At 49.5% G+C, this 230,686-nt stretch carries 184 protein-coding genes, 1 tRNA gene and 1 other RNA gene; 81 read left to right on the forward strand and 105 right to left on the reverse strand.

What is annotated here, in order from left to right:
- Positions 1-70: 70 nt before the first annotated feature.
- Positions 71-142 (reverse strand) — tRNA-Glu (locus I2I11_RS13900).
- 193 nt (positions 143-335) lie between these two features.
- Here I2I11_RS13900 and I2I11_RS13905 point away from each other — a divergent pair.
- The 3 genes from I2I11_RS13905 to I2I11_RS13915 all read left to right on the forward strand — a co-directional run bounded on the left by I2I11_RS13905 (position 336) and on the right by I2I11_RS13915 (position 2,023).
- The gene (locus I2I11_RS13905; protein ID WP_196268338.1) at positions 336-611 is read left to right on the forward strand and encodes a hypothetical protein; all 276 of its coding nucleotides are present in this window, start codon (positions 336-338) and stop codon (positions 609-611) included.
- Positions 612-682: 71 nt separating this feature from the next.
- A complete protein-coding gene (locus I2I11_RS13910; RefSeq protein ID WP_196268339.1) occupies positions 683-1,018 on the forward strand; it encodes a hypothetical protein in 336 nt (111 codons plus the stop codon).
- A 294-nt stretch (positions 1,019-1,312) separates the two neighbouring features.
- Positions 1,313-2,023 carry an SIMPL domain-containing protein gene (locus tag I2I11_RS13915; protein WP_196268340.1) on the forward strand — a complete coding sequence of 237 codons (711 nt, stop codon included), beginning with the start codon at positions 1,313-1,315 and terminating at the stop codon, positions 2,021-2,023.
- 83 nt (positions 2,024-2,106) lie between these two features.
- Here the strand turns inward: I2I11_RS13915 and I2I11_RS13920 are convergent, their stop codons facing one another.
- From I2I11_RS13920 to I2I11_RS13935, 4 genes are all read right to left on the reverse strand, one after another.
- Positions 2,107-3,117, reverse strand: a complete 1,011-nt coding sequence (locus I2I11_RS13920) for a hypothetical protein (RefSeq protein ID WP_196268341.1) — start codon at positions 3,115-3,117, stop codon at positions 2,107-2,109.
- 161 nt (positions 3,118-3,278) lie between these two features.
- Positions 3,279-3,667, reverse strand: an RNA gene (rnpB, locus tag I2I11_RS13925) — RNase P RNA component class A.
- A 132-nt stretch (positions 3,668-3,799) separates the two neighbouring features.
- Positions 3,800-4,750, reverse strand: coding sequence for a Smr/MutS family protein (locus tag I2I11_RS13930; RefSeq protein WP_196268342.1), 951 nt, complete (start codon positions 4,748-4,750; stop codon positions 3,800-3,802).
- A gap of 127 nt (positions 4,751-4,877) precedes the next feature.
- Positions 4,878-5,717, reverse strand: a complete 840-nt coding sequence (locus tag I2I11_RS13935) for a DUF2279 domain-containing protein (RefSeq protein WP_230680297.1) — start codon at positions 5,715-5,717, stop codon at positions 4,878-4,880.
- 983 nt (positions 5,718-6,700) lie between these two features.
- On the opposite strand from I2I11_RS13935, the gene I2I11_RS13940 reads away from it, so the two are divergent.
- The 3 genes from I2I11_RS13940 (at position 6,701) to I2I11_RS13950 (ending at position 12,950) form a co-directional block, all read left to right on the forward strand.
- Positions 6,701-7,855: a serine hydrolase gene (locus I2I11_RS13940; RefSeq protein WP_230680298.1), complete on the forward strand. Its 1,155-nt coding sequence runs from the start codon at positions 6,701-6,703 to the stop codon at positions 7,853-7,855.
- 179 nt (positions 7,856-8,034) lie between these two features.
- On the forward strand, positions 8,035-11,478 hold the full coding sequence (locus tag I2I11_RS13945; protein WP_196268345.1) for a pyruvate carboxylase: 3,444 nt from the start codon (positions 8,035-8,037) through the stop codon (positions 11,476-11,478).
- 395 nt (positions 11,479-11,873) lie between these two features.
- A complete protein-coding gene (locus I2I11_RS13950; RefSeq protein ID WP_196268346.1) occupies positions 11,874-12,950 on the forward strand; it encodes a cobalamin-dependent protein in 1,077 nt (358 codons plus the stop codon).
- A 250-nt stretch (positions 12,951-13,200) separates the two neighbouring features.
- Here I2I11_RS13950 and I2I11_RS13955 read toward each other — a convergent pair whose 3' ends face one another.
- Entirely contained in the window at positions 13,201-13,533 is a 333-nt protein-coding gene (locus tag I2I11_RS13955; protein ID WP_196268347.1) for a tetratricopeptide repeat protein, read from the reverse strand.
- A 65-nt stretch (positions 13,534-13,598) separates the two neighbouring features.
- On the opposite strand from I2I11_RS13955, the gene I2I11_RS13960 reads away from it, so the two are divergent.
- From I2I11_RS13960 to I2I11_RS13975, 4 genes are all read left to right on the forward strand, one after another.
- The gene (locus I2I11_RS13960) at positions 13,599-14,339 is read left to right on the forward strand and encodes an electron transfer flavoprotein subunit beta/FixA family protein (RefSeq protein ID WP_196268348.1); all 741 of its coding nucleotides are present in this window, start codon (positions 13,599-13,601) and stop codon (positions 14,337-14,339) included.
- 4 nt (positions 14,340-14,343) lie between these two features.
- Positions 14,344-15,324: an electron transfer flavoprotein subunit alpha/FixB family protein gene (locus tag I2I11_RS13965; RefSeq protein WP_196268349.1), complete on the forward strand. Its 981-nt coding sequence runs from the start codon at positions 14,344-14,346 to the stop codon at positions 15,322-15,324.
- Positions 15,325-15,338: 14 nt separating this feature from the next.
- Positions 15,339-15,950: a bifunctional nuclease family protein gene (locus I2I11_RS13970; protein WP_196268350.1), complete on the forward strand. Its 612-nt coding sequence runs from the start codon at positions 15,339-15,341 to the stop codon at positions 15,948-15,950.
- Between the two features lie 102 nt (positions 15,951-16,052).
- A complete protein-coding gene (locus tag I2I11_RS13975) occupies positions 16,053-17,354 on the forward strand; it encodes a NupC/NupG family nucleoside CNT transporter (protein ID WP_196268538.1) in 1,302 nt (433 codons plus the stop codon).
- Between the two features lie 280 nt (positions 17,355-17,634).
- Here I2I11_RS13975 and I2I11_RS13980 read toward each other — a convergent pair whose 3' ends face one another.
- On the reverse strand, positions 17,635-18,438 hold the full coding sequence (locus tag I2I11_RS13980; RefSeq protein ID WP_196268351.1) for an ABC transporter ATP-binding protein: 804 nt from the start codon (positions 18,436-18,438) through the stop codon (positions 17,635-17,637).
- A 12-nt stretch (positions 18,439-18,450) separates the two neighbouring features.
- Positions 18,451-19,182 carry an MlaE family ABC transporter permease gene (locus I2I11_RS13985; protein WP_196268352.1) on the reverse strand — a complete coding sequence of 244 codons (732 nt, stop codon included), beginning with the start codon at positions 19,180-19,182 and terminating at the stop codon, positions 18,451-18,453.
- A gap of 100 nt (positions 19,183-19,282) precedes the next feature.
- Here I2I11_RS13985 and I2I11_RS13990 point away from each other — a divergent pair, with 100 nt between their 5' ends.
- The 11 genes from I2I11_RS13990 to I2I11_RS14040 all read left to right on the forward strand — a co-directional run bounded on the left by I2I11_RS13990 (position 19,283) and on the right by I2I11_RS14040 (position 28,400).
- Positions 19,283-19,990, forward strand: coding sequence for an SDR family oxidoreductase (locus I2I11_RS13990; protein ID WP_196268353.1), 708 nt, complete (start codon positions 19,283-19,285; stop codon positions 19,988-19,990).
- A gap of 31 nt (positions 19,991-20,021) precedes the next feature.
- On the forward strand, positions 20,022-20,720 hold the full coding sequence (locus I2I11_RS13995; protein WP_196268354.1) for a porin family protein: 699 nt from the start codon (positions 20,022-20,024) through the stop codon (positions 20,718-20,720).
- 8 nt (positions 20,721-20,728) lie between these two features.
- Positions 20,729-21,382, forward strand: coding sequence for a phosphoribosylanthranilate isomerase (locus I2I11_RS14000; protein ID WP_196268355.1), 654 nt, complete (start codon positions 20,729-20,731; stop codon positions 21,380-21,382).
- A 286-nt stretch (positions 21,383-21,668) separates the two neighbouring features.
- Entirely contained in the window at positions 21,669-22,580 is a 912-nt protein-coding gene (gene gldA / locus I2I11_RS14005) for a gliding motility-associated ABC transporter ATP-binding subunit GldA (protein ID WP_196268356.1), read from the forward strand.
- A gap of 218 nt (positions 22,581-22,798) precedes the next feature.
- Entirely contained in the window at positions 22,799-22,984 is a 186-nt protein-coding gene (locus tag I2I11_RS14010; RefSeq protein ID WP_196268357.1) for a hypothetical protein, read from the forward strand.
- Between the two features lie 159 nt (positions 22,985-23,143).
- Positions 23,144-23,872: a gliding motility-associated ABC transporter permease subunit GldF gene (gene gldF / locus I2I11_RS14015; RefSeq protein ID WP_196268358.1), complete on the forward strand. Its 729-nt coding sequence runs from the start codon at positions 23,144-23,146 to the stop codon at positions 23,870-23,872.
- Positions 23,866-25,566: a gliding motility-associated ABC transporter substrate-binding protein GldG gene (gldG, locus tag I2I11_RS14020; protein WP_196268359.1), complete on the forward strand. Its 1,701-nt coding sequence runs from the start codon at positions 23,866-23,868 to the stop codon at positions 25,564-25,566. The genes gldF and gldG overlap by 7 nt, the downstream gene beginning before the upstream one ends.
- A gap of 107 nt (positions 25,567-25,673) precedes the next feature.
- Positions 25,674-26,798, forward strand: coding sequence for a DNA polymerase III subunit beta (gene dnaN, locus I2I11_RS14025; RefSeq protein ID WP_196268360.1), 1,125 nt, complete (start codon positions 25,674-25,676; stop codon positions 26,796-26,798).
- A 275-nt stretch (positions 26,799-27,073) separates the two neighbouring features.
- The gene (locus I2I11_RS14030) at positions 27,074-27,712 is read left to right on the forward strand and encodes a hypothetical protein (RefSeq protein WP_196268361.1); all 639 of its coding nucleotides are present in this window, start codon (positions 27,074-27,076) and stop codon (positions 27,710-27,712) included.
- A gap of 123 nt (positions 27,713-27,835) precedes the next feature.
- Positions 27,836-28,066, forward strand: coding sequence for a hypothetical protein (locus tag I2I11_RS14035; protein WP_196268362.1), 231 nt, complete (start codon positions 27,836-27,838; stop codon positions 28,064-28,066).
- Positions 28,056-28,400, forward strand: coding sequence for a type II toxin-antitoxin system PemK/MazF family toxin (locus I2I11_RS14040; RefSeq protein ID WP_196268363.1), 345 nt, complete (start codon positions 28,056-28,058; stop codon positions 28,398-28,400). The genes I2I11_RS14035 and I2I11_RS14040 overlap by 11 nt, the downstream gene beginning before the upstream one ends.
- A gap of 658 nt (positions 28,401-29,058) precedes the next feature.
- On the opposite strand, the gene I2I11_RS14045 is transcribed toward I2I11_RS14040, so the two are convergent.
- The 8 genes from I2I11_RS14045 to treZ form a co-directional block, all read right to left on the reverse strand.
- Complete coding sequence (locus I2I11_RS14045) at positions 29,059-29,907, reverse strand: sugar phosphate isomerase/epimerase family protein (protein ID WP_196268364.1); 849 nt, start codon at positions 29,905-29,907, stop codon at positions 29,059-29,061.
- A gap of 232 nt (positions 29,908-30,139) precedes the next feature.
- Entirely contained in the window at positions 30,140-32,242 is a 2,103-nt protein-coding gene (gene ppk1, locus I2I11_RS14050; RefSeq protein WP_196268365.1) for a polyphosphate kinase 1, read from the reverse strand.
- A 302-nt stretch (positions 32,243-32,544) separates the two neighbouring features.
- Positions 32,545-33,114, reverse strand: a complete 570-nt coding sequence (locus tag I2I11_RS14055; protein WP_196268366.1) for a pentapeptide repeat-containing protein — start codon at positions 33,112-33,114, stop codon at positions 32,545-32,547.
- A gap of 127 nt (positions 33,115-33,241) precedes the next feature.
- On the reverse strand, positions 33,242-33,949 hold the full coding sequence (locus I2I11_RS14060) for a hypothetical protein (protein ID WP_196268367.1): 708 nt from the start codon (positions 33,947-33,949) through the stop codon (positions 33,242-33,244).
- Between the two features lie 178 nt (positions 33,950-34,127).
- Positions 34,128-35,642 carry a 4-alpha-glucanotransferase gene (gene malQ, locus I2I11_RS14065; RefSeq protein ID WP_196268368.1) on the reverse strand — a complete coding sequence of 505 codons (1,515 nt, stop codon included), beginning with the start codon at positions 35,640-35,642 and terminating at the stop codon, positions 34,128-34,130.
- Positions 35,639-38,362, reverse strand: coding sequence for a malto-oligosyltrehalose synthase (gene treY / locus I2I11_RS14070; RefSeq protein ID WP_196268369.1), 2,724 nt, complete (start codon positions 38,360-38,362; stop codon positions 35,639-35,641). Before treY ends, malQ begins: the two co-directional genes overlap by 4 nt.
- A gap of 133 nt (positions 38,363-38,495) precedes the next feature.
- Complete coding sequence (locus tag I2I11_RS14075) at positions 38,496-40,922, reverse strand: DUF3536 domain-containing protein (RefSeq protein WP_196268370.1); 2,427 nt, start codon at positions 40,920-40,922, stop codon at positions 38,496-38,498.
- Positions 40,923-40,930: 8 nt separating this feature from the next.
- On the reverse strand, positions 40,931-42,772 hold the full coding sequence (treZ, locus tag I2I11_RS14080; RefSeq protein WP_196268371.1) for a malto-oligosyltrehalose trehalohydrolase: 1,842 nt from the start codon (positions 42,770-42,772) through the stop codon (positions 40,931-40,933).
- Between the two features lie 206 nt (positions 42,773-42,978).
- Here treZ and I2I11_RS14085 point away from each other — a divergent pair, with 206 nt between their 5' ends.
- The 4 genes from I2I11_RS14085 (at position 42,979) to I2I11_RS14100 (ending at position 53,433) form a co-directional block, all read left to right on the forward strand.
- Complete coding sequence (locus tag I2I11_RS14085) at positions 42,979-45,003, forward strand: alpha-1,4-glucan--maltose-1-phosphate maltosyltransferase (RefSeq protein WP_196268372.1); 2,025 nt, start codon at positions 42,979-42,981, stop codon at positions 45,001-45,003.
- Between the two features lie 19 nt (positions 45,004-45,022).
- Positions 45,023-48,352: a maltose alpha-D-glucosyltransferase gene (gene treS, locus I2I11_RS14090; protein WP_196268373.1), complete on the forward strand. Its 3,330-nt coding sequence runs from the start codon at positions 45,023-45,025 to the stop codon at positions 48,350-48,352.
- Positions 48,352-50,682 carry a 1,4-alpha-glucan branching protein GlgB gene (gene glgB, locus I2I11_RS14095; protein WP_196268374.1) on the forward strand — a complete coding sequence of 777 codons (2,331 nt, stop codon included), beginning with the start codon at positions 48,352-48,354 and terminating at the stop codon, positions 50,680-50,682. Before treS ends, glgB begins: the two co-directional genes overlap by 1 nt.
- A gap of 531 nt (positions 50,683-51,213) precedes the next feature.
- Complete coding sequence (locus I2I11_RS14100; RefSeq protein ID WP_196268375.1) at positions 51,214-53,433, forward strand: bifunctional alpha,alpha-trehalose-phosphate synthase (UDP-forming)/trehalose-phosphatase; 2,220 nt, start codon at positions 51,214-51,216, stop codon at positions 53,431-53,433.
- 82 nt (positions 53,434-53,515) lie between these two features.
- Here I2I11_RS14100 and xseB read toward each other — a convergent pair whose 3' ends face one another.
- The 4 genes from xseB to I2I11_RS14120 all read right to left on the reverse strand — a co-directional run bounded on the left by xseB (position 53,516) and on the right by I2I11_RS14120 (position 56,492).
- A complete protein-coding gene (gene xseB, locus I2I11_RS14105) occupies positions 53,516-53,785 on the reverse strand; it encodes an exodeoxyribonuclease VII small subunit (RefSeq protein ID WP_196268376.1) in 270 nt (89 codons plus the stop codon).
- Positions 53,775-55,337 (reverse strand): exodeoxyribonuclease VII large subunit, encoded by a 1,563-nt coding sequence (gene xseA / locus I2I11_RS14110; protein ID WP_196268377.1) that lies wholly within the window; start codon positions 55,335-55,337, stop codon positions 53,775-53,777. Before xseA ends, xseB begins: the two co-directional genes overlap by 11 nt.
- A 158-nt stretch (positions 55,338-55,495) precedes the next feature.
- Positions 55,496-56,044 (reverse strand): GNAT family N-acetyltransferase, encoded by a 549-nt coding sequence (locus I2I11_RS14115; RefSeq protein ID WP_196268378.1) that lies wholly within the window; start codon positions 56,042-56,044, stop codon positions 55,496-55,498.
- A gap of 91 nt (positions 56,045-56,135) precedes the next feature.
- Entirely contained in the window at positions 56,136-56,492 is a 357-nt protein-coding gene (locus tag I2I11_RS14120) for a hypothetical protein (protein WP_196268379.1), read from the reverse strand.
- 232 nt (positions 56,493-56,724) lie between these two features.
- On the opposite strand from I2I11_RS14120, the gene I2I11_RS14125 reads away from it, so the two are divergent.
- Positions 56,725-57,570, forward strand: coding sequence for a hydroxymethylglutaryl-CoA lyase (locus I2I11_RS14125; RefSeq protein WP_196268539.1), 846 nt, complete (start codon positions 56,725-56,727; stop codon positions 57,568-57,570).
- Between the two features lie 2 nt (positions 57,571-57,572).
- Complete coding sequence (locus I2I11_RS14130; RefSeq protein WP_196268380.1) at positions 57,573-58,313, forward strand: (Fe-S)-binding protein; 741 nt, start codon at positions 57,573-57,575, stop codon at positions 58,311-58,313.
- Between the two features lie 153 nt (positions 58,314-58,466).
- On the opposite strand, the gene I2I11_RS14135 is transcribed toward I2I11_RS14130, so the two are convergent.
- Together I2I11_RS14135 and I2I11_RS14140 are read right to left on the reverse strand one after the other, a co-directional pair.
- A complete protein-coding gene (locus tag I2I11_RS14135) occupies positions 58,467-59,120 on the reverse strand; it encodes an outer membrane beta-barrel protein (protein ID WP_196268381.1) in 654 nt (217 codons plus the stop codon).
- A 23-nt stretch (positions 59,121-59,143) separates the two neighbouring features.
- On the reverse strand, positions 59,144-59,797 hold the full coding sequence (locus tag I2I11_RS14140; protein WP_196268382.1) for an outer membrane beta-barrel protein: 654 nt from the start codon (positions 59,795-59,797) through the stop codon (positions 59,144-59,146).
- Positions 59,798-60,097: 300 nt separating this feature from the next.
- Here I2I11_RS14140 and I2I11_RS14145 point away from each other — a divergent pair, with 300 nt between their 5' ends.
- Together I2I11_RS14145 and I2I11_RS14150 are read left to right on the forward strand one after the other, a co-directional pair.
- A complete protein-coding gene (locus I2I11_RS14145) occupies positions 60,098-60,958 on the forward strand; it encodes a TIGR02587 family membrane protein (RefSeq protein ID WP_196268383.1) in 861 nt (286 codons plus the stop codon).
- Between the two features lie 97 nt (positions 60,959-61,055).
- Positions 61,056-61,481, forward strand: coding sequence for a hypothetical protein (locus I2I11_RS14150; RefSeq protein ID WP_196268384.1), 426 nt, complete (start codon positions 61,056-61,058; stop codon positions 61,479-61,481).
- 101 nt (positions 61,482-61,582) lie between these two features.
- On the opposite strand, the gene I2I11_RS14155 is transcribed toward I2I11_RS14150, so the two are convergent.
- The 3 genes from I2I11_RS14155 to I2I11_RS14165 form a co-directional block, all read right to left on the reverse strand.
- A complete protein-coding gene (locus tag I2I11_RS14155) occupies positions 61,583-61,906 on the reverse strand; it encodes a 2Fe-2S iron-sulfur cluster-binding protein (RefSeq protein ID WP_196268385.1) in 324 nt (107 codons plus the stop codon).
- A 1-nt stretch (position 61,907) separates the two neighbouring features.
- The gene (locus I2I11_RS14160) at positions 61,908-62,918 is read right to left on the reverse strand and encodes an NAD(P)/FAD-dependent oxidoreductase (RefSeq protein ID WP_196268386.1); all 1,011 of its coding nucleotides are present in this window, start codon (positions 62,916-62,918) and stop codon (positions 61,908-61,910) included.
- A 114-nt stretch (positions 62,919-63,032) separates the two neighbouring features.
- Positions 63,033-63,776 carry a DUF72 domain-containing protein gene (locus I2I11_RS14165; protein WP_196268387.1) on the reverse strand — a complete coding sequence of 248 codons (744 nt, stop codon included), beginning with the start codon at positions 63,774-63,776 and terminating at the stop codon, positions 63,033-63,035.
- A 288-nt stretch (positions 63,777-64,064) separates the two neighbouring features.
- On the opposite strand from I2I11_RS14165, the gene I2I11_RS14170 reads away from it, so the two are divergent.
- Positions 64,065-64,787, forward strand: coding sequence for a hypothetical protein (locus I2I11_RS14170; protein ID WP_196268388.1), 723 nt, complete (start codon positions 64,065-64,067; stop codon positions 64,785-64,787).
- A 269-nt stretch (positions 64,788-65,056) separates the two neighbouring features.
- Positions 65,057-65,677: a hypothetical protein gene (locus tag I2I11_RS14175; RefSeq protein WP_196268389.1), complete on the forward strand. Its 621-nt coding sequence runs from the start codon at positions 65,057-65,059 to the stop codon at positions 65,675-65,677.
- Between the two features lie 390 nt (positions 65,678-66,067).
- On the opposite strand, the gene I2I11_RS14180 is transcribed toward I2I11_RS14175, so the two are convergent.
- On the reverse strand, positions 66,068-66,424 hold the full coding sequence (locus tag I2I11_RS14180; protein WP_196268390.1) for an STAS domain-containing protein: 357 nt from the start codon (positions 66,422-66,424) through the stop codon (positions 66,068-66,070).
- Between the two features lie 519 nt (positions 66,425-66,943).
- On the opposite strand from I2I11_RS14180, the gene I2I11_RS14185 reads away from it, so the two are divergent.
- On the forward strand, positions 66,944-67,600 hold the full coding sequence (locus I2I11_RS14185) for a response regulator (protein WP_196268391.1): 657 nt from the start codon (positions 66,944-66,946) through the stop codon (positions 67,598-67,600).
- A 529-nt stretch (positions 67,601-68,129) separates the two neighbouring features.
- Here I2I11_RS14185 and I2I11_RS14190 read toward each other — a convergent pair.
- Positions 68,130-68,534 (reverse strand): hypothetical protein, encoded by a 405-nt coding sequence (locus tag I2I11_RS14190; protein ID WP_196268392.1) that lies wholly within the window; start codon positions 68,532-68,534, stop codon positions 68,130-68,132.
- 355 nt (positions 68,535-68,889) lie between these two features.
- Between I2I11_RS14190 and I2I11_RS14195 the strand changes: the two genes are divergently transcribed.
- Positions 68,890-69,465, forward strand: a complete 576-nt coding sequence (locus I2I11_RS14195; protein WP_196268393.1) for an AraC family transcriptional regulator — start codon at positions 68,890-68,892, stop codon at positions 69,463-69,465.
- 8 nt (positions 69,466-69,473) lie between these two features.
- On the opposite strand, the gene I2I11_RS14200 is transcribed toward I2I11_RS14195, so the two are convergent.
- Complete coding sequence (locus tag I2I11_RS14200) at positions 69,474-71,123, reverse strand: M1 family metallopeptidase (RefSeq protein WP_196268394.1); 1,650 nt, start codon at positions 71,121-71,123, stop codon at positions 69,474-69,476.
- Positions 71,124-71,522: 399 nt separating this feature from the next.
- Positions 71,523-71,807 carry a GNAT family N-acetyltransferase gene (locus tag I2I11_RS14205; protein ID WP_196268395.1) on the reverse strand — a complete coding sequence of 95 codons (285 nt, stop codon included), beginning with the start codon at positions 71,805-71,807 and terminating at the stop codon, positions 71,523-71,525.
- A gap of 297 nt (positions 71,808-72,104) precedes the next feature.
- Here I2I11_RS14205 and I2I11_RS14210 point away from each other — a divergent pair, with 297 nt between their 5' ends.
- Positions 72,105-72,995 carry a cyanophycinase gene (locus I2I11_RS14210; RefSeq protein ID WP_196268396.1) on the forward strand — a complete coding sequence of 297 codons (891 nt, stop codon included), beginning with the start codon at positions 72,105-72,107 and terminating at the stop codon, positions 72,993-72,995.
- Between the two features lie 33 nt (positions 72,996-73,028).
- Here the strand turns inward: I2I11_RS14210 and I2I11_RS14215 are convergent, their stop codons facing one another.
- Positions 73,029-73,571 carry an NUDIX domain-containing protein gene (locus I2I11_RS14215; protein WP_196268397.1) on the reverse strand — a complete coding sequence of 181 codons (543 nt, stop codon included), beginning with the start codon at positions 73,569-73,571 and terminating at the stop codon, positions 73,029-73,031.
- 120 nt (positions 73,572-73,691) lie between these two features.
- Between I2I11_RS14215 and I2I11_RS14220 the strand changes: the two genes are divergently transcribed.
- A complete protein-coding gene (locus I2I11_RS14220; RefSeq protein WP_196268398.1) occupies positions 73,692-74,072 on the forward strand; it encodes a hypothetical protein in 381 nt (126 codons plus the stop codon).
- Between the two features lie 68 nt (positions 74,073-74,140).
- On the opposite strand, the gene I2I11_RS14225 is transcribed toward I2I11_RS14220, so the two are convergent.
- Both I2I11_RS14225 and I2I11_RS14230 read right to left on the reverse strand, forming a co-directional pair.
- Positions 74,141-74,500, reverse strand: a complete 360-nt coding sequence (locus I2I11_RS14225) for a hypothetical protein (protein WP_196268399.1) — start codon at positions 74,498-74,500, stop codon at positions 74,141-74,143.
- A gap of 401 nt (positions 74,501-74,901) precedes the next feature.
- Entirely contained in the window at positions 74,902-75,165 is a 264-nt protein-coding gene (locus I2I11_RS14230; protein WP_196268400.1) for a hypothetical protein, read from the reverse strand.
- A 499-nt stretch (positions 75,166-75,664) separates the two neighbouring features.
- Here I2I11_RS14230 and I2I11_RS14235 point away from each other — a divergent pair, with 499 nt between their 5' ends.
- Both I2I11_RS14235 and mug read left to right on the forward strand, forming a co-directional pair.
- Positions 75,665-76,024: a hypothetical protein gene (locus tag I2I11_RS14235; protein ID WP_196268401.1), complete on the forward strand. Its 360-nt coding sequence runs from the start codon at positions 75,665-75,667 to the stop codon at positions 76,022-76,024.
- Positions 76,025-76,139: 115 nt separating this feature from the next.
- Positions 76,140-76,709 (forward strand): G/U mismatch-specific DNA glycosylase, encoded by a 570-nt coding sequence (mug, locus tag I2I11_RS14240; protein WP_196268402.1) that lies wholly within the window; start codon positions 76,140-76,142, stop codon positions 76,707-76,709.
- Positions 76,710-76,772: 63 nt separating this feature from the next.
- Here the strand turns inward: mug and I2I11_RS14245 are convergent, their stop codons facing one another.
- Positions 76,773-77,114: an STAS domain-containing protein gene (locus tag I2I11_RS14245; RefSeq protein ID WP_196268403.1), complete on the reverse strand. Its 342-nt coding sequence runs from the start codon at positions 77,112-77,114 to the stop codon at positions 76,773-76,775.
- A 741-nt stretch (positions 77,115-77,855) separates the two neighbouring features.
- On the opposite strand from I2I11_RS14245, the gene I2I11_RS14250 reads away from it, so the two are divergent.
- Entirely contained in the window at positions 77,856-78,338 is a 483-nt protein-coding gene (locus I2I11_RS14250; RefSeq protein WP_196268404.1) for a hypothetical protein, read from the forward strand.
- A 205-nt stretch (positions 78,339-78,543) separates the two neighbouring features.
- Positions 78,544-79,533, forward strand: a complete 990-nt coding sequence (mgrA, locus tag I2I11_RS14255) for an L-glyceraldehyde 3-phosphate reductase (protein WP_196268405.1) — start codon at positions 78,544-78,546, stop codon at positions 79,531-79,533.
- Between the two features lie 214 nt (positions 79,534-79,747).
- On the opposite strand, the gene I2I11_RS14260 is transcribed toward mgrA, so the two are convergent.
- The gene (locus I2I11_RS14260) at positions 79,748-81,181 is read right to left on the reverse strand and encodes a sugar MFS transporter (protein WP_196268406.1); all 1,434 of its coding nucleotides are present in this window, start codon (positions 81,179-81,181) and stop codon (positions 79,748-79,750) included.
- Between the two features lie 477 nt (positions 81,182-81,658).
- Here I2I11_RS14260 and I2I11_RS14265 point away from each other — a divergent pair, with 477 nt between their 5' ends.
- Together I2I11_RS14265 and I2I11_RS14270 are read left to right on the forward strand one after the other, a co-directional pair.
- The gene (locus I2I11_RS14265) at positions 81,659-83,815 is read left to right on the forward strand and encodes an FUSC family protein (RefSeq protein WP_196268407.1); all 2,157 of its coding nucleotides are present in this window, start codon (positions 81,659-81,661) and stop codon (positions 83,813-83,815) included.
- 65 nt (positions 83,816-83,880) lie between these two features.
- Positions 83,881-84,492, forward strand: coding sequence for a hypothetical protein (locus I2I11_RS14270; RefSeq protein ID WP_196268408.1), 612 nt, complete (start codon positions 83,881-83,883; stop codon positions 84,490-84,492).
- Positions 84,493-84,531: 39 nt separating this feature from the next.
- Here I2I11_RS14270 and namA read toward each other — a convergent pair whose 3' ends face one another.
- The gene (gene namA / locus I2I11_RS14275; protein WP_196268409.1) at positions 84,532-85,599 is read right to left on the reverse strand and encodes an NADPH dehydrogenase NamA; all 1,068 of its coding nucleotides are present in this window, start codon (positions 85,597-85,599) and stop codon (positions 84,532-84,534) included.
- Between the two features lie 50 nt (positions 85,600-85,649).
- A complete protein-coding gene (locus I2I11_RS14280) occupies positions 85,650-86,393 on the reverse strand; it encodes a DUF8091 domain-containing protein (RefSeq protein WP_196268410.1) in 744 nt (247 codons plus the stop codon).
- A gap of 188 nt (positions 86,394-86,581) precedes the next feature.
- Here I2I11_RS14280 and I2I11_RS14285 point away from each other — a divergent pair, with 188 nt between their 5' ends.
- The 4 genes from I2I11_RS14285 to I2I11_RS14300 all read left to right on the forward strand — a co-directional run bounded on the left by I2I11_RS14285 (position 86,582) and on the right by I2I11_RS14300 (position 90,814).
- The gene (locus I2I11_RS14285) at positions 86,582-87,826 is read left to right on the forward strand and encodes a glycosyltransferase family 1 protein (protein ID WP_196268411.1); all 1,245 of its coding nucleotides are present in this window, start codon (positions 86,582-86,584) and stop codon (positions 87,824-87,826) included.
- 13 nt (positions 87,827-87,839) lie between these two features.
- On the forward strand, positions 87,840-89,078 hold the full coding sequence (gene glf / locus I2I11_RS14290) for a UDP-galactopyranose mutase (protein ID WP_230680300.1): 1,239 nt from the start codon (positions 87,840-87,842) through the stop codon (positions 89,076-89,078).
- Positions 89,044-90,570 carry a glycoside hydrolase 5 family protein gene (locus I2I11_RS14295; RefSeq protein ID WP_230680301.1) on the forward strand — a complete coding sequence of 509 codons (1,527 nt, stop codon included), beginning with the start codon at positions 89,044-89,046 and terminating at the stop codon, positions 90,568-90,570. The genes glf and I2I11_RS14295 overlap by 35 nt, the downstream gene beginning before the upstream one ends.
- A 97-nt stretch (positions 90,571-90,667) precedes the next feature.
- Complete coding sequence (locus I2I11_RS14300; RefSeq protein ID WP_196268412.1) at positions 90,668-90,814, forward strand: hypothetical protein; 147 nt, start codon at positions 90,668-90,670, stop codon at positions 90,812-90,814.
- Between the two features lie 120 nt (positions 90,815-90,934).
- Here the strand turns inward: I2I11_RS14300 and I2I11_RS14305 are convergent, their stop codons facing one another.
- From I2I11_RS14305 to I2I11_RS14320, 4 genes are all read right to left on the reverse strand, one after another.
- Entirely contained in the window at positions 90,935-91,486 is a 552-nt protein-coding gene (locus I2I11_RS14305; RefSeq protein ID WP_196268413.1) for a hypothetical protein, read from the reverse strand.
- Positions 91,479-92,981, reverse strand: a complete 1,503-nt coding sequence (locus tag I2I11_RS14310) for a PQQ-dependent sugar dehydrogenase (protein ID WP_196268414.1) — start codon at positions 92,979-92,981, stop codon at positions 91,479-91,481. Before I2I11_RS14310 ends, I2I11_RS14305 begins: the two co-directional genes overlap by 8 nt.
- A 275-nt stretch (positions 92,982-93,256) precedes the next feature.
- Positions 93,257-93,778, reverse strand: coding sequence for a DUF2911 domain-containing protein (locus tag I2I11_RS14315; protein WP_196268415.1), 522 nt, complete (start codon positions 93,776-93,778; stop codon positions 93,257-93,259).
- A 213-nt stretch (positions 93,779-93,991) separates the two neighbouring features.
- A complete protein-coding gene (locus I2I11_RS14320; RefSeq protein ID WP_196268416.1) occupies positions 93,992-94,819 on the reverse strand; it encodes an MBL fold metallo-hydrolase in 828 nt (275 codons plus the stop codon).
- A gap of 385 nt (positions 94,820-95,204) precedes the next feature.
- Between I2I11_RS14320 and I2I11_RS14325 the strand changes: the two genes are divergently transcribed.
- The gene (locus I2I11_RS14325; RefSeq protein ID WP_196268417.1) at positions 95,205-96,272 is read left to right on the forward strand and encodes a fatty acid desaturase family protein; all 1,068 of its coding nucleotides are present in this window, start codon (positions 95,205-95,207) and stop codon (positions 96,270-96,272) included.
- Between the two features lie 348 nt (positions 96,273-96,620).
- On the opposite strand, the gene I2I11_RS14330 is transcribed toward I2I11_RS14325, so the two are convergent.
- The 6 genes from I2I11_RS14330 to I2I11_RS14355 all read right to left on the reverse strand — a co-directional run bounded on the left by I2I11_RS14330 (position 96,621) and on the right by I2I11_RS14355 (position 107,229).
- Complete coding sequence (locus I2I11_RS14330) at positions 96,621-97,883, reverse strand: purple acid phosphatase family protein (protein WP_196268418.1); 1,263 nt, start codon at positions 97,881-97,883, stop codon at positions 96,621-96,623.
- 21 nt (positions 97,884-97,904) lie between these two features.
- Entirely contained in the window at positions 97,905-99,542 is a 1,638-nt protein-coding gene (gene pafA / locus I2I11_RS14335) for an alkaline phosphatase PafA (protein WP_196268419.1), read from the reverse strand.
- Positions 99,543-100,014: 472 nt separating this feature from the next.
- Positions 100,015-101,835 carry a RagB/SusD family nutrient uptake outer membrane protein gene (locus I2I11_RS14340; protein ID WP_230680302.1) on the reverse strand — a complete coding sequence of 607 codons (1,821 nt, stop codon included), beginning with the start codon at positions 101,833-101,835 and terminating at the stop codon, positions 100,015-100,017.
- A 10-nt stretch (positions 101,836-101,845) separates the two neighbouring features.
- Positions 101,846-105,418, reverse strand: a complete 3,573-nt coding sequence (locus I2I11_RS14345; RefSeq protein ID WP_196268420.1) for a SusC/RagA family TonB-linked outer membrane protein — start codon at positions 105,416-105,418, stop codon at positions 101,846-101,848.
- A 10-nt stretch (positions 105,419-105,428) separates the two neighbouring features.
- Entirely contained in the window at positions 105,429-106,463 is a 1,035-nt protein-coding gene (locus I2I11_RS14350; RefSeq protein ID WP_196268421.1) for a FecR family protein, read from the reverse strand.
- A 196-nt stretch (positions 106,464-106,659) separates the two neighbouring features.
- Positions 106,660-107,229: an RNA polymerase sigma factor gene (locus I2I11_RS14355; RefSeq protein ID WP_196268422.1), complete on the reverse strand. Its 570-nt coding sequence runs from the start codon at positions 107,227-107,229 to the stop codon at positions 106,660-106,662.
- Between the two features lie 561 nt (positions 107,230-107,790).
- Here I2I11_RS14355 and I2I11_RS14360 point away from each other — a divergent pair.
- On the forward strand, positions 107,791-108,204 hold the full coding sequence (locus tag I2I11_RS14360; protein ID WP_196268423.1) for a transmembrane 220 family protein: 414 nt from the start codon (positions 107,791-107,793) through the stop codon (positions 108,202-108,204).
- Between the two features lie 27 nt (positions 108,205-108,231).
- Here I2I11_RS14360 and I2I11_RS14365 read toward each other — a convergent pair whose 3' ends face one another.
- The 3 genes from I2I11_RS14365 to I2I11_RS14375 form a co-directional block, all read right to left on the reverse strand.
- On the reverse strand, positions 108,232-109,629 hold the full coding sequence (locus I2I11_RS14365; RefSeq protein WP_196268424.1) for an alkaline phosphatase family protein: 1,398 nt from the start codon (positions 109,627-109,629) through the stop codon (positions 108,232-108,234).
- Positions 109,607-110,851 (reverse strand): metabolite traffic protein EboE, encoded by a 1,245-nt coding sequence (eboE, locus tag I2I11_RS14370; protein WP_196268425.1) that lies wholly within the window; start codon positions 110,849-110,851, stop codon positions 109,607-109,609. Before eboE ends, I2I11_RS14365 begins: the two co-directional genes overlap by 23 nt.
- A 121-nt stretch (positions 110,852-110,972) precedes the next feature.
- The gene (locus I2I11_RS14375; protein WP_196268426.1) at positions 110,973-112,151 is read right to left on the reverse strand and encodes a 3-dehydroquinate synthase; all 1,179 of its coding nucleotides are present in this window, start codon (positions 112,149-112,151) and stop codon (positions 110,973-110,975) included.
- A gap of 44 nt (positions 112,152-112,195) precedes the next feature.
- Between I2I11_RS14375 and I2I11_RS14380 the strand changes: the two genes are divergently transcribed.
- The gene (locus I2I11_RS14380; RefSeq protein WP_196268427.1) at positions 112,196-112,339 is read left to right on the forward strand and encodes a hypothetical protein; all 144 of its coding nucleotides are present in this window, start codon (positions 112,196-112,198) and stop codon (positions 112,337-112,339) included.
- Positions 112,340-112,440: 101 nt separating this feature from the next.
- On the opposite strand, the gene eboC is transcribed toward I2I11_RS14380, so the two are convergent.
- The 5 genes from eboC to I2I11_RS14405 all read right to left on the reverse strand — a co-directional run bounded on the left by eboC (position 112,441) and on the right by I2I11_RS14405 (position 118,477).
- On the reverse strand, positions 112,441-113,349 hold the full coding sequence (gene eboC, locus I2I11_RS14385; protein WP_196268428.1) for a UbiA-like protein EboC: 909 nt from the start codon (positions 113,347-113,349) through the stop codon (positions 112,441-112,443).
- Positions 113,346-114,287: a TatD family hydrolase gene (locus I2I11_RS14390; protein ID WP_230680303.1), complete on the reverse strand. Its 942-nt coding sequence runs from the start codon at positions 114,285-114,287 to the stop codon at positions 113,346-113,348. Before I2I11_RS14390 ends, eboC begins: the two co-directional genes overlap by 4 nt.
- Positions 114,288-114,505: 218 nt before the next feature.
- Complete coding sequence (locus I2I11_RS14395; protein WP_196268429.1) at positions 114,506-115,405, reverse strand: EboA domain-containing protein; 900 nt, start codon at positions 115,403-115,405, stop codon at positions 114,506-114,508.
- Positions 115,406-115,826: 421 nt separating this feature from the next.
- Positions 115,827-116,759 (reverse strand): cation diffusion facilitator family transporter, encoded by a 933-nt coding sequence (locus I2I11_RS14400; protein WP_196268430.1) that lies wholly within the window; start codon positions 116,757-116,759, stop codon positions 115,827-115,829.
- Positions 116,760-117,082: 323 nt separating this feature from the next.
- On the reverse strand, positions 117,083-118,477 hold the full coding sequence (locus I2I11_RS14405; protein WP_196268431.1) for an MBL fold metallo-hydrolase: 1,395 nt from the start codon (positions 118,475-118,477) through the stop codon (positions 117,083-117,085).
- Positions 118,478-119,100: 623 nt separating this feature from the next.
- Between I2I11_RS14405 and I2I11_RS14410 the strand changes: the two genes are divergently transcribed.
- Positions 119,101-122,763: an IPT/TIG domain-containing protein gene (locus tag I2I11_RS14410; protein ID WP_196268432.1), complete on the forward strand. Its 3,663-nt coding sequence runs from the start codon at positions 119,101-119,103 to the stop codon at positions 122,761-122,763.
- Between the two features lie 177 nt (positions 122,764-122,940).
- Here the strand turns inward: I2I11_RS14410 and I2I11_RS14415 are convergent, their stop codons facing one another.
- From I2I11_RS14415 to I2I11_RS14440, 6 genes are all read right to left on the reverse strand, one after another.
- Positions 122,941-123,834 (reverse strand): DUF5777 family beta-barrel protein, encoded by an 894-nt coding sequence (locus I2I11_RS14415; RefSeq protein WP_230680304.1) that lies wholly within the window; start codon positions 123,832-123,834, stop codon positions 122,941-122,943.
- A complete protein-coding gene (locus I2I11_RS14420; RefSeq protein ID WP_196268433.1) occupies positions 123,831-124,400 on the reverse strand; it encodes a YceI family protein in 570 nt (189 codons plus the stop codon). Before I2I11_RS14420 ends, I2I11_RS14415 begins: the two co-directional genes overlap by 4 nt.
- Before the next feature lie 122 nt (positions 124,401-124,522).
- A complete protein-coding gene (locus I2I11_RS14425; protein WP_196268434.1) occupies positions 124,523-124,912 on the reverse strand; it encodes a hypothetical protein in 390 nt (129 codons plus the stop codon).
- A 325-nt stretch (positions 124,913-125,237) separates the two neighbouring features.
- Positions 125,238-126,563 (reverse strand): hypothetical protein, encoded by a 1,326-nt coding sequence (locus I2I11_RS14430; protein ID WP_196268435.1) that lies wholly within the window; start codon positions 126,561-126,563, stop codon positions 125,238-125,240.
- Complete coding sequence (locus tag I2I11_RS14435; RefSeq protein ID WP_196268436.1) at positions 126,541-127,107, reverse strand: RNA polymerase sigma factor; 567 nt, start codon at positions 127,105-127,107, stop codon at positions 126,541-126,543. Before I2I11_RS14435 ends, I2I11_RS14430 begins: the two co-directional genes overlap by 23 nt.
- A gap of 102 nt (positions 127,108-127,209) precedes the next feature.
- Complete coding sequence (locus tag I2I11_RS14440; protein ID WP_196268437.1) at positions 127,210-127,416, reverse strand: hypothetical protein; 207 nt, start codon at positions 127,414-127,416, stop codon at positions 127,210-127,212.
- 287 nt (positions 127,417-127,703) lie between these two features.
- On the opposite strand from I2I11_RS14440, the gene glgX reads away from it, so the two are divergent.
- Positions 127,704-129,830: a glycogen debranching protein GlgX gene (gene glgX / locus I2I11_RS14445; RefSeq protein WP_196268438.1), complete on the forward strand. Its 2,127-nt coding sequence runs from the start codon at positions 127,704-127,706 to the stop codon at positions 129,828-129,830.
- A gap of 356 nt (positions 129,831-130,186) precedes the next feature.
- Entirely contained in the window at positions 130,187-131,197 is a 1,011-nt protein-coding gene (locus I2I11_RS14450; protein WP_196268439.1) for an alpha/beta fold hydrolase, read from the forward strand.
- Positions 131,198-131,252: 55 nt separating this feature from the next.
- Here I2I11_RS14450 and I2I11_RS14455 read toward each other — a convergent pair whose 3' ends face one another.
- Positions 131,253-131,474, reverse strand: a complete 222-nt coding sequence (locus I2I11_RS14455) for a hypothetical protein (protein ID WP_196268440.1) — start codon at positions 131,472-131,474, stop codon at positions 131,253-131,255.
- Between the two features lie 146 nt (positions 131,475-131,620).
- On the opposite strand from I2I11_RS14455, the gene I2I11_RS14460 reads away from it, so the two are divergent.
- Positions 131,621-132,388, forward strand: a complete 768-nt coding sequence (locus tag I2I11_RS14460) for a DUF547 domain-containing protein (protein WP_196268441.1) — start codon at positions 131,621-131,623, stop codon at positions 132,386-132,388.
- Positions 132,389-132,494: 106 nt separating this feature from the next.
- Positions 132,495-132,872 carry a hypothetical protein gene (locus I2I11_RS14465; RefSeq protein ID WP_196268442.1) on the forward strand — a complete coding sequence of 126 codons (378 nt, stop codon included), beginning with the start codon at positions 132,495-132,497 and terminating at the stop codon, positions 132,870-132,872.
- 94 nt (positions 132,873-132,966) lie between these two features.
- Here the strand turns inward: I2I11_RS14465 and I2I11_RS14470 are convergent, their stop codons facing one another.
- Both I2I11_RS14470 and I2I11_RS14475 read right to left on the reverse strand, forming a co-directional pair.
- On the reverse strand, positions 132,967-133,371 hold the full coding sequence (locus I2I11_RS14470) for a response regulator (RefSeq protein WP_196268443.1): 405 nt from the start codon (positions 133,369-133,371) through the stop codon (positions 132,967-132,969).
- Between the two features lie 14 nt (positions 133,372-133,385).
- On the reverse strand, positions 133,386-136,721 hold the full coding sequence (locus I2I11_RS14475; RefSeq protein ID WP_196268444.1) for a PAS domain S-box protein: 3,336 nt from the start codon (positions 136,719-136,721) through the stop codon (positions 133,386-133,388).
- Between the two features lie 372 nt (positions 136,722-137,093).
- Between I2I11_RS14475 and I2I11_RS14480 the strand changes: the two genes are divergently transcribed.
- Both I2I11_RS14480 and I2I11_RS14485 read left to right on the forward strand, forming a co-directional pair.
- Positions 137,094-139,328, forward strand: a complete 2,235-nt coding sequence (locus I2I11_RS14480; RefSeq protein ID WP_196268445.1) for a heavy metal translocating P-type ATPase — start codon at positions 137,094-137,096, stop codon at positions 139,326-139,328.
- 124 nt (positions 139,329-139,452) lie between these two features.
- Positions 139,453-139,665, forward strand: coding sequence for a heavy-metal-associated domain-containing protein (locus tag I2I11_RS14485; RefSeq protein WP_196268446.1), 213 nt, complete (start codon positions 139,453-139,455; stop codon positions 139,663-139,665).
- A gap of 391 nt (positions 139,666-140,056) precedes the next feature.
- Here the strand turns inward: I2I11_RS14485 and I2I11_RS14490 are convergent, their stop codons facing one another.
- Both I2I11_RS14490 and I2I11_RS14495 read right to left on the reverse strand, forming a co-directional pair.
- Entirely contained in the window at positions 140,057-141,070 is a 1,014-nt protein-coding gene (locus I2I11_RS14490) for a PorP/SprF family type IX secretion system membrane protein (protein ID WP_196268447.1), read from the reverse strand.
- Positions 141,071-141,078: 8 nt separating this feature from the next.
- Entirely contained in the window at positions 141,079-146,808 is a 5,730-nt protein-coding gene (locus tag I2I11_RS14495; RefSeq protein WP_196268448.1) for an Ig-like domain-containing protein, read from the reverse strand.
- A gap of 927 nt (positions 146,809-147,735) precedes the next feature.
- Here I2I11_RS14495 and I2I11_RS14500 point away from each other — a divergent pair.
- Positions 147,736-148,584 carry a nucleoside-diphosphate sugar epimerase/dehydratase gene (locus tag I2I11_RS14500; protein ID WP_196268449.1) on the forward strand — a complete coding sequence of 283 codons (849 nt, stop codon included), beginning with the start codon at positions 147,736-147,738 and terminating at the stop codon, positions 148,582-148,584.
- Here the strand turns inward: I2I11_RS14500 and I2I11_RS14505 are convergent.
- The 13 genes from I2I11_RS14505 to I2I11_RS14565 all read right to left on the reverse strand — a co-directional run bounded on the left by I2I11_RS14505 (position 148,568) and on the right by I2I11_RS14565 (position 165,586).
- The gene (locus tag I2I11_RS14505; protein ID WP_196268450.1) at positions 148,568-148,774 is read right to left on the reverse strand and encodes a hypothetical protein; all 207 of its coding nucleotides are present in this window, start codon (positions 148,772-148,774) and stop codon (positions 148,568-148,570) included. The two genes, I2I11_RS14500 and I2I11_RS14505, sit on opposite strands and share 17 nt — an antisense overlap.
- Before the next feature lie 300 nt (positions 148,775-149,074).
- Positions 149,075-150,376, reverse strand: coding sequence for a sensor histidine kinase (locus I2I11_RS14510; protein WP_196268451.1), 1,302 nt, complete (start codon positions 150,374-150,376; stop codon positions 149,075-149,077).
- Entirely contained in the window at positions 150,360-151,739 is a 1,380-nt protein-coding gene (locus I2I11_RS14515; RefSeq protein ID WP_196268452.1) for a sigma-54-dependent transcriptional regulator, read from the reverse strand. The genes I2I11_RS14510 and I2I11_RS14515 overlap by 17 nt, the downstream gene beginning before the upstream one ends.
- Before the next feature lie 109 nt (positions 151,740-151,848).
- Complete coding sequence (locus I2I11_RS14520; RefSeq protein WP_196268453.1) at positions 151,849-153,030, reverse strand: ABC transporter permease; 1,182 nt, start codon at positions 153,028-153,030, stop codon at positions 151,849-151,851.
- Entirely contained in the window at positions 153,027-154,268 is a 1,242-nt protein-coding gene (locus tag I2I11_RS14525) for an ABC transporter permease (RefSeq protein WP_196268454.1), read from the reverse strand. The genes I2I11_RS14520 and I2I11_RS14525 overlap by 4 nt, the downstream gene beginning before the upstream one ends.
- 2 nt (positions 154,269-154,270) lie before the next feature.
- Positions 154,271-154,969 (reverse strand): ABC transporter ATP-binding protein, encoded by a 699-nt coding sequence (locus I2I11_RS14530; RefSeq protein ID WP_196268455.1) that lies wholly within the window; start codon positions 154,967-154,969, stop codon positions 154,271-154,273.
- Positions 154,970-155,487: 518 nt separating this feature from the next.
- Positions 155,488-156,966, reverse strand: coding sequence for a TolC family protein (locus I2I11_RS14535; protein WP_230680305.1), 1,479 nt, complete (start codon positions 156,964-156,966; stop codon positions 155,488-155,490).
- Between the two features lie 61 nt (positions 156,967-157,027).
- A complete protein-coding gene (locus I2I11_RS14540) occupies positions 157,028-158,272 on the reverse strand; it encodes an efflux RND transporter periplasmic adaptor subunit (RefSeq protein ID WP_196268456.1) in 1,245 nt (414 codons plus the stop codon).
- Positions 158,273-158,701: 429 nt separating this feature from the next.
- Complete coding sequence (locus I2I11_RS14545) at positions 158,702-160,147, reverse strand: glycosyltransferase family 2 protein (protein WP_230680306.1); 1,446 nt, start codon at positions 160,145-160,147, stop codon at positions 158,702-158,704.
- Positions 160,144-161,250 (reverse strand): HEAT repeat domain-containing protein, encoded by a 1,107-nt coding sequence (locus I2I11_RS14550; protein ID WP_196268457.1) that lies wholly within the window; start codon positions 161,248-161,250, stop codon positions 160,144-160,146. Before I2I11_RS14550 ends, I2I11_RS14545 begins: the two co-directional genes overlap by 4 nt.
- Positions 161,251-161,253: 3 nt before the next feature.
- Positions 161,254-162,498, reverse strand: a complete 1,245-nt coding sequence (locus I2I11_RS14555) for a YaiO family outer membrane beta-barrel protein (protein WP_196268458.1) — start codon at positions 162,496-162,498, stop codon at positions 161,254-161,256.
- Positions 162,495-162,866 carry a response regulator transcription factor gene (locus I2I11_RS14560; RefSeq protein WP_196268459.1) on the reverse strand — a complete coding sequence of 124 codons (372 nt, stop codon included), beginning with the start codon at positions 162,864-162,866 and terminating at the stop codon, positions 162,495-162,497. Before I2I11_RS14560 ends, I2I11_RS14555 begins: the two co-directional genes overlap by 4 nt.
- A gap of 128 nt (positions 162,867-162,994) precedes the next feature.
- Complete coding sequence (locus I2I11_RS14565; protein WP_196268460.1) at positions 162,995-165,586, reverse strand: ATP-binding protein; 2,592 nt, start codon at positions 165,584-165,586, stop codon at positions 162,995-162,997.
- 248 nt (positions 165,587-165,834) lie between these two features.
- Here I2I11_RS14565 and I2I11_RS14570 point away from each other — a divergent pair, with 248 nt between their 5' ends.
- From I2I11_RS14570 to I2I11_RS14595, 6 genes are all read left to right on the forward strand, one after another.
- The gene (locus I2I11_RS14570) at positions 165,835-167,613 is read left to right on the forward strand and encodes an aminopeptidase P family protein (protein WP_196268461.1); all 1,779 of its coding nucleotides are present in this window, start codon (positions 165,835-165,837) and stop codon (positions 167,611-167,613) included.
- Between the two features lie 279 nt (positions 167,614-167,892).
- Positions 167,893-169,620: a hypothetical protein gene (locus I2I11_RS14575; RefSeq protein ID WP_196268462.1), complete on the forward strand. Its 1,728-nt coding sequence runs from the start codon at positions 167,893-167,895 to the stop codon at positions 169,618-169,620.
- Positions 169,610-170,821, forward strand: coding sequence for a radical SAM/SPASM domain-containing protein (locus I2I11_RS14580; protein ID WP_196268463.1), 1,212 nt, complete (start codon positions 169,610-169,612; stop codon positions 170,819-170,821). Before I2I11_RS14575 ends, I2I11_RS14580 begins: the two co-directional genes overlap by 11 nt.
- Before the next feature lie 214 nt (positions 170,822-171,035).
- On the forward strand, positions 171,036-171,740 hold the full coding sequence (locus I2I11_RS14585) for a 3'-5' exonuclease (protein WP_196268464.1): 705 nt from the start codon (positions 171,036-171,038) through the stop codon (positions 171,738-171,740).
- Positions 171,737-173,644 (forward strand): DUF294 nucleotidyltransferase-like domain-containing protein, encoded by a 1,908-nt coding sequence (locus tag I2I11_RS14590; RefSeq protein WP_196268465.1) that lies wholly within the window; start codon positions 171,737-171,739, stop codon positions 173,642-173,644. The genes I2I11_RS14585 and I2I11_RS14590 overlap by 4 nt, the downstream gene beginning before the upstream one ends.
- 160 nt (positions 173,645-173,804) lie before the next feature.
- Positions 173,805-174,716, forward strand: coding sequence for an AEC family transporter (locus tag I2I11_RS14595; protein ID WP_196268466.1), 912 nt, complete (start codon positions 173,805-173,807; stop codon positions 174,714-174,716).
- Positions 174,717-174,949: 233 nt separating this feature from the next.
- Here the strand turns inward: I2I11_RS14595 and I2I11_RS14600 are convergent, their stop codons facing one another.
- Positions 174,950-175,579: a hypothetical protein gene (locus I2I11_RS14600; protein ID WP_196268467.1), complete on the reverse strand. Its 630-nt coding sequence runs from the start codon at positions 175,577-175,579 to the stop codon at positions 174,950-174,952.
- 205 nt (positions 175,580-175,784) lie between these two features.
- Positions 175,785-176,315, reverse strand: a complete 531-nt coding sequence (locus I2I11_RS14605) for a CopD family protein (protein WP_196268468.1) — start codon at positions 176,313-176,315, stop codon at positions 175,785-175,787.
- A gap of 241 nt (positions 176,316-176,556) precedes the next feature.
- Between I2I11_RS14605 and I2I11_RS14610 the strand changes: the two genes are divergently transcribed.
- Positions 176,557-177,675 (forward strand): alanine racemase, encoded by a 1,119-nt coding sequence (locus I2I11_RS14610; RefSeq protein ID WP_196268469.1) that lies wholly within the window; start codon positions 176,557-176,559, stop codon positions 177,673-177,675.
- Positions 177,675-178,556, forward strand: a complete 882-nt coding sequence (locus I2I11_RS14615; protein ID WP_230680307.1) for a glycoside hydrolase family 25 protein — start codon at positions 177,675-177,677, stop codon at positions 178,554-178,556. Before I2I11_RS14610 ends, I2I11_RS14615 begins: the two co-directional genes overlap by 1 nt.
- 200 nt (positions 178,557-178,756) lie before the next feature.
- On the opposite strand, the gene I2I11_RS14620 is transcribed toward I2I11_RS14615, so the two are convergent.
- Positions 178,757-179,572: a serine-rich family protein gene (locus tag I2I11_RS14620; RefSeq protein WP_196268470.1), complete on the reverse strand. Its 816-nt coding sequence runs from the start codon at positions 179,570-179,572 to the stop codon at positions 178,757-178,759.
- A gap of 496 nt (positions 179,573-180,068) precedes the next feature.
- Between I2I11_RS14620 and I2I11_RS14625 the strand changes: the two genes are divergently transcribed.
- From I2I11_RS14625 to I2I11_RS14640, 4 genes are all read left to right on the forward strand, one after another.
- The gene (locus tag I2I11_RS14625) at positions 180,069-180,836 is read left to right on the forward strand and encodes a nucleotidyltransferase (protein ID WP_196268471.1); all 768 of its coding nucleotides are present in this window, start codon (positions 180,069-180,071) and stop codon (positions 180,834-180,836) included.
- A 1-nt stretch (position 180,837) separates the two neighbouring features.
- A complete protein-coding gene (locus tag I2I11_RS14630; protein WP_230680308.1) occupies positions 180,838-181,587 on the forward strand; it encodes a metallophosphoesterase family protein in 750 nt (249 codons plus the stop codon).
- Between the two features lie 192 nt (positions 181,588-181,779).
- Positions 181,780-182,121: an arsenate reductase (glutaredoxin) gene (gene arsC / locus I2I11_RS14635; RefSeq protein ID WP_196268472.1), complete on the forward strand. Its 342-nt coding sequence runs from the start codon at positions 181,780-181,782 to the stop codon at positions 182,119-182,121.
- A 168-nt stretch (positions 182,122-182,289) separates the two neighbouring features.
- A complete protein-coding gene (locus tag I2I11_RS14640) occupies positions 182,290-183,381 on the forward strand; it encodes a DUF4421 family protein (protein WP_196268473.1) in 1,092 nt (363 codons plus the stop codon).
- A 233-nt stretch (positions 183,382-183,614) separates the two neighbouring features.
- On the opposite strand, the gene I2I11_RS14645 is transcribed toward I2I11_RS14640, so the two are convergent.
- Both I2I11_RS14645 and I2I11_RS14650 read right to left on the reverse strand, forming a co-directional pair.
- Positions 183,615-185,675, reverse strand: coding sequence for a M13 family metallopeptidase (locus I2I11_RS14645; protein WP_196268474.1), 2,061 nt, complete (start codon positions 185,673-185,675; stop codon positions 183,615-183,617).
- A 154-nt stretch (positions 185,676-185,829) separates the two neighbouring features.
- Positions 185,830-186,300, reverse strand: a complete 471-nt coding sequence (locus tag I2I11_RS14650) for a DUF4126 family protein (protein WP_196268475.1) — start codon at positions 186,298-186,300, stop codon at positions 185,830-185,832.
- 166 nt (positions 186,301-186,466) lie between these two features.
- Between I2I11_RS14650 and I2I11_RS14655 the strand changes: the two genes are divergently transcribed.
- Complete coding sequence (locus I2I11_RS14655; RefSeq protein ID WP_196268476.1) at positions 186,467-187,207, forward strand: EcsC family protein; 741 nt, start codon at positions 186,467-186,469, stop codon at positions 187,205-187,207.
- Between the two features lie 318 nt (positions 187,208-187,525).
- Here the strand turns inward: I2I11_RS14655 and I2I11_RS14660 are convergent, their stop codons facing one another.
- From I2I11_RS14660 to I2I11_RS14680, 5 genes are all read right to left on the reverse strand, one after another.
- On the reverse strand, positions 187,526-187,780 hold the full coding sequence (locus I2I11_RS14660; RefSeq protein ID WP_230680309.1) for an acyl carrier protein: 255 nt from the start codon (positions 187,778-187,780) through the stop codon (positions 187,526-187,528).
- A gap of 106 nt (positions 187,781-187,886) precedes the next feature.
- Positions 187,887-191,066 (reverse strand): efflux RND transporter permease subunit, encoded by a 3,180-nt coding sequence (locus I2I11_RS14665; RefSeq protein ID WP_196268477.1) that lies wholly within the window; start codon positions 191,064-191,066, stop codon positions 187,887-187,889.
- Positions 191,067-191,304: 238 nt separating this feature from the next.
- Positions 191,305-192,357, reverse strand: a complete 1,053-nt coding sequence (locus I2I11_RS14670; RefSeq protein WP_196268478.1) for an efflux RND transporter periplasmic adaptor subunit — start codon at positions 192,355-192,357, stop codon at positions 191,305-191,307.
- A gap of 27 nt (positions 192,358-192,384) precedes the next feature.
- Positions 192,385-193,680, reverse strand: coding sequence for a TolC family protein (locus I2I11_RS14675; RefSeq protein ID WP_230680310.1), 1,296 nt, complete (start codon positions 193,678-193,680; stop codon positions 192,385-192,387).
- 122 nt (positions 193,681-193,802) lie between these two features.
- A complete protein-coding gene (locus tag I2I11_RS14680; protein ID WP_196268479.1) occupies positions 193,803-194,270 on the reverse strand; it encodes a GbsR/MarR family transcriptional regulator in 468 nt (155 codons plus the stop codon).
- A gap of 396 nt (positions 194,271-194,666) precedes the next feature.
- Between I2I11_RS14680 and I2I11_RS14685 the strand changes: the two genes are divergently transcribed.
- The 5 genes from I2I11_RS14685 to I2I11_RS14705 all read left to right on the forward strand — a co-directional run bounded on the left by I2I11_RS14685 (position 194,667) and on the right by I2I11_RS14705 (position 197,765).
- Complete coding sequence (locus I2I11_RS14685) at positions 194,667-194,942, forward strand: hypothetical protein (RefSeq protein ID WP_196268480.1); 276 nt, start codon at positions 194,667-194,669, stop codon at positions 194,940-194,942.
- Positions 194,943-195,183: 241 nt separating this feature from the next.
- A complete protein-coding gene (locus I2I11_RS14690; protein WP_230680311.1) occupies positions 195,184-195,621 on the forward strand; it encodes an acyl-CoA thioesterase in 438 nt (145 codons plus the stop codon).
- A 460-nt stretch (positions 195,622-196,081) separates the two neighbouring features.
- On the forward strand, positions 196,082-196,876 hold the full coding sequence (locus I2I11_RS14695) for a DUF7149 domain-containing protein (protein ID WP_196268481.1): 795 nt from the start codon (positions 196,082-196,084) through the stop codon (positions 196,874-196,876).
- A gap of 86 nt (positions 196,877-196,962) precedes the next feature.
- Positions 196,963-197,130, forward strand: coding sequence for a hypothetical protein (locus I2I11_RS14700; RefSeq protein ID WP_196268482.1), 168 nt, complete (start codon positions 196,963-196,965; stop codon positions 197,128-197,130).
- 191 nt (positions 197,131-197,321) lie between these two features.
- Positions 197,322-197,765: a hypothetical protein gene (locus tag I2I11_RS14705; protein ID WP_196268483.1), complete on the forward strand. Its 444-nt coding sequence runs from the start codon at positions 197,322-197,324 to the stop codon at positions 197,763-197,765.
- A gap of 139 nt (positions 197,766-197,904) precedes the next feature.
- Here the strand turns inward: I2I11_RS14705 and I2I11_RS14710 are convergent, their stop codons facing one another.
- The 4 genes from I2I11_RS14710 to I2I11_RS14725 form a co-directional block, all read right to left on the reverse strand.
- The gene (locus I2I11_RS14710) at positions 197,905-199,083 is read right to left on the reverse strand and encodes an alpha/beta hydrolase (protein ID WP_230680312.1); all 1,179 of its coding nucleotides are present in this window, start codon (positions 199,081-199,083) and stop codon (positions 197,905-197,907) included.
- A 611-nt stretch (positions 199,084-199,694) separates the two neighbouring features.
- Positions 199,695-199,886 carry a cold-shock protein gene (locus tag I2I11_RS14715; RefSeq protein ID WP_196268484.1) on the reverse strand — a complete coding sequence of 64 codons (192 nt, stop codon included), beginning with the start codon at positions 199,884-199,886 and terminating at the stop codon, positions 199,695-199,697.
- A gap of 289 nt (positions 199,887-200,175) precedes the next feature.
- Positions 200,176-200,997 (reverse strand): ferritin-like domain-containing protein, encoded by an 822-nt coding sequence (locus tag I2I11_RS14720; RefSeq protein ID WP_196268485.1) that lies wholly within the window; start codon positions 200,995-200,997, stop codon positions 200,176-200,178.
- 17 nt (positions 200,998-201,014) lie between these two features.
- On the reverse strand, positions 201,015-201,728 hold the full coding sequence (locus tag I2I11_RS14725; RefSeq protein WP_196268486.1) for a ferritin-like domain-containing protein: 714 nt from the start codon (positions 201,726-201,728) through the stop codon (positions 201,015-201,017).
- Between the two features lie 580 nt (positions 201,729-202,308).
- Between I2I11_RS14725 and I2I11_RS14730 the strand changes: the two genes are divergently transcribed.
- Positions 202,309-203,214 carry a cation diffusion facilitator family transporter gene (locus I2I11_RS14730; RefSeq protein ID WP_196268487.1) on the forward strand — a complete coding sequence of 302 codons (906 nt, stop codon included), beginning with the start codon at positions 202,309-202,311 and terminating at the stop codon, positions 203,212-203,214.
- 133 nt (positions 203,215-203,347) lie between these two features.
- On the opposite strand, the gene I2I11_RS14735 is transcribed toward I2I11_RS14730, so the two are convergent.
- Positions 203,348-203,683, reverse strand: coding sequence for a thioredoxin family protein (locus I2I11_RS14735; protein ID WP_196268488.1), 336 nt, complete (start codon positions 203,681-203,683; stop codon positions 203,348-203,350).
- Between the two features lie 169 nt (positions 203,684-203,852).
- Here I2I11_RS14735 and I2I11_RS14740 point away from each other — a divergent pair, with 169 nt between their 5' ends.
- Entirely contained in the window at positions 203,853-204,302 is a 450-nt protein-coding gene (locus I2I11_RS14740; RefSeq protein ID WP_196268489.1) for a nucleoside deaminase, read from the forward strand.
- Between the two features lie 229 nt (positions 204,303-204,531).
- The gene (locus I2I11_RS14745; RefSeq protein WP_196268490.1) at positions 204,532-204,807 is read left to right on the forward strand and encodes a hypothetical protein; all 276 of its coding nucleotides are present in this window, start codon (positions 204,532-204,534) and stop codon (positions 204,805-204,807) included.
- Between the two features lie 136 nt (positions 204,808-204,943).
- Here I2I11_RS14745 and I2I11_RS14750 read toward each other — a convergent pair whose 3' ends face one another.
- On the reverse strand, positions 204,944-205,360 hold the full coding sequence (locus tag I2I11_RS14750) for a hypothetical protein (RefSeq protein ID WP_196268491.1): 417 nt from the start codon (positions 205,358-205,360) through the stop codon (positions 204,944-204,946).
- Positions 205,361-206,060: 700 nt separating this feature from the next.
- Here I2I11_RS14750 and I2I11_RS14755 point away from each other — a divergent pair.
- The 3 genes from I2I11_RS14755 (at position 206,061) to I2I11_RS14765 (ending at position 209,637) form a co-directional block, all read left to right on the forward strand.
- A complete protein-coding gene (locus I2I11_RS14755; RefSeq protein ID WP_196268492.1) occupies positions 206,061-208,379 on the forward strand; it encodes a GH92 family glycosyl hydrolase in 2,319 nt (772 codons plus the stop codon).
- 227 nt (positions 208,380-208,606) lie between these two features.
- On the forward strand, positions 208,607-209,110 hold the full coding sequence (locus I2I11_RS14760) for a cupin domain-containing protein (protein ID WP_196268493.1): 504 nt from the start codon (positions 208,607-208,609) through the stop codon (positions 209,108-209,110).
- Positions 209,111-209,223: 113 nt separating this feature from the next.
- Entirely contained in the window at positions 209,224-209,637 is a 414-nt protein-coding gene (locus tag I2I11_RS14765) for an STAS/SEC14 domain-containing protein (RefSeq protein ID WP_196268494.1), read from the forward strand.
- A 91-nt stretch (positions 209,638-209,728) separates the two neighbouring features.
- On the opposite strand, the gene I2I11_RS14770 is transcribed toward I2I11_RS14765, so the two are convergent.
- From I2I11_RS14770 to I2I11_RS14795, 6 genes are all read right to left on the reverse strand, one after another.
- Positions 209,729-210,793, reverse strand: coding sequence for a ferredoxin--NADP reductase (locus I2I11_RS14770; protein WP_196268495.1), 1,065 nt, complete (start codon positions 210,791-210,793; stop codon positions 209,729-209,731).
- Positions 210,794-211,041: 248 nt separating this feature from the next.
- Positions 211,042-212,895 carry a glycoside hydrolase family 13 protein gene (locus I2I11_RS14775; RefSeq protein WP_196268496.1) on the reverse strand — a complete coding sequence of 618 codons (1,854 nt, stop codon included), beginning with the start codon at positions 212,893-212,895 and terminating at the stop codon, positions 211,042-211,044.
- 236 nt (positions 212,896-213,131) lie between these two features.
- Positions 213,132-215,597 carry a glycoside hydrolase family 31 protein gene (locus I2I11_RS14780; protein WP_196268497.1) on the reverse strand — a complete coding sequence of 822 codons (2,466 nt, stop codon included), beginning with the start codon at positions 215,595-215,597 and terminating at the stop codon, positions 213,132-213,134.
- Positions 215,598-215,741: 144 nt separating this feature from the next.
- Complete coding sequence (locus I2I11_RS14785) at positions 215,742-216,806, reverse strand: SusE domain-containing protein (protein ID WP_196268498.1); 1,065 nt, start codon at positions 216,804-216,806, stop codon at positions 215,742-215,744.
- 68 nt (positions 216,807-216,874) lie between these two features.
- A complete protein-coding gene (locus tag I2I11_RS14790; RefSeq protein ID WP_196268499.1) occupies positions 216,875-218,467 on the reverse strand; it encodes a RagB/SusD family nutrient uptake outer membrane protein in 1,593 nt (530 codons plus the stop codon).
- A gap of 17 nt (positions 218,468-218,484) precedes the next feature.
- On the reverse strand, positions 218,485-221,487 hold the full coding sequence (locus I2I11_RS14795; RefSeq protein ID WP_230680313.1) for a SusC/RagA family TonB-linked outer membrane protein: 3,003 nt from the start codon (positions 221,485-221,487) through the stop codon (positions 218,485-218,487).
- 403 nt (positions 221,488-221,890) lie between these two features.
- Here I2I11_RS14795 and I2I11_RS14800 point away from each other — a divergent pair, with 403 nt between their 5' ends.
- On the forward strand, positions 221,891-222,049 hold the full coding sequence (locus I2I11_RS14800; protein WP_196268501.1) for a hypothetical protein: 159 nt from the start codon (positions 221,891-221,893) through the stop codon (positions 222,047-222,049).
- Between the two features lie 15 nt (positions 222,050-222,064).
- On the opposite strand, the gene I2I11_RS14805 is transcribed toward I2I11_RS14800, so the two are convergent.
- The 5 genes from I2I11_RS14805 to I2I11_RS14825 all read right to left on the reverse strand — a co-directional run bounded on the left by I2I11_RS14805 (position 222,065) and on the right by I2I11_RS14825 (position 230,559).
- Positions 222,065-223,669 (reverse strand): DUF6377 domain-containing protein, encoded by a 1,605-nt coding sequence (locus I2I11_RS14805; RefSeq protein ID WP_196268502.1) that lies wholly within the window; start codon positions 223,667-223,669, stop codon positions 222,065-222,067.
- Between the two features lie 174 nt (positions 223,670-223,843).
- A complete protein-coding gene (locus tag I2I11_RS14810; RefSeq protein WP_196268503.1) occupies positions 223,844-225,475 on the reverse strand; it encodes a sodium/sugar symporter in 1,632 nt (543 codons plus the stop codon).
- A gap of 54 nt (positions 225,476-225,529) precedes the next feature.
- Positions 225,530-226,555, reverse strand: coding sequence for a UDP-glucose--hexose-1-phosphate uridylyltransferase (locus tag I2I11_RS14815; protein ID WP_196268504.1), 1,026 nt, complete (start codon positions 226,553-226,555; stop codon positions 225,530-225,532).
- Between the two features lie 110 nt (positions 226,556-226,665).
- Entirely contained in the window at positions 226,666-227,814 is a 1,149-nt protein-coding gene (locus tag I2I11_RS14820) for a galactokinase (RefSeq protein WP_196268505.1), read from the reverse strand.
- 360 nt (positions 227,815-228,174) lie between these two features.
- A complete protein-coding gene (locus I2I11_RS14825; protein WP_196268506.1) occupies positions 228,175-230,559 on the reverse strand; it encodes a glycoside hydrolase family 2 protein in 2,385 nt (794 codons plus the stop codon).
- Positions 230,560-230,686 lie beyond the last annotated feature (127 nt).

The following is a 230,686-nucleotide window of genomic DNA, read 5'->3' on the forward strand; positions in this document are numbered from 1 at the left end:
GTTTATAAATGTAAAAAGCCTGCAAACAATCGTTTTGCAGGCTTTTTACTGAATTTAGTATGATAATTAGTAGTCCGTAGGGGAATCGAACCCCTGTTGCCAGAATGAAAATCTGAAGTCCTAACCCCTAGACGAACGGACCTTATTGCCTGATTGCGGGTGCAAAGATAGCGGGTGATTCCGTATTAACAAGAGCCTGTATAGATTTTTTTCACCTATAGAAAACAGCAGAGTACTTCTGCTGAAATTTTCGACCTGGAGCCGTTTTCGTTTTAACCATTAAAGCCTGCTTGCGTTTAAGTAAGCACATGTTTAATTAACTAATAACTGCCAGCATGGCCAGACAGGTACGATACGAAGGCATTAAGCCGGAGGCTTTTGACTCATTAAAAGATAAACTTAAACAGATGGGGCTGCACCTGCAGGGGAACAACGGCAGCTTTAGCGAGAAAGGTGTATCGGGTAAGTATACTTACATCCCCGAAAACGAAACCCTCGCTATTGAGGAACTGAAAGTGGGATTCCCGGCAAGTATGATGCTTTCGGCCGACAGCCTGCAGCAACGCATGACGGAAATGATTGTGCAGCAGGGCGGCCGTGCTTCAGCCTGACAAGGCAGCCTTTGTTTAACCGATGCCGTATACTGAAATTGAACAAAACCTTTGAACAGAATTTAAGAACTATGGAAAACAACGCATCACAAAACCAGCAGAAAAATCAGGATAATACCAAATCAAGTCAAAGCGAGCAGAAGCATGGATCAGATCAGGGAGGTGTGCTGTCGCTGTTGCAGCCGCATGATATGTCTAAAACAGTAGAATCTGCGCTGCATGTGTTTCAGGGCAATCATGAAAAACTGCCGGACCTCATGCAGGATGTTGGCATAATTATATCAAAAGCGACCAAGCGCTTTACAACAACGCAACTTATACTTACAGCCGGAGCGCTCACCATCGGCGCCATACTGCTGGCCCGCTACAGCACCAACGATGACTACGAGTATGCAGAAGCATCTTAAGTGATCTACGTATCAGGGGCATAAGGACAGCTGCAGGTTTATACACCGGAGGTTTATCCGGCCGCAACGCTTTGATTAAAAGCATTTATACTTGGCAGGTTTTGTGCTAATATTGCTGATACATACATCTTTGTCACTAAAAAGAAAGCCCCCGGCCTGTCAAGCCGGGGGCTTTCTTTTTAGCAGAGCCTTAATGCTTCCGGAAATTGGTACGCCTTTTGATTAAGCCTGATCTATATAAAAGAAGGCTATATTTACGTTAAGCCGGCCTGATATCATCTTAAAAATAAAACCATGAAAAAAACAAAATGGATTACGCTTCTTGTGTTACTTTTTGGTGTAATGCAGGTGCAGGCACAGCAGCAGATAATGCCTCCGCTTGTCCACGTGAACGGAGTGGGAGAAATTAAAGCGCAACCGGATCAGGTGCTGTTGAACTTCGGCGTGGAAACGCGTGAAAGGAGCCTGGAAGAAGCCCGGAAACAAACGGATGCCAAAGCGGCTGCCGTTATCAATTATCTGAAGAAGCAGGGCGTGGATGCTAAAAATATACAGACATCCTATGTAAATGTGCAGCCTGTTTATAACAACGGAGAGTATGGCAAACCTGCTCCGGACTTTTATGTAGCGCAGAAGAGTATGACGGTGCTGATAAAGAAGCTGGATAAATTCGATGCATTGCTGTCGGGGCTGTACGCACAGGGAGTTAACCGGGTGGACGGAATTTCTTTTCAGCTGTCGGATGTGGAGAAGTATAAAGCCGAGGCCCGCAAGCGGGCTGTGCAGGATGCCAGGCAGAAGGCTGTTGCACTTACCTCGGAGCTTGGCGCCAAATTAGGGCGCGTGTATGCGATAAACGAAAATAGTTATAATGATGGCGGTCCAAGGCCGGTATATGCCAAAGCCATGATGGAATCGGCTGCCTACGATCAGAGTGGGCCGTCGATAGCCGGCGGTGAGGTAGTGGTAACCTCAACGGTAGCCGTCAGCTTTATAATTGAATAGGCAAGTATAAGCACGTATAACTTAGAGTATAAAAGAGGGCGCCGGCAAAACTGCCGGCGCCCTCTTTTATACTTACCGGACTATTACATATACAGGCTTCGCTCAAATTGTGCGATGGGCCTGAACTGATTTTGCTCGTCAAGCAGGAAGCTGACAGGCTGCTGTGCGCCGAATTTGAGAATGTCCTGCTCCCGTATGTCCCAGGGCTTCAGCATTTCCTCCAGCATGTGGGCATAGGTTGCCATTTCCCAGGGGTTAAAGATTTCACTCGTTACGTCATCAATCAGGGTGTCAAGCGTCAGGTGATCATCACTGGGTTTGGGAGAACGGATGAAGTATTCGGGGATAACATTAAAAATGTAAGCGGCATAAAATATGCGTGCCTTAAACTCCGCTGCCTGCACCGGGTGTAGCTGCTTTCCTTCGACCAGCTGCTGCAGTTTACCCAGCGCTCTGCGGATAATGCCGTTGTCGAGTAAAGTACAAACAATGGTAACCGCGCCGATCTTGATGCTGAAAGCCATCGTGCGGAGTTCGTCTTGGTAGGCAAACGGTATATCATCTTCTGTCGGGCTTACTTCCAACAGGAAAAGCGAGCAGGGCAGAAAATCAGAGAAAACCATAGGTACACGCAATGACTGCAGCACTTTAAACAGCTCCCTGAATTTGCCCAGCATTTTCGGATCTTCGCTGATAGGGTACTGCGGTTGTATAAGCGGATCCATTTCTTTGATAAGTTCTGTTGCCAGGGTGCCATAGTACATTTTGCCAATCCACTGAAACAGGCGCTGTGGCTCTAGGGATTTTATACCGTCAAGCCCCTGATCGGCGGCTTTGGCAACTTCCTCCTCCAAAGGTAAAATATGCTGCGTATGGCAATGCCCGCAGCAGGGTATGGTAAGTTGCCGGTAGGTCGTTACACTTTTGTCGAGCAGCAGCAGCTCTTTGTCATGTAAATTATACTTTTGCTGTAGCCATTCGCCAAAAACGGGTGTGCGCTGTTCGGTGGTGATGGTCGTGCCGCATAAGAAACAATGCGCATCGCTGAACTGCATGTTCTCGAAAGGGTCGTAGAGGGTTAAGTGCTGCATCATCTGGTTATCTGAGCTGCAAAGATACGACAGCAGGCCACGAGTTCCGAATGGTTTATACCTGATGCAGCAACAGGTGCATTTAACTTAAAACTTGAGGCACAATTTATACTTGGTTTTTATACTTGCTGGGGTAAAGAATAAGCAGGAGACAGGAAAGAAAAATTAACAGCAAGCCTGTAAGCCGGGTTCTGTCGCAGCGCCCCGAAAGGCGCTGCGTTCTTATCATTTATCTAGGCCTGCGCTCGCGCGCAGGCTCCATCGACCTACCCACTGGCATCGGACGAGCAGCCCTTAGCTCCGCCGAAGCGAAGCGCTGCCAGCCTATTTGGTCTTTCAACTCCTAAGGTTTACCCAGCCGGACTGGTCACCCAGCCGCTGGTGCGCTCTTACCGCACCTTTTCACCCTTACCAGCACAAGGCTGGCGGTAATTTTCTGTGGCACTGGCTGTATTCCGGTTGCCCGGAACCCTTCCCGTTAGGAAGTAGGATGCTCTGCGTTGCCCGGACTTTCCTCCCCGAAAATATTCGCGGCGATAAGACGGCTTGCTGCTAATTTTATACCTGCAAAGATAGTAACAATTCTGAAGCGCAGCTTCAGAATTGAGTTATGAGTTAAGTAGAGTATATAGATGTGCCAATTTCAAACTCGGAATTCGGAACTCTTAACTCGGAACTGATAAAGCTATCTGAGCCTTACCAGTGTGGCGCCGTAGCCGAATTTTTCTTTGCGGGCGTCTTCAAAAAAGCGGATGCCGGGGGTGCGGCTCAGCTGCTTCTGGATTTCCTTGCGCAGAATGCCATTTCCGGTGCCATGTATAAAGATGATTTCGTGCATGTTGGCCGCCATGGCGCGTTCCAGCGCATCCTGGAAACGCTCCAGTTGCAGCTTCAGCATGGCGCTGTTGCTCATGCCACTATAATCCTCCACCAGTTTATCAATGTGCAGATCAACCTCATGCTCCGGCGCCTGCAGTTTGAAGTTCTCGTTTTTGGCAGCAGCATCAACCAACTGTTCCTGAATTTTATCAGTGTCCAGCGGTACTGCTTTCTGGTCGAGCTGAAAGACGTAGGCTTCCTTGTTGAGCACCGGCGCTGTTTTTTTGCTCTTGTAGAACGAACTGGCTTTGAAAGCCACACGTTTGGTAACCGGTTCAAAAAGAGCGGGAGCGCCGTTGCGGTGCCGCATAAACTGCACCACCAGGTTGGGCCACTTCTCGAAATCTTTCAGATGCAGGTGCGTAATTACGCGGGTACCTTTTGGGTTGATCTTGTCGTTTTGCAGGCCGCGGTAGCGGTTGTCGCGCTCCTCGCCGCTTGTGAATAGTATATCGTAATCGGTGTTGTTGATAATCGTAGCCGCCAGTAGTTCCTCCGACTGGTGCACCAAAGCCAGGTAAATACCCTGCGAGGCTAGAACCGGCGCGGCAGGCTCTTTCCGGGTGCTTGGTTGCGGTGCATCGTCTTTGTTCAGGAACTTTGCCTCCTCCGAAGAAATGACCACTACCTCGCGGCGGGACACAGGTATGGTAAAGTCGTTGTCGATGGCAACTTCTACAATGCCGTTCTCTAAAATGCGGGTGATGATGCCTTCCTCACGGCCCGACATCAGGCGCACGCGATCTCCTATATTCATGGTTTTGTTTTTCGTTTGTCGTTGATCGATGCATCCGGCAAAGTATAGTCGCGGGCATATGCGCCCTTATACATGGTCAGGCTGCATCTACACAAAAGTACGAGGTTTTATAGAAAGAGGCGCAGGTTTAAAAGTATAGCGCATGCACCCTGAAGCCGCTCTTGCTGTTATACGCCAGCGCCGGAGCAGGCACTTTAACCATGCTGAGCACGTAAAGGGCTGTATTGAGGAGCTTGCTTTTGCCCCGGAACTGCATCAGATTTAAATCGGGACTAAGGTAAAACTGGCGGTGCGCCTGCAGGCCCAGTGCCTGGTTGCCGGTTGCACTGTTAAAAACCATTTCTTCAGCGCCATAGCCCACGGCTATACTTAACCACCTCGGGAATTTGCTTTCCTCCTTCAGAAAGTCGGCCACGTTTACCGAAAGCCAGTAGGTCTGGCCATTGTAATCTTTGAGTGCCTGCTCTGCCAGGCTGCTACCCAGTACATCCGGCCGTAAGCGGGCGTAGCGGGTAGTATGAAAAGAATACTTGGGCATAATGCGTATGTCGTGCCAGGCCAGTTCCTGCGCCACCACGGCGGCGGCGCCCAGCGTGTTGGCTGCCAGATCAGTCACCGAAGCGCCATACGCTGACTGATATCCGTCAAACACTTCGATGGGCGTTTGCAGCGCCACGCCCAGCAACCCGCCGTAAAGTATGGCTTTCTTTTCGGGCACGCCCGCGTAGCGCAGCAGGTCTATTCCGGCACGGCTCTCCTGAAAAGCTCCCCAGAAATGGCCGGCTTTGTCTACCTGCTTCCACCCGGCGGCATCGTTAAAAAAATGAAAGTTTGTACGATCCTGTTCGCTATACCACGCGGTATTCAGCGATACCAGCATCGCGGTATAACCTGCACCAAACGTTGTGCCCAGTACCAGCAGGCGCTTCCCGTTTACTGCGGCTGTATCTGCCACTGCCTGTGCCATACTTAGCCGGGGCAGGCAAAGCAGCAGCAAACATAAAGCAAATATCAGTCGCCGGCGCATAAGTCCAAAGATACAGGCTTTCCTGCAGCAATCAGTAAGTATCTGCAAAACTGATAATGCTACCACCTGCATCAGATGAGAGCATGTTTAAATTCATAACTTTCTGATTTTCAAAGAAATGCCACATTTTAATGGGTAATTCCGCAATGGAAAACACTTAGAAAGACTTATTTCACCATAAATCCACACCTAATTTGATGAATGGTGAGGGTTGATACCACAGTTTAGCAGAATTAAGAAGGGTCTTCTGACACTTATCTGATGGATTTCCTTTGTCAATTAAAAATTTAAACATGCTCTGAAGACAAGTTGCCTTAGTTCTGCAAAGAATCTCCTTTTCTCAGGAAAAGGAGGTAAGATTTGCCAAAGCCCTGGTTATAGATGCGGCAGGATCTCATAGATGGTCTACAGGGCCGGATGTTGTGCTTGCCGCTGTAAATGCGTATCATAACGGCGGCAAAGCCTCTGATCATCATTTGGGTTTATACCTGAGGCAGGATGCAGCAACAAGCGACATGCCGCGATTGGTATGAATGGAGCAGAAAGCCATGGATAAGCCCGGACTTATTACCTGTTTAAAACTTATCTGAACCTCAGCCCCATTTTTTAGCGTATTTTCCATCTCAATACCAGAATTGCTTATTTTTTATAAGAATGGTAAAATTTAACCGCATTTAATTTGTACTTTAGATTTTTGAAGTTTGTCCTGTTGGTTTTTGGCCTATTACACGGCAAGCTGATACGAAAGTATGATGTATAATGAGCTATGAATAATTTAAGTATAAATGAGTAAGCTGAACTGCCGAAACAGGACTTCCCGTAGCAACGGGCTCTGCTTTTGTCTTTGTGTTACTGTACTGATAAGCATCGCTTTGCCTGTTGCCGCGCAAAAAGTAAAGCGGAACAAATTAGTGCAGAAGATAATGGAAGCGCATCCGGCTCAGTTCAAAAAAATACTGGACCACCCCGACAAATACCGGGTGCAGATCCTGTACACACAGATAAACCGGGATGCGCAGAACAAGCCTGCCTTTACTTCCTATGCTTACCGTTTGCGGCCTGAAGAATATTTTTACCCGGCCAGCACCGTAAAGCTGCCAACGGCACTGGTGGCTTTGGAGAAACTGAACGAACTGCATATTGCCGGGCTCGATAAGTATACGCCCCTGCAGATCGACAGCGCTTATTCCCGCCAAAGCCCTGTTCGGGAAGACAGCACTGCAGAAAACGGGCTGCCTTCTGTGGCGCATTATGTCAAAAAAATATTTCTGGTGAGTGATAATGATGCTTTTAACCGGCTGTATGAGTTTGTAGGACAGCAAAAGCTGAATGAAACCTTACATGAGAAAGGCTTCACCGATGCACGTATCATTCACCGCCTGAATATTTTCAGAACGCCCGACGAAAACCGGCACACCAACCCTGTAACTTTTTATAAAGACAGCAAGATTGTGTATCAGCAGCCGCTGGTGTATAACCCGACACCTTTTCCGAACAAGCTGAAAGAAACCATGCTGGGCACCAGCCATGTCGAAAACGATCAGTTGGTGAATGGGCCCATGGACTTTTCGGGCAAGAACTTTATTTCGGTTCCATCGCTGCAGGGAATACTCAGAAGCGTTCTGTTTCCTGAATCGGTGCCGCCGCAGCAACGCTTCAACCTCACGCCCGATGATTATGCATTTGTTTACAAATACATGTCGATGCTGCCCCGCGAGAGCGACTATCCGGCCTATGATCCAAAAGACTACCCAGACAGCTACGCGAAGTTTCTGATGTACGGAAACGAAAAGGAGCGCATTCCGGGCAACATCAGAATATTTAACAAAATAGGGGATGCTTACGGCTTTGCCATCGACAATGCGTATGTGGTAGATTTTGAAAATAAAGTGGAATTTATGCTGACGGCCGTGATTCTGGTAAACGAAGACGGGAATATAAACGACGGGAAGTATGAATATGAAGAAATCGGATTTCCTTTTATGAGAGATTTGGGCCAGGCTGTTTATCAGTATGAATTAAAACGTAAAAAGAAGCACCTGCCCAACCTGGATAAATTCCGGCTGGTGTATAATTAAGGACCATAATGCCTGCTTTTTGCCGCTATTGGTGTAAAGGCAGGTGCAAGGATACATTCAAAAAGCCCGCACTTTGGCTCAGGTAATAAAAGGCGGGCAGCATTAATATAACAAATTTATATCAGGCCGGGCGTACTTACAGGTTCCCGGTTAGGTTTATACTTCATCTTGTTAGCTCTATGAAAATTAAGAAAGTGCTTATTGCCAACCGCGGCGAAATTGCTATCCGCGTGCTGCGGGCCTGTACCGAACTGGGTATCAAAACAGTGGCAATTTATACTTACGAAGATCGCTACTCGCTGCACCGCTACAAAGCCGACGAGGCTTACCAGATTGGCAAAAACAACCAGCCATTGCAGCCATACCTCGACATTGAAGGGATTATACAGGTGGCTAAAGAAAACGGGGTAGACGCTATCCACCCGGGCTACGGTTTCCTGTCAGAGAACCAGCATTTTTCGCAGCGGTGTGCCGACAATGGCATCATCTTCGTCGGGCCGAAACCGCAGGTGATGGCTTCATTGGGAGATAAGATTGCGGCCAAGAAAGTAGCCATCAGTTGCGGGGTGCCTGTTATCCAGAGCAACGAACCGGATCTGGATAACTATGAAACGGCACTGGGCGAAGCGCACCGCATTGGCTACCCGCTTATGCTGAAGGCTGCTGCCGGGGGTGGCGGACGTGGAATGCGCATTATCCGGGATGATGATCAGCTCGAGAGAGGTTTCTTTGAAGCCAAGAACGAAGCCCTGAAAGCCTTTGGCGATGATACCTTGTTCCTGGAGAAGTATGTGGAGAACCCCAAGCACATAGAAGTGCAGATTGTGGCCGACAACTATGGCAACATTACCCACCTTTTTGAGCGCGACTGTTCGGTGCAGCGCCGCTTCCAGAAAGTGGTAGAGGTGGCTCCGGCTACCAGCCTTACCGAGGAACTGCGACATCAGCTTTATGAATATGCCATTAACATCTGCAAGGCGGTAAATTATAATAACGTGGGCACGGTGGAGTTCCTGGTGGAGCCCCACAACAACAATGTATACTTCATTGAGGTTAACCCGCGCATCCAGGTAGAGCACACGGTAACAGAAATGATTACGGGCATCGACCTGATAAAAACGCAGCTATACGTTGCAGACGGTTATACCCTGGATCATGAGGAAATACAGCTCGGGCCCGACCACACGGTGCGGGCGCACGGGGTGGCCATCCAGTGCCGTATTACTACCGAAGATCCGGAAAATGACTTTAAGCCTGATTATGGCACCGTTATCGCGTATCGCAGCGCAGGCGGTTTCGGTATCCGCCTGGATCAGGGCAGTGTGTACCAGGGAGCCAAGATTAGCCCGTTCTTCGATTCACTGCTGGTGAAAGTATCGGCTCATGCGCCTACGCTGCGTCTGGCCGCGCTGAAGATGTCGCGCACGCTCGACGAGTTCCGTATCCGCGGGGTGAAGCAGAACATCCAGTTCCTGCAGAATATCATCAACCATCCTACCTTTATTTCGGGCGATGCCACGGTTGATTTTGTGAAGACGCATCCGGAACTGTTCGTGTTTAAGCAGCGCAAAGACCGCGCAACAAAGATGCTGAACTTCCTGGCAGACGTAATCGTGAATGGCAACCCCGATGTAAAGAAGTTTGATCCGGACAAGAAACTCAGCAAACCAAACCTGCAGGGCTTCAATACCAACAAGCCTTATCAGCCGGGCACCAAGAACCTGCTGACCGAACTGGGGCCGGAGGGCTTCTCGGAATGGCTGCGCAATGATCCGCAGATTCATTATACCGATACCACCTTCCGCGATGCACACCAGTCGCTGCTGGCCACGCGCATGCGTACCTTCGATATGATGAAGATTGCCGAAGCTTACGCCAAAGATCATCCGCAGATTTTTAGTATGGAAGTATGGGGCGGCGCCACTTTCGACGTATGCCTGCGCTTTCTGCACGAAGATCCCTGGGACCGGCTGGCGCAGCTCCGCAAGGCGGTACCCAATATCATGCTGCAAATGCTGATCCGCGGCTCCAACGGCGTGGGCTACAAGGCATATCCGGATAACCTGGTAGAGGCGTTCGTAGAGCAGTCGTGGGAAACAGGTGTGGATGTATTCCGCATTTTCGACTCGCTGAACTGGATGAAGAGCATTGAGCCCTGCATCAACTTTGTGCGCAAACGCACCAAAGGACTGGCCGAAGCCGCCATCTGCTATACCGGCGACATCCTCAACCCTAGGAAAACAAAGTATACGTTAGAGTACTACCTGCAACTGGCCCGGCAGGTTGAAGATGCCGGGGCGCACATTCTGGCCATCAAGGATATGGCCGGCCTGTTGAAGCCATACGCGGCCACTGAGCTGGTTACGGCCCTGCGCGACACGGTAAAAATTCCCGTTCACCTGCATACGCACGATACTTCTTCCATCCAGTCCGCCACTTATCTTAAAGCCATTGAGGCCGGGGTAGATGTGGTGGATGTGGCCTTGGGAGCGATGTCGGGGCTTACGTCGCAGCCAAACTTTAATTCCATTGTGGAGATGATGCGCTTTCAGGAGCGCCACCGCGAGTTTGACCAGGATAGTCTGAACCGCCATTCTAATTACTGGGAAACGGTGCGGGAATATTACTATCCGTTTGAGTCGGGCCTGAAAGCGGGCACGGCAGAAGTATACCGGCACGAGATTCCGGGCGGGCAATATTCTAACCTGCGGCCACAGGCAAATGCGTTGGGGCTGAGCAAAAAGTGGGACCTTATCAAAGAAACTTATGCTGAAGTAAACGAGCTGTTTGGCGACGTGGTGAAAGTAACGCCTAGTTCCAAAGTAGTGGGCGATATGGCGCTATACCTCGTGTCTAACGGCCTGACGACGGAAGATGTGCTGGAGCGGGGAGATCAGATTTCCTTTCCGGCATCGGTCAAGTCATTTTTCAGGGGCGATCTGGGCCAGCCGGAGGGCGGCTTTCCGAAGCGGCTGCAAGCCATTGTGCTAAAAGACGAGCATCCGTTTACGGACAGGCCCAACAAGCACCTGGCACCCGTAGATCTGGAGGGGGAATTTGTTGCTTTTCAGGAGAAGTTCGGCAAAGAGCGCAGTTTCAGGGATTTTCTCTCGTACCAGCTTTACCCGAAAGTATACGAGGACTACTACAAGCACTATGAGCAATTTAGTGATGTATCTAAAATCCCGACAAGGCTGTTCTTTTATAGTTTACCGCAAGGCGAAGAAGCCATTATCGATATTGCCCGCGGCAAGTCTATTGTGGTAAAGTATCAGTCGCTGAGTCCGGTAAACGATGACGGGCTGCGCACAGTATTCTTCAAGCTGAACGGCCAGACACGTAACATTGAGGTGCGCGACAAGTCGGTAACAGTGGAGCGCGTACAGCACCAGAAAGTAGATAAGGCCAACGTCAGGCAGGTAGGCGCGCCGTTGCAGGGGCTGCTTTCCAAAATTCTGGTTGAGAAGGGACAAACTGTTAAAAAGAACACGCCGCTGTTTGTGATTGAGGCCATGAAAATGGAAACCACCATCACTGCGCCCGAAGACATCCAGATTGCCGCCATACACCTAACAGAAGGAACTTTGGTGAATACCGATGACCTGGTGCTGACGCTCGCTTAGGGCTGTTGTATTTATACTTGTTTTTTTCCAGCCTTCGCCCCTTAACTACGGGAGCGGAGGCTTTTCTTTTTGTGCCTGTGCAAACCGGCTTCTTCTGGTTAGTTATCTTGTAATTTATTGATGATTAGCTATAAGCGGTTGTTTTAAACTGCTTCCTAAAAGAATTACTGCTATAAAGATGCGGTTCTGAATGCCTGTTGGGGTAATTTTTTTTCAGAACACCTCCGGGGAAAAATACGTAGGCCATGTTGGTAGCTTTCGGAAGAACCCGTACGGAGAAAGCTGCTAAAAATAAAATCAGGCGCACGAAGCACGCACCGGGATAGAGCCTGTGTCGCCGGCCACCATAATTACATGTCAATATCAATAATACAAGTAACCTGGAGCAGCAGCAGATGGGATCAGTGAAGAAGCAGACCGCCGAGAAGATATACGAACAGGAATTGGAGATTGCCACAGCTGCCATAGACCTGCATTATAGTTTACATCCGGAGTTGGAAGAAAGTTATGGCAAAGAGGGCCGGGAAAAATGCCGCAGGGAAGTGCAGGTTCACCTGTTAAACCTGGCGGAATCTATACTTGCCTCCAGCCAGACTTTATTTAGAAATCATGTTGCGTGGGCACTGGAGACGCTTGTCTCGCATAATATACCGGCGCGTAACCTGGCCGTCAGCCTGAACTGCATCAAGCAGATTCTGGCGCAGCGCCTGCCGATAGAGAATTATGTAGTTGCCGCAAAATACATGAACAGGGCTTTGCAGCAGCTTGAGGAAAAAACAGTAAGCCAGGCCTCCTACCTCCGGGACGACGCTCCCCTCAGCAAACTGGCTGCCAGCTACATGGGCCTGCTGCTTGAAGGAAATCAGGCCGGGGCGAGCCGGCTTATTCTGGATAAAGCAGCTGGCGGCACAAGTGTTAGAGATATTTACCTGCATATTTTTCAGCCGGTGCTCTACGAGATAGGCCGCTTGTGGCAACATGGTAAGCTGACAATAGCGCAGGAGCATTATTGCACTGCTACTACACAGCTGATAATGTCGCAGTTGCATACGCATTTTTTTAGCACCAGGAAGAACGGTTTTAAACTGCTGGCCACCTGCATTTCCGATGAACTGCATGAAATTGGCGTACGCATGGTTGCTGATTTTTTTGAGGTAGAAGGCTGGGAAACCTATTATCTGGGCGCCAACACCCCTGTAGATAGTATTCTGGATACGCTGCATGCCCAAAAGCCGCACCTGCTGCTCGTGTCTGCCACCATGGCCTGCCATGTGCATCATATTATAGCGCTGATTACCGCCATACGCGCCGATCAGGCGCTGAATGATGTGAAGATAATGGTAGGAGGAAACCCGTTTAATGCCGCCCCGGAACTATGGGAAGAAACAGGAGCCGATGCCTATGCCAAAGATGCCATGAGCGCCCTTGAAACAGCCATAGCCATGCAAACGCCCTACGCTAAATCTGCCTGAAGTATAAAGTATGCTGGAGCAGGAAGTAATCCACGTTTGTAAAAACTTTTCCCACTTGTTGCTGCCGGTAAACCAGTCTGTAAACACTGGAATAGCTTTTGCTATACTTACCGGTGATTGCCGGGCGCTTCAGGCATCAAAACAAATGAAGGCTCACCGAAACAAAATTTCCTTTGCGGAGTTTTATAGATAAATGGCTTGTTAATATGCTGCATGCATACTACTTCCAGGAAAAGATTTCGCAGGAAGTCTAATCATCTTCATAGTCCAGGCCCATCATTTTGTTGTAAGCCTGTTGTAGTTCTGAGAAAGCATGTAAATTGCCCTGCTTGCGGCTAACGTGCATCCCTTTTTTGTATGTGCGCTCTGCAGCCTCATGTTGCCCAAGCTCCTCGTATAGTTTGGCGGCGTGGTAATAAGTACCTACATAGTCTTCGTGCTCAGCCAGGAGTTGCTCATAGTAAGCGAGGGCCTTGGCGTTATCAGAAGTACGGTATTCGGTGGCAATAGCGTATAGTATAAACGGGTCGTGGGGGTCCTCTTCCAGGAACTTCAGGAGTTGTGCTAATCTGTCTGTATTCATTTCGGATTGGCTATATTTTAATTAACTTCGCACAAATTTAAATTTAAAAGCTAACATTTCTACCCATGAAAATATTAGTTTGTATTAGTAACGTACCGGACACCACCGCAAAAATAAACTTCACCGCCGATAACAAGTCTTTTGATAAAAACGGCGTGCAGTATGTGATAAACCCCTGGGATGAGTATGCGCTGACAAGAGCCATTGAGCTGAAAGAAGCCAAAGGCGGCACCGTAACTGTGTTAAATGTAGGGGAGGCCGACACAGAGCCTAACATCCGCAAAGCGCTGGCCATTGGCGCCGACGATGCCATACGTGTAAACGCATACCCGAAAGATTCTTTTTTTGTGGCGCAGCAAATTGCCGCCATCGCCAAAGAAAACAGCTATGATATCATTCTGATGGGCAAAGAGTCTATCGATTATAATGGTTTTCAGGTGCACAACATGGTTGGCGAACTGCTGGGCATTCCTTCGGTAACGCCGGCTTTTAAACTCGACCTGCTGGATGATACCACCGCACGCCTGGAGCGCGAAATAGAAGGCGGCAAAGAGATAGTGGAGGTAAAACTACCGTTTGTGGCCAGTGCGCAGCAGCCTATGTCGGAGCCCCGCATCCCCAACATGCGCGGCATCATGACGGCCCGCACTAAACCGCTGAAGGTAGTAGAGCCGGTAGGCGCTGAAGCGAAAACGAGTATAGCAGCCTACAGCAAGCCTGAGAAAAAAGGCGGCGTGAAGATGATTGATCCGGAAAATGCCGGAGAACTGATTACTTTATTAAGAAACGAAGCTAAAGTGCTATAAAGATATGTCTGTACTAGTATTTGTAGAAGGTCTGAACGGAGAGATTAAGAACTCCTCGCTGGAGGCTGCATCTTACGGAAGCCAGGTGGCAACTGCCCTCGGCGCCACAGCTACTGCCGTTGCCATTGGCGATGTAAACGAGGCAGCCCTGGCCAGGCTGGGAGAGCAGGGCATCAGCAAAGTTTTGTTTGATGCGGATGCACGCCTGAAGCAGTTTGTAGCCGATGCTTACGTAGCCGTAATTGCTGCTGCCGCACAGAAAGAAAATGCAAAGGTGCTCGTGTTTTCCAATACCGGCATTGGCGCTACTGTTGGCTCTAAACTGGCCGTGCGCCTGAACGGTTCGCTGGCGACCAATGTGACGACACTGCCTAAAACCGAAGGCGGCACCTTTACGGTAACGCGCAGTGTTTTTTCGGGCAAGGCCTTTGCCGACGTGGAACTCACAGCCGATGTAAAAATAATTGCTGTTAAAAAGAACGCCATCGACATCAGCAGAAACAGCGGCAATACCGCCACAGTAGAAAATTTTTCTGCTAGCCTGGCGGATGCTGACTTCGCCGTTGCACCAAAAGAAACCGTAATGCAGGACTCAGAAGGCGGTATACTTTTGCCGGAGGCTGAGCGTGTGGTATCGGGTGGCCGTGGCCTGAAAGGCCCTGAAAACTGGCACCTGGTAGAGGATTTGGCCAAAGCCATCGGTGCGGCCACTGCCTGCTCCAAACCGGTATCGGACCAGGACTGGCGGCCGCATCACGAGCACGTGGGCCAGACAGGGATTACCATCAGCCCTAATCTATACATCGCCATTGGTATATCAGGCGCCATTCAGCACCTGGCCGGGGTTAACTCTTCTAAAGTGATTGTCGTTATTAACAAGGATCCGGAAGCGCCGTTCTTCAAAGCCGCTGATTATGGTATTGTGGGTGATGCTTTTGAGGTTGTTCCTAAACTAATTGAAGCTGCTAAAGCTTTAGACAAATAAGACGTAGAAGAAAAGTGAAGAAAATTCAGCTAGAGATACTCGGGCTTTCCTCCAGCCAGTCCCAGACAGGATCGTTTGCACTGGTATTGGGAGAGAAGGATGGAAACAGAAGACTGCCCATCATTATTGGGATGTTTGAGGCGCAATCCATCGCCATCCAGATAGAAAAGATTAACCCCAACCGGCCGCTTACGCACGACCTGTTCAAGACTTTTGCCGAGCAGGTAAATGTAAGTATAACCGAAATTCTTATTTCGGATCTGAAAGAAGGGGTGTTCTACTCCAAGATTATGTGCACCGACGGCAACAGGGATTTTGAACTGGATGCCCGGCCGTCTGATGCCATCGCCATCGGCCTGCGCTTTGGGGTGGCTATCTATACTGTAGAGAGCGTGCTATCGGAGGCGGGCATTATTCTAAGTGATCTGGAGGACGAGGAGGAGAACGAAGAAATATCAGTGAAAGGCAGCAGTACCGGCAGCACCAAGTCCGGCAGCTCAGGCACCAAAGAATCTTTGAGCCAGACACCCATCGACGAGCTGAATAAAATGCTCAATGAAGCCCTGGAAAAAGAAGACTATGAGCGGGCGGCCAAAATCCGGGACGAGATAAACAAGCGTAACTAAAGCTGCCGCAAAGTATGTTTAAAAGTCCTGTGCCCTTACGCACAGGACTTTTTGTTTTATGGGAGAATAGGCTTACTTTTGGCCAAATTTTTCTCCTACATGATCGATATTCTCAGAGGCTTGATTGGCTTAATCGCCCTTCTGGCCATTGCCTTCCTATTTTCCAGAAACAGAAAAGCTATAAGCTGGCGGCTTGTAGGAGTTGGCGTTTTCCTTCAGATTTTCTTCGGTGTAATGGTAACACAGGTTCCGCTCATTGCAGATGGCTTTGCTGCTGTCAGCCGGGGCTTTGTTACCTTTCTGGATTTTTCGCAGGCAGGCGCCCAGTTCCTGTTCGGCAACCTGGCCAATCCGTCACAAAATGGCGGTCTGGGCTATATATTTGCCTTTTCTGTGTTGCCAACCATTATTTTCTTCTCTACGGTTTCGTCGGGTTTATATTACCTTGGTGTTTTACAGAAGATCGTATTTGGCATCGCCTGGGTTATGTCGAAAGGCATGCGCTTGTCGGGCGCGGAGAGCTTATCTGCTGCCGGCAACATCTTCCTGGGGCAAACGGAGGCGCCGCTGCTGGTTCGTCCGTTTATCAGCCGCATGACCAACTCTGAGCTGATGTGCCTGATGACGGGTGGTATGGCAACACTGGCTGGAGGTGTGCTGGCTGCTTACGTGTCTTTTCTGGGAGGCGATGATCCGGCATTGAAAGCAGTTTTTGCAGCACACCTGCTCACAGCCTCTATCATGAACGCGCCCGCCGGCATTGTGCTGTCCAAAATGCTGGTGCCGGAAACGGAGCCCGAAAAAATTAATACCGAGCTTCAGGTAAACGAGGAGCAACTGGGCGTAAACCTGGTAGATGCCCTCTCGCGCGGCGCCGGGGATGGTTTGCGGCTGGCAGCTAACGTAGGCGGTATGCTGCTGGCTTTTATTGCGGTAATTGCGCTGATTAATTATTTCTTAACGGATATGGTTGGTGTCTGGACAGGATTGAACGGATGGGTCGTTTCCAGCACAGGTGGCCAGTTTGATGGCTTCTCGCTGCAATACATACTCGGGCAAATCTTCCGGGTGTTTGCCTTTATCATGGGCGTGCCCTGGGCTGATACCCTGCAGGTCGGCAGCTTGCTTGGGCAGAAAACAGCTATTAACGAGTTTGTGGCCTACCTGGACTTAGCTGAAATGAAGGATTCCGGCACGTTGTCTCCCAAGTCTGTGGTGATGGCTACTTACGCGCTGTGCGGGTTCTCTAACTTCAGTTCCATTGCCATCCAGATTGGCGGTATCGGCGGCATGGCGCCAAACCAGCAGGGCAACATCTCCAAGCTGGGTTTCATTGCTTTGCTGGGCGCCTCGCTTGCCTGTATGATGACTGCAACGGTAGCAGGTATGCTGTTCGGCATCTGACAGGTAAGTAAAAGGACACAAGTATCAGGACATTAGTCTCAAGACTTTATTTTAATTTATACTTGATAATTCAGGCTCTTCTACTTCATGATAAGATGCCTGAAGTATATCATTTATCTTGTCCAGTTACTTGTCAAGTATAAAACAGAACAGCCTGCCGTTGCAACGACAGGCTGTTCTGTTTTAATTACGTTCGGATTTTGAAGTATGATTGGGCTGTTTGGTATCCAGGTCAGCGCTTCATTTCTGCGGCAAGTATAATTTCTGCGGCAAGTATAAATTAAAGCTGCTTCTGCTTTTCCTGTTCCTGCTGCTGTTCTTCGCGCTCTTCGTCCTCTACCTGCTTGGCATTGCGCATCAGGCGGTTGGCAAAAATAAACTCATTCAGCTCGCGCACGTCAGAATCCATAATTTCGTTATTGGTTCCTTCCCAGAGTTTTTTGCCCTGGTACAGGAACATAATCTTGTCGCCGATTTCTATCACCGAGTTCATGTCGTGCGTTACAATAATGGTGGTGATGTTATACTCTTCTGTAATCTCCTTTATCAGCTCATCTATTTTGATAGACGTTTGTGGATCGAGGCCTGAGTTTGGTTCGTCGCAGAAAAGGTACGTACAGTGCGGCGCAATAGCACGGGCAATACCAACACGTTTCTTCATACCGCCACTTAGCTCTGACGGCATTTTACGGTTGGCGTTCTCCAGGCCTACGCGCTGCAGACAGAAGTTTACGCGATCCAGGCGCTCGCTGCGGCTCATATCTGTGAGCATTTTCAGCGGGAAATCAATGTTCTCCTCCACGTTCATTGAGTCGAAGAGGGCTGAACCCTGGAAGAGCATACCTATTTTGCGCCTGATTTCCTGCCGGATGTCGAGCTTGTTGTTGGTGAAGTAAGTGCCATCGAAGGTAACGCTGCCCAAATCAGGTTTTACCAGGCCCACAATGCACTTGAGTAGCACGCTTTTACCTGTGCCGCTGGCACCTAACAGCAGGTTGGTTTTGCCCGTCTCAAAGATACCGCTAACACCATCCAGCACCTTTTTGCCCGCAAAAGATTTATGTATATTGTGAATTTCTATCATAATAATTGAGCTTTACAGCAACACCTGTGCTAAAACGAAGTCCGCTATCAATATGGCAATGATGCTGTTGGTAACTGCCGTTGTACTGGCCGCGCCCACCTCTAAAGCACCACCCGAAGTAAAATAGCCCCTGTACGAGGAGATAGAGGAAATCAGAAAAGCAAATACAAAGGACTTGATAAGCGCAAAAACAACGTTGTAGGAGATAAACTCATCCCGTATACCTGTAATATATTCCTGTGCCGTAAGTTCCCCGGACAGGGTGCCGGCCACATAACCGCCTGCAATGGAGAGAAACATAGACAGTATAACCAGCATCGGGAACACCAGCAGCGCGGCCACAATTTTAGGCAGCACCAGGTAAGAAGCCGAGTTAATGCCCATTACTTCCAGCGCATCCACTTGTTCCGTTATCTGCATGGTGCCCAGGCCGCCGGCAATGCTGGAGCCTACCTTACCGGCCAGCACAATAGAGGTAATGGTAGGAGCCAGCTCCAGAATCGTCATCTCGCGTACCATAAAACCGATGGTAGAGCGAGGTATGAAGGCATTGTTAAGGTTATAAGCAATCTGCACGCAGGTTACCGCCCCGATAAAAGTGGCCACAATTGCCACGATAAAAATAGAATTGATGCCGATTAGGATGGCTTCGTCTATTGTTCTGTTAAACAGAATCCGGGGCGATTCTCCACGGGAAAAAAGACTGGTTATAAAAAGTACAAACTTTCCGAAGTGTTGCAGCATACAGGGGAGTCGTGGGGGTTAAATCAAGCGGTTAAAACAAAAATACGCTTTAATACCTATATTACGTGTAAAATTGTAAAACATATAAACGCACATATTTATGCAGGGATACATACTGGTAACCGGAGGTACCAAAGGCATCGGCAGGGCGGTAATCGATCAGTTTGCCAGAGAAGGCTTTCATATTATTACCTGTTCCAGAAACGAGAAGGACTTGCAAAAGTTGAAGCTGGAAATAGAACAGAAGTATACTTTTTCTAAATTATATTACCAGGAAGCCGATTTAAGCGACAGAGCCTCGCTGCAGGCGTTTGAGAAGTATGTAAAAGGGCTGGGCGTGCAACTGGATGTGCTGGTAAACAACAGCGGCCTGTTTATACCCGGCAAAATTACGGAGGAAGACGACGAGACGCTGCCGTATATGATCAATACCAACCTCTACAGCGCTTACTATCTGACCAAGGCCTTTGTGCCCGGCATGATACAGCGGCGCGCAGGCCACATTTTCAACCTGTGTTCCACGGCCAGCATCACGCCATACGTCAACGGCGGCTCTTATGGCATATCCAAGTACGCGCTGTATGGCATGACCAAAGTGCTGCGCGAGGAGCTTAAGGAGCATAACGTACGTGTAACGGCCATACTGCCGGGCGCTACGCTCACGGCCAGCTGGGAGGGCGTGGATCTGCCGCCGGAACGTTTTATGAAAGCCGAAGACGTGGCGATGGCTATCTGGGGTGCGTATACCATGTCGGTAAACAGCGTGGTGGAAGAAATATTGATAAGGCCGCAGCTGGGCGATATCTGACACAGCCTTTTCAGCTTAAAATAAAACTGTGATGAAGAAGTTATACTTACTGGTAGTTATCTGTGGCTGGGCCACGCTGGCGCAGGGACAAAAGCTGGAGATTACGGCGCAACTGCATACAGGCGTATCTAAGTTCGGAGGCGCTTCGGCCGCCAGTTCATCCTTTATACTTGTAAGCGATGTGGCCGGCAGCAACAGTTATACCATCAATCCCTATGGCCGCGGGTTTGGTTTAAACTATGGTGCCGGGGCACAACTGCAACTTGTAACAGATCGGCGCCTGCTGCTGGGAGCACAAGTAGCCGTGGAGCAGCTCCGCAGCCGTATAAATATCGGCGGCATTTACAGCTTCAGGTCTGATAGCAGGGCAGAAGGACACGCTACACTGCAGAGCAACTTCCTTAACCTGCAGCCTTACCTGGGCAGGCGCTTATACCTGCGTACCATAGAAATGGATCTGACGCTGGGTACGGACATCGGTTTTTGCCTGAAAAGCACCGAACACGGCCAGGCCACAGATGCCTATGGAAATGATGTTACCACATCGCTGGAGCGGCATAAACCGGCTATAGATTTCCGGCCCCGCCTGGGTATTGCTGCTTACCGCAAGCACCTGGGCCTTGCGTTCAGCTACGCTCATGGCCTTACCAACTATACCAGCGGTTACGAGGGAGCCAACTCCGAAGTATACGCCCGGGTGCTGCGGCTGGGGCTCTTATACCGGTTATAAACAGATTGATGATACCAAAAGTAAAGATCTGCTGCATCAGCAGCACAGAGGAAGCCCAAACAGCCATAAAATCAGGTGCGTCGGCGCTGGGCCTGGTGGGCGATATGCCGAGCGGGCCGGGCATTATCAGCGACAAGCTTATACAGGAAATCACGCAAATCATACCGCCGGCCATTGCATCGTTTCTGCTCACCCGCCATACTGATGCTTATAGCATTGCCAGGCATCACGCGCTGGTGCACACCACCACAATTCAGCTGGTGGATGCGCTGGAACCGGAAGTATACGGGCAACTGCGCGAGGCGCTGCCGGGTATAAAGCTGGTGCAGGTAGTACATGTGCTGGGTGAGGAAAGTATAGAAGAAGCGCAGCATGCAGCCGGACAAGCAGATGCCATACTGCTGGACTCTGGCAACCCGCATCTGAAGGTGAAAGAACTGGGCGGCACCGGCCGCATACACGACTGGGTGATCAGCCGGAAGATCAGGGAAAGTATAAGCAAACCGCTTTTCCTGGCCGGTGGATTAAATGCAGCCAATGTGCGGGAAGCGATAGAAGTGGTGCAGCCGTTTGGGGTAGATGTTTGCAGTGGTGTGCGCACCAGCGGGCTCCTGGACCCGTACAAGCTGGAGAAGTTTTTTGAGGCAGTGGAGAAGGTATAAATTGATTTGAAAATCCGGAGGTGTGCAAGGGAGGTGTTTTATGGCGATTTGAAGATATCGCCTCTGCCATACTTGATGCACCGCAGTCGCACCCGGATTATTACTACGTAGCTATCTACATAGCTATAAAGCGCGCCCGCTGGTGCCGGAAGGGAAGCGGCAGAAATAAGTATAAGTATGGCGCAGCTTTTGTAGCTTGCAGTATCAAACCCGGTAGGTTGTAATACTACGGGGTTTGATAAATTCTGATAAATAAAGCCTGCCAAACCTATAACATAGAAATAAATTGTCTGTCGAGGTAAAGAATCTTACAAAAATGTTCGGGACCCAGCGTGCGGTGGATGATATTTCGTTTGCAGTGGAGCAGGGGCAGATACTGGGTTTCCTGGGTCCCAACGGTGCCGGGAAGTCCACGACCATGAAGATTGCCACCTGCTACCTGCCGCCCAGCGCAGGCACCATACTGGTAAACGGCCACGATGTGGTACAGGAGCCCCTGGCGGTGCGGCGCGCCGTAGGTTATCTGCCCGAGCACAACCCGCTTTACTTAGATATGTACGTGCATGAGTATTTGCAATTTACGGCATCGGTGTATGGCTTAAAAGGAAAAGCCGCCAGAGAACGGGTGCAGGAAATGGTGGACCTGTGTGGCCTGACGCTGGAACAGGGCAAAAAGATTGGAGCCCTCTCCAAAGGGTACCGCCAGCGGGTGGGGCTGGCGCAGGCGCTGGTGCACGACCCACCCGTGCTGATACTCGATGAACCGACCACAGGCCTTGACCCGAACCAGATTGTGGAAATCCGTGCGCTTATCAAGCGTATCGGACAGGATAAAACCGTGATTTTCTCAACGCACATCATGCAGGAAGTAGCCGCTATCTGTGACCGTGTCGTGATTATTAACCGCGGCAAACTGGTCGCCAACAGCGATGTGGCCAGCCTGCAGGCCGGTGACCGGGACGAGAAAACAACGTTGGTGGAATTTGAGCAACCGGTGGAGGCGGAGGCCCTGCAAAGTATACCGGGCGTGCTGCAGGTAAGTATCGCGCAGGGTTATACGTATCGTGTTACGTCCCGCCGCGACGCCGACATCCGCGCCAGCGTGTTCCGCATTGCGGCCGAGCGCAACTGGCCGCTGGTAGGGCTGCGGCAGGAGGAAAATTCGCTCGAAAAGGTTTTCCAGGAGCTGACGAAGTAATGATGGATACTGCCTGATGCCCCGGGGCAGGCCGGGCAACCTTGCTGTCGGAGCAGAGAAAGGGCAGCTGCAGGATTTATACTTCAGCAAACGTATACTTGCTTCTGCTAAACCGAAACCGCTCAAAGCCCTCGCGGTGCGCGCAGCTCCCGCGGGTGTCTGAACCGGTAACCAAACACCCGCGGTAGCTGCGAACACCGCGAGGTTTAAGCTATACGATGATGAAAAACAAAGACGCATACCTAAAAGCAGTAGTGACCGTTGGGGCAGTGGCGCTCGTGGGTATTTTTGTGCAGAACCAGCTGTTGCTCAGCAAACTCAAAAAGAAGCGGAAATATTACCGGAACAAATATTTTGCGCCGGATTTGCATGATTCTGCTCCTGTTACTTCGTTTGATAAATAATACCAGAACACATAAGCGCAGCAGTTTTAAATTTGCATAAAGCCGAATGCTTTAAAATTAAACCAACCAGAGTATAAGTATGAATTTGGAGAAGGCGTATCTGCATTACCCTTTATTCGTAATTCATAACTCGTAATTCGTAATTCGTAATTAAAAAACGTGTTATCCATCCTAAAAAAAGAATTTAACGGTTTCCTGAACTCGCTGATTGCCTACATTGTGCTGACGGTGTTTCTGGTGGCTACCGGCATGTTTATGTGGGTGTTTCCGGAGAGCAGCGTGCTGGAGTACGGTTTTGCCGACATGCAGACGCTCTTCAACATTGCCCCCTGGATGTTCCTGTTCCTGATTCCGGCTATTACCATGCGCACCTTTGCTGAGGAAAAACGCGAGGGAACCATCGAGCTGCTGCTCACCAAACCCATCACTGATCTGCAACTGATACTGGGCAAATATTTTGCGGCGCTGCTGCTGGTGCTGTTTGCGCTGCTGCCCACGCTGCTCTATTATTACTCGATTTATACGTTGGGCAATCCGCCCGGCAACGTAGATTCAGCGGCGGTGGCAGGTTCTTACATCGGACTGATGTTCCTGGCTGCTGTATTTACCGCCATTGGCGTGTTTGCTTCCTCTGTCTCCGACAACCAGATTATTTCCTTCGTGCTGGCGCTGTTTTTATGTTTCATTATTTATACCGGCTTCGAGTCCATTGCTTCCATACCGGTATGGGGAACATACGGCTACTTCATCAGCCAGCTGGGGATTGCGTATCATTACAGCGCCATCAGCAAAGGCCTGGTGGATTCGAGGGACGTGTTATACTTCCTGAGCGTTATCGCCATACTTATTTTAGCTACTAAACTTGTGTTGAGGAGCCGAAAATGGTAACAGAGCCAGATATCAATAAAAAGCGCAAACGGAGCCGCGACATCGGGCGGTTTATAGGTTGGGTGGCTGCCATTGTGCTGCTGAACGTGCTGGCGTCCAGCTTCTTCTTCCGCCTCGATTTAACCGAGGACAACCGCTATACCATCGCCCCGGTTACCAAACAAATGCTGGGCAATTTACAAGATGAAGTGGTGGTGGACGTATACCTGGAAGGCGATTTTCCGGCAGGATTTAAGCGGCTGCAACAGTCGGTACAGGAAACACTGGACGAATTCCAGGTTTATGCTGACGGCAACCTGCGCTATAACTTTATAGATCCAACTGCTATTTCAGACGAAAAGCAGCGCACGGAATTTTACAAGACTTTGGCAAAGAAAGGCGTCATCCCAACCAACCTGCACGCCACCGAAGAAGGCAAGCAGGTAGAACGCCTCGTGTTTCCGGGTGCTATTGTGAAGTATAAAGGCAAGGAAACGGCCGTAAACCTGCTGAAAGGAAATCTGGCCGCCTCGCCGGACGAGCGCCTGAACCAGTCGGTGGAAGGGATAGAGTATGAACTGGCTTCGGCTATCCGCAAGGTGGCCTTCCGGAGCGATAAAACCATTGGCTACCTGATGGGGCAGGGCGAACTGGAGATGCCGCAGGTAACAGCGCTTGTTAACTCGCTGCAGCAGTATTACCGGGTGGCACGCGGCGAGCTGTCCCAGATTCCGTCGCTTAAAGGGCTGGATTTGATCATCATTGCCAAGCCCACCAAGCCATTTACCGAAGCTGACAAGTATAAGATAGATCAGTTTATCATGAACGGGGGCAAGGCCGTATTTTTTGTGGATGCCCTGCATGCCGACATGGACAGCGTGGGAGCCGGCGGCATGTTTGCGCTGCCCTACAACCTGAACCTGGATGATTTGCTGTTCCGCTACGGCGTGCGCCTCAACCCCACGATCATCATGGATTTGAACTCAGGCTTTATACCCATCGTAACCGGCTACATGGGCGACAAGCCGCAGACGGAGATGGTAAACTGGCACTTTTTCCCGCTGCTCAATAACTTCAGCAAGCACCCCATTACGCGAAACCTGGACGCGGTTTATGCCCGCTTCATTGGTTCTGTAGATACCGTGAAAGCCGATGGCATCCGGAAAACGCCGCTGGTTTATACTTCCAGGTACTCGCGTGTACTGCAGGCGCCGGTGCCCATAACGCTGGAGGAAGCACGGATGGAGGTGAAGCCCGAGCTGTTTCAGGCGGGGCCGCTGCCGGTAGGCTACCTGCTGGAAGGTAAATTTACGTCATTGTTCAAAAACCGCAGGGCGCCGCAGGGCGTGCAGGATACAAAGGTGCGGGAGCAGGGCGCCGAAACGAAAATTGCCGTTTTCCCGGATGGCGATTTGGTGCGCAACGAGGTAAACCCGCGCACCGGGCAGGCATACGAACTGGGCTTCGACCGCTTCAACAACATCACCTTTGCCAACAAGGAACTGGCCATGAACACCATCCATTACCTGCTGGACGCCGAAGGCCTGGTAAACGTAAGAAGTAAGGAAATCGCGTTGCGGCCACTGGACAAGGTGCGCGTGCAGGAGCAGAAAACGTACTGGCAGCTCCTTAACCTGGTGGCTCCTATTGTGTTGCTGCTGCTGTTCGGCGTGCTGCGTTTTTACCTGCGCAAGCGCAGGTATGAGCGGTTCTGAGGTTAGTGCTCATTAAAGTGGGCAAAATTCGAAAAAGGACTTGCCAAAGGAGTAGCATAAATGCGAAATAGTTATAACTTTGTCCATGTAACGTTATAGGTAGAACTATGAAATTTATCGTCTCTTCTTCTGCTCTTCTGAAGCAGCTATCCAGCATAAACGGGGTGGTTACCAACAATCCGGTGGTGCCCATTCTGGAGAACTTTTTGTTCGAAATAAGCAACAGCACGCTCACCATCACAGCCAGCGACCTGGAGACATCCATGATCACGGAGCTGCCGGTGGAGGCGCACGAGGACGGCCGCATTGCCGCTCCTGCCCGTATCCTGCTCGAAACGCTGAAAAACCTGCCTGATCAGCCGGTTACCTTTACGATAGACGAAGAGACGTATACCATCGAGATCAGCTCTGCCAATGGCCGCTACAAGCTGTCGGGCGAGAATGCGACGGATTTCCCGCGCGTGCCGGTGGTAAAAGGCGGCAAAGCCATTGAAGTACCGTCAAATATACTGGCGCGTGCCATCAACAAAACTATTTTTGCAGTGAGCTCTGACGAACTTCGTCCGGCGATGACAGGTATTTTTGTGCAGCTGCGCCCGGATAATGTTACGTTTGTGGCTACCGACGGGCACCGCCTGCTGCGCTACCGCCGCACCGACATTTCTACCGACCAGGAAGTATCGCTGATTATACCACGCAAGGCATTCACGTTGCTTAAGTCTACGCTGCCGTCCGAGGCCACTGCTGTCCGGATGGAGTTCAACCAGTCTAACGCGTTCTTCAGTTTCGATAACATCCGCATGGTTTGCCGCCTGATAGACGAGCGCTACCCGGATTATGAAAACGTGATTCCGGTGCAGAACCCGAACAAACTGGTGATCGATCGCCTGGATTTGCTGAGCTCTGTACGCCGTATTTCTATCTACTCCAACAAAACAACCCACCAGATTCGCCTGAAGCTGAATGGCTCGGAGCTGCAGGTGTCGGCCGAAGATTTAGACTTCTCCAATGAAGCCAGCGAGCGCTTGACCTGCCAGTACGAAGGTGAGGATATGGAAATCGGTTTCAACGCCAGGTTCCTGACAGAGATGCTGAACAACCTCGACTCAGACGAAATTACTTTTGAGCTTTCAACGCCGAACCGCGCCGGCCTGCTGACGCCTATGGCTAACGAAGACAGCGAAAGCGTGCTGATGCTGGTAATGCCGGTGATGCTGAACAACTACGTATAAATTATACTTGTGTAAATTATAGCTGATTTAAAACAAGAAAGGCGGGCTGAGAGGTTCGCCTTTCTTGTTTAGGAAAGACTTTCTGTGAAGGCTATGGTTTGGGAAGTATGGCTATTTGGAAATGCGGAGCATGGTAAGGCGCAAAGTAGATATTCGGAAAATCCTGCACGATCTATATGCGCTGAATTGTTTGCTGAAAAGGCCAAACACCTACATTCATAGTGCAGATAAACGTATGTTCGCGTTAAGCAGGTAGTTGGCGGTAATAGGAAATAATGAAAACATACTACATAAAACATGTTTTACCACTTAAGGCTTTGCTCTTATTCTTTGTATGCTTATTACCATCAGCATCATTGACATTATATATGAGTAAAGTGCTTCAAATGGAGAAGGATGTAGCAGATGTACCTATTATCATTGGAGCTTGTTTAGGTTTTTACTTTATGCTGTTCTATACTGAAGGAACCAGAGTTGTAGAATTGACAACAGAAGAAATAAGAACGGAAAAAAGAAGCATAAAAATATCGGACATCAAGAACTTCAAGTTAAAAGATGATAGCCCCGAATTTGTTTACTTAAAGATTGCCACTCATTCCAACGAAAAGCTATCTATTGGCACACGAACAAGTTCACAAGAAGAGTTACTGAAACTATATAGTGACTTAAAGAAAGCTGTTGAGGAGCATAACATAGTAAACCTGAATCAAATTTTGGAGAAGAAGCTGATTTACGATACCCCTTTCGGCAAAATAATAGGTCTTGTAGTTATTGGAGTTACTTTACTAATGGTTTATAGTCTCTTCTTCTCTTCAGGTGGCACAAAGAACTATGGCGCTTATGTCACCTTTTTCGGATGCAGTTCCTTCCTGTTGTTTAGAATTTTTGGAAGAAGAAAGAACCAAAGCCACTAACCCAACCTTAACAGTAGGCTACGCCACTGCAAAGCCAAACCCGTTGGGCGGTATGCAGAGAAACAAACAGAGAAACTTGTAGTATATACTAAAAGAGTATACTTATGTATAAAGCTGATAAGCATGAAGAATTTATCATTAAAACTAGAAGACAATATTTTTCAGGAGACAGAGAGTATTCTGTCTAAAGTACATAAGAACAGAAACAGATATATAAATGAAGCTTTAGAATTCTATAACAAGCTTCAAAGGAGAAGACTCCTTGCCAGGCAACTTGATAAGGAGTCAAAACTCGTTGCGGGGGAATCTCTGTCTGTATTAGCAGAATTTGAAGCCTTGGAGGATGAAGGTTAAGCAATTTGAACTATGGATTGCGGACTTACATCCTAGAATTGGAACGGAAAAAGGAAAAGTTAGACCTGTGGTTATTATCCAAACTGACCTTTTAAATAAATCTCATCCTTCTACTGTAGTTTGCCCCATAACCACGAACGTACAGCCCGAATCAAATATATTACGGGTTCATCTGACAAAAGGAACGGCTAACGTTAAAGAAGATTGCGACATAATAATTGACCAAATCAGAGCAATTGACAACTCCCGGCTTATGCACAGAATAGGGCAGTTGGATGAAGAAATTAAAAGTAAAATCAAGGAGAATATCAGAATTGTGTTGGACTTAGAATAAAAAGCACATCCGCCAAGATAAACTAAAACACACCAAGACGTGCTTTAGCCAAACCGTTGGGCCAATAAGAAATTATAAATGTTGCAAAACTTCGTCATTGCCCTCAACTGGATTTTTATAATTTTTAGGCAGCTGTTTTAGGCTTTTTGAGCTTTGGGTTCTTTTTAGGTTCACGAGAAGACGAACAGAAGTTAATTGAAGAGCTATTTCTTTCCTTTTTAGGAAGGTTTGCAGTTGCTGGGCTGATAGGAGTTGGGGTATTTGCGCTTCTTAACTTCTTCTTAAATAGAGCAGTACTTGACGAGAATCATAAGACGAAACTATAGATGCAGACAAATTTCAATATACCACAAAGCTTCATATTTGTGTGGAACAGCATATTGTATCAAACTTCCGTTAACTACATTGGCGGCCAATCTAATAAAGTAAAAATAAAAACATGCGCTAACGAACCCCATTAGCAATACTCCGCTGGCGCTTCGTACTGCTAAACGTCAGCACCTGGATAAAAACCGGGAAATAGTCATGGTAGCCGCCGGAGTAGGGGGAATTGATAAGCAAAATTTATTGTACTTGCTTCGCTACCCGGGAAGTATGTTGTAGGCAAGTGGCAAAGGCACATAGCCTCCCAGCATACTTCCGGGATGGCAAAGAATAATCAGAGGCTTAGTTTCTGGAGATAGTTATAGTTGTGCTTCACACTGGCCATAGGTTCACCGGCGTATTCTTCCTGCTCTACAAAGAAGTACTTCATTTTAGATTTGTCGGCATTCTGCAGCAATTGTTTAATATCAATGGCCCCTTTGCCGAACTCTGTACTTTGCATTTTGCTTTTATCCATGTCCTTCAGGTGCCACAGCGGGAACCTGCCGGGGTATTTGTTAAAGTATACCATCGGATCATGGCCTGATAATACCAGCCATCCCAAATCCATTTCCATTTTTACCTGGTCAGGATCAGTTTCGGCGAGCAGCACATCGTATAATACCTGCCCGTTGTCTTGCTCAAACTCCTCTTCGTGGTTGTGATAGCCAAATATAATGTTGGCCTTTTTGCAGTCTTCAGCAGCTTTAGAAAATATATCAGCGTTGCGTTTGTAGTTGCCCACCGTCTGGCCCCTGGAAGGCAGCGAAGAGCAAATCAGGTAATCCTGCCCCGTTTCAGCGGCAGCGGCTACTGTGCGCTCCCAATCTTTGTCTACGGCAACGTGTCCGCTTCGCAGCGTCATGCCCAGGTCTTCGGTTACCTTTTTAATTTCTTTTGGCTGCAAGCCATAGTATAAGCCTTTTTCGCTTCGGGCCGACTCCAGCTCTTTGTAGCCGATGGCAGCAAGCTGCTTTAGGGTGCCCACAGCATCCTTCAGCATTTCGTTGCGCACGGTATAGAGCTGTATACCTACGTCCTTTACTTTGGCAGTATTTTTAGCAGCTTCAGAAGATAGCGGCAGAAGGAGCGCGCTGAGCGCCAGGCAGCCGGAGCTTCTCAGAAAATCACGTCTAGTTGTCATAAAGTATTTTGTTTGGATATACCTGTAATATTGCGTTGCTGCTCCCTGTTCTGAAACCTGGATACATCAGGATAAAAGTACCTGTAGCGGCCATGTCAGATCAGCGCCGGTACATACGTATGCTGCCCTAATGTATGCAATAGTATTTTGATTAGCAACATGTTATACTTCAAAACCGATTAGGTTTCATATTCCTGTGCTCACCGGCAGTTCAGCTATAGGCCAAACTAAATCATACCAGCTCCATGTTTGGCACTTCGCTGTAGGCTTTGTTGTAAAACAGCTTGTGGATGTCAATAACCTCTTCGTTGGCGCCCGGACGCTTTTTTACGTAAGCGCCGTCTTCACGCATAATGTAAGAGTTCTGGTTATCCAGCAGGTTGTAGTATAAAATGTTAATGGCCTCCCGCTTCAGTTCTTCGTTAACTATCAGGAACAGCGCTTCAATGCGCCTGTCGAAGCTGCGCACCATGCAGTCGGCGCTGCCGCCAAATACTTTAGGGTCGCCGTTGTTGTGGAAGTAATACAGGCGCGCGTGCTCCAGGTATTCGCCCACTATGGATTTCACGGTGATGTTCTCGCTGAGATCTTCGCGGCCAGGCCGCAGGCAGCAGATGCCGCGAACAATCAGCTTGATGGTTACGCCCGCTTTGGAAGCTTTGTAAAACTCGTCTATAATCTCTTTGTCCTCCAGCGAGTTTATTTTGATAACAATGCCGCTTTTCAGTCCCTTTTTGGCATTGCGCGCCTCGTGCCGTATCAGCTCAATCAAATCGTGGCGCATGCCTTTGGGCGAGGTCATCAGGTACTTGTACTGGCTGGGCCTGGAGTGCCCGGTGATAACGTTAAAAAACTCAGATACATCGTGGGCATAAACCTCGTTCGTCGTCAGCAGGCTTACGTCAGTATAAAGGCGGGCGGTTTGCTCGTTATAGTTGCCGCTGCCGATGTGCACATAACGTGTTACTTTTTCGCCCTCCTTGCGGATGATCATCAGCATTTTAGTATGTGTTTTATACTTGCTGATGCCGTAAATGACGAAGCAGTCTGCTTTCTCCAGGCGTTCGCCTTCCTTAATGTTCCGCTCCTCGTCGAAGCGGGCTTTCACCTCAAACAGCACCGATACGTGTTTCCCGTTTTCGGCTGCTTTCAGCAGGGCCGCCGTTACCCGCGACTGGTCTGCCAGGCGGTAAATAGTTTGTTTGATACCCAGCACAGAAGGATCTTCGGCAGCACGTTCCAGCAGGCTCACCACAGGCTCCATGCTGTTGTAAGGATGGTGCAGCAGCACATCGTGCTCTTTCAGGTACTCAAACATGTCTACGCCATCGCTTGGCAGGCTAAGGGGCGGCACCGAAGCCGGCTGTTTAAAACCTTTGTCTCTGAAGTGCGGGTGGTTGATGATCTGCCACAGGCTGCGCAAATCTACCAGGCTGTTGATGGTGAACACATTACCACTGTCAATAATCCAGCGGTCTTTAAGTACTTTTAGCAAAAACGGCGATGGGTCGCGCTCCATTTCCAGCCGCACCACGCGCCCTTTTTTACGGTTTTTAAGTTTGGCTTTGATTTCCTGCACAAAGTCCGCTTCCAGATCGTCAGATTCTTCCAAAGTAAAGTCGCCGTTGCGCGTAATGCGGAACAGGTTAACTGATACTATATCCACGTTGCGGAACAGCTTCTTTATTTTAAAGCGGATAATCTCCTCAATGGGTACAAAAATGATTTTTTCCTTGCGGTGTATCTCGTAGAAGCGGGCCAGGTTCTGCGGTATCTGCACAAACGTAATCCTGTCCTGCGCCTTCTGATCTTCGGTGGTGCGGGTTACCACGCCAAAAGTCAGCAGCTGGTTCATGAGCAGCGGAAAACCGTGGTAATTGTCGTATACCATGGGCGTGAGCAGCGGGAAAAGCGTATTCTTAAAAAAAGAATCCACTTTCTTCTGCTCTATTTCTGTCAGCTCGTCTACTTTAAGTATATCAAAACCGCTCTGCCCGAAAAGTGGCTTCAGTTCGTTGTTATAGGTCAGGTACTGGTCGTTTACGAAGCGGTGGGCGTAATCGAGCAGCTTTTTGCGGAATGGCAGCTCACGCAGTCCCGAGTAATCCAGGCGCTCTTTGCCATAGTCGATGTAATTGTACAGGCTGCCTACCCGGATCATAAAAAATTCGTCCAGGTTAGAAGAAGTAATAGCCAGAAACTTGAGCCGGTCGAACAGGTTTTTGTCTGTTTCGCGGGCCTGGTCGAGCACCCGGTAATTAAATCGCAGCCAGCTCAGGTCGCGGCTGATGTATTTACTTCTCTTAATCTGGTCCGAAACCTTATTGATCAGCATGTTTTCTTTGTGTTGATAAAAGCTAAAACGGCGTGTGCAGCCACAGCAGGTGTAGCTTGCAAAATATAAGTATAAACAAATGTTTAATGGTATGAAATGCTAATTTAATTTTTTAATCGCTTATTTTATGTATTTGGCCGGAAAACTATCACAAAGCACCGGTCAGGCAGGAGCAGGGCCTTAACTTGCCGGAAAAACTTTGGCAGAAATAGCAAGTCAAATTCCCCTGCTTTTTTCGAGGAGGGGTTAGAGGTGTTTTTATAATTTATTTTCCGGAAAGTTCGGCAGCCGGGAAAGAAATCTTACATAATGATGATGTTATACTTGTGCAAAAGCCCCGCGCAGCCGGTTAATGAAAATTTTGCTTTCCCGATTCTGTTCAATTCAGGGTCGATGCTATAGTGGTAAGCGGTGAGGAAGTCGGCTTCTTTGAGCTGTGTTTCAAAGAAAATAGTGCCGCTTAAGTCCGTGTCATCAAACGTAGACTTGTTTAAAACAGCTTTTGTAAAATCTACCTCTTTCAGAGAGGTATGGAGAAAAACCGTTTTCTCCATCTTCTTATTTGCAAAGGAGGCGTAATCCAAAATGCAATTTTCAAACCTGACGCTGAACAGGAAATCATTGCAGCCGCTGAAATCAACACCCAGCATTTTGCAGCCTTTGAAGTCTGCATTTTTCAGGCTTGCACCGTTTAATTTCATCATGCTCAGGTTGCAGTTAATAAAATAGCAGTCAGCAAACCGGGTAGAGGAAAAGTCGCTGTTTGTAAAATCACATGTATTGAAAGTGCAGTTTTCGAATTCCCGGTTTTTCACGGACTTATCTGCATACGTCACATTTTCAAAGGTTTTGTCTTCGTGCGGGATGTTCATTTATTCAGTCTGATAAAGTTTATTGGTTAGTGCTATTCCGCTAATCAGCGGAATAGCACAAGCCGGTAGCTTAATTATTCTCTATGATTTTCGCTTTTTGTGATGAGCTTATCTAAGTTTGAGTTATTTAACTGATAAACGTGTGCTTCATGTAGATGACTTGCCACTTGCCATTTACCTTTTCCAGCAGGTAAAGAGTTCCTCCACCACAGAGCTTACCACAGTAACCATTCACCGAAATAAGAGCCTTTGTTTTGTTCTTATTAAGCACGGGAGTTGATAGAATGATATAATTCTTAGCACCTGTTTCTTCTTCTAATTTTTTGTAACCATTAGTTAACCTTTTGTAATTACTGGCTATGCTCTTATCTGTAAAAAATGAGTTTAATCTTTCAAATCCAATTCCTCTTCTTGCAAGTTTTGCAGAGTCAAGTGTAACTGTCAAATTTGGAGTTATCTGCTCAAACATGTAAACAGCTTCAGCAGAATCCAGATACCCCTGCTTAGCCAAGCTCTCGAAAAGGCACATGTTGTACCGAAACTCCCATGGAGGAGAAAATGTAGTATCATCTATGATAGTATCCCCAGAGGCTGTAATTCTTCTATTTTGTAACTTTCTTACATCATCTGTCCGCAAGACTACAAGATCGGGGTCAACATCAATAGAATCACTGAGTAGGAGTCCATTTACTAATAGATGTAACTCGTCACCATTTAGTGAAAAGCTTGGTTCAATATTTTCTTTAGTGTTCTGCGCAACGCTATGTTGTTCATTACTCCTATTACATGAGACTAATAGTACAGCATACAGGAGCATGGCTTTATAACTGTTCATCTGTTAGCTTCTATTTACTACAACCAACCTAAACATACGGTATTTTGTTGATTTATATATAGAATGGGATGTTTAAAATACTATACAGGGCTGTTCTGCATCACAAGTAACAAAAAGAGGAAGTATAGCAGCTGCTATACTTCCTCTTCCTGATTAATACGCGACTCAATTTGCTTGTTTATGCGCGGCCATAGAGCTTAGTGAGTTCGTGGAGGTGCTTTGCCTCTTTCCTGCCAAACTGACCGGAGCGCAGACGCCATTCCCAGTTGCCGTTGCCCGTGGAAGGCTTGTTCATGGTGGCTTCTGCGCCCAAACCCAGCACGTCCTGCACAGGAATAACCGCCAGCTGCGCTACCGAAGCAAGCGCCAGCCGCATCATTATTTCGTGTACGTTTTCTTTTGTTAGATCGTGGAAAGTATAATCGCTGAGCAGGCGTTTATCGGCTGCGGCAGCACTATCGAACCAGGCTCGAACGGTGCTGTTGTCGTGGGTGCCGGTATACACAATGCTGTTGCGGGTATGGTTGTGGGGCTGGAAGGAACTTTCAAAAGCCTTCTCGTTACTTTCGAAGGCAAACAGCAGCACCAGCATGCCGGGCAAATTAAATTCCTGCATCAGGTCGCGCACGGGCTGATCTATCTCACCCAGGTCTTCGGCAATGATGGCCATTTCCGGATGATCCTGCTGTACCAGGCGCAGGATGTCGCTGCCGGGCGATTGCTTCCATTTGCCGTTCATGGCGGTTTCCTCGCCGGCCGGTACTTCCCAGTAAGCCGAGAAGGCGCGGAAGTGATCGAGGCGCAGCAGCCCGAACAGGCGCAGGTTGTGATCGATGCGGCGAACCCACCAATTGTAATTGTGTTTGGCCAGTTCTTTCCAGTCGAACACAGGCGTGCCCCACAGTTGGCCGGTTTCACTGAAAAAGTCCGGCGGCACACCCGACAAGCCTGTCGGCTGGCCGTCTTTGTCCAGCTTAAAGTAGGCAGGGTTAGACCATACATCGGCGCTGTCGTGGCTCACGTAAAAAGGCATGTCACCGAAGAAGGCGATATTTCTTTCCTGGCAGTAAGCCTTCAGCTGCTCCCACTGGCGGTAAAAGAGGAACTGCAGAAACTCTTCCTTTTCCACATCCGCGGCCAGTTCTTTCGCCAGATCCTGCATGGCCTGTTCCTCCCGCTGTTTTATTTCTTCCGGCCATTCAACCCAGCTTTTGCTCTCAAAATGCTTTTTAAAAGCAACGAAGAGAACAAAATCTTTCAGCCACATCCGGTGTTCTTTCTGAAAAGCGCTGTAGGCCTTCTCCAGCTCCTTTTCGTCGGATGCTTTATAGTTTTCAAAAGCCTTCTGAAGAATTTCTTTCTTAAAGCTGATTACCTGCGCAAAGTCAACCTTATCATCGTTAAATGCCGGGGCGTTGTCCAAATCCTGTTTCTGCAGCAGCTTGTCTTCTACCAGCAACTCCGGGCTGATGAGCATTGGGTTACCGGCAAAAGCCGAGTGGCTGCTGTACGGCGAATTACCCGAATGGACTTCGGTTGGGTTGAGTGGCAGAATCTGCCAGAAGCGCTGCCCTGCCTGTTGCAGCAAATCTGCAAATTCATAGGCAGCCGGCCCTAAATCGCCGATACCGAAGCGCGACGGGAGCGAGGTGATGTGCAGCAAAAGTCCTGCACTGCGTTTGGGTATTATCATGCTGTTGTTGCTGTTAAAAGTGCCATCGGAAAAGATTGAAGTATGGCCCCCATAGACAAAGTGCCGTCAGCCTGCAGGGAGGTGTTGCCGATTGCATGCTGCCATTGCTGCGGCGCATCAGGCGGTAAGATAAGGGCTGTGTCCTGCCAGACTTGTTCGCCGATCGGCAGCTCCTTTTCAGAGATAAGCTGCACCAGCAGGCGCGGCACTACGACCAGGCACCACTGGTTTTTATTTCTGCGGGCGAAAGCGAAAACATGCCTGCTATGTGTGCCCGTTATTGTTACCGGAATGTATTCACCTGCATCGAAGAGACTTTGCTGCTCGCGGCGCACATGCAGCGCTTTGTAGAGCAGGTAAAGTTTCACCTTGCCGTTGCCGGGCTGCTGCAACAGTTGCCGGTGCAGCTGGGCGATGTCCCCGGTGTCCTGCTGCTTTATTTCCTGCAGGTATTGCTGCCGTTGCTCATAGTCTACAGGGCGGCGGTTATCCGGATCTACTAAACTGAAATCCCATAGTTCGCAACCCTGGTATACATCCGGCACACCGGGGCAGGTAACTTTCAGCAGTACCTGGCAAAGGGAGTAGAGCCAGCCATAATGGGCAATTTTCTGGTAGAAAGGGTAAAATGAGTGCCAGAACTGATCATCCTCCTGTAGCAGTTTCTGCACCAAATCATTTACCGCCTCTTCGTAGGGTTCGTTTGGCTCGGCCCAGTCTGTTTTTACTTTCGCTTCACGCAGCGCCTTGGTCAGGTACTCCTGCAGGCGGTTTACCAGTGTGTCGTCGGCCTGGTATTCTTCCATCGGCAGGGCACCCAGCATGGTCTGGAACATGAAGTATAAATCGTTGGCTGTTGGCTTCTGGGTATACCTGCGCGACAGGGTAAACCAGTGCTGTACCTGCGTTTCCCACTCCTCAGCCAGCTCCGTCAGCACATTCAGGCGCACACGGGCGCCCTCTCCGCGCTTGGTATCGTGGGTGGCGGTGGCGTTGATGGAATGTGGATAGGCGCGTTGCCTGTACTGCATGTAGGCGTGAAATTCAGATGGCTCCAGGTGAAAAATGTCCGGGCTGTTGCCAACCTCGTTCAGCGATATCAGGCGGTTGTAGTTGTAGAAAGTAGTGTCCTCTACGCCTTTTGCTGCCAGAGGGCCCGTAAACTGCTGGCTCCGCATCACGAAGTATAGCTTATTATTCCGGCGCGTTTCGGTATCGTCAGGCTCCAAGGTAAAGAGGCGGTGCAGGTGCTGTAATTGTTCTGCTACATCGGGTGCCTGTTTATGTGCTTCTGTAAAAGCTGCGTCTACTACCTGCATTTCGTTGTCGGCCAGGGGCAGGCGGTTGCCATAAATACAGTATACCGGAAAGGCAGCCAGCAGCGCGGCCAGTGCCCTGCGCCATTCCTGCTGCGGCTCCTGCGGAATCAGCTCACGCTCCTGCAAGAGGCGCAGCAGGTTCTGCAGCTCTCCCTGCATGTAGTTTTTCAGGATAAAGATTTTTTTATCGTATACCAGCTGCTCATAGTTGAGCGGCGCGTTGGGCACCAGGTGGCGGTAAATGTCAGTCAGCTTTCTGCGGCCGGCTGCGGAAGTATAAAAGTTGCTGACCTGCGCCAGAAAGTCATAACCGCTATTGCCCTGTATCGGCCACCGCTCGGGCATGTGCTCTTCTCCTTCCAGAATTTTCTCCACCACAATGTATGCCTGCGGGCCTGCCAGTTGCCTCAGCCGCTTCAGGTAGGTGGTCGGGTCGAAGAGGCCGTCTACGTGGTCCACGCGCAGGCCCTGCACCAGCCCTTCGTCGCAGAGCTGTTTAATAAACTGGTGGTACTGCGTGAACACTTGTGCGTGCTCCATGCTCAGGCATATCAGGTCGTTTACCGTAAAGAAGCGGCGGTAGTTGATGGTACGCTCTGTTTCCTGCCAAAAGCAAAGTATGTAGTGCTGCTTTGCCAACAGCTCCTGCAACGCTTCTATCTCTTCATTCTGATGCTTTACCACCATTTGCAAAGCCTGGTCCAGCAGCCCCTGATCTGCAGCTACGCGGTACAGCTTGGTTTTATAGTTGCGCCAGGCTGCCGGATTTATACTTTCTTCCTGCTCAAACAAGTATAGTTCCTTCAGCAGGACAGGCATTAGCTCTGCCACACCCGGCGTACCGGACAGCTGCTGTGCCTGCTCCAGCAAATACCGGTAACCGGTTACACTCACCGGGTAGGCGTTATCGAAATAATTGAGGGTAAATCCCTGTTCATCGAATTTCAGCTGCAGGTCTTTTTTTCCCAGCACCTGTTCCAGCGGTTCACCCAGAAAAGGCACCATCACCTGCCCTTTAAAATCAGGGTGGTGGAAGTCGATGTCGAAGAAAGTATAGAAATGCGACTGCGGCCCCTTTTCCAGCACATCCATCAGCCATACATTATCGGGGTGGAAGGCCATGTGATTGGGTACGATGTCCTGCAGCCAGCCCATGCCGCGCTGCTTCAGCTCTGCGGCAATTTTCCGCAGTTCTTCTTTGGTACCGATTTCGGGGTTTATCTGATAAGGAGCTGTTACATCGTAGCCGTGTTCGCTGCCGGGGCGCGAACTAAAGAAGGGCGCCGAATAAACCGTACTGATGCCCAGTTCTTGCAGGTAAGGTATAATGGCTTTCACCTGCTCAAAAGTAAAGCTATGCGATACCTGCAGGCGGTAAGTAGAGGATGGTATATAAGTCATAAGTGAAAGACACAAGTATCAAAATATTAGACATAAGACTTCTTACGCAATTATCCATCTGAACAGCAGCATTTCCTACTTCAGGGCAGCATCTCAAAGCACATGGTTTGTTTTAACTGCATACCTGGCATGATTATACTTTCAGGTTGAGGATATTGTAAAGATCGTCAAACTTGCTGCACCACTCGGCGGCGGCGGCATCACCAAGTTCTTTTTGCTGTTTGATGAGCTCATACTCGTTTTGCTTCATCTGAAAGGCAATATTTTGCGCCAGCCAGTAATCCGGTTCCAGTTGTGCATCTTCCAGTTGCGTAATCAGGTCGACGAGCAGCTGCATCAGTTTGAGGTTGTTGGTACGGCTGCGCAGGCGCTTCATCAGGTGGTCCAGTTGCTGGGTTGCGGCAAAGTTCAGCTTTTCGGTGTTGAGCTTTAGTTTCATGCGCTCGGCCTCTGCACGCAGCCGGCTTAGTTCGGCCAGATCAGGCACGGCGGCGCTGAAAACACGCTGCAGCTTGGTGTCTACGATAAACTCTACCGTTTGCTGCAGGGGCTGGGGCAACTGCATGTTCAGGGTTTTCATGGCCATCATCAGCGGGTAGTTGTTGTCGTATACCTGCTGAAAACCGTTTTCGATGTTCTGCATGGTTTGCGCCAGCACCTCGTCGAGGATCTTCTGCTGATCATCTTTAAAGAGGTGCCAGAACGAATAGCTGTGCGACTCAAAATGCTTGTCGAGCAGCATGATGGCCTCGCTGGAATTTCCTCTTTCAAAGGCTTTTGTCAGATCGGCCTGCAACTGCTGAAAGGCATCTTCGCTCATATACTCCCGCACGCCGCCAAACAACTGGTGATCGCCGAGGTGCAGCACGCCGAAAGTGATAAAGATTTCCTGTCCCGTAATCTTAGATCTGATGATGGCCTGGCCCACAGCAAGCTTCTGGCGGCCGATTGCCAGCATGTTGTAGTGCCTGGTAGTGGCCCGGTAGCTGTACAGGTCGAAGCTTTTGGGATGGGCAGAAAACATGGAGGAGATGGCGTAATGCGCTCCCACGCGCAGCAGGTCGATGATGGCCGGCTGCACGGTAGCTATGTAAGCAGCGCCTGCATCTTCAGGTGTTTTCGCGTTGCTTTTGGCCAGTGTGAGCAGCTCCACAAATTTCGTTTCCAGATCCTGCCGGCTGAATGCCTGCGCCAGCTGCAGTGCGCGGGCAGCATAAAAGACGTCCTGCATTGTTTCGATGCCGGTTACCTCATCAAAGAACCAGCCGCAGCTGGTATACATCAGCAGGGTGTGGTACTGCATCTCCAGCAACTCCAGGAAACGTACTTTTTCATCTTCCGTCAATTCCCCGGAAGTATGATTCCGGATAAACTTCTCCACATTTTTTTCGGAACGATCCATGATCACCTGGATATATTCGTTGCGGATGGCCCAGGGATCATGATTGGTAAGTTTCTGCATTTCCTGCACATACAACGGCGACAGTTCATCCCGGAGCCAGTCTAACGCATTGCGCAACGGGCCACGCCATTCCTGGTTCCAGCTGGTATTTCCGCCGGTGTTACAGCCACAGTTGCTGCGCCAGCGCTCTACGCCATGCACACAGCTCCAGGAGGTGGCTTCTATAATCTGCGCTTCATACTGGGGCGGAAATAATGCCAGGTACTCCGCATAAATGGTAATTCTGGCCAGTTGTTCCGCTTCGATGTGGTGCAGGGCATAAGAAAGTGCCATTTCGCCGAAGCGGTGGTGATGGCCGTATGTTTCGCCGTCGGTAGCGATGTGCATCAGTTGTGGTTCTTCGCTTTTCTCGTCAAAAGTGGATGTCAGGCGATTGGCCAGCCTTTCGCCGCTGTTCAGCAATCCCTCGAACGCAATGCCCTGCGAAACGGGTGCATCATAAAAGAACAATGCGATTTCCCTGCCGGATGGCAATTTACACAAGTATGGCCGGCGCGGATCGATGTTGGCTCCTTCGGCATTCTGCCAGGCTGTTTCGCCTTTTTTGCGGAAGCGCCTGGCCTGGTATGGCGAGAGAATCGTGAACTTAATACCATGTTCAGCCAGTACTTCCAGCGTAGGCGTATCGGCAGCCGTTTCGGCCAGCCACATACCCTCGGGCAGACGGCCAAAACGTTTCCAGAAATCATAAATGCCCCAGATAACCTGCGTCTGCTTGTCGCGCTCGTTGGCCAGCGGCATAATGATGTGGTTGTATACCTGGGCCAGCGCCGAGCCATGCCCCGAAAAACGCGTCATACTTTCTTTATCCGCATCCAGTATGGCCTGGTAAGTATCGGGCACTTTCTTCTGCATCCACTCCAGCAGGGTAGGGCCGAAGTTGAAGCTCATCCAGGCATAGTTGTTCATGATGTCGACAATGTTATCATTGCCGTTGAGGATGCGGGAGGCGGAGTTACGGGCATAGCACTCCTCGGTAATACGCGCGTTCCAGTCGTGATAGGGCAGAGCAGATTCCTGCAGTTCCACCTCATTCAGCCAGGGATTTTCGCGGGGTGGCTGGTAAAAGTGCCCGTGTACACAAATGTATTTATTCATAAGTAGGGTTATACTTTGCTTTGAAGCAGCACCAGCGATGCAGGAGGAAGTGAGATAGGTTGCCCGGCCTGTAATGCTGCAGGAATGTCAGCGCCGGGGCCGCCCCATACTTTGTCTGCAGATGTCAGCAGCAGTTCCCATTCTTTTCCTTCCTGTGGCGCCAGTGTTGCCTGCTGTTCTGCGTCGCTTAGGTTAAACAGACAGTAAAGGTACGGTTTGCTGCTGAAATGGATGAGGTGCAGCACCAGATTATCAGCATCCAGCTGCACGTGCATTTTCTGTTTGTCAGGCTTGGCCAGGGCAGGAGCAGTTTTGCGTAAGTGGATAAGCGCCTTATAAAACTCCCGCAGCCGGTTCTGCTGCTCGTTTTGCCTGTAGCTGCGTTGCAGTTTTGATTTCTTAAAGGTTTCCTCGCTTTGCGGATCAGGTACTTCCCCTTCCCAGGAAAAAGCTTTAAATTCTTCTTTGCGCCCTTTGCGCACCGCCTCCACCAGATCTTTGTCTGTATGGCTTACAAAGTATAAAAACGGATGCTCCTCGCCGTACTCCTCACCCATAAACAGCATGGGCACATACGGCGACAACAGAATAAGACCCGCCACAGCCTTCAGCATCTCGAAAGACACCAGTTGCGCCAGGCGCTCACCCAGCATGCGGTTACCTACCTGGTCGTGGTTCTGAGAGCAGACCACAAACTGCTGCGCCGGGTTAAAAGTAGCGTCGGTGCCAACTGTTTTCTGTCGATGTTCCGAATAAAGGCCGTTATACACAAACGTATGCTCCAGCGCCTTCTGCAATTGTTCGGGCTTGCCAAAGTCTTCGTAGTAACCTTCCTTTTCGCCCGTTATCAAAGTATGAATGGCATGGTGGTAATCATCAAACCATTGCGCATCCAGTCCGTAACCGCCTTTTTCAACAGGGTTTAGCAGGCGCACATCACTCATGTCACTTTCGGCAATAAGCAGGTAAGAACGGCTCGTCTGCTGCTCCAGTTCCTGTACATGTTCTGCCAGTTCCTGCAGAAAATGCTTAGCGCCGGTATCATAAATGGCATGTACGGCATCCAGGCGCAGGGCGTCTATGTGGTAGTCGCGCAGCCACATCAGGGCATTCTGCAGAAAGTAATTGCGTACGTGGTCCGACTGTGCATCGTCGTAGTTGAGGGCCTTCCCCCAGGGCGTGTTATACTTGCCGGTAAAGTATGGCCCGAAGTCGTTGAGGTAATTACCTTCCGGCCCCAGGTGGTTGTACACCACGTCCAGCACCACCGAAATATCATGTGCATGGCAGGCATCCACCAGCTTCTTCAGCCCCTCCGGCCCGCCGTAGGAATTCTGGGCGGCAAAAGGATATACACCATCGTAGCCCCAGTTGCGGCTGCCGGCAAACTGCGCCACCGGCATTATCTCGATGGCTGTGATGCCTAAATCTTTAAGTTCCGGTAACTGGCTGATTGCGGCTTCGAAAGTGCCTGCCTCCGTAAAAGTGCCCACATGCAGCTCATAAATGATAAGTTGTTCCAGCGGCAGCCCTGTCCAGTTCCGGTCTGTCCAGTTAAAGTTATGCTGGTCTGTTACTTCGGATGCCTGGTGCACACCTTCCGGTTGAAAGCGCGAGGCAGGATCGGGCCTTTCCAGATCATCATTTAATATAAAAGTATAGCGGGTACCCGGTTTTGCTTCTTCGGCCAGGGCTGTCCAATAGCCGAAAGCTTCGCGTTGCAGCGGTATTTTCTGGTTGGCGGAGCCGTGCAAAGCTACCTGTACCTGCTCTGCTTGCGGGGCCCATACAGTAAATACTGTTCCTTTTTCAGGTGTATACGTTGCGCCAATCTCTCTTAAAATTCCCATATTACACTCGTTTTTAACACAGCTTGTTATAACTGGCTAAAAAGAATTTAGTTGTGGGCTTTTCGCTAAAAAAGCAGGTAAATTTAAAAGTATAAACTGAGATATTACGGCAGGCTGATGGCATACATCGGGGCCAGGTACAAACTGTACGTAACCTAATTGCCGCAGCACAGTACCTAAGACATAAGCATAAACAAACTTATTACATGGAAGAACTGGAAGGAACCAAGCGAATTGTTATCGAGCATGTACAACCAGAAATAAACTGTGGCAGATATCCGGCGAAGCGCGTAGTGGGAGAGGAACTGGTGGTAACGGCCGACGTTTTCGGCGATGGCCATGACGAAGTGAAGGCGCAAGTGCTTTACCGCCATTCAAAGAAGAAAAACTGGAACGAGGCGCCCATGCGCTTTTTGGGCAACGACCGCTGGCAGGCGGCTTTTACCCCGGACACGATGGGCAGGTATGAATATACGGTGCAGGGCTGGGTGGATCATTTTTATACCTGGCAAAAAGGGCTGAAGAAGAAATTTGAAGCAAACCAGGATATCACGGTGGAGCTGCAAATCGGGGCACAGTTGCTGGAGGAGGCCGCTGCCACAGCGAAGCCCGGCCAGCAAAAGCGCTTGCGGAAATGGGCGGAACAACTGCGCAGCAACAACTCGCCCGCCGACGCTGTAACCTGGGCCACAGGCCAGGAAGTAAGCGACCTGATGCACGCCTGTTGCGAGCGCCGCAATGTGACCACCTACAACAAAATACTGCCACTGGATGTAGAGCGGCACAAAGCCCTGTTCAGCACCTGGTATGAGTTTTTCCCGAGGTCGGCGGCACAGGAGGCCGGGCGCCACGGCACTTTTAAAGACTGCGAACGCCTGCTGCCGCGCATTGCCGAAATGGGCTTCGATACAATTTACCTGCCACCCATACATCCGATTGGCCGCGCCTTCCGGAAAGGGAAAAATAACTCGGCCACCTCAGAGCCCGGCGAACCAGGATCTCCCTGGGCTATCGGGGCCGAAGAGGGCGGTCATAAAGCCATCCTGCCGGAGCTGGGTACACTGGATGATTTCCGGAATTTTGTACAGCAGGCGCGGGAGCATGGTATTGAGATAGCGCTGGATTTTGCCATACAGTGCTCTCCTGACCATCCGTATGTAAAAGAGCATCCGCAGTGGTTTAAATGGCGGCCCGACGGCACGGTGCAGTACGCTGAAAACCCACCGAAAAAATACCAGGACGTGCTGCCGGTAAACTTTGAAACCGAAGACTGGCAAAATCTGTGGCAGGAATTAAAGAGTATCCTGCTGCATTGGATCAACCAGGGCGTATTTATTTTCCGGGTTGATAATCCGCACACCAAAGCTTTTGGTTTTTGGGAGTGGGTGATTGCGGAGATACATAGAAATTACCCGCAGGTTATTTTCCTGGCAGAAGCCTTTACGCGGCCGCGTGTGATGGAACAACTGGCCAAAATTGGCTTTACACAATCCTATACTTATTATACCTGGCGCAATACCGCTGCGGAACTGAAGGAGTACATGCAGGAACTGACGCAGACACAACTGCGCGAATATTTCCGGCCTAATTTCTGGCCAAATACCCCTGACATTCTGCCTTACGCGCTGCAGGAAGGTGGTGAAGCTGCCCATATTACGCGCGTGGTGATGGCCGCGACCTTATCGTCTAACTACGGCTTGTACGGTCCCGTGTACGAGTTCGGCATCAATACCCCGGTGCCCGGCAAAGAGGAGTATTATGACTCGGAGAAGTATGAAGTGGTGCACTGGGACTGGGGCAAACTGACCAAGATACGGGAAGTTATCACGCTCATCAACAAAATACGTAAAGTAAACCCGGCGCTGCAAACTACCTGGAACATTGCCTTCGGCGAAACCGATAATCCCCAGTTGTTGTGCTATGTAAAGTGGAGCAGCGATTTTAAAAACAAGATCCTGGTTGTCGTTAACCTGGACCCATACAACACACAGGCTGGTTGGGTGAAAGTGCCGCTCTGGCAACTGAGAATGCCGCAGGATCAGCAATACCAGGTACACGACCTGCTCTCGGAGCACAAGTATACCTGGACTTCGGAATGGAACTTTGTGGAGCTGCGCCCGCACGAAATGCCGGTACACGTGTTCCGCATCGAAACGACCAACCCCGGCATGGGGCACGATAATTTAGACGATACCTGGCTGCCAGACAACCATCATACCTCAACTATTTAAGAACCTTTTGACCACCACTATGGCTGACGAAAAAGAACAGTTAGACGATAACATACATTGGTATAAAGACGCCATTATTTACGAGCTCCACATCAAGGCTTTTAAAGATGCCAACGGCGACGGCATCGGCGATTTTAAGGGGCTGATGCAAAAACTGGATTACCTCGAAGACTTGGGGGTAACGGCTATCTGGCTGCTGCCCTTTTATCCTTCACCGCTGCGCGACGACGGCTACGACATTGCCGATTACTACAACATCAACCCGTCTTACGGCGACATGCATGACTTTAAGCTCTTTGTAAAGGAGGCGCACCGCCGGGGGCTTAAAGTGATTACCGAGCTGGTTATCAACCACACCTCCGACCAGCACCCCTGGTTTCAGCGGGCACGCCGCGCCAGCAAAGGCTCCAGGCACAGGGACTTTTATGTATGGACGGACGATCCGAGCAAGTATAAAGATGTCCGCATTATTTTTACGGACACCGAGAAGAGCAACTGGGCCTGGGACCCGGTGGCGAAACAGTACTACTGGCACCGCTTTTTCTCGCACCAGCCGGACCTGAACTATGATAACCCGGAAGTGCAGAAGGAAGTGTTCAGGATGCTGGACTACTGGCTGGATTTAGGCGTGGACGGCTTCCGCCTGGATGCGGTACCATACTTGTTTGAGCGCGAAGGTACCAACGGCGAAAACCTGCCCGAAACGCATGATTTCCTTAAAAAGCTGCGCGCCCACGTAGACAAGAAATATACCGGTAAGCTGCTGCTGGCCGAAGCGAACATGTGGCCGGAGGACTCTGCCTCGTACTTTGGCAATGGCGACGAGTGCAACATGAACTACCACTTCCCCATTATGCCGCGCCTGTTTATGTCGGTAAAGATGGAGGATCGGTACCCCATCATCGATATATTCGACCAGACGCCGGCCATACCAGAAACCTGCCAGTGGGCCATGTTCCTGCGTAACCACGACGAGCTGACGCTGGAGATGGTTACTGACGAGGAGCGCGATTACATGTATAAAGTATACACCAAAGATCCGCTGGCACGCATTAACCTGGGTATACGGCACCGCCTGGCGCCGCTGCTGGGCAACGATCGCAGCAAAATAGAGCTGCTTAATGTGCTGCTCTTTTCCATGCGCGGCACGCCGGTCGTATACTATGGCGATGAAATAGGAATGGGCGATAACTACTACCTGGGCGACCGCGACGGTGTGCGCACCCCCATGCAGTGGAACGACAACCGCAATGCCGGTTTCTCAGATGCCAATCCGCAGAAATTATACCTGCCCGTTATCATCGACCCGGAGTACAAGTATGAGTCGATTAATGTAGACACTCAGAACCACAATGCCACTTCGCTGCTCTGGTGGATGCGCCGCACCATTAACATGCGCAAGCGCTACAAAGCTTTTGGGCGCGGAACTATAAAATTCCTGAATCCCGTAAACTCCAAAGTGCTTGCCTTTATACGCCAGTATGAGGACGAAACCATACTGGTAATTGCCAACCTTTCGCGCTTCCCGGAGGCGGTGGAGCTGGACTTACAGGACTTTAAAGGATATGTGCCGGTAGAAGTTTTCAGCAAAAACAAGTTTCCGATCATAAAAGACGATAGCTACCTGTTTACCATAGGCACGCATGGCTATTACTGGCTGGAGTTGAAGTCTGTGGAAGCAATCGGTGAAACACATGAAGAGCAGCAGCGCCCTGCCCTGCAGTTGGGCAGTCTGCGCAATGGCCTGGGAGCCAAAACGCTCAAAGCACTGGAAGCACGCGTACTGCCTGACTATATTGTAAAGCGCCGCTGGTTTGGCGGCAAAGCGCGTACCATCCAGCGCATGCAGGTGGTAAACAGTATGAGTTTGCCTGTTGACGGGCAGAATACGTTGCTGTTGTTTGTGGAGGTAAGCTACAACGAGGGATTGCCCGAATTGTACCAGCTGCCGGTTGCATTTGCCACAGGCGATAAGGAGCAGGAACTACGCACACAGTTCCCGAACAGCGTAATAGCCCGCGTGGCCGTAGATGGCAAGGAGGGTATTCTGTACGATGCGCTTTATAGCGAGGACTTCCGCCAGATGCTGCTGCAACTGATGGCCAAGCGTAAAAAAGTAAAAGGCGATTTGGGCGAGCTTGAAGGCTTCAGCCACCGCAGCGTCGCAAACGAAATAAAGAATGCCGCGCAGCCTTTTACCTCAAAAATTCTGAGCGCAGAGCAAAGCAATACTTCTATTATTTACGACAACAGCCTGTTTCTGAAAGTATACCGCAAGCTGGATAGAACCATGAACCCGGATGTGGAGGTTGTGCAGATGCTGACCGATGTGCTGCATTTTCCGAATGTGCCGCGTTACCTGGGTTCTATCGAGCAACAGGAGACAGGCAAGCCGCCGATGGTATTGGTGATGCTGCAGGAACTGGTGCCCAACCAGGGCGATGCCTGGAGCTATATGGAGGATGCGCTGCGGCGCTTTTACGAACGGGTGCTCACCCAAAGCGAGCGCCAGGCACTGGCGCCTACGGTGGGTACCCTGTCGCAGCCGCTGGCCTTCTCAGAAGTGCCGGAGGAAGTGCAGATGCAGATTGGCGGCGCCCATGTGGAACGGGTAGAACTGCTGGGCCAGCGTACAGCAGAAATGCACCTGGCGCTGGTATCGGCCACAGATAATCCTGATTTTACCCCCGAGGCTTTCTCGCTGCATTACCAGCGGTCGCTCTTCTCCTCGCTTACCTCACTGGTACGCAGTAACTTCGACAGTCTAAAGAAGCACCTGCCTAACCTGCCGGAACATGTACGGGCCGAGGCTGAGGAAGTGCTGCAGATGCGCGAAGAAGTGCTCAGCAGGCTCAAACGCATTTTCTCCCACAAAATTGATACGGAGAAAATACGTAACCACGGCGACTACCATTTAGGACAGGTACTGTTTACCGGTAAGGATTTTTATATCATTGATTTTGAAGGCGAGCCGGCCCGCTCTTTCAGCGAGCGCCGCCTCAAACGATCGGCCCTGCGTGATGTGGCAGGTATGATGCGATCTTTCCACTATGCTGCCTACAATGCCCTGTTCCAGCAGGACAGCCTGCGCAAAGAGGATACCGGCTACCTGGAAGGGTGGGCCGAGCAGTGGTACCATTATGCCAGTGGCTTCTTTATGCATAGCTATCTGGCCAAAACAAAAGGTACCGGCCTGGTGCCTGCTGCAGATGAGGACTTCGAGATACTGATGCAGACTTACCTGCTCGAAAAAGCAATTTATGAGCTGGGATATGAATTGAATAACCGTCCGGATTGGGTGCTCATCCCGATTAGAGGCATTAAGTATATCATGAAAAAATATAAGTAATGGCGAAGAAAAAAGAAAGCACCGCAACCGAAAATACCGGTATTGATAAAGTAACTCCCGACGCAAAAGCAACAGAGCAGAGCGCTACGGAAGCAACCGGAAAGACTCCCGCCAAACGTGGAAGAACTAAAAAAGGAACGGAAGAGCCGGCGGCAACAGGTTTGCCTGCAGCAGAAGCTACGCCTGGTTCACCTGCCACAGCTGGGAAAACACCGGCCAAACGGGGCGGGCGGAAAAAAACAGACATGCCGGTAGAGGAATCGGGTGTATCGGTGCCGGCAGCAAGCGCAGCCACAGTGCCGGAACAGGCGAAACCGAAAGGGCGCGGTGGCAAAACCGCAAAGCCGTCTGCTCCTACCCAACAGGACAGCGGCGGGCAAACCGCAGTGGCTGAGCAGCCGCAGGCGGAAGAAAAGGCCATTTACCACGACATCAGCCGTTTTACCGAGTTTGATGTACACCTGTTCCGCGAAGGAAAGCATTATACTTTGTATGAGAAACTCGGCTCGCACCCCATGGAGCACGCTGGAAAGCAGGGCGTATACTTTGCTGTATGGGCGCCCAATGCCGAGCAGGTTTCAGTGATGGGAGACTTTAATGGCTGGAACCGCGAAAGCCACCCTTTGCAGCCCCGCGCGGATGGCTCCGGTATCTGGGAAGGCTTTATTCCGGATGTGCGTGTGGGTATGCTGTACAAATATCATATCAAATCGCGTTACAACCTGTACCACGTCGAGAAGAGCGACCCGTTTGCCTTCTGCCGCGAGGTGCCGCCGCAAACTGCCTCTGTGGTAACGGACCTGAGTAATAACTGGCAGGACAACGACTGGCTGCAACGCAGAAAAGACCAGCAGGGGCAGCCGCAGCCTTACAGCGTGTATGAACTGCACGTGGGCTCATGGCGCCGCAAGCCTGAAGATAACAACCGGCCGCTTACGTACCGCGAACTAGCCGAAGAGTTGCCGCAGTATGTAAAAGACATGGGCTTTACGCACGTAGAGTTCATGCCGCTGATGTACCACCCCTTTAACGGCTCCTGGGGATACCAGATTACAGGCTACTTTGCCGCTGCCAGCAGCTATGGATCTCCGCTTGACCTGATGTACCTGATCGATGCGCTGCATCAGGCCGGTATTGGTGTAATCCTGGACTGGGTGCCCTCGCATTTTCCTTCTGACGAGCATGGCCTGGCTTACTTTGATGGTACGCACCTGTACGAGCATGCCGATCCGCGCAAAGGTTATCACCCCGACTGGAACAGCTATATCTTTAACTATGGACGCAACGAAGTGCGCTCCTTTCTGATAAGCAACGCTTTGTTCTGGCTGGATAAATACCATGTGGATGGCTTGCGTGTGGATGCCGTAGCCTCAATGCTGTACCTGGACTATAGCCGCAAGCATGGCGAGTGGATTCCGAACGAGTATGGCGGCCGCGAAAATCTCGAAGCCATCTCCTTTATCAAAGACTTTAACCAGGCAGTGCATCAGCGCTTCCCCGATGTGCAGACAGTGGCAGAAGAATCTACAGCCTGGCCTGCAGTAACGGGAGCGGTAGAAAACGGCGGCCTCGGTTTTGATATGAAGTGGATGATGGGCTGGATGCACGATACCCTGGATTACTTCTCCAAGGATTCTATTTACCGCCGCTATCATCAGGGCGACATTACTTTTAGCCTGGTGTATGCCTTTACCGAACGTTTCATGCTGCCGCTTTCGCATGATGAGGTGGTGCATGGCAAAGGAGCACTGATACAAAAAATGCCCGGCGACGAGTGGCAGCGGTTTGCCAACATGCGGGCCATGTATGCTTACATGTACGCCCACCCGGGTGCCAAGCTTTTGTTTATGGGCGCCGAGATTGCCCAAAGCACCGAGTGGAACCACGACAGCAGCCTGGACTGGCACCTGTTGGAGTATGGCTTTCACGCAGGAGTACAGCAGGAGGTGCAGGTGCTTAACCAGATTTACAAACAGGAACCGGCGTTCTACGCGCACAGCTTTGACCCACAAGGGTTTGAGTGGATTGATTTTAACGATGCGCACAACAGCATCATCAGTTTCCTGCGGAAAGGCAACAGCCCGGATGAAATAATTCTGGTAGTCTGCAACCTGACGCCAGCCGTTTATGATCATTACAGGCTGGGTGTTCCGGTAGAAGGGCAGTGGGATGAAATCTTTAACAGTGATGAACAGCGCTTTGGCGGAAGTAACTACCGGGGCAACGTGGAACTGCTCTTTTCTGCGCCGGAACCATACCACGGACGTGCTTTTTCGCTGGACTTAAAGCTATCGCCACTCTCTGTAGTATATTTTAAGCTGCGGAAGTAGTTTTTAAGTATAAATAGAGTTTAACAGAAAAGGTGACGGGCAGTTTGGTTTGTTGCCTTTTCTGTTTAAAGTCTGCGGCAGGGCCAAATGAAGGCAGAAGTACGGCGTATACTTGTTGGATATGCCCGGAACCTGCACCTGTCCAGAAGAAATTCAGGCGTTATTGCAGCGCTGGTATTGTAACTATAACGTTAACAGGGCTGCAGGCAGAGTGAAGTAGCTAAAAGAGTAAATATTAAGTAGCAGAAATAAGATTAAATTGCTATATTAAAGCCACGAAGGCCCACACCATGGGTAACCGGCAGATTGGGTATAACTGATGGAAGTATAAGCGGAGTTATACAGCCTGCAGCCTGATAAGTCTGGTTAAAATAGCACCTGAACGGCTACAGATGCTGAACGATGCGGGGTTGCTTTCCGTAAAACTGATTAGTAAATTGAGCAATTAAGTAATAAAATGGATCTGAATCCGGTAGCTGTGCCCTAAAATTATGCAGGTTACCGCAAAGTGCCTGAGTTAAAAAAATATACATGGCAAAACTTATAATTGTTTCGAACCGGCTCCCGGTAAAGCTGCAGGAGAAAGATGGCGCACTTACTTACAAAACAAGTGAGGGGGGACTTGCTACGGGCTTGGGATCCATTTACAAAAAGGACGACAACATCTGGATTGGATGGCCCGGCCTGGTGGTGGAAGAAGAAGAAAAGCAGAAGCAAATTGCCGACGATTTGCGGCAGGAAAGTATGCGGCCTGTTTTCCTGACCGAAACCGAAATAAAGGAGTTTTACGAAGGATTCAGCAATGAAACCCTATGGCCGACCTTTCACTACTTCAGCCAGTACGCAGTATACGACCAGCAACTATGGGAAACGTATGTGCGCGTAAACCAGAAATATTGCGACGAAGTAGTAAAGCAGGCAGGCCCCGATGATACCATCTGGGTGCACGACTACCAGTTGCTGTTGCTGCCATGCATGCTCAGAAGCAGGTTGCCAAACAGCACCATCGGCTTTTTCCAGCATATTCCGTTCCCGTCTTACGAGGTATTCCGGTTGCTCCCATGGCGCAAAGAGATACTGGAAGGCATGCTGGGATCTGATCTCATCGGCTTTCATACCTACGACGATATGCGCCACTTCCTCAGTGCCGTAAACCGTATTGTGGGGCATGGCAGCATGCACGGATGGGTAAACATCAACAACCGCTCGCTGCTCGTTGACTCTTTCCCAATGGGCATTGATTATGACAAGTATGCTGAAACTGCCGACCTGGATGAGGTGAAGAAGCGCGATAAAGTGTACCGCTCTAATCTGATAGCTGAAAAAATTATACTTTCGATAGATCGCCTTGACTACTCCAAAGGAATTCCGCAGCGGTTGCAGGCTTTTGAGCAGTTCCTAGAGAAATACCCGGAATTCCACGAGAAGGTAACTCTGGTGATGCTGGTAGTGCCCAGCCGCGATGCCGTAGATCAATATAAGGAATTAAAAGAAGAAATAGACGAACTGGTGGGCCGTATTAACGGCAGGTATAGCCACATCAACTGGAACCCGATTCAGTATTTCTATCGCTCTTTCCCGCTCGAGACGCTTTCCGCCTTTTACCGTATGGCCGACATAGCGCTGGTAACACCAATGCGCGACGGCATGAACCTGGTATGCAAGGAGTATGTGGCCAGCAGGCTTGATCAGACTGGCGTATTGATACTGAGCGAGATGGCTGGCGCCTCCAAAGAGTTATCTGAGGCGCTGCTTATCAATCCGAACGACATCAACCAAATGATAGACGCACTGCACACTGCCCTGACGATGCCGGAAGAGGAGCAGCAGGCGCACATGAGCAGCATGCAGGAAACCCTGAAGCGGTACAACATCCACCACTGGGTAAACATGTTTATGGATCGCCTGTCTTATGTCAAGATCAAGCAGATGTCGCTGGCAACCAGTTACCTTGATGAAGCTACGTTTATGGAGATGAGCGATGCCTACGATTCTGCAAGCTCCCGCCTGTTCTTCCTGGAGTATGATGGCGCTTTGATCGACTACAAGAACAAGCCCCTGATGGCAAGGCCGGACGATGAACTGATGCGTCTGCTGGAACGGTTGAGCAGCGACCGTAAAAACCGCGTGGTGGTGATGAGCAGCCGCGAAAGAGAAAACATGCAGGACTGGCTGGGCCACCTCAACATTGATATTATTGCGGAGCATGGTGTCTGGATAAAGCAGCGCGGCACAGGCTGGCAAACCTTGGTAAGCCTGATGGATGACTGGAAGAAGGATATCCGCCTGATTCTGGACCTGTACGTAGACCGCACACCGGGCTCCTTTATCGAAGAGAAACAGTATTCGTTGGTGTGGCATTACCGCAAGGTAGAAACCGGCCTCGGCGAGCTACGTGCACGAGAACTGGTGAGCCATCTTAATTTCCTGGCTGCCAACAGCAACCTGCAGGTAGTAGACGGGCAGATGGCGGTTGAAATAAAAGCACAGGAAGTGAGCAAAGGAAAAGCCAGCAGCTTCTGGTTAAACAAGTATCCGCATAAGTTTGTACTTGCTATCGGGGACGACTGGGGAGACGAAGATATATTTAAAGCAATGCCCCGCGAGGCTTATACTATAAAAATAGGCAATACCTATTCGGTGGCCAAATACCACCTGGATACCAGCGAAGAGGCCCGTAACATACTTTCCAAACTATTGCAGGTACGGCGGCACGAGTCTTCTACAGGAGGCGCCCTGATGACAGGGTAATGAGTAAAATTGCTGTTTATCTTATAAAAAAGAGTCGCCTTGCTAGCTATCAGGGCGACTCTTTTTTATGGATTAAAACAGGTTAAAAGAGGGTATTGCCTGCTGTGCCGGCTTTACTCTCAGGCCTGGCTTTGGCTGGTTCTTCGCAGCTTTCTTCATTAAAAACCTGATCGATTGCTTTTTCTGCATTGCGCAGCTTGGCTTTGCAAAGTTTAATGAGCTGTGCCGATCGCTGTACTTTCTGCGTCAGCTCGTCCACATCCACTGCGTCATTTTCGATGGCGCGCAGTATCTCTTCCAACTCCTGCGTTGCTTCGCGGTAAGTCAAATCTTTTAGCTCCTTATTCATCATCTTCATCAATATTTACAACCATACTATGGAGGGTGCCATCCTGCATTCTTGTCTGTATCACATCTCCGTTTTTTGTTTCTTTTATACTTTTGATAATCCTGCCGTTCACCAACGTCAGCGTATAGCCGCGTAGCAGCAGCTTTTCGGGGTTGTTGGCCTCAATGCTCATCTCCTGCAGCTTCAGGCGGTGGTTTTCGTGCTGTAGCTTGTGCTGCGTTTCGTATTGTAATTTGTCGCCATACTTTACAAAGTGCAGTTGCTTCTGCTTCAGCTTATCTTTTGCTTCTGTTTCGAGGCAATGCACCAGGTGGTTTAAATCATGCTCTTTTAAGTGCAGGTAACGCTGGCTTTTGCCTTCCACACATACCGAAAGCTCCTGCAGGTAAATTTCACGCGCATGCAGCAGGTCTTTGGTCTGGGCGCCTATATCTTTTTCCAGATCGCTGGTATGGCATTTCTGCGCTTCCAGGTAAACTTTAGGTTTGAGCAGCAGCCCCCGCGAGAGCTGTTCCAGGCGATCTTTGCCGGCCTGCAGCAGGGCTTTTGTCTGGTTCGTAAAGCGCAGGCCCAGGCGCTCCAGCCGATCATCTGTGAGTTTGAGTTGCTGCGCCGAAAACATGCGGATACTATCGTAAAGGCCGTCAGCCGTTTCTTCCGCCGCCTGAAAGGTATCCAGTAGAAAGCTGGCGACAGCCGTGGGCGTTTTCAGGCGGGTATGCGCCACCAGGTCTGCTAAACTTTCGTCGCGCTCGTGGCCGATACCGGTTAGTACCGGCAGCGGAGAGTGGCCGATAGCGGCAGCAATGTGATAATCATCAAAGCAACTTAAATCTGTTTGCGAACCGCCCCCCCGAATCAGTACAATGGCATCAAAACTGTCTTTATACTTTGCTATTAAAGCCATGGCGCGGCTCACCGAAGCCGGCGCTTCATTGCCCTGTACGGTAGCCGGGAACAGCGTCGTTTCGAACGTATAGCCAAAGGTATTCTGATGCAGCTGGTGTATAAAATCCTGGTAGCCTGCGGCAGTGGCTGAGGAAATTATGGCCAGCCGTTGTGGTACCAGCGGCAGCTCCAGTGCCTTGTTAGCCTCCAGGAGCCCTTCTGCTTCCAGGCGTTTCAGTGTTTCCTGGCGCTGCCGGGCTAAATCCCCGATGGTATAGTTGGGATCAATGTTGGTAATGTCAAGGCTAAGGCCATACAGTTCATGGAAACGCACCGTGGCCTGCAGCAGGATTTTAAGGCCGGCTTTAAGCTGCTGCCCGGTTTTTTCCTCAAAGTAACGGCTCAGCATCTGGTAACGCGCGTTCCAGATTGTAGCCCGTGCCTGCGCCAGTATTTGCCGGGCATCATCGCCTTTATCAACCAGCGTCAGGTAACAATGACCTTTGCGGCGATCGGCGGTTACCTGGGCAACCTCGGCTACCACCCAATAGCTCTCCGGAAACGCCATTTCCAGCTCCTCCCTGATCTGCTGGTGCAGCTGGTAGAGCGAAAGCGGCGTATGCAGCTCCTCATAAACAGTTGTCTGCCTGAAGTATAACTGAGCCATGTGTGTATTGTGTCGCTGAAGGTTTAAACCGGGATGGCCTGCATTGCTGCTTCCAAAGCACAAGATAAGGTTTTGTAAACGCATCGCAAAAAGAAGCGCTGCCGGTTTTTAACTACTTTTATATAGCTTTCTGATATGTAAATTGATTTTCAGCAGCTTTATGTATAAAAGCGCTCATATACCCGCTGGCGGATAGTAGCGGCTATGTTATGCAGGCCCGAAGCCGCGACAGGTATTTTGCCCGTCATCAGGTGCATGGGCACCGGTGAGCCGCCTTTTCGATAGGGTGGTTGCCGATAGGCGAAAGAGGTGTGAAGCACCAGCCCTTGTCTTTCGTAAAAAGCAATGCGCCTGCGGCTGGCCTCATCTGTAGAGCACTCTGTTTCCAGCACCAGTGGCCCCTTTGCCTGTTCCAGCAACCACTGCACCACCTGGTGGCCCAGCTTTTGCCCACGCAGGGCAGGTACAATGGCCAGGTGCTCCAGAAAAAGAAAATCTTCAAAAGGCCAATGTATGCTTAACCCTGCCACGGCGCCATCCAGCATCCAGGCATGAATGTGCATGTCTTGTTCCGGCAGCAATTGCCGGAGCTGATCTAGTATGCGCCGTTCCTGCTTCGGAAATGAGGCCAGGTATAGCTGCCCCAGCGCATCCATATGCTGGTGCCCGCTGTGCTGTATCCGGATGGGTTCAGGGTGTAGCCTCATGCGCTCGTTTTATACCTGGGTTACCAGCAGAGGTGCAGCCATCCTTTCTGAAGCTGTTGATAAGTATAACCTGTGGCACGGCATACAAGCGTTAATGCACCACGCGCAGCACGGGTTTGTCCAGCGGCTGGTATGTTTCGTGGTCTACGGTGAAGTAGCCTACCGAGCTGGGGCCATAGCCGAGGTCTATTTCTACCAACTGGTTTATGCCGGGCAGCAGGGCTATAATTTCCTGCTGCAGTTCTTCATAGCGCTGCATGAGTACGCTCAGTTGCAGCTCTGCCTCGGCCTGCTGGTTTTGCGGGAAATCTTCATCCACATGGTGTTGCTGCATCGAGAGCATGTCTATTTCCAGCAGGCGTATATTGCGTTCTACCGCCAAGTACTGTTTTACTTTTTCTTCCAGGGGCACGCGGTCTTCCTCCAGGTATTCCGTCAGGTCTTCCATAGTATACAGGTCTGTTTCTTAAGCGGAATATACGCAGGCCAAGGGAATATATGTGCATTCGGGGCTGATTTTCTCGTTTCCTGTTCTTGCGCAAGGATGGCACACCCAACCACATCGGCATCTGAAAGTATGGCGGGCATACGTTTTCCTGCAAACTTCATAAATTAGTATATTTGGGGAAATGCCTTCCGAAGTAAAAGAAAGAACAGGTAAGTATAAAGGAGACAGTGCCATGAAAATAATTGAGTGCCCGCGCGATGCCATGCAGGGCATCGGGGAGTTTATACCTACCGAAACCAAAATTGCCTACATCAACCAACTGCTCAAAGTAGGTTTCGATACCATTGATTTTGGCAGTTTTGTGTCGCCCAAAGCTATTCCGCAGATGCGGGACACAGCCGAAGTGCTGGCAAACCTGGATCTGGAAGGAACCACCTCCGGGCTGCTGGCTATTGTGGCCAATGTGCGGGGAGCCGGGGAGGCGGCGCAGCACCGGCAGATTGATTATCTCGGATTTCCGCTGTCGGTGTCGGAAACATTTCAGCAGCGCAACACTAATAAAAGTATAGCTGAGGCCATGCAGCAACTGGCACAAATACAGGATATCTGCCACAAACACAGCAAAACGCTTGTTACTTACATCTCGATGGGCTTCGGCAACCCCTACAACGATCCCTGGGATGCCGAAACCGTAATCGGGTTTGTGGAAGATCTGGACAGGCTCGGGGTAAAGATTATTTCACTCTCCGACACTATTGGCGTGTCTGACCCGGAGAACATCACTTATCTGTTCAGCAGCCTGATACCGGCATTTAAAAGTATAGAATTCGGGGCGCACCTGCACACCAATCCCGCTGCCTGGCAAGAGAAAGTGGCCGCTGCCTACCATGCCGGCTGCCGCCGCTTTGATGGGGCCGTACGTGGCTACGGCGGCTGCCCCATGGCCAAAGACGAACTGGTGGGCAACATGGCTACAGAAAATTTGATCAGCTACTTCGAAAATATTGGCGTAAATTTACACCTCAACAAGGCAGCCTTCGCAGAAGCTTTAAGGCTGTCGGGTGCTGTGTTTTCTTGATTATGGCAAGCAGAAAAGTAGTAGATATATTTATTCCGTGTTTTGTAGACCAGCTCTTTCCGGAAACGGGTATGAGCCTGGTGAAGGTGCTGGAAAGCGTAGGCTGTGAGGTAAACTATAACCCCAACCAGACCTGCTGCGGGCAACCGGCCTTTAATGCCGGTTTTTTTGATGAGGCCCGCGAAGTAGCCACCAAGTTCCTGGATGATTTCTCAAACGAAACCTCCCATTATATTGTGGCCCCTTCGGCATCGTGTGTGGGTATGGTGCGCAACGCTTACCAGGATATTTTTGTCAAGTCGTCGAGCCTGGTGAAGTATAGAACCATGCAGAAAAAGGTGTTTGAGCTCACCGAGTTCCTGACGGATGTGCTGGGGATTACGCATATACCTGGCGCTGCCCTGCGCGGCAAAGCCACTTACCACGATTCCTGCAGCGCTTTGCGCGAGTGCCAGATAAAAGCTGGCCCGCGTGCACTGCTGGAAAATGTGCGGGGGCTGGAACTGGTAGAAATGGCGGATACAGAAACCTGCTGCGGCTTCGGTGGCACCTTTGCCGTTAAGTTCGAGGCTATCTCCACGGCTATGGCTGAGCAGAAAGTAGACAACGCCATTGCTACCGGCGCCGATTTTATAGTGTCCACCGACAGCAGCTGCCTCATGCATTTGGAGGCCTATATTCAGAAGCAAAAGAAGCCGATTAAAACCATGCACATTGCCGACGTGCTCGCCAGTGGCTGGTAAGTAAGCAGACAAAATAAAGTGAAAGCAAGAACACTCAACTGGTTCTGTGCTGATACATATTACCGCAGGAACAAGTATAAAATGCAAGTATAAAAGAGAACGCCTGAACAAGCTATACTTGTTCAGGTGTTCTCTTTTATACTTGTGATCGTATCAACGATTGAGGTAGTAGTTGAAACTGAAAACAAGGGAGCTGGTGCTCAGGTCTAAGCCTATATTGCTGGAATTTGATTTGGAGCTGTCGGATTCGCTTCTATTGCTTTCTGTTCTGTAACCATATCCTACATTGCCGAATGAAGCTCCCAAACCAATTTTCTCAGTTGGAAAGAACGTGATGCCCGGGCTGAAGTTTAGTCCGAAATAATCTAAGTCTGAAAAAGTTTCAGAGGTTTGAGAACCTATATCCTGGAATGTTGTCGAAGATGCTTTTTGCCTGGTGGTGACGTAGTTTAAATTTGCAGTTGCATGTACAGCTACTTTATCTCCAAGCATAAAATACTTTTTCAGGTAGGTGCCGATAGCCTGGGAATGCTCTTTCGTCACCGATTTATAACCAGGTAAGTTGGTGTTAAATTTAGCAGCACGATAAGTAGAACTTATCCCAAGTTCCAGATTATCGGCAATAAAGTATCCAACTTTCGGGGTGATGCTGAAACTAATCTCCCTGTTCTTGTTATTTTCGTCTGTACCAGATGAGCTCGAACTAATGCTTAATCCTCCCGATAAAGTTACTGTCCCCTGACTGGTTTGCGCCAAAGCACCCGTGCCAAGTAGAGCTAATAGAGCGGTTATTAAAATGTGTTTCATACGTAGTTCTATAGCTTAGATGTTTATTGATGGATGTAATAGCTCATACCCAAAGAAAAAGTAGAGGGAAGAAGACTGAAGGAGAAATTACTGGAGCGGTATTCTCTAACGATGTTACCATTTTCCGGATTTGGGGCATATCGTTGGTAAGAAATTATGCCAAGGGAACCATGCAGGCTGATATGCTCCGTAGCGAAAAGAGTTAAACCTGGTGACAGGCTAAGGCCCAGTGTGTGCCCTGTGCTCATTACCTGTGATTCAAAATCTGGAGATGCAACTTTTAAGAAGTTGTAGGAGGCAGAAGCAGAAGCCTTGCCTGTGAGATAAAGCTGGTTAGCCACAGGCCAGTATTTCCGAATATAAGGAGCAAGTCCTATGTCATAGGTATGGTATTTATCCGGGAACGTTGATGCATCACTGCTATAGGTTGAATGGCTGGTGTAGCCCAGAAACAGTTCTGTTCCAGCCTCCAGGTTGTCTTTTACAAAATATCCCGCAGCAGGGTAAATGCCCACTGGCACTTTCGTGGATTTTGTCTGTTCCGGACCTATATCGTGGCCATACCCCTGCCTTGCTATACTTAAACTTCCCGACAACACCACCGTGCCTTGTTGTGTCTGAGCAAAAGCACCTGTACCCAACAAGGTTAAGAGTGCAGCAATCAAATGTTTTTTCATGTTTGCTTCTAGGTTATATTATGGACTTGATTATATATAACTGCACCCCAGCTATTCAGTTAGGCCATAAGGTAAAGAGGCAGAAACTGTAGGGCCAAAGCAAGATATAAATATATAATGATATTTTGTTTGTTGGATGTAAGTATAAGATCTAACTTTTTTACCTCAGCCGGATAGCCGGTCAGCAACCGTTATACATACCAATATTCATAACCGCCGTATACATCCAAAATGCTATATAAACCCCTGCGGAAACAAGGATAAGAGCAGGAGAACAGGTTTAAATCATGAAATTAGAATATGAAAAGACCAGTATATGAATCGCTGAAAGATTATGCGCGGGGCATTGCCGGCGGATTATTGTTCAGTTTTCCGCTGCTGTACACAATGGAAATGTGGTGGGCAGGCTTAAGTGCCACATCGCTGCAGTTGATAATACTCATACTGATAACCTATTTGCTGTTACTTGGCTATAACCGCTTTGCCGGCATGCGGCCCGATGCCACCTGGGGCGAAGTAGCCATAGATTCGGTAGAAGAAATGGGCATTGGCTTAGTTATTTCTTTCGGAGTGTTGCTGATGATCAGGCGCATTGATCCGGCAGCAATGGGACTGACAGAACTATTGGGCAAAACCATAATTGAAGCGATGGCGGTATCTATTGGTGTATCCATCGGCAAGTCGCAACTGGACAGCGAAGAAAGCGGCGGTGGGAAACAGCCGGATGGAGGGCCGGGCAGCAGTTCTGACAACGGAAAGCCAGATAAAACAGACAAGTTAGGGATGGCTGTACTGGCTATATGCGGCGCTGTGGTGGTGGGCGGCAACGTGGCGCCCACCGAGGAAATTCTTGTTATCAGCCTGGAGGCCAAGCCTATACATGTATTGATGATGGCCGTTGTATCACTGCTGCTGAGCATTGTTATAGTGTATTTCAGTGATTTTAGAGGCGCAACTGAAAAATTCCCGAAAGATGTTCTCTACCACATTACCTTTGACACCTGCGTGTGCTACCTGATGGCGCTGGGTACTTCGGCATTTATACTTTGGTTTTTTGGCCGCTTCGAAGATGTGAGCTTTTGGGTTGCCTTTGCACAGTGTATTGTGCTGGGTGTTATTGCCACATTGGGTGCCTCCGCAGGGCGCCTGTTAATCAAATAAAATCATACTTTGCGCTTTCTCCGAGCCGCAGGGTTTAATCATATCACAAGCGTATAACCGCAAAACACACGGATTTACCTGACAGAAATTAAAAAGCATGAGCAAAGAACCAGACAATCAGAGTGAGCAGGACAATCAGCAGGGAGACCAAAAAAACTGGCTGGAGTGGGCCGTATTTGGCTTGAGCCTGTTGCTGGTACTGACCATACTTGTTTACCTGGGCTACAAAACCTACACACAGAAGCCTGCCACACCAGATTTATACGTGGAATACCAGCCTGATCCTTCGCCACATTCCCCTTTCCGCTACCACGTATCGGTGCACAACACGGGCGGCAAGACGGCCGAAGTAGTACAGGTAGAAATGGTGCTGTGGCAGGGTGGTGAAGAAATGGAAAAGGCAGAAATGCAAATCGACTTTGCGCCGCAGAAATCAAAGCGCGAAGGCTGGGTTTTATTCTCTAAAGATCCCGCCCTGGCTGATTCGGTTGTAGCCAGAGTGGTAAGCTACAAACAGCCCTAAGCAGGCAGGCGGAAGCATGAGTACAGTGCAGTATTACAAGGCCAGTCTGAAATCAGAAAGGCCCTGCACAAGCGGGGCCTTTCTGATTGCTTAGATAGTTGCTAAGCTTCCGGCATAATGCGCAGCACCAGGCCATCAAGCTCCGGTGATACACGCAGTTGGCAGGAGAGGCGGCTACTTTCAGTAGCATGTGGCAGCGACTCCAGCATATAGGCTTCGTCGTCGCTGGGTGCAGGCAGTGGCGGGCTTTGCAGCACCTCTACGTGGCAGGTCGCACAAATAGCCATGCCGCCGCACAGGGCCTGCAGTTCAAACTCATTTGCCTTGAGCACTTCCATCACTGACAGGTTCATATCCGTAGGGACCTCCAGGGTAGTGCGCTCGCCGCTGTCCTGTTGCACGTAAATGTTGATGGTGTCTTTCATGCTATATTTCCTGTATGCCGTTTACGGTGGTATACTTTAGTACAAATTTCTTGTCCGGGTACACAATGTTATAAGCGCTTTGTGCCATCAGCGCCGCTTCATGGAAGCCGCAAAGTATAAGCTTCAGTTTGCCCGGATAGGTGTTCATATCGCCAATGGCATACACACCCGGGATATTGGTCGAGTAATCCACTGTGTTTACGACGATGGCATTTTTTTCGAGCTCCAGCCCCCAGTTTTCCAGAGGACCTAATTTAGGCACCAGGCCGAAGAGCGGGATAAAATAATCTGTTTCTATCTGTTGCGGCGTCGCATTGTCAATCATCACCGTTACGTTTTCCAGTTTCCCGTTGCCGTGTACTTCCGATACATTTGATTTCAGGATCAGGTTAAGCTGTCCCTCTTCGGCCAGACTTGCTACTTTATCTGCAGATTCAGGTGCGCCTCTGAAAGTAGTACCGCGGTGTACGAGCGTCAGTTCGCGGCACATGCCCGCCAGATAAATGGACCAATCCAAGGCAGAATCGCCGCCGCCGGCCAGCACCACACGCTTGTCGCGGAACGTTTCGGGGTCCCGCACCATGTAGGTAACGCCATTCCCCTCATACTGCTCCAGGTTTTCGATGGCAGGTTTGCGCGGCTCAAACGAACCCAAGCCACCGGCTATTACCACTGCCTTGCAGGCAATCTGTGTTCCGGCCAAAGTTGTCAGTATAAAAGAGCCGTCTTCCTGTTTGTCCAGGTGCTCTACGCGATCACCCAGGGTGAAAGTAGGGTGAAAAGGCTCGATTTGCTTCTGCAGGTTTTTGACTAAATCGCCAGCCAGTATCTCCGGAAAGCCCGGTATGTCATAAATTGGTTTTTTAGGATAAATTTCGGTGAGCTGGCCTCCTGCAGCAGGAAGCGCATCTACTACATGGCAATGCATTTTGAGCAGCCCTGCTTCAAATACAGCAAAAAGACCCACGGGGCCGGCGCCAACAATGCATATATCCGTTGTTATATTGTTCATGAGTGTTGTTTAATAATAAAATGCTGCTGCAAAGATACAGCCGCTGCCGCAGCATCCATAATCTTTTGTTTTTTCTTGTCCGTACCGGGCAAGGTGCGGCATTATAAATAACGATCACGATTGCGTGATTTGTTCCTGCACCAGTTGCTGCAAACGCAAGGCATTAAAGGCCGCATAACCCAGTTGATCGTTATCAAAATAAACGTATACAGCCAGGCCGGCCTGCTGCCAGGCCCTGCACTGGTTTGCCCATCCCTGCAGGACATTTTCGCTGTAGCTGCCGGCATACTTGCCTTCGGGCCCATGCAGGCGCACATACGCAAAATCGGCCGTTATCTCCAGCGGCGACAGGTGATATTCCAGTTCATAAATACAGAAAGCGGCATTGTGCTGCCGCAGCAAATCCATTACTTCAGGTGCATACCAGCTGTGGTGCCTGAACTCAAAAGTGTAGCGATAGTAAGGCGGGAGCAGCCGCAGGAAATCCCTTAACCGTTCCAGGTTCAGTTTCCACATGGGCGGCAGCTGAAAAAGTATGGGACCTAATTTCTCTTCGAGTGCATTTATATTGTTGAATAAACGCGATAAACCCTCCTGCGGCTCCTTTAGCTTTTTCATGTGCGTGATGTAGCGGCTGGCTTTCACAGCAAAAATAAAATCGTCAGGCACAGCGGCACGCCAGTTCGCGAAAGTCTCAAAGGAGGGCAGCTTGTAAAAAGAATTGTTGATTTCCACGGTCCTGAAAAAGCGGATGTAGTAATCGGTAAAACCCTTTAATTTTACTTCCGGCGGATAGAAGTTGCCCATCCAGTGCTTGTAGTGCCAGCCCGAAGTGCCGATGTGTATCTTTTGCTCCATATATTGCAGTTATTTGTCTGAAAGAATTTATACTTGGTGCAGGCATAATGAGTTAACATTTTAATCTGATAAGCGGGGTTCTGCTTCTGGGAAGTGGTGCCTTCACGGCAAAGGTATTCTGCTTTTTTCCACGCAGTTGTCGTTGCCAAAAAACAGGAACCGGCAGTCCATACTTTATCAAATCCGGGAGCAGCCGTAAGGAGTGCTTTTAACAGCTTTGGCAGAACAAGCCTGCAGCGGCTGCGTTAAAAAGAATGTTATGATCTTAACCCACTAAACGACAAAGCTATGTCAGGAAACTATGAGGATGATTACAGGGATTATGGTGCGCGGGAAAACTACGGCAGGCAATATTATGGCAGCCAACGCGGAGGAGGCAGCCAAAATCGCCGCGATGACAGGCAGCACCAGAACAGGCCGGAATGGAATGACCGCGGCCGCGACTTCGGCCACAGCCGGTACGATAACAGCAGAGACAGCGACTATAACAACGACTACAACAGCTATCACCTCTACAGGAGAGATCAGCAGCAGCGCGGTTCATCTTACGGCAGCGGACAACCCGCTAACTTTGGGGCCAGAGCGCAGGGCGATTACAGCGGCGGAACCCGTTACGGTGAGGGCGGCGGCACCTATGGCGGCGGCTCCAGCTACGGGCATTCTTATTACGGACAATCCGGCAACCAGGGTACCCGGCGCAACGACTCCGGCAGAGACAGCTACTACTCCGAAAATGTGCAGAACGGTTATGGCGACTACATAGATTACAACAGCCGGAACTACGGCAGCTATGGTGATAGTAACAGCGGCAGCGCGTATCGCAGTGGCGCCAATACGGGCTATAACAGGGGCAACGCCGACTATAACCCTACCGGCTACGGCACAACGCGCTACAACAACCGCGACCTGGACAGGGAACGAAGCGCCTCCCGTAATTACAACTCCGGCAACCCTAACAACGACGACTACATCAGAAGCAGGTACCGCGAAGACTATAACAGGGAAGTATAAGCGAAAGCAGAAGTATAAGCTAAAGTATAAGAGCCGGCAATACAGCTGGCTCTTATACTTTAAAAGGCGCAGGCATGATCCAACCTCAACAGGGCGGACAGCGTTTAGTATAAAGAGCATCAGGCATGAGGAACCGGATAAATGAGCTTTATACTTCGGGTATTCCTAAGCCAGACCAGAGGTTTTATAAGCAGGCGTTTATACCTTTAAAATCCATTATCCTGTGTCCTGATACTTATGTTCTTTTATTTAACCTTAAACAATAAACTATGGAAAGAGATAACCGGGATTTATACTTTCATGGCGGCCTTGGCGAAGAGAACCGCCGCAACTATGGCCCTGCAGACCGCGACCGTGAAGATTATGGCAGAGCCTACGACCACCGTGATAGAGACCATACTTTCGACAGCGATCGTTTCAGAAATTACCAGCGCCGCGACTATGATATGGAGAACAGGTACTACGAAAACATGCGCGGGAACCAGGATAACTTAAGCGATATCCGCCAGAGATACGGCGTTTCCAGCTATAAGGGCAGCGGCTACGGTTATGATTCTGACCGCAACGGCAACTGGCAACAGCAGCGGCGCCACAGCCAGCAGGGCTATGGCTCGGGCAGGATGGGCGGCTACAGTGGGTCGGCTTTCGGTGGCGCTAACTACAGTGCCCACGGCGACTTTGGCGGTTCTCCGGAATATGGCAACATGAGTGGTGGTGGCGGCAACCTCAACGATGATGCCTCCTCGTCTGGCTACGGCAGCGGCTACCAGGAAGATGATAACGCCGGCAACTATAATACTTACAGGGGCCAGTCGATCCACCCCAATTATTCCGGCAGCTACGACAGGGGCGGCTACCGTAACTACGATCCGAATAACAGGTGGCGATAAGTTACAATGGTTAAAAGAGCAAAAGCCTGCTGACAGCAGGCTTTTGCTCTTTTAACCATAACATCAGAATCCACTTTATACTGCAGGTATGAGATACATGGAAATTGCAATTCCATACTTGAAACTAAGTAGCTGTACAAAATTAAGTTAAAGTATAAACAGAGCTGTCATTCCGGAAGAAGCTTATGGGCGTGTGTCACGGGCGCTTATTGAGCAGATATTAAGTTCTCTGGTAAGATCCCCTCAACAAATACAGAATTTATACTTACAGGAGGACGAATTAGCTTAAGTTAGTTCATCATTAAGGGCAAGTATAACTATAACAAGTACTGAACGCGTATGCCTGTTGAGCAGGGAAAGTCTATTAACAGCAGCCATAGGATAGAAATATTATAGAGCCTTCCCATTTACAGCATACAATGCTTCTTTCTCTGTCGTAGCTATCGGAATTACCTTCTCCAGCCCCAGAATATTGAGAACGCTTTTAATTTTTGGCTGAAGTCCGTACAGGAATAACTGCACCGACCGGTGATTGCAATCGTGGTAAGTAGACAGTACTGCGCCCAGGCCGGCCGATGAAATATAAGTTAAGGCGCTGCAATCGATTAGAACGGCTTTGGATGTGCTCTTCAGGGCTTCGCTCATGGCCGTATCTGCTACCGGAGAAGTGCTAGCATCCAGCTCTCCTTTTAAACGAACAATAGCTATCTCCCCAAGCTGTTCTGTTGTAACATCAAACTGTTTCATAGCTTGCTCTGTTATAATTCCCTCCGTTCAGCGGGTTGTACTGTTTTCTGCAACTATAAAATGCACTCAGATACATGACACAAAACAGTACAACCCAGCCAATGCAGAAATAACTATCATCTTTGTTCTATACGATTACTTCTGAAGTGAGGCAATCGTATGGCATTGTCCGGAAGCGACACCTGTTTACTTGAATCAAAGATATATCGTCCTGCAACCGAAAGTAAGGAATTAATACGGGAATCATGTTTCGGTAAATACTGAGATTCTTATACCAGGAGTAAATTATTCTAATAAAATTGGCTATATTGCTGTAGAAAGTATAATTATGCAATTCATTTTAGCTAAGCACACACTGAATTGTACTATTTTTTAGAAGTAAGGTGTAATTAAACGTTCAGCCTTTATATCTTTAATTGAAAATTACTGATTATGCCGGAGCTGTGTAGCCACACGTTATAAGCGCCGGTACGGGAATTTAAATTAAGCCTGAAATTGTACGGTTTTGTAGATAAAGATATGATAAGAGTTATACTTACAGATGATCATAAACTAATTAGGGACGGATTGAAAGCGCTCCTGAATGGCTCTGATACGATAAGCGTGATAGGAGAGGCTGCGGACGGAAATGAGTTGCTGGAACTGCTGCAGAAGGTACAGGCCGATGTTGTATTGCTGGACATCAACATGCCGGGTAAGAATGGGATAGAAACTACCAGAGAGCTACACTTGCATTATCCTGAGCTAAAAGTACTTGTACTGTCGATGCTCGATCATGAGCGATACGTGCATCAGATGATAGAAGCAGGCGCATCGGGTTACGTGCTCAAGAATGCCGGTAAAGAAGAGCTCACGTCGGCCATACAGTTGGTAGCTGCCGGCGTTACGTACATCAGCCCCGAAGTAGCCATCGACATGCTTAAAAAGTTACAGGTGCCTGATGCGCAGGGTTATCATACCACCGAAGCAGATAAAATACCCCGTGACCTGACGAGGCGTGAACTGGAAGTGCTGGCCCTGATATCGGAGGGGTTTACAAACGCCGAAATTGCAGAAAAACTATTTACGAGCAAGCGCACCGTAGAAACCCACCGCCAGAACCTGCTCGAAAAAACACAAACAAACAACACGGCCACTCTGATCAGATTTGCGCTCAGGAACGGGATTATTTCCTGAGTATAAAAGAAAAACACCTCTCAAAGAAAAGGTGCTTTTCTGGAACACTCTGTTGTTTTTAAATAAAACGGGTATGGAAGCGGCCATTCTCTTCCGGTGTTTACATACGCCGGCTCCGCCATAATTTTATCTTTGACGGCAATATCCATGGTTGGCTACATTGCCTTACTATCCGGTATTACAGTAATTTACAACGTATGCCGCATTACCAGATTTCTCAGGTTATGCCTAAACTACGTGGCGCATCTGCCAGCCGGATTTATGCATAAGAAAATAATTAACTCATGTTGTGTGATCTATAAGAGAGCCCCATCCACCTCTGTAAGATGAGCCGCGCAGGTTGGGTAAAAGGCCTTTGATTTATGATGGCGTGAGTAAATCACCTTATGTTATGTATAAGGCTGCCTATAGAGGGCTTTTGTATGTATACTTCAGTAGTTGGCCTACACAACAATATGATGCAAAGAATGGAGAAGCTGCTAATGCTTATCAACAAGTATGGCAGGGCAGATTCGCTCTACAGTGTGCGTCAGTCAATTAAATTTATCCAGTTCAGTGCGGCTTCGTAGGTGGTAAACTGGGCAAAAGCTGTTTTAACTGTAAACTGCTCGTGTGTTTTTTCTACAATATTTTCATATGCCATATAGGTAAACACATCACTGTTGCCGATACGGGCCAGCTTCCGGAGGTTGGAAGCGATAAGAACCGGCGAAACCTCCTTCAGAATCCACCGCTGATCCGTAACAGAAGGGCTGCGCAGCAGGCGGGCATCAACTATCCAGTACCAGATATCCTCCTGCTGAATAATCTGCAAAAACTGAAGCACGCCTGCCCGCAATTGCTCGCTGCTGACGTCACGGAGCCAGATGGAATGCATCAGGTGCTTTTCCCTGTTTACATGAATCCGGATATAATCAGGCGCGTTTTCGGACATAACAAAAGGCTGGATGCTTGTGCTGCTGTAACTGGTATGATGCAATAAACTTAAAATCCCGCATAAAACAAAAGCGCCGTACAAAACCGGTTTCCCGCACAGAAACAGTAACGCCTGCTTTCTGAATTTTGTGGCAGGCAGCCGGAAATGCTGGCCCGTTTACCTGAGCAATAACAGAGAAATGCTGGTATATGCGTATGCGCTTTTAGCTGTTATTTTGCTATAGGTTGCGGCAGCTTAGGTTTATTATCATTCAGGAGCGGTTGTCCGGTTGCATAAATTATATAAACATGTGCCGTAAAAGTATAACAAATGTTTATGGCTAAGTTTATAGATTTGGAGCATTAATAAAAACATGAGCACGACAAAACTATACATTAAAAATATGGTGTGCGACCGCTGCAAAAAGGTGGTGGCAGAAGAACTCACGAAACTGGGCTACCAGGTGCGGGAAATAGATCTGGGCGAGGCTGAGATCGAAGCTGCCGGTGCGCCGGATCTGCAGGCAATACGGCAGATGCTGGAAGAGAATGGTTTTGAGCTGCTGGATGATCGCAAAACAAAGCTGATAGAGCAGGTAAAGCTTGCCGTTATTGCCCTGATTCACGACCGGCAGCACCAGGAACTGCACATCAACACATCAGACTATATCGCCCAAAAGGTGGGACTGGACTATAATTACCTGAGTTCGCTCTTCTCTTCCTCAGAGGGCCTCACGATTGAGCGGTACGTAATTTTGCAGCGGGTAGAAAAAGCCAAAGAACTGCTGGTGTACAATGAGTTGAGCCTGAAAGAGATAGCGTACGAGCTGGGCTATAGCAGCGTAGCGCATTTATCGGGACAGTTTAAGAAAATAACCGGCCTTACGCCTAGTCATTTTAAACAGGTAAAAGCACAAAAACGCAAGACGATAGATAAAGTGCAGGAATAACGGCTACTTTACTTTGTGCCTGCGGCAGCTGCGCTGGTTGCTGTTACATAAAAATTCGGATCAACTTTTATACTTGCTTTTGGCGTTACACCACGCAGTTCCTGCCAGGTAGTGGTGGGCTTCAGCCACTTTTCTTTGCCGTTTATCAGCACTTTTATGGGCATATTAAAACCTGCCACCGTGTTATTCCATCTATACTTCAAAGTGCTGCCCGTCTGTTGATATTCCAGCTCCGGAATCCGGACATCGCGCAGGTACTGGTCAAAGAAAGGAGACAGATCGCTGCCAACCTGAGCGCTGAGATAATCTTCTATTTGCTGTGTTGTTACTGTCTGGTGGTAAAATTCCTTGTTGAGCCCGCGCAGGATGCTGCGCCATTTGGCATCGTCGTTTACTATCTGGCGGAGCGTGTGCAGCATGTTGGCGCCTTTGTAGTACATGTCGCCGGAGCCGCTGTTGTTTACGTTGTAGTAGCCAATTATGGGGCGGTCGTTTTTGATGTTTTTGCGCAGGCCAATCACGTATTCATTGGCCGCCTTCGTGCCGTAGAAATAATCCAAGAAGAGGGATTCGGAGTAATCCGTAAAACTCTCGTGAATCCACATGTCGGCAATGTCTTTGTAAGTAATGTTGTTGGCAAACCACTCATGGCCCGACTCATGCACAATGATGTAGTCGAACTTCTGCCCCCAGCCGGTGCCGCTCAGGTCGCGGCCTAAGTATCCGTTCTTAAACCCGTTGCCATACGTAACCGAACTCTGGTGTTCCATGCCTAAGTATGGCACCTGCACCAGTTTGTAGCTGTCTTCATAAAAAGGGTAAGGGCCGAACCAGTGCTCAAAAGCAGTGAGCATGCGTTTTACCTCTTTAAACTGCTTTTTGGCTTTGCTCAGATCATTGCGCAGCACGTAGTAATCGCAGTCTAGGGGCCCTTTCTCGCCCTGAAACGTTTCAGAAAAATGAACATAATCACCCACGTTCACATTCACGCCATAGTTGTTGATGGGGTTGGATACAAACCAATGGAAGGTTTTTGTGCCGTCGTTGTTCTGGTCTACTTTGCGGAGGCGCCCGTTGGATACATCCATCAGCTTCTCGGGCACGGTTACGCTAATCAGCATGCTGTCCACCTCGTCGTACATATGGTCTTTGCAGGGCCACCACAGGCTGGCGCCGTCGCCCTGGCAGGAGGTAGCCACAAAGGGGTTGCCGTTAGCGTCCTGTTTCCAGGTAAGGCCGCCGCTCCAGGGTGGGTTTTCACTCACCTGCGGCTGGCCGCCATAGTATACTTCCACCTCATTCACATCGCCGGGGCGCTGCTGCGCTGCCAACTGAATAAAATAAGCGCTGCCGTCGCGGGTATAGGTTAGTTCCTGCCCGTTTTGTACTATTTTTTCGATGCGCATAGGCTCCTGCAGGTCAAGCTGCATACGCTGGTTTGGCGAGAGCACTTTGTACTGCACCGTATTTACGCCCCGGATGGTGCTGTCGGCCGGGTTTACGCGGATGTTGAGGTGGTAATACGTTAAATCCCACCAGGCGCGTTCGGGCGTAATGGCACCCCGTAGCGTATCCTGGTGCGTGAAGGCAGGCACCTGCGCCACGGCAGCAACCGAAACAAAAGAAAGCAGGGCAAGGAAGAGGGAACGAAGGAACATGGCGTAATCCGGATATTTTTGATAGTGTTTATCGTGCTAATTTATACTTCAGGCTGAGGGCTGCAAGTAGCCTGCCAAAATGATTATACTTTACACAGGTTTAAAAATAAGTACCCGGGAAAATTAACTTTCACTATACACAAAGGCTTCCGGGCCCCAAGGCTTTGGACACCACACAAATAGTGCATGAAAAGTCTTGTGTCTTGATACCTGATACTTGTGCCCCTTTATTTATACTTAAAACCAGGTATACAGCAGCTGCAGCAAGATACATATTTGCTAAGGTACTGCCAAACACCCGTTATCAAAGCAGTAACTGTATTGCTACAGCTCACATAAAAGCGCTGCCGCTCAGCTGAATGGAGCGGCAGCGCTTTTATGAATTTGCGTGGCGGTAGTTTATACTTCCTTTACCAGATCCTGGTATTCCGGGTGCCGTTGCACGTAAGCTTCTACAACGGGGCAGGAAGCTACAATTTTAAAATCCTGCGATTTGGCAAATTCCAGCCCGGCTTTTACCAACTGGTCTGCTATGCCTTTGCCGCGCTGCGACGGTGGCACAAAAGTATGGTCCATATCCAGCACATCGTCCTCGGTGTAAGTATAAGTCAATTCCGCTTCTTCTCCGTCCAGTTCGGCGTAAAAGCGCAGGTCTTCTGCATCATGTTTAATATTTGCTTCCATAGTATGTTTTTGTTTGTTCCCTATACGCAGTTACCAGACCGGTGTTTGAGCCGGCGCATTACGCAGGCGCAGCATATTGTCTCTGCCCGAAGCTGAACACATCAGTAAATAATTCCTGTTTACAGAAACTCAGAATAACAAAGCGGAGTAATATCTACGTGTTTATACATAAAATTATCGGTATATCTTTATTTGTTCAAAGTAGTATGTTTAAGTGTGATTCACGGCACGAAGCTGGTTTGGCAGATTATATTAGAGAGACGAAAAAGAACACAATCTTTACGATAATCAAAAGATATGTCTAAAAAGAGAGTATCGCATAAGCATGAATCTCAACAGAGCCCTGTGCCAAAAGGACGGCTGCTGGCTATAGGCGGACATGAAGATAAGGGTGTAAAAGATCTGAAAGAAATACAGCGGCGGAACGAAGACTTTGAGAGTCAGGAAATCCTGAAGTTTCTGGTAGGAGAACTGCGGGGCGAAGCTCCCACGCTTGTTGTTATACCAACGGCATCTACAGTACCGGACGAGGCGGCGCAGGATTATACCAAGGTGTTTGGGGAGCTCGGTGTAAAAAAAGTGGAGGTGATGGATATCCGCAACCGGCAGGATGCCTGCAAACCCGAATTTATGGAAATGGTAGAGCGCGCCGCTGGCATCATGTTTACGGGCGGAGACCAGCTGCGCCTGACGGCCATACTAGGCGGGACACCGGTGCTGCAACTCATGAAGGAAAGGTATACTTACGAGAACATCATCGTGGCGGGCACCAGCGCCGGGGCAGCAGCCTTGTCTACCCCTATGATTTATGAGGGTGAAACAAAGGGAGGTTACATCAAAGGCGATGTGCGCATCACAACCGGGCTGGAGTTTCTGAAGAATGTGGCCATCGATACGCATTTTATTGAGCGCGGGCGTATGGTTCGTGTGGCGCAGGCCATTGCCACCAATCCTGGTTGTATCGGCATCGGGTTGGAGGAAGATACCGCTCTTTTTGTGACAGAAGGCAAGGAAGCTGTGGTAGTGGGCAGCGGCCTGGTAACGGTAGTAGATGGTACAGGCGTATCCCGCACCAACATCTACGAAATCAGCACCGGCGAACCCTTTACGGTCTGCGATCTAAAGGTGCACCTGTTATCCAATGGCGAGCGCTACACCTTCCCTACTTACGACCAGTTGCACCTCTAGTGCCTATAATAGCTGGCGCGGCCGCGCCAGCTATTATAATGTTGTTTCCGGGTGTCGGAGCTGTGTCTGCTTTCTGGCAGCCAGCCACTGCAGCGCAATAATTGTTTTGGCATCCATCAGCCGGAGTCGCAGCATTTCTGCTTCCGTTAATGCCACCACCTGTATATGCTCATGCTCTTCATCCAGACCGCCGCCCTGTCTTTCCTTCCCGCTGACTTCGGCATAGTAGAGATGCACTTTTTCGGTGCAGGCGCCGGGCGAGGTAAAGAAGTCCCAGATATGCTCCAGCCTGTCTACTTTATACCCTGTTTCTTCAGCAATTTCTTTGCGGATAGTCTTTTCGGGATCGCCGTTTTCCACTACGCCCGCCACTGTTTCCAGCAGGTTCATTTCTGCGCTGTAGCGGTACTGTTTTACAAAAATATACTTGTCCTGCTGCGTATCGTACACAAGCGCAGCGGCTGCGTTGCCGCTTACGAACTGCTCCCGTTCAAAGGTATCACCGTCTTCCTCCACAATAAGCTTCCGGAAAGTATAAAATCCTTCGTAGATGGTTTCTTGTCCTTTAATCTGCATGGTTTATCAATTTAAGGTATAAAACGTACGCAGGAGTGGTTTGTGTGTTGCGCCACATCCCTGCCAAGTATAAGCTGTTAACAACAGGAACCGCCGGCTGCGGCGCGAGAAAGAATAGATATGAGCAGAGCAAGACTGATAGCACTGATACAGGGTGTTTACTGGCTGCCGTTCGGGGTATGGCCTCTCGTCCACATGCCCAGTTTCTTGTGGGTAACAGGTCCCAAAGTTGAGTTGTGGCTGGTCCGGACAGTAAGCCTGCTGCTTATTGTAATTGGTGCTGTATTAATTGCAGCTGCAGCGAGCAAACGGGTTACGCCCGAAATAAAATGGCTGGGCGCGGGTGGGGCAGCGGCCATGGCTTTTGTAGACTTCTATTATAGTATGCAGGATGTTATATGGGATACGTACATGCTGGACGGCATAGCCGAAATCATACTTATTCTGCTTTGGCTATGGGTCGGCAGGCACGGTGTGGCACAAACCACAGAGAAGCAATAAGGCCGGTACCGCTGGTATAATCAGCAGTGCCGGCCTTTTTGTGCTTACATGCCTGCAGGCATGTGCCATTATGCAGCCACTAGGTTCCGGTGCAGCAACATGTAAGCTTCATCCAGTGTTCTGGCCTGCTGGAAAAGCGAATCAAGCTTCAACAGCTTCAGCAGGCGGCAGGTCGTGTTATCCAGTCCAAACAAGAGTATCTGGACCTGTTGTGCACGAAGCGCCAGCAGCTCGTTAATAAAACAACTGAAACTGGTGTTGGAGTGAATGATCTGTTGCAGACCCGAACAGTCTAGCCATAAAAGTTTCCTGCTGTGCTCCGGTACTCCATCCAGCGCATCTTTTATGCTGCTAAATGCTTTCTTGTTAGTTATACCTTCTGCTATGGTTAAGCTTACGTCATTGTATAGCTGTGTATATATTTTCATGATATGATCTTTAGTTGTTGGAAGTTTACAACATGTTGTAAGTGGCATCTGCATGCCAGCTATTGTTGCTAGTACCCTTTTTACAGGCGCGGGGTTAAAGGTAGAAGCCTCATATCCTGTAAAATACGTATTAACACACTTTATAAATTCATTAGCCCCTTAAGCGTGTTAAATACGGAGGTTAAAACAAGTATAAGGTTAGAATTATAGCAGGTTGCGGCATCCTGGTGCTCACTGCCACAGGGCAGGGCCGGGAGTGGGGAGTGTCTATAGCGGTGAAACGCTCTTTGTAATTATCAAAAGCAAGTGCTATAGCCCATTTACAGATGCAACACTCCCAACAAATAGAGGCCTGACTTACAACCTTAAGTGTTAGATGCTGTGGAGCGCTTTATCTTTAGCTATTCATGGGTGTTCTGAGCGCTTAAGAAGCTCTTAAGACTCACATAATCAAAAGAACTATATTCAATGGTATCTACCCCGGCAAAAAACACTTTTAGCGGTATTAGGATTTCCTCCAGTAATGGCACCTCCTGCACCGCTTCTTTGTCGGCCGCTTTTATCTTTAGTCCGGTTTGGTACAAACTAACCGTAAACGATACAATTTCTCCGCTCGAAACCTGAGATTCGAAACTATTAAGTTTTTGATTTACCTGGCGTGTCATATTAAGTCGGTTCTGGTAGCGGGAGCGTTTACATTAATACAAATAAACCTCATAGAAATGACACATACATCGGTATAAATACTTGGTTTGTATAGGGGGTTATACTAAAAAATGTAAGCGTATCTAAATTGAGGGTGAACGTGGTGGTTATTATGGTAAGGATGTGAATTGAAGTTGCAGTCTCTGCATTGCGGGTGAATTGGGTGAAAGATATAAGCCATAATCAGGAGGATTGGGAGGAAATTCAAGTACTATTTTAAATGTGTAAATGCAGATCTGCTTATACAATTGGTATCATCATTTTCATACTATACGTATATTAGATTATACTTACAGAGGACATTTCAGCGGATTTGAAGGCAATACTTAAAATCTATGAAAAAGGCTCTCTGAATAAAATGAACAGGTTGCCTGTTGTTTGAGGAGGTGTCTGTTCAGCAAAAAAATACCGGCAGCCAATATTGTAAGTATAACTGCCGGGTCATTTTTTCCTGAAAACATGTTAAAAGCAAAACACTTAAATCAGAACACAATTTGGGTGAAAACCCTGCAGGGAACTTTTATGTACGCCCTTTACCAGAAGGATACGTTGGTGCATGTAGGCCAGTGCCATGAAGTACAAGGGCGCATTGACCAGCATTTCAAAGACAAAGACATTCTTTTCGATCGTTTTACTTACACCTTTATACCAGGTATGCGCCCGTTTTCCAGTGAGGCAAATTTGATGGAAGCGGTAGCTATAGCGCGCATGAAACCTAAAACTGACACAACACCAGCATCCGGCTCAAGTGCCTCTATTGCGCCAAAGCCGGTTCGCTACCAGCACCTGGATGCAGAAGATACACAGACTGTCGCCTGAAGTAGCGAAATAACAGCCACAGGCCGTCTTTACTATGCAAACAGCAGCGTAGTGAAGACGGCCTGTCGTTTTTCCGGCTGTGCAACCCCATCTTCGGCTGTCAGTAAACAGGGGTATGCTCCCTTATAAAAAGCCCACAAAAGCAGAAATGGCTGCCGCTGCTAACCAGACGGTACCCGATATTATCGCTCCAAACCTGAAGGTGCTGTTTTGCGGCATTAACCCCAGTTTGTATACCGCTGTGGTAGGGCATAGGTTTGCCCGGCCCGGCAACCGGTTCTGGCCTGTGCTGCACCGGGCAGGCTTCACGCCCTACCTCTTTGCGCCTCACCAGGATGTAGAATTGCTGCAACTTGGTTATGGAATCACGGATGTGGTGGCAAGGGCAACGGTAAGTGCCGACCAACTGGCCAGAGAAGAATTTGTGGAAGGAGGCAAGCGGCTGGTAGAAAAAGTGAAAAACTACAAACCGCAGGTGCTGGCTGTTCTGGGTATTACGGCTTACCGCAAAGCTTTTGATTGCGCCGGAGCCGGCATCGGGCTTCAGGAGCAGACGCTTGGCAGTACCCGTATCTGGGTGCTGCCCAACCCAAGCGGGCTCAACGCACATTTCCCACCCGAAGCGCTGGCAGAAGTATACAGGGAGTTGCGCCTGTTTTCTGATGCCCAAAGTACAAAAAGCTGAATCTCTGCGGGCAGGGTTAAGCGGACTTTCAGATTTTACCGGATAGTATGATGCGGGCCGGCGCTACTGTTGCCTGCTATACTGATAAGCTTCTTTTATGGTAGGCACAATGCGCAACACACTATCCAGGCCCGAGTTTTTAAAGGCAGTTTGCAGCTGGGGCGAAACCTGGTAAAATACCAGGTTGATATGAGCTGCATCAGCTTTGCTGCTGTGCTGCAGCATCATTCTTAGAACCTGCGTAGATACAGCGGTAGCCTGCTCGCAGTCGACCCATACATTGCGGAGTTTTGCTGCAATGGCTTTATCCAGAATTTGGATCATTTGCCGGTAAGTATCGGCATCCAATTCACCTTTGGCCTCCACAAAACAACAATCCTGCAAGTATAATGTATTTAGCGACATGTTTATATTTATGGTTATACCTGATGTTATCAAGTCGGCACAGGCATGTAATCACAAAGGTGTTTTACAAAGCTATAAAATTAGTTAAATTTACAGCATCGGCAAATACTGAATTTTGATGCATTAAGTACTGGTTTTGCATGATATATCGGGGCAACTAATCAGGAGTAAGATACACTTTATACTTTAAAAATTGTGCTAAATTGTTTTAAAAGCAATTTGTACTGTTTAGGAGCCTGTAGTAGTCGCCATAAAAACAAAATATGTGCACGAAAGCACTATTTTATCTGTTATCTGCTACAAATAAGGTTATGCTACGTATTAGGATATAAGGAAGCATATGGTAAAAAATTATACCATAAACAGGAAGCAGCACTGATGCAACAAAAACATGGTTGATACGATGCAGCGAGGTGATAAATAAGGAGGTCCAATACCTGGAAAGGCTGTATCCGATACCTCGCTCAGGTTGGTACTGTATTTAAATGCAACTGACACAATGCAGGCTGTTAACTAAAGCGGCAGCCGCGCTGGAAGGTGTATGAACGCCGTTAGTTCTGCTTAAACAGTTGCCAAGGCTCTTGAAGGCTTTGTTCTGCGTTTTGCTATTTTCTTATGATGAGATAAATATACCTATAGTATAGTACCCTCTGGTTAAAGCTTGATTTCGTGCCTGAAGATTGGCTTTAATCCCATATATGATTGAAACATAGGAAAATTATAAATGCTAACTATTAAACCATGAAAACGCGAAATCAGCTTGAGCACGGGTATCCAAAACTGCTTCGGATAGAGCCGGAAAATGAAAACAACCAACCTCACCACTTCTTTCAGGAAAGGTTGCACAGTGGCTCAGGCCTGCACAGGAATCCTGTAGTCATACACCCGTCCGGGGCGCAGCAGCCTCATACAGTTCACAGCACTGGCAGTGTTACGCCAATGCCGTCTAACCCTAAACAGTACAGCACCCATAGCGGCTATGTGACCTATAATAGTGGATACGAACGAAGGTCAACTTATACTTCTTATCCCGTTTATCCCGGTCGGAAGAGCACCAATGCAAAAAGCAGTACATCCAGTACTTCAAATATTTACCTGGGTGGCCGCACGAGTTCCTATGGTCCGTCAGGTTGCGCTGCCGTACAGAAGCAGTATAGTTATGGCAGATACAATGCCAGCGACAAAACAAGCGACGATACCCCAGGTGTTAATGAAGCCAAATAGGAAGGTGTATGCCGGAAAATAAGCCCCGGTTTGCCTGTTTCAAGTATAAAAAGAAAGCCTGTAATTGCTACAGGCTTTCTTTTTATACTTGAACTAACACCTGCAGCTATATTTTTTGCCGCCGCTAAAGCAGCAGGACAGGAGGTTGCATTTGTCTCTTCATGCTTTAGGTTGTTACTTTAGTGTTTCCAACTATACTACCCCGATGACTTATACACCCAACCCCAACCGCTACAGCAACATGGAGTATCGCCGTTGCGGTAACAGCGGCCTTAAACTTCCTGCCCTTTCGCTGGGCCTGTGGCATAATTTCGGCCATGTGGACGTGCTGGAAAACAGCCGCAAAATTCTGCATACTGCTTTCGACGCCGGCATTACGCACTTTGACCTGGCCAACAACTATGGGCCGCCACCCGGCTCGGCAGAAGAAAATTTCGGCAGGATACTGCAGCAGGATTTCCGGGCTTACCGTGATGAACTCATCATTTCCAGCAAGGCAGGTTATGATATGTGGGAAGGACCTTACGGTAACTGGGGCTCTAAAAAATACCTGGTCGCCAGCCTGGATCAAAGCCTGCAGCGTATGGGGCTTTCGTACGTCGATATCTTCTATCATCACCGCCCAGACCCTGAAACACCGCTGGAGGAAACCATGGCTGCCCTGGACCTGATCGTGCGGCAGGGCAAGGCCTTATACATAGGCATCTCGAATTACCGCCCTGCCGAGGCTGCCAGAGCTATCGAGATATTGCGGCAAATGGGTACGCCCTGTCTTATCCACCAGCCTAAATATTCTATGTTTGAGCGCTGGGTGGAAGAGGGCTTGCTTGATTTGCTGGAGCAGGAGGGTGTGGGCTGTATTCCGTTTTCTCCGCTGGCGCAGGGCCTGCTTACCAACAAATACCTGCACGGCATACCTGCCGGTTCACGTGCTGCCAAATCGCATGGGCACCTGCAGGAAAACGATATCACAGCGGAAAAGATAGCAAAGGTGCAACAGCTGAACGAACTGGCGCGGCAGCGGGAGCAATCGCTGGCCCAGATGGCGCTGGCGTGGCTACTGAAAGATCCGCGAGTTACGTCTGTGCTGATTGGAGCCAGTTCGCCGGAGCAGCTCACCGATTCGCTGCGGTGCCTGCAAAATACGCATTTCAGTACCGGTGAGCTGGAGAAGATAGAGGCCATTCTGAAGTAAAATCAGGCGGCGTAAACAGGCAAGCAAAAGTATCACAAGGACTTAAATGTTCAAGTGCTGCATGATTCAATGAAGGTTAGCGGAAATGTTCAGTTTCTACTTTGATTCATTTGCATGTATACTTTGCTGGTTTTTGATGTACCAGGTATAAAATACGCCCCGCAGCTACACAGCTGCGGGGCGTATTTTATACTTATCTATGGTGTGAAATACCTTACACGCGCTCTTCTGAAACGGATGCATCTACCTGTTTTACTTTGGAGCCGAAGAAGCCATAGTATACGATGTAGGCATAGCACGCCATGGGCACCAGGAAAGAGAGCTGCAGGTTATCTGTAACATCGGCAATATAACCTTGTAGCGGTGGAATAATAGCGCCCCCTACAATGGCCATCACCAGCAGCGAGGAGCCCTGACTGGTGTGCACGCCCAAGCCTTTGATGGCCAGCGTAAAAATGGTAGGGAACATGATAGAGTTGAACAGGCCAATGGCTATGACTGACCACATGGCTAAGCTGCCGGTGGCAAAGCACGTAATAAGTAGCAGCGCAATGACGGCGGCGGCAAAATAACCCAGCGTTCTGCTAGCCGAAAAACCACCGATGAGCAGCACCACAAAGTTAATGGCAATAAGTGCAAGTATAATCAGAGCCTGATCCAGTCCATAGATGCTGAACACAGCGATAAAAGCAATTGCCGCAACAATAGCAATGAGGAGGTATTTAGAGCCTTTGCTGCCGGAGCCTGTTAAGGCTGCTGCGCCGAAAAAGCGACCTACCATGGCGCCGCCCCAGTAAAAGGCCAGGAAGTGCTTGGCCGCGGATTCGTCCAGCCCTGCAATTTGGGGCAGTTTAAAGAAGCTGATGAGCGTGCTGCCAATGGTCACCTCGCCGCCGACATACATAAAGATACAAATGATACCCAGCACCAGGTGTCTGTATTTGAGCGCGCCGGCATCAGGTATAATTCTGCCTTCGCCGGCTACGTGCGGCAGCCTGGCAATCTTAATCAGCACTGCAATCAGGATAAGCGCACCGGCCAGCGCCAGATATGGCATCTGTACAGAATCAGCGGAACCGGCCGTTTGCACGCCTTCAAAAATAAGGTAGCCGCCTATCACGGGCGCCACGGTGGTGCCCAGCGAGTTCAGGGCCTGTGTCAGGTTCAGGCGGCTGGCGGCGCTGTCCGGCGGGCCAAGTATGGTAACGTAGGGGTTGGCGGCAATCTGCAGAATAGTAATGCCCGAAGCCAGCACAAACAGCGCCAGCAGAAAGAAGCCGTAACTCTCGTAATCAGCTGCAGGATAAAAGAGCACGCAACCGATGGCGGCAATTACCAGCCCGACAATAATGCCGTTTTTATACCCGATGCGCATTATCGGGTCGCCTTTGGTCATCGAAAAAATAAAATAAAGCAGCGAAACGATAAAATAAGCGCCGAAGAAGGCTGTCTGGATAAGCATGGCCTGCCAGTGCTGGAGCGTAAACACTTCCTGCAGCTTTGGTATCAGGATGTCGTTCATGCAGGTGATAAAGCCCCACATAAAAAACAGCAGCGTAACAACAATGAGCGGGCCCCTGTAATTCTGCGTGTTATCATAGCCGACGTTAGCCGTTTCGGTTCTGGTAGAAGGTGAAATTCCTGCCATTTCAGTTTTTGGTTTAAGTTAATAATTCGTTTACTGCCACGCGGGCCGCCTGCTCTTGCTGCGTAAAAAGCCATCGCTTCTAAACAGCCCACAATGTAGTTAAATTTATGATAGAAGGAACAGGATTTGGAGCTCCAATTTAAACCAGGCCGTCTGTAAACGTATATGTAGGCAATTTTATAACGGATTTAAGCTTCAGCCAATGTGCCGGCAGGAGAAGACTGTGCCCGCAGGCATCCGGCAAAAAAAGCGGCCGGTATGTTCCGGCTTTACCTGAAAGTTTACGCTGTACGAAAACCTGTATTCCCGGGAATTACATAATTTTTATGGCGCCGGCTTACGCATCCGGCAAATACTTTTTATACTTGCCCGCCCTGCCGGAAAAAACCTGAACGGCTTAGCCGGCCCGAAGCACGTAGTACAGAGCTATACTTCCGGTGCAGGCAGAGCGACAAAGTTTTATGATGAACAACAGTAATGAATAACAAGGCACGCAGCATACAGTATTTCTTCTTCAGCCAGTACTTCTCCGACGGCTTACGCATCACGTTCGGCGTGTTGCTGCCTTCGCTGCTGTTTTACTGGCTGGGGCAGTTCGAGACCGGGCTCACCCTTTCGCTGGGTGCGCTCTGCGTCAGCATCGCCGACTCGCCGGGGCCTGTGGTGCATAAGCGCAATGGCATGCTGTACTGCAATCTGTTTATTTTTGCCGTAGCCCTGCTTACCGGCTATGCCCGCCTCAGCATCTGGACAATGGGCCTGGAGGTGCTGCTGCTCAGCTTTTTCTTCTCGATGTTTGTGGTGTACGGAAACCGTGCCGCTGCGCTCGGTACTGCCGCTCTGCTGGTAATGATCCTGATGATGGACAATCGCCTGGAGCCGGAACAGGTGCCGGGCTATAGCGCGCTTATACTTGGCGGCGGCCTGTGGTATATGCTGTTCAGCCTGCTAACGTTTCAGATACGGCCTTTCCGGCAGGCGCAGCAGGCGCTCGGCGAGTGCATTCATGAGATAGCAAAATTCCTGCGCCTGAAAGCGGAATTTTATACTTTGAAAACTGATTTGCAACGGGACTACGACAAAGTGGTGTCGCAGCAGGTGGTGGTCAGCCAGAAGCAGGATGCTGTGCGCGAGCTGTTGTTTAAGAGCCGCCAGCTGATGAAAGAGTCTATCCCGGCCAGCCGCACGCTGCTGCTGACCTTTGTGGACGTGGTGGATTTATATGAACAGATAACAGCCAGCCACTACGATTATGCTACCATCCGGGAGCGGTTCGGGACAACGGGTGTGCTGGAACTGATAGCAGACCTGATCAGGCAAATTTCCGAAGAGCTGGATGAAGTGGGAGTAGCCATCCAGTCGAACACCCACTATAACAGGCGAAGCTTGGATCTGAACAATGCGTTGGAGCAGCTAAAAACTACAATAGATGCGGTAGGCGAGCGCGGGCAGGGCGGCAGCAACCTGGCCCTGAAAAAGATACTCGTAAACCTGCGCCACCTGATGCAGCGGCTCAACAGCATAAGCGCCTATTTCGATACGCAACCCCCTGCCGCCGTTCCCGCCGGGAGAAGCAACCTGGAATACAGGAGGTTTGTGTCGCATGAGGGCTTTGATGCAGGCAAGTTCTTCGATAATCTCACGTTCAGTTCCTCCGTATTCAAACACGCCTTCCGGGTAGCGATAGTTTGCCTTTTTGGCTTTGTTGTAACCAAGTTTATTATTTACGGGCATCATAGCTACTGGGTACTGCTCACCATTATCGTTATCCTGAAACCGGGCTTCAGCCTGACCAAGCAGCGCAATTACCAGCGCATTACCGGTACCGTAACAGGCGGCCTTATCGGCATTGTTATACTACACCTTATCCCGGATAAAACCGTGCAGTTTGTGTTGCTGCTTTTCCTGATGGTAGGCACGTATAGCTTTATTCGCATTAATTATGTGATCAGCGTTATTTTTATGACGCCCTATATCCTCATTCTTTTCAGCTTTTTAGGAATAGGGCACCTGGATTTGGTGGAGGAGCGGATTTTAGATACCCTGATTGGCTCCGCCATTGCTTTTACGGCCAGTTACATTATTTTCCCGAGCTGGGAATCTCATACCATTAAAGGATTGATGCGCGACATGCTGAAAGCCAACAGCAATTATCTGCTGCGCCTGGCAGAAAGCCTGGCCGGGAGAGATGTGGAAACGCTGGACTACAGGCTGGCTCGCAAGGAAGTATACGTAAGTGCAGCCAACCTCTCCGGCGCCTTCCAGCGGATGTTGTCGGAGCCAAAACGGACACAGCGCAACAGCAAGGAAGTACATAAATTCGTGGTGCTCAATCATATCCTGTTTTCCAGCATCGCCACGCTTTCTTCTGCCATACTTGATCAGGACTACAAGATGGTGCTGTCAGCCGAAAGCCTTCGCCCGGTGAGGCGGGCGTTGGCCATGCTGAACGAAGGAGTCCGCAGGTTAGATCCTGCTGCTTCCGATAATAGCCCCGAAAGTATAGCCGCCGTTCCGGACCCGGAGCATAAGGGTATGGTGGAAACCGCAGATCCCGGACTTCGGGAGCAACTGGAATTTATGCAAAGGCTGAGCAGCGACATCCTCAAAATAACAGATAGTGTTGCCGGCTGAGATTCCTGATTTGAACAGCGGCCCGCACACCTGCGTAGATTAATTTAAACCATAAAAGGATAGGTATGGCTATGGACGTAAACAAGTATAAGGAAGGCAATTTACATTGCTACAAAATAGTGGGCGGCAAGCCGGAAGGAAATGCGGCTACAGCGCCTATGGAAAATTCGCAGGAGCGGCTGCACACTTACCTGGATTGGGCCAAAGCGCTGCTGGAAGGTTATACCGTTTATGGCCTGTTGCGCTACACCCCCGACCTTGTCGCCAAACCTTTCACCGACAGCGTGACCAACTCCAATTGGATCTATAATGTAGTTTCGAACGATTTAACCGGTCTGGGTGTGGATAAGGGTTTTGAGGGATCAAGCGCTAACAAAGATGCATCCATCACCAGCCTGCTATTTAAGCTTTCGTCGCCGGAGGAGCTAAAAGGCCTGCCCGAAGATATATTTGGTGATTTCGCCTCGCATGTGAGCTTCTTCGGCTTGCAAAGTGGCCGGGATGAGAGCGCAAAACAGTTTCTCTCCGCTAACGACAGCCCCAGTCTGGGCAACTGGCTGCAGCCGGACGAGGTTTTTATACACATTACCGTTGGCAAGGAGCAGGGATATTATGATGCCTTTCTGGTAAAGTCCGGCAGCGACATCGGCCATAAAATGGATCGGCTGCAGGTATAAAAGCAGCTCTCTACAGCCTGCTTTTATACCTGCAGGAAGCTACCGTGGCCTGGCCCGCTCATACTGGGGCGGCCACGGCATATCGGCGCCCAACTCCCGGGCAGCATGCAACGGAAAGTATGGGTCGCGCAGCATTTGCCTGGCCAGCAACACCAGATCTGCTTTGCCGTCTGCTATAATGCTTTCTGCCTGCTGCGCGGTAGTTATCATGCCCACAGCGCCGGTTTTCATGCCTGTATTCTTTCTGATGCGCTCGGCAAAACGCACCTGGTAGCCGGGTTCTACCGGTATTTTGGCGTGCGCCACATTTCCGCCGGTAGAGCAGTCTATCAAATCAACTTCCTTGTGCTCAAGTATAGCGGCGAGCGCTACAGAATCTTCATCCGTCCAGCCGCCTTCGGCCCAATCCGTTGCCGAGATGCGTACCAGCAGCGGATATTCCTGCGGCCATACCTGCCGGACACTTTCAGTTACTTCCAGCAACAGCCGGATGCGGTTTTCGAAAGATCCGCCATAATTGTCTGTTCTTTTATTGCTGAGCGGCGACATAAACTCATGTATAAGGTAGCCATGCGCCGCATGAATTTCGATTACCTGAAAGCCGGCCTCAAGGGCTCTTTTAGCCGCTTCCTGAAAATCTGAAATCACTTTGGAAATGCCTTCGCGGGTAAGTGCAGCAGGCTGCGGTTCGGCGTCCGTAAACGGCATGGCGCTGGGCGCTACCGTCTGCCAGCCGCCTTCAGTGGCAGGTATGGCGGTGCTGCCTTTCCAGGGGCTGCGGTGGCTCGCTTTCCGTCCGGCATGAGCCAGTTGCATGCCGGGCACAGCGCCATGTTCCAGTATAAAACCGGTAATGCGCTTTAACATCGGGATGTGCTCGTCTTTCCAGATGCCCAGATCATCGGGCGTAATCCTGCCTTCCGGTGCCACCGCTGTTGCCTCCGTCATTACAAGTCCGGCGCCACCCACGGCCCTGCTCCCCAGATGCACCAGGTGCCAGTTGGTGGCAAAGCCGTCTGTGCTGCTATACATGCACATAGGCGAAACGACTATTCTGTTTTTGAGCGTTATACTTCTGAGCTTTAAGGGGCTGAAGAGTTGTGACATGTTATAGTTTGTTTAGATAAGTAGAAGGATATAAGTATAAGTTTGCTGTGTTAATTGCCGGCGTAGCGAAACAGCAACTCGTTACGGTTTTTACCGGCCAGGCAAATCGCTTCCATTTTACGGAGGGTATACGTTATCTGGCGGCAGCGGTGCAGGGGCAGTTGCAGGGCGCTTGCCAGATCCTTGTTCGAGAAAGGCTGCGGCAACGTGGATGGCAGGAAAATCATAAAATCGCCGGGGCAGTTAAAACGGTGCGTTTCCACCACTTCTACCAGGCGCCTGTCTTTTATACTTTCACGCTTGCGGTGTTTGCTGCCTTTGCCGTCACGGCAGCGCACCTCCTCTTCCTTTATCAGTAAAATTTCGAGCGAAAAGTTTTCCTGTAGCAGCAGGCCCGGAATGCGGACCAGCTCCTCAAACACATCCGTTAGCCGGCCTTTAAAAGGCGATTTGCGCCTGGACAGGATTTTATCGCCGCCGGCATCAACCTGTACTATCCATTTTTCGGAGGTAACCGGGTGCAGCAGGTGTACTTTATGCTGCCGGAGCAGTGCACCCAGTTTATGGCGGATAGCAGTGAAGTTGCGTGTCTGGATTTCGATGAGCTGCTCTCCGCGCACCAGGTCGATAATGTAAGTGCCGACGGGCACCTCAAACCTGTCGCCGGGGCGGGCGCACCACTGCTTGAGACTGGCATGGAGCGAGCGCTCGTTTCTTTGGCCGATACCCTGTTTTTCTGTTGCTTCTATACTGCTTAAATAGATTATTTCTGCAAAGATAAGCAGCGCCTGCACACCGCGCCAGCCTCATTCCGTAATAGGAGACGTGCCCACATTTCTACGTGTTTATACTTAAATTATAAATAGGTGTTTATCCTATATCTTCTAATGCTAAAAATGCGTATTAGAGGGACTATTGAACCGCAGTGGCTATAATACTCCCAGGCAATGTTGCGGTTTTATCGCCTTCAAATAAATACATAATGCTGAAAACGAACGCTAATACCTATGAGCCGGAAGCAGCCGGAGAACCAAAACGAACAGACACACAGCAGACAAACTTAAAAACGGATAAAGCAAGCAGCAAAACAGACTTCGGTGAAGATTTTTTAGAGCACATGCCGGATGTGGTATGCCTCTCTCACCTGCGTTGGAATTTTGTATACCAGCGCCCCCAGCACCTGCTTTCCCGCTTTGCAAAATCAGGCCGGGTGTTTTTTGTAGAGGAGCCTGTTTATACAGATACACCGAATCCCTACCTGCATGTAGCCACCAATGCCGACAATGTACAGGTAGTGCTGCCGCACCTGCCGCATGGCCTGGACGCCAAGCAAACAGAAGAAGCGCAACAAAATCTGCTGAATGTTTTTTTTAAAGAGCAGGACCTGGAACGTTACCTTTTCTGGTACTATACTCCCATGGCGCTGGCCTTCACAGCACATTTCAAGCCGGTACTCACCGTTTATGACTGTATGGACGAGTTGGCGGCTTTTAAATTTGCCTCGCCCCGGCTAAAAGAGCTGGAACAGGAGCTGTTTAAAAAAGCTGATTTGGTATTTACGGGTGGGCAAAGCTTGTACGAAGCCAAGAAAGAGCAGCATGCGCAGGTATACGCTTTCCCCAGCAGCATCGATAAAGCGCACTTCGGGCAGGCACGACAGGAACTGCTACAACCACAGGATCAGGCATCCATACCGCACCCGCGCATTGGGTTTTTTGGCGTTATTGACGAGCGCCTGGATATTGACTTGCTGGGCGCTGTGGCAGCGGCCAGGCCGGCATGGCAACTGATCATTATCGGGCCCGTAGTTAAAATTGATCCGGCCATACTCCCGCAATATCAGAACATCCATTACCTAGGCGGTAAAGCGTACCAGGAACTACCGGCCTATCTGAGCGGCTGGGATGTAGCCATACTTCCTTTTGCCATAAACGAGTCTACCCGGTTCATTAGCCCAACCAAAACGCCTGAATACCTGGCGGCGGGCAAGCCGGTTGTATCTACGCCCATACGCGATGTGGTAAGGCCGTATGGCGATGCCCATCTGGTGCACATTGCCCATACAGCTGATGAGTTTGTGGAAGCGACAGAACAGGCCCTGGCACAGGCTGACGATGAGAAGTGGAAGAAAGAAGTTGACATATTTTTAGCGGATATGTCATGGGACCAGACCTGGCGGCAGATGGTGGAACTGATGGGTAAGGCGTTGTATCAACATAAAAATTAGCAGAGAAAAATTCATGCAGATAGAGAAAAAAATAGTCGTATTCGACTATCTGATAGTAGGAGCAGGATTTGCGGGCAGTGTTATAGCAGAAAGACTGGCATCGCAGTTAAATAAAAAAGTACTCATCATCGACAAGCGGCCGCACATTGCCGGCAACGCCTACGATCATTATGATGAGAATGGTATATTGGTGCACAAGTATGGGCCGCACATCTTTCATACCAACTCCAAAGATGTATTTGAGTACCTTTCAAAATTTACGGCGTGGCGGCCTTATGAACACCGTGTACTGGCCAGCGTAGACGGGCAACTGGTACCTATGCCCATCAACCTGGATACCATCAACAAGCTTTATGGCCTTAACCTGACGTCTTTTGATGTGGATGATTTCTTTAAATCCGTAGCGGAGGAAGTACCGGTGGTGCAGACATCTGAGGATGTGGTGGTGAGCAAAGTAGGGCGGGAGCTATATGAAAAGTTTTTCCGCAACTACACCCGCAAGCAATGGGGCATGGATCCATCGGAGTTGGATAAGTCTGTAACATCGCGTGTACCGGTGCGCACCAACCGCGATGATCGCTACTTTACCGATACGTTTCAGGCCATGCCGTTGCACGGGTATACCGCAATGTTTGAGAAGATGCTGGACCACCCGAACATCAAGATAATGCTCAACACCGATTATCATGATATCATAGACATGATTCCGTTCCGGGAGATGATCTTTACAGGTCCGGTAGATGAATTTTTTGATTACAAGTATGGCAAGCTGCCTTACCGTTCGCTGGAGTTCAAACACGAAACCCTGGACAAACCGGTGCATCTGCCGGCGGCTGTCGTAAACTTCCCGAATGAGCACGCTTATACCCGTATAACAGAGTTCAAGTACCTGACCGGCCAGCAGCACCACAAAACGAGCATTGTGTACGAATATCCGCAGGCAGAAGGAGATCCCTATTATCCGGTTCCGAAACCCGAGAACGCGGCCATGTACAACAGGTACAAAAAGCTGGCAGAAGAAACCCCGGGAGTTCACTTTGCCGGGCGGCTGGCAACATATAAGTACTATAACATGGACCAGGTGGTGGCACAGGCGCTTACGCTTTACAAGAGGCTGAAGGAAAGTGCAGCGTTGCAGGGATTGGTAGAGAGCGCGAAACTAAGCGTGCACCGCAATAATAAAATTATAGCCGATGCTACCTTAAGCGTTAGTAAGAATGGAAGTAACAAAGCAGCTGAATCCAAAGTATAAATCCAGTTCCGTAGCAAACAGCAACAAGGCTGATACTGCAACAAATACAAACAACATATCCGATGCGGCCGCGCTAGGGCAGGAGTTGCCCTGGGTGCAGGTTGCTCCCGATGCGCCATACTTCATTACTGAGGCCGGAGACAACTGGACGCCCATCGGGCAGAATGACGCCATTACCTGGCCTGACTTCGCTAATGCTTTCCGGCGGAAAGACATGCAGCAGGTGGAAGCCCACCTGGCCTGGCTCGCCAGCCAGGGTGTAACCTGCCTTCGCTTTATGCTGGAGTATGCCCAGACCCAGAACAGGTATTTTGAAAAACCGGCCGGAAAGTTTCAGCCCAATATGGTGCGCCTTTGGGATGATATTTTTGCCCTTTGTGGCAAGTATAAGCTACGCATTCTGCTCACGCCCGTAGATACTTTCTGGATGTGGATCAGGTGGAAGCACCACCCGTATAACAAAGCAAATGGCGGCCCCTGCGCCAAACGCTCCCAGTGGTTGCTGTGCCCCGATACCATGGCAGCCATCAAAAACCGCTATACCTTTGTGATAGAACGGTGGGGCGGTAGTGGCGTTCTGTTTGCCTGGGATTTGTGGAACGAGATACACCCGGCGCATGCCGCCAATTCTACTGACGCATTCCATGACTTTATCCAGGAGCTGAGCGATCATGTACGTAGCACAGAAATGGGACTTTACGGTCGGACGCACCCGCAAACGGTGTCGCTCTACGGGCCCGTGCTGGACGAACGGCCCGAAGCGGCCGACGCTATTTTCCGGCACCCGAGCCTCGACTTTGCGAGTACGCATTTTTATGATGCGGCTACTATCAACTATCCCAAAGATACCGTGAAACCGGCCATCAGCACCGGCAGGCTGATGCGGGAAGCTTTACAGCATGTAAACAGAAGCCGCCCGTTCTTCGACAGCGAACACGGACCTATACATGGTTTCAAGGACAGGCGCATTACACTGCCCGAGTATTTTGACGACGAGTACTTCCGGCACATGCAGTGGGCGCACATGGCCTCAGGCGGGGCAGGCGGCGGCATGCGCTGGCCCAACCGGCATCCGCACACCCTGACACATGGTATGCGTAGCGCTCAGAAAAGCCTGGCCGGCTTTATAGATCTGATTGACTGGAAGCGGTTCAGGCGGGTAAACCTGAACGAAGAGGTAAAGCTTAGCACGCAAAGCTTCGTTGCTTTTGCCTGTGCCGATGCCGATCAGGCAGTAATATGGCTTTTGCGGCAGGATGAAATGCAGCCAAAACAGCGCAGGCTGGTAGTGGATGCTTCGGCTCCCGCCGTGCCGGTTTCTGTAACTATTCCGGGTATGGAGGCAGGCCGGTACAGCATTACCAGCTGGGATACATTACACGGGAAACAAATGGACACCCAACTGGCAGAGCAGCCGGAAGCAGGCGATCTGGTAATCCATTTAGCTGCTGTAAGCACGGATTTGGCGGTAGCTGTCCGGTGGCAGGTATAGTTCGTTTTGCTAAGGCGAACCGTTATGACAGGCAATTTTGAGGCTGGTCTTTTTAGCTGATATACATGATGACCAGGATTGAGCGGCAGATCCGGGGTTGCGGTATGAGCGTTACGGGCGCGAAGTAGAAGACACAGCCGACCTGCGCGAAATGTATAAACTGGAAGCCAAGCATTTGCTGCAGGAAGAAAAGTGGGCGGAAGTTACAGACAGAATTGTTGCGCTGGCGCAGATCCGGCGATAATGGATTCGGAACCATGCATACAAAGTTTATGAAACCCGGCAGGTTTAACAGAGCGTAGCTGCTATAGTAAAGTATGATGCTCAAACCTGCCGGGTTTGTTATGCCTTAAGTATAATTTCATTAAAAGCCATCCTTGTAAAGTATAGCCATCGAACTCATCTCCAGTACGCACTCCTGTAGCAAAAGCTGGTCTGTTGACTTTTCTGCAACCATTCCGAACGTAATCTCTACCACGCGTGGTATGCCCAAAGCCAGCCCAAGTTGCTCTGCCACTGCAAGCGCACTCATGGAATTATAATTAGACAGGTATACCTGGTGCAGATCCTGCCAGGGGCCGGCAGTGCCACCTGCAAGGGCTATAAAATCGCCAAGTGCCTGCCGCGCTTTACCAGCAACCTGACCCAATAATGTACGTGTATCAGAGGGGGCGCGATCGATGGCGGCAAACAGCTCCGGCAGCTTTTCTTCATGGCGTTTTGCCCGTGCAGCCATTTCGGCCAGGTATTGCTTAATGTGCGGTTCTTCTATCTTCTCCACTGTATCTTCCAGCAACTGCCGGTATGAGGCCTGCGTGAGTTGCACGTTCCGGAACCAGGTTTCGGCGCGGTTCAGTTGCTTGCTACGCGTCTCCGCATCCAGCTCAATCAGTATAGCTTGGGTGGCATTATCCATTTTGATCCTCCTTTCTGGTTATTTTCCAAAGAACGCCTGTGTGGGCATAGCCGAACATATTGCCCGGCGTTACCTGCACTACGCCAAAATCAAGCACATACAGGCTTTTACCATCAGGGCTGAACCTGCAGGATACCGGCCGTTCTATGCCGCCACCGCCGAAAGAAGAGGCCGGGCCCATCTTGCGGTTGTGGAAGAAAGGCTGTGCTGTTCCGCTTTTTACATCTACCCTGATTACGCGGAAACCATGGCTTAAGTCCTCCGGGCGGGGTGAGTTAAGTGGCGCCAAAGTGCCCCATTCAGCTACAAACAACTCGCCCTTAAAGCCAAAAGCATCTGACTTGCAGAAATCCATTTTGCAGAGGCAGGAGTGCGGCTGTTCCAGAAATGCAGCTGGTCCGGCCCAGGGTGGCGGATTCTCCAGCAGCAATTCGGCTTTGGTGCCACGGCTGGGCAGGTGCTTCTCATGGTTTACGGGCAGTCCGTCGCCGCAAATATCAGGAAAACCATACCAGTCGGGTGTCCGGATGGAGCCAAAAGGTTGCCGGGCATTTTTTATGTGCCAGATACGATCCGGATCTTCGGCCATGGCGCGTTCACCTTTCTCCTCAAAGTCATTATCCGATACATATAAATCACCGGTCTCGCTGATGGCCATGCCAAATGGGTTGCGGATGCCCCAGGCCAGCAGTTCCACATCGGTGCCATCGGGGCGCGAACGCCAGACAGCCGAGTTGCAGAACAGTTCGCCTTTGATTACTTCACCTTTTCGGGCAGGCGTGCCGAAGGGTTTAAACGCACCTGTTTCCACCAGATAAGGATAAGGTAACCTGGGGTCGCGGCTGCGGACATTGTTGCCTGTCAGGGTTACGTCCTGGCCCGGCACATCGTGTGCGTTGGGGTGCTTGGCCAGATCTACGGTAAAGCCTGCCGGCAGCGGCACGCCCTGCTGCGACACAGATCCATTGCCAAAATACATCATACCATCCGGACCGAAAACAGGGCCGCCCGGCTCGTGCCAGCCGCCACTTGGCAGCTGGTCTATCAGGATGCTGAGTTTGCCTGTTTCGAGGTTATACTTGGCTATCTGCATGTGATAGCCGCCTTTCAGGGCCATGTATAGCTCGCCATCACGCCAGGCGATGCCCCGCGGGCCGGCCTGCACGTTCATGGTAATGGCTTCTGTTCCTCCATCAGGGTGCCTGACAATGACGCGGGCGGGCATGTAGGGGCGTGTGGGCCAGGAACTGCCGCCTTCGCTTATAAAAATGGTGCCGTCATCTGCAAAAGTAATATCGGTCGGGAATGATAAGCCGGCCATCACCGGCTCCACTGTGTAGCCTTCAGGTACTACCACATCGCTGGCATCTACAAGAGGGCGGGCAGGCGTGGGTAAGTTGTGAAACGATTCGGGAGTGGCAGGCCTGGCCTGTAACCGGGTTCTGGAAATCTGAAATCCGGTATTCGTGTGTTCTGCTGCAATGTCTTTTTTCATAGCGTAGTAGTATAGTTATGGTAGGTGCCGATGGGTGTTTGCCGGTAAAGCAGGGGCAAAGGTGCCTTTGCTCCGATAAACTACAAACGTGGATTTTGTATGTAATGTTAGCAGCAGGCATTGCAGGCTCAGACAGATTTTGCCTTTTAGGTATAACCCGACGAAGTATAGCTGCTGCCGAACAAAAAAGAGCTGCCCGATTAAAATCAGGCAGCTCTTGCAGACGTATTCAAATCGTTTATGCCGGCACAAAACAACGCCGGCTATTAACGCAATTATTTAATCGTTACCGGCACTTCCAGGTTTTCCCAGCTCAGCAAAATGCCGTCTTTAGTAACATCATACTTGAGGCGCTCGTTCATGGATGCTGATTTTACAGGTTTTACCTTCACGCGCAGCGCATCCTGCTTTTCATCGTATACGGTGCCCCACTGGTCCGGCACTTTGTTGAAGATAACGGTCCATTCGTCTTCGCCGGGCAGGGTATAAAAGCTATACTTGCCTGCTTTCAGCGGTTTGCCCTCCACTGTTACATCGTCGCTGAACTCAATGGTGGTGGCTTCGTTGGCACCCGCGCGCCATACTTTGCCATAGGGTACCAGTTCACCCCAAACTGTGCGGCCTTTTACACTCGGGCTGCTATAGTTAATGGTTACATTGGCATCTCCGACTTTACCAGATACAGTAGCAGGCGGACTGGGGCGCTTCGACTTATCTTGTTCCTGCGCCCAGGAAGTTACAGACAGCAACAGGCAGAATACCAGTGCCAGTGACGTTAATACATGTGTTCTTTTCATAAGTTTGATTGATTTAAAGGTGAATGAAAATTTAAAGTTGGTTCAATTGTATGTTAATCTTTAAGTTGTTATATGTTGCTGGTGTTAGTTTACCCAGTTTGGTGATTAATTACGTTTCTTAAATTATGATAACGGGCAAACTGCCTTTGCATGTATACAGCATGGTCATTTTACAATAAGCTAAACAGAAGTACGGAAGGCGTATATTTTTGGCTAGGCTTTTAAAACGGACAGGTAGCGGCATACAGACTTTTTTACAGCCTTCTGCGCATCTGTGGCAATAACCTGGCCCTCAAATGCGCCATAAATAGTTTCATACGCCAGATCTTTAACCTGCTCGAAAATCTGTTCAATGGCATCTTTGGGGAGCGGAATCAGGTTAGGGTAACTATACATAAACGAAACATGCTTTCTGTCGCGGGCCACGTAAATAGTATCACCTGTAAGCAGGCTGCCTTTGTTGCCGTGATAGGGCAGGTGCAGCACAGCGCTTCCCGGAAAGTGGCCGCCGGTATGTATGAGCTGCATGCCATCCCAGAGGGTTTTACTTTCCCCTTCCCAGTATTGTAGCTGCGGGCTGCTGTGCATTACCCATTGTCTGTCCTGTGCATGCACGTAAACCGGGCAGCCGAATGCCTCTGCCCATTCTACCATCAGGCTGTAATAATGCGGATGCGAAATAGCGATGGCCCGCAAACCGCCGAGCGAACGAATAAAAGCAACTGTGGGTGCATCCAGAAAAGGAATACAGTCCCACAGTACATTGCCTCCTGCTAACAGCACCAGAAACGCCTGCTGCCCGATAGCAAAATTAGGGACAACCTGCAGCGCATACAGGTTCGTTTGCAGTTGCGTAAACCGGATGCTCCTGTTTTTTGCCAGTTCGTTATAACTCTGCCATACCTGCCCGTTGTCGCCCGTATACTGCCGATCATCCAGGCAAACGGGGCAACCATCGGCAGTTGTTTTTGGAGAGGCATAACGCGTACCACAGGTGGCACAGATATCTTTCCGGTCAGGATTTTTCACTAAAGTGTTCATGATTTTTGCTGTCCGTCTGGTTGGCAGAACCGGCTTAGGAAGAGTTGATAAAGTATGACATCATTCGTAAACGGCTACAGACGCTGAAAATAACGAAAGCCCGCCGTCGCTACAGTGGTTTTGGTATATAATGTATTGTATATCATCCATGTATGCCTAATGACGATTTCTTTTAAACTTAACAAACCCTGTCTTACGCCAGGCGTACAAGATACATTAATTCCGGTATAATCCGGGCGAATGCCTGGTGCTGAAAGGCTTTTGTTTTTTTCCTGATCCTGATTCAGGTATACGCAATGCCGGTTTTTGGTGCTATATTTGCACTTCGTGAAGTGAACCGTGTTACCGGTATCGCCTTACAATTCCACATAAACAACTAACCTTTATGGTTGCACCTAAATTCGCTGTACAACAATCTTCTTTCCACGCCGAGCTTAAAAGGCGTGCTAACAATTACTTTCAGGAGAAGGGCGTTTCTACAACCGGTAATTACAAGCTTTTTACGAAGGCGGCTATACTGTCTGTTAGCCTGATACTCATATACATTCACCTGGTTTTCTTTACGCCTGCAGCCTGGCTGGCTATTCTGGAGTGCATTGTACTTGGCGGCCTGACGGCAGCTATGGGCTTTAACGTGATGCACGACGGCTCGCATGGCAGCTTCAGCAAAATAAAACGGCTGAATGAACTGGCCAGCATGTCGCTGAATGTGCTGGGTGCTAATGTATTTATGTGGAATACCAAACATAACGTGATCCACCACGCCTATACTAACATTGACGGCATTGACGATGACCTGGATGCAAGACCTTTCCTGCGGCTGTGCGAAAGCCAGAAACATTACCGTATTCACCGTTACCAGCATTTATACTTCTGGCTGGCTTATTCTATGTTGTTCTTTTTCTGGGTGTTTTTCTCTGATTATCAGAAATACTTTACCAAAAAAGTGGGCTCTATGCCACTGAAGAAAATGACCCGCACCAACCATATTTCGTTCTGGACTTTTAAAGCGGTGCATGCAGCTTTTTTTGTAGTCCTGCCCATATTTATGGTTGGTTTTGTGCCCTGGCTGGTAGGCTTTCTGATCTATGGCGTGTTTACGGGTTTTGTGATGAGCATTGTGTTTCAGCTGGCCCATACCATAGAAGAAACCAACTTCCCGGTAGCGGCACAGCCGACAAACCGCCTGGAAGACGAGTGGGCGGTGCACCAACTGCGCACTACCGCTAACTTTGCTACCAACAACAAGCTGATTACCTGGCTGGTAGGCGGGCTGAACTTCCAGATAGAGCACCATCTCTTTCCCAAAATATCGCATGTTCATTATCCGGCGCTGAGCAGTATCATCAAGCAGGCCTGCGCAGATTACAACGTTCCATACCTTGAATTTCCAAAAATGCGCCTGGCGGTAGCATCGCACGTAGCGCATTTAAAGCAGCTATCTCAGGGATAAATTACCTCACCTGTAAGTATAAACGCCCGCTCCACACCTTAGGTGGAGCGGGCGTTTATACTTACAGGCTGCTGATAACAAATGTAACTGTTCTCTGGCTTAGCTGATGCAAATGGGCAGAATCAGAAACTTGCAGGTGCCCTTTAAGTAGATTGTGTACAGGAACTATAGTATAGATGAACCGAAACCATGCTTCATAAAGGCAGCCAAAGGCTTTTTGCTGAGGCGCAAAAGTGTTTCTCCTTGTCGATTGGCTTCCCGCATACTTGCCCTCATCAGCCTTGCACTATGGGTAAAAGCTATTCTTATAAGCCTTAAATCAGTATAGGTAAACTCGCCTTATAATCTTTATTTTACTATTTTGAAGTAGTCGATCCTTTCACCGCCTAGGTTATACACATCATAGGTGATCGTATTTCCGTCTACAATCATGACTGCATAATTATACATCTTTTTGGGAGAAGTATATACCATGGAGGGCATATCGCTGCCACCCAGGCCCTGAGGTGAGCCGCCAGCAGTACCATTGGTTACATAAACTGTTCCGGCAGGGCTCCGGTAAACATGGTCATCCTGCAGAGCTATTATCCGGTTATCCCGGATGGCTTTATGCCGCTCGTATACATGACGGTGCCCGGCCAGGGCGAGATCAACTTTATACCTGTCCAACAGCGGCGCGATGCGCTCCTGCCAGCCCTGCACATGGCTCCAGCCAAACGAGTAGAGAGGGTGGTGCATGTATACGATAACCCAGGTGATGGCTTTGTTTTGGCGTGCCTTTGCCAAATCGGCTTCCAGCCACTTGTATTCCGGTGAGCTTTTTCCATAGCGCCAGTTTGTGGCGCCGGCTTCCTCTACGCCCTTCGCATGTCCGGAACTGAGGGCTACAAAATGTGTATTCCCATAGGTAAACGAATAATCTGTATCTTTTTCCGGTAAGTTAAACAGCTCATGGAAAACAGGAAAAGGCTTTTGGAAACCGGAGTCGGCCGTATCGTTTACAACATCATGGTTGCCTGTTACTGGCATAAAAGAGGCAATGGCGTTCAGTGGCTGAGCTACGCGAAAGAAATTCCTCCAGCTTGTTGCCATTGAACCATTGTTGACAATATCGCCCATATGTATGGTAAACTGAATGGGGTATTCCAGCATTTGATGCACAATAGCTTCTGTCTTCTCAAATTGCGTGTTAAATTCGTTGTCCTGCGTGTCGCCCCAGACACCTACAACAAACTTCTCCTGACTTCCTAAAGGCGGGGCCGTTTGAAAAGAGTAAATCTTACTCCATCCGTCCTCCTCAGACCCGCATCTGTAAAAATAAGTGGTATTGGGCTGAAGGTGCTTTAAGGTAGCTTTGTATATATAGGCCTGCATAGCATCTGAATACGCCCTGGTAGCCTGCGTCCGGTGAGAATTGGAAAGACTGCTATCCGTAGCATACTGAACGGCTCCTTTGCTTACATCATCTTTCGCCCAGGTAATGGCCATTGTTTTGCCCGTCGCGTCTTCTTTAGAGCTGTCCCAGCTAAGGTGTATATTCCTGACTTGAGAAAATGCAGGAATGCACTGCAACAACGCACAGATACCAAGCAGAAAGATGATTCGTTTCATGATTAACCTGGTTTAAGAATTCTACTTTAAAACCGCAGGAATAGGCTTGCCAATACTCCCGTTCGGGGCCTGTATGTGAAGCAAAGCCGCTAACGTTGCTGCAATATCCGTCATGTGAGTTGGCTCATTTGTCTGACCCTGCTGAATGCCCCAGCCCATCCAGACCAGCGGAATATGCGCATCATATGGGTACCAGGTGCTATGTCCGGTACCGGTAGCAGAACCTGAAAGCCAGGCAGGCTTCAAAACGATCTGGATTTCTCCGCTCCGTTCATGGTTGTAGCCGTTAATTATCCGGCTCTGTAAAATATCAGGAATTGCAGCCTCCTGCACGTCCTCCATAGCCAGGACGTAGGCAACACCAGGCTTATCCTTAAGAAATTGGATACAATCTTTCTGTATGTCGGCTTTGTTCAGTTTGCTTCTGGTAATAAGAGGATTATTTAAATGCACCTGCGAGTTGCTGAAACTTAGCACAATGTTTCCTGCGTGGTACTTTTTTTCCAGTTCCCGGTTTAAATCTTCTAATAATTTGCCGCCTGGCCATACACCAGCGGGTATGTTATGGTCAAGCAGGAAATTGGGGTTGTGTGCAGCGGCGTGGTCAGCACTAAGGAAAACAGTATAATTCCCTTTGCCTACTTTCTTATCCAGGAATGTAAAGAGCTCCGCCAGATCGCGATCTAACCTCAGATAAGTATCTTCTACTTCTATGGCATTAACGCCGAATCTGTGGCCAATATAATCAGTAGACGAAAAGCTTACGGCAAGGAAATCAGTTATTTCATCCCTGCCCATCTGCTCATTCTCAAGCGCTGCCTTTGCCATCTCCATTGTAATAGAATTGCCATAGGGGGTCGAGCGGATTATACCATAATTTTTACTATACATTTCCGATGTCTTTACCGGCAACGTAGGGGCTGCCATACCTGAAAACTTCCCTTCGTATGAGTTGTTGTCAGGAGAGCTTTGCACATATGTTCCAATATCATGTAGCGTATTCCAGTTTTGCTTCAGGTATTTTTCTGCCAGCTTCTGGTTGTTAAATTTGTTCACCCACTCCGGAAGTTCCTTCATATAATAGGTGCTGCTGATCCAGTTTCCGGTAAGGTCATCAAACCAATAGGCCGCATCGGCAGTATGTCCGGCCGGTAAAATGGCACCGCGGTCTTTTAAGGCAACACCAATTATCTTGGAACGGAAATTAGTAGCCAGGTTTAGCTCATCCGTAATGGTTGTGGTAAGCAGGTTCCGGGGCGACATTTCTCCGGCGTCGGAGGTGCTGCCCACAGTCTGCACGGTTGAGTCTTCCGTGCAGTATACCTTTTTTCCTGTGGCCTGAATGATGAAATCATTTCCGGCAATACCATGAATAGCAGGGACCGAGCCTGTATAAACACTGCTGTGGCCAATTGCTGTCACGGTAGGGATATAATCTATATAGGTGTTTTCACAGCTAAATCCCTCATTCAGCAATCGCTTAAAACCGTTTTGCTCATAGCGATCATAATACCGGTATAAATAGTCCCACCGCATCTGGTCCACCATGATACCAACCACCAGTTTGGGACGGGATAACTTACTATTCTGAGCCTTTTTTTGTGCAACGACTGGGAAGGCAGTAATAAGGACTGTGAAGAAAAGAAGCGCTTTTTTCATGAATTATAGATAGCAGAGATTATTACATAACCTCTAATGAACTGATAAACTAATTTAAAACGGTGGTGTATATCTATGATGTATAAGTTAAAAGCCAGAGGCGAAAAAGATGGGATGCAAACACATGCGTTTAGCCAGTTGCATAATTTCTTTGTCCTGTACTTAGGCTTGCTTTTAACCCGGTTGTAAGCACCATACATTGTAGACCACAACCCTATCTTAGTTGGTTCAGCAATGTATGGTGCCTGGCTTTTGGTACAAACACAAGTATAAATCAATAAACTAGCCGGGCATGAGAAGAAACATTCTTCATTCCCTGAAGATGCATCCTTTCCTTGATGGATTATTATTTATCATACTGCTGAAAATCAAATGTATACTTATAGGCTTTAATCATGCTTGCTGCATCAAAGTATCCTTTTTACAACTGATATATCACTATGCATTATAGATCATAATCAGAGACTGAATTTTAATTCCAGCCTGGGTTTTGTTTAAGGTTAGGATTTGTCAGCAGATGTGTTTCCGGAATAGGATACAGATAGTTCTTATCCTCCCATTGCCGCAGAATGTTGCCCAGCCACACAATCTGGCCACTATCCCCGTTTGTTAATTTAAGAGATTCTGTTCCTACGTTTACGTAAGTAACTCCATCGATCGGATCTGATGGTGCTTTTTGAGTATAGAAGTAAACATCCGGAATGCCGTCTTCATTTAAATCCATATACTCATTTGCTGCAGGCACATATATACCGGTCCATTTCATTTCCATCAGTTCGCCTCTTGCCCACCTGACAATATCATAAAAGCGGAAGCCCTCTAGAGCCAGCTCAATTCCTCTGTCTCTGCGGACTTCAATTATTACAGGATTTGAAATGTTCGGGAAGTAGGTTTCCTGCATGTATGGGTCCACCACTGTAGGCAGGGAGGACAAACCGCCTGTAATACCTGCCCTGCTGCGGAGTGCTCCTACCGTTTTCTCCCAGTCCTCATCCGTAATCGTACCCAATTCTGCTTTTGCTTCTGCATAATTCAGCAAAATCTCAGCATACCGAAATACAGATACAGCATTGGTGTTATTATTTCCACCATCAATAGCCACGTCATCCAAGGTCCATTTTATAGGCTGATATCCTGTGTAAGTATAGGTGAAAGCGGGCGGTGCAGGCACTACTACCCCTGCGCTGACACGATAATAATCATCCCCTCTGATGGTTTGCTCCAGCCTTTTGTCTCTTCCATCCACTTCCTCACTAAAGACCATCGTTTTATACCCGGGGTTGCTGGTGAAAGGAGTGCCGTCAATGTTCAGGTAGGTGTTGATAAACGGCCGGATAAAGCTGAACCTGATGCCGGTAGTTGCACTGGTGAAATACCAGTTAGCAGCATGCCGCACACCCAGGTTTACATCAGACACGGCAGCAAGCATTACCTCCGAAGCAACAGGAACATCGCTGGTGAACACCTGCCTGTACGATTCTTCCGGCCCGGCTGCATCATAGAGGCTGTACCTGCCGCTCTGCATTACCTCCTGCGCCGCCGATGCAGATTCTGTTAGAAAAGCGTCAGCTGTGTTACCCAGGTTATAGTCTGTATGGTACTTCCGGAACGTGCCTTCAAACAACGCAATCCGGGATTTAAGCGCAAGCGCAACATCCTTGGTGATTAAAGTTCTCGTCGGATCATCAACGGTTCTTATATGCTCAATAGCATAGTTGATATCGGCCATAATGTTGTCCATTACTACCGTACGCGAGTCACGGCCTTCATACAGCTTTGGATCAGAAACATCCAGCGGCTTGTCAATCCAGGGTACATCGCCATACCTTTTCACCTTCTCGAAATAGAACCACGCCCTGAAGAACCTGGCGAGCCCGTTATAGTGTTCTCGTACCTCCTCCGATATGTCGGGGCTGGTGTTGTTCTCAAGAAAAAAGTTAATGTTGCGTAACGCTCCCCATCCCCAGTTCCAGTCGCCACCCAATGCCACCAGATCATACCCCGAAGCGGAAGTATTGTCGCTTGTTCTCGAACTGTAGACACCTTCTCTCAGGAAATCAGGTACATTCCTCCTGGCAGCATAGTCGGATATGGCATCGGCCTGGGTAATATTGTTTGCACTGGGCATCCAGTCGTAGAAGGAATTGGCATATAGTTGCAGGCCGCTTTCGCTCCCGAACACGGCATCTTTATTTGTTGTCGCAACCGGTATTTCCTCCAAATCACACCCAGTAAGTAAAATGCCGGCAAGAAGTATCCATAAATATCGATTTTTCATAACGATTGAGTTCATGTGTAAGATATTAGAAAGTGACAGACAGACCCAGGGTATAGCTTCTCAGCAGGGGATAATTGTATCCGTCCCCGGCATTAGAGCTCGTAAAGAGCTGGTCTGAGGGAGCCGTTGCATTCTCAACATCAATGTTCTTCACAATTTTGTAGAGAGGCGACCAGGTCCAGAGGTTGTCACCAGAAACGTAAATTCTTGCCGCCTTCAGTTTGATTCTGGAGATAAGATCCAGTGGCAGATTATATCCTACCTGAAAGTTCTTCAGGCGGACGTATGCGGCATTCATCACATACCCTGACTGCTCTTCCCGGAGGATTGCCCCATTTCTGTTAGCGAGACGCGAGACATACCTTGGGAAAAATGAATCCGGATTATCCTCTGACCATATAATGCCTTCTTCAAGATGCCATTTTGGGATATCACCATACGGTCTGTTATACTGCCCCCAGAATGCGTTTGAATCATACCTTGGGTACCAGTCCTGTTTTCCGACACCCTGGAAAAAAGCCGAGAAGAAAAAGTTGTTCCAGTCAGCCCCTAAGTTTATTCCATAAGTATACCTCGGAGCAGAATTCCCAATAATGGCTCTATCGCCCGGGTTGTCAACGGTATTGTCACCGGGGCTTATGATGCCGTCGCCGTTTATGTCTCTCAACTTTATATCGCCGGGGAAGTACTCGCCGGATGAGGTTGATTTAAACAGGCTCTGATCTGCATGGTTATCGATATCTGCCTGCGATGTGAAGAAGCCTTCCGTTTCATACCCCCAGATCTCACCAATTTTCATTCCTTCGTAATAGTCGTTCAGGAATTTATTAGGATTGTTGTATCTCAGAATTTCAGCCTGATTATCAGCAAGGTTTAACCGTACCTGGTAGTTGAAAGGCTTTGATGCCACCTGAAACATATCGCGCCAGGACAGCATTAGTTCCCATCCGGTTGTTTTCAGGTCAGCGTAATTACCTTTAGGTGATGTGGCTCCAAAAACAGCTGGAAGCGTCATGCCAATGGTGTACATGTCAGTAGCTTTGCGGATATAAGCATCGCCCGAGAACTGCAGCTTTCCGGAAAACATCCCCAGGTCTAACCCGATGTTCTGTGTGGTTACTGTTTCCCAGGTGAGCCCGTTCGGGAGCACATCTGGCATGCTGGTTCTCTGGGGCTGAATCCCGTTGAGTATTCTATCTGACTGCGAGATAGAGAAAGTTTCCTGAAAGGCATATGCACCTATATTACCGCTTCCGAGGGAGCCATAAGAGGCCCTTAACTTCAGCTGTGATACAATATCAGCCGGTACAGGCCAGAAAGATTCCTCAGATATTCTCCAGCCTGCTGAAACAGATGGGAAGAAAGCATATCTTTCATCTTCGGGAAACTTGGAGGAGCCATCGTATCTGCCGTTCAACTCCAGCAGGTATCTGTCATCAAAAATATAATTCAGCCTGTAAAAACCGCCCAGGATTTTCCATTTTTCATACCCGCCGGAAGTCACAATAGATTGGCCTAATGCTAAATTAATATTGGAGGCGTCTTCAAAAATAAGGCCGTTCCGCTGAGCCAGCAGTCGCTCAAAGGTTGACTGCTCATAATTGGTGCCGGCCATAGCTTTGAGGTAGTGCTTGTCCCGGAATGTATTCTCATACTCTCCATACAGGTTCGCTGCGATGTAGTCGGTTTCATCCTGAATGTTTCTGATATCGTTGTACTCCGTGCCTACATACTCTATTACGCCTGGGGCTGTGCTGTATGGCACCTGCACCCGTCTCCTGAATTCGTTATTGTTTATGTTCTGGAAGGTAAAATTGCCTATTATCTTAAATTTATCCTCAACGACCTGGGCCTCGAAACCGGTGGTGTTCCGTATGATATTTCTCTTTGTGTCTATCCCGTTTTTACCATAGTAAAAGTCGCCCACAGTATAGGCAGCGGAGTAGGTAAGGGTGCCATCCGGGTTGAGCATTGGGGCAAGCACATGCCCCTCGTCGGCAATGTTTCTCCAGATACCGCCTCCTTCGCCTACATTGAGTGGGTTGTGATAGCTTCTGCCGGAATAATCAAAATTGTTATTTACCTGCAACCAGGGATAAAGCTCTATAGAGCCTCTGGCCCTTAAGTTATATCCTTTAAAATCATCTGAATTATACCTGAACAATCCTTCCTGCCCATAATATCTTCCGGATACCATAAAGCTTGCCTTATCAGTGCTTCTTGATAAGGAGATATTATGTTCGTTTGAGTATAGTTGATCTTTGTACAGGAGATCGTACCAATCAGTGTTTCCGTAATACACATACTTCCCGTCCGGCCCAACTTCAATTTTGGGCAGACTTGGATCTTTTGATCTTCTTTCCAGTTCAGCCAGGTACTCCTGAGAGAATGTCAGCGTTTTATTTACGTTCTGCGGGTATGTGCCTTCCCAGGCATAGAAGGACTCATTGAACATACTAGCCCATAAAAACCCGTCTGTGACATAGTCGGGCAAAACGGTGGGTTGTTTTACACCAAAATTTGCATTGTATGTAATAGAAAATGCACCAGATGCGGGTCTTTTAGTGGTTATCAGTACCACACCAAAGGCTCCTCTGGCACCGTATACCGCAGCAGATGAAGCATCTTTCAGCACAGAAATAGATTCGATATCATTTGGGTTCAGCATGCTCGGGTCACCCTCAACGCCATCTATCAATACTAGCGCACTGCCTCCCTGCCCAATGGAGGTGGTTCCCCTGATGTTGATATTGGGTGATGCATTGGGTTTCCCATCCAGTAATCTTATATTGACGTTTGGCAGTACACCCTGAAGCCCCTGCGTGATGTTGGGGAGCGGCCGGTTCTCAAATACTTCGCCACCAACCTGGTCTACTGCACCCGTCAGATTAGCTTTCTTCTGCGTGCCGTATCCTACCACCACCACTTCTTCCAATGCTTTCGCATCATCCTCCAGGACTACATCAATACTGGTTCTGTTGTTAATAGGCACCTCCTGTGTCTGGTACCCTATGTAAGAGAACACAAGCGTTCCATTGCCATCAGGCACCGTAATCGCATAACTTCCGTCAGATCCGGTAGGCGTAGCAGTGGAAGTGCCCTGCAGGAGTACCGTTACCCCCGGCAGGCCTGTGCCACTTTCGTCTGTTACCCTTCCGGTTACTTCAATATCGGCCTGGCTGGCTTTCGCATTTACCTCAGGCCTGTTAAAGCTGGTTTCCTGTTTGCTCTCCGGTTTTTCATCTTTATAAATGATATACACCTTCTTCACCTTTTTATACTTAAGGCCACTCGGCGCCAGTACCTTTGTCAGAAGCACCTCTATGTCCTTTTCCTTAGACAGAGAAGCCGGTACTTTTAATTTCAGCTCCTGCGCTATATCAGACTTGTAAGAAAACTGGAGGCCATAGGTCTTGTGCAGCTCCGTCAGAACCTCTTTTAAAGGTCTTATTGAAACCTTTTGCGCCGCTTCGGCATAATTTGCAGCAAGCGTGACATCCGTACTAGAATGATTCTGCGCTATTCCTGAAAAATACAGGCAACATAGTGCCAGGGTCAGGCCTGAGGAGCCCAACCAAAAAGTAAATCTCTTTTGCATAGGATGCTGGTTAATAGTTAGAAATCATAATTGTTTTTTTGTTTTCCCGGGTTATTTTCATGTCCAATGTCTCTGATAAGGTAACGAGGATATCATCCAGGCTCCCCGCATCGAGGTAGGCCGTTATCTCTTTGTCAGCAAGCGTCGTATCCCGGAAAACTACAGTATACCCATAATCATCCTCCAGCATAGTTGCTATTTCACGTAAAGAAGTATTGTCGAAAACAAGCTTGTTATCCTTCCAGGAAGTATAAAGGGCTGTGTTTACTTCTCGCTTTGTAATTGTGCCGGCCTTATCCGGTACTTCTACCAGTTCACCCGGCAGCATAATTACTTGTTTGTTCTCGCCCGTACGGGCTATGTTAAGCCGGACTTTCCCGGAAGCCAGCACGACTTCACTTTTGTTCCCCCTGTCCGACACGTTGAACGCGGTTCCCAATACTTCAACCTGAATGCCATCTGAAGTGTAAACTATAAATTTCTGATTATTTAGCTTATGGGAAACCGAGAAATAAGCTTCCCCCTTAAGGTGCACTTCTCGTGGTTTACCGGATGTCCACTCAGCAGGTACTGTTAAGCTGGAATTAGCATTCAGCACCACAACAGAACTGTCCGGGAGCTGTATCGTACGCCTTTCCCCGTAACGGGTCGCATATTCTACGGGCGGGTTGTGGACTAATTTGGAAAGTATAAAACCGGCAACAAGAAGTAAAAGCCCGAGTGCAGCAGCTACAAGGGTTGCCCTTTTTTGCCAGAATCTCAACGGTATAACTTTGGCCCCGGTAGTTTCAGCAGGCGTATAAGGCGCGCGTGCTTCACTTAGCTTTTGCCATATTTCATCTAATTCCCAATCCTGAATTTTGTCTTCATCTCCGGAAAGTATAACAACTAGCTTCCGGGCTTCCTGTATTGCCTCCTGCTTGGCAGGATTATCGGCCAGCCATTTTATCCAGAACTGATTACCCGCTGCAGTCGGATTTTTAACCCACTGAATAAAGAAGTCATCAGCTGCAAAATCTGCCACATCGTATTCTGAATAGTCCATCTAAAGAACTTTAGCCGTTAACAAGCGTCAAGAAGATTGGCTAACTATCAGTAGCCTTCTATAAGTATTAGCTGCTTCGAGCAAAAACTATCCCTCCGAAAAGGAAATTTATTTTCAAGAGGATTTCTCTCAGGATTTGATCATGTATGAGCATACACAGACCACAACGGCATGGCTGCTTTGTAAGAGCGGCAGTTTAAAAGGCAAATACCAGTAAAAGTATAGCAGTGTACATTTTGAGGAAGAGTAGCTGGAGCTTATCAATGGCTTTGTAGGTAAGTTTATACACAGACGCTTGTTCTAAGCCCATTACAACAGAAATTTCTTTAGGACTTAAATTCATATAGTATTTCAGGAATATAACCTCCCGCTGCCTGGCTGGCAACTGTGAAAGCAAAGCGCCTATTTTTTTCTGGTTAATTTCGTCAGTTTGCAAATCAATGAGATCAGATTCGCAGGAACTTATGGTAAGAAAATGATAGTTTTCGGGAAGCGATTCAGGGGAGTTCTTGGTGTCAGATTTTTTTATGATCTCTAAACGGAGGGCTTTTAACAGGTAATTTCTTGTATGAGCCGGATTGCCTAAATTTTCCTTATTTTTCCAGAGATTGAAGTATACCTGTTGCAGGCAATCTTTTACCAGATCCTTGTCTTTTGATAACTTACAGCCATAGCGGTACATAACTGGAGCGTGCTCCCTGTAAAGCAAGAGAAAGCTAGTCTCACATCCTTCTTTGAAGTTTCGCCATATTTCCTGCTCATTCATATCTAAATGGATTTATGTTATGATAACTCTTTAGACAAGCTTGCTCCCTTAGCAGGCAGTATCAAGTATATACCTTTAGCTTTTTTGATTAGATCATCTTTTGTTGCGGGTAAGTAGTATTTCTTAGCTGAGTTAGAAGTTAAATATGGTACTCTGAAAAGTAACCGAATATTTTATATGGAGGATATAAGTTCAAGACTTTAAATCAATTATCCAAATTTTTTGCACCTTAATATAGTATGCGACATTGTGTTAATACAGGGAGATGAACATGTTTAGCGCTAAGCGGCAGCTAATTTTATTTAATTCAGGCTTCACGATAGTAGATGCATCCATAAGCTGGCATCTGAAGCGGAGTTCCCTGGTTGGCAGTTAATACGCTGCAGGGGGAGGGGAAAGAATTTGCTTTAAGCTTACTTTTCTGATATTTTTATTGAATCACTTTGAAAGTGCCGGATGATGGAGACACAGAAGCGGAATATGTCCATTAGCGTTTCTATGATTTCTCTTATGCGTTGATATGCGTATAAATAATCAATAGATAAAAATAACCTTTATTGCATGAAAGCATTTCGCATATTTTTCGGCTTTTGCTGCCTTATGTTTCTGCTGTTCACTTACTGGCAGTTCAATGATCCGGATGCCTGGTTCTGGATAAGCATCTATGGTTTTGCCACCGTGATGGCGGGCATGGCAGCTTTTGGCAAATACGTTGTACCGCTGCTGCTGCTGGCAGCATTTCTCAGCTTTATCGGTTTTGTGTATAAATATCCCAGCTCCGTTTCAGCCTGGATACAGCAGGAATGGATGCAAAAGGATTTGTCGATGAAAACACATGCTATGGAGCTGGCGCGCGAGTCTTTTGGCCTGTTGCTGGTGTGTTTGGTGATGCTTGCTGCCGCAGCAACTGCTTACTTAGAGAAGCGCAAAACCGCAGCTACAAAAGAACCGCAACTCCTAAACCACAGACAGTAGCGTAAAAGCTACTGTCTGTGGTTCTTATTATAACTGTTGCTTTTGGGTTGCTGGTTGTAGTTGCAGGTGTGATAGTATGACGGAGAAGACATCCGTTGCCTTCACTTCCTTCGGGAGCTGCGCCGGTTGTTTGGTGTATAGTACCGGCCATTCGCTTTTATCTTCCGGCAGACGGCCGTGTGAGCCTTTTATCAGCTCAGCGTTGAGCGGAATAATGTCCAGCACCATCCGGAAGCCCAGCTTCTTTTTGAGGAGCTTGCCCGCTACCAATGGCATCAGAAACTTAATATCCGGGTCTGTAAACATCTCCACCGGGTCAAATCCGGGCTTTTTGTGTATGTCTACCATGCGGGCATAGTCCGGCGCCTTTTTATCATCGAGCCAGAAATAATAAGTAAACCACGAATTCTTGTCGGCTATGGCTACCAGTTCCCCGCAGCGCTCATGCGCCAGGTTATACTTGTTCCGCTCATCGCCTGCCAATACTTCCTGCACGCCGGGCACCTGCTCCAGCAATTGTTTTACTTCCTGTATTTTGCTTTTATCCTCCACATAAATATGGGCGACCTGGTGGTCGGCTACGGCAAAGGCCTCACTCATGGCAGTGTCCAGCAGCTCTGTGCCGCGCTCTTCGCGCACAGCAATATAGCCGTGCTGGCGCAGCACCCGGTTCAGGTGTATCGGGTGGGTTACATCCGAAATGCCATACTCTGATAGTATAATTACCTGAGCGCCTTTAGCCTCATAAAATTGTATCAGGTCAGCGCATACCGCGTCTATTTCTTGCAGGTCTTTGGCGATGCGCGGGTCGCTGGGCCCCAGGCGCTGCAGATTGTAGTCGAGGTGGGGCAGGTAGATGAGCGTGAGTGTGGGGTCGTACAAATCATCCGTGATTTTAGAGGCGTCCGCAATCCACTTGCTCGATTTGATAGAGGTTTTCGGCCCCCAGTAGTTGAACAGCGGGAAAGTGCCCAGCTTTTCCTGCAGCTTGTCGCGCAGATCGGCAGGTTGCGTATAGCAGTCGGGCAATTTGCGGCCATCAGCCAGATACTGCGGGCGCGGTGTAAGCGTGTAATCGGCGGTAGTGTTCATGTTATACCACCAGCCCATGTTAGCTACTGTAAAGTTTGGGTCAGCCGCCTTGGCCACATCCCAAATCTTCGGGGCCTGAATCAACTTGTTCGACTGGCGCCAGAGTTTTACTTCATCCTCATCCCGGAAGTACCAGCCATTGGCCACAATACCATGCTCCTCCGGAAATTTGCCGGTGAGGTAAGTGGCATGTGCCGTACAGGTTACGGCAGGCAGCACCGGGTGTATTACTGCGCCTTTGGCGTCAGCTGTCCATTTTGCAAGAAAAGGCGTATGTTCGCCAATAAGGGAGTTGGTCAGGCCAACCACATCAAGTACGACTGTTTTCTGCATCTTTAGTTGGGTTTATCTTTTGCAGCACCCATTCCAGCTCCCGCTGGAGGGATGCGTGCAGCTCTTTTTTCATGTCTTCCGGAAGCACTTCCCAAGTATAGGTTTCAGCCTCCAGGTGATTGGTTAAATGGTTGTGCTGCAATAATTCCAGCACCTCCGCAACAGCATCCTGTGTAGATTGCAAACCATTATACGTGCTGGTAAACAGCGGTACATGGAAGTGCGTGCGCCACTCTTTTGCCTCCGGTTTTGCTATCTGCTTTAAGGCCTGTGGCAGGTCTGTATAATGCGTGAGCCGGTTGCTTTCATTGCGCTCCACTACCTGGTGCAGGTAGGTTGATTCCGCAAAGGGAGCCAGTTGGTCCGCTATACGTTGGCGCTCTTCCATACTTACCGGCAGCATTACTTTAAGCGCAGAACTGAGCTGAATTTTACCGATGCGGATACCGGCTTCCTGTAGCTTCGCAAAAGTATCGGCAGGTTGCTCATACACCAGGGCAAAGTGGCATACATCGTAGCAAAGCTGGATGTGCGTGCGAATTGCTTCTGCTGCTTCGCCTTCAGATATTCCCGAAGCAGCCTTCAGTTTTTCAATGCCAATGGGCAGCAGCCGGTTGTTGTAAAAGCTGATGAATTCCTCGGTATCCTCCAGCACCCCGTCCGGTTCCGGCTCTATATCGATGTGGATGGTTTTGCCTGTTTCGGATTTTATACCTTGCAGTTCCAGCACTACCTCTGCCAGGTGTAGGCAGGAGGTTCGGAACATAGCATCTAGTGCCGCTTCATCGTGCCGGTGCCAGGGTTTGTAGGAGAGGGGCGAGGTAGAAATGCCGCCATCCAGCTCCTCCGGTAGTATAGCTGCCAGAATGTGTGCCAGCCTTATTGTGTAATCTACCCGCTCCCTCGTTGTCCAGTCGGGCTTATGGACCGCATCTTTTACCACCTGCTGATGAAATCCCCCGAAAGGAAAACCATTCATGGTATACACATACAGCCCGTTGTCCTGAAGCCATACTTTAAAATCAGCAAGGCGCTTACCCGCTAACAACTCCCGGCTGGCAAGGTCGGAGAGGCGCAGGCCAATGCCAAAAGGCTTATCAGGGCTGAGGTTCTTTTTAAGAGGCGGCAGGTACTCCTGCAGGTTCCGGAAAACCTCGTCCCAGCTTTCGCCGGGATGTATGTTGGTGCAGTAGGTTAAATGGTAGCCGTTGTCGAGGTACATGTTTTATCTGATGAAGCCGGAAATAAGCAGGAACTGAACCCGCCATGTATGGTGTCATTTTTAAGTATAAGTATAACCCAGACCTTGCAGTGTGTGCAACTCCTGCAAGAGTCTGAATAGCTCAGGCAGAAACAGCTTTTTGCTGGCGCTCCTGCAAGAGTTTCACGGCTTGTATGAGCAATGCTTCGTCCATGTGATGCACTTCCACGCCTTCGCCTATTTTATTCAGCAGCATGATGGTGAGCTGGCCGCCCAGATGCTCGCGGAACTCTGAAAGCCCTTTAAGTATCTGCAATGCCTGTTCCGGCGCATCGGTTTGTTGCGACAGTTCCGGCACATACAGGTCAAACCCCAGGGTCGAGATGAGTTCCAGTACATCTTCGCATTCGCGCTTGCTCAGCATACCGGCCAGCATTGAGTACACCACATCCAGTGCAATGCCAATGGCAACCGCCTCGCCGTGCCGGAGCCTGTATTCCGTAAGCTGTTCCAGTTTGTGCGCTGCCCAGTGCCCGAAGTCCAGCGGCCGTGAAGAGCCTTTCTCAAACGGGTCTTTGCCGGAGATATGTTCGGTATGCATTTCGGCACAACGGAAAATTAAATCCTGCATGGCGGGCATGTCCCGGGCTACCAGTTTAGCGGCGTTCTGCTTGATGGAAGTATAAAAATCAGCATCTTTTATCAAAGCGACCTTTATTGCCTCTGAAATGCCGGCTCGCCAGTCCCTGTCTTCCAAAGTAAGCAGAAAATCACTGTCGTTGATAACGGCGACTGGCGGGGCGAAGGTGCCCAGGAAGTTCTTCTTGTGGAAGGCATTTACACTGTTTTTTACGCCCACGCCGGAATCGTTCTGTGCCAGCACGGTTGTCGGGATGCGGATAAGGCGGATGCCGCGGTGCGCGACGGCGGCAGCAAAACCAGCCATGTCCAGCAGCGCGCCGCCGCCAATAGCCACTAAGTAAGAGTGGCGGCAGATACCGAAATTATTGACAGCCTCCAGCAGATCCTGCACCAATTGCGGGTTGTTTTTGGCGTCCTCGCCGCCGGGCAGAATGAGGGGTTCGGCGGGTAAGGTTATTGTATCAGCATGATGTGCGGCATAAGCCTTGATATCCTTCACCAGCGAAGGATGGGCGGCTGCCACACCGCTGTCGATTACGAACAGGAGCTTGATGGGTTCTGTCCTGCCATCCGGCTGCAGCACATTTAGCAACACGCGGTTATCAGGATTGAACATCCCTTCGGTGAAAAACACGCCATAGTTGAACTGCACCTGAAAAGACTGTTGTATAATTCTCATATTTGTATGAACGGACAAAATTTAATTTTTAAAGTATACAGGCTATGGTAGATAAACACATTATACCTGAATATGATTTCTTTAACGCTAAAGCACTGGCATACTTCCTTAATCAGAGCCCGGCAGCTATAGATGAACCTGCAACGGCGCCTCACTTTAACACTTTTTGGGAAGCCCTGGCTACTTAAAAAATTAATTTAGCAAGTATAAAAGCCAGCCACTTCATAAACTGCCATACTTTAAAGCTGCCGGCATATTGGCAAAGTATAAAGCCATTGCAGCAGGCAATTTACGTAACAGCAAAGCTCCGGGCTACAAAAATGGATACCGGCAGCAGCAGCAGCACCGCCAGCCCGTACTGCCAGCCGGCAAATCCTGCAGCAATGCTGGCATCCATCACAATAAGGGCCAGTATCCCTGCTTTTACGGCTTTGCCCACCAGAGCCGGCTGCCTGGTAGGCAAAGCTTTGAACAGTGGCGGAAAAATCAGGAAGGCGAACAAAAGCAGAAACGGGAGGCAATACCATACATTAAAGTCTGGCAGCAGCACCAGGCTTGCGATGGCGGCTATCACCAGCGCATACAGCGCCATGGCGCCTTTTAAGGCTGCAGCGTTTCCGCCGTGTACCTCGCCCCGGCTAATCATGGTGATAGCTGAAATGTATACAATCGGAATCAGGCTCAAAAACCAGAAGTGACTTACAGCCAGCGGTACAGCACTTACGCCCAGCAGCAGATTTCCACCCCGGCAGGCACCCATGTTAATGGGGCCCAGCACCGGATGATGTTTGCCTTTCCAGTCGTAGAGCAGCGCGAGCAGGGCTACGACCAGTGCAAGTATGGCACTCAAATCAGAAACCTGCCAGGCCGCCAGTATGCCACCGGTAAGCAGGATGGCGCCCAATGCAGAAGCGCCTCCCACTGTTGCTACGCCACTCGGAATTGGCCGCTCCGGACGTTCTACCCGATCTAGGGCGGCATCAAATACGTCATTAAATACCACGCCGCCGCCATACAGCCCCACGGTAGCAAGTATAAGCCAAAGGAGTTTGAAAGCTGCCAGCGAAATATTACCATCAGCCCAGAAAGGCGACGAGAGCAAAGCACCAGCCGCCGCAAAACCCAGGGCAATATCTGCGATGGCCGTAATGATATTGGCCGGGCGCATCAGCCGCAGGTACGCACCTGTTCGTGTCATCTGATGATGTTAGAAGGCATGTCGCCTGAGGTTTCTATTTCGCCTACTACGGGTGTCTGGCCGCCCCGCAACACGGAATTGTCGGAGAATTTCTCACGCTGGTCTACTGTTGTGGCATCCAGCCAGTCAGACTCTTTCATCTGGCCGCTCTGCCCGAAAGCGCTCAGGGCATTCTGGTAACAGACCATACGCACATCCGCCTCAGAGATGCCGCGCTCCAGCATCAGCGAAGCCGTTTTAGGCACCGAAAGCGGATCGCTGATGCCCCAGTCGCAGGAACTGTTCACGATAATGCGCTCTGTGCCATACTGTTTCACGACCTCCACCATGCGCTCGTTGCCCATTTTGGAGTTGGGATAGATAGTGAAAGCAGCCCAGAAGCCCCTGTCCAGCACGTCTTTTACCGTTTCCTCGTTGTTGTGGTCTATTATCACCATACCCGGTTCGATGCCATGCTCCAGGCTAACTTCCATACTCCGGATGGTGCCGGTTTTTTTGTCGCGGTGCGGGGTATGGATTTGCACGGGCATGTCTGCTTCTTTGGCCAGTTCCAGTTGCAGCCTGAAGTACTTGTCTTCGGCGGCTGTCTGGTCGTCGTACCCGATTTCACCCACGCCTACCACGCCTTCTTTGCAGATAAACAGCGGCAGCAGTTCCATTACCTGCTCGGCCAGCGGCTCGTTATTGGCTTCCTTGGAGTTGAGGCCAATGGTGCAGTAATGGCGGATACCGAACTGGCTTGCCCGAAACCGCTCCCAGCCTACCAGGCTGCTGAAATAATCTTTAAAAGAGCCGGCCTCGGTGCGGGGTTGTCCTAGCCAGAAAGCGGGTTCAATCAGGGCCACAATGCCGGCCTGGCGCATACGCTCATAATCATCCGTGGTTCTGGACGTCATGTGTGCGTGCGGGTCTATAAACAGCATATTGTTTGTGCGCATAAGTGGTTTTAAGTAAGGATACTTATAAAATGTGCTAATTATCAGGTGATATTACGTCAGATACATCTGTCTGATTTTGTCGAAGACGCTTATCAGGGCATAAAACACCAGATGATTAAAGTATATGTTCTGTTCTTTGGGATGTTACCGGAATAACAACTACCGAAGTATAAGTATAAATTTAATTTTGTGCCTGTACTTTGTGTACGAAGCAGTATTTATTTTTGTGCTGCCAGTGTTTCGGCGCCTATCAAATCCCAGGTCAGCTCGCCGGAATCGATTCTGTTTTTGAGCTGCGGATGCGCCTTCAGCAATTCCAACGCTTCCGGATACGAACTTTGCGCACAGGCCAGCGCCGCCGCTTCGTGCTGTATTTCTTCTGGCTGATCAAACAGCCGCCTGATGTCTTTGATGATAATATCGTCTATAAACGGCCCCACGGGTCGCCACAGTTCCGGTGAAACGGTTCTGCCTGCTGCCCAGCGCTCGTGCGCATAGTCTGACAGAATGTGGGCCAGCCTGGCATTGCTGCGCCGGTCGATGCCATAGATGCGGAAAAGGGGTTTGCCCACAAACAGGGTTTTCAGCACCATCTGGTTCCAGGCGGCCTCGTCCAGGTAATCAGCCGGATATGGATTGTCGAGCGCCACGGCCTCATACACATTGCCCATGTTGGTACGGAAGCCTTCGGCGGCACGCGCTTTAAAATCTTCGGGGTAGGGCAGGAGCGGCATGGCAGCGTAAAGCGCAACCAGTTCGCCCATGTCGGCGGTGCTGAAGAGCTTGTTTATCTGGGTCAGGAATTCCGCTTTATCCGTGTGCGGCAGCGTAAGTATAAGCAGCGTGCGGGCGGCCTGATCTGTCGTCCAGTTAGCAGGGTTAAAACCTTTACGGAGGCGCTGTGCTTCCGCTAAATCTGCTTCTGAGAGCTGGAGCGGCGCTTTGCCCATGTAGCGCGGCACAGAGCTGAAAGCCAGGTAAAACTCTTTACCCGTGCCGGATGAAGCTGACACCTGCTTTAGCTTGCGCGATAGCCAGTCTATGGCCTCGGGCGCAGCGATCTGGTGCAGCAGGCGAAGTAAAAAGGGCTGAATCTGTTGTATATCTACCTGATACATAAAAGCCTTAGGGGTATATGTGTTTGGTTCTGCACCATCGTAGCGGCATCAAAAACAGTTTGCCTGCCATCGGTGGCGTTTGCCGTGTAATGTTTTCTGAAAGCCGGCAGGTTGTGCGCCGGCGGTATGTTTTGCAAGTATAGCACAGCAACCTCGTGTTGTGATTTAGCTAAACGACGTTTAAACACCTATTATGCTTGCGGGTTTAAAGTTACTTTTTAAAGATGAACATTACAACTTCAAAAAACATACTATTTTAGCTTCAGGAAAACGGATACTGCTACCGGATAAGCACCCTCAAAAAGCACCTGTGCAGCTCAAAATTATACTTCTAAATACCGCCGGGAGTCGCTGGAAAATTTTTCATGCGGCTCCTTCACCACCGGCAGCATTGCCGGTGGTGAAGGAGCCGCATCCGGACCTATACCTGCTTTGCCGGGGCTTCCTGGCTGGTGAGGTTGCGGGCTTCTACAAAAATACGCTTTACCTCCGGGAAATTGCTGCGGATGTTGTTTTCAAGCCTGGCGATTACCTCTGTGATTTTATGGCCGCTTAAATCCTGCTGAAACTGTACGTCCAGCGCCAGCAGCACTTCATTGGGCGCCATGTGCATGGTGAGGGGAGGCCGCAGCGTATGTACGTCCGGATCGTTGTTTACCAGCTGGTGTACGCCTTCTACCAGGTGCGTTACAGCGCTCTCGCCCACCAGCAGGTTTTTGCTTTCGACCACCATAATGACGGCGACAAAACAGAGTACCACACCAATCAGGATGGAGGCCATGCCATCCAGCATAGGATTCTGGAAATAATGGCCCAGAAAAATACCGGTAAAGGCAATCAGCAGGCCCAGCAGGGCTGCGCCATCCTCATAGATAACGGCAAAAAGCGTGGGGTCTTTACTTGTCCGCAAATCGGTCCAGAAGCTGCCGCCTCCCCTGATTGCGTTAAACTCACGGATGGCCACATAAAAGGAAGCCCCCTCAAATATCATCGCCACCAAAAGCACCATGTAGCTCCAGAACGGATCTTCCAGGGTCTGGGGATGGTTGATGTGGCTGATACCTTCGTATACCGACATGCCACCGCCCAGCGCAAATACCAGTATCGACACAATCAGCGTCCAGAAGTATAGCTCTTTGCCATGGCCGAACGGGTGGCTTGCATCAGCGGGTTTCTTGCTGCGGCTGATGCCGAGCAACAGCAGCAACTGGTTGCCGGAGTCCACCGTGCTGTGGATGCCTTCGGAGAGCATGGCGGAGCTGCCGCTGACAGATGCTGCCACAAACTTAATAATGGCGATGCCGATGTTAGCTGCCAGCGCCCCGTAGATAGGTAGTTTAGATCCTGTTTTCATGTAACGTCAAATGTTTCTTCTTTAAAGCAAGCTGTACCCGGAATTTATACTTGCAGGTTGCCGGGACAGGTGCAATGCTATACCCGCAGTCCGGCTATGTTGTTACCGGGCAAAAGCAGATAGTATATTAACTTTACGGGAAGGACGCTTTTAAAGATAAGCAAGGGCGCATATCCGGCTTCAGACAAATGCCGCAGGCCCTGACCCGAAACCAATGTATAACATCTGGACTTGGGGCTGTTGCTGTGTGGCAGGCAGGACACTCACAGGTATAAAAGACGCCGCAGTCAGGTTGGCGCGGCGCTTGCTACGTGCCGGAAGTATCAAACCAGGGCTATGGTTGGCAGTGTGGTGTCAGCAATAGCTTTAAAGCCACCTTCTACATTAACGAGTTTATTATAGCCACGGGCCTTAAGTATGGATGCCGCAACCATGGAGCGGTAGCCGCCGGCGCAGTGCAGGTATATGGTTTCAAGCTTTGGAAGCGCCTCCAGATGCTCATTCAGGTAATCGAGTGGGACATTGTGTGCGCCCTCCACATGGCCTGTTTCATATTCGGCGGACTTGCGCACATCTACTACCCGGATGCTGTTGTTTTGGGCATAACGCGTTGCCAGTTCCGCTGCCGTGATGGATGGAATGGTATCAGTTTCTTTTCCTGCCGCTTTCCATGCGGCAATACCACCTGCCAGATAGCCGAGTGCTGCATCATAGCCTACGCGTGCCAGGCGCGTTACCACCTCTTCTTCGCGGCCTTCATCCGCAATAAAAAGTATAGGCTGCCGGATGTCTGGAATCAAAGCGCCTACCCAGGGAGCAAAGCTGCCGTCGAGGCCAATATTAACAGCACCGGGAATAAAGCTTTTTGCAAACACTTCGGGTTTGCGCGTATCGAGCACCAGGGCGCCTGTTTCGTTGGCGGCAGCCTCAAAGGCCTGTGGCGAGAGTGCCTGCAGTCCCTGGCGCAGCACTGCCTCAAAGCTGGTATATCCTTCCTTGTTCAGCTTTACATTGAGCGGGAAATAGCCGGGTGGCGGAAGCAGACCGACGGTTACCTCCCTCACAAATTCCTCTTTGCTCATGTCGGCGCGCAGGGCATAATTCGTTTGCTTCTGGTGGCCCAGCAGATCAGATGTTTCCTTGCTCATGTTTTTGCCGCAGGCGGAACCCGCTCCATGTGCCGGATACACGATTACGCTATCGGCCAGAGGCATTATTTTAGTGCGGAGTGAGTCGTAGAGGAGGCCTGCCAGTTGCGCTTCGGTTAGTTCTGATCTCGCGGCAAGATCCGGCCGGCCCACATCCCCGATAAAAAGCGTATCACCCGTAAAAATAGCATAGTCTCTCCTGTGTTCATCCTGCAACAGGTAGGTTGTAGATTCGGGGGTGTGGCCGGGCGTGTGCAGCACTTTAATCGTCAGCTTGCCCAGCTTTAGTTCCTCGCCATCGGTAGCAAGGTGTGCGCTAAAAGCAGGTTGCGCCTGCGGGCCGAAAACAATCTGTGCGCCGGTAACTTTGGCCAGATCCACGTGCCCGGACACAAAATCGGCATGAAAGTGCGTCTCCAGCACATACTTGATTTTAGCGCCGTTTCGGGCAGCTTTGCCCAGGTATGGCTTTATCTCCCGGAGCGGATCGATAATGGCTGCCTCGCCGTTGCTTTCGATGTAATAGGCGCCCTGTGCCAGACAGCCGGTATATATTTGCTCTACTTTCATAATACTTCTCGCACGCTTTTATAGCAATGAGACAGCAAATATGGCCCCATATAACCGGATATCAAATGTTATCCGGAGAACTATACTTACAGACTGCTATACACCTTGCCAGGGTGTTTGCCAGACAGCGGTTTCTTCTGGTGCAATATGCCCAATATAAGAAGCACTACTATACTTAAGGCAGCGGGTGTGTTATTTTAAGAGGGCTTAATATTCTGATAACCATTGACATACGATTATTTAGAACTTTACTTCCTTATTCTTGCTCTCTACTAAATATAATATCGTTATAATATAAATAATTACTTAAATTATTGCTAAGTTTATAGAACACAGAGTATAAGTATACTATAGGTAATAATACTTCAGTATTAATCAGGCTTATGTTGCTGTACTTACGTGGGCTGTCAGTATGGTTTCCTCTCTTACCCTGAAGCGATTTTACTTATGACTTTTAACTTCTGTAGCCTGCCTGCCGCAGAAGTGCTATTACCCTGCGCCCGCCTTTGGCATATCTTTCTCCCCCTGGCCTCACTTTGGCCAGGCTGATGCTTGCAACAAGGCATCGGCTTTGGCTTTTCTCCGGTAGCATTTCCATTTAAAAACTTTAAATCCTGATTCTCATGAAAGCACTTTTACTTTTTCCAAACATGCTTAGGAGTTTTTTCCTGAACTCCTGGTGGCTCCGCGCTGCCTTGGTGCTGCTGTTATGGGGCAGCTTTGCTTCATTGGCTCTGGCCCAGACCAAGGTATGGGATAAAGCTTATCATATTAGAGGAGAACTTTATCTCCCTGCTGTGGTTGCTTCGCAGCAAGGCGGCTACCTATTGGCTGGAACGAATAATGACATAGTGGAAGACCCTCCTGTTAGCAGAGGCTTGGTGCAAAAGATAGCCAGCAACGGGACAGAACAATGGGAAAGGCTTTACACAAACCGTGGTGACGACCGCCTCAATGCCGCTATTGCTACAGTGGGTGGGGGGTACCTGCTGGGAGGAATTACGCAAACCCCCACCAGTGATGGAGTTGGCCAGCATGATTCGGACTACTGGCTCATCAAAATTGACGCTGAAGGCAACGAAATATGGAACAAAACCTATGGCGGCAGCGGAGAGGATGCTGTTACATCCTTGATTGCTACGGCAGATGGCGGCTATCTGGTAGGGGGCACTTCTTCCTCTGCGGTAGGTGGCGACAAAAGCGAGGCCAACCAGGGCAAAACAGATTACTGGATTATCAAAACCGATAAGAACGGGAATAAACTGTGGGACAAAACCTATGGCGGCAGCGGAGATGATGGCCTTCGTGCTATAGTCATTACTCCGAACGGCTACCTATTGGGTGGCACTTCCTTTTCAAATATAAGCGGCGACAAAACAGACGATGGTCCCTGGGATGAGGGATACTGGATAGTGAGGATAGACGAAAGCGGTAATAAAATATGGGACAAGAGCTTTGAGGGGTTAGCATGGGCTGATTTAGGCGCAATGCTGGCCATACCCAACGGCGGCTTTCTGTTGGGCGGCTCTGCCTATTCTGAGAAGTATAGCGAGGAACGCCAGGGCTCAGATGACTACTGGATAGTGAAAGTAGATGCTAAAGGAAATAAGGTGTGGGACGAGTATTTTGGCGGGGACGGTTTAGAGACATTAAGTGACATGTTGGCTACACCCGATGGTGGTTACCTGCTGGGCGGCTATTCAGATTCAGAAAAAGGTGGTGATGTGACAGAAGCCGGCCGAGGTGACAATGATTACTGGATCGTGAGAATTGATGGAAGTGGTAATAAAATTCGGGATAAGCGCTTTGGTGGGAATGGCTCTGATGAACTACATGCTATGCTAACTACGGAAGAAGGAGGATACCTGCTCGGCGGGGTTTCCTTGTCAGGTGTTAGCGGCGACAAAACTAAAGAAAGACGAACGCCTAGTTGGTGGGTGATAAAGATAGATGGATTAAAAAAGGACCAGACCATTACTTTCGATTCTATTCCAAACAAGACACTGGACGATGCTCCCTTTGTGCTACCGGCCAGAGCCAGTTCGGGGCTACCGGTGCATTTTGAGGTACGAGGCCCGGCCACAGTGACCGACAGTATTCTCACTATCACCGGAGAAGGTGTTGTAACGATATATGCCTCGCAGCCGGGCAACGACATGTATAATGCAACCGCAAAAAATGTGGTCAGGTCCTTTGTGGTGAGAGATGCTTCGTCGCCTGCCCTGATTGTGTGGGACAAAGCGTATAATGATGGGGATGATAATCAACTTGAGGCAATGGCCACTGCGCCGGAGGGAGGCTACCTGCTGGCTGGAACAAATTATGATACGGGCGGCATGCAGACCCATGCAAACTTTCTGGTTGTCAAAACAGATACAAGCGGAAATCAGGTATGGACACAGTACTATGCGAAATACGGCTACGACCGCCTTACCACTATCATTGCTACCCCGGATAGTAATTACTTGCTGGGTGGTATAGCCGAATCTTCTACATTTAAAGGCGAAAACGAAGCGTCAGAGTCTGACTTCTGGCTTATCAAAATCGATAAAGACGGGAATAAGCTATGGGATAAGACTTATGGCGGCACTGGGAACGAGTTGCTGGGCACCATCCTTACCACACCTGACGGCGGCTTTCTGATAGGCGGCACTTCATTTTCCGGCAAAAGTGGCGATAAGAGCGAAGCCAGTCAGGGCGGAAGCGACCAATGGATAATCAAAATTGACGCAAATGGTAGCAAAGTATGGGATAAAACCTATGGCGGTTCCGGTAACGATGAACTCTCCGACCTTGTGGCTGCTGCAGATGGCGGATACCTGCTGGGCGGCACTTCCAGTTCAGGTATAAGCGGCGACAGGACACAAGCTAACCAGGGCGAAAATGACTATTGGATAGTGAAAATAGATGCTGCGGGAAATAAAGTAGGGGATAAAGCCTTTGGCGGCGCTGGCAAAGATGTGCTGGCAACTATAGTTACCGCACCGGATGGAGGTTATCTGTTAGCTGGCTCTTCCATCTCAGGTATAGGTGGGGACAAGAGCGAGGTCAGCCGGGGCAAAGATGATTATTGGATTGTAAAAACCGACGGAGGCTTAAATAAAGTATGGGACAAAACTTTTGGTGGTAGCGAAAGTGATGAACTTTCTGCTATACTTGCTACAGCAGACGGAAATTTTTTGCTAGGGGGGTCCTCTGAATCTGGCATCAGCGGCGACAAGAGCGAAGCCAGCTGGGGGGAGAAGGATTATTGGATTGTGAAAATCGATGCCGCTGGCAAAAAGCTATGGGATAAACGCTTTGGCGGGAATGACTTTGACTTTTTGGGCGACATGTTGGTTACGGCCGATGGAGGCTACTTGCTGGGTGGTGGTTCCTACTCAGTTATAAGCGGCGACAAAACAGAATCTCTGGCGCCCGATTTCTGGGTCATCAAAATAAAAGACCTGTCTGTGCCACCAGCGCCACCGGCTCCTGTGTTTACCTCCGTTTCACCCCGGGCGGCGCTTCCGGGTACTACTGTCACTATTACCGGCGCCAACCTGCTGACTACTTCTGCTGTGCGCTTCAACGGGATGGAGGCAAGCTTTACCGTTGTCAACGACTCGACTTTAACAGCTACTGTGCCGCTTACAGCCCGTTCCGGAAAAATAGAGGTGGAAACGGCAGGAGGAAAGGCAAGCAGTGAAGATGCTTTTATCGTGCTGCAACCTGTTATCATTGTCTTCGCGCCTGACAGAGGGTACGCCGGCTCCAGGGTTCTCCTGTTTGGCAAGAACCTGGCCACTGCCACAAGAATAAGCTTTAACGGTGTGCCGGCCCAGGACTTTACCGTCTACAACGACTTCTTCATCCTGGCCAGGGTGCCTGAAGGCGCTACTTCCGGCAGGATAAGTGTAGATTTGGAGGGAGGCGCGCACGGCATGAGCAGCTGGACGTACAGGGTATTGCACAGGTTCTATCAGGAAGCTATTGCCCGCGACGAGGCAGCAAATCCGGATGACAAACAGACAGTGGCTTATCCTAACCCGTTCACAGCGGATGTGAAGATTTCTGTCAGCCACGAAAAGACAGAATCCATCAACCTGGTTATTTATTCCGCGTCAGGGCAGCAAATCAGGGAAATTTCTTTCGGTGAGTTGGGAGCTGGGCGCCATGATTTGCAATGGGACGGCGCCGACAGCCACGGAATACCGGTAGCGGAGGGTTTATACTTCTACCGCGTAGTGCTCGATGGCAAACCCGTAAGCGGCAAACTGCTGAAAGCCGGCAGCAGCACCGAGTAATTAACAGGAAAGAGGCTTATGCTGTGCAGTCAGGTGCAACGCTACTACTTTCCATACAAAAGCCCACCGGAACCCGGTGGGCTTTTGTATGGAAACCTCTTTTAAGGCTATGAAATTTATACCTGAGGCTTATACTTAACTGCCTGCTGCCAGCTTATACTTGCACTCATGGAAATCTTATTTATTGTCCTTGCCCTGGAGGTCAAACACCCGTGAGATATTAAAACCAAAGTAAATGTCGCCATCAGCCCAGTTGCCTGTGGTCTGGGGTATAAAGAATTTTTCGACCATGCCCTGGGCATTTGTAAAAATGAGCTGGAATACGTGGCCGCCTGTCTCTACATCAAACCCTAAAGAAAGGCTGTTCCGGTAATTGTCAGCGGTTTCGCCGGGCAGCAGGTAATAGTATTCGGCATTAAAAGAAGTGCGTTTTGTTAATTTATACCTGCCGCCAACCCCAAGCGCATATACATTGTTTTCGTCCCTGCGCGCAGGCACCAGGTTGCGGTGCACCAGCGTAGGAGAGAGTTGCAGCGACAGTTTATCGTTGAATTTACGGGCCAGCAGCAACTGGTGCGTGAAGGTAAGCCGCGCAGAAAACGGGTTTTGCTGTTCCGGGTCCTGCCTTAAGGATGTCAGCGCTGTGCTGGTAAACAGTGTCAGCGTCAGCGGTATCCGGGTGCCCGTACTGGTTTGCTGCAGCAGTTTATACTTTGCAAATCCATCATACGTTTTCTCCAGTGAACTGCGTCCAACACCGATGGTCAGCTTGTCCGTAAGGCCATACTCCAGGCCGAGCCGGATGGTAGCCTGATCCAGGCCGAAGAAGTTATAGGCGCCGCTGTTGAGTGTCCCGAAGCGATGCGAGATAAGGAAAAGCAGTGTGCCTCCGCCGTTGGTTTCAACGGTATGGCCGTTCACCAGGCGGGTTGCTTTAAATGTGCCGGAAACCTGGTTTACCTGCACGCTGTCCTGTGCCTCCGCCAGCGCCATTAAATCGTCCTGCGCCCGGCCGGTGGCCGATAGTAGCAGGGCAAAACAAATCACAAAACTGGTTTTAAATAAATTCATGGTGTCTGGCTGGTAAAGGGTTCGTAAAGCATTTCCACAGTAATATCGATGCGCTTGGCAATGTGCTCCCGCACCAGCAAGGGTATCTCGATGTTGAACTCCTGCGGCGTAACCGAAAAGGTAGACTTGCCCTGAATTTTGTTGTCTTGCACTACCAATATTCCCTCGGTATCAACCTGCTTGTCCACGCCGTGTATGGTGAGCACTCCCGTTACATTTACTTTGTAAGTATGGTCGCCGGACAGGTCAATGGCTTTGATATTCATCACGCGGCCTTTGAAGGTGGCCTTCGGATAGGTATCAGACTCCACAAAATTTTCGTTGAAATGCTCCTGCATCAGGGATTTCCTGAACTGAAAAGCTCTCATGGTGACCGAAAAAACCAAATCGCCTGTACTCATGTCGATAAAAGATACGACCTGCTCGTTGTGTGCCTCGATGTTTTCCAGGGGCGCTTCGGAGAAAAACGAAATATGGCCCTGCTTCGTGAAATAGCGTGCCTGCCCCCGGACTGCTGCCTGAAAACCGAGCAAGCCTATCAATAGTATAAAAATGGTCTTTTTCATAGAACTGTGTTTGAAGGTTTGTATCAGGTAAACGGGCGGCATTCAGGTATGGCGCATCCTTACCTGCAGGAACTCACGCTGCAAGGCCACATGGCAAAGCAAAAAGTATGTTGCACTGCTTTTTAATTATTAGGCGCGCCTGCCTTTACCCAGCTCTTTATTTTATTAATGTCGCAGGCAGGAAGTTTAGCGCCTCCCTGGGGCATCGGAGGGTAGCCGGGAGCATGCGTAATTACACCTACAAGGTTGCCGTTATTGGCCTGCTTTTGTACCCCGGCATAGGTATCCAGCACCACGCCATTGGTGGCTACCGAGGAGCTGTGGCAACTGTAACAGTTGGCGGCAAGTATAGGTGATACAGTTTTGGCGAAAGTAACATTGGTGGTGTCGCACTGTTCGGGTTGCGGCTTCGGCTGCGGATCTATATCTTCAGAATTATCGCTGGTACAAGCCGTAACAGCAGCGCCGAGAAAAGCCAGAAGCGCCAGGAAAGTATAAGTTAAACGTGCCATAGTAGTTTATTTTGAGTTTATAGATTGTGCAAAGTGTTATCCGGAAAACCTGACTGTACCATTTAAGGCAAGCCCGGCATAAAGCGCATCAGTTTATGTATCGCCTCTTCTTTCTTTGGCTGAAAAGGAGTTGAAGAGTTCGGACGCAACCGCAAACGGTTAAGTAGAATCAGTGGGCAGCAGACCGGCTGGCAGCCGCTGGTATTCAGGGTATGAGAGCATGGCGTTCATTTGTGAAAAGCGACAAATTCCTAAAAGTAAAGGCACAGCAGGTCATCCTAACACAGAGCAGGCTGTGTTACCAGGGGTAGAAAAATTGTGTTTTTTATTTCAGTTCGAAACGATAGCCGGCACTTAGGAAAACCCCGGCGCTGGACAGCTTTACATGCCCGGCGCCAATGCCTGAAAGCGGTATTTTTACAAAGGGTGCAACGCCCAGCGAAAAGGCCGGAGAAACTTTATAAGTATAGCTGGCAGCTAAATTCTGTACTTTAAACCAGTGCCTGTTCTGGCCGGCCGGTTCCCACGTTTTCTGGTAAGGGTAGTACCCGCTGCCTTTGTAGTTATAGGTATACTTTTCGTCCAGCATAATATAACTGGAGAGGCCTGCCTGTATGGCCGCTGTGCTATGGCCGTGTTCCAGCAGTTGCCATTCCAGGTTCAGCGGTATGTCCAGCACCTTACAAACAGCGTCTATGGTGGTGGGCAGTTTTTTACCATCCCAATAATCATCAGAAGGGGTGTAGTCGCGGGGCAAAGCTCCGTATACTTTATCGGCCCACACGGCCCCCGATACCAGACTGAGCCGCCGGGTGATGGGTATGCTGATGCTGATGCCTGCATTGGTGCTGATAGCGCCCGGATTCCTGAACTTCACCATCGTAAAGTCGGGCGCAACGACCAGGGCTATCCCGATGCTGCTTAAGAAAGTTCGTTTCTTCTTTTCGGACAGCCTGCTGCTGTCGGCCATGGCTGTAACAGGTGTGTCGCTTACTACTTTTTCGACTGAATCCGCCGCAGCCGCTTCTCCGGATTTGGGGTAAACCTGTTGCAGCGCCAGTGCATCTGCGGCAGTTTTCTGCGTATCAGCAGGAGCAAGCGTCATCTGTTGCTGCCTTTCTTCCGGTTGAGGCTGCAGTTCAACCACGCCGGCTGTTGTATCCGGGAGCAAGACTGTGGCAGGTAGCTGCTGCAGGTTATTTTTCTCAGCTCGGGCACTCCTTCCTGCTGTTTTCTTCTTTTCCGATTTGGGTGCAGCAGCTTCAGCAACCGGTGCCTGTTTGCTTTCCATGGCCTTTTGGGGAGCAACCTGTGCCTGTTCGGGTTTAATGTTCCGGAATGTTTTTTCCGCCGTTTCAGTGTTGGCTGTTATACTCTTTTGTTGTGTTTCCGGTGTTATGGCCTCTTGGCTGTTTATTACAGATTGTGGGCTTTGCGTACGCTTCAGTATAATTGGGAAACTTACAATCAGGACCAGCAAAAGCAACGGAAAGAATCGTTTTAGCCATTTCTGCCGCACACGCTCCTGCACCCGATCCAGCTTTTGTTCCATGCCGTGCCAGGCATCCGGATCAAAGGCGGGCTCGAAGTTGCCGGCGGCTTTCCTGAACAGGTCGTCGAGCTCTTCGTCAGATATATTGTTTGTGCTCATCTATCCTGTTTTTTTTTAATGCTTCTCTTAAATTGGCCCTTGCTTTAAACAAGTTCGATTTAGAAGTACCCACCGATATTCCTAGCATCTCTGCTATCTCCTCATGCAGGTAGCCATCTATTACATACATGTTGAAAACAGTTCTGTAAGCCGGCGATAACTGCTGAATGAGGCTAATCAGGTATTCATAGTTTATTTGCTGTAACACGTCAAATGAATCTGCTTCCGGCAATGCCGTTTCTATGTCCGACAAGTGGTAGTGCTTCAGGTTATGACGGTAGCTGTCCAGGGCCGTGTTAATCATTATCCGCCGGAGCCACAGTTTAAATGGTTTTTTAGGGTCATACAGATTTAGTTTCGTAAACACCTTCATAAAACCATCGTTAAGCACCTCTCCTGCCTCTTCTGCATCTTTTGAGTAGCGTACACAAATACTCATGGCATAGCCAAAGAAATGCTTGTACAGCTTTCCTTGTGCCTCACGGTCCTGTTTCAGGCATCCGCTAAGCAAGTCTTCGACCTCTTTGCTCGTTGTGTCGTTCACGCTATCAGGTTTTGCGCTCTCATCACGGAGAAGAATTTGAATGGGTTGCCTCTAGTTATAAATTTTTATTCATTTATCTATACCTCTGCCGCCCGTGTTTACTTATATCCGGTAAGTATAAACTTTAGTTGTAGTGGTTTGCAGTTCAGCAGGTTGTATTGGCGCTTTGCGGCCGGAAGCTTTCGGTTTATACATGAAAAAGCACTGCAACAGGCGCAATACTATTGAAGCATTCGGAGCGCCTGCCTGCATCCATTTTGTTGGTGGGTGCAGGCTGTTGGCATCGCCTGCAATGCCGCTGATGATCATCTTGCGGCTTTGCCTATCTTTTGCTGACTTTCTTTTTTCCGAAAATGTATGCCTGCTCAGGATGATAACACAAAGTACAGGAGCATAGCAGGAATCAGAAAACAGGCAGGTGCTTTTTGCTGCGGCCAGTAAACATGCCGCACGTCAGCCTTAAACTATTTGCTGTTTATAAAGTATAAGAAATGGCTTTGCCGCCAGCCCGCATGTTGCATTTATACTTTGGCGGCAATCCGGTAATTGTCAGCAGCTGATATAAGCTGCTGTTTTATTAATGCTTAAATATTTACATGAAAATTACTACATATCTTGGAAGCCCGTTTCCGTTGGGTGCCACCTGGGACGGGAAAGGAGTGAATTTTGCCCTTTACGCAGACAATGCTACCAACGTGGAGCTTTGTTTATTTAATAATCCGGACGACAAAAAGGAGTTCGCAAAGGTGAAGATGGAGGAGCGTACTTACCAGGTATGGCACGTGTACCTGCCTGACGCAAGGCCGGGACAGCTGTACGGTTATAGGGTGTACGGGCCTTATAATCCCCAGGAAGGCGAGCGTTTTAATCCCAATAAGCTCTTAATCGACCCTTATGCAAAAGCCATTTCGGGCACTATAGAATGGCACGACTCGCTGTTTGGCTATAAAATGGGCGACAAAAACCAGGATCTGAGTTTTAGTAAAACAGACAGTGCGCCCTTTATCCCAAAATCAGTCGTTATCGATTCGGCATACGATTGGGAAGGGGATGTCGCACCAAAGATTCCGTATCACCAGACCATTATTTACGAAACACATGTAAAAGGCTTTACGCAGCTTCATCCGGATATTCCGGAGGAGATACGCGGCTCCTATCTGGCACTCGCGCACCCGGTTACTATAAATTATCTGAAAGAGCTGGGTATTACGGCGATAGAACTGATGCCGGTGCATCATTTTATCACTGATCGTCATTTAAAAGACAATGGCCTGACCAATTACTGGGGCTATAATACGATCGGTTTTTTTGCGCCTGATGTGCGATATGCTTCCACGGGTACGATAGGCGATCAGGTGCTGGCGTTTAAAAAAATGGTGAAAGAATTCCACAAGGCGGGGATTGAGGTGATTCTGGATGTGGTGTATAACCATACCGGCGAGGGCAACCAGATGGGGCCAACGGTTTCGTTCCGCGGCATCGACAATGCCTCGTATTACCGGCTGGTAGACGACAACAAGCGCTACTACATGGATTATACCGGCACCGGCAACACGCTGAACGCCAACCTGCCCAATGTACTGCGCCTTATTATGGACAGCCTGCGTTACTGGATTCTGGAGATGCACGTGGATGGATTCCGCTTTGACCTGGCCTCTACACTGGCCCGCGAACTGCACGAGGTAGACCGGCTGAGTGCTTTTTTCGATATTATATACCAGGACCCCGTTATATCGCAGGTAAAGCTGATTGCCGAGCCTTGGGACATTGGCGAAGGTGGCTACCAGGTAGGCAACTTTCCACCGGGCTGGTCGGAGTGGAATGGCAAGTACCGCGACTGTATCCGCGACTACTGGCGCGGCGCCGACAGCATGCTGGCTGAGTTTGCCGAACGTTTTACCGGCAGTTCCGACCTGTACCGCGACGACCGCCGCAAGCCTACAGCCAGCATTAACTTTATAACTGCCCATGATGGTTTCACGCTGAATGATCTGGTATCATACAACGAGAAACACAACGAGGCAAACGGCGAGAACAACAATGACGGCGAGAGTCACAACCGATCCTGGAACTGCGGCGCAGAAGGTCCCACCGATGATCCGGCTATACTGGCACTGCGGCAAAGGCAGAAGCGAAATTTCCTGACCACGCTTTTCCTGAGCCAGGGCGTGCCGATGCTGGTAGCCGGCGATGAGATAAGCCGCACACAGGGCGGTAATAACAATGCCTATTGCCAGGACAACGAAATATCATGGGTAAACTGGGCGGCTGCCGACAAGGATTTGCTTGCCTTTACGCAGAAGCTTATCAGGCTTAGAAAAGACCACCCGGTGTTTTGCCGCCGCCGCTGGTTTCAGGGCAGGCCCATCAAGGGAGTTGGTGTAGAAGATATTGCCTGGTTTTTGCCCGAAGGAACTGAGATGACAGAGGAAAACTGGAACCATGATTTTGCAAAGTCTCTGGCCGTATACTTAAACGGGCGCGGGGTGCACTCGCAGGGGCCAAAAGGAGAGCAGATTCTGGACGACAGCTTTTATCTTATTTTCAACGCGTACCACGGCGAACTGGAATACAGGCTGCCACCGGCCAAGTATGGCACTAAGTGGACCAAGATACTGGACACAACCGAAAACCTGATAGAAGACGCTATCACTTATGCCGCAGGCGATGCCGTAATGGTGCAGGGCAACTCTGTTGTGCTGCTCCACCACCCGCTGCAGTAAAATTGAAGTATAAGTAATATAAGTTTGGTTCATTTTAAAGCAACAGCCTCCGGGATAAAGTCTCAGGGGCTGTTGCTTTTTTGACTGACTTATGGGCTGATTGCTTCGTGCCAGAGAAAGTATGACAGATAGCAGCATACCGGAAAACACAGCCGCCTGGCAGAAATTGAAGAGTGATGACAAAATCAGAATCTGCAAGCTGGGTTAAACAGTGACGCCCGAAGAACACGCCTTGCTGCCGGAAAAGTTTTCAGGTTTCTGTTTTATACTTCAGGCCTATAATATAGCTGCGGACTTTTGTTTTAAACAATTCTGTAGGCCTGGCTGTAAAACTATGACCAAGAAACAGGAAGCTTATGACACTAAAACAACCCCGGCCTATACTTGTAGTAGTTCTCAACCTGCTGTTTTTGCTGCCACAACTGGCGCAGGCGCAGCAAAAACCAACCTATAATGCTACGCTGGATGGGTACACCTATCCATATGAAGTGCAGTCTTTTCCGGTGCAGGTAGAGGGCGAAAAGTATAAAATGGCTTACATGGATGTGGCGCCTGCCAAAAAGGTGCAGAACCCGCAAACGGTGCTGCTGCTGCATGGCAAAAACTTTCTGGGCGCTTATTGGGCGCAAACCATTAAATTCCTGTCCGAAAACGGTTTCCGGGTAGTGGTGCCCGATCAGATTGGATTCGGCAAATCCGACAAGCCTGAAGTATACTATAATTTCCATCAGCTGGCACAGAGCACGCAGGAATTGCTGCAGCACCTGGGCGTAAAACAAGTGATAGTAGTAGGCCACTCGATGGGCGGGATGCTGGCTACGCGTTTTGCGCTGCTATACCCGGAGATGACAACGAAGCTGGTGCTGGAAAATCCTATCGGGCTGGAGGATTACCGCCTCTTTGTGCCCTACAAAAACATGGCGGAGCTGTACCAGACAGAACTGAACCGTACAGGGGAATCGATGCGGAAGTATCATCAAAGCTACTATACTTCCTGGAAACCGGCTTACGACGAGTGGGTGCGGGTGCCGGCGGCGCAACTCCAGAGCCCGGATTATCCGAAGGTAGCCAAAGCATCTGCCCTTACTTATGCCATGATATACCAGCAGCCGGTGGTGTATGAGTTTAGTCAGTTACAAATGCCGGCGCTGCTGGTAATAGGCCAGGCAGACAGAACCATTGTGGACAAAGGCTACATCAAAGACAAACAAAAATTGCAGGAGCACGGGCAGTATCCGGAGTTGGGCAGGAAAACGGCTGCAGCTATTCCGCAAGGTAAATTGGTGGTGTTAGAAAACGTGGGGCATATTCCGCACCTGGAAGCAACGCAGCAGTTTCATCAGGCGCTGCTGGATTTTATCAGGTAGCCGGGACTTAAGTTTTGTTGATCGGACATAATTTATACTTATTGCGGTCACCGGTTTAGTGGTGATGGTGATCATCTCCGGGCTTGCTTCTATAGTTAGCGATGGTGCCGAGGCTGAAAAACACGAGCCAGCACAAGTATAAAGCATCAAAGTTTTTGACGGTTTTGCCAAGCAATACCAGGATAAGGTGCGCCACCAGCGTCATTACCAGGCCGGTGGCCGCAACAAACTGGTAGGAATTCATCTGGCGTGGATCGTAAATTTTGGAAAGATTCATGTAGCCTTTAACTGGTTAATTATCGCTGAACAAAAATAAGCGGGACCGGGTGCCGTTTCAGTGTGTTATTTTCCAAAGGTAACGAAATGGTGTGGTTGTTGTTAAAGCCAGCCATACTATAAAGTACACCATCAGAGGAATTCAGCATGAAAGGTTGTTTGCCATACTTTGTTTTATTTTTATTGCTGCTTACCCCATATGGCGCGGTGCGCGCTTCTGGTGCAGTAACTAAAGCGCTATACTTCTATACAGCGCCGGACTTTTATACTTCCCTTACCAACCTGCTGCAAGAGCATGTGCAGGAGGGCAGGGTAAATTATAAGGCTTTGCTGCAACACAAAAAACAGTTGCAGCAATTGGTGCGGGAGATAAGCAGCTATAATTTAAACGGAGCCACGGCATCAGAACAAAAGGCTTTTTACCTGAATGCTTACAATGTACTGGTGCTGCAGCAGGTGCTGCAACATTACCCAGTAAAATCGGTGAAGGACATCCCGGGATTCTTTGATAAAATTAAATTTAAGGTGGCGGGCCAGCAGCTTACGCTCAACGAACTCGAATCCAAAAAGCTGCGGGAGCCGTTCCATGATGCCCGGCTGCATTTTGCTCTTGTTTGTGCGGCCATGTCGTGCCCGCCGCTGCGCAACGAGGCATATACGCCGGCGGCAGTAGAGCGACAGCTGGAGGATCAGGCCCGCCATACTTTGCAGCATGGCCGCTTTATTCGGGTTCAGCCCGACGCTAAACGGGTGCTGGTATCAGAAATCTTTAAATGGTACCGGCCGGATTTTTTAGCTCAGGCTTCGTCTGTTCCGGATTACATTAACCTGTACCGCCAGGTGCCTGTTCCGGTAACGTATACGCTGGATTATTACCCGTACAACTGGCAGCTGAATGATGTTTCTGCAAAATAACAGGGTACAAGTATAGATTTAAGGCCGGGCTAAGTATAGCACAGGCGCACTGAACATGCGGCAGAGGGGCGCGTATAACACAGGTATACACTAAAACTGAAACGACATGCGTATTGACGAAGAAGATAAAGCGAAAGAAAGTATAACTGATCGGCCGGATAACGTGAACAGTGACTATAACGAGCGCGTCTCGAATGATAACCACCCCGACCCGACAGCCAAACGCAACATTGGTGCGGGAGGAGATACGGAGCGTGAGGGGCAGAAAGACAAACTGCAAAACCTACATATTGGCGGCAACGAGGCAACCGGCTATGGCGCTAATAACAGTAAAAGCACTGAGTCGTTTGCGCAGGGGCCCGGTTTTGAATACGAAGGCAGCGACACTGGTATGACCGGCGATGTGGCAGGCATACGAAGGGGCGATCAGCCGCTGGGCGCAGACGAAGAAGAACCGGACGACGCTGACCATAGCCGGATTTAGAGCACTGTGGTTTTGCTGAAATACCTGACTAACCCTCTAAAAAGGAAGTGGCCGCCGGAATTCCGGCGGCCACTTCCTTTTTAGAGGGTTGGTATCAGCTACTAATAAATTCCTCTTTGATAATATCCAGTATTTCAGGCGAGAGTGGCTTGGAGAAGAATTCCTTCACCTCTTCGTTGCTTTTGGCATTCATAATATCTTTTCTGTCTACGGCAGATGAGAGCATAAACAGGTAGCAATGCTTGGTACACTGCTCAGGTAACTGGCGGTACTCTTCAATAAAAGACCAGCCATCCATGCCCGGCATGTTGATGTCGAGGAAAATCAAATCCGGGAAGTTTTGCGAGGTGCTGTCAGCAGATTTTTTAAGAAAAGCAATAGCATCTTCTGCCCGCTCAAAGCTTAAAACCTCTTCTGCAAAATTGTAATTCCTGATGATGCTCTCGCATACAAAGTTATTTACTTCATCATCATCTATAAGCAATACTCTATGCAACACGCTCTTTTCTCCTGTTAGTTCTTGAAATAAATGTTGAAAGTGGTACCAACTCCCAGCTGGCTTTTTACTTCTACTTTACCATTAAGCAACTCTGCCTGTGTCTTTACCAGGTGCAGGCCCAGCCCTTTCCCTTCTATGCCGGGATGAAAGCGTTTGTACAGGCCAAACAGTTTATCTTTTGTCTTTGCCAGATCCAGACCAAGGCCGTTGTCCGAAACAGTGAGGCAAATATAGTCACTATGTTTGGTAGTTTTTAACGTTAAATGCAATTTTCTGTCCGGCGATCTATATTTAAAGGCGTTTGATATTAAATTAGTTATAATACTTTGGACATAGCTGCGAATTGTTTTGATTTTGGGTGCAGCATCAAAATCAATCACTACCTCGGCATCTCCTTTCTGAACCGCCAGGCTATCCAGTGCGTGCTGTACTACCTGCTCAAAGTATACGACTTCCTGAATGTGTTGCAGCTCACTGCGCAAAGTCAGCAACTCGTTCAGGTCGCGTATGGTGGAATCCAGCAGTTGTGCCGATTTTCCCAGGTTGTCTACCACACGCTGGTTAAGGGCGGCATCAGGCTGGGAGCGGTTATAGATGGAGGTAAGGCCCAGGATGTTGGCAATGGGCGCCCGCAGGTTGTGCGACACGATGTAGGCAAACTGTTGTAAGTTTTGGTTCTGTTTCAGTAGCTGATCGGTAAGCTCGTTGCGCTTTGCCTCCTCAGCCTTGTACTGCGTAATATCGGCAGCCGAGCCGTCGATGCGCAGCACCTTTCCCTGCTCATCCATCATAGGTGAGAGCCGTAGCTGCAGCCATCTGATATCGCCATTTCGGGCCTGTATCCGTATTTCGTGCTGTTGCCGGTGGCCGGCCAGCAGGTTGGGAACCAGCTTGTGTAGCATAGTTTGCTTATCTGCATCCAGCAGCGCCTCCTTCCAAAGGATGTAATTCTGCAGAAACTCTTCTTCAGTATAACCTGTTACCTCGCGGCACTGCGGACTTATGTACGTAAGCTTAAAACTTGCATCGGCAGAGAAGATTATCTCCGGAATATTTTCGAGTGTGGACTGCAACAGGTTTTTGGCTTCCGTTACTTCGCGCGCAGCTTCTACGCGTTCTGTAATATCCTGCACAGAGCCCGAAAGCCGGATGGGGGTGCCATCCATACTTGAAACCAGCTCACAGATTTCAAACAAGCTGCGTTCAGAACCATCTTTGAGTATAATTCTGTGATCAAAAGCCACTACTTTTTTGCTGTGTACAGCCTCTCTGAGCTTGTTTTCCACCATGTCTTTGTCCTGCGGGTGTATGTACTGCATGGCACTGATCCGCGAAGGCAGAAATGTCCCTTTTCTTTCTCTTAGTATAGTATAGACACCATCAGATACCGAGAGAGTCTCGCTTGCCAAATCATACTCCCAGTTGCCTAAGTGAGCCAGTTGCTGGGCACGTGCCAACTGGGCTTCACTGCGTTTAATGGTTTTGATAGCTTTCTTCTGGTCCGATATGTCGTTAATGGTTAAAGAGACAGCCAGCACGCTGTTATCGGCGGCCAGTATAGGGCGATAGGCGATTTCGTGCCAGTAATTACCTGCCCCGGCTTCGTAAAAAACAGCTTTGCCCCGCATGGCTTTGCCATGGTTGTCTTTTACCTGCTTCTGTAGAGGTGCTGCTATAAACTCCAGCAGGTTTTGCCCTTTTTCCAGCGTCCTGAGCTGGCTGCGCCTGATATCTGCCGCAGCAACCGCATTAAACGTGATGACATTTATTTCCTGATCGAGCAGAAAAATAGCTTGAGGTGCACTGTCGAGCAGCGCACGCAGGTTGGCCTCGCTTCTGGTCAGCTGATCCTGGGCTTCCTTTTGTTTGGTAATATCTATAAAGGTGCCGTTCCAGTACACCGAACCATCTTTTTTAGCGGTGGGCAGGCTGTGCCCCCTTAGCCATACATACTTGCCTTTGCCTGCATGCCATACCCGGAACTCCAGCTCCCAGGGCAAAAAGGTACGGAACGAATGCATCATAGATCTTTCCATTATGGCCAGATCATCGGGATGTAAAAGGCCGAACATATCCACCGGGCGCCCGATGGCCTCGGCAGCAGGTATGCCCACCAAAGCATGAATGCCCTCGCTCACGAACGGAAAGCTAAAGCTCCTGTCCGGATTAAGCTGAAACTGGTAGACGGCGCCAGGTATGCTGGAGCTGATTTCGCGCAGCTGTTTCTCGCTGTGCTCAAGTTTCTCCAGTATATCAACCTGCTCCTGTACATTGATGGCCACCACCACCCTCGGATGTGCATCTTTGTGCTTCGGCAGCCTGTGCGATCTGGTAGTTACTTTAAAAATGCTGCCATCTTTGCGTTTGTGCCGCCAGTAACCGGCAGCCAGCGCATTTTTATCTGAACTGGCGAACTGTTCCTCTAAAGCAGCTCTTTCAGACTCAAGCCGGATATCCCAGATAGTTTTAGATAAAAATTCCTCGCGGGTATAGCCATACTCCTGCTGTGCGGCCTTGTTCACTTCCAGAAACCTGTAATTCTGCTGGTCGACAACCCACATGGGCAGCGGATTGTTGTTAAACAAAGCTTTGTACTGGCGCTGGCTTTCCTGCAAAGCGGTTTCAAGTTGCATGCGCTCCCGGATCTCGGCATTCAGCATGTGGTTCTCGTGGTGCATCCGCTTGAATACTCTTATAAGTATAAAGGCTGCTCCAACAGCAAAAGCCAGGGCGAGCAACAGCAGCAGCGCATACTGATTTACAATGAAAGCAAACTTAGGTTTAAACCCACCGATATCCTGTTTGGTTGCTTCTGCTATGTTGTTGCTGAGGCTGATAAGCTGCGCCTGGTAGCGGCTATAAAAAGGCGCCAGGTATGCCCTGGTGTAGGCTTGTGCCTCTTTTAGCAGATTGCTGTCAATCAGTTTAAGCAGGCTGTCGGCATGTATGTTATAGTTAGCTTGATCCTGCTCAAGAGATTGGAGCAATGCCTGCCCTTCAGGTTGGGTCAGGAGCGTACCAAGTTTATCTATGATATTTTTATTTACTTCCTCAACCTGCTTCATCTCCTGGTACAGGCTGTCTTTTTTAGCTGCGTCCTGCGTTAGCACATGGGCCGTCAGTAAGGCCTGCGACAGTTCATTCTCCCTGAATAAGTCGTTCACTAACTTCAGCCGCTGGTAGGCATAAAATACCTTGCTGTCGTACTCCTGCTGTACCTGTGTCGCTTGTATGTAAGAAAACACACAAATAGAAACAAGCACTACGATCAGGCTGATAAAAGACAGGCCAACATAGCGCATTGTCTGCGTATAGCTTTTGATGCCTCTGGTCTTTTTAATTTGTTGCATACCGGGTTGCCGGAAAATAGGCCTGAAAATTTGCCATAACACTTTGAAGTTTAAAAACTTATACTTGAAATAATTAAATTTATACTTAGCTTATCCAGGATTTTAAAGATGAAGAATAATTAACAAACAAGCAAAATTATTGTTTTATAGCTTCTTAATGAGGTATTGGCAGCCATGTGTTAAATAAGTATAAAACTGATGATTTAAAATTAATATAAGTATAATCTAATTGCTGTAGATTGCGGATGAGGCGCCGCAACTACTTTCCTGCTACCGGATTGAGATAAAAGATGTAATCCTTCTTCTGAATTGTATAAGACATTGGCTGCACTGCTGTCGTATCTTTGTATAAGACATTTAGAGAAATTAAAGATGGCAGCGATAGCAGAAAGTAAACTTACAAAGCAGACGTTTCCGGTAGAGGGGATGAGTTGCGCCTCCTGCGCCGGCAGCATCGAAAGTATGCTGCGCGCCACCGGCGGCGTGCAGGAAGCCAATGTAAACTTTGCTTCCAAAACGGTGCAGGTGGCTTATGAGCCGCAGCAGATAAGCCCCGCGCAACTGCGGGATACTGTACACGAAATAGGATTTGAGCTGCTGATAGACGAGCAGACGCAGGAAGAACTGGAAGGGCGGCAGGCAACAGCGCTGGCCGAACTGAAACGGAAAACCATTGTGGCTGGTGTGCTGGCCGTGCCTGTTTTTATACTTGGCATGTTCTTTCATGGCGCGTTTGCCTGGGGCAACTGGGCCATGCTGCTGCTCACCGCACCGGTGCTGCTGTGGGCAGGGCAGCGCTTTTTTACCGGCGCCTGGGCGCAAGCCAAACATTTCAGAGCCAACATGGATACGCTGGTGGCGCTCAGTACCGGCATTGCTTTTATCTTCAGCGTGTTCAACACGGTTTATCCGCAGTTTTTCCTGAGCCGCGGGCTTATGCCGCATGTATACTACGAGGCGGTGGCCGTTATCATCGCGTTTATACTTTTGGGCAAATACCTGGAAGAGGGTGCAAAAGACCGCAGCTCCGCCGCCATTAAAAAGCTGATGGGTCTGCAGCCCAAAACGGTGCGCATCGTGCGCGGCGGCAAAGAACTGGAGCTGAAGATAGAAGAGGTGCAGGTAGGAGACAGGGTAGCGCTGCTGCCGGGCGAGCGCATACCTGTGGATGGCGAAATAGTGGCCGGAACTACTTTTGTAGACGAAAGTATGCTGAGTGGCGAGCCGCTGCCGGTGCAAAAACAGCCGGGCGACATGCTTTACGCAGGCACTATCAACCAGAAAGGAAGTGTACAACTGCAGGCGCTTAAAACCGGCAGCGAAACCACGCTGGCCCACATCATCAGAATGGTGCAGGAGGCGCAGGGCAGCAAAGCACCCGTGCAAAAGCTGGTAGATAAAATCGCTGGAATATTCGTGCCGGTAGTGCTCGCTATCGCTTTGCTTACTTTTGCTGCCTGGCTTATACTTGGCGGTGAGGCTTACCTGTCAGAGGCCCTGCTATCCACGATTTCGGTGCTGGTGATTGCCTGCCCCTGCGCGCTTGGGTTGGCTACGCCTACAGCCATCATGGTAGGTGTAGGCCGCGGCGCCGAGCATGGCATCCTGATAAAAGACGCCGAAAGCCTGGAGCGGGCGCACAAAGCAGACGTCATTATACTTGACAAGACCGGCACCATCACACTGGGCAAACCGTCGGTAACGGACGTAGTATGGGCAGAAAACGTAACAGGGAAGGAGCGCCTGGAACAGCTTTTCTTCTCAATGGAGGCGCAGTCGGAGCATCCTATTGCGCAGGCCGTTTATACTTATTATAAGGAGGCCGGCCAGCAGGCAATCCAGCCCGATTACTTCAGCAGCCTTACCGGCCTGGGCATCGAAGCAGATTATGAGGGCGTGCGCTATTTTTCCGGAAACCAGAAGCTGCTGCACGAGCAGGGTGTACGGGTGCCGGAGCAATTGCAGCAGGTAGCTGCAAAGCTGCAGGAAGATGCCAAAACCGTAATTTTCTTTGCTGATGCCATGCGGGCGCTGGCCGTTTTCGCTGTAAGCGACCCGGTTAAACCCACAGCCGCCGCAGGTATAAAAGCCATGCAGGAGGCAGGTCTGGAAGTATACATGCTCACCGGCGACAACCAGCAGACGGCCGCTGCCGTTGCCAGACAAATAGGTATCACCCATTTCGAGGCAGGATTGCTGCCAGGTGATAAGGCAGACATGGTGAAGAAATTACAGGCGGAAGGCAAAACCGTGGCGATGGCAGGAGACGGCATCAACGATGCGCAGGCCCTGGCCACAGCCGATATCAGCATTGCGATGGGGCAGGGTACAGACATTGCGATGGATGTGGCCGGTATTACGCTCATGCGCTCCGACCTGACGCAGGTGGCCGCCGCTGTGAAGTTGTCAAGAGCCACAGTGCAAACTATCCGCCAGAACCTGTTTTGGGCATTTTTTTACAATGTGATATGTATACCCGTAGCCGCCGGCGTGCTGTATCCCTTCACCGGTTTCCTGCTGAGCCCCATGATTGCCGGCGCCGCAATGGCCCTGAGTTCAGTGTCGGTGGTAACCAACAGCCTGCGCCTGCGGGGCAGAAAACTATAAATTCAAATGCCGGATTATATGATTCACAATTGATGTTTCATACTTGCTGATGAGTCCCATAAATGTATAATTGATTTTATCTGGTCATCCGGAATGTATTTTTAACTGATAAATTAAATTACGTATGAAAACTTATAAATTTAAAACAACCATTAACTGCGGCAACTGCGTGAAAGCAGTAACACCGCATCTGAACAAGCTGGAGGGTGTATCGGACTGGAAAGTAGATACGAACAACCCGGATAAGGTATTGGAAGTATCCACAGATTCGTTGGATGCCGAGGCGATAAAAAGCACGGTGGAGAAAGCAGGCTTTAAAGCAGAGAAAATAAGCTGACATGTCCTGCACGAAGTATAAAAAAGAGGCTGATGTACATCAGCCTCTTTTTTATACTTGTCCGTGTGCTTTTGTGAAGCCGGAGTATACTTCGGCCACAGGCCGCTGACAGGTTTATACTTGCAGGCAAGCCCGGGAGCTGCGCACGCCGCGAGGTCTTTTAAAGCAAGCCTCTCTAGTTATATGATGAAATCAGATGTCGGATTATAAATCCTTATAATCGGTAGAACGGGATTACAAATCCCATCCAGCATTTAGAGGCCCCAGCAAGTATAATTTTGCATTGAAGACCCCGCGGCGTGCGCAGCTCCCGCGAGTGTCTGAATTAGGCCATACGCTTTGTGTGTTATCAGCACCCAGTACCTATCACCCTGATACTTTTTACACAGCCCTACCATGCCCAGATGGGGCAGATAACCTTGCGGGTGTTGCGCAGCTTAAGTCCTACCACCACCTCATGGCTGCCGGCATGTGCGGCGCCCAGCGGCGAGGTGCCGGCATCGTAAGCGTAAGCTACATCCAGCAGCGGGCTGATGTTTATACCGGCCATGGCGGCCATCGAATCTTTGTGGCGGTATGAGGCGCCTGCCCATAGCCGGTTGGCATACAAGATCTTAACGGTGGCATCAACAGAGGCGGGGCTGGGCTGCGCCAGCTTTACCATCACCGAAGGTATAACCGATAGTTCCGAAGTTACATCTACGCGGTAACCTGCCGTGGCAAAATAGTGCTTCTGCAATTTACCGTCGTTGTCTCCGGGCGTATCGGTGTTCAGGAGCTGCCGCTTGCCGGGCACAAGCTGCGCCCCGGATACGCCCACGTAGTAACTCTGCGAGTACAGCCAAAGCCCCATTGTTAAATCAAACTTTAATTCGTTTACGCGCCCGTCCATCACAGCCGGGTCGTTGGCGTTGGCGGTTCTCACGTAAGACTGGTCCAGGCTATACTGCACAATGCCCGGCGCTACGCCTGCTGCAAGGCGCGTGGTGCGCGACAGCGGAAGGTGAAAGGCATAGCTCGCGCTGAGACTGCTCCTTTTCAGCGGCCCCGTGCGTGTGGTCATCGCCATGGCCCCGACACCATGGTGCGGCCTTACGCGGCGGTATACGTTGGTACGCTTAGTGGAGGACTTGGGCATGTCTCCGGTTTTGCCGCCCCGGTTGGAGGGGGAAACATCCTTGTTGATAGGCATGTGCAGCGAAGCATAGTATGATTGTGGCGCGCCCTCCAGCCCGGCCCATTGCTGCCTTATGCCCATCCGCAGGTCGGCATAATCCTCTATGCCGCTGATAGCGGGGTTCAGGATGTAGTTATTGAGGGTGTACTGCGAATATTGTGGCTTCTGCTGGGCCATTACCTGAAAGGCCATCAGAAACGCAAGAGCGAAGGCTAAAAGTTTGTTCATAGACCTCTTTATTTAACAATGGTTACACTGCCCGAAAGCGGTTTCTCTGTATTGTTCAGGTGGATGATGTAGTAGTAGGTAGCAAGCGGCAGCTCTTTGCCCTGGTACCGGCCATCCCACTTTTCGCCATAGCCGGTGGAGCTGAACACCATGTTGCCCCACTGGTTAAACACCTGTACCTGGCAGTTCGGGTATTTCTCGATGTTGGCAATTTCCCAGGTGTCGTTGATGCCGTCGCGGTTCGGAGTAAAAGTGTTTGGCACGTCCACAAAAGGCAGCACCGTTACCGTTACCTCATCCGTGAAAGTACAGCCGCCTGCTGTTACCACCGTCAGGGTATAAGTGGTGGTTACCTCGGGTGTAGCCACAGGATTGGCAATGTCGGGGTTGCTCAAGCCTGCCGCCGGCGACCAGCGATAGGTCAGGCCACCGCTGCCTTGCAGTTCTGCGCTGCGGCCCATTACTACAGTTACATCCTCGCCGGCATAGGCCGTAGCTTCCGATACGGTTACCGTTACTTCTGTGCGCGGACCGCTGCATGACTGTGCCTCCTGCACATAAAAAGTAGTGGTGTGGTCTAAAACTGGCGTCGTAAAAGTACTGCCGGTGCCCTGAAGCTTGCCGCCGGCAGCGCTGCTATACCACTCCAGCGTGCCGCCGCCCTGGGCTTTGGCGGTAAGGGTAGCGCTCTGGCCGCCGCAGATAGCGGCATTGGCAGCAACAGGTGCCAGGGGCAGTGGCAGTACACGGATTTCTACCGGGTCACTTACCAGAGAGCCGCAGGAGGCGGACGTTACGACGCGGCGGAACCAGGTTGTTTCGGTGAGCGGGTAAGGGCTGTAATCCTGCTTGTTGTTGGCGCCCGGCGCTGCTTTATAAATACCGTCGCGGGTAGCGCTGTATTCCCACATATAAGCAGGCGCACCGCTGCCGCCGGTTGGCGTGGAAGCAGTAAGCACATCGGGCGTATCGCCGGCGCAAATGGTTCTGGCGACCGCCAGTATCTTGTTGTTGCTCAGCGGCTGGTTTACGGTTATCAACACGGCTTCGCTGGTATCTTTGTAAGCACCCGTCGTAACCAGGCGCCGGAACCAGGTGGCGCGGTTGATAACGCCGGGCTGGAAATCCTGCCGGTTGTTGGGCGATCCGTTATACCCTTGTGCCGTTACAAAACCTTTGCCGGCGCTTACGGTGCTCGACAGCCACAGGTAAGTAGGGTTGCCCACGCCACCTTCGGGTATGGTGCCTTTTAGCAAATCAGGGACATTGCCCATGCAGATGGACTGGCTCTGCAGGATAATGTTGTTTTTAATGCCACCTACCACGGTAATCACAACAGGGTCGGAAACAACCTCGCAGCCGCCCGACATAACTACGCGGCGGAACCAGGTGGTGCTGTACACGCCTTTTTCAAAGACCAATTCTCTGCCTGTATAATTGCCCGTAAACACATCGGCAGGATGAAATGTCTTGTTTGTGCCTGTATCGGTGCTGTATTCCCAGCGGAACGTGAGGGTGCCGTTACCGCCGCCTGCCGGTTTCGGGCCCAGGTCTGTTAAGGGCGCCGGTTTGTCGCCTTCGTAAATCGATTGGGAATCTTTTATCTGGTAGTTCGCCAGCGGTTCGTTTACCTTGATGAAAACAGGAAGCGAGTAGCTGGTGCAGGCGCCGGAAGTTACTTTTCTGCGGAACCAGGTACTTTCCGTTAAAGCGCCGGGCTGATAGGTACCGTTCGACAGGTTAAAGGTGCCGGGAGCAGTTTTGAAATTCTGATCTTTCTCTGCTTTATACTCCCACACATACGTATACCTGCCATCGCCACCTGTAACCGGAGTTTTGCTTTCGAGCTTCAGCGGAGTGCTGCCCATACATATTTCCTGGTCAGCGGAAATAACGTTCACAATCTTAGGATTTACCTCAATCCTGACATCATTGCTGGTACTGGGCACGGTACATGCGCCTGATATGACTACACGCCTGTACGTAGCTGACGCGGTAACGCCCCTGAGCACGAGGTTTTGCAGGTCTTTGCCCCTGCCGATTTCTTCAGCAGCACCATTTGCCTTGATTTCATACCAGACATACGTATAGCTGCCTGCTCCTTCGCCTCCTTCCGGTAAACTGCCAGGTATGGTTACATCATCTCTCTCGCAATAAATAGCTGGGTTTACGCTGATGGTATTCTTCGTGATACCCGGCCGCACAGTTACCAGTACTTCGCTCTCGCTGCTGGCGCATGGCTCTGAGATAACCACACGCTTGTACCACATAGATTGTTGTAAGGCTTTGGGCTGATAGGTTGATGAAGTTGCATCAGCATCGGCTATTTTCTGATAAACGCCGCCTTCTGTTTTGTACCACCACGCATACTTGTACGGCTCACCGCTGCCGCCGCTCACAGGCCCCGTGATGCTGGCCGGTACATCGCCGGCGCAAATAGCCGCCACCGCCTGCAACTGGTTCACAAGGGCAGGCCGTACCACCACTTCAACAGTAGCCGGTGCCGACGTACATTTGTTGTCAGAAATTACAGTTCTCCTGATCCAGACACTGCCTCCTTTGGCATCGGCCGGCGCTTTGTAAGTATAAGTTGCCTGTTTGGGGTCGAGGCCGGTCTGGGTGCTGAAGGTGGTGCCGTCGCTGCTGATTTCCCAGCGATAGGTATAGCTGGCAACGCCTTTGCTTCCGGAAGCAGTGCCGGAAATAGTCACTTCCTGACCGGCGCATATAGGCGCTGGCACCGGATTAAGATTGTTTGCCAGCGGTTGCAGTACGGTTACTTTTACCTCGGCGCGCGGGCCGGTACAATCGCCTACAACCGGCTCTGCATAGAAAGTATAAACGCCCGGCGCAGCTAATGCCGGCTCATAAGTTTTGCCCCCTTTGATAATAAAGGTGCCATTCTTGTCATACCAGTTATACACAGTCGGGATGTTGGTGCCTGTAACTGTTAAGATAGCTTTGCTGGGCCCGCATAGCTCAGGAGCGCTAACAACCGGCATTGCTATTTCTGGTCTTACGATTACGCTTATCCTGCTGCGCTCGCTGGTACAACCGCTTTCGCCGGAGGTAAATTCCACAAAAAAGTCGGTACTGGTTTTCAACAGTCCTGTTTCAAGGCTGCTTCCGGCGCCGAGAGGCTTGCCGTCTTTATCATACCAGGCAAAGGTGCCGGTTATACCTGCCTCCGGCATTTCGGCCCGTAATGTGGCGCCGGTATTGTAGCAAACGTACACCGGCTGATCCGTTACTTTTGGTTTGCCCGGCAGCGGCTTTACGGTAATCTCCACCTCATCTGAAGTATAGCAGGTGCCGGTATAGTACGTATAGGTAAGCGTGAAAGTGCCCACAACAGAAGGCGTAAAAGTACCATCCGGGCTCACATGCTCGCCGCTCCAGGCGCCGCCCGCCGGAGTGGCGCCGCTTAATACCTGCGGGCCGCTGTTAAGGCAAAAGGCTTGTTTCTCTCCTGCATCAGCCACCATTACCTCGGTTACGGTTATGGTTACCTGGTCGGAGTTGGTGCAGCCTTTGGCGTTGGTGTAAGTATAAGTAAGTATAAAATCGCCTTTGCCAGCCGGTATAAAAGTACCGTCGGTGCTCACATGCTCGCCGCTCCAGGTGCCGCCTGCCGGACTGCCCTGTAGTTTCAGAGGCGTCGGGTTGTCACAGACGGGACGGTTCGGACCCGCATCTACCTCCGGCAAAGGGTTTACGGTTATGGTAACCGTAGCCGTGTTGCTGCAGCCGGTTTGCGTGTTGAAGCCAGTTACAGTATAGGTGGTAGTTGTGGCGGGTGAGGCTGTTACAACATTGCCCGCTGTTTTGTTAAGGCCTGTAGCGGGCGACCAGGTATAGGTATCGGCCCCGCTAGCTGTGAGCGTGGCAGTACCCTGCCCCAGGCATATTTCTGTAGACGGAGAACTTATACTTACCACCGGCAATGGATTGACTACAACCTTTATGGTAGCCGTACTGGTGCAACCCGTGGTGGTATTTTTGCCGGTTACGGTATAGGTGGTGGTGGTCGTTGGGTTAGCCGTAACCGTCGCGCCCGTGGTGGCGCTCAAGCCTGTGGCCGGCGCCCAGGTATAGGTACTGGCGCCTGAAGCCGTTAATGTAGTGCTTTCGCCGATGCAGAGGGCGGGTTTGCCGGGTGTTATGCTGATGTCGGGAAGTGGGTTGATCGTTATCTTCTGCTTGGCAGGCGCCGAAGACTGTCCGCACTCGTTAATGGCATAGGCCCATACTTCATACACAGCGGGCGTTTTAAAGTTGATAACCGGGTACTGGGAGCTGCTGCTCGTGCCGTTCTCAAAAGCAAAATCGCCCTGGCCTGAAACTACATTCACTACCCATTTATACCCTGTAATGGTGCCAAAATTAGCGTTGTAAGTAGGTTTGTGCTTTGTGTTGGCAGTATTGAAAGCTATGGTTTGGGCATCGCAATAGGCCTGTGCGGCAGGCAGTGTAACGGTAGGTTTGCCTTTGATGGTGATATTTTGAGATTTGGTGCTGGGTGCGCAGCCATTATTTGCTGTTAAAGTGATTTTGTAATCGCCGGGCTTGGTAAAGTTGAATTTTGGTTCTTTGGAGTTGGCAGTGGTACCGCCTGAATAGCTTCCCCAGCCGCTGACAGCCTGGCCGCTCGCATTCGTTACCGCCCAGGACCAGACAATGCTTTCCCCGGTAGAACTGTTGCTGACGCTTACAAGGTTGTTAGCGCATCCATTCTCAGGAGAGGGCAGCAGGGTAAAATCAGCGGTAGGCGGGGCAACAATGTTAAACTCTTTTTCTTTGGAGCTGCCGCTGCAGGTAGAGTTCTGATCCTCGGGGTACACAGAAAGCTTTACGGTATACTTGCCTGCCTCTGTAAAAATGATTTTTACAATGCCATCATTTTCTGTCATAGTCCAGCCGGTGGCCGGGCTGACTTCCCAGTCCGCGAGGTGGGGCAGGGTGTTGCCGGAGCCATCGTAGCCATCTTTGGTTTTATCTTCCAGAATAATTTCCTGGTTTATGCAGGTACCAACTTTGGTTTCGCCGATGTCAGCCACGGGGCCTGTGGATATCCTGATACCGCTCCAGCTGCTTGTCGAGTAGCTGCAGTCGTTGGTAGCCGTAGCAGATAATTTAAATCCGTCAACTTTGTCTCCCGAAGATTTTGTGAATGTATGCGTGATGATGGGGTTCTGCAGCAATTCTGCATGTGTCCGGGTAAAAGGCGCGGAGCCATCATCGAACTGGAAAACGTATTCTGTGGAAGGCGGATTCTGGCCGATGCTGGTTACTTTGAAAGCAAAAGTAGCCGGTGCGCAGGAAAAGTTGCCGCCGGTGTTTTCCAGGCCGATGCCCGGGTTGCTGCCGATAAAAACTTTCTCCTGCTGGATATCCTGGCAACTGCCATCTATTCCTGTTACCGTAAGTACAAGATTAAAACTTTGGGCGGTGGTAGTTTTGTAGGAGTGGCTGGCCATATCAAAATCCTGCCCATACGTGTTTTCTGTGCCATCGCCCCATGCAATGTGGTAGCTTTTGTTGGTAGCTTTGGTAGTGGAGGTGTTCTTAAAGTCGAATTTTACAGATATCTCGCCACCGCTGTTGCTGAAATTGCAATAGGTAAAGTTCTTGTTATAGTTCGTGTTTTCAATACTGGCATCTACGTTACATGTTCCCGGCGTTTGCGCAAATACACTGCTCCCGTAAAATATGCAAAACAGGAAGAGCATTGCCAACATAAGGCCTTTATAAACTGGCTGCATGACTGAAAGCGGTAAAATTTGATGATTTTTATAATCGGGTAAGTGCCTGCTGCTGTAATCACTTATTTCTCGGCTCTAACAAGCCTGCTCTGGCAAAAGAAACATGTTGTGTTTCAGGGGCAAGCATAATTTATACTTTAACCAAAGCTAAACTATTGCTTTACAGTAGTTTGATGTAGCCGTAATGTGCAAAACCAGATGCTTGTACAAGTGCTTCATATATTTATAATAATTTCAATGTTTATTTTTATGAAATATCTAAGCTGTAGTATTAAAGGCTGAGTTGCCTGCATCAATTCTGCACTCTATAATATGGCTGCTAAAGTATACATATACATGCTATTATAAAAGATATTTCTGTTAAATGATAAAAAATAATCCAAATTCGTGCTCTTGTGTAAAGGCGTTTAATGATGATAATAGTTCCTTTTGCTATGCCAGTGAAGTGAACAATTTAAAGTATTATCAAAGTGTATGTTGTTTATAAAGTAATAGAATTATACTAAATTTTGGAATAAGAATAACTTTTACGTGTTTTGCATAGATTTCTGTGGCACAAAGGAGTTGCAAAAGGGCTTTACAACTGATAAAAGCAGATAGGCGGGATAAAGGAGTTACGATTGAGGGAGGTGTGTTACAAACCTTATATGTTGTCCGGAAGTCTCTTTTTTATTCTTCAAATCTGGCAATGTATAATATTGTCTATTTAATATATTAAAAATTAAATATATTAAATAGACTTACACTAACTATTATTATAATAAATAATATAAACCTTATTGAATATAAGCCGTATTTAACCGGGCTGCAAAGATTTAGCCTCTTTCTCAAAAGCAAGCGCCACATTGAGCAAACAATAGCAGGAACCCTTTAAAAGGTCTAAAGTAAGTACACCTAATTGATATGAACGAACATCGCATTTCCTACAGAACAGATAAAGCCGTTTTGCTGCTGCTGGATACAACTATAATAGCTGGCTCTTTTGTTTTGTCGAACTTATTAAGGAGTAACGAACCTGCGCTTGATGCTCAATATTTCATGTTCTTTGGTTTATTTGCGCTTTTATGGTGTGTGGTTTCGGGGTTTACCAGTTTTATATTCCGGATTGAAAGCATTCTGTCCTGCGGAAACCAGGAAGGCAACCTGATTAATGCTTTTCTGCTGCATAGTTTTTTAATGGCTGCCTGTATAGTTATCTTTAACCTGTCTGGTTTGTCGGGTTTGCTGCTGTTATACTCATATTTGTCTGCCGCCCTTCTGATAGTGTTCAGCAGGTTGCTGTTGCTGCATGGGTTTAGTTATTTTACCGAGTCAGATGCGGTGGACGTGCGTTTTGCCATTATCGGAACCGGTCCTAACGCACTTTCCCTTTTACAAACGTTCAGCCACAACCCTGAAGCCAGGTTCATGGGCTTTTTTGACGATGAAGCGGATAGCTATGGTTTTAACACGAATCAGGTACGCGGGTCAGTCAGGAGTCTGAAATCATACTGTCTGCTACATAACATCAACGAAGTATACTATGCCAGGCCCCTGACAGATGAGGAGCAGGTAGACAGTTTAACAAAGTTCTGTATTGATAATGGTATTTATTTCCGGCTGGTACCGTGTGCTGAGGCCATGCCGGGACAAAACATGGATAAGTATTTTTACCGCAATGTGCCGCTAAGTGCGAAACGCCATGAGCCCGCTGGGCTGCTGTCAGGCGATGCGTTCAGGCACCTTTTTAACCGCATTATTCAATCCATTTAAACCTTTTCTTTACTGCAGGGCTTTTCGCCTGTAACTGTACAATGTCGCGCGGGCTACGCACCAGTTGCTGTGCAAAGCCCTCTGTGTGCTCCAGTATACCTCCTTTCAGTTTCCAGCCCATCGGGATAAAACCTCCTACTTCTTTCGCCAGCAATTCTAAATCTGGGGCAACTATAATATTGTATTCCATAGGGATAATGAATTAGATACGCCCTAAGGTATAAACTTTCTGAATAACTTGTTCCTGAAGGCTACGATTTTTTTAAATAAAAGTTTAGATCACAATTAAATTAGTATATTTATTATTTTTCGATATAAATATTTTCTGCATTGTAACAGTATATTAATTTATATACTTATTTAGCAAATAACTGGAAAGCCCAACAGTCGGTGTCCAGATGCTGACACACTCCTGAAGTTGCGCTTTACAGTTCAGTAACTTAATTTAAGGATTATGCTGTTTTTATACTTTGCTGTGATGTGGCTTGTGTTACAGGTTTATTGTAAAAGTAGTACAGCTATTGTTGCCGGAGGTAAGCGAGAAGGTAAAACCATGATTTACCAGAATATCACGCACAAGGGTTAAACCAATGCCTTGCCCCTGCTTTTTGGTCGTATAAAACGGGGTGAACAGGTGCGGGCGTACCTGTTCCGGAATACCCGATCCGTTATCCGAGATAAGGATTTGCGGCGGGTACAGGCAGGTTTGTATGCTTATCTCGCCACCTGCTGTTCCGGCGGCTTCCATCGCATTTTTCAGAATATTGAGCAATGCCTGCTCCATCTGCTGCCCGTCGAGTAATGCGATCAAAGGCTGCGGAGCCAGTTGCCAGGTGCAGGCAACCTGGCGTTTAGCCAGTTCCGGTTGCAGCAGGCGGTGCAGGCTTCTCAGCAATTCATGCACGTCTATAGGTTCCTTGCGGGGCTGTGGCAGGCGCACTACCTCGGCAAAGTTGCTCATAAACCTGCTCAGGTTTGCATTGCGTTCTGTGGCTACCTGCAGCACGTACGCAAATTCCTGCCGGTGCTCCGGCAACAGCTGCGGCGTATAAAAACCGAGTGAGCCAAGTATGGAATTTATCGCGCCAGTCGAGTTATTTACCTCATGCGACATTACGCGGATAACTTTTTCATAAGCCTGCCGCTCGTTTTGAAGTATGGCCTCGGTCAGTTCTTCTATAAGTATAAAGTAATGCTGAAAGCCCCTATCCAGGAAATGGGCACGGTGGCAGCGGTAAATCCAGGTGCCATGTATGCGGAAAGTGACTGACTGACCGGTTTGCAAATCTTTTAGTTGCGCGGCCCATGCTTCCGGAAGCTGGCTTACATGTTTTCCCAGCAGATCGTCTATTTTCTGCCCCAGGTAGCGCTCCGCCGCCGGGTTTATACTTTCCACCTGGTTGTCGAAGCCCAGCAGGATAATGCCGGCGGGAGACGCCTGTATAAGCCTTTCGAGCAGGAAATGCTTTTCTGCCTGCGCTACCCGTTCCTGCCGCAGCTGGTCTATCATGCGGTTATATACATTTACCAGCTCATCCAGTTCCTGCTGCCCTACGGCCGTAAACTTACTCGAAAAGTCTTTGTCCTTGATAGATTCTATGCCTGCCCGTATCAGTTTTAGGGGCTGAAAAAAGGAATGGTACAACTGCGCTGTTATGAAGGCTGAGGTAAGTATAACCAGCTCCATTCCCAGGAAAAAGTATTTATTTTCCTGCAGCAGCAAATAGGCCATCACCGCCAGCAGTGCATGTACCAGCACCGCAAAAAGTATAAACTTAGTCCGCAGGTTCATACGGAATATTGAATTTATCGAGGCGGCGGTACAGGGCGGCACGGCTTAAGCCCAATGCTTTGGCTACTTTGCTGATGTTGTTGTGGTAAAAGCTCATCGACTTCCTGATCATAGACGCTTCTATTTCATCCAGCGTCATGGTGCCAACAGCGGGCAGCGTTTTGTCGCCGGGTTTGGCGGGGCTTTGCTGTGCCTGCGCCTGAAAGTCTTCGGCCTCCAATACTTCCCGTTCGGCTACCAAGACGGTGCGCTCGACCAGGTTTTTCAGCTCGCGGATATTGCCCGGCAGTTGCAGTTCGCTCAGCCACTGCAGCGCCCGCGGACTTACCTGTAGATCAGGACGGTTATAGGTTTTTTTCAGGTTGTTAACAAAATACTGCACCAGCAGTGGCACATCGTCGGGGCGCTCGCGCAGGGCCGGCAGCTTTATTTTGATAAGGTTGATGCGGTAGTATAAGTCTTCCCGAAAGCGGCCCTCTTCTACCAACTGCGACAGATCTTTGTTGGTGGCGCACACCACGCGAATGTCCAGTTTGCGGGAACGGCTGTCGCCGAGCACTTCGTAGGTGCGGTCCTGCAGCACGCGCAGCAGCTTTACCTGGCTGTTGAGGTCCAGTTCGCCAATCTCATCCAGGAAAATAGTGCCTTTGTTGGCCATCTCGAAACGGCCCACGCGATCGGCTTTGGCATCAGTAAAAGCGCCGCGCTTGTGTCCGAACATTTCACTCTCAAATAAACTTGCGGAAATACCGCCCAGGTTTACTTTTACAAAGGGTTGCGCTTTGCGACTGCTGTTACGGTGCACAGCCTCGGCAATCAGCTCTTTGCCTGTCCCGCTCTCGCCCTCAATTAAAACCGACGCGTCGGTTGGGGCAATCTGGCTTATTTTTTTGAGGATCTGCAGCAACTGCGGGTTGTTGCCAACTATATTGCTGAAATCGTACTGCTGGTCCAGCTTCCGCCGCGTGAGCGATTCATCAGAACTTATACTTTGCTGCGACAGGCTGAGGGCAGTGCGTACCGACTGCAGCAGGTACTCGTTGCTCCAGGGCTTGGTAATAAAATCGGCAGCGCCCAGGCGCATTCCTTCCACTGCCAAACTAATAGAGCCCCAGCCGGTGATAAGTATAACAGGAACCTGGGGATATAATTTTTTGAACTGCTCCAGCAGTTGCAACCCGTCGTGGCCGGTGGTGTCGATGGAAAAGTTCATGTCCATCAGCACGAGCTGGAGCGGGTATAATTGTGCCAGCTCCAAGGCTTCTTTGGGTGTAGCCGCCTCTTTGGTTTTAAAAGCATGCTGCTTCAGCAAAAGGCTGAGAGAAGCGCGTATGGCGATATCGTCGTCTATGATTAAGATCATGCGGGGCAGGATTCAGGTATAAATATAGCTGATTTGCAGGAAGTATAAATCGGTAAGTTAAAAGTATAAACCCGGCAGGTTTTAAAACCTACCGGGTTTGGAGCACCGCCTACTCCTCGTGCAGCGCTGTAGCCGGCTGTATGGCTGCAGCTTGTCTGCTAGGGTAAAGGGCGCAGATGGTTGTGAGCAGGTAGATCAGCACGACGGCTCCAATCAGGGCGATCAGGTATACTTCCGACTCTACCTGGAAGACCTGCAGTAACGGAAACTGCACCGCAAACAGCACGCCAAGCAGCAACCCAAACGTGGCCAGCACCAGTACTTCACCGATGAACTGGCGGTAGATCTGAATGGAGGCTGCCCCAAGGGCGCGGCGCAAACCAATTTCGCTATTCCGGCGGCTGATATTGTACCAAAGCACTCCGAACAGACCTAAGGCTACATTGAAGATTAGGAAGCCACAGATCAGCCCCAACGCCAGCATAGGTATCAGCGTCAGTTTGGCTTTATTCTGGCGCATCTTTTCCAATGTGGATACTTCTATTGTCCAGCTTTTTGCAATGCCGGAGAGTTGCCGCACCATCTTTTCTTCGAAGCTAATACCCGTACCTGGTTTAACGCGGATCAGGAGCTCGTTACGGAAGTCGTTTTTGTTCTTTTGCAGGTTGATGCGCGTGAAGAAGGCTGGTTCTTCCGCCGCGTACTCACTGTAGCCCCGGTAATGATCTACTACGCCCACCACCTCATAGCTGACAGAATCGTTTTTGGGCAAGCGCTTGCCAAGCGGGTTTGTTTCTCCAAAAAGCTGCTTTTGCATAACGCTGTTGATAACGATGGGTTCGAACCGGGAGGCATCGTCCTGTGAGCCGAACCAACGGCCCTGGCTTACCTGCAGTTGCATTACGGCTTTAAAATCATCCTGCACCTCATATTCGTCTGCCTCCACGTCTTTTACGTTGCCATAAGACATATGATTCCGCATCTGGCTGAAAGAAAAAGGTGCGTTGCTGCTGGTTAAGGAAGCATGTTCGACTTCCGGAAATGCCCGGACACGCTGCAGTACCTGTTCCAGCTGAACCCGGTTTTGGGCAGTGGAATCGGTGTTTGGCCGCATCGTCAGCAGCCATACGTTCTCATGCTGAAAGCCTAGCGGCCTGGAATAATTGCGCACATTGTACACAATAAAGCTCAGAACACCGAACAGCACCAGGAAGCAGAAAAAAATCTCCGTAATCAGCAGAAAGTTGCTCTTCTTCCGGTTCCAAATTAATTTAAACAGATGGCGTATCATTGTGAACCTCCTTTCAGTGCCTCAACGGCATGTAAGCGTGACATTTTAAAAGCAGGGTAAACCCCCGAAATCAATCCAAAAACAAGGCAAAGCAGCAGGCCCAGCGCAAAAACGCGCAGGTTCAGGCCCAAATTGGCGTATACAATGAGCCCGCTGTCGTTGATGAGCCACAGCACTCCCGCCGACAGCACAAAGCCCAGTAAGCCGCCAAGTAGTGTCAGGAAGATGTTCTCAACAAGGAATTGCCCGATAATGGTGGTGGAGGACGCTCCGAACGCCTTGCGCACCCCGATCTCGGATGAGCGCTCCATAATCCGGCTGATGTTGATGTTGACCAGGTTAATGGCAGGAAGCAGCATGAACAGAAATGCAACTGCGGTTAACAGACCATACAGGATGCCCACGCCCGGCTCTTTTCCATTTCCCAGAAAGGTGCGGGCCATACCTTCCAGAAAAGTGTCGGGAAAGGAGTAAAGCTTCGTGCTTTTTTCAGGCTGCTGCCCCTCCACCTGCTGCAACATAGCGGCGTATTCCGCCTTAATTTGGGGGACGTCCGATGCTTTGGCTGCCTTGATGGTGGCGAAGTAAGTGCCTCGCAGCCCGGGAGCATGAAAGTCCTGGCTTTTTAGCGTGATGGGTACCCACACATCGGCATAAGAGTGCAGGCGCAGCACCGGCACGTCTTCCACCACGCCCACTACTTTATACTTTACCTGGTCAACTTCTATGTACTTTCCAACGGCGTGCCCGGCACCGAAGTACTGTTTCCGGGTATTTTCGTTGATCACTGCCACGCGATTGGCGCTTTGCACATCCTGCCGGGTAAAGGCACTGCCTTCCAGAAAGTTGAAGTCCAGAATGTCCCAGAACTCCCTATCGGTATACTTGATGTCGAGCGCCAGTTTTCGGCTATCAATATAGCTATTCACCTGAAAAAACATCGAATTGATAGAGACTTTCTCAGGCGTTTTCAGCGTGCGGACATAGTTGTTGAGAAAGTGATAGCTGGGCGGGCCGCTGGACGAGAAGCCGCCATCGTGTTGCTCCCGCATCATGTTCACGAAGAGCAACCTATCGGTTTCCTGCTCAGGCATTTGCGGACCGAAGGCATGGTCGAAGAGGGAGGTAGCCACCACCAGCACCATCAGCGTAAAGCTGATGCCGAAGAGACTGATGAAGGTAAAAAACTTGCGCCGCAGGAGCACCTTCCACGCGATTTTGAGATAGTTCTTCAGCATGGCTATACTTTTTGAAATTCGTGAATCTTCGCATCCGACACCTGCTGCCCGTCGAAGAAGCGCACCAGTCGCTCGGTTTTCAGGGCCATGTTCTCGTCGTGTGTTACCATCACTATGGTGGTGCCGTCCTGCCGGTTCAGGTTGAGGAGGATGTGCATCACTTCCTCGCCCATTACCGAGTCCAGGTTACCAGTGGGTTCGTCGGCCAGTATAATTTCCGGCTGCCCGATAAGGGCGCGGGCAATGGCCACACGCTGCCGCTGGCCGCCCGAGAGTTGGTTCGGATAATGCCTGGTGCGGGCACTAAGGCCAACCTTTTCCAATGCTATCTTAGCCCGGCGGCTGCGCTCCGTGCCAGAAACACCTTTGCGGTAGAGGAGGGGTAGCTCTACATTGTCCAGCACACTCAGGTCGTTCACCAGGTGGTAGCTCTGGAAAACAAAGCCTATTTTTTCGTTGCGGAGGTGTGCCAGCTCTTTGTCTTTGTAGCTTTTGATGGGCTGCCCGTTGATTTCCACGATGCCTTTGCTGGGCACATCCAGCAGTCCCATAATGTTGAGCAGCGTACTTTTGCCGCAACCCGACGGGCCCATCACAGAGAGAAACTCCCCTTTCGGAACTGTCAGGTTTACGTGCTGCAGGGCCACCGTCTCAATGGTTTTGGTTTGGTAGACCTTCTCGATGTTTGATAGCGTGATCATAGTTTTAAGGTATGGTTTTTTTGATGATTTCTTAATTTGGGCCCGTGTTCCTCTGTTTGTCTTTTAATTAATTTTATCATTTCGGGCCATTGCGAGAGATCTATTGCAGTAGCTGCTGTTCGTAATCTTTGTTATACTTTGTAGCTGTTGTTCATCCTCTGTTTTATACTTGTCCTGTTTCACCTTTTATTCGGAGCCCTCAAGGCCGGGAGGCCTCGTCCTTGGGTTGAGCGCGGCGGCGTGAACCTGCGCTGGAGCGCTGCCGCATCCGCGGCACCGGAACACACCAAGGCGCTCAACCCAAGGACTGGAACTATTTCCAGTAGCTCCTGCCTTCCGCTATGCCCCTGTTCTTTATTAATGCTCGCAATTTTGTCATCTTGGAAAGATCTTGGTATAAAGGAGGTTAAACTTATGCTATGGTACATCAACCATTCCCTTTAACTTCAGCCATGTTCCCCTACTCTGAGCGGCAGGGATGTTTGGACCCGGTGCTGCTAAAATTAATCTCTTGTTCTTCATCTCTCCTCCTCCATGTCCTGCAACGCGGTTTGTTTTTCAAAATCGTAGAGCGTGAGCTGGCGCAGGCTGAAGTGGGCGGTCCAGAACTCGCTGAGCGCGGCAATGTAGGCCCGTCGTGCCTGGTCTTTCTCAGCTAAAGCAATGTTTAAATCCGTGATGCTGATGCGGCCGATAACGAAGGTGTTTTTGGCAATTTCGTACCGTTGCTGTGCTATCTCGTCTGTCTCGGCGGTAGTTTGTATTCTGGCTTTCAGGGTGTTGTACCGGTTTACCTGCGTGAGAACCTGCTGCTCAAAGCTGGCTTCCTCCTGGCTCAACTTATATTGCACCAGCTGTTGGTTCAGCTCCGCAATTTTATAGATAGAGCGCTGCCGCCCCCAGTCCAGCACCGGCATGCTAAAGCCCAGACGGACGCCCTGCTGGTTATCAGGCTGGTTGTAAATGTCGGTCCAGGTGGCGCCGCGGTTGGTGAGGCCGAAGGTGGCGTAGAGGCTGGCATTTAGCCCGTTGTCGCCTTTGGCTTTGGCTACCAGGCTTTCTGCCTCCAGCATCCGCCGGCGGAAGTTTATACTTTCCTTCCGGTTTTTGCGTGCTTGTTCCAGCGCCAGCTGAGCTGCAACGATGGTGGCAGGTATAACTTCGGGAACATCCAGTTGCAGCTGCGCGCTGTCTTCCAGGCCTGTAAATGTTTTCAGGGCGAGGCCGGCGGTTTGCTCGTCCAGGGTAGCCTGTGCCAAAGCCAAATCTGCATTAAGCACCGCCAGGCGGAGCTGCAGCAAATCGTTTTTAGAGAGCCTGCCCAGGTTATACTTCTCCTGTGCAATCTGGTAAAGGGTATCGTTGTTGGCTAAGTTTTTGGCGGCTATACTTTGATTTACCTGTGCCAGCAGCAGATCGAAGTATAATTCGGTAGCGTCCACAGCTATACTTTCGCGCTCCTCCAGGTATTTGCGCTGCGATTCCTCATACTTTAAGGGCTCAATCTTTTTAGACCAAGCCAGGCCATTGTAGGCAAAGAGCGGCTGCTGCAGGCCGATGATGGCCGGGTTGCCGTTGTAGCGGGTCTGGTTGCGGTCAAAGTCATCGAAGCGCTGCATCAGCGAAGTTACGAAAATAGTGCCGCCCGTCGGTCCGACAGCCTGGCTCAGCGTGAGGCCAAGTTCTGCGTTGTTGATGGATACCGGTCGGAATTCCAGTGTACCATCCGGCTGGGTAACAGGCGTAATGGAGCGGCTGAAATCGGGCAAAACACCTTCCAGGCTCAGCTGCGGCTTGTAATCAGACTTAAAGCTGCGCCACTGCCAGTAGCTGGTTTCGCGGGTAGTCTGGGCCTGCTTTGCCACCGCCGATTGCTCCTGCGCCAGCGCAATTATCTCCTGCAGGCGCAGTTGTCGTGTTGCAGGCTGGGCTATACCTGGGGCGCAGCGCAGCAGCAGACACATAAACAGCAAACAAGGCAGGAACAACTTTTTCATGGGTTTATACTTTAGCGTATCACTTCTTTATCGTATCACGTGCTACAGGATTCGATAATATCTACTTCAAATCTACCTTTGGCATGTGCGCATAATCCTGCATATCCGAAATAACTACTTCGTCGCCGGGCTGGACGCCGTTTTCCAGCTCTACATAATCCGTGTTGCTTACGCCCACCTGTGCCGGCACGCGCACCAGCTCATCCTGCCGCACGATAAAAACCTGGTTGTTGGTGTTACCGCTAAAGTATGGGCCGTTCTTCACGCGAAGCGTGTTGGGTTTGGTGGCGGTGGTCACGTATACATCCACGCGCAGGTTGGGGCGAAGCAGTTGGTTATTATCTTCATCCAGCGCCACGTAAAAAGTGATGGTACCGTTTGTAACCGTTGGATCTACTGTGATAATGGTGCCGCTAAGGTCGGTTTCGTTGATGCGTACAGTTGCCTGTGCGCCAGTTTGCAGCTGTCCGGCAAAAGCATCCGACATGACGGCCTGTACTTTGTAGCTGCTCAGATCGGCAAGGCGGGCGATCACGTCGCCGGCATTCACGTTGCTGCCTGTTTCGCTGTTTACCCACGTAATCACGCCCGGGCGATCAGCCCGCACCTCCGCCTGTTCCATTTTGCGCTCCAGTTCTTCAATCGAGCGGCTTTGTATCGCCATGGTAAAGCGTAGTTCCTGTTCATCAGCTTTCAGCAACTGGCGTTCGGTGGTCATGTCCTGCTCTATCTGTGCGAGTTCCTGCTGCGCTATTTTTAGGTTTAGTTCCGCCTGTTTTACCCGTTCCTGCGTGCCGCCGCCAATTTTCAGCAGGTATTGTTCATCTCCTAACTGCGCCTGCAGGCTCTTTACCTGCATGCGTTTGATGGCCAGCTCAGAGATTAATGCGTTAAGCTTTTTTTGTAGCTGCAGGCGGAGCTGCACCCGCTTGTGCTCGTTCAGCTCCGCTTCGTCTTTCAATTTCTCGTAAGCCAGCTGGGTAAAAGCCTTGTCGAGGAGCAGAATCTGATCACCTGTTTGCACCTTGTCGCCGGTATGGTGTACTACCTGCTCAATGCGCGCCTGTATCGGGCTGGTTATTGCCAGCTCATGCTCCGGCACTACCACGCCGCTCGCTGTTAGGGTGGCCGCTACAGGTCCGCGCTCTACCTCCGCTGTTCTTATCTCAGCGCGGCTCAGGCTGGGCGTGATAAGTCTTTTGAACCCAAACACGGCAACTGCAATCAGCACCAGGATTATGCCTGTCTGCCAGATGCGTTTTCTCTTGTGGGCTTGTTTAGCTGAGGCTGAAAGTTCGCGATCCATGGTATTATTTTATACTCATTCAGACCTATAAAGCCAATTTGTATGCCATTATGATAAATAATTGAAAGTCAGTAATTTAATCTTATATTATTGGATTTTCAGGCCTGAATAAGTGTTCAGAAATGAACAGTGTGTGCGGTTTCAGGAGGATGATTATGGAGGCTGCGAAAAGTTTTTCTTTAACAGCAAAGCCATACTTTAAGCCCACTCCTGGTAAAGTATGGGAGTAAGGATAGCATTAAACCGCACAGGTGCCAGCAAAGTATAGGTTTGCTGACACCTGTGCGGTTTCTACTTACTATGGACTGGAGGCCTCGCCCGGATTCGGTATTGCTGCTGGTGCGCTCTGAGCATGTATAACTGCAGGCGTTTACGGCCGAAAAGGCTTCAGGCAGGCGTATCGGATAATGTGCCTTTGCGCTGATGTGGTTAGTTTCCGGCAGGCGCTTTCTGCGCGAAGCCTGTGCGGGTCATCTCGCCCCAGCTCTTTTTGCCTGTAATCAGGTCGTAGTTGCCTTTGATGGCTGCCCATACTGTAACGGGATGATAAAACACAGGCTCGAACAGGGCGGTGCCCAGTAATTTGAGCATGTGTTTTGGCCGCTTATACTGCTGGTAAGAGCGCTCCTCAAATAAAATAGCAGAGACCGAAGTCATAATAGCAAACGCGTAAACAAGGCCGAAGAAAGAAAAGAAGTAAGGCCAGTTGGCATACCCAAGTATAGCCATACAGATAAAGAACAGCGTACCGAAAAATTCAACTAAAGGAGCGAGCCATTCAAACAATATCCAGAGTGGCAGGCTTAGCATTCCCAAAATGCCATACTTTTTGTTGAAAATCATTTTGCGGTGCAGCCACAAAGTCTCGGCTGTTCCTCTTGTCCAGCGGTTGCGCTGCCGCTTTAGTATGTCCCAAGTTTGGGGCGCTTCGGTCCAGCAGAGCGGGTCCGGAATAAATGCGACTTTGCAGGGTGTTTTTTCTTCATACATGAGCCGGCGCATGCGTACCAGCAACTCCATGTCTTCTCCAACGGTGTTGTGGTTATAGCCGCCTGCGCGTATTACTGTTTCTTTGTCAAACATGCCAAAGGCGCCGGAGATAAGTAAAAGTCCATCCATTTGCGCCCAGGCCATCCGTCCCATCAGGAAAGCCCGGAAATACTCCAGCACCTGCACCCGCGCGATAAACTTTTCAGGCACCCTTATACTTATCAGGCGGCCAGCCTCCACCACGCAGGAGTTAGCAATCCGGATAACACCGCCTGTAGCAATTACCTTTCGCTCCTCTTCCATAAAGGGTTTTACCAGTTTCAGCAAAGAATCTGATTCCAGCACGCAATCCACATCAATGCAGGCAATAAGCTTATTGGCCGCGATGTTAATGCCGACATTCAGCGCATCCGCCTTGCCGCCGTTTTCCTTATCAACTACCACCAGCTTGTGGTAAGCAGGATTCCTGGCTTTATAAACGCCTCGGATAGGTTTTGTGGCAATTAATTCGTTAACAGCAAAATCCAGTTTTTCTAATTCATAAGCTTTAATGAGCAGCTCCATGGTGTTGTCTTTGCTGCCATCGTTCACAATAATAACTTCGCAGTTGTTGTAATGCAGCGTCAGCAGCGATCTGACATTGTCTACAATGGTCATCGACTCGTTGTAGGCGGGGGCAATCAGCGAAACAGAAGGTGCAAAGGGAGACGACAGGATAGCACGGTAATTAACAAAGCTGTTTTTTTGTTTATACCTTTTCATGGCCCATGCAGATATAGCCGAAAGCACAACGTAGCTCAGGCAAATGCCGATGGCATAAAACAGGATAAGGTAATTAAAGAACCCGGCTGTTTCAGATAAATAGTATTGCATCAGATTATTCATGTCGTGGGCTCTAAAGTATAAGCGGCAACAGGCTGCAGCCCATGCTGTGGGTTGTTTTTTATTATGCTGATTAATTCGTTTCCGCGGGCGCCGCATTGGGCCATGGCCCTGGCAGCTTCAAACTGCACACCTTTGTCGCTGTCGTGTAGTTGGTTATTATAAAATGTGAGCAACTCGTCTCCGGCAATAAGCGCAAGCGTTTTCAGGATCTCCTGCCGCATGGTAACCTGTTCGTTGCCGTAGATTTGCAGCAACTTTTCAGCCGCTTCACAGGCCCCAAGGTTACGCAACGCAACTACTGTTTCCTTGCGGATAAGGGCTGATGGATGGTCCAGCAACTTAAGCAGATCGGCAACCGCATCGTACTGGTTATAATGCTCAATCATCCGGATACAGAACATCACAATGGTGTCCTCATCTTTCTGCAGCCATTGGCTGAAAGCAGGTATTTTGATGGAGTCGGCCTTTTGTGCGGCGCGTGCCAGCTGCATCTGCTGCCATTCCATCAGCGGTTCTTCCAGTTCATCCAGAAACGAGAAAGGTGCTTCGTTTTGCAGGTGCACCAACGCTATCTGCGCTTCGGAACGCAAAACCGGATGTGAGTGGTTGATAAATGCGCGGATTAGCTCAACGTCCTGCTTCATGCCCATTTCTGCTAGCTCGCATATACCATTTGCATTCTTGGCCCATGACGAAGTATAAAGTTTTTGCTTGGCATAAGCGTGTAGCCCCAGGCTCTGGTAAAGCGTCCGTAATCTGTCGGATGATTCGCCGGTGATATTCCTGTGTAATTTGAGCAGGTTTTCGATGAAGACGTAGCGCTGAAAAGCATTGGTTATATACTTCTGCCTGAAGCTTTCCAGGTGCGAAGCTGTGAGCTCATCGGCGTTGAACAGGTAAGATGTAATAAACTGCTGCGCCTTTTTGTCCATCCACCTTCTTTTCCGGAAACGGACACCATCCCTGAACCTGCTGTAAATGATAAACAGGAAAAGTATAAAAGCAATAGCAGCAAAAAGCAGCGAAGTGAGCAGGTTTAGTTGCACAAGGTCAGGCAGCTCCGGTATTGCCGGAAGTATGCGGGAAGGGTATGTTGTTTCCATTGTCTAAAATTTATTCAGAACTGATATGCCCACCGTGTACCTGCTGCGGAAGGAGTCTTTCGCATACTCTTCATACTCGTAGGTAAATGTGCCGCCCAGCAGGTATTTTTTTCCGAGTCGGAACTGGGCATCCAGCCCGGCACGGGTGGAGTTCAAACGGCTTATTTCCCGGAAACCTACCTGTTCAGACGGAACACTGCCTTTGCCCAGGACCAGGGTAAGGTAGTCTTCTTCGCTTTTGAGATATTGGCGCAGCTGCAGGATGCCTGTTGTCTGCCATTCGTTATTCGTCCGCTGCAGGAATGATCGGAAGTTCAGCCATTTTTTAGGGAAATACTTTCCTACAGAACCTGTGTATAAAACAACGGTTTCATCCGGAAAGAACAGCCCGCGGGCGCCCAGTGATGCTTCTATTACGTGCGGGAATACATGATATAGTTCGGCGCCGGTGCGGTAGGAGGGGAATAACTTTTTATCGGATGCGCCAATGTTCAGGTAAGCATACGTATTCCTGCTGAGCTGCGGATAGGCATCAAGTTCACCCTGCAGGCTTTTATCGCCATAGCGCTGTGCATAACTTACCCTTGCCAGGTATTTGCTGCCGGAGGTCTGGTGGGTATACTCCAGTGCCCCCAGGTGCCAGGCATCTGTGTGCTGATCAAAAGCAGTTACCTGGTAGCTGGCTTTCAGGATATCTACGCGAAGCGCCTGCTGCACCTGGGCCTTTATTTTCAGTGCATCTTTGTTTTCCGGTTCCTGCTTTAGCAGCATGTCCAGGGTAGTGGCGGCATCTTCATACTCTTCTATAGCATACAAGGCACGGGCTTTCCGGAGCAGGAAAGGAACAGCAGCGGGTGCAGCGGCAAGGCCGCTGTTGCTATAGGAAAGCGCTTTCTCAGGAGCATGTGACCATAACTCGATATCAGCCAGCAGGAGTAATGCTTCCTGCCGGGCCGGAGATTTCTGTAACAGTGGCTGCAACAGCACCCTGGCAGAGTCGTATTGCTGTTCCCAGGCATATGTGCGGGCAATCAGCAGCGTGGCATCGGTATAAGCCGGAATTGCCTGCAGTACTTGTCTGCCAAGTTGCCGGCTATACTTATACCTGCCTTTATAGGCCAGTTCCTGCGCCTGCCTGAAAAGTGAATCAGCCTTAGCGGCAGGAACCTGCGCCTGCAGAGCACCGGAGAAGAGCAGGAAGGATAAGCACAGGCAAAGCGCTGCACCGCACCCCGAAGTTAGCTTCATTTTGTAACAGTATAACGGATAAGCAGGCGTTTTACACGAAGCGAAAGTTCACCCGGGCTAAAAGGCTTGGCAATAAAATCATCAGCGCCAAGTTTAAAGGCATCCATAATGGTGCCTTCTTCATCAGCCGCAGAGAGTACGATTACAGGCAGTTCGGGCAGGTTTGTTTTTGCATAGGATAGCACTTCCATGCCGGTTACAAAGGGCAGCATAAGATCCGTAAGCACAAGGTCAAATTTGTTGTTTTTCAGCTTTTCCATCGCTTCCCTGCCATCCCTTGCTACTGTTACGCTATAGTTGTCCTTCTTCAGCCGGAATTCAAGCGTGCGTAAAATCATTTCATCGTCTTCAACTACAAGAATCATCATAAGTATAAGTTTGCTGTGTTAATTGCGGCGCTTACGGCCGGATAAATTTTAGCTTAATAACCTTTGCAGATAAAGCTTATACAAAGTGCTTTACTTTGGCGGCTTCACCCGGAAGTATAAATTGTTTGTCAGGCTGAAAGGGGCTGCAGTTCTACCATTACTTTACTATTTATGTCGGTAAGCTCCTGGTTTAGTTGCAGTACATGGTCAACTTCAGGGTTTTGCTTTACCAGTTCTTCTATTTGTTTGAGTCTTGTCAGCATACTTTCTGCACCTATCAGCGATACAGAGGACTTAAGTTTATGGGCTATTTCCTTAACTTCCGGCAAATTATTTATCATGGCTGCCTGTTTCATTTTTTCCAGCTCCCGGGGTGCCTGTTTCAGAAAGAGGATAATCATTTCCTTAACAAAGTTGCTGTCGCCGCCCGACATTCTATGCAGGTAAGCCAGATCGCACAGCTTTACAGCCGGCGGCGCTGTATCGGGCTCACAAGGTAGTTCGGGCTTTGGAGTGCCTGCCAGCAGGTAGAGCTTGCTGAGGAGCTCCTGGGTTTTAAAAGGTTTGGAGATATAATCATTCATGCCCTGCGCCAGGCACTTTTCCTTTTCGCCGCTCATGGCGTGCGCCGTCATAGCCATAATAGGCACCTCAGCTTTCAGCTCATTACGAATGTGCCTGGTCGCCTCGTATCCATCCATCACCGGCATTTGAATATCCATTAGTATGGCATCAAAGTGTTTTTTCTGTCTGATAAGCGCCACTGCTTCGCTTCCGTTCACGGCAAGTTCAGTTGTAAAGCCCATGTCGTGCAAAACCCGCAGGGCGAGCTTCTGGTTGAGCGGGTTGTCTTCTGCTACAAGTATGTGTAACTGGCGGCGGAATATAGTGCTGTCTTCCGGCTGTGCATGGGCGCTGTAGGGCAGCAGGTCGTCTTCCGCAACCAGTATATAAGGGATGGTTACCTCGAAAACGGAACCTTGTCCGGGAGTACTTTCCACTGAAATACGGCCGCCCTGTAGCTCTACCAGGTTTTTAACAATTGTTAAGCCCAGCCCCGAACCTCCGAACTCGCGTGTGGTGGAACTGGAGGCCTGGCTGAACCGCTCAAATACTGTTTCCAGCTTATCTGCTGGTATGCCGATGCCGTTGTCAGTTACTGAGATGGTTATCCAGGCTTTATCCGGTTCGGTTTTATGGACCTTTGCATTAACCAGTATGGCGCCCTTTTCTGTAAACTTTATGGCATTATCAACCAGGTTAGATATGATCTGCGTTAACCTGACCGGATCACCCAGCACCAGCGCCGGCAGCATATCGCCAGCTTTTATACTTAATTCCAGGCCCTTCTGACGAGCTTTGGGCTGCAACATCATTACCAGTGAATCCAGTAGCGAGGCAATACCGAAAGGTATAACCTCCAGTTGGACCATGCCGGATTGCAATTTTGAGAAATCAAGAATGTCGTTGATGATGATGAGCAGGTTCTCGCCCGACGTGCGTATTGCCTCAGCAAACTGCTTTTGCTCTTCGTGCAGGCCGGATTTAAGTAAAAGATTGGAGAAGCCTATGATAGCATTCATCGGTGTACGGATTTCGTGGCTCATATTCGCCAGGAAACGATCTTTGGCAACAGATGAGGCTTCAGCCGCCTCTTTGGCTTGCATCAACTCTGCTTCCGCGATTTTACGATCCGTAATGTCCTGAAAGGCTGCAATAGCATATACAACCTCATTAGCTCTGTCGAAAACCGGGCCGGCTGTTTCAGATAAAAGTATTATGTCATTACCCTGCCTTATCTCAATGTTATCTGTTTGCGCCTTAATGCCGCGCAATGCCAGCATGATTGGCATCTGCTCCAGGGGATAATACTCATCGGTGCCTGCCATAAACAAACTTTCATCATGCTCCAGTTGGTGTATATTCTGGATTGGCCCTCCCGGAAAAAGCTTAGACAAGACTTCCTGGCCTTGTTTATTGGCAAAAGCCAACTCTCCCCGTGCATCGCGCACGGTAATACCAACAGGAAGCGCCTCAAAGAACTGCTTCAGGCGCGATTCATTTTCTCTCAGCTCATGCTCAAGTTTTACTCTCTTATTAATGTCTTTAAAGATCTTAAAAATGGCAAACACGCCTATGCTAATCATCAGCAAGGTGCCTAGTCCATTTATTATCTTTTCCTGATTGGTAAGCGTGGTGGACTTTTCCTCCCTTTGTGCCAATAGCCTGTTCTCTATTGCTTTCATTCCCACTATTTTAGAATGGATTTTATCCATGAGCATTTTCCCTTCACCTGCCGATATCAGGGCTGCAGCCTGCTCCCTTTTTCTATGAATCATGGAATCATTAAAGGCTATTTTTGCACCAATCAGTGGTTTTAATTCAGCTACATTGCGTTGCTGCGCCGGGTTATCCGATGTTAGTACCTTTACCTGCTGCAGGTGCCGATAGATGCTTACCTGTACGCTATCGAAACTCTGTAGGAATATTGTATTGCCGCTGATAGCATAGCCGCGTGCGTTGCTCTCCAGCGTAGTTAGGGCTGTTTTGGTCTGATCTAGCTCATTTATAACCTGATAAGTATGCGAAACCATGTGTTTGGTTTCCTGTAAGTTGTGATTTAGCAGGAAAGAGATAAACTGAATAAAAAGAGTAAGCAGCAGACTGACGCCCAGGCTAAGCAATACTTTTAACTTTAGTTTTCGGGAAGATGCAGGCATGCTGAAGGAGCTACTTATACTTAAAAATTAGGCATATTTTTGATGCAGGCAGCATTAAATAAATAGTAATAGTACAATTGTGTAAATACTGTCAGCACAAATATCGTATATAATCTGATATATAAAATTTTTTAGGTTGAAGAATTGAAAATATTTTTTTCAGACCTATTTTGTACGACTAAAAACGTGCTGTCTGCGCATTTATCCCCATCTTTTATTAATTTGCCTTCACACCTATACATCAAACCATGAACTATAAGGAAAAGCTGATGGCCATCCGGAGCCAGATGAAAGGGGAGGGCGTAAGCGCCTACATTATCCCTTCGTCAGATCCGCATATAAGCGAGTATTTGCCGGACAGGTATAAGTGCATATATTTTGCCTCGGGCTTTACCGGCTCGGCCGGCACGCTGGTGATAACCGAGGACTTTGCCGGCCTCTGGACAGATGCCCGCTATTTTGAGCAGGCCGGTGAACAACTGGAAGGCAGCGGGTTTGAGCTGGTGAAACTAAACGTGCAGCATGCGCCGGAGTATATTCAGTGGCTGGCCGAACGATTAGACGCAGGTGCAATTGTTGCTTTTGATGCCAAACTGATTTCTGTGGGGCTGGCCCAACTGCTGGAGCAGCAGCTTTTGCCCCTTGGCATAGCGCTGGACAGTAGCCGTGATTACCTGGCACCCATCTGGCAGGACAGGCCCAGCCTGCCCACCGCACCGGCATACCTGCTCGGAGAAGAAATAACCGGAGAATCACTGGCGGATAAGTTAGCTAGGCTGCGCGCTGGCCTGCGTAAGTATAAAGCAGATTATCATCTGATTTCATCGCTGGATGATCTGGCATGGCTTTTTAACATGCGTGGCTCTGATGTAAAGTGTAATCCGGTGGTGCTCAGCTTTGCGCTTATCAGCCAAGAAATGGTTATTTTATTTATCGACACCTTAAAGCTAAGCGACGCAGACCAGCATAAACTGCTGGAGGCAGGCGTAGAACTGCAGGCCTATGAATTGATTGAACCTGCCCTGGTCAGCCTTCCTGATGGCGCCAGCATTCTCATCGACCCAAAACGCAACTGCTTTGCACTCTATAAAAAGCTGCCGGCTTCGGTGCGTGTTATCCAGGATACGAATCCAACTGCCTTTTTCAAAGCTGTTAAAAATAAAACAGAGATAGAAAACACCCGCCAAACGATGGTAAAAGATGGCGTGGCCCTGACGCGCTTCTTCAAATGGCTGGAAGAGCATGTCGGCAGCACGCAAATCACAGAAATGTCGGTGGCTGATAAAGTGCGGGCCTTTAGAGAGGAGCAGGAAGGCTTTGTAGGCGAGAGTTTTGATACCATTGCCGGCTACAAAGCACATGGCGCACTGCCACATTACAAAGCTACCCCCGAAAGCGATGCTACCCTGAACCCAGATGGCCTGTTCCTGCTCGACTCCGGCGGGCAATACCAGACCGGCACCACCGATATTACGCGGGTGGTATCTTTGGGCAATTTAACGGACGCAGAAAGTATAGATTATACGTTGGTGCTGAAGGGTATGATAGACGGCGCCTCGGCCCGCTTCCCGAAAGGTACCCGCGGCTACCAACTGGACGCCATCACCCGCAAACCACTCTGGGATTATGCCCGCAATTATGGGCATGGCACCGGCCACGGGGTCGGCTTTTTCCTGAATGTGCACGAAGGCCCGCAAGTTTTTAATCCTTCCCCCACGCCTGTTGACATCGAATTGGGGATGATTACATCGGTGGAGCCCGGTATTTACCGCCCCGGCCAGTACGGCATCCGTATCGAAAACCTGGTGCTGACGGTGGAGGACGAAACGAACGATTTTGGTACGTTTTATACTTTCGAGCAGCTGACGGTTGCCCTGATAGATACCAAACCGGTGAAGAAGGACCTGCTGGAGGCCCATCACATCCAGTGGCTGAACAACTATAACCGGATGGTAGCCGATCGCCTGCAGCCATACCTGAATGATGACGAAGCAGCCTGGCTTCAAGAAAAAGCAAAAGCAATATAACCGCTGATTTATTCTTAACCTGAATGCACCCGGAAGCCTTAGCTATCAACCTGATAGCTAAGGCTTTTTTGCTATACATCTACCTGAATTGATTTCCGGAACCTGAATAATTGCACCGGGACTCTGTTGCTGCAGGTATAGTAAAAGTCATCGGAGGATCAGCCTGCAAGCCTTTGTAAATTATTGTATTATATTATTAAATAATTTACCTGAATTAATCTGTAAACCGTATAAGCCTTAAGATTCGCTAGAGAGGTTTAACTTTGAAATCATACTTCTATGAAGGCAGCTTATACTTCAGGATTAGGGAAAATATTCCCGCCGGTGCTCGTGTGCAAATTCATGGAGAAGTATCGTGTTCCCGTAAGCACACTATTGATTATCTCTCTGCTGCACCTGACGGTAAGTTGCAATTACTACAAGGTAAACACCGCAGCAGGCAGCGAAAACCAGTTTGCGAAGATCAACGAAGCCATCAATACCAGCAAATATTTTATCGTATCAGATGCCAGTCACCGGTTATTTGCTACTGACCTGGTGCTGAGCAAAGACTCCCTGGAGATGCAACTACAGGATATTCCTCCTGTCGTGGCGCATACTTACGAGAACGTAAATGAAAAAAACCGGAAGTATGATCCGCATAAGGGCGGAAAAGAAATCCTGAACGAAGTAAGGATAATTTTAAACGAGGGGAATACTATATCGATTGGTGAACTCTCCATTCCCTTAACTTCAATAAACAGGGTAGATGTAATAGATCGGGCTACAGGCAGAACGGTGGCCTCGCATGTTTTTGGTACTTTAGGCGTTATTGCCGGGGCCATTGTAGTACTCGGGGTAATCGTGGCACTTACCAAAAGCTCCTGTCCTTTTGTTTATACTTACGATGGGCAAGGATATGCGCTGGCTGGTGAGACGTTCGGGGGAGCCATTTTTGCGCCGGTCGAGCGGGACGATTACCTGCCGCTGCCGGGCATCAAACCCGTGGCTGGGAACTACAGGCTACAAATCGCGAATGAGTTAAAAGAACGGCAATACATCAACCTGGCGCAGCTCATTGTTGTGGAACATGCCAACAACAGTACAGCACTGATGGATCGGAAAGGCAAGATCTATACGATTACAGCTCCGCAAGCGCCTGTCTCAGCTGTAACCACAGCGCAGAAAGACTATACAAAAGAAATGCGGGAGCGGGACAAACATCTCTTTCTGTTTAACGAAGCGGGTAATGATGAATTAAAAAGCGAACTGATCCTGACATTTAACAAGAAGGACGCGGATGAAAATGGCAGGCTGGTTTTAAACTTAAAAAACTCTCTGTGGCTGGACTATATTTATGGAGAGTTTACAAAGCTGTTTGGCAGCTATTACAACCGTTGGGCAGCAAAGCAGAAGTTTGAGTCGGGAAAGGAGCTAAACCAGTGGTTTTTTGATCAGGAACTCCCGCTGAAAGTATACGTCAAGCGAAACAATGCCTGGGAGTATGTAGACTATGTTAACCTGATTGGCCCCCTGGCAGCAGCCCGGGATGTGGTGGTGCCGGTAAAGCATCTCTCCGATATTGAAGGAAAACAGCTTGAAATAAAGGTAGAGAGTGGGTTTATGTTCTGGGAGCTGGATTATGCAGGGTTTGATGTAACTCCAAATGAGCCGGTACGGGTACAGCATACGCTAAGCAGTGAGGCTGTTACGAATAATGGAACAGATGTAAATGCCCTGCTGGCCAGCACAGACGAGCAGTATCTGCAGCAACTGCAGGTAGGCGATAAGGTAGAACTGAAATTTGATGCGCCTGAGGCCAGCGGCAAGCAGGTGTCCGTGTTTCTGCACACAAGCGGGTATTACGAGCATATACGGAATTATGAAGGCATACCGGATATGGCAGAATTGATATCCTTTAGAAAGCCGGGTAAGTTTACGGCATTCTCTAAAGAGAAATACCTGGAATTTGCCGGCGGTATAACAGAACCTGAACAAGCAAAAGAGGAAGTAGCCTATGCTCACTAAGAAAAAAACCAGCAGGGCAGAGGCAGTTCCGGCTAATCTGCAGCCTTCAGGGGAAACAATTATCAGCAACAGGTGGCATGTAGCCCTGGTAAGGATAGGTTTGCTGTTAAACGGCTACACACTGGCACTTCGCCACATCATAAACCCCGTACAGGCATTAAGAGCCGTCAGAAACCTGATGGCCCTTAATGCCCGGTTTATGGGTAAGCCGCTCCGGAAACTGGTGAAGGTAGATGGCCGGTACCATTATGTGATGGGTGGCCCATCCTGGCCTTCGCTTGCGTTCAACAGGTACTATCTTACAGAGTTAAACCGTTTTTATACGTTCACAGCACCTAAGCCGGCCCAGCGCAGCGTATACTTTGCCATCACCAAAAAGTGCCCCTTAAACTGTGAACACTGTTTTGAATGGGATAACCTGAACAAAAGAGAAACCCTAACCCTGACCGATTTAAAGCAGATTGTTGCCAGGTTTCAGGAGCAGGGCGTTATGCAGGTGCAGTTTAGCGGAGGCGAACCGCTTGTCAGGTTTCATGATTTACTCGAACTGCTCAGAACGGCTCAGAAAGGCACCGATTTCTGGATAATTACGTCCGGCTACCAGTTAACGTACGAAAAGGCCAGGCAGCTCAAAGAAGCCGGGCTGCTGGGTGTATCTATCAGCCTGGATCATCATGAGCCGGCAAAACATGATGCTTTCAGAGGGCTGGCAGGATCTTACGACTGGGTGGTAAAAGCTGCGCAAAATGTCCGGAAAGCTGGCCTGGTGCTAAACCTGAACCTGTGCGCTACAAAAGATTTTATTTCGCAGGAGAATCTATACGCCTACGCAAAGCTGGCGCATGAACTGAATGCTTCCTTTATTCAGTTACTAGAGCCCCGGGCTGTAGGGCACTATACCGGGAAAGATGTTGCGCTTACTGCAGACCAGATTAAGCTGCTGGAAGAATTTGCTGATGCCATAAATTACGATGCAGCTTTCCGAAATTGGCCTGTCGTAACTTATCCCGGACAACACCAGCGCCACATCGGCTGCTTTGGCGCCGGAAACAGATTTTTATACGTGGACACAGACGGCGACCTGCATGCCTGTCCTTTCTGCCAGAGAAAGTCGGGAAATGTACTGCATGATGACCTTGGCCTGTGTATAGAAAAATTACGCACAAACGGATGCCATGTATTCCCAAGTGCCGGCTGCTGACTGCCAGCGTATGACCTGTTAGCTACGGTAAAAAGTTAATCCCTCCTTGTTCTCCTTTCTTTTAACGGACCCGTATTGCCGCTTTTGCTGAAGGGGCTGATACCTGTTTCTCCTATAAAAATGACCAGGTATAATTTCGGATTGCTGTAGCTCTGCTTGTTGAAAAACACAGCCGGCCTATGTCATATAAAAATTAAATCGGTACTTTAAGGCCGTGAGAGACTACCTGCTTTTTATTGACACCGAAACCACCGGTATTCCGCGTGATTGGGCAGCACCTTACGAACGGGATGAAGACTGGCCACATTCGGTGCAGGTGGCCTGGGCAGTGTATACAAAACACGGGCAGCTGGTGAAAACAGAAAACCACTACGTGCGCAACGACGGGTTTATTATATCAGAGTCGGCTGAAAAGATACATGGTATCTCGAACGATTTCCTGGAGCAGCACGGTGAAAACCGGAAAGAAATTTTTGAATGCTTAGCCGCTGATCTGCGTAAATACCAGCCTTTGGTTGTGGGCCACTTTATGCAGCTGGATTACCACATGGCGGGTGTCGGCTTCTTCCGGTCGGGCCTTGAGAACCCATTAACAGAACTGCCGACATTCTGCACCATGAATGCTTCGGCCGCCTTCCTGCTGCACTCCCACCAGAACTATCTGCGGCTGGGAGAATTGTATGACCGGCTGTTCGGCCAGCCCTTACAGAACCAACACAACGCGCTTGATGATGCCCAGGCAACGGCCAGATGCTTTTTTGAGCTGGTCCGCCGGGGCGACATTGACGAACGTACCATTGCCAGGGAACAAAAACCGCCTGGCCAAAAGAAAGAGATAAGGCAGAAGCGCAATTATGGCTGCGGCCTTGCTGTACTGTTTATCTTCGTTTTATTCACTTTAATCAGTTTCTGGCTATGAGCGACCTACTACAATTCCTGAAATCGGTAAAGCCATTCGACAAACTACCGGACGACGTACTGCTGGGCGTGGCTGACTTGTTGCAGGAAGTACGCTATACCAAAGATACACCCATCTACTACCAGGACGTAACCAAAATGAAAGGTGTGGATTTGATTGCGGAAGGTGAGTATGAAACCTTTTTCTACGATAGTGAACAGAACAAACGAATCATCGATCAGCACACCCGCGGCTACTGCTATGGCGGAGTGTCGGTGCTGCTGAACAGGAAACGGTCGCTGCGGTCCGTTATCGCTAAAAAAGGCACAGTGGTTTATACTTTGCCGCGGCGCGACTTCCGGGCGCTGTGCCAGGCTTATGAGGAGTTTTTCCATTTCTTCACCACTGAGTTCGGCAGGCGCATGCTGGACGATGAATACGCCCATTTTGTAAAGCGCCCTACTACTTTCGAGGAAAACTACATTGCCTCCGACCAGTTATACTCCCGCAAAATTGAAAGTGTGGAATACCGGGAACTGGTTTCCTGCGATGCCGGCACACCCATTTATGAAGCAGCCCGGCTGATGGCCAACCAGCGGGTGAGTTGCCTGTTCGTGACGGATACGCAGGGAAAAGTGGCGGGCTTTGTAACAGATATTACCCTGCGCGACCATGTGGTGGCCCGCCGGGCAGACGTGAACGGCCCTGTAGGCGACATCATGGGCAATCCTGTTGTCTCCATCAGCACCCAGGCTTTTATATATGAGGCTATCCTGCTCATGTTTCAAACCAAAACCCGCTATTTGCTGATTGAGGAAAACGGCAGACATATTGGATTTACCAGCCGCAACAGGCTGGTGAGTGAGCAGGCGCAGTCGCCGTTCGTTTTTATACAATCCGTAAAGCTGGCACAATCGGTGGAGGAGCTGCGGAAGAAATGGCAGAAGGTACCCGAAATAGTATACCAACTGCTGAAACGCGGCGTAAAGCCTGAGATCGTCAACCAGGTGATTACCACTGTATCGGATACAATTGCGCTGAAAGTAATCGAAAGCGCTATTAACGAGATGGGGCCACCGCCGGCCAAATTTGCCTTTATTGTGCTGGGCAGCGAAGGCCGTAAAGAGCAGACGCTCAAAACCGATCAGGACAACGCCATTATTTACGAAGACAAAGCCAACGAGCAGCGTGAACTGGTGCGGGAATACTTTCTGAAGTTTGCTGAACGCGTGTCAGAAAACCTGGATAGTATTGGCTTCAGCTACTGCACAGGCGGCTACATGGCTAAAAATGCCAAATGGACGCACTCGCTTTCGCACTGGAAGCGTAACTATGAGAGCTGGATGGAAGAGCCGGAACCGGCAACGGTGATGCAATTCTCAGCCTTCTTCGATTGCCGCCTTATTTACGGGGAGCCTGTGATTATGGAGGAATTGCGCACTTTTCTGGACGAGGAACTGCAAAAGCCGCTGGGCCGCTTTCTGTACCACATGGCCAACAACGCGCTTCAGTACGTGCCGCCGCTTACGTACTTCAAAAATATCCGCACCTTCACCAAAGGAGAGCGCGAAGTGTTCAATATCAAAAAGGCCATGACACCCATTGTAGACCTGGTGCGGGTGCATGCCCTTGAAAACCGCATTTTTAAGACCAACACCGGCGAGCGCCTGGAAGCATTAAAGGATAAAGGCATTTTTTCTGAAGGCGAATACCAGGAGCTCATGCAGTCGTACTATTACCTGATGAGCATGCGCCTTAAAAAGCAGGCAGTACAGATTATTCACGACAAGACGGAGCCGCAAAACTATATCGATATCCAGAGCCTCACAAAGATTGAGCAGGTCACCCTGAAGGAGATCTTCAAAACCATCGCCAACTTTCAGACCAACATGAAAGTGAAATTTACCAATTCGTTGTTTGGCTAAAAATAAACATGCTATAATGGATTGGCGCAGTAAACCTGCTAGTTTTCATAAGTGTGGCACAGGAATTTATAGTATAAAAAGCTGGGTTTCAGAATTCCCTGCATGATCTTACCTTATCAGATATACCTTACCGGTTTATGTTTTTACGCTTTACGACCGCATGAGCAGCTTTATACTTCTGTTCGGGTGCCTGTTGCTGGGCATGCTGCTCCGGCGGTTACCCGATTTCCCGCGCAACAGCCCGCTGGTTCTCAACCAGTTTATTATTTACATTTCGATGCCGGCGCTGGCCTTATACTTTATACCTGAAGTAACGCTGAACACGGCGGTGTTGCTGCCGGTGGCGGTAGCCTGGATTTGCTTTGCCGGCGCGGCGCTTTTATTCTGGGGCCTGGGCAGGGCTTTTGGCTGGCCGCGCCGGATTGTAGGCTGCCTTATACTTACAGCAGGCTTGGGCAACACCTCCTTCATCGGTTTCCCGGTAATAGAGGCCATTTACGGCCAGGAAGGGCTTAAAACAGCGATATTGATAGACCAGCCGGGTACTTTTATGGTGCTCTCCACGCTGGGCATTGCACTGGCGGCGTATTTTTCAAGCGGGCAGGCCGGGGCCGGCGTTATCGTAAACAGGATTATCCGGTTTCCGCCTTTTCTGATGTTTGTGCTGGCGCTGGGAATGAACCTGGCCGGCTGGCACTTTTCTGACGATGTGAAAGACGTATTTGAGCGGCTGGGCAGCACGGTGTCGCCGCTGGCGCTGGTGTCGGTGGGCATGCAACTGAGGCTGGAGCGGCGCAGCAAACACTGGGGCTTTCTGGCGCTTGGACTGGTTTACCAGCTTATACTTGCACCGTTGCTTATCTGGCTATTGTATGTGCCGGTGCTGGGGCAACGCGGGCAGGTAGTACAGGTATGTGTGCTGGAGGCGGCCATGGCGCCTATGATTACGGCCAGCATTGTGGCAGCCTCTTACGGCCTGAAACCCCGCCTGGCCAACATGATGGTGGGCATCGGCATTCCCGTTTCTATACTTACGCTGGCGGCCTGGTACTGGCTGGTGCAGGGCGTTTGAGTATCGTTGTTCGTTTATCGTTGTTCGTTATTCGGGTGGGCTTTGCCAGGCATGATGGGCGGTTTAATGCTGGAAGTATGAAAGCTGCAGAAGTACAAAAGCCTTCAGATGAAAATGCTGGAGGTATATTTATACTTCAATACACTGCTATTTACTTTTATACTTACAATTTCAAGAAGTCATTTCCTGATGCCTTCCTGACATAACGAAAAACGAACAACGATAAACGATAGCTACTCCTCGTAAGTGTCGAGTTTTATTTTCTCAATCAGCAGGTAATTTTTAAACTGATGAATGAGCTTGTCCATTTCGCTTTCCTTCTGCTGCAGGGCTTCCATTTCCTCGTCTGAGATTTGCAGCACCGGGCGCAGGCGGTTCAGGCTGTCGTTGAGTTGCACAATGGCATCTTCGGCATGGCTGCGCAGCTCCTCGTTCATTTCGTTTTGTACGCCCTGCTCCAGCTCACTGATATAGTTTTCCAGAAACGAAGTCATGTGCCAGGGATTGTTCGGGCGGTTCCAGGTAAAGGTGATATTGCAGCGGCGGCAACGGTAGGTATTGCTCTTCCAGCCCAGCTCGTTGGTGTCTACGCCGTTTTTCTTCAGCATATCGGCTTTGCCGCACTTAGGGCAGGTGGCGTTGTCTTCAATTATTTTTAACAGCCGTTCGCGCTTGTCCAGTATGGCGGCCCGGTTCCGGGCGTGTGTGTAAAGCTGCGTTTCCAGGTTCTGGCAGGCATTGGTCAGTTGGGCGTGTTCCTGGCTCAGCTCGCCCGTTTCCATCAGCAGGGCCGCGCGCTTGCTGAAAAACCGGATCAGCTTGATTAATTCCCGCTCATTTGCTTTCAGTACTGCATCGTTCATCCGGCAAAGGTAGAGGAAAGAGTTAAGAAGTTAAAGATTTAGAGAGTTGGGGAGTTAAAGAGTTAAACATTTAGAGAGTAAACATGTTTGCAGGTGTTTGTTATCACTTGATGTGCCCTCGGTAGTAACTCTAGCTATCTCCCTGATGCTTTTCTTCCTGTTTTAATTTCCTTTTAACTCTCAAACTCTCTAAATCTTTAACGCTCTAACTCTTCTCCCGCACACGTTTGTAAATACGGATGGCCAGCAGCAGGATAACCGAAAAAAGAACAAGGCCCAGGATGCCCCACAACATACTGAGTGAGCTTTTGAGCACAACCAGAAACACAATACTGATCAGGAAAAGCGTGGCCACTTCGTTCCAGATGCGTAGCCGGGTAGCATTATACTTCAGGATGCCTTGCTGCTGTTGCCTGAAAATGCGGTGGCACAGGAAATGGTATACATACAGCCCGGCCACAAAACAGAGCTTCCAGACGAGCCACGACGGAATGCTGCCGTACAGGTATAACATCGTCAGGCCGAAGATAAAGGTAAGTATAGCCGAGGGCCAGGTGATGCCGTACCAGAGCCGCTTTTGCATCAGTGCCAGCTGCTTCTGAAGTATGGATTTTTCGGGTTCAGGTTTCTCTGCTGCTTCAGCGAAGTATATGAACAAACGCACGATGTAAAACAGGCCCGCAAACCAGGTGACCACAAAAATGATGTGCAGGGCTTTGATGTAATAAAAACTCATAACTCGTAAGTATAAACCTGGCTGCAAAGATACTTTAATTGTTGGTTGCCGCTTGCTGATTGTTAAATGGTTGAATTGTTTACGGCTGTTTGTGGTTCAGGTAAAGCCGCAGGAGCTGCGCACATCGCGCGGGCTATGCCGGTTGAAAGACAAATTGACGGGATGCCGCATCGGCGTTGTTTGTTTTGAATAAAGATTAGTAACTTCACATTATTAGCGGTTAAGAGCGCGTTAAAGACCTATGAGAATAACTACGCCTACATTACTTTTAGACAGGGAGAAGTGCCTGCACAACATTGGCAGGATGGTGGAGAAAGCAAAAAAAAGTAATATAAGGCTGCGGCCGCATTTCAAAACGCATCAGTCGGCGCAGGTGGGCGAGTGGTTTCGTTCTTTTGGTGTGGAGGCGATTACGGTGTCGTCGCTGCGCATGGCACGGTATTTTGCCAACCACGGCTGGAACGACATTATGGTAGCTTTTCCGGCCAATATACTTGAAATTGAAAGTATAAACGAACTGGCCGCGCGCATACAACTGCACCTGCTGGCCGTAAACCCGGAAACAGTGGAGCTGCTGGCCGGCAGTTTAAAACATAGCGTCGGTATCTGGCTCAAGATCGATGCCGGCTACCGCCGTACCGGCATCCTGCCAAACGACCATGCAGAACTGGACAAGATCCTGAACAAGATAAAGCAAAGCGATAAACTGCACTTCCAGGGGTTTGTGGTGCACGACGGCCATACTTACAAACAGCCCGACACCGAAGCTATCCATACCATCCATAAAACATCCGTTTACCTCCTGCAACTGCTGCGCGAGCGCTACAAAAGCCAGTTTCCTGCTTTGCAGCTTTCTGTCGGCGATACGCCCTCCTGCAGTATTGTGAACGACTTGAGCGGGGTAGACGAAATCCGGCCGGGCAACTTTGTTTTTTACGACCTTACGCAGCAGCGCATCGGCTCCTGCACTTTTGATGACATAGCCGTGTGCATGGCCTGCCCTGTAGTGGCCAAGCACGCCGACAGGGGCGAGATTGTACTTTATGGCGGCAGTGTACATTTCTCCAAAGATAACCTGCCACAGCAAAACAGCACGGTAATTTATGGCCTGATGGTGGAACTGAATGGGAAAGGATGGACAGCACCGGTGGAAGGACTGGCCCTGGTGTCGCTGTCGCAGGAGCACAGCGTGGTGAAGGCCAGCCCCGAACAGTTCGATAAATACCACATCGGCGACCTGATGTTTGTGCTGCCCGTACATTCGTGCCTGACCGCCGACCTGATGAAAGGCTATCTCACGCTGGAAGGGGAGCGGCTGGAGCATCTTTCGGGCGTACCGCAGCAGGAGGTGTTACTGTAATGGGCACCCCGCAAAAGCCTAAACCAAAGCTGCCTGCCGACGCTGCAGATGATGCCTGGGATAAGATTTCGGCCAGCCCGCCTAAGTATAAAAGCCAGCCTGCCAGGCGGCGCAGCATTCCTAAAAAGAAAAAGCTTACTAAAAGCAATAAAGGGAAATCGCCGCTGCTGTTTAAGGCAGGCGTTGCTGTGCTTATGCTGCTGGTGCTCGCAGTGCTGTACGTAGCGCTTTTTGTGGAAAAGCCTGAAGCGGCCTGGCCGGAGGGCTACAGCGTATACGGCATTGATGTGTCCAAATACCAGAAAGAGATTGACTGGCAGAAAGTGCGCGGGAATGAAATCTCGTTTGCCTTTTTAAAAGCTACCGAAGGCGCCACCCTGCAGGATGCCTCTTTTAAAGGAAACTGGGAACAGGCGCGCCGTGCCGGTATTCTGTGTGGCGCCTACCATTTTTACAGGCCGCACCTGAATCCGGAAGTACAGGCCAGAAACTTTATATCGCTGGTGAAATTGCAGCCCGGCGATCTGCCGCCTGTGCTGGATGTGGAGGTAAAAGGCCGGAAATCAAAGGAGCAACTGCGGCAGGATCTGCAGGTATGGCTGCGGCAGGTAGAAAAGGCATACGGCATCAAACCCATTATCTACACCAACTATACTTTTTACAAGGATTACCTGGCAGGTCATTTCGACGATTATCACCTCTGGATAGCCCATTATCAGGTGCCGGAGCTGAAACTGGAAAAAACCGACAAACTGAAACTTGCTTTCTGGCAGCACACCGATGGCGGTGTGATAGACGGAATTGTGGGCGCAGTAGATTGCAACGTATTTTACGGCAGCATGCGCGATTTAAGAAGCGTTTGCCTGAAAGCGCATCCGTAGAAGCAGAAAATACAAATCCGGCTTTAACAGATAATTCATCAATTCCCTTACGGATTTCCTGTTTAGATACCTTTATACCGTTTACCTGCCCGGATATACGAGACTGATAAAAGCAGCGGGCGGAACATCATAACTGATGCTCCGCCCGTTGCTTTTATACTATATTAAATACTTACTGTAGTATACTACCCGTTATTCTGTTAATAGCGATCGTAGTCTCTGTTGTCGTCCCGGCGGTCATGGTTGCGGTCAAAAGTGCGTGTCTGGTTCTGGCTTCGGATATAGTCGCTTTCTGGATTGTTGTTGCTGCCGCCAAAGTAGCCGCTCATGCCGTAGCGTTCGCTGGTGCTGCCGGTGTCGCCACCATGTGCATAGCCGTCCCTGGAGCCCCAAAAGCCCGAATAGTTGTCTCTGTTGCGTACATCACGGTCGTAGCCGCTGTCTATGTAGTTTCCGCGGGAGCTGCCACCATAGCTGTGTGAGCCATAGTTGTCGTTGCCGGAACGGTTCAGGTCGTTGCTTTCAAAGCGGTGCGCAGTATCGTTGCCATACAGGTTGCGGTTGCCCGAGTTAGAACTCATGCCCCTGTCGGAACCACGGTTATAGGCACTGTTGCCGGAGTTGTAGTTGCTGCGGCCGCTGTACATATTGCTGTTGTAGCCAGGGCTGTTCAGGTTACTTTGCCTTGCCTCGTCCGGGCTGCCCATACCACTGAAATAATTGTACCCGCTGCTGTCGTTGCGCTGCGATGGGTGTTGTCCGCCCCTGGCAGTGCCAAAGCCCTGTGCGCCGCCGTAGCTGCCCATGCTGCCATAGTTGCGGGAAGTACTGTAAGGGTCGTTCATGCTGCGGTTGGCTGTATGGCGTGAGCTGTCCGGGTTGTTGCCCTGATTGCCATAGCTGCCGCGGGACTGGTAACCGTAGTTGTTGTCCTGCTCCGGATGACGGTAACGCTCTGATCGATGTGTCTGATAATGGCCTGTATCGCCGTAGCGATCTGATTGATTTCTGTTCATAGCTTTTAGAATTTTAGAGGTTATAAATAGTTGTCTTCTATCTTTTTAACGGGAGGGAATAGCAGGGGTTAACGAAAATCTGAAATAACGGCAGTAGCAGCCGGGAACAAATAACGCCGGATCAGCACCCCATTTGCCGCTGGCATAAGCCGGAAAGTGAAACAGCCCTGAAGCCAGAGGAGATCAGGCAGGCGCCAGCATCCGAAGTATGACTTCATGTGCAGAACAGAAATCTTTATTCAGGGAGAGGAATCAAATAAACCGGTTTATCTGGCGCAGCCATACTTTGCCTGTGCAACTTCTCTATAGCCTGATAACACCTCTGAGAGCGGGGATTTGGATTGGGGAAATTGTATCGCTTTGCGCATTTTCTACAACTTCCGGGGTCTAAAATAAGTAAATGCATCTACTTTGGGGGCGCCTGATAAAGTATAAATCCGGCATTTGTTCTTGCTGCGCTGCTCCGGGTATAGGTTTAACAGATGTAAGGGAGTATATGGCCAAAGAAGTTAAAAAGAAAGCAGCACAGGAGAAGAAGAGCGAGAAAAAAGAAGCGCATGATTTTTATGAAAGTGCCCTTAACCTGCTCACACAAAGCAAAGCAGATTTCCTGGTGGGAGGGGGCTTTGCGCTGCGCGAGTATACCGGCATTATGCGCGACACCAAAGATTTGGATGTTTTCTGCAAATCCGGGGAGTGCCCGCATATTATGAAATGGTTTAACGAACAGGGCTATAAAACGGAACTGACGGATCCACGCTGGCTTGCCAAAGCCATCATCGGCGACAACTTTGTAGACGTTATCTTCAACAATCCCGGCAATCACTGTGCCGTGGACGACAGCTGGCTGGAACGTGCTGTAAAAGGAGAGCTTTTTGGCGTAAAGGTAAAATATATTCCGGCTGAGGCGCTTATCTGGTCGAAACTGTATGTGCAGAACCGCGAACGTTATGATGGCGGCGATATCAACCATATCATACTGCGCTGGGGCAACAAACTGGACTGGAAATGGATTTGGATGCACATGGAACCGCACTGGCATTTGCTGCTGGCGCAGTTTCTGTCGTTTCAGTTTGTATATCCCTCCGATCGCGACATCATCCCGAAGTGGCTCTTTGAGGAGCTCCTGGATCGGGCAAGAGATCAGTTCGACCTGCCCACACCGGCAGATAAAATCTGCCTGGGTCCGCTTATTGATCAGACACAATACGCAACCGATATCACCGAATGGAACTATAAGGTAGTAACCATGAGATCCATATAAAATGATGCAGACCGAAAACAAAACCAGTATAACCAATATCGCTGCCGTAGGCGATATACATGTGTGCGAAACAGACCAGGGTAAATGGGAAGACTTTTTCAGGGAAGTTTCGCAAAGGGCCGATGTGCTGCTGCTGTGCGGCGACCTGACCGACACCGGCCGGGTGGCTGAGGCTGAAGTGCTGGCTCATGAACTGAAATCGTGCACCATACCGGTGGTGGCCGTGCTCGGCAACCACGACTATGAGCGCGACAACGGCAAAGCCATCCGCAAATTACTGATCAACGAGAACGTGCACCTGCTGGACGGCGACAGCGTGGTGATAGGCGATGTGGGGTTTGCCGGCGTAAAGGGATTCGGCGGTGGCTTCGACAAAGCCATGCTGGGCATGTTCGGGGAGCAGATGATCAAAGATTTTGTGCAGGAAGCCGTAGATGAGGCCCTGAAACTGGACGGCGCTCTGGCCCGCCTCGACAGCGAGCACGTGGATTTAAAAAAGATAGCAGTGCTGCATTATGCGCCCATCAAAGCCACGGTAGAAGGAGAACCCGAACAGATTTTTCCGTTCCTGGGATCATCCCGCCTGGCCGAGCCACTGAACCGGCGGCAGGTGCTGGCTGCTTTTCATGGTCACGCCCATATTGGTGTGCTGGAGGGCGAAACCTCAAAAGGCGTAAAGGTATTTAATGTATCTAAGCCTATACTTGAACGAGAGGGTTATGACCCGGCTTTTTACCTGTTTCAAGTATAGGCGTAAGTATAAACGGTAAAGCCCGGCAGGTTTAGCCAGGCAGTTCTGGTATAGCAAGTTATAAGCAGGAACCTGCCGTGTTTGTTTACAAACGATTTATACTTTAAGAACCATGTGCCTGGGATGCTTTGAAAAGCATGGGGCTGTACTTACGTTTCGGATTGTACTTATACTTCTGTCAGATTACAAATTATGATACAATTATACCACAACAATCGCTGCAGCAAGAGCCGCCAGGCCCTGGAGTTGCTACAGGACGAGGGGCAGGAAGTACAGGTAATAGAATACCTGAAACAGGCGCCGACTGCCGGGGAACTGGAGCGTATCGTGCAGAAACTGGGCATAAAGCCGGAGCAGCTGCTGCGCAAAGGCGAAAGCGTATACAAAACACAGTTTGCCGGCCAGACGCATACCGACGAAGAATGGATCCGGATAATGGCAGAGCACCCTGTGCTGATAGAGCGCCCGATTATAGTAAATGGCAACAAAGCCGTTATCGGCAGGCCACCCGAAAAGGTGTTGACTATACTTTAACCAGTTGAATACCAGCGTGCCAGGTGAGTTGCAGAAAATTTAGCGGCTGTATCAAAATAAGTAGCGAGTGATTAAACTATTCAGTTTAATGGCTGTATAATCCTATAATCCTGCTCTTCATCATCTATACGTATCCCTTCGTTGTGCCTCACCATTATTCTGAAATTTATGCCATTCCGCCTGCTGTTTTTGTTTTTGTCTGCTGCTATTCTGCTGCTGCCCGGCCAGGCTGAGGCACAGGAAGGTACAGGCTTCCGGATTCTGGGAATTCACCTCGATTCTGCACTTACGCCCAAGCCGCCAAAGGTAGACACTGCCTATATCGCGAGCTATAACAGGATGCTGCACGTGCACCTGTTGCTGGAAGACACGGATTATGCGCTTCGTTTTATCGGTGATCAGGATCGGGTCATTTACAAGCCGAATGTATCCTCTTCAGTTGGAATAGGCGTGAGTTATAGCTGGCTGAGTTTTCATGCGACTATCCCGACACCCAATTCAGGAAATGATGAGGCCGAAAAAGGGAAGACAGACCAGTTTAAGCTCGGGATTAGCCTAAACGGGCGCAAATTATGGTTCGATACCAATTACCAGCAATACAAAGGCTTGTATTTGAGTAACCCTGAGGTGCTGGCGGAAGATTGGTTTCAGCAAAATACAGGCTACCCCGTACGCCCCGATGTTTCCTCTAAAGCCTTTCTTGCCCGCGTTTATTATAGCTTTAATAACAAAAGGTTCTCACATCCTGCCACAACATTCCGGCGCGAACGGCAAAAGAAAAGTGCCGGTTCGTTTTTACTGGGTGGTACATTCATGTACACGCAGGTGGCCGGTGATTCGTCGTTGCTGCCGGCAAGCATAGAGGCAAACTTCCCCGACGATGCCAACCTGGTGCGTTACCGGGCAGCCACCTACAGCGTGAATGTGGGTTACGCGCACACGTTCGTTTTCAAGAAATACCTGTTTACGTCGCTTTCTCTCCGGCCGGGCCTGGCCGTCAGGAGCCGTAGCGGTGTGCAGCCGGGCAATGTAGCGGCAGATCTTCCGGCACAGCTGGGTATACAGGGCGATGGCCGTGTGACCTTTGGCTTTAACAGCGATAAATATTATGGTGGTATTACGGGCAATATGCTGTTTTCGTCAGGCAGCCTGGAAGCCAGCAACCGCCAGCGCAGCTACTATTCTGAGGTGCAGATACTGTTTGGAAGGCGCTTCGGCTACAAAGCCAAAGGGTTGCTGGACAAAGTACCCGGCTTTTAGCCTGAGCAAGTATAAAGCCACAGGTACTTAAACGTTAGGTACAAGACTTTTAAAGTATAACAAGCTGATTATAGGTGATTAAGCCGTGCTTTTTAAGATGAGATGTCAAGATATTGAACCCATGAAACTCAAAGGATAATATAATTTTGCCTCTGTACATCTAATCGTATAAACAACACGGCCACCTGCGCAAAGATGCAGGTGGCCGTGTTGTTTATACGATTAGATGCTGTTTACCAGATCTTCACGCGTGCACTGTCGGGCAGGTACATTTTCTGTCCGGGCTTAACATCAAATGCTTCGTAAAATTCCGGTACGTCGGCAAAGGGGCCGTTTACGCGTAGGTTGGCCGGCGAATGCACATCCGTCAGGATTTGCCGGGCCAGGCGCTCGTCGCGCTGGTGGCTTTGCCAGCCCAGGGCATAACCCAGAAAGTAGCGCTGCACCGGCGTAAGCCCGCCAATTTTCTCGCCCTTTTTATACTGCTCCGTTTTCTTAAAAGCATCCAGGCCGATGACGATGCCACCTAAATCGGCAATGTTCTCACCGGCTGTGGCGCGGCCATTTACGTGCATGCTGTCCAGCACAGTATAGTTGTCGAACTGGTTTACAATCTGGTCTACCTTTTTCTTAAACAGCTCCTGGTCTTTGTCTGTCCACCAGTTGCGCAGATTGCCCGCCGCATCATACTGGCTGCCTTGGTCATCAAAACCGTGCGTCAGCTCGTGGCCGATGGTGGAGGCGCCTACATACCCATAAATAATGGCATCGTCGGCTTCTGCATCTTTTAAACCCGGCACAGCGAAGATAGCGGCCGGCAGCACAATTTCGTTGTTGCTGGGGTTGTAATAAGCATTATAGGTCTGCGGTGTCATGCTCCACTCAGTACGGTCTACGGGTTTGCCCAGCTTGTTGAGGTTATAGTTGTACCACCATTGATTGGCGCGCATGACATTGCGGACATAAGAGCTGCGGTCAATTTCCAGATCCGAAAAATCTTTCCACTGTTCGGGGTAGCCTACTTTCTTGTTGATTTTGTTCAGCTTTGCAAGCGCTTTCTGCTTGGTAGAATCGCTCATCCAGTCCAGTTTTTTGATATGGTCGCGGAACGAGGCCACCACGTTATCTGCCAGTTGTTCGTAGCGCTGCTTGGTCTCCGGCGAAAAGTAATCCTTTACAAACAGCTGGCCCAGCATTTCGCCCATGGCATCTTCCTCGGCATCCAGCACACGTTTCCAGCGGGGGCGCTGCTCGGTGCTGCCCTGCATCACGGTACCATAAAAGCGGAAATTCTCCTCGTCGAAAGGCTTGCTCAGGTTGTCGGCATAAGCGTGCACCAGGTGCCATCTCAGGTATGCTTTCCAGTCGTCAATGGAAGCATTGCTGAGCAGTTTGCCGGTTTCTTTGTAAAATTCCGGCTGGCCCACAATCACGCTGTCCACGTTGCTGATGTTCATTTGCGCCAGCCAGTTTTTCCAGTCGATGCCGGGCGTCAGCTTGTCCAGTTCCGCTACCGACATCTTGTTGTAATTGGCATAAGGGTCGCGGAGGTCGGCCAGTTTGCGGGAAGCTTTGGCCATGGCCGTTTCGAGCTTCATGACACGGGCGCTGTTTTGTTGTGCGGTATGCGCATCCTGCCCCATCAACTCAAACGTGTTGGCTACGTGCTTTACGTATTCCTGGCGGATGTTGGCGGTGCGGCTGTCGGTGTTGAAGTAATAATCACGGTTTGGCAACCCAAGCCCCGATTGCCACAGGTATAAGGCCATCACATCGCTGTGTTTGGCATCCTGCTCTACAAACACGCCGGCCGGCGAGGTAACGCCATAAGGTTTCAGCTGCGCGATCACGGCCTGCACATCGGCAGGCGTTTTCATAGCTTCAATACGGTCCAGTTCCGGCTTCAGTGGCTGCAGGCCCTGCCTGTTGATTGTTGTGGTGTCCATGCCAGTGTGGTAGAAATCACCGATTTTCTGCTCGTTGGTGCCATCGGCCGCATCAGCTTTGGCTGCTTTCTCGCTGATATCGCGCAGGCGGGCATACATTTCTTCCTGCACTTCCTTGCCGATGCTCCAGCTGCTTTCCGAGGCCGGAATCGGGTGGTTCTTTATCCAGGTACCGTTGGCGTAAGTAAAAAAGTCATCGCCCGGGGCAACGGTTGTGTCGCGGTTGCTGCTAATGAGGTCGGGCTCGTCTGCAGCAGCTTTTTCATATTTATGGCAGCCGGCCAGCAAAGTTGTAGCCAGCAAAGGCGAAACGACCAGAAGCCGTTTCAGAAAAGTTTTGTTTTTCATCAGAAGTTTGATTTTATACTTAAAATTACAAAATCTTCTGATCAAATCCGCAAGTATAAACAGGAGGGCAATTGCCCGGCGGGGTGTTATAAAACCTAAAAAGCCGCTGCAACAACATGTAGCAGCGGCTTTTATACTTATTGGGGTTTATAGATTACCTTTTAGCAATGGCCAGGCCGCTGCCCAGCGTCAGCGCATCTTCCAGGGCGCCGCTTACGGCATTTGGCGCATACTTGTTCATCAGCTTGCGCAGGTAAAAACTGCCATAGGTGGCGGCCACAGCGGCAGCGGCTCCAATGGCGGCTCCCTTTATCCAGCTATCCTGGTGCACCGTAAAAATGGTGGCGCCAACCAGTGCTCCCGATAGGGCGCGCGGAAGCAGTATTGGTGGGGAAATACGATCGGGCATGCCGGGAATTTTGTCGCCTACCAGCTCCGAGGCGGCCAGCAGTTTGAGGCCGGTAGCTACAGGGCCGTGCTGCAGGTATCGCAGCGGGCTGCCGGCAAGTGCTGCCGTAGGGGCATTGCTCAGTTCGTTGCTCAGCAGAGCAGGAGCCGTCATTGAGCGCATGCCCGCAATAGCGCCTAGGCCTAATGTCCGCCAGATTGGGTTATTGTTGTTCATATTCATAGCTTTTAGAGTTGTTTCTTAGGTATACGGGAATTAAGCTAAAGCTTTGCCAAAGAATAGGACAGTAGCAGCGGCAGGGATGTAACTGAAAAGTTTATGCCTTACGTAAAGTGCATGCGGTGCAACCATAAACACGAACCAGATTAAACCAGCTATACTTATGTCTGCTTACGAAGAACAGGTTATCCGGGAATTAAGCGCTTGGCAGGCGCAGATGCTGCACCCGCCTTCGCTGCTGAACCAGCTGGCGAAGCGCATGCAGGAAAAGATAAACAGCTACATCCCCGAAAAAGTACACAGGGCTGTAACTACTGCCATCAAGCAGATGATCCGGGCGGTGCTGTTTGGCGCGGAACGGACCACCCGGAAAATAGAGGCCGGTATGCCGCTGCAGCTACAGGAAGCCCTGGTGCTGGATCAGGTAAAGTTTTATAAGAGAACGGCTGCTGCAGAAGGCGGCATTACGGGGGCCGGCGGTATCCTGCTGGGCTTCGCCGATTTTCCGCTTCTGCTGGGGCTCAAGCTGAAAATGCTTTACGACATCGCCGCCCTTTATGGGTATTCGGTTGAAGATTACCGCGAACGCCTGTACCTGCTTCATATTTTTCAGCTGGCGTTCAGCAGCCAGGAACAGCGCCGTGCGGTATACCTGCAAATGGTAAACTGGGACAAACGAAAAGAACAGTTGCCCGACGACATTCATCAGTTCGACTGGCGTACTTTTCAGCAGGAGTACCGCGATTACATTGATCTGGCGAAGATGGCGCAGTTTATCCCCGTTATCGGCGCGCCCGTAGGAGCTATCGTAAATTATCGCCTGCTCGATAAGCTGGGCACCACCGCCATGAATGCCTACCGGATGCGCTGGCAGGAAAATTTGCAGAAGTATGGCGATAGTTAAATTGCGCTATGGCAGGTTCTGTTATGCAGTTGTAGCATACTTGCCAGTACCACATCACACCTTTCTCTCTTCTTTGTCATCCTGAAAGGGTCTTGTTAGCCAGCGGTAACAACGTTTACTAACAGCTTTAAAGTCCGCCACCCGGATTCTTTCAGGATGACAATAAGGGGCATTTGGAGGTTAAGCAGAAGGTCATGCTGCTTGCTTCCTTCCCTCATTTTATACTTTCCTTTTATACTTCACCAAAGTATGGCAGGCATAAAAAAGTGCCGCAGCTAAAGTATAGCTGCGGCACTTTTGTGTTTTGGAATATTAAAACTATTGCTGTTTGCGCTGGCTGTAAACGTAATTCACAAAATCATCTACCGAATACACCGGCACTTCGTCCGGAATGGTGAGTTGATAGGTTTGCTCTACTGCCACGATAATGTCTACTACGTCCAGGATGTCGAAGCCCAGTTCGCTTAGGTCTTTTGCTTTCAGCAGGCGCCTGGGATGTACTTTTTTGAGCGAAGTGATAATGTGCAGTACTTCTTTTTTTATGGAGGAGGGATCAATGGCAAGGGTTTGCATGGTATTATATATTGAAAGTATACTTTGTGTGTAGAAAGTAAAACGTGTGCAGGCCGTCAGCCTCACACACGTTTACCTTCATTCATCATAAATAAAACTGGAGCTTTTAATAAGCGTGTGAGTGGCTTAATTTACTTTCCTCCAACTCAAGCGTTTCTCTTTCCAGCTCTTCCTGGGTCTTGTCTACCAGTTCTATCTTGGTGCTCTTGTCCCAGCCGAAGCGGGCCAGAATGCGGTCGAAGATGTAGTAGATAACGGGCACCACAATCAGCGTCAGGAACATAGACGAGCTCAGACCACCGATCAAAGCCCAGGCCAGGCCGTTCTTGGTAGCTGCCACGGAGCCACCTGCCAGCGCAATCGGCAACATACCTATCACCATCGCTAGCGTTGTCATCAGGATAGGGCGGAAACGGATACGAACTGCTTCAATCAGGGCGTCTTTCACAAACACGCCTTCGTCTTTCAGCTTGTTAGTAAAGTCTACCACCATAATGGCGTTCTTGGCAACCAGACCGATCATCATAATAATACCAAGTATAGAGAAGATACTCAGCGACTGCGAAGACAGCGCCAGGGCCAGCAAGGCACCAATGATGGCGAGTGGTATAGAGAACAGCACTACCAGCGGGTATACATAAGAGTCATACAGCGCCACCATGATCAGGTACACGAAGATGATGGAAGCCAGCAGGGAAATACCCAGTGTACCGAAACCTTCGCTCTGGTTCTTCAGGTTACCGCCATACTCTAAGCTAACGCCGTTAGGCATCTTTACCTCAGCCATTTTTGCCTGAATGTCAGCACCCACCGAACCGGTTGGGCGGCCAATTACCTGCGAGTTCACGTTTACCGAAGTCACACGGTTGTAACGCTCCAGCTGCGACGGACCAGTTGACTGACGAATATCGGCGAACTGCCCAAGGCGGATGATCTGCCCTTTATTATTCACAAAAGACAGGTTGCTGATATCTGTTACATTCCGGCGGTCGAATTCATCCAGGCGGATGTTGATGTCGTAGTCTTCGGTTCCGGAACGGAAAGTAATATCGGAGTTACCGCTGAAGGCAAGCTGCATACTGGCACCCACGCTCTCCAGCGACAGGCCAACACTGGCCATCTTATCGCGATCTACTACTACTTCAATTTCCGGGTTACCACCTTCTACCGACATCTCTACGTCGGCCGTACCATCCACACTTTCAGTAATAGCCATTACTTTCTGTGAGAATGCCATCACGCTATCCAGGTCTGATCCTGAGATAATGATCTGGATAGGAGCCTGTGAGTTACCTACCAGCCCTACCGGCACCGGCGTTACTTCCACATCCGGAATCCTGCTTTCAATATCAGCTTTTGCCTGACGGCTGAACTGGTCGGTGCTGAAATCACGTTCCTTTACATCCACCAGCGTTACCGAAACATCGGCTTTGTAGGCTGTGTTTTGGCCGGCCTGTGCCGAAGTAGTCGTACCTACTGTGGTAAACACTTTCTTTACTTCAGGCTTGGCAAGCAGGTAGTCCTCTACCTTGCGTGTCGCAAAGTTGGTTTGTTCTACGGTAGCGTTCTTTGGCAATTCCAGCTGCAGGCTTACCTCGCCACGGTCGCCGGCAGGTATAAAGTCTGAGCCGATAAAGCCCAAGGGCACCAGTGCAAACGAAGCAACCAGCAGCACGACAGTAACAGCCAGCGTGATAAACTTGTGGTTAAAGGCCCACCTTAAAGTAGCTGTAAAGCCATCGATGATTCTGTCCAATAAACGCTCGAAAGCAAGTATAAAGCGTCCGAAAATGTTCTTATCAGAGATGTGCTCCAAGCGCGAGAAACGGCTGGCCAGCAGCGGGATCAGGGTAAAGGCTACGAACAGCGAGATCATTGTGGCCACGGCCACCACCACCGCAAACTGGCGCAGGATGTCCGATACCAGACCTGTTGAAAGCGCGATCGGAATAAATACCACCACGATTACGAGTGTGATGGAAGTAACCGTCGCCATGATCTCGCGGATACCGTCGTAAGCGGCCTGTGCCGGGTTTTTGCCCATCTCCATATGGCGGTGAATGTTCTCGATTACCACAATGGCGTCGTCTACCAGGATACCTACTACCAGCGAAAGTGCCATCAGCGACATCAGGTTAAGCGAGTAGCCAAACAGGTACATAGCGATAAAGGTAGCCACCAACGAAGCAGGGATGGAGATCATTACGATAACCGCGTTACGGAGCGAGTGTAGAAACAGCAACATCACGAAGGCCACCAGTATAACCGCAATCATTAAGTCGTGAATTACCGAGTCGGCTGCTTCTAGCGTAAAGTCGGAAGAATCGTTGGCGATGTTGAATTTCAGGCCTTCGGCAGCATAGGTTTTTTCAAGATCAGCGAGTGCTTCCTTGGTCAGGCGGCTTACTTCCACGGCATTGGCGTCCGACTGTTTCTGGATGGTAATACCCACCGACGCTTTGCCGTTGATACGGTTCATGACCTCGATATCTTTCTGCGTATCCTGTACTTCGGCCACATCAGAAAGTCGAACGATACCATTCTGATCTTCACGCAGGATCAGGTTGTTTAGCTGCTCTAAAGACTGGAACTTACCAGCCAGTCGGATCTGCGTCTGCCCGCTTTCCTGCTTGATCTTACCAGTCGGAAAGTCGAGGTTGGAGTTGCCGATTTTCTGCTGCACCTGAAGTATAGAAAGGCCATACGCTTCCAGTTTGTCGGCATCCAGGTTTACCTTGATCTCACGTTCCTGGCCACCTAGAATTTTAATGGCAGCCATACCTTGTATACGCGACAACTCCGGCTTGATTTTGTTATCAATCAGGTCATAGAATTCAGTCGGCGTCATGTTGGCTGTGGCTCCCATCTTGATGATAGGCAGGTCGTCGAGGTCGAATTTGTTCAGCGTAGGGGCATCCGCATCTTCCGGCAGTCTGGCCAGGATGGTGTTGATCTTACGCTGTGCATCCTGCAGGGCCAAATCCACGTCTGTGCCCTGGTTCAGGTTGATCACGATCATCGAGAAGCTTTCCAGCGAGGTACTCTTCATCTCTTTCACGTTCTCCAGGGAGGCAAGCGCGTCTTCAATCTCCTTTGTAACGGAGTTCTCTACCTCGTTAGGCGAAGCACCCGGGTATACGGTACTGATAGTTAACACCGGCGGGTTAAACTTCGGCAACAGCTCGTAGTTAAGCGACTGGTAGCTGACAACCCCCAGCAGCGTGAGGACGGTAAATACCACCACCACCAGGGTCGATCGCTGTATTGCTAATTTAGTTATGTTCATTTCTGAATTCTCTTAAAAAGAAGTTTTTGTTTTCGTTTAGGAGTTTGATTCTCCAGTGTAATCATCCCCCTGCCCCCTTCAAAGGGGGACTTTTATGCTGTTACGCTAAGTTGAACTTTTACTTCGTAGTTACTCCTTAACTTACCATCCACAAGGATTCTTTTCAGGATGACAAATGGAAACTAGTTCAACATGTCCCCCTTTGAAGGGGGCAGGGGGATGATAATCGTTGCTACGCTTACTTAAGCACAGATACCTTGGTACCCTCGCGCAGGTTGATCTGGCCGCTTCTCACAACCTGTTCACCTGGCTTCACGCCCTCCAGTATCTCTACTTTATCCTGTGTCACCACACCTACCTTCACTTGGCGGGCATTGGCTACGCCGTTGTTCACCACAAACACACTAGGATTCTGGATGCTGCCAACGATGGCTTCGCGTGGTAAAAGCATGGCATCGCGCTGAGCGTCTACTTTAAAGAAAGCGGTGCCATACATACCGGCTCTCAGGTTGTCGGCAGCGTTCTTCACTTCAATTTCCACATCAAACTTCAGGCTTGGGTCGGCCTGGGCAGCGATGGCGGTAACCACACCTTCGTACTCCTCGCCTGCTCCTGCATCGGCTTTCACCGTTACTTTATCTCCTTTGTTGATCAGCAGTACTTCGCTTTCTGAAGCCTTTACCTGCAGCTTAAGTTTGTCCACGTTCACGATGTCGTATAGCTTTGTGCCTGAGCTCAGGTAGGAGCCAACTTCCACGTAAATCTCGTTTATCTCACCGTTAATAGGAGCCGTGATGCTGGTTTTGTTCAGGCGCTGGCGGGCAGCTACCAGTTGCGCATGCGTAGATTTGGCAGCTAAACGGGCATCTTCCAGTTGTCTTTGGGTAATGGCGTCGCCGGCAGCCAGGTTCTCGAATCGCTCCAGGTCTCTTTTGGCTTTCTCGGCATTGGTTTGTGCTGTCGCCAGGTCGGCAGCCATGGTGTTGCTTTCTACCTTCAGCAGCAAATCGCCGGCTTTTACTTTATCGCCTTTGCGCTTATACACCTTCTGTACCTGGCCCTGTGTTTCGGATAATAGCGTCAGGCTTTGAATAGGGGCGAAATTACCCTGCGCCATAAAGGACTTATCCAACTTATCCGATGTTACTTCTGTAATAGCAACCGGAATAGCATCGCTCCTGATATCTGCTACAGCTGCATTTGCTGCCATTTGCTCTTTGTTACTCATCAGCTTAAAGCCAACAGCCGCTAAAACAACCAGCGCAACTATGATATAAATTACCTTCTTCATTTTTATTGTTTGTGTCCTTTTATGATACTACTTTGTTAGTGTTTCTAAATCTCCTTTGGCTTTCAGATAACTCAGTTGGGCTACCTGGTATTTTAATTTCTCGTTGTTCAGGTTTGTCTGTGCTTCGCGCAGCGCTACTTCCGCATCCAGCAACTCGGTAAGCGGCGAAATGCCTTCTTTGTACAGCTTGTTGGTGGTATCGTATACTTCCTGTGCCAGATCCACATTGCCTTTCTGTGCCGCAATAGCGTGCTGGCTGTTTTGCAGCTGGCTGATGGCGTTGGTCAGCTCTACAGCAGTGTTTTTGTTGAACTTCTGGATGTCCATGTCCAGCTTCTGCATTTCCAGGTTTGCCTGCTTTATCTGGGCATCTTTCCTGAAGCCGTCAAAAATAGGAACGCTCAGTTTTAACCCTACCACCGAAACCGGGTACCAGGGCTGCTCGTTGCTGAACAAGTCGTCGCGCTGCACCTGGTAGCCATAGCGGCCATAAGCCGACAAACTGGGGTAATAACCTGCTTTGATATTGCTAGCCTGCAGGCCGGTCAGTTCCTTCTGCTTCTGAAGGAGTTCCAGTTGTACCCTGTTCCGGCTTATTTCTCCGGGTATAACCGCAGCGGGAGCGGTGTTATCTAGGGTGATAGTGGCATCTGCCAGGTTTATATCCTGGTCCAGCGGCATGCCCATAAAAAACTTAAGCATGTTTTTCTGCTGCTCAAGCGCTGTAAGCAAAGCCTCTTTCTGTGTCTGCAGGTTGGTGATGTTTACCGTTACCCTGCTCACATCTACCTTCTTCACCATATCGTTCTGGTATTGCAGGGTCAGGATTTTTTCGAGCTGCGCCAGTTTTTCGAGGTTGGCGTTGATGTTGTTGAATTGCTCCTGGGTCTGCAACACCCCGAAATAAGCGGTGCCTACGTTATACATCACATCTTCCTCGGCCATTTCGGCACGCAGGCGGTACAAGTCTTTTGTGCTTTTAGCCGCTTCGAGGCCAACGAAGTATGATTTGCTGAAGAGCATTTGTGTAAATTCAACGCCGGCAGAAGAGTTAAAATCCTTACCAAATTTTACAGCAATATCTTCTTCTCTGCCAGCCAGGGCGCCCGGCAAAATCTGCGTGGGCAGGGCCGGATAGTAGTCCAGCGTACCATAGCCGCTTAGCTGCGGCAGGCCGTTGCTCTTGGCTTCGCGTATGATTTGCTGGCCTATCTGCTGGTCTAAATTCGCTTTTGCCACATCTTCGTTGTGTTCTATGGCATACTTTACAGCCTCCTGCAACGTCAGCTCCATTTTACCTTCGGGCTGTTGTGTTTGTGCCATAACCGGTTGCAGCAGGAGCAGCATAAGTCCGATTGTCAGATATTTTTTAATCACGATGTTTTATTTATGTTCTGTTAATATTACTTTGTTCTGAAAAGGAAGAACTACTGTATTCAAAAAAATTATGCTGATTTACTCTGCTCCCATTTTTGCAATAGCGCAGGAATCTGGCTGTGCAGGTAATTCAAAAAGCCTGCCAGCTCATCTATACTTTTGTTGTACCCGGGCGTATCTTTTGTCCGGTGAAGAAGCACTTCCTGCAGGGTGGCTGAGAACTCTGTTACCTTATCAATTTCCTCTATCAATGTTTCACGCCATCTCGACAGTTTGAGCCGGAAATAGCGTTTGCGGTCACCGGCGTAGGTGATATATTCCAGGCGGTTGAGATGCAGCAGCAGGTTGATGGCATTGCTGGCGGCGCTTTTACTGATGCCCAGTGTTTCCCGGATTTCATCGAAGGTAAGTTCGGGCCTGTCTGATACGTACAGCAAACCCAAAACCCGTCCCGTGGCTGGCTGCAAGCCAATACCTTCGTGAAAGATGCCTATCTTCTCTATCAGGGCGCGCTTTGTATCGTTCAGGTTATTCATTTGTGTATCTTTGTTCTTTGGTAGAACACCGCAAAGGTATGGTTAAGTTCTGTTGGTTCAAAATTTACAGAACTAAAATTTATATTTTTTTATCAGGCCTGTTACGTACCATTTTATCCTGTAGCAGAACAAAGTAAAGTATACATAATCTTGCTTACAGAGCACCCATCACAGGTAAAACACGTTATTTAAACTAAGAGGGCTCCTGCCATACCCTGGCATAGTAAGCTAAAAGGCAGCGTCAACGGTGATTTTATACTTGCATGAGGCTGTTGGGGAAGGAGCATCCGTCTCTGAAAAGATTTAAAGCCGGTTAATAACTTAAAAACATTACCAGGTTTATGTAGTACATCTGATAAATCAAACAGCCTCATTTTCAAAAGATGATCTACAACTATGAGCCATACTTACAAACCCGTTGCGCAGGAATTTCGTGCCATGCTGGCAGCACTGGCAGCCCGGAAATCATACGTCCGTATTCAGTTTTTCAGCGATATCCATGAGTTTTTTACCAGGAATGCCATTGTGAAAGGCCTCTATTTTAAAGGAGAGGAAGAATACCTGGAATTACTAACGGGAGAACAGGTTCGCCTGGATCGTATTGTGCGCGTGGGCGATATACCCGCACCGGGGTACGATGACGATTATTTTAAATGCGATGTTGTAAAATAACTGCTGCCATACCTTGCGGGCAATAAAATCAGCAATGAAATAGCACCTGGAGAGAAGGGAAGGGCTTTCCTGCTGATGTCCGGCGCAGGTACAGGATTGTTTAATTGCATCTTTTGCGCAGTTGTTTTGTTAGCCGGTTACTTATTTTATCCAGGTTTTGTCTCTGTCTTGAAATCAGCCGTATCTTTGCAACCGGCAAAGCTTTAAACCTGTGCCACTTTGAAACGACAAACATACCCATATGGATTTGACTTATGAATGCAAAGTGATGTGGGCGCACCTGGACCCGAACGGACACATGCGCCACTCTACTTATGCTGACTTTGCCGCACAGGCGCGTATTGCAGTGCTTGACGAACTGGGACTTGACCTGAAAGTATTCCAGGAACAGCACCTCGGGCCTATACTTTTCAGAGAAGAGACGGTGTACCTGCGCGAAGTAAGCGCAAATGATACGCTAACCGTAACTACAGAGTTAACCAAAAGCCGTCCGGACGGATCGAGGTGGTCTATCCGGCACAATATTTTCAGAGCGGATGGCGTAAAGGCGGCTGTGCTGAACGTAGAAGGCGCCTGGATGGATACCAAACAGCGCAAATTAACCAAATTGCCCGACCTGCTGGCTGAACATTTCGCCCGTCTGCCCAAAACAATCGACTACGAAGAACAGGAAGGTTGAGGCAGGCAAAGTTCCTGTATAAATCTTTCCTTTTTTCAGGCCTGTGGCAGCTCAGGCAAAGAACTGCAACCACACCGCTTTTGAGCCTGCGCTTCTGCCCAGACCTCACAGCGTCTTTCAGGCCTGTGAGCGTCTTGTTGGCTGCAGCGCATCATTAATCAGACACTCGCAGGAGCTGCACGCTGAAAGATTTGAAAGGCACTGTGAGGTCTGGCAAAGCACTATCCTTATTTCCGGCATCATGCAAAGCACAGGTTCAGGCAAGATCGCAAACCCTGCTGGTGCGAGCTTGCAGCTCGTACCTTTTTTCTGTAGATGTAAAGATACGAGCTACAAGCTCGCACCAGCGGGAGCTACATCCCTTGCACCAGCGGGGCCAATAACCACCCCAAACATTTCTGATTTCTAATTCAGAATTTCTGCTCTCTAAATCCTATCTTGCTGTAGAAACAAACCACTCATGCAGCACCATCACCCTCTTAGCCCGCGCCAGGCACTCAACAAAGCTTACGTACGCCTCAAAACTGCCCGCTCCGACATGGAAAGGTTTAAGCTGGCGCTGCGCACGCTGCTGGACAGCATCAACCTGAGCGAGAGCGAGGAGCACGCCAAAAATCATTTGCGCGATTTTCTGAAAAGCAGCTTTTACGACAAGTATGGCGTGAACACCAAAGGCAAAACCGACCTGGTGATACATACCGGCAGCAGCACCAAAAGCAATGCCGGCGTGCTGCTGGAAGTAAAGCGGCCCGGCAACAAAGCCGACATGCCCACCACGGGCAACCTGAACAGCAAGGCCATGCACGAACTGCTGCTCTATTACCTGCGCGAGCGCGAAGAACATAAAAATTCCGATCTGAAGCACCTGGTGGTTACCAGCGTGTATGAGTGGTTTGTGTTTGATGCCCTGGAGTTCGACCGGCTGTTTTACCGCAACGCGCAGCTGCGAAAGGATTTTACCGGCTGGGCACAGGGCCGCAAAGCAGGCAGCAGCACCGACTTTTTCTACATGGAGATAGCGGCGCCTGCGCTGGCTTCGCTGTCTGAAAGTATCACTTTCACGCATTTTGACCTCAGGGATTTTGAGAAGCCGCTGCGCAACTCGGATCTCAAAGACGATGTGAAACTGGCGGCGCTCTACAAAGTGCTGTCGCCGGCGCACCTGCTCAAAGAGTTTTCTTCTATAAAGCATGTAGAAGAAGGCGGCAGCCCGGTTTGCTATGCTCACTTAAAAGGTTTTAGAGAAGGATTTTAGAGCTTAATTCCTTCTGTACGGCTATAGATTTAACAACTCCCATCGCCACCGCCGACGAAGAAACGGAAGCAAGTATAACGGCGTTGGTGGAGCAAATCCTAAGTATAAAACAAGCCGATGCGGCAACGGATACGTCGGGGTTGGAGGCGGAAATAGATGTGCTGGTGTACCGCTTATATAATCTCACCTACGACGAAGTGCTGCTGGTGGAGCCCGGTTTTAGTATGCCCTGCGAGGCGTATGAAGCGTTGTAACAAATACCTCGTGGTATTAGCCGGAAGACTTAGCCGTTGCGCCGAAGACCTCGCGGTATGCGCAGCTCCCGCGAGCGTCTGGGCAAACCGATACGGAAACTGATGCGCATACCGCGAGGTCTTACCCTTTACAGATATTTATATTATATGCACCAGCATATAGCTTTTTCATCCATTAAAGCATTTCGCCATTGACAGATTCCAACAAAAGAAGGCTGCCGAAGCAGCACCTTCATAAAAAAGTTATTTTCCGGCTCCGCATGTTGCTGGTTATCCTGCTGGTCATGTGCGGTATCGTGGTGTATGATATCGTTACGGGTGTGCTGGGATGGATGCTGGCTCTGGCCGGCATTGCCGCCGGTGTGGTGCTGGGCTATGTGGTGGGGTATCTGTCGGATGTGCGCTGGCACGAAGAAACCAGCAAGGTAATAGCCCGCATGGATAAAGTTGGCGGCATTACGCTGGGGCTGTACATGGTGTTCTCCTTTTCCCGCCGCTGGATTTTTGGCCACTGGATACACGGTCCGGCGTTAACTGCTTTCAGCTTTAGCATCGTACTTGGCACCATGTTAGGCCGCTTTCTGAGCACCAGAAGTAAAGTGGTCCGGATACTGAAAGAAGAAGGGCTGTTTTAGCCCAGCCACGCGGTGCGCACGCTGCGAGGTATCTTTATTTTTATGGTGAACTGGAATACAAGACGAAATTAAAAAGCGAAAGCTGCTTTATCGTACGATAAAGCAGCTTTCGCTTTTTAATTTCGGTGAAGCTGCAGGTTTAGTCTTTAAATGATTCTTTCAATCGCACGGCGGCAAATTTCTGCGCATCTTCGGCCTGCTCCAGCAAAGCGTTCATGCCAAAGAACTCATGCGTTACGCCTATGTATACTTTTCGCTCTACGGATACACCGGCCTCGTCTAGTTTATCGGCCAGCACGGCGCCTTCGTAGCGCAAGGGGTCTATTTCGGCGTTGATGATGGTTGTTTCCGGCAGCCCGCTCAGATCAGCGTGGATCAACGAAATCAGTGGGTTTGTTTCTGTCTGCCAGTCAGGCTTATATAAGTCGAAGAACCACTTCATCAAGGGCTTGTTCAGGAACAAAGACTCCACATACATGTCGTACGTAGGCGACTCGATATCGCCATCTGCAATAGGGTATACCGACAGAATATGCACCGGAAGCGCTACGCCACGTTCTTTTGCCATCAGCGCCACGGCCACCGACAGGTTACCTCCGGCACTTTCGCCGGCAGTGGCTACTTTATCAGGGTTTCCGTTTATCTCTGCGGTGTGTTCGCGTACCCATTTGTAAGCCGCAAAGGCATCTTCATGCGCGGCCGGGAACATATGCTCCGGCGCCTGGCGGTAAGCCACCGAAACCACGATAGCGCCTGTTTTCTCTGCCAATGCACTGGCCGATGGCTCATAGGTATTCAGGTTGGCGATAACCCAACCGCCGCCATGGTAATACACAATTACAGGAAAAGGGCCTGTGCCGTTGTTTGGTGTGTAGGTACGCACCAAAAGCCCTGCGTCTGTGCCATTCGGTATCGTCATATTTTTGACGGATACATTGGCAGACTTCGGACTGATGTGGTTTTTATTCAGTAAATCGACCAATGCCGTATGGAAATTAGGTTCTTCCCGCGCCTGGGGTGCCGTCAGCATCGGATAAGGGGTTACATTATAGCTCTGGAACTGCTCGATAACGGCCAACATCTGCGGGTCTATATTCGGAGCCCACTCCGGATTTGGCCCCTTCGGTTTGATTTTGTCGGCTTTGGCTGTTGTGTCTTTGTCAGGTATGATTTCTCCCAAACCCGGAATCTCATCGCAACTGAGCAGAAAGCAAGCCATAAATAAAACAGTTAAAAGCCTGCCGCTTTTTAGCATCTGTTTTTGAAGTGTGGCGGCATCAGGCATGCCTTTCATCTTTGGTATCAGATTGTTTTTCATAATTAAAATTTAGTTTATAAATAAAAAAGTATAACAAACAGGCTATCAGGCACATATACGCAGCCACCTGAAAAACAGGCAGGCGCAGGAAAATGCACCAGCAACAATGGTTATTTAAATAATAGTAAAATTTAAGGCATATAGCCTTGCAACAGAGCGAGTGTAATGCGTAGAGCAGTAAGAGCGTTGTAAGTATAACAAAAAGGAAATAGCGCTATTTCTTTTCTGTTATGTCTTGTACGATACAACAGCACGTTTGTTTGTAAATCATGCTAGTTGATCGCGATTTTATTCTACTTCATTAGCGGTAAAATTGTTTCCCGGCTTTTATGCCATCAGCATAAGTTTTATAAGTCTTTGTGGCTCAGGCGCACGTTTATTTACAAACTGCGGACACAGGTATTGCGCGATATTTGTATAATTAACGTTCGATATCGTATCAATTCGATTCGGCATAAGTATACCTAAGCGCTTTTTTCCTGTAAGCATGAAAACCAAGGCCCGGCCTGTTTGATATTTTTGATGGAAGGGTGCAACGGAGGTTAAAAGCAAAAAAGCCCTGCACAAGGTGCAGGGCTTTTTTGTTAATGGCTTCTATGGTATGTTTAAAGCTAAACGCGCTTTACATTCACAGCGTTAAGCCCTCTTTTTCCTTCTTTGAGTTCATAGGTTACTTCGTCGTTCTCTCTGATTTCATCAACCAGACCTGTAACGTGCACAAAGTATTCCTGATTAGTGCTTTCGTCTTTGATAAACCCGAATCCTTTCGAGTCATTGAAAAATTTTACTGTTCCCTTATTCATAATAAATGTTTGTTATGACCTTATGACGCTAATCTAGGTATAAATGTTCATTTTGCATGAATAAACTTTATCTTTTTTTATAAAACATATCCAGAACGGCTGAAAGGCACAATTTATTTTCAGAAGGTATGTTTTTTATTCGGAAATTGTCGCAGATACGTGCATGCTTCCAAAAATGCCGGTTTCAGGTATAAACAGAGCAGGATAGCCACTGTTTCTACTCTGAGTAAGTAAAAGCAATAGCTATCCTGTTCTAAATAGTCACTTTAGATGTTATGTTGGCTCAAAATTAAGACACTAAAAAAATCTTTACAATATCTACAACAGCCTGTTTCGACAAGGGCTCATCCCATGCTTCCTTTACTGCATTAGCCGATATTTGTGTTACTTTTGTAACATTCACCCCAGCATGTGTGGTGTTCTCCTCGCCTGCATAAACAGGCATGCTGGCATCCATAAACTCGTAGCCAAGTCCTTCTATGCCATCTACTTCAGAAATCCATCCTTTTTCACCGCGCATGCGCCGTATCTGTGCGGCATGCCGTGCCTCCACGGAGTGAATCTGAAGCGCTACTGTTAGCAGGGCATCATTGTCCATCAGGTTCGGGGCCTGGCCTTTATAGGCTCTCACGCCTGTGTCCTCAAAGGCCTGCGACAAGGCCATAAACAGGTCGTAATACTCAAACGGGCTGGGTAAGCGTCCCTCAGCTGTGAAATCAAATTTGCCCGGCACGTCCTCCAGGTTGCCTCCTAATGATTGGATGGTTGTTTCCAGTATTTCAACGTGGGCTTTTTCATGATCCCGAATAGCTTTGAAAATATTCATGTCTTCCTGTGCAATTACCCCTGAACTCAAGCCCTTCTCGTAGAACTTATACTCCAGCCGCTCCAGGGTTAAGGCAAATTTAAGCACGTCCATCACTTCGCTTGTGCCGGCAAAGGCCATAACAGGCATAGCGGTAAAAGCAGCTAAAGGCAGCGAAGCCAGTGCAGCGTTTTTAGCGAAGCCGCCCATTTTTCTAAATACTTCTTTTCTGGACATGTAGATGTCCTGTTGTTCCTCTGATTTATTGTCTAGATTGAAAGAATCAAACAGTTTTATAATATTCATGATTAGTCCTCCTCCGGTTAAGCTGTGGGTAAGTTACTTGCGTCAATTTTTGTCACGATGAAAGGGCCTGCCGCTTTCAGCACCTCTGAAGGCATGAAAGCGCGGTCAAGTCCGCCATTCAAAAAGTCCGCGAAAGCCCCACCAGGGTTAATCAGGTTCATAATAGCCGCAGCATGGCGTGCCTCTACTGATACTATTTTGCCGGCTACAACCAGGATATCAGGGTTCTGTATCAATTTTCCGGCTCCGTTATAAGCAGCCACACCCAGGTCCTCAAATGTTTTGGCAGTGGCGAGCACGCTTTCTTTGTTGCCGAAATCAACCGAGCTGAAATCGAATTCTAACTCGCCGATAGCTTTCTTGCCCAAGGCAGCTTTGTAAAAGTCACGGTGCGCCACCTCGTGCTTGCGCACATCATCCAGCACTCCTATATCTTCGTAAGAAGCGCCACTGAAAAAGCCAGTCAGTGCCACTTTGGTATAAAAGGCTGCTTCCAGTTGCTCCAAGGCATAAGCATAATTCAGGATACCGGTATCCCCGCTTCCCAGGTCCACCATACCTGGTTTGGGATCCTTTGGTGGAAGGTAATCATCAATCAGTTCGCAGCCGGATAAAAAGATGGCAGAGGTAGCTAGGGCTGCTCCGCCATACTTGATAAAGGATCTGCGGGATTTGTTCAGCTCCTCTTCTGGATTTAAACCCTTTTCTCTGAAATAGTTGATTTTTGACATAATAAATCTCCTGTTTATATTTAAAAAAACACTTTTAATTCTTTTGGAAACTTTACTAATTAATCTGATCTATAAAAAGCGGTTTGCGATAGTGCTTTTTATATAACTAAAACAGAGTGGGGTAGATAGAAAAAATAGCGCGATATAGTAGAAAAATTCTACGGGACAAATAAAAATTTAGTTCATTTAATTATGACTTTTTTACAAATGAATTAAAATAAGTGTATGAAAGGGTAGAAAATGCGGGTAAAGGGTTCTGACTTAAGAGAGGGATTTTCCGATAGTTGCACTTTTATTTATGTTCGACGCTTTAACAAGCTGCTGCATCCCTTCTTTCAGGAGTATGCTGCCCATGATAAAATAAGGATAGAAAGATTATGAATTCAGGGCTCCTGTACAAGACTTCTGTCACTGCTATAAATCCGCAGTCTGATACGAGCCAGATTTGAAAACGAGGAAACATCGTTGTGGAGGGTAGATGTCCGGGGCAGCACTATGCACTGGCCTTGTTTGGGAAGGGCCAACTATGCGTTATGCCTGCGCGTTAAAGAGAGCAATGTGATTTAATGATGCTTTTCTGATGGCTGCCTCCAAAGTTCCGATTTATACCGCTCTGTTTGCCAACCTGGCCATTGCCATAACCAAATTCATTGCTGCATCTGTTACCGGCAGTTCTGCCATGATTTCCGAAGGGATTCACTCCCTGGTTGATACCGGAAATGAGGTGCTGCTGCTGCTGGGCATCCACAAAAGCCACAAACCAGCCGACCGGAAGCGCCCTTTCGGCTATGGCAAAGAGCTGTACTTCTGGGCATTTATTGTGTCGCTGCTGATATTTGCCGTAGGGGGTGGCATATCTATTTACGAAGGCATTACGCACCTGATGCACCCGGAAGTGATTGAAAAGCCTTTCTGGAATTATATTGTGCTGGGTATTGCCATTGTTTTCGACGGCTTTTCGTTTTATACCGCTATCAAAGAGTTTAACAGGCAACGCGGGTCGCTGCCGTTCTGGGAAGCCGTAAACCGTAGCAAAGATCCCTCAACCTTTGTGGTGCTGTTTGAAGATGCAGCTGATGTTATCGGGTTAATTATTGCTTTCCTGGGTGTTTTTCTGGGGCATCAGTTGCAGAACCCTTACCTGGATGGTGCGGCCTCTATCCTGATTGGTTTGCTGCTGGTTGCTGTGTCGGGTTTGCTGGCCCGGGAGAGCCGCAGCCTGCTGATGGGCGAGAGTGCCGATGAGGAGCTGTTGCAGTCGGTTGTTGCCTTGGCCACTACGGACGCTGCGGTGGCCCATGTGTCACGCCCGTTATCGATGCACCTGGCACCTGAAGAAATCATACTTATACTTGCGGTAATGTTCGAGCCGCAGCTCAACAGCGCTGAGGTGGCGGCGGCCGTTATCAGAATCCGCGACACTATTCAGCAGGAGCACCCTGACTTCAGGCAAATTTTTATAGAGCCGCAACTGCCACTACCATAGAGGCAGGTAGGTGATGCTTTTAAAAGATAATAAGGGATGCTTAGCAGATGGCGGGTTCGTCTTCCATAAAAGCTGTGTTGCCGCTTACCTGCAATTGCTTGCATAAAATGGCTTCAGGGTAAAAGCAGCCGGATTAATTGCCGCTATGCAGGAGCAGGCGATCCAGCATGTCTTTTATCTGGCTGGCTGTGGTTACGAGTCCGCACTCCTGCAGCCTGCCTTTGTAATAGGTGGCAATAAACGGTGTACCTGTCAGGCTGACCTGCCGGCGCGAAACCGGATTTTCAACGGCGTTCATGCGCATGAACTGAACATCTTTATAAGTGTGGTCAAGGATAAAGTCGTGATAAGCAGGCGCAAGTTCTTTGCAGACCGGACAATCATCGTCTATAAACTTGACCATTACAAAGTCATGCTTGTATACCAGCATCCGCAAATCTTTATCTGTTACTTCATCAATTAGGGGCATTCGTTCATCAGCTAGAGGATTGATTCTACAGACGTAGATTTCAGTACATTAAGATTTGGCAAAGTAACGAATAATCATCGTTATAACCATAACTGCTTACAAGGAGGCGCCTGTCTGGTAATCCATACCACAAAGCCGGCGTATACAGGGGCGTACAAATGGTAAATTAATGGAAAACAAAGACGAACAATTTTTACAGGCGGCGCTGGACGAAGCCAGAAAAGGCTATGCCGAAGGCGGTATTCCAATCGGATCGGTGCTGGTATACGAGGGCCGCATACTTGGCCGGGGCCATAACAAGCGGGTGCAGCAGGGCAGCGTGGTGCTGCATGGCGAAATGGATGCCCTGGAGAATGCCGGCCGGCAGCCTGCCGCCGTTTACCGGCAGTGCACCCTTTACACCACCCTGTCGCCCTGCCCCATGTGTTCGGGCACCATTTTGCTGTACGGCATCCCCAAAGTCGTTATCGGTGAAAACAAAACATTTATGGGCGAGGAAGAACTGCTGAAGTCGCGGGGTGTGGAGGTGCGCATAGCTGATAACGCCCCGTGTTACGAACTGATGCAGCAGTTTATTCGCGAGAAACCCGATCTCTGGAACGAGGATATTGGTGTGTAAGCCAGGGTGCCGGCGCAGGTACTTTATACCTGCTGCCACATAGCAGGGCAAGTCGGAATATAATATGCCGGGCCTGCTTCTGTACTTATAACTTTAAGCCTCTTACCCTGGTGCAGCTCCGGGCAAAACCGGCCGGATTATCAGGATAAAAAATAATGAATTAATCTTCTATATTATTGAACTATAAGTTGCCTGTAAATGTCTGATTTATAAGAAAACAAACCAGACTATGAGAGAATTAGACAGCATTCGGGAAGGATTAGCCAACAGCAACACGCTCTTGCTTAAGTATCAGGACAAAGGGGTAGAATGTGCCTTTGTGCGGGAAGGGCTCGTAAAAAATAACATTCTTATACAGGATAAGGTGCTGGCCGAGGCCCTGCACAGCAAAAGCATAAATGGTATTATTGAAGGCGACAATTTCCAGACGCTGAGAAACAACTATAGCTGGTTTTCGCTGAGTGTGAAATCCAAAAGACTTTACCAGGAACTGCAGCACGCTTAATAGTTTTCCCATCGGAAACGCCATACCTGCTAAAACTGCTAAAAGCTTTTACTAACAATATTCATCAAAAAGGGCACCTCTCTTCCGAACAGGCCGGAAGAGAGGTGCCCTTTTTGTCTTACTTCAGTGTGCTTTCTTAGGCCGAATGCCTGCTCTCATAAAGCTGCAGCCATTCCATGGCTTCTTCCATTGTTTTGCAATGCTTAAATGCTAACTGGAAGCTGTAAGTCTGGCTGGCCTGTTCGGTCAGGTTGTCTATCACCAGATAACTGAAGACGTCGCCATTGCCGATGCGGGCCATTTTCCTGACTTTTGTGTTGGCCAGCAAAGGGCAAAACTCGCGCAGTAACCATTGCTGTTCCGGAATTACCAGCGTAGGCAGTTTTTCAGAATCTATAATCAGGTAATAAACCTCCTCCTGCAGCAAACGCACCAGATTCCTGACGCCGGTCCTGTATTCTTCGCTGCTTACACTCCGCTTCCACTTCGCGTACAGGAGATTCTGCTCCCCGTACAACTTAATTTCCAGATAATCTTCATCGGTGCTGTACATGTTGCCCTCCTTTTTGTTTTCAAAATTATCTTATAACTGTTTCGATTTCACCTGAAAGTATTCTTGCCGGTGTAACTTGTTTTCCCTGCTATACCCTTAAGGTATAACCAATTTTAATGGGGTAGCAGGTATAAATATAATAAGATAAGCATGCTGCTGCTTCCGGCTGAAGCCGTTTTACAGCTTTGTGTTGCCCTTATTTTCTTGTGTTTAAATATACTATTTTATTTAATAACATGTTATTTCCGATATATTTAATTTTTTATAACAATTAGCTAACCGATTTTTCAGCATAGAAAAAATTTCCCTGTTTTCTGGCTTTCTGATAAATATCTGGGAAACAACCTCTTTAGCAGGTGGATAGTAGAATGTAAATTTTCTATACATACATCGAACTCACTATGTTCAATCAGTTTGCTGCATGCCGGGAAAATGGTGCAATTTTAAAGTGCGCTGCTGCCGTTTTGCCGCGTTGTGGCAGAATTGAATACCCCATAGGACCGTTACTAGCATCAGGCAACTATACAAACTGCAGCCCGGCAAGCCAGGCCAGGTATATTTCTGTGTCCCGGTTGTAGATGAGGAGGGGCAGGAACAGGTTTATTTTATAAATCCGCAACTTGAGCTATCTTTACTTTATTAATCCTGATGCTTTCCCGCATCTTTCACCTGATTTGATTGCTCTTAACCAGCCGCCCTCATGAAAAGAATAATGCTCGTTGCCCTTGTGCTTGCCCCTGTACTTTCCTTTGCACAGGCCAGGCCCGCCGGTAACTTTATACAGTATGTAAACCCCTTGATTGGCACCGCTAAAATGGGCCATACCTATCCCGGAGCTACCGTGCCTTTCGGCATGGTGCAGCTTAGTCCTGACACCGATACCATACCTTACGCCGTAAATGGCAAGTATAACCCCGATGTATACAAGTATTGCGCCGGTTACCAGTACGACGACAAAACCATAGTTGGCTTCAGCCACACGCATTTCAGCGGCACCGGGCACTCCGATTTGGGTGATTTCCTGATAATGCCCACCACCGGCAAACTGCAGCTGAACCCCGGCACCGCAGACAGGCCGCAGAGCGGGTACCGGTCGGCTTTCTCGCATAAAAACGAAGTGGCCGAACCTGCTTATTACAAGGTAAAGCTTGATGACGATAACATCACCGCCGAAATGACGGCTACTACCCGCGTGGGCATGCACCAGTATACTTTCCCGAAATCGGATACAGCACATGTTATACTTGACCTGATGCACGGCATCTATAACTACGACGACAAGAATGTATGGACCTTTGTGCGCGTAGAGAACGATACCCTCATCACCGGTTACAGGCAGACGAACGGCTGGGCACGCACCCGCACCGTGTACTTTGCCATGTCTTTTAACAAGCCCTTTTACCAGTATGGCAACAAGGATTACAGCGAAGTGCAGCCTTACAAAGGCTTCTGGCGCAAGTTCGACCAGACCAGGAACTTCCCTGAGTTTGCCGGTAAAAAGCTGCGCGCCTACTTCGATTTCAAAACAGAAGAAGGGGAGAAGATAAAGATAAAATTTGCCTTGTCGCCGGTAAGTACGGCGGGCGCACTGGCCAACATGCGTGCCGAGATTCCGGGCTGGGATTTTGAGCAGGTAAAGCAGCAAAGTCAGGCGCTGTGGAACAAGGAACTGAGCAAAATTGCCGTGAAGGCAGGCAGCAAGGACGATATGGTAAATTTCTATACTGCCTTGTATCATACTTTTCTGGGCCCTACAACTTTTATGGACGTGGATGGCAGCTACCGCGGCCTCGACCAGAATAACCACCAGGCAAAAGGCTTTACCAACTATACTACTTTCTCGCTCTGGGACACCTACCGCGCGCTGCATCCTTTCTTTAACATTGTGCAGCCCAAACGCAATGCCGATATGATTCAGTCGATGCTGGCGCACTATGACCAGAGCGCCGAGCACATGCTGCCGGTGTGGTCGCACTATGGCAATGAGAACTGGTGTATGATTGGCTACCACAGTGTGCCCGTTATCGCAGATGCGGTTATCAAGGGCAATGCTGATTTTGATGTGAACAAAGCGCTGGATGCCTGCATTGCTACCGCCCGCACCGGTTACTACGACGGGCTGGACTATTACATGCAGTTGGGCTTTGTGCCCGAGGATAAAAACAGCTCCTCGGTATCTAAAACGCTGGAGTATGCCTACGACGACTGGTGCATTGCGCAGATGGCCAAAAAGCTGAACCGCCCTGCTGTGTACGAGGAGTTTATGAAACGCGCGCAGAACTATAAAAACGTGTATGATGCCAAAACCGGCTTTACGCGCCCGAAGCTAAGCGACGGCACCTGGAAAAAGGAATTCGATCCGCTGGACACGCACGGGCAGGGCTTTATTGAGGGCAACTCCTGGAACTATAGCCTCTACGTGCCGCAGGACCCGGAGCAGCTGATTGCCATGATGGGCGGCAAAAGTACTTTTGTGACGCACCTCGACTCGCTGTTTACCATGCACCTGCCAGATAAGTATTTTGAGAACACCGAAGATATTTCGCGCGACGGCATTATCGGTAACTATGTGCATGGCAACGAGCCGTCGCACCACGTGGCGTACCTTTACAACTGGACCGACCAGCCCTGGAAAACACAGGAGCGCGTGCGCATGATCCTGAAAGCCATGTATAAACCGACGGTTGACGGGCTGGGCGGCAACGACGACTGCGGCCAGATGAACGCTTGGTACCTCTTCAGCTCGCTTGGGTTTTACCCGGTAGCGCCCGGCTCCGTGCAATACGCCATCGGCAGCCCGGCCATTCAGCAGGCCACCATCCGCCTCGAAAACGGCAAAAGCTTTACCATCAACACCAGGCACCAGAGCGATAAGAATGTATATGTGCAGAAGGTCAAACTGAACGGTAAAACCCTGGAGCGCGGCTATCTCACCCACAACGATATTATGCAGGGCGGCAACATTACATTTTACATGGGAGCCAAACCAAACAAAAGGCAGCTGAGCATGGCCTTGTAAATACAGGCTTTGTGATCTACATCTTTCCGGCTACGCAAGTATAATCCCGCTGGTGTCTGAAGTCTAGCTGGTGCGAGCTTGTAGCTCGTACCTTCTTTCTGTGGATGTAAAAGGTGCGAACTACAAGCTTGCACCAGCAAATACGAGTCTGAATACTGAGAAATAAAATTTAATGTGCATTTTTGGGCTGATAAAATAATGCAGCAACCTTAAGCCTATTATAAAACATGGAATCATCGCAAAACAAGCAGGAAGTTTTTAAAGAAATCGAGCAGAAATTAACAGAGCAGGGGTTCACCATTGATGCGCAGGATCAGACACGCCCCTGGGGTGGTTTCTTCGTGATAAAGGAGGAACAGGCACAAAAGTTTGCAGATACTTATTTCGATGGCATGTCTGTTGACCAACTGAAGATCTCCGGCAAGTTAAGCCCTAAAATTTTGGTTGTGGCGCCGGATAAGCGCCTCTCGTGGCAATACCACCACCGCCGCGCCGAAATCTGGAAAGTTGTAAAAGGTAAAGTAGGCGTGGTTACCAGCGACACGGACGAAGAAGCCGATCTGCAGGAATTGATGCCCGGCGAACTGATAACCCTGCAGCAGGGCGAGCGCCACCGTTTGGTAGGGTTGAAGGAGTGGGGCGTGCTGGCCGAAATCTGGCAACATACCGATGTGGAATTGCCCTCCAATGAAGACGATATCGTGCGCGTGCAGGACGATTTCGGTCGCTAAGTCGCTAGCATGAGATGGGTTTTCCGCTTTCCTGAAAAATTCGTTGAACATAAATCCGGGAAAGCGGAAAACTTTATATTTGCAGCAAACTTTTAGCTTAGCCCCGACCTAATATGCCCCAGGAACTTACCAACTCGTTTGGCAAAGTGTTTTTAACGATATACAAGGACGAGCGGAACAGGTGGATACATGTTAACTGGATGGGATACCTGACAGCAGATAACATCAAAGCTGGTGCTGCTGCTTATACTGCGGCGTTGGCGAATGCAGGCTTTGATTGCGTGCTGAATGATACCCGCCTTATTATCGGCTCCTGGAATCACTCCCTGGATTGGGCGCTGCAGGAGTGGTCGCCTAATGCAGCTAAGGCGGGCCTGAAACATCTTGCTATGGTTACTACTCCCGAAACTTTTGCCGGTTCTACTGCTGCCGCTTTTTACGCTAATCTCGAAGCGTTCCAGGCCCAGGTTTTCGACGACATGGATAATGCGAAACAATGGCTACGGCAGTATTCCCTGAACAGGTAGCAAGGGTCTTTAACGCTGCCGTTCTACCATTCTATCAGTCAGTCATAGTTAAAGCAGTTCGCGGCAAAATCCGGCTGCTATCAAGAGAACTTTATACCACATCCAGTACTACATCGCCGCCTACCGGGTAGCCGACGCAGGTAAGGGCGAGGCCTTTTTTCAGGTCTTTTTCGGTGAGCACTTCGTTGTACGACATCCATACCTGCCCGCGGGTACAGTGTGCTGCACAGCTGCCGCATTTGCCGGCTTCGCAACTGTAGGGCAGCGCCACTCCTTTCTTTCTGGCAGCCTGCAATATGGTTTGCGGGTACTGTACCATCAGCTGGTGTTCCTGGTTGCGGAAGCGAAGTATAACCTGGTGTGGTGCTGTATCGGGTGGTGTGATTCTGACTGCTACTTTGGTGGTGCTGAAGCTCTCCTTCCGGATGTTGTCTTTGGGCACATCTACCTGCCGCAACGCATAATAGCACATACGCATGTAGTTAACAGGGCCGCACAGGTAAAACAATGCCCGATCATAAGGAGCCACCGCATACTCCCGTAACAATAACTGCAGCAGATCTTTGTAGAGCCTGGCGCGGGCCAGATTGGGTGCGTCGCTGAGCAGGTATTCTACGTGTAGCTGTCCTCTAAATCTTTCTGCCAGTTGATCCAGGTCATCCCGGAAGATGATGCTATTGCGGGAAGAGTTGCTGTAAAGAAGCACTACGTGCAGCTGCGGGTACGTATAAAGTATAGTTTTGAGCAATGAGAAAACAGGTGTGATGCCGCTTCCGGCAGCCAGCAGAAAAACCTGTTTATACCTGCCGGTATCATCCGGTAACGTAAAAAGGCCTGCTGCCCCAATTGTAAGCAGTTTATCGCCTATACGTGCCTGATCTACGAGCCGGCGCGAGAAAAAGCCGTTGGGCACTCTTTTTACACCTATCGCCAGCGGCTCCTGCAAAGCTGGTGCAGACGTAATGGAGTAGGAGCGGCGCATTTCGGTGCCGTGCTCCTGGTGCACGAAGGTGAGGTATTGCCCCGGATTATACGTAATTGCCCGGGCATCATCGGCGCCAAACACAAAGGTTTTAAAGCCCGGCGCCTCTTCTTTTATAGCGGTGATGGTAAGCGGTTTGTAAAGGGAAGGTGTCGCTGTGTCAGTGTCTGTCATAAGCTGCTTTTTTACTTCTTACGGTGCAGGGCTGTTATTGGCTTCCACAGTGTATCGGAAGTCAGGATTTATACTTGCGCTTAAAATGGTAACTGCATTAATAGGGAGCTGGAGAACATTAAACTTATACTTGTTTATACCTGCCTTAAAGCAAACAGGCTTTCCGGTCGCGCGCCGGAAAGCCTGTTTTTATACTTTGGCCGTTTTCGGCGGGCCATACCTGCTGCCACTGCAGGCATGAACCCCGGCTACTTTTTCAATTCCAGCACCAGCGTTGTTTTAGCAGGCAGCGTGAGTGATTTGATGTCTGCTACGTTCTCGCCGGTAGCGATATTTACAGCGCTGTTAAAGCCGCTCATGCGCTCCGCAAACCGATCCGTTTTCACGGTTTCGGTCTTCTCGCCGGTGTTCATCACTACCATTACGGTTTTATCGGGGTTATAGCGGAAGTAAGTATAGATGCCGTTTTCGGGCACATACTGCATCAGCTTACCCGTTTGCAGCACGGGGTTGTTTTTGCGGTAGTTGGCCAGCGTTTTCACGTAATTGTATGCCTCGTTCTCCAGGGCGGTGCGGCCCTGGTCGGTGAATTTGTTTACTTTATCGGAGGACCAGCCGCCTTTAAAATCCTCGCGCACTTTGCCATCGGGGTTAGAGAAATTTTTCATCAGGATCTCCGTGCCATAGTATAACTGCGGAATGCCGCGCGTGGTGAGCAGCCAGGCAATGCCGGATTTATACTTGTTCAGATCCTCGCCCACTACCGAATACCAGCGGCTCAGGTCGTGGTTATCCAGGAACACCACATTACGCGTCGGGTCCTGATATTGGTAGTCCTGCGCCAGCGTGGTGTAGAGTTTGCTTACGCCCTCGTCCCAGCCAAACTTCTCGTTCATGGCGGCCTGTATGCCCCACAATGTTTGGAAGTCCGTTACACCCGGCAGCTCAGTATCGAAGCCGCGGTTCACGGTGTTGCCCTGTGTAAAGTATACCTGGTTCGGTACGCCGTGCACCCAGGTCTCGCCAAAGAAATAATAGCCCGGGTACTCTTCTTTCAGCGCTTTGCCCCATTGGGCCATAAATTTCGCATCGTTGTAGGCGTAGGTATCTATGCGGAAGCCGTCTACACCGGCATACTCAATCCACCAGATGTCGCTTTGGGTAATGTAGTTCTGCACGAAAGGATTGTCCTGGTTCAGGTCGGGCATGTGTGTGTCGAACCAGCCGTTCTGCATGCGCTTTTTATCGGTTTCCGATGCATAAGGGTCAAATACCGGCTGGTCTTTAAAGCTGGATTTGGTAAACTCCGGCCATTGGTGCACCCAGCTTTTCATCGGCATATCTTTTATAGTCCAGTGCTCGCTGCCCACGTGGTTGGGTACCACGTCCTGAACCAGCTTCATGTGGCGTTTCTCCAGCTCGTCGCCCAGCTGGCGGTAGAGCTCGTTGCTGCCGTAGCGTGGGTCTATTTGATAGTTTTCGGTGTTGGCATAGCCATGGTAAGAGGCGAGGGGCTGATCATTTTCCAGCACCGGGTTCAGCCACAGCGTCGTAACACCCAAATCCTGTAAGTAATCCAGGTGGTCGATAATACCCTGCAGGTCGCCGCCGTGACGATAATACATCGAGTCGCGGTTGATGGTGTGCTCCTGCATGCCTTTTACAATATCGTTGCTTTTGTCGCCGTTGGCAAAGCGGTCGGGCATTATCAAGTAAATAAAATCTTTGCTCGACACCGGCTGGATGCGGTTCGGGTCCTGTGTGCGGCTTTTCAGCTCATACGTATAGCTCAAAGCTTTGCTGCCTTTTTTGGTGAACCGGATAGGGAAGGAGCCCGCTTTAACGGAAGGAGCAATCTGCAGGTCGAGGAACAGGTAATTCGGGTTTTCTACCTTGTGTACCTTCACCAGTTCTACGCCCGGGTAGTCGAGGCTTACATCGCGGCTGGCAATTTTGTCGCCGTGTACCACCAGTTGCAGTTTGGGATTTTGCATGCCTGCCCACCAGAACATAGGTTCCACGCGCTCCAGCGCCGGCATCTGAGCGTACAATTGGGTGGTTAGTGCCAGACAGAAGGATAAAAAAACGAGTTTTAGCTTCATGGGTGTTTTTTAGAATAGTAAGCACAAAAAAGAAGTATGTCTTTTGATTTGCTAGTGCGCAATGTTAATGCGAGCGCTAACGCTGGTGCGAGCTTGCAGCTCGTACTATAAACTACAAGCTATAAGTAAGTACGAGCTACAAGCTCGCACTAGCGGTTTGCACCAGCGATACCGTGTCTCTACGCTGTTGAACAATTGCATCTGCAAGTGTAAATTACTTACGGATGCAGTTCAATTTACAGATTTAATGTAAAAGCATTGTTGTTGTTTTCTACGACAATGCTCTTCACTTTATAACCTTCTGTCGGATTGGAAGCGCCCTGCGGATCAAAACGGGAAATCGGATCGATGAACGAAACAAAGTCATCGTTTAACTTACCCGATTTGCCGTTTACTTTTACTTTAGACGCATTGCCAAAGCCGTGCAGCACCACTTTGATGTGGTTGAACTTAGAATTAAACGAGCCCTCCGCTTTTCCGAAAGCCAGATCGTTTTTGCGGGCATCGTAACGGATGGTGCGCTTGTAATACTGGCCTTTTTCATAATCATAAGACTTGCCATCGTCCTCGTAATACACAAAAGCATTATCCGCATCGCCTTTGTAGACCTGTATCGTCAGCGTATCGGTGGGCTGCTCTGCCGTGGTCTGTATCAGCGATTGCATCGGCACAATGCTGCCGGCCTTTACATACACCGGCATTTTGTTGTAAGCCAGCGGAATGATTTTCTCCTGATTGCCGCTCTCTACTTCGCCGGTATACAGGTTGTACCATTTGCCCTCTGGGAAGTATACTTTCCCGAAGTTAACGGTGCTGGCAAAAGGCGCTATCAGGAAGGCCTCCCCAAAAAGGTACTGGTTCTGGTACTGTCCGTCATAAATCTTCGGGTCCTGGGTATAATTTATCGCCAGCGAGCGCGCTACCGGAAGGCCATTCTGTGTTGCCTCGTAAAAGGTGGAGTACAGGTATGGCAGCAGTTTATAACGCAGGTTGATGAAGTTGCGGGCAATTTCCGTTACTTCTTCGCCATAAGCCCAGGGCTCCGACGATTTGGTGTTCACGCCGGTATGGTTGCGGAAATAAGGCGTAAAGGCACCCAGCTGAATCCAGCGGGCGTAGAGGCCTACACTGGGGTTGCCGGTAAAACCGCCGATGTCCATACCCGTAAACGGCACGCCGCTCAGGCCCAGACTGGTGAGCAGGCGCACGCCGGCCAGCATGTGGTCGTCTTCCGCGCGGTTGTCGCCGGTCCAGATGGCGGTGTAGCGCTGCAGGCCGGCAAAACCGGCGCGGGTAAGTATAAACGGGCGTTTGTTCATGGTAGTGCGGGCACCTTCGTAGCTGGTGCGGACCATTTCCAGGGCGTACACATTATGCCCTTGCTTGCTGGTGGTCAGGTGGCCATCGTAGTTAAACAGCACATTGTCCGGCATTTTGTTACCCCAGGTGGCTATCTCGTTCATATCGTTCCAGAGGCCGTCGACGCCATCATCGGCAAAGCGCTTCACCTGGTTTCGCCACCAGTCGCGGCCTTTTTCGCTGGTAAAGTCGGGGAAATGTGTCCAGCCCGGCCATACCTGCCCGGTATAATATTGCCCGTCCGGATACTTCAGGAAGATATCAGCCTTTTTGCCGCTTTCGTAAGCATGGTAGCCTGGCTCTACTTTTATGCCGGGGTCAACAATCACGGTGGTTTTAAAACCCAGGTCTTCCAGTTGCTTATTCATCCCGGCCGGATCCGGAAAGCGGTTTTTGTCCCAGGTAAACAGCTTGTAGGCATCCATGTAGTGAATATCGAGCGTAATGCCGTCTGCCGGGATCTTCTTTTCACGCAATGTGCGGGCAATGCGCATTACTTCTGCATCAGGATAGTAGGAGTAGCGGTTTTGCTGATAGCCCAAACTCCAGAGCGGCGGTATAGGCATCCGGCCAGTCAGGTAAGTATACGAGGTGATGATGTCGGCTACTTTGGTGTGGTAGATGAAGTAGTAGTCCATTTCGCCGCCCTGCACACCGAAAGAGGAGAAGCGGTTGTTGCTGGCGCCAAAGTTGAAGTCACTCTGGTAGGTGTTGTCCAGGAAAATGCCATAGTTGAGCCCGTCGTGGATGCCGATGTAAAACGGAATGGTAGAATAAATCGGGTCCTGGTTTACAGCATAGCCGTAGGCATCGGTGTTCCAGTTGGTGTAGCCATTGCCGCGGCGGTCGAGCGGGCCGGTTTTCTCGCCAAGACCGATGAAGCGTTCGCCTTCCTGCATGTGCTTGTAGGTGGTCACTTCTTCGCCAATCCAGGAGGTGGTCAGGCCCTGCTCATCCTGGCTGATAACTTTGCCATTAGGAGTATAAAAGGCCACGGCAAACGGATTTTTGCTGATGCGGGCCGTTAGCGAATCCGTCGTAATAGTAATTTCGTTGCTGTTCTGGGTGATGTTTGCTTTTACCTGCTGGGGCTTGCCTACCACGGCATACGAAAAGTCATCGCCCAGCGGCTTTTTGTCCATACGCACCCGCACAATCGTTGGGCTGTATACCGAAAGCCTGATGTGCTCGTTGCTGCTGGTGCTAAGGTTTACGTGCTGGCCTTCTATGGTTACAGCATTAACATTGCCCACCTGGTGCACCGGGTTATCCTGAGCAGAAGCGGCAAAGTTTAGCGCTGAAACAGCCAGCAGTGTGAGAATTGAGTTATAAAGTATCTTCATTTTAACAGATAAAGCTTATACTTAGATTTTGAACAGAGACTTAAAAAATTAACCCGGCAATAAAGCATCACCGGGTTAACTTTATTCTTGTAAGGCAACAACAGTTAGAAGCGAAGTATAAATCAGAAAATATACTTGCGGATACTATTGCTTTTTGAGCTTGTACAGGTAGTAACCGGGGTGACTTAAATCCAGCGTAATAAGATAATTGCCTGCTTCTTCAACTTTGATGTTATCGCCATTAAACTCCAGGACACCATCAGCGGGCTTGTCGTCTTTCTCATCGCCATAGTTCAGATCCCAGGCATCGTTTGCCCTGAACTTGATTTCACCAACAGACAGCGGGAGCGTTGCCGACCATACTTTAGTGGTTTCATCGTAGGTAAGATCCTTGTCATTGTCCCAACTTCCGGTAGCATCGCCAATTACACCCCAGGTTGTTTTGGTGGCAGACCAGGTCAAGTCTTTGGTATTGGCTTTTAGCAGATAGTATCCCGGTTCTTTCACCGTCAGGTTTCCGGCTCCGCCATCTGTACTTAATTTTCCGGTGCCGCCATCGCCATAGTTAGGTCCGTCCCAGTTCGGCTTGGATGTAAACTTAAAGCCGTCGGCCACATTCATAAAAACGTAACCTTCATAGATGCCATCATCCTTCGGAGAAGATATTTTAGGGGCAACATCAGGAGCCCAGCCCTGGTACTGGCCCGGCACATAGAGCGATGGATAATCCGGAATATCCACGTAAGGAGTGGCCGTAACGGTGACAACGTTAGAGTAGGTTGGCTCCACGTTAGGACCAATGCTGGTTTGCAGCCTCACGTCCAGGCTGGCTGGTGCGCCTGTCGGCAGCTCCATTTTAAGCAGGAGCTTGTTAAAATCAGCCACGGTGTAGGTTTTTTCTGTGCTGCTGCCGAGTGCTACTTCTTCCGGTGCGGCAAAATCTGTTCCGGCTGGTGCCAGTTGCAGCGTATACTTTGCCGCATCGTAGCTGTATTCCGGCACAGACCAGGTCAGATCCAGCGGCGTCCAGGAGAATGTAACGGCATCGTCGGCTGCTGTTTCGCTGCTGAGTGCAGGACTTGTAGTGGAAACGGTAAGTTCGGGAATACCTGTCGGGGTAACCGTTAGTTTCTCCTCATCTTTCTCACAGGAGAAAAGCGCAAGTGAGCATACGCAAAGGATGAGCAATTGATGTATAGAGGTTCTCATAAAATAGCTTTATAAAGGTTGATCCGGGGCAGAACCGGCAAGGATCCGGCCCCGGATTTCATACTTGCTTAATATCCTGTGTTTTGTGTTAAATTAGGATTGGCAGCCATGTCCGCAGCCGGAATCGGGTAAAGCGTACGGTAATCTTCCACTGCCTGGCCTCCTTTTACGCCGCCTTTCCATGGCCACAGGTACTCGCCGCCTGTGAATTTGCCGAAACGGATAAGGTCTGTCCGCCGCTGCATTTCCCAGTTCAGTTCCCGGGCTCTTTCATCCATCATAAAGTCCAGGGTCAGCTGGCTGGCTGTAATATCGCCGCCAGCTCCTTTGTAGGCTCTTTCGCGTACCCGGTTTACATACTCCAGCGCCAGACCTGCATCTCCGCCCGCGCCACCGCGCAGCACAGCTTCGGCGTAAGTCAGGTATACATCTGCGAGCCGGAACATAGGGAAGTCCGTGTCCGGGAAGTTGCCGGTGGGGTCAGAGCCCGGCTGACCGGTGGAACTCACATTTTTATACTTGGTAATGGGATATCCGTCGGTAAATGTGAAAATGTCGTTGATTACCAGCGACTGGCCATCAGTATAAAAGTTGGATCGGTCATCTACGACACCCTGTGGTGTAGGAAAGAGGTCTACCACTGCCTCGGTGGCACGTAAACCAGCCCAGCCACCGTTAATGCCGAAGGAAGCGACGTCCATGCTGCCGCCAACCGGTGCATGCACCAGAAACGTCATGCCTCCGTAAGATTGTGTGTGCAGGCCATCAAACGTAATCGGGAAGATGATTTCGTTGGAAGTGTTGTTATCCGTCAGGAACAGGTTATCGTAATCCGGCTCCAGGGTATAGCCTGCGTCAATTACCTTTTGGGCGTACGTAATAACATCTGTGTAGCGCTCCTGCCCGGTGTATACTTCGGCATTCAGGTAGAGTTTGGTCAGCAGTGTCCAGTCAGCGGCTTTATCGGCCCTGCCGTATTCGTTCTGGCGGGCATCCACCAGGTCGGGCTCAATAGCCAGCAGTTCCGATTCGATGTACTTAAAAAGATCTGCGCGGGCAATCTGCGGCGGGAAGAAAGAGCCTACCGGATCATTCTCGGTTACAAAAGGCACATTGCCGAACAGATCCATGGCATGCCAGTAGCTAAGGGCCCGCAGGAAGCGCGCCTCAGCACGGAAGTTTCTGGCCTGTTCCAAATCCTGGCCTGAGATCCCGCGCTCACTCAGCTTTTCGTCTGTGGTTTCGCGGATAAACTCGTTGGTGAGGGCTATCTGGTAGTAAATGCGGCTGTACATGGCTGCCAGAAACTCGTTGCTTGATGACCAGTCCATCTCGTGGAAGTCGGGCAGCGAGCCATCATTCCAGCCGATAACAGCTTCATCTGTCGGCAGTTCCTGCACACTATAATACAGGCGCAGGTAGTTCGAAAAACCTTCGTCCAGGCCGCTGATGTCGGGCTTTCCGGCAGGGCCCTGCTGGCCGCTTACGGCATAGCCGGCGTACAACTTGGCCAGTATGGGCTTATAGTTGCTGAAATCCTTGTATACACTGGCCGAGGTGATGTCGTAGAAAGGCTCGCGATCGAGATCTTTGGTACAGGAAGAGACGGACAGTGCAACCATCCCAGCAAGCATCGTTTTTTTTATGAATGTAGATATCATCTGATTGTCGGTTGAAATTAAATGTCGAGGTTCAGACCAAAAGAGAACACACGCGGGTTTGGATAAAAGTTATTGTCGATTCCCGATGCAATCTCCGGATCCAGGCCGGTATATTTTGTGATAACGAACACGTTCTGCACACTCACAGACAAACGCAGATTGGCTTTGTCGTTCAGTATTTTCCCGAAGTTATAACCCAGGTTTATGTTCTCCATGCGCAGGAAAGAGGCGTTCTGCACGTAATAGTCGGAGAAAAACTGGTTGTTGTTAAACCCGGTTTCCAGCACATCGGAGGTCAGGTTAGTCAGATAGTTCGGATAAGTCAGGTTTTTGTACACACCGTTACCGGAGTTCACGTTGTTATACATGTAGTTGCCGATATTGCCGCGCAGCACAAAGTTCAGGTTCCAGTTATTATAAGCGAGTTGTGAGCTGAAGCCCAGGTATACCTGTGCTTCCGGGCTTTTATACCGGTATCTGTCCTGTGCATTAATAATGCCGTCGCTGTTCAGGTCGGCATAAACGCCCTCTATCGGGTTGCCGTTCTGATCATACACCTGCTTGTACACATAAAAAGTATAAGGGCGGTAGCCAACAGTATGTATCTGCACGTGGTTGCCTACACCGCCCGAAATAGCGTCACCGGCCTCTATGCCCACAGAAGTCTCATCCTTCACTTTGCTCAGGTTGGTGATTTCGCTCTTGTTGAAGGTCGCATTGGCGCTTATATCCCAGGTAAGATTCTCGTTACTGATGGCAGTATAAGACAGCACGGCCTCCAGTCCTTTGTTCTCAATGTTACCCACATTTGTCAGGATGCGGTTGGTGAGATTGGTACCGGCCGGAACAGAGATAACAGCCAGGAGGTCTTTGGTTTTCTTTTTATACACATCGATGCTACCGGAGAGCTTTCCGTTCAGGATACCGAAGTCCAGACCGGCATTAATGGTTTGCGTTTCCTCCCACTTGATGTTTGCGTCATACCCTTCAGGGCGTAAGGTACTGTAGTACTGATCACCGAACTGGTACTGGGTTTTTAAGTCGCCATTAGTATAGCGGGCCAGGTAAGGGTAATCGCCGGTGAGGATGTCCTGCTGGCCGGTAACGCCATAACCCAGGCGCAGTTTCAGTTCAGATAACCATGGCGTGTCTTTCAGGAAGCTTTCCTCGTTAATTCTCCAGGCAAAGGCCAGCGATGGGAAGGTGCCCCACTTGTTGCCCGGCCCGAAACGGGAAGAACCGTCTCGGCGGATGTTAGCTGTGAGCAGGTAACGGTCCAGCAAAGAGTAGTTCAGGCGTCCGAAGAAGCCTATGAGTGTATACTGTGTTTTGAACGGGAATGGGTTTGCCTCCTGGCCGGGTATTACGTTGCCTTCCGCATCCATACCTGCAAAAGAAGGCTCCTCCGTGATAAAGTCCTGGTAAGAGTAGCCGGCTGTAGCATCAATACGGCTGTTCAGGTCGGGCAGCTCCTTTACATAGTTCAGGTAGAAGTCCAGGAGTTTGCTGTCTTTAGATTGCTCATACTCCGAAAGGCTACCACCCTGAACAAAAACAGAGGCCAGCGTAGCCGGCTGAAAAATAGAGCCCTCGCTGCTCGAAATGTCGTAGCCCAGGTTCAGGTTAGCATGTAACTCGGGTATGAACGGGAGCTTATAATCTAACAGGATGTTGCCGATGCTGCGCTTCACGGTGCTTTTGTCCTCACGCTGCTCCAGCATGCTCAGGGGGTTGCGCGGGGCCAGGGTATTCGGGTTGCCGTTGGCATCCGTCCACTCAAAATATCCGCCAAATTCATTGTCCGCATACACGGGTTGTGTCGGGTCGAAGGCTACAGCCGCACCGATAGCTCCCTGCTGGGCGAAACGATTTTTATTGATAGCGGCCTGCACATTCAGCGTGATTTTAAGATGGTCATCCAACAGGCTAGGCGTTAGGCTTATAGAGCCGGATGTTCTTTCCAGGCTTGATGTTTTCAGGACACCTTCCTGATCCAGGTAGCCCACTGAAACACGGTAAGGTAACTTTTTGTAAGCGCCGGTAAGGGTCAGGTTGTTGTCGTATGTCATGGCATCCTGGAAGATCTGATCCTGCCAATTGGTATTGGCATCGCCCAATAGGCCTTTGTTGCCTTCCGAAGCATACTGGCCTACTGCCGTGCGCAGCTCATCTGCCGAAAGCACATCTACCTGTTTGCGGATGGTTGAAAGGCTGGTTGTAGAGTTAAGGCTTACTTTTAGCTTTTCGCCAAGTTCTCCTTTTTTAGTTGTGATGATGATAACCCCGTTTGCTGCCCGTGAACCGTAAATGGCAGCGGCTGAAGCATCTTTCAGAATGTTGAAAGAGGCAATGTCGTTCGGATTGATAAAGCTCAGCGGGTTAGCGGAGCCGGATATAGAGCGGCTGTCGAGCGGTACACCGTCGATCACAATCAGCGGATCGTTGTTGGCATTCAGCGAAGAACCGCTTCGGATGCGGATACGTCCCCCGGAGCCAGGCGCTCCACCGTTGGACGTAATCTGTACACCGGCTACTTTACCGGTTATCAGCTGCTCCGGCGTGGTTACCTGCCCCTTCACAAAGTCTTCGGAACTGATAGCTGTTACGGCACCAGTTAAATCACTTTTTTTCTGTGTGCCATAACCTACCACCACTACTTCCTGCAGTGCCTCTGCATCTGGGCGGAGGGAAATGTTTAAGGTGGTCTGGTTATCAACAGCTACTTCCTGGTTTTCGTAGCCGATATAGGAAAGTATAAGCACGGCGCCGCTTTCGGGCACCGCAATAGAAAAGTGGCCATTTACGTCGGTAGCAGTACCACGCGAAGTACCTTTCAGCACAACCGTTACACCGGGCAGGCCCATCCCGTTCTCATCCGTAACGGTACCCTGCACTGTTACGTCCGTTTGCAGGGCGGTGGCTGCCTGGTGTGCCCTGGTGTTATAGCGGGCAGCCAGCAGGTTGGCCGGGCTCTGGTCGGCTTGCGCATTACCCGACATATAGACGCAGCACAATGCCATTGTTAAGCCAAAGGAGCTTAGCCGTTTAGTAGATCTATTTCGCATAAATATTTAAATAAAAAATTGTTTATTGTTTATTGGTTGTATTCAGTTGTGTTTGGTTCTGATAAACTGGCCGGATATCACGGTGTCAAACGTCTCTAAAAATTATTAAGCAGTTTTCCGAAGTTTGCCGGATTTATAGTTGCAGGAGCCGTAGCAGGCAGGAATTCCGGCTGCATACCGGCTTGCCCTTTATTTTTCTAAGCTTATACTATTCAAAATAACGATGGTTTACGAGCAACAGCAATAAGTATACGGAATGTATAGAAAATAATACGCTTAATTAGTGAGTAAACACTTACAAATTAGTATGTTAGCATCGGGAGCGCTTTAAAAAAATATAACCCGGATATAAGGCTTAATGGCTGCTGCAAGCAGCCGGGAAGGGAATTTCCGGAGCCTGAACTGGATAACAGCCTGTGTTACGCCTGTGCTAATGCAGGAGTTGCCCGGCGCAAAGCTGCTAAGGGCCGGCCTGCCACAGCGCCGGCAGCCGTGGCAGGAGTACATCATTTGTTAGGCCGGGAGGCGCTGTCTAAAATGCCTTTATGGCCATGATTTTTTTCTCAAACTCCTCATTCGGAAGTATGGACCTGTTTTTAACCCTTGTTTTGTAAGTATAAATCGTGTTTACCGAATACTCCAGGATAGTTGCAATCTGCTCATGTTCATGTATACCCATCCGTATCAGGGCAAATATCCGCAGTTCTATCGTCAGCGACTCGTGATCTTTGGGTATGATTTTGTCCTCTTCGTGAAAGTATGCATTAAATTCAGAAACGAAATCCGGAAAAAGCTTCAGGAAAACCTTGTCGAAACTCTGGTACAGCAGTGCCCTTTCTTTCTTGAGGTTAACCAACTTTAAAACATGAGGGATGTCATCATACTTTCTGGCCATCAGCTTTTTGTCTATTGAGCGTTTAAACTTTTCGAGCTTGCCAATGTACTCAGAGTATACATTAAAGGAGTAACCAATATATTCTTCCTTGATCTTGTTTGCTTCCACCAAGTGATCATTCAGCTCATGCAGATCATTGTTTGCTTCTGTTATAGCGCGTTTAGCCATTTTAAGGCGCTTTAGCTGCCGGAAGATGATAATGGCAAATAGTACGACCAGCCCCGTCAGCAGCGTGACAGCAGCAGCATACAGGAACAGGCGCCTGCGCTGGCTTTCAACAGTTGTCAGTCTTTCTCCTTCTATAATAGGCAGAATAGCCGCTACCTGTATTTTACGCTGCCTGGCCCCGTAAAAAGTAGCATCCTTCAGGGCTTGTTTTATATAGGTATATGCTCTGTTCTCATCGCCCTGCTTATACAGCAGCTCTGCCAGGCTCATGAGCGCCACCGCCTCGTTGGTGCTCGACTTAATATCTGCTACAGATGCTTTGGCCATCCAGTAAATGGCCTGTTCAATATTGCCGGTTGCTTTGTACACGTTGCCCAGCGAAGCCGCTGCTATGGCATAGTCGTGTGACGAAGGAGGATAGGTTTGCAGCACCTGCCGGAAATCATGTGCTGCTTCGTCGAAGTTTTCGGCTTTAAGGTTCCGGAACCCGCTCAGCGAGTAAAACTGCGGGGTGTTGGGAGAAGCCAGCGCAATAGCCGAATCCAGGTACCTGTTGCCGCTGGTAATATAGCGCTGCGCATAATAATTGTCCATGTTATAGTTGGCCAGGTCGTAATAAGCGCGCGCCTTGAGGGCATAATAATCTGCCTTGGTGCTATCCGGCACGTGTGCCAGTTCAACTGAATTGAGCGAGTCCAGTGTTTCTTTAAACATCCCGGATGACAGCAGGATGAAGCTCAGCTTTATTTTAGCGTAGGTTGCCCGCGTGGTGTCGTTTAGCTGGCCGGCTATACCCTGCAGCTTTTGTGCGTACATGAAAGCAGAATCGAACTTGAATGATTTATATTCCTCATAGAGCTTGTTGTATACTTCGAATTGCTCCGGGAGGGAGAGTTTCTCTTGCCTGTTGAGGCGCTGCTTCAGGTTTTTGATTCTGTCTTCCTTCCTGCTGCTGTATACTTCTTTGTTTTCTATCGTGTGGCTCAGCTCATTGAGCAGGCTATCAGTGTCTGTTATGCAAAGAGCTGTTCCGGAATAGAGCAGGAGCAGTAGTAAAAGAGAAAATAACTTCATACAGTCGGGTAATGATTGCGGCAGGTTATCAAAGCCTTACCTGGAAGCAATATACTATATCTGAAGGAAATTATAAGTACCTCCTGAAAACCAGAGGGCAGCCCAACCGTAGCATCTGTGCCCGGTGAACTGCCCTCTGGTTATGCCGAAATAGGAGTAAGCTTTATACCTGGATTACCAGTAGGCAGTATAAAGCGCGGCCAGTGTACCACAAATTATAATTGCTCCGATTACGAAAGAGAGCGACGGCTTGAACATGGAGGCGTCAATATCCAGCCCTTTGGGGTTGTGCTTGCTTTTAGGGTCGAGCAGGGTTAAAATTACCATAATCGCCACCAGCAGCACAAACACGATGCCCATTCTGTCGAGGAACGGAATCTCCGGATACTGGAATTTCAGATACGTAGACATCGGGATGGTGAGCACAGCTGCTACGATAGCGGCCAGCGAGGTAGTGCGCTTCCAGAAGAAGCCGAGTAAAAAGATAGCCAATACGCCCGGTGATATAAAGCCCGTATACTCCTGGATGTACTGGAATCCCTGGTCGAGGCTGCGCAGTGCAGGCGCCACCAGGATACCAATCATCATGGCCACCACAATAATGATCTTGCCCATGTTAACAAGATTCTTCTCGGAGGCGCCGCGGTACAGGAACTTCTTGTAAATATCCAGCACGAAAATCGTGGAAATACTGTTTGCCTTACCCGCCAGCGAAGCGACAATAGCTGCGGTAAGTGCTGCAAACGAGAGGCCCTTGAGGCCGGTTGGCAGAAGATCCAGCAAAGCCGGGTAGGCATGGTCTGGCTTTATGTGTCCGGCTGCATTTACCATTTCCTGCTGAAACATACCTTCTTTAAACAAAACGTAAGCCGCTATACCCGGCAATACCACAATAACGGGCATCAACAGCTTCAGGAAAGCAGCAAACAGCAGGCCGCTCCGGGCAGTAGGCAGGTTGGCGCCCAATGCACGCTGCACAATATACTGGTTCGCGCCCCAGTAGCTCAGATTTACAATCCACATACCTCCTATCAGTACCGACAAGCCCGGCAAATCCATGTAAGCGTCGCGCACCCCGCCCTGTCCATCCGGCATCATCAGCTGCCCTTCGTTCAGGATCATGTGGAAGTGGGAGGCAGCCTGCTCTTGCAACATATTAAAGCCATAGAGCACCCCGCTGCCACCAAACTGATCTGCTACCAGATCCAGCGCCAGGTAAGTAGTGGCCAGGCCGCCCAGCGTGAGCACCAGCACCTGGAAAACGTCGGTATAGCCAATTACTTTCATGCCGCCCAGCGTAATAAAAACTGCAAAAATAGCAAGGCCATACAGGCAGTAAGTAAAGTCGATGCCTGATACGGTTTCTACTGCCAAGGCTCCCAGGTACAGGATAGAAGTCAGGTTTACAAACACGTATACCAGCAGCCAGAACACCGCCAGAATGGTACTCACTGTATCGTTGTACCGCTGTGACAGAAACTGCGGCATTGTGTAAATCTTGTTCTTCAGGTAAATAGGGATAAAGAAAACTGCTACCACCAGCAGTGTGGCAGCCGCCATCCATTCGTAGGTAGATATGGCCAGCCCCATCGCAAAGCCCGAGCCCGACATACCGATAAATTGCTCTGCTGAAATGTTGGACGCAATTAAGGATGCTCCGATGGCCCACCAGGTAAGGGACCCTTCGGCCAGGAAGTAGTCCTTAGAATCATGTTCCTGTCTGCGGTGCCTGCGGTAAATGTAGATGCCATAACTGGAAACAATGATAAAGTATACCAGAAATACGATGTAATCGAGCGTGCTCATGAGTGCTTAAAGCTGTAAGTATATGGAGGGCTATAAGTATGTAATAGTTTGCATTTAAATCAGGCTGCGGAGGCGTTCTGCGCTGGTTTCAGCGGTAATGTCGCGCTGGGGTTCGCCGAGCAGTTCGTAGCCAACCATAAACTTTTTAACGGAGGCGGAACGGAGCAGCGGCGGGTAAAAATGCATGTGGAAGTGCCATTCCGGGTGCGCCTGTCCGTCTGTGGGGCTTTGGTGCAGGCCCGAAGAATAGGGGAACGAAACGTTGAACACTTTGTCGTAAACGGCTGACAGGCGCTTGATGGCATCGGCAAAAGCAAGCTTTTCTTCCTCTCCCATCTGTCCGATGTGCTGGAAATGGCGCTTGCTGATAATCATTGTTTCGAAAGGCCAGACAGCCCAGAACGGTACGAGCACGACAAAGTGTTCATTTTCCAGGATAATCCGGGTTTTTTCCGAAAGCTCCTGGGCTACGTAATCCTGCAGCAGGCTGCGTTGGTGCTCTGCAAAGTAGGCTGCCTGCTGCCTGGTTTCGTTGGCTGGCCCGGCAGGCACAGAGCGCTGGGCCCATATCTGCCCGTGCGGGTGGGGGTTGCTGCTGCCCATCACGCTGCCTTTGTTTTCAAAAATCTGCACATGGTTGATAAAATCCAGCGCGCCCAGTTCCTCATACTCCCGCTGCCACACGTCCACCACCTGCTTGATGGCGGTTACATCCATATCCGATAGCGTGAGGTTGTGTTGCGGTGAGAAGCAGATGACCTTGCAGATGCCCCGTTCGCTTTCGGCCCGTAGCAAGCCTGTGTTTTGCAAAGCGCCGTCGGGTGTGCCGGGCTGCAACGCTGCAAAGTCATTCTCAAAAACATAGGTAGCGGTATAATCCGGGTTTCGCTCGCCATTGGCCCGCACGTTGGTCGGGCACAGGTAGCAGGTCGGGTCGTAGGCCGGGCGGGTATCTGCCGGTACTTCTTCCTGCTGCCCCTGCCACGGGCGCTTGGCGCGGTGCGGCGATACCAATACCCATTCCCCGCTCAGTGGGTTATACCTGCGGTGCGGATGATCTGCTAAGTTAAACGACGACATGGCAAGTAATTGTTGATTGTTAAATGATTAAATACCTGTTCCTTGTACTGTGAATTGCTGAGATTGAATCTTAAAGTTTGGCAATTAAACAATGTGGAAAATATAACGGATTAAGATACAAGGCTGCTGCCATCTACAATGCTGGCGATGTATGTCCTGAGCTGCACGCCAAACTGTTGCTGGTAAGCCTGCTCCATCTGCTGCTTAAAGGCATCAATGGCATCTACTTTTACAATGTTAATCGTACAGCCGCCAAAGCCGCCGCCCATCATGCGCGCGCCCAGTACCGCATCTGATTCCCGGGTCTGATTTACCAGGAAATCCAACTCTGGGCAACTCACCTCATACTGGTGCTGCAGCCCTTCGTGCGAGGCATACATCTTTTCACCGAAGGCGTGCATGTCATTTTTCTGCAGGTTACGGCACGCCTCCTCCACGCGGTTGTTTTCGCTTACCACATAAGTACAGCGCCTGTAAACCACCGGATCAAACTCCTGCCGGTGCTGCGCCAGCATAGGTATGGTGGCATCGCGCAGGCTCTGCACTTCCGGGTAGTGTTGCTGTAGTATGGCTACGCCGGCTTCGCATTCCTGGCGGCGCGTGTTATACTCCGAAGAGGCCAGTGCATGTTTTACCTGCGTATCGCACAACACAATGCGGTAATCGGCCATGTCAAAGTCATAGTATTCGTAATCCAGCGAACGGCAGTCGAGCTTTACCACGTGGTTTTGCTTGCCGAACATACTGGCAAACTGGTCCATGATGCCACACATCACGCCGGCGTATTCGTGCTCGGCTTTCTGGGCCATCTTCACCATCGTAAATTTCTTCAGGTTGAAGCCGAAAAGATGATTCAGGCCAAATGCCAGGCCGCACTCCACCGCTGCTGAAGAGGATAAACCTGCCCCAATAGGCACATTACCGCCAAAAACCACATCGAACCCGGGCACAGTATAACCGGCTTTCTGAAGTTGCGCCACCACGCCCAGCAGGTAGTTGGCCCAGCTGATATCGGAGGGACTGATGCTGTCCAGGGCGAACTCGGCGCTTTCGTTCAGGTCATAAGCGTAAGCCCGGAACGTGCCTGTGCCATTAGGCGCTAAGGCAAAATACATTTCTTTGTTGATGGCGGCGGGCAGCACAAAGCCGTTGTTGTAGTCGGTGTGCTCGCCAATGAGGTTTACACGTCCGGGTGAGCGGAAGAGCTGGGGCTTTTGCTGGTATAGGGCCTCAAATTTGGCTTTAATATCGTCTATCATCGGTATAAAGTTTTTGCTTTAACTAACCTGCCTGCAGGTCGTTTTCAGGGAAATTTTATGATTAATAATCTCATTAGCGATTTACAAAATCAGATAAATACCTGATGGTATTGAAGCGTTAATGGGCTAAGTATAAAGGCAACACCGGCGAAACAGTTTAAAGTATAAAAGTTTGCTTAACGGATTCTCATGTAAAACAAATGCGAATCAAAGTATAAATGGCGATTGCCTCTTCAGAACCCGCTAAGTTTATAAAAGGCAAGATAGAAAAGGAAAAGCTAAACTTAGCTTTTCGGGAATAAATAATTGGCTGTATTTCTCGAAAGTATAAGGCTGATGTGTCCGGTTCAGTGGCTTAACCTATTCCACAGCCAGCGCCTCTACGGTCGCGGTTCCGCTTTCCAGGCCGGCAGCACTGGCCGAAATCCTGATGGTGCCCGGCGATTTACCAGCCCTTACAAGTATGGCAGCTATGCCTGCTTCGGCGTTTATCGTGCTTTCACCCATTATTTCAGCATCGCCTTCTACGGTAAACGTAACCGGGTTAGTGGCGTCCGGCACTACCGTACCCTGCACGTCCGTAATATGGGCGTAAACAAAAACTACATCGTTGGTACCGGCTGTTAATGCTTTACCGCTTTTATCTATACTTAGCTCCAGCCTGACAGGCTTTCCGGGTGTTCTTTGCTCAGCCTGCACTGCTTTCTGCCCGTTGATATAGCCAATGGCCGTTAAAGTGCCGGGCGTGTACTGTGGCAGCTCAAACGTAAAAGGCGGATGCTTTAGGTTAGTAGAGTAGGTGTCCTTGTCCGGTTGCCGGCGGGCTACTGTTTTGCCGTTGAGCAGCAGTTCCACTTCGTCGGCGTTGCTGTATACTTTCACCGTTTTCAGCGTCGGGTCATTCCAGTAATTGGCGATAAAAATCATTGGTTTGCCAAATTGTGCCTCCGCTGCCAGGTTCGGCCCCGCCTGGCTTTGGTAAAAGTAGTAAGCGAATTTGGGCAGGCGCGTAATGTCCATGATGCCGGAAGATTCGATGTCAGGGGCATAGCCGCGCTTGTAGTCGTACATCAGCCAGTTGGCGTCGCCTATGGCCGGGCCCTGCAGGTTGCTGTTGTGGGCTTCCTGGAAATTGAGCGCCTGCTGCAGCATGCGATTCTGCCCGGCGCCGCGCAACTGCCGCGACGTGCGCGCTTCTTCGGTCAGGTCGGCATACGTTTTTTGATTGAAACCCGCATTCTGGGCATAATATTCCCAGTCGCCATACTCGGCAATCAGCAGCGGTTTTTGTTTGTCATACTTGTTCCAGTAATCGGGCGCTTTGGCATGCTGGCGGGCCGGGTTAAACACATCATAAGCATAATCTATCCAGCCGGTGGAGTATATGTGCGGGAACGGCAATTCTTCGTGCACCGCTTTATCCGATGCTTCCATGTATTCCTTCGTCATACCTGATTCGTTCAGAGAGGCTTCCCAAAGTATAACTGATGGGTGATTCCGGTCGCGGCGCACCATGTCGCGCACGTCCTGCAGGCTGTTTTTCTGAAATACTTCATCCCCGAAAAACTGCCAGCCGGGTATGGCATCCATCACCAGAATGCCCAGTGCATCGCAGGCATCCAAAAAAGCAGGCGATTGCGGGTAATGCGAGCATCGTACAAAGTTAAAGCCGGCCTCCTTTATCTTATAAGCATCGCGGTACTGCGCATTATCAGACAGAGCGTAGCCAATGTAGGGATATTCCTGGTGGCGGTTGGTGCCGCGCAGAAAAAGCTTTTCCCCGTTCAGGTAAAAGGCATCAGCCGTAAAGTGGTAGCTTCTTATACCTGTTTCCAGTTTCATGCGGTCTATCGATTTCCCATTCTGCACCAGTTCCACCGTCAGGGTATACAGGTATGGCTTGTCCGGCGACCAAAGCGAAGGATTGGCGATGGAGAGGGTTTGTTTGATGGTGCCAAAAGTGCCTGCCGCTACGTCCGTGGGCGCAGAGAGCGCGTCAGCCACTACGTTGCCCTGTGCATCTTTAAGTATAGTGCGGATTTGCGCCTGCTTTGCCTCTTGGTAATCGTTTTTGACCTCTGTTTGCACCAGCAGCCGGGCCTCTTGCTGACTTACAGTATCGTAGTGCAGCAGCACGCCACCGCCAGCCACACGGTTGGCGGCCACAGGGTCGGAGATGTATAATTTGTCTTTGGTGATGAGGTATACATTGCGGTACAGGCCGCTGTAGTAGTTAAAATCAAGGTCGGCGAGGGGTTTGCCCGGCGCCACCTGTGGGTTGTCTTCGTTGTTGAGCTTTACCAGAACAACATTTTCCTGGCCGAATTTTGCGTCGTTAGAGATATCGACGGTAAAAGGCAGGTAGCCGCCCAGGTGCCGGAACACGTGTTTGCCGTTCAGGTATACATCGGCTACCTGCATAGCCGCCTCAAACTTTAGAGCGATGTGTTTGCCTTTGTCTGCAGCCGGCAACGTGAAAGCTTTGCGGTAAAAAGCGGTGCCCTGCCATTGCTGTTCTTTCTTTTCGATGGCTTCGATGCGGGCCGTATGCGGCAGCGATACCTGCTGCCACGTTATATCAGTTAGCCGTGTGGTGTCAACATCCCGCACAAACTGCCAGTTATCGTTGAAAATGGTAACATCAGAACCTTCTGATACAGATGTGCTGATGGCGGTTTTATGTTGCAAGGCGCAGCTAAAAAGAAAGCAACTGCCAAGTATAAGCAGTGTGATTATTCTGGACATAGATTGAGATAAATGCCTAAAGTATACAAGTATGAATTCGTGTTAAGTTGGGAGCTTAATTAAAACAACATTCCTCTATTTGGTAAAGCCTCCGCTGGTGCGAGCTTGTAGCTCGTATCAAACTGCA

It is taken from the genome of Pontibacter rufus, from assembly GCF_015694705.1.
Classification (GTDB): Bacteria; Bacteroidota; Bacteroidia; order Cytophagales; family Hymenobacteraceae; genus Pontibacter; species Pontibacter rufus.

Excerpts from the sequence above, each read along its gene's own strand:
- I2I11_RS13905 (WP_196268338.1), top strand. The coding sequence starts at position 336 with ATGGCCAGACAGGTACGATACGAAGGCATTAAGCCGGAGGCTTTTGAC.
- I2I11_RS13910 (WP_196268339.1), top strand. The coding sequence starts at position 683 with ATGGAAAACAACGCATCACAAAACCAGCAGAAAAATCAGGATAATACC.
- I2I11_RS13915 (WP_196268340.1), top strand. The coding sequence starts at position 1,313 with ATGAAAAAAACAAAATGGATTACGCTTCTTGTGTTACTTTTTGGTGTA.
- I2I11_RS13920 (WP_196268341.1), bottom strand. The coding sequence starts at position 3,117 with ATGATGCAGCACTTAACCCTCTACGACCCTTTCGAGAACATGCAGTTC.
- I2I11_RS13930 (WP_196268342.1), bottom strand. The coding sequence starts at position 4,750 with ATGAATATAGGAGATCGCGTGCGCCTGATGTCGGGCCGTGAGGAAGGC.
- I2I11_RS13935 (WP_230680297.1), bottom strand. The coding sequence starts at position 5,717 with ATGGCACAGGCAGTGGCAGATACAGCCGCAGTAAACGGGAAGCGCCTG.
- I2I11_RS13940 (WP_230680298.1), top strand. The coding sequence starts at position 6,701 with ATGGAAGCGCATCCGGCTCAGTTCAAAAAAATACTGGACCACCCCGAC.
- I2I11_RS13945 (WP_196268345.1), top strand. The coding sequence starts at position 8,035 with ATGAAAATTAAGAAAGTGCTTATTGCCAACCGCGGCGAAATTGCTATC.
- I2I11_RS13950 (WP_196268346.1), top strand. The coding sequence starts at position 11,874 with ATGGGATCAGTGAAGAAGCAGACCGCCGAGAAGATATACGAACAGGAA.
- I2I11_RS13955 (WP_196268347.1), bottom strand. The coding sequence starts at position 13,533 with ATGAATACAGACAGATTAGCACAACTCCTGAAGTTCCTGGAAGAGGAC.
- I2I11_RS13960 (WP_196268348.1), top strand. The coding sequence starts at position 13,599 with ATGAAAATATTAGTTTGTATTAGTAACGTACCGGACACCACCGCAAAA.
- I2I11_RS13965 (WP_196268349.1), top strand. The coding sequence starts at position 14,344 with ATGTCTGTACTAGTATTTGTAGAAGGTCTGAACGGAGAGATTAAGAAC.
- I2I11_RS13980 (WP_196268351.1), bottom strand. The coding sequence starts at position 18,438 with ATGATAGAAATTCACAATATACATAAATCTTTTGCGGGCAAAAAGGTG.
- I2I11_RS13985 (WP_196268352.1), bottom strand. The coding sequence starts at position 19,182 with ATGCTGCAACACTTCGGAAAGTTTGTACTTTTTATAACCAGTCTTTTT.
- I2I11_RS13990 (WP_196268353.1), top strand. The coding sequence starts at position 19,283 with ATGCAGGGATACATACTGGTAACCGGAGGTACCAAAGGCATCGGCAGG.
- I2I11_RS13995 (WP_196268354.1), top strand. The coding sequence starts at position 20,022 with ATGAAGAAGTTATACTTACTGGTAGTTATCTGTGGCTGGGCCACGCTG.
- I2I11_RS14000 (WP_196268355.1), top strand. The coding sequence starts at position 20,729 with ATGATACCAAAAGTAAAGATCTGCTGCATCAGCAGCACAGAGGAAGCC.
- I2I11_RS14010 (WP_196268357.1), top strand. The coding sequence starts at position 22,799 with ATGATGAAAAACAAAGACGCATACCTAAAAGCAGTAGTGACCGTTGGG.
- gldG (WP_196268359.1), top strand. The coding sequence starts at position 23,866 with ATGGTAACAGAGCCAGATATCAATAAAAAGCGCAAACGGAGCCGCGAC.
- dnaN (WP_196268360.1), top strand. The coding sequence starts at position 25,674 with ATGAAATTTATCGTCTCTTCTTCTGCTCTTCTGAAGCAGCTATCCAGC.
- I2I11_RS14030 (WP_196268361.1), top strand. The coding sequence starts at position 27,074 with ATGAAAACATACTACATAAAACATGTTTTACCACTTAAGGCTTTGCTC.
- I2I11_RS14035 (WP_196268362.1), top strand. The coding sequence starts at position 27,836 with ATGAAGAATTTATCATTAAAACTAGAAGACAATATTTTTCAGGAGACA.
- I2I11_RS14040 (WP_196268363.1), top strand. The coding sequence starts at position 28,056 with ATGAAGGTTAAGCAATTTGAACTATGGATTGCGGACTTACATCCTAGA.
- I2I11_RS14045 (WP_196268364.1), bottom strand. The coding sequence starts at position 29,907 with ATGACAACTAGACGTGATTTTCTGAGAAGCTCCGGCTGCCTGGCGCTC.
- ppk1 (WP_196268365.1), bottom strand. The coding sequence starts at position 32,242 with ATGCTGATCAATAAGGTTTCGGACCAGATTAAGAGAAGTAAATACATC.
- I2I11_RS14055 (WP_196268366.1), bottom strand. The coding sequence starts at position 33,114 with ATGAACATCCCGCACGAAGACAAAACCTTTGAAAATGTGACGTATGCA.
- I2I11_RS14060 (WP_196268367.1), bottom strand. The coding sequence starts at position 33,949 with ATGAACAGTTATAAAGCCATGCTCCTGTATGCTGTACTATTAGTCTCA.
- malQ (WP_196268368.1), bottom strand. The coding sequence starts at position 35,642 with ATGATAATACCCAAACGCAGTGCAGGACTTTTGCTGCACATCACCTCG.
- treY (WP_196268369.1), bottom strand. The coding sequence starts at position 38,362 with ATGACTTATATACCATCCTCTACTTACCGCCTGCAGGTATCGCATAGC.
- I2I11_RS14075 (WP_196268370.1), bottom strand. The coding sequence starts at position 40,922 with ATGAATAAATACATTTGTGTACACGGGCACTTTTACCAGCCACCCCGC.
- treZ (WP_196268371.1), bottom strand. The coding sequence starts at position 42,772 with ATGGGAATTTTAAGAGAGATTGGCGCAACGTATACACCTGAAAAAGGA.
- I2I11_RS14085 (WP_196268372.1), top strand. The coding sequence starts at position 42,979 with ATGGAAGAACTGGAAGGAACCAAGCGAATTGTTATCGAGCATGTACAA.
- treS (WP_196268373.1), top strand. The coding sequence starts at position 45,023 with ATGGCTGACGAAAAAGAACAGTTAGACGATAACATACATTGGTATAAA.
- glgB (WP_196268374.1), top strand. The coding sequence starts at position 48,352 with ATGGCGAAGAAAAAAGAAAGCACCGCAACCGAAAATACCGGTATTGAT.
- I2I11_RS14100 (WP_196268375.1), top strand. The coding sequence starts at position 51,214 with ATGGCAAAACTTATAATTGTTTCGAACCGGCTCCCGGTAAAGCTGCAG.
- xseB (WP_196268376.1), bottom strand. The coding sequence starts at position 53,785 with ATGATGAATAAGGAGCTAAAAGATTTGACTTACCGCGAAGCAACGCAG.
- xseA (WP_196268377.1), bottom strand. The coding sequence starts at position 55,337 with ATGGCTCAGTTATACTTCAGGCAGACAACTGTTTATGAGGAGCTGCAT.
- I2I11_RS14115 (WP_196268378.1), bottom strand. The coding sequence starts at position 56,044 with ATGAGGCTACACCCTGAACCCATCCGGATACAGCACAGCGGGCACCAG.
- I2I11_RS14120 (WP_196268379.1), bottom strand. The coding sequence starts at position 56,492 with ATGGAAGACCTGACGGAATACCTGGAGGAAGACCGCGTGCCCCTGGAA.
- I2I11_RS14125 (WP_196268539.1), top strand. The coding sequence starts at position 56,725 with ATGAAAATAATTGAGTGCCCGCGCGATGCCATGCAGGGCATCGGGGAG.
- I2I11_RS14130 (WP_196268380.1), top strand. The coding sequence starts at position 57,573 with ATGGCAAGCAGAAAAGTAGTAGATATATTTATTCCGTGTTTTGTAGAC.
- I2I11_RS14135 (WP_196268381.1), bottom strand. The coding sequence starts at position 59,120 with ATGAAACACATTTTAATAACCGCTCTATTAGCTCTACTTGGCACGGGT.
- I2I11_RS14140 (WP_196268382.1), bottom strand. The coding sequence starts at position 59,797 with ATGAAAAAACATTTGATTGCTGCACTCTTAACCTTGTTGGGTACAGGT.
- I2I11_RS14145 (WP_196268383.1), top strand. The coding sequence starts at position 60,098 with ATGAAAAGACCAGTATATGAATCGCTGAAAGATTATGCGCGGGGCATT.
- I2I11_RS14150 (WP_196268384.1), top strand. The coding sequence starts at position 61,056 with ATGAGCAAAGAACCAGACAATCAGAGTGAGCAGGACAATCAGCAGGGA.
- I2I11_RS14155 (WP_196268385.1), bottom strand. The coding sequence starts at position 61,906 with ATGAAAGACACCATCAACATTTACGTGCAACAGGACAGCGGCGAGCGC.
- I2I11_RS14160 (WP_196268386.1), bottom strand. The coding sequence starts at position 62,918 with ATGAACAATATAACAACGGATATATGCATTGTTGGCGCCGGCCCCGTG.
- I2I11_RS14165 (WP_196268387.1), bottom strand. The coding sequence starts at position 63,776 with ATGGAGCAAAAGATACACATCGGCACTTCGGGCTGGCACTACAAGCAC.
- I2I11_RS14170 (WP_196268388.1), top strand. The coding sequence starts at position 64,065 with ATGTCAGGAAACTATGAGGATGATTACAGGGATTATGGTGCGCGGGAA.
- I2I11_RS14175 (WP_196268389.1), top strand. The coding sequence starts at position 65,057 with ATGGAAAGAGATAACCGGGATTTATACTTTCATGGCGGCCTTGGCGAA.
- I2I11_RS14180 (WP_196268390.1), bottom strand. The coding sequence starts at position 66,424 with ATGAAACAGTTTGATGTTACAACAGAACAGCTTGGGGAGATAGCTATT.
- I2I11_RS14185 (WP_196268391.1), top strand. The coding sequence starts at position 66,944 with ATGATAAGAGTTATACTTACAGATGATCATAAACTAATTAGGGACGGA.
- I2I11_RS14190 (WP_196268392.1), bottom strand. The coding sequence starts at position 68,534 with ATGTCCGAAAACGCGCCTGATTATATCCGGATTCATGTAAACAGGGAA.
- I2I11_RS14195 (WP_196268393.1), top strand. The coding sequence starts at position 68,890 with ATGAGCACGACAAAACTATACATTAAAAATATGGTGTGCGACCGCTGC.
- I2I11_RS14200 (WP_196268394.1), bottom strand. The coding sequence starts at position 71,123 with ATGTTCCTTCGTTCCCTCTTCCTTGCCCTGCTTTCTTTTGTTTCGGTT.
- I2I11_RS14205 (WP_196268395.1), bottom strand. The coding sequence starts at position 71,807 with ATGGAAGCAAATATTAAACATGATGCAGAAGACCTGCGCTTTTACGCC.
- I2I11_RS14210 (WP_196268396.1), top strand. The coding sequence starts at position 72,105 with ATGTCTAAAAAGAGAGTATCGCATAAGCATGAATCTCAACAGAGCCCT.
- I2I11_RS14215 (WP_196268397.1), bottom strand. The coding sequence starts at position 73,571 with ATGCAGATTAAAGGACAAGAAACCATCTACGAAGGATTTTATACTTTC.
- I2I11_RS14220 (WP_196268398.1), top strand. The coding sequence starts at position 73,692 with ATGAGCAGAGCAAGACTGATAGCACTGATACAGGGTGTTTACTGGCTG.
- I2I11_RS14225 (WP_196268399.1), bottom strand. The coding sequence starts at position 74,500 with ATGAAAATATATACACAGCTATACAATGACGTAAGCTTAACCATAGCA.
- I2I11_RS14230 (WP_196268400.1), bottom strand. The coding sequence starts at position 75,165 with ATGACACGCCAGGTAAATCAAAAACTTAATAGTTTCGAATCTCAGGTT.
- I2I11_RS14235 (WP_196268401.1), top strand. The coding sequence starts at position 75,665 with ATGTTAAAAGCAAAACACTTAAATCAGAACACAATTTGGGTGAAAACC.
- mug (WP_196268402.1), top strand. The coding sequence starts at position 76,140 with ATGCTCCCTTATAAAAAGCCCACAAAAGCAGAAATGGCTGCCGCTGCT.
- I2I11_RS14245 (WP_196268403.1), bottom strand. The coding sequence starts at position 77,114 with ATGTCGCTAAATACATTATACTTGCAGGATTGTTGTTTTGTGGAGGCC.
- I2I11_RS14250 (WP_196268404.1), top strand. The coding sequence starts at position 77,856 with ATGAAAACGCGAAATCAGCTTGAGCACGGGTATCCAAAACTGCTTCGG.
- mgrA (WP_196268405.1), top strand. The coding sequence starts at position 78,544 with ATGACTTATACACCCAACCCCAACCGCTACAGCAACATGGAGTATCGC.
- I2I11_RS14260 (WP_196268406.1), bottom strand. The coding sequence starts at position 81,181 with ATGGCAGGAATTTCACCTTCTACCAGAACCGAAACGGCTAACGTCGGC.
- I2I11_RS14265 (WP_196268407.1), top strand. The coding sequence starts at position 81,659 with ATGAATAACAAGGCACGCAGCATACAGTATTTCTTCTTCAGCCAGTAC.
- I2I11_RS14270 (WP_196268408.1), top strand. The coding sequence starts at position 83,881 with ATGGCTATGGACGTAAACAAGTATAAGGAAGGCAATTTACATTGCTAC.
- namA (WP_196268409.1), bottom strand. The coding sequence starts at position 85,599 with ATGTCACAACTCTTCAGCCCCTTAAAGCTCAGAAGTATAACGCTCAAA.
- I2I11_RS14285 (WP_196268411.1), top strand. The coding sequence starts at position 86,582 with ATGCTGAAAACGAACGCTAATACCTATGAGCCGGAAGCAGCCGGAGAA.
- glf (WP_230680300.1), top strand. The coding sequence starts at position 87,840 with ATGCAGATAGAGAAAAAAATAGTCGTATTCGACTATCTGATAGTAGGA.
- I2I11_RS14295 (WP_230680301.1), top strand. The coding sequence starts at position 89,044 with ATGGAAGTAACAAAGCAGCTGAATCCAAAGTATAAATCCAGTTCCGTA.
- I2I11_RS14305 (WP_196268413.1), bottom strand. The coding sequence starts at position 91,486 with ATGGATAATGCCACCCAAGCTATACTGATTGAGCTGGATGCGGAGACG.
- I2I11_RS14310 (WP_196268414.1), bottom strand. The coding sequence starts at position 92,981 with ATGAAAAAAGACATTGCAGCAGAACACACGAATACCGGATTTCAGATT.
- I2I11_RS14315 (WP_196268415.1), bottom strand. The coding sequence starts at position 93,778 with ATGAAAAGAACACATGTATTAACGTCACTGGCACTGGTATTCTGCCTG.
- I2I11_RS14320 (WP_196268416.1), bottom strand. The coding sequence starts at position 94,819 with ATGAACACTTTAGTGAAAAATCCTGACCGGAAAGATATCTGTGCCACC.
- I2I11_RS14325 (WP_196268417.1), top strand. The coding sequence starts at position 95,205 with ATGGTTGCACCTAAATTCGCTGTACAACAATCTTCTTTCCACGCCGAG.
- I2I11_RS14330 (WP_196268418.1), bottom strand. The coding sequence starts at position 97,883 with ATGAAACGAATCATCTTTCTGCTTGGTATCTGTGCGTTGTTGCAGTGC.
- pafA (WP_196268419.1), bottom strand. The coding sequence starts at position 99,542 with ATGAAAAAAGCGCTTCTTTTCTTCACAGTCCTTATTACTGCCTTCCCA.
- I2I11_RS14340 (WP_230680302.1), bottom strand. The coding sequence starts at position 101,835 with ATGAACTCAATCGTTATGAAAAATCGATATTTATGGATACTTCTTGCC.
- I2I11_RS14345 (WP_196268420.1), bottom strand. The coding sequence starts at position 105,418 with ATGCAAAAGAGATTTACTTTTTGGTTGGGCTCCTCAGGCCTGACCCTG.
- I2I11_RS14350 (WP_196268421.1), bottom strand. The coding sequence starts at position 106,463 with ATGGACTATTCAGAATACGATGTGGCAGATTTTGCAGCTGATGACTTC.
- I2I11_RS14355 (WP_196268422.1), bottom strand. The coding sequence starts at position 107,229 with ATGAATGAGCAGGAAATATGGCGAAACTTCAAAGAAGGATGTGAGACT.
- I2I11_RS14360 (WP_196268423.1), top strand. The coding sequence starts at position 107,791 with ATGAAAGCATTTCGCATATTTTTCGGCTTTTGCTGCCTTATGTTTCTG.
- I2I11_RS14365 (WP_196268424.1), bottom strand. The coding sequence starts at position 109,629 with ATGCAGAAAACAGTCGTACTTGATGTGGTTGGCCTGACCAACTCCCTT.
- eboE (WP_196268425.1), bottom strand. The coding sequence starts at position 110,851 with ATGTACCTCGACAACGGCTACCATTTAACCTACTGCACCAACATACAT.
- I2I11_RS14375 (WP_196268426.1), bottom strand. The coding sequence starts at position 112,151 with ATGAGAATTATACAACAGTCTTTTCAGGTGCAGTTCAACTATGGCGTG.
- I2I11_RS14380 (WP_196268427.1), top strand. The coding sequence starts at position 112,196 with ATGGTAGATAAACACATTATACCTGAATATGATTTCTTTAACGCTAAA.
- eboC (WP_196268428.1), bottom strand. The coding sequence starts at position 113,349 with ATGACACGAACAGGTGCGTACCTGCGGCTGATGCGCCCGGCCAATATC.
- I2I11_RS14390 (WP_230680303.1), bottom strand. The coding sequence starts at position 114,287 with ATGCGCACAAACAATATGCTGTTTATAGACCCGCACGCACACATGACG.
- I2I11_RS14395 (WP_196268429.1), bottom strand. The coding sequence starts at position 115,405 with ATGTATCAGGTAGATATACAACAGATTCAGCCCTTTTTACTTCGCCTG.
- I2I11_RS14400 (WP_196268430.1), bottom strand. The coding sequence starts at position 116,759 with ATGAAAACAGGATCTAAACTACCTATCTACGGGGCGCTGGCAGCTAAC.
- I2I11_RS14405 (WP_196268431.1), bottom strand. The coding sequence starts at position 118,477 with ATGAAAGTAGAGCAAATATATACCGGCTGTCTGGCACAGGGCGCCTAT.
- I2I11_RS14410 (WP_196268432.1), top strand. The coding sequence starts at position 119,101 with ATGAAAGCACTTTTACTTTTTCCAAACATGCTTAGGAGTTTTTTCCTG.
- I2I11_RS14415 (WP_230680304.1), bottom strand. The coding sequence starts at position 123,834 with ATGAATTTATTTAAAACCAGTTTTGTGATTTGTTTTGCCCTGCTACTA.
- I2I11_RS14420 (WP_196268433.1), bottom strand. The coding sequence starts at position 124,400 with ATGAAAAAGACCATTTTTATACTATTGATAGGCTTGCTCGGTTTTCAG.
- I2I11_RS14425 (WP_196268434.1), bottom strand. The coding sequence starts at position 124,912 with ATGGCACGTTTAACTTATACTTTCCTGGCGCTTCTGGCTTTTCTCGGC.
- I2I11_RS14430 (WP_196268435.1), bottom strand. The coding sequence starts at position 126,563 with ATGAGCACAAACAATATATCTGACGAAGAGCTCGACGACCTGTTCAGG.
- I2I11_RS14440 (WP_196268437.1), bottom strand. The coding sequence starts at position 127,416 with ATGATCATCAGCGGCATTGCAGGCGATGCCAACAGCCTGCACCCACCA.
- glgX (WP_196268438.1), top strand. The coding sequence starts at position 127,704 with ATGAAAATTACTACATATCTTGGAAGCCCGTTTCCGTTGGGTGCCACC.
- I2I11_RS14450 (WP_196268439.1), top strand. The coding sequence starts at position 130,187 with ATGACACTAAAACAACCCCGGCCTATACTTGTAGTAGTTCTCAACCTG.
- I2I11_RS14455 (WP_196268440.1), bottom strand. The coding sequence starts at position 131,474 with ATGAATCTTTCCAAAATTTACGATCCACGCCAGATGAATTCCTACCAG.
- I2I11_RS14460 (WP_196268441.1), top strand. The coding sequence starts at position 131,621 with ATGAAAGGTTGTTTGCCATACTTTGTTTTATTTTTATTGCTGCTTACC.
- I2I11_RS14465 (WP_196268442.1), top strand. The coding sequence starts at position 132,495 with ATGCGTATTGACGAAGAAGATAAAGCGAAAGAAAGTATAACTGATCGG.
- I2I11_RS14475 (WP_196268444.1), bottom strand. The coding sequence starts at position 136,721 with ATGCAACAAATTAAAAAGACCAGAGGCATCAAAAGCTATACGCAGACA.
- I2I11_RS14480 (WP_196268445.1), top strand. The coding sequence starts at position 137,094 with ATGGCAGCGATAGCAGAAAGTAAACTTACAAAGCAGACGTTTCCGGTA.
- I2I11_RS14485 (WP_196268446.1), top strand. The coding sequence starts at position 139,453 with ATGAAAACTTATAAATTTAAAACAACCATTAACTGCGGCAACTGCGTG.
- I2I11_RS14490 (WP_196268447.1), bottom strand. The coding sequence starts at position 141,070 with ATGAACAAACTTTTAGCCTTCGCTCTTGCGTTTCTGATGGCCTTTCAG.
- I2I11_RS14495 (WP_196268448.1), bottom strand. The coding sequence starts at position 146,808 with ATGTTGGCAATGCTCTTCCTGTTTTGCATATTTTACGGGAGCAGTGTA.
- I2I11_RS14500 (WP_196268449.1), top strand. The coding sequence starts at position 147,736 with ATGAACGAACATCGCATTTCCTACAGAACAGATAAAGCCGTTTTGCTG.
- I2I11_RS14505 (WP_196268450.1), bottom strand. The coding sequence starts at position 148,774 with ATGGAATACAATATTATAGTTGCCCCAGATTTAGAATTGCTGGCGAAA.
- I2I11_RS14510 (WP_196268451.1), bottom strand. The coding sequence starts at position 150,376 with ATGAACCTGCGGACTAAGTTTATACTTTTTGCGGTGCTGGTACATGCA.
- I2I11_RS14515 (WP_196268452.1), bottom strand. The coding sequence starts at position 151,739 with ATGATCTTAATCATAGACGACGATATCGCCATACGCGCTTCTCTCAGC.
- I2I11_RS14520 (WP_196268453.1), bottom strand. The coding sequence starts at position 153,030 with ATGATACGCCATCTGTTTAAATTAATTTGGAACCGGAAGAAGAGCAAC.
- I2I11_RS14525 (WP_196268454.1), bottom strand. The coding sequence starts at position 154,268 with ATGCTGAAGAACTATCTCAAAATCGCGTGGAAGGTGCTCCTGCGGCGC.
- I2I11_RS14530 (WP_196268455.1), bottom strand. The coding sequence starts at position 154,969 with ATGATCACGCTATCAAACATCGAGAAGGTCTACCAAACCAAAACCATT.
- I2I11_RS14535 (WP_230680305.1), bottom strand. The coding sequence starts at position 156,966 with ATGAAAAAGTTGTTCCTGCCTTGTTTGCTGTTTATGTGTCTGCTGCTG.
- I2I11_RS14540 (WP_196268456.1), bottom strand. The coding sequence starts at position 158,272 with ATGGATCGCGAACTTTCAGCCTCAGCTAAACAAGCCCACAAGAGAAAA.
- I2I11_RS14545 (WP_230680306.1), bottom strand. The coding sequence starts at position 160,147 with ATGAATAATCTGATGCAATACTATTTATCTGAAACAGCCGGGTTCTTT.
- I2I11_RS14550 (WP_196268457.1), bottom strand. The coding sequence starts at position 161,250 with ATGGAAACAACATACCCTTCCCGCATACTTCCGGCAATACCGGAGCTG.
- I2I11_RS14555 (WP_196268458.1), bottom strand. The coding sequence starts at position 162,498 with ATGAAGCTAACTTCGGGGTGCGGTGCAGCGCTTTGCCTGTGCTTATCC.
- I2I11_RS14560 (WP_196268459.1), bottom strand. The coding sequence starts at position 162,866 with ATGATGATTCTTGTAGTTGAAGACGATGAAATGATTTTACGCACGCTT.
- I2I11_RS14565 (WP_196268460.1), bottom strand. The coding sequence starts at position 165,586 with ATGCCTGCATCTTCCCGAAAACTAAAGTTAAAAGTATTGCTTAGCCTG.
- I2I11_RS14570 (WP_196268461.1), top strand. The coding sequence starts at position 165,835 with ATGAACTATAAGGAAAAGCTGATGGCCATCCGGAGCCAGATGAAAGGG.
- I2I11_RS14575 (WP_196268462.1), top strand. The coding sequence starts at position 167,893 with ATGAAGGCAGCTTATACTTCAGGATTAGGGAAAATATTCCCGCCGGTG.
- I2I11_RS14580 (WP_196268463.1), top strand. The coding sequence starts at position 169,610 with ATGCTCACTAAGAAAAAAACCAGCAGGGCAGAGGCAGTTCCGGCTAAT.
- I2I11_RS14590 (WP_196268465.1), top strand. The coding sequence starts at position 171,737 with ATGAGCGACCTACTACAATTCCTGAAATCGGTAAAGCCATTCGACAAA.
- I2I11_RS14595 (WP_196268466.1), top strand. The coding sequence starts at position 173,805 with ATGAGCAGCTTTATACTTCTGTTCGGGTGCCTGTTGCTGGGCATGCTG.
- I2I11_RS14600 (WP_196268467.1), bottom strand. The coding sequence starts at position 175,579 with ATGAACGATGCAGTACTGAAAGCAAATGAGCGGGAATTAATCAAGCTG.
- I2I11_RS14605 (WP_196268468.1), bottom strand. The coding sequence starts at position 176,315 with ATGAGTTTTTATTACATCAAAGCCCTGCACATCATTTTTGTGGTCACC.
- I2I11_RS14610 (WP_196268469.1), top strand. The coding sequence starts at position 176,557 with ATGAGAATAACTACGCCTACATTACTTTTAGACAGGGAGAAGTGCCTG.
- I2I11_RS14615 (WP_230680307.1), top strand. The coding sequence starts at position 177,675 with ATGGGCACCCCGCAAAAGCCTAAACCAAAGCTGCCTGCCGACGCTGCA.
- I2I11_RS14620 (WP_196268470.1), bottom strand. The coding sequence starts at position 179,572 with ATGAACAGAAATCAATCAGATCGCTACGGCGATACAGGCCATTATCAG.
- I2I11_RS14625 (WP_196268471.1), top strand. The coding sequence starts at position 180,069 with ATGGCCAAAGAAGTTAAAAAGAAAGCAGCACAGGAGAAGAAGAGCGAG.
- I2I11_RS14630 (WP_230680308.1), top strand. The coding sequence starts at position 180,838 with ATGATGCAGACCGAAAACAAAACCAGTATAACCAATATCGCTGCCGTA.
- arsC (WP_196268472.1), top strand. The coding sequence starts at position 181,780 with ATGATACAATTATACCACAACAATCGCTGCAGCAAGAGCCGCCAGGCC.
- I2I11_RS14640 (WP_196268473.1), top strand. The coding sequence starts at position 182,290 with ATGCCATTCCGCCTGCTGTTTTTGTTTTTGTCTGCTGCTATTCTGCTG.
- I2I11_RS14645 (WP_196268474.1), bottom strand. The coding sequence starts at position 185,675 with ATGAAAAACAAAACTTTTCTGAAACGGCTTCTGGTCGTTTCGCCTTTG.
- I2I11_RS14650 (WP_196268475.1), bottom strand. The coding sequence starts at position 186,300 with ATGAACAACAATAACCCAATCTGGCGGACATTAGGCCTAGGCGCTATT.
- I2I11_RS14655 (WP_196268476.1), top strand. The coding sequence starts at position 186,467 with ATGTCTGCTTACGAAGAACAGGTTATCCGGGAATTAAGCGCTTGGCAG.
- I2I11_RS14660 (WP_230680309.1), bottom strand. The coding sequence starts at position 187,780 with ATGCAAACCCTTGCCATTGATCCCTCCTCCATAAAAAAAGAAGTACTG.
- I2I11_RS14665 (WP_196268477.1), bottom strand. The coding sequence starts at position 191,066 with ATGAACATAACTAAATTAGCAATACAGCGATCGACCCTGGTGGTGGTG.
- I2I11_RS14670 (WP_196268478.1), bottom strand. The coding sequence starts at position 192,357 with ATGAAGAAGGTAATTTATATCATAGTTGCGCTGGTTGTTTTAGCGGCT.
- I2I11_RS14675 (WP_230680310.1), bottom strand. The coding sequence starts at position 193,680 with ATGGCACAAACACAACAGCCCGAAGGTAAAATGGAGCTGACGTTGCAG.
- I2I11_RS14680 (WP_196268479.1), bottom strand. The coding sequence starts at position 194,270 with ATGAATAACCTGAACGATACAAAGCGCGCCCTGATAGAGAAGATAGGC.
- I2I11_RS14685 (WP_196268480.1), top strand. The coding sequence starts at position 194,667 with ATGAGCCATACTTACAAACCCGTTGCGCAGGAATTTCGTGCCATGCTG.
- I2I11_RS14690 (WP_230680311.1), top strand. The coding sequence starts at position 195,184 with ATGGATTTGACTTATGAATGCAAAGTGATGTGGGCGCACCTGGACCCG.
- I2I11_RS14695 (WP_196268481.1), top strand. The coding sequence starts at position 196,082 with ATGCAGCACCATCACCCTCTTAGCCCGCGCCAGGCACTCAACAAAGCT.
- I2I11_RS14710 (WP_230680312.1), bottom strand. The coding sequence starts at position 199,083 with ATGAAAAACAATCTGATACCAAAGATGAAAGGCATGCCTGATGCCGCC.
- I2I11_RS14715 (WP_196268484.1), bottom strand. The coding sequence starts at position 199,886 with ATGAATAAGGGAACAGTAAAATTTTTCAATGACTCGAAAGGATTCGGG.
- I2I11_RS14720 (WP_196268485.1), bottom strand. The coding sequence starts at position 200,997 with ATGAATATTATAAAACTGTTTGATTCTTTCAATCTAGACAATAAATCA.
- I2I11_RS14725 (WP_196268486.1), bottom strand. The coding sequence starts at position 201,728 with ATGTCAAAAATCAACTATTTCAGAGAAAAGGGTTTAAATCCAGAAGAG.
- I2I11_RS14730 (WP_196268487.1), top strand. The coding sequence starts at position 202,309 with ATGGCTGCCTCCAAAGTTCCGATTTATACCGCTCTGTTTGCCAACCTG.
- I2I11_RS14735 (WP_196268488.1), bottom strand. The coding sequence starts at position 203,683 with ATGCCCCTAATTGATGAAGTAACAGATAAAGATTTGCGGATGCTGGTA.
- I2I11_RS14740 (WP_196268489.1), top strand. The coding sequence starts at position 203,853 with ATGGAAAACAAAGACGAACAATTTTTACAGGCGGCGCTGGACGAAGCC.
- I2I11_RS14745 (WP_196268490.1), top strand. The coding sequence starts at position 204,532 with ATGAGAGAATTAGACAGCATTCGGGAAGGATTAGCCAACAGCAACACG.
- I2I11_RS14750 (WP_196268491.1), bottom strand. The coding sequence starts at position 205,360 with ATGTACAGCACCGATGAAGATTATCTGGAAATTAAGTTGTACGGGGAG.
- I2I11_RS14755 (WP_196268492.1), top strand. The coding sequence starts at position 206,061 with ATGAAAAGAATAATGCTCGTTGCCCTTGTGCTTGCCCCTGTACTTTCC.
- I2I11_RS14760 (WP_196268493.1), top strand. The coding sequence starts at position 208,607 with ATGGAATCATCGCAAAACAAGCAGGAAGTTTTTAAAGAAATCGAGCAG.
- I2I11_RS14765 (WP_196268494.1), top strand. The coding sequence starts at position 209,224 with ATGCCCCAGGAACTTACCAACTCGTTTGGCAAAGTGTTTTTAACGATA.
- I2I11_RS14770 (WP_196268495.1), bottom strand. The coding sequence starts at position 210,793 with ATGACAGACACTGACACAGCGACACCTTCCCTTTACAAACCGCTTACC.
- I2I11_RS14775 (WP_196268496.1), bottom strand. The coding sequence starts at position 212,895 with ATGAAGCTAAAACTCGTTTTTTTATCCTTCTGTCTGGCACTAACCACC.
- I2I11_RS14780 (WP_196268497.1), bottom strand. The coding sequence starts at position 215,597 with ATGAAGATACTTTATAACTCAATTCTCACACTGCTGGCTGTTTCAGCG.
- I2I11_RS14785 (WP_196268498.1), bottom strand. The coding sequence starts at position 216,806 with ATGAGAACCTCTATACATCAATTGCTCATCCTTTGCGTATGCTCACTT.
- I2I11_RS14790 (WP_196268499.1), bottom strand. The coding sequence starts at position 218,467 with ATGATATCTACATTCATAAAAAAAACGATGCTTGCTGGGATGGTTGCA.
- I2I11_RS14795 (WP_230680313.1), bottom strand. The coding sequence starts at position 221,487 with ATGGCATTGTGCTGCGTCTATATGTCGGGTAATGCGCAAGCCGACCAG.
- I2I11_RS14800 (WP_196268501.1), top strand. The coding sequence starts at position 221,891 with ATGGCTGCTGCAAGCAGCCGGGAAGGGAATTTCCGGAGCCTGAACTGG.
- I2I11_RS14805 (WP_196268502.1), bottom strand. The coding sequence starts at position 223,669 with ATGAAGTTATTTTCTCTTTTACTACTGCTCCTGCTCTATTCCGGAACA.
- I2I11_RS14810 (WP_196268503.1), bottom strand. The coding sequence starts at position 225,475 with ATGAGCACGCTCGATTACATCGTATTTCTGGTATACTTTATCATTGTT.
- I2I11_RS14815 (WP_196268504.1), bottom strand. The coding sequence starts at position 226,555 with ATGTCGTCGTTTAACTTAGCAGATCATCCGCACCGCAGGTATAACCCA.
- I2I11_RS14820 (WP_196268505.1), bottom strand. The coding sequence starts at position 227,814 with ATGATAGACGATATTAAAGCCAAATTTGAGGCCCTATACCAGCAAAAG.
- I2I11_RS14825 (WP_196268506.1), bottom strand. The coding sequence starts at position 230,559 with ATGTCCAGAATAATCACACTGCTTATACTTGGCAGTTGCTTTCTTTTT.